Origin of the sequence: Halomonas tibetensis (assembly GCF_042643535.1) — a bacterium.
In the GTDB taxonomy this organism is placed as follows: domain Bacteria; phylum Pseudomonadota; class Gammaproteobacteria; order Pseudomonadales; family Halomonadaceae; genus Halomonas; species Halomonas tibetensis.
In genome coordinates, this window is record NZ_JBHRSQ010000006.1 from 1 (window position 1) to 227,903 (window position 227,903).

Below are 227,903 nucleotides of genomic sequence, written 5' to 3' on the forward strand. Positions count from 1 at the left end.
TCGGACCCACGGTGATCACCGAACGGCCCGAGTAGTCGACGCGCTTGCCCAGCAGGTTCTGGCGAAAACGACCCTGTTTGCCCTTGATCATATCGGCCAGGGACTTCAGCGGGCGCTTGTTGGAGCCGGTGATCGCGCGACCACGAAGACCGTTATCCAGCAAGGCGTCCACTGCCTCTTGCAGCATGCGTTTCTCATTGCGCACGGTTATATCCGGCGCATTTAGCTCAATCAATCTTTTAGTGCGAAGATTTCTATTTATAACTCTGCGATATAGATCATTGACATCAGAAGTCGCAAAGCGGCCGCCGTCAAGTGGTACCAGCGGGCGCAGGTCCGGCGGCAGCACCGGCAGCACCTCCATGACCATCCACGCGGGATCGTTGCCGGAGTTGTAGAAGGCCTCCAGCAGTTTGAGCCGCTTGGAGAGCTTCTTGATCTTGGTCTCGGAGTTGGTCTGGGGAATCTCCTCGCGCAGGCGATCGATCTCCTCGGCCAGGTCGATGTCCTTCAGCAGCGCCTGGACCCCTTCGGCACCCATGCGGGCATCAAAGTCGTCACCAAACTCCTCGAGGGCCTCGAAATACTGCTCGTCGTTGAGCAGCTGGCCGCGCTCGAGGGTCGTCATGCCCGGGTCGATCACCACGAAGCTCTCGAAATAGAGCACCCGCTCGATATCGCGCAGGGTCATGTCCAGAAACATACCCATACGTGAAGGAAACAACTTCAAAAACCAGATGTGGGAAACTGGCGCTGCCAGATCGATATGGCCCATGCGCTCGCGCCGCACGGCTGCCTTGGTAACCTCCACGCCGCATTTCTCGCAGATGATGCCGCGATGCTTCATCCGCTTGTACTTGCCGCACAGGCATTCGAAGTCCTTCACCGGGCCAAAGATCTTGGCGCAGAACAGGCCGTCGCGCTCCGGCTTGAAGGTCCGGTAGTTGATGGTCTCCGGCTTCTTCACTTCGCCGAAGGACCAAGAGCGCATCATATCTGGAGATACTAAGTGAATCCTCAGTGAGCCGAACTCTACCGGACATGAATTACCTAACAAAATACTTCGTAATTTCAAATCAGCCTCCCTGAGGACTTTCGACTCACATTGCAAACAATTATTGACATAAATTTTTACTTAAAAACACCTCTTCTTTTAAGCTCATGGTAGCATTTTTTACATGCATCAACATCAGCCATCGCATCATGCGCATTCATCATCGGAATTGAAAAAAGATGCATGTGCAGCTCTTCCAACTTTGGCCACTTATACCCTCTCCCTCTTCCTTTAAAAGGCAACTTGCAGTACGATGTAGATGAACGCATAGTGCAAAATGATTCTACACCTAACAAAGGATGCCCCTTACCTATCCTCTTAAACTCCTCTCTAACAAAATTATCATCAAAATCAAAATTATGAGCTACAGCAAGCTTTGATTTCTTAGTTGCCTCTTCAAACTTAGAAAGCACACGAACAATATCAACGCCCTTGCTCCGTGCTATTTCTGTAGTAATCCCATGAATCTTTGCCGCATGAATTGGTATTCTGAAGCCATCAGGATATATGATATGACTCTGACTTTCTAAAGGTTTACCATCAAAATCTGTAAGAGACCAAGCAATTTGAACTATCCGATCCGACTTCGCACTCAGCCCGGTTGTCTCAACATCAAAAAACAAAATTGAGCCAGCACTTAATTTTTCTTTTTGTTTTCCCGAAGATAAATTAAGTTTCGGAAATGCCGCAGAGACCGGAGCAGATTTAGGTGCCGAAGACGGCGCAGAAACCGGAGGAGCCTTTGCTGCGGGAGACGGCGCAGAGGCTGGAGCAGGCTTAACTGCCGGTGAAGGCGCAGAGGCCGGGGCAGACTTAGTTGCCGGAGACGACACAGAGGCCGGAGCCGGCTTAGCTGCCGGAGTAGGCGCAGAGGCCGGAGCAGGCTTAGTTGCTGGGGACGGCGTAGAGGCTGGAGCAGGTTTAGGTGCCGGTGCTTGCTTGGATGCTGACTTAGGCTTCCCCGAGTCCTGAGTTAACGAAGAATCAGAATCTTTCATATATTGCCTGACTTCAGACTTACCTCTTGAAGACTTCTTCGAACTAAAAACCTCTCCCCAATAAAAATAAAGAAGAATAAAAAATAATGACCACACACCAAATGCAAAAAAAGCTGAAGTATCCATTGATATGCTCCCCTATGGCATGGCACCGCCCGAAGGCGGTGCCGGCGCAAGATCAGATCTTGCCGAGGTACTGCATCTTGTCGAGCATGTGCGCGGGTACGTCCTCGACAAGTACCAATGTGATTTCGGAGTTACCATCATCTGCGGTAGCAACGCTCTCACCCAGAGATGCATTGATGGAATCCGGTGACAGGTTGTACATGGCGCCGGTCAGCGGGTCGACAATCAGCCAGCCAATGAGGCCGCCGAAGAGCAGGTTGCCGCCGATGTACCAGCCGTTGGGGCTGGAGCTGATCATCATGGTACGGCTTTCGTAACCATCCTTGGAAAGCTCGACGGTGTAGGTCTTTCCGCCGAAGTAGCTGCCGTCCGACTTGCGCAGTTGCACGGTGGTGGGTGTGGTGCTGGAGTGCACTTCCATGCTGCGCTCATCTGTGATCATCACATTCGCGTTGCTGGGGCTGCTGTTGATCGTCACCGTCTGCTCCTTGTCACCGACGATAGAAGCACAGCCTGTCATCAGTGATACTGTAGCGATAGCAGCGGTCAACTTGAGCATTTTCATTTTCATTTCCCTTCATTTCCTTGCGTTGATTGGCGACATCATGTCACCGTCCGTTTTGTGGCTCTTGCGGCCATGTATTTGGCTCCATGCCAAATTCTTTTTCACTTTCAAAAACTTTCGCGCCATCTGTCAGGCTGGCTAACCGCCTGGACGGGAGGCATATTCGTTGCTCGAGGCGAGTCATTTCTGACAACTGAACCGGTCACCCACCCTTTTACATGTAGCTCAGTAGTTGTATGAACACACCCATACTCGCCAATACACTAAGCCAACCGAGTACAGTAGCGATCTTGGCCAAGATCGCCCATACCTTCCAGCCTTGATACCTGCTCGCGGCTCGCCAGATCCCCAACAATACCACCATCTGGTACAGGGTGACCGCCACAATGGCAACCGCCAGAACACCCAGTGAGGTGACGACCTTCAAGGCCATATTGATGGCCAGACTGATCACTAGGCCATACAGCCAATAGGTCTTTGCCAGCCCAAAATCACCGCTGGCGAGCCTGGAGAAGAAACCTTTGTTGCCCGATTCCCCTGAACGAAATTCCGCATCACTATCGCTCATAGCTATGTTCCTTATGATCTAGACTCTTGGATCGTTTCTTCCCTGACGCTATCACTTTCACCGACGAACACCTCCCACGCCACCCGATAATCCTCCTCCCGATCCGGGCGGAAGAACGGGGCCTTGTACTCCACGGTGGTTTCCCAGGGGCCGTCGGGGAGGGTGTCGTCTTCGAAAGTCTTGCGCACGACGCCTTCCTGCATGTCCTTGATGTCTTCCCAGCCAAGGGCGATGCCGTAATTTCGTGAAGAGTCGGTGCGCTCTGGGGAATCGATGGAGTAGTGGGTACCTTCGTTAAGTTCGGCGGGCTTGGCCTTGCGGGGTAGGCCGACGCCGACAAGGCCCTTGCTGGGGGTGAAGACGATGCGGCCGTTCTGGTCGTACCAGGTGTCGGCTTCATACTGGCGCATCACCGGGAACTGCACGCGGTAGATGGTGAGCAGCTCTTCCAGGGTGAGGCCCAGGGCCTGGGCGACGAGGACGTCGATCTCCACCAGGGCCTGGCGGCGGGCGTAGTCGCTACGCAGGGCGTTGTGGCGCTGCCATTCGGGAGTGAGGTTGGTGAAGAAGTCCCGGGGCAAGGCGGTTTCGGGGACATGATCGGCAGCAGCCCATTGCTGCTGGCGGAAGGCCTCTTGCCAGTTGGATTGCCAGAGGTCGGTGTAGTGGTTTGTAAGGCAATAAAGGACCAGCCCTCTATAGCGAATTTTGTTATCAGAAACCAGGGGCATTAGCCGTAGAGCTGATTCATACAAATCCCCTTTACCTGTCGTTTTTATCCAAAAATCATACACAAGGGATGCACATGCTGAAGTAAAGTCCAGCATTAATTTCTGATCTTTGAAAGTGGTGGAGATCACGGGATGAATATGAGCCGCTCCTTTTGGGGCGACCATAGCCAACAGAGTGCGCTCTCCTGATTGACTTAGTTGCCTACGGCAAAACAGCCGGTAATACTCCGTCACCAACTTTTCCAGATGCTCACCCTCCTCCACCCAGGTCACACGCGGGGTGCGGGCGCGGTAGGTGGCGGGGTCGCAGGCGGGCACATAATTGGTGCGCGGCAAGTAGTCATCCGGCAGGGTCTGCAGGTCGAGGGTGTCGTAGTGGCCCTTCTCGGTGCAGATAGAACGGGGGGTCTTGTAAAGCGGGCTACCGACGTAAAAATGGGGGCCGGAGAGTATCCACTGCTCGGGGCCTTCAGGGAAGTGGGTTTCCCGCCTGATGGTGCCATCCTTCTGGGCGTTGGTTTCATGCCACATTTCCAGTGACAGGGACTGCCCTTTCAGGTCCCCCAACCGCCGGGGCTGGGCGGCAAGTTTTTCCAGCACCCCAATGAGCGGGCGAGCGTGCAATGCCGGGAGACGGGCTTCCAAGGCATCGGTGCCGGCTTCGTTGTAAAGCTGGGCGAATAGGGCCAGTTCATGCTGGCCGATTTCGATAATACGGTCACGGTGGCCGCGGGTATTCCACTCTGACTTTACGCTTCCTCTCTCATCGACATATTCATGCTTGATGCCCGGTACAGCACCTGTCCCATCATGATCGAAGCTGATATCGATCGTTTTGGGGTGAAAGACGTTTGAAAGGCTCAAGAAATATGGCTCGGAATTTTCCTTACCATAGACGTTGATGCCGTACCGGCGCGTCCCTCCAATGGGAAACAGTTGTATCTCGTTTTCAAACTGTGCGTGGAAACGAAGTCGTGGGTAAACCCCACGCCGAAAGACTCCACCCTTGGGATCGTCGTAAACCCCTTCCGGATGAAGGAAACCACTCACCCCCTGTCCGTTTATATTGGCCCAGGCCCGGGGCAGAAAGCACTTGTAGAGATTGGTCTGCACCCCCTTGAGCTGCGGGTAGTTCTGGGTGGCGTTGAGAAAGGCCTGCGAGCCTTCTGCTTCGGCCAATTCGCTAAACCATGCGTTTTCCAGCTCGGGGCTGCGTTCGAAGGCTTCCTCACGCTGATTGGTGAGCTGCTTGGCGCTGAGCTTGTGGAGCACAAAGCGGGGGTTGTGGTCACCCAGTACGCCGCCCTCCTGCCACTCCACCTTGCGCCAGGGCGGGTTGCCCAGGGTGATATCGAAGCCGCCGCGGTGGGCGAAGATATCGGCGAAGGCCAGCTCCCAGTGGAAGAAGCGGAACTCTTGGCCGAGCTGGTGGGCGATGGCCAGGGTGTTGAAGAACGGGTTCTTGAACAGCTTTTCCAGGTTGAGTTCGCCGCGCTGGTTGCTGACGTCCCGGGCGGCCTGGGTTTCAGCGCGCAAGGTTTGCTGAGGCTCATCGGCGGCGAAGAGGTCTTCCACGGGCTTGGCGAAGAGTTCCTCGCCAGCGCCGTCTTCCGCCGGGTCGCCACCGCCCAGCAGGCTCTCCTGCTCGGGGGCGAAATCGAAGGTGCCGGCGCTGTTGAGGATGGTGTTGAGGTCAAACAGCCACTTCTGACGGTCCGGCAGCTGGTCGACGTTATCCAGCGGCCAGAACCAGAGGGCGCACCAGTAGTCCATGGCCAGCTTCAGGCGGCGATAGGGTGAGGCGATGCGGGCGTTGGTGTTGAAGATGCCGCCGGTGCGTATGTCGTCCTTTTCGCGGGTGCTGGTGTGGTATTCGTCCCCGCCCTGCTGGCCCCAGAGTCCGTAGCTGTCGGTGGTGCGCTTGCGGTCCTGGGCGAGCATCTGGGTGTGTTCGCGCCACAGGCGGTCGACGGCGTCGCTGAGCAGCTGCAGGGTCTTGATTTCGCTGTCGTCCAGCGGGGCGCAGAAGGCTTTTTTCCAGTCCTTGATCTTCCTGAAGGCGTCTGGCCGCAGCTGCTTGGCGACCTTGTCGCTGTAGCCGACCATGCCGGGGTCGGGGAGCAGGAAGTGGTAGATCTCGTTGGGACGACGACCCGCGCTAGCGCCCTCCCCTCGCCCGGACTGGGCGCCTGCGGGGTGGCTCAGCAGTGTCTCCGCTGGCAAGCGGCGCGGGGCCTGGTTGAACCAGTAGCCCTCCTTGGCTTGTTTCTTGAGCGCCCGCACCGGATAGACCTCGCGGCGGGCGCCGATCAGGCTGTTGCCGGTGAACAGCTGGTAGCCGAACCAGGGCACGTTGTGGCCGCCGCTCAAGGCGTTGAGCCACAGCGAGACCTCGGCCAGCTCCACGGCGATGGGGTTGAGGTCGACGCCATAGACGTTGTGGTCGGCCATGTGCATCTTTACCCGCTGGAGTTCGCGTTGGTAATCCTCATGGGGGATGCGCTCGGCCTGCTCCTGCTGCTTGCGGGTCAGGTAGGCTTCGGCGAGCTGGTTGACGGCCTCGTTCAAGAACGCCGCGCTGCCCATGGCGGGCTCGCACACCGTCAGCGTCAGGATCTCATCTGCGCTGACCTCGTCGTTCAGGCGCTCCTTGAGGGTGTACTTCACCAGGCTCTTGGTGAGCACCTCCGGGGTGTAGTAGCTGGCGGATTTCTCCCGGTCACGCCCCGCCATGCGGTAGATGAACTTGCCTTTGGGGTGCAGGCGCAGGCTGAGCTTGCCGTCGATCTTGTCGTAGACGCGCTCTTTCTCGTCGAACTCGTCCAGCTGGCGTTGGGTAACAAAGTAGCCGGTATCGAGTTCGTCCGGGTTGATGTTCTGGCCCTTGGGGGCGACCTCATAGAGGTCTTCGGTGGCGAAGAAGCCGCGGTAGCTGAGCAGGGCTTCATACACGGCGCCGAGCTGGTTGATGCCGAGCTGGGTGTAGCTGACGCGACCCCGGCGCTTCTTTCCTCCGCGCCCAGAGGTGCTGGGGCGGGTGAGCGACATGCTCTGGATCACCTGCTGCAGGGTGTCATTGCTGAAGGTGACGCGGTTGAGCAGCGGGGTCTTGGCCGGGTCGAACAGGTGGCTGTCCAGACCCTGCAGGGTGAAGGCGTTGGCGGTGCTTGCGTGCAGCTGGTCGCCCTGGCGGCTGGCCTGGTTGCCGTGATAGATCAGGCCGAACATACGCTGCAGGCTGTGGTGAAAGTAGTGGCCGCGGCGGCTCTCTTCGGTGGTCAGGCGCACGCTTTCCAGATCGCGCAGGCTATCCAGGCTGTAGCCCTGGCGCCAGGTTTCGTCATTGCTGGGCAGGTAGCCGAGTTCCGGCCGGGCCTCGATGTAGAACAGGAACAGAATGCGGTACATGGTGCGCAGGCATTCCTTGGAGAGCTGGTCGGCATCCAGGGCGTTGTGGCCGCTGTAGATGCCTTCCTTGCGCTCGCGGGCCTGCTCGATGAGCTGTTCAGCGGCCTCGTTGCCCAGCAGCTCGATCGCCTGGCGCAGGGCGTATTTCAGGTCGTCGGAGACGGCGAAGGCATGCTTGTGGCTGTTTTCATCCAGGCTGTCCAGCCGACACTGCCCCTCGCTGGGGGCCAGGCTTTCCCGGTGCAGCAGCACGGCGGTGGCCTTGAGGGTCTTGTCGTCGCGGCGGCCGAGGATCTCTTCCCAGTCGAAGCGCAGCATGCGGTTCTGGGACCACTTGTAGCGGTCAATCAGGATGCCCTGGCGGTCGCTCAACAAGAGGACCCAGCGCGGCGGATTCTCGTTGCAAGGCGTCGACTGCCGGAACACGGCGTCGTTGAGGATGCTGTACCAGCTGGTGTTCTTCAGCTTGTCGTGGTGCGGGCCGGGGCCGAAGAACTGGTTGCTGTGCAGCTCCAGGGAGAGCGGATCTTCCCCTTCGTTGTTGGCATCCAGGGCGCCTAACACCCAGAGCTGGTCGCCCAGCGCGGTGAGCACGGGCAGCTCGGTGTTGGGGGCGACCTCGCGGTTTTCTGGCTGATAGGGGATGCCCAGCACCGCGGTGAGGTCCTTGAAGAACTCCCGCTGCAGGCGGATGCGCTCGGCGGCGCTGCGCTCGCTCTTGAGCCTGTGGCGCAGGGCGAAGTAGCTCTGGTTGAGGTTGCGCAGGGCGCGGTGGGGGGTGATGTAGTCACTCCCCTTTTCTTTTGCCTGTTCTGCTTTCGCCTGCTCCGCTTTCGTTTGCTCTTCAAGGGCATCCCATTCCTTGATGGTGTCGGCGAAATCGCCCTGGAAGACTTCCGCCAGGTAGTGGGCGCTGAAGAATTCGTTGTCGTTGGTTAGCCCGATGAAGGTGGCGGCGGTGTCCTGAACGGCCATCTGGTTCTGCTCCTTTGCCCTGACCGGGCCTGTCAGTCGTCTTCCCGGGTGAACACGGCGATGATCTGGATGAACGGGACCGGCTCGATGGTGAGGGTGTCCTGCACCCAGGCGCGGTAGTCATCGAAGACCTTTTCGATACGGACCAGCCGCTCTTCCCGGCGGCTGGCCTTGAAGTGTTCGGCCTGGGAGGAGCGATCGAGCTGCAGTTCCAGCTGGTTGACCTGCCGCTGCTGGAGGGCCTTGAGCTCGGCCAGCTGCCTGTCCAGCTCCGGCCGGGTGGCGGCGGTAAAGTCGGCCTGGTGCTGCGCCATCTGCCGCTGGGCTGAATCGATCACCGGTTGGCGCAGGGCTTCGAGGGCGCTGATCGCCAGCGGCTGGGCGCGGTTGGGCAGCTTGCTGCCCAGCTGCAGCTGCTTGAGCCAAGCCTCGGCGTTCTGAACGTCGGTCACCCGGTTGTCCTGGCAGCGGATGGCGAACCATTGCCAGACCACCGGGTGCGCCTTTCGGTTGGGGATCAGCCCACTGACCAGAAACACGGCTTCGCCCGGTTGCAGGGCGGCGTTGACCTGGGGCATGTCCGGCAGCGCCAGCACTGGGGCGCTGTGGCGAGCCACCTGGGCCAGCAGCTTGTCTTCCAGCCACTGGATGGCGGGGTGCTGGGGCCAGAGGTAGTGAAGCTTGGGCCAGGCGTTTTCGTCCTGGCGGCTGCGGCGGATTTCGTCTTCGAAGCGGGCCTTGTCGGCGGTGAGCACCAGGCTGCCGTTTTCCGGGCTGATTTCCGACGGCAGGAAGCGGAAGCGATACTCCAGATCATCCGGCGGCGTCAGGGTGAGGGTTTGCCGCTCGTTGTTGGCGGTAAAGCTCACCTGCTTGCGTTCGCGGTTGATGGCTTCCAGTGCCTGGCGGGCGAAGTCGTAGTCGCTCTCGAACAGGCTATAGCGCTCCACCGTGGGCGGCTCGCCCTCCTCTTCCTTGCTCAGCCCCTGGCTTGACGAGACGGCCGTCTCGGGGTTGAGGGCTGGCGGTTTCAAAAACAAGGCCAGCAGGTCGTCGCCCTCGTTGCTGTCGTCGGGCTGGTATTTCGCATCGAACGCTTCGGCGTTGGTGCCGGTGGCCATGGCGTCGGCGGTCAGGGCGGCCTCGGCTTCGGCATCGTGCACCTTCATGAAGGTGGCGGAGTCGCCGATGTTCTTGTAGGCCTGTTCGTCTTTCTCTTTCAGGATTTCCAGGATGCGCTGGTCGCCCTTCACCGTGGGATTGTCGCTGCGGTTGATCAGGTAGGTGATGATCGGCTCTTCGGTCTGGCCGTAACGGTCGACCCGGCCGTTGCGCTGCTGGAACACCATCAGCGACCAGGGAAGATCGAAGTGCACCAGCCGGTGCGACAGGTAATGCAGGTTGATGCCTTCGCTGGCCACATCGGAGCACAGCAGCACACGCAGCTTGCTTTCCGGTTTGCCGAAAGCTTCGACGATCTCCTGCTGCTCGATGTCGCTCATGCCGCCGTGCAGGATCTGTCCGGCGTCTTCCTTCAGCTTCAGGTCGCCCATCAGCTGGCCTTCTAGCCAGTTGAGGGTTTCGATGCGCTCACTGAAGATGACCAGGCGGTCTTCGGTATTGGTCTTCTTCCAGCCGAAGTCGCTGCTTTTCAGTAGCGTCAGCAGCTCCTGGTATTTACGGAAGTGGGCGGCATCTACATTGCGCAGGGCCAGCAGCAGGGAGTGCAGCGCCTGGATCTCATGGTGTTCGTCGTCGCTGGTCTCGGCCTTGTGGCTCAGCTTCTTGATGCGCTGCTCTACCGATACCCGGGCCGCCGCCGGGGAGCTGAAGAGAGACTTCTGCAGGCCGATGCGCACCAGCTGGCCGTTGCGCTCCGGCGAGTGCTCGCCGCGGTAGGTAAAGGGCACATCCAGCAGGGCCTGGTAGGCGGCCTCTTCTTCCAGCGAAGCGTTCAGGTAGAGGTCTTTCACCACCCGCTCCTTGAACTCCTGCTGTACCTGGTCGCGGATGTCCTTCTTGAAGCGGCGGATCACCAGGCCCTTGTCGCGGAAGTCTTCCCTGGCGTAATCCTCAGGGTCGGAGATCGCGGTGGGGTCGAGCATGTTCATCAGGCTGGCGAAGCTGCGGGCCTTGCCGTCATGGGGCGTGGCGGAGAGCATGATCAGCGTATCCGAGCGGCCCGCCAGCAGCTGTGCCAGCTTGGCCCGCTGGGAGCTTGAGCCCCGCTCGGCCACGTTGTGGGCTTCATCGATCACGATGATGTCCCAGTAGGCCTGCTCCAGGTGGCGGCGGTACTCGTTGTCCTGCTTGAGGGTGTCGATGGAGATGATCGACTTGTCGTAGTAGTAGAAGGGGTTGTGGTTGCCCGGGATGTTGTTGCGCACCCGCTGCAGGCCGGCGGAATCCAGCCGGGTGAGCGGGATGGTGAAGCGGTTCCACATCTCCTTCTGGAACTGGGTCATCATGCTCTTGAGGGTGAGCACCAGAATGCGCTTGCCCCTGCCCCGGCGCATCAGCTCGGTCATCAGGATGCCGGCTTCCAGGGTCTTGCCCAGGCCCACGGCATCGGCAATCAGGATGCGCTGACGGTTCTGCTTGAGCGCCTGCAGTGCCGGGTCCAGCTGGTAGAGCACCGGGTCCATGGCCGCCTTGTGGCCCAGGTGGATCTTTTCATCCGCCGGGGTGATCTGACGCAGCTGGGTCTCGATGAACAGGCGGCTCTTCTCGAAGCCGGGGGTCAGGTCCTGCTCGAAGCGGGTTTCGGCGGGGTCTAATACGCGAATGGCGTCGGCCTCTTCCTCAAGCCGAGTGAGGAAACGGGCGCTCTTGCCGCTTACCAGCTCCGAGAGGCCGTCCACGGTGAGGATGTAGCCGCCATCGTCACTCGGATCCGCCCGACGGACGATCCATTCGCAATCGCGCACCACCACACGTGCCCCGGGGGCGTAACGGGCTTGCGTTCCCTGCGCCTGCATACCAGCCTCCTGAACCGACTCAAAAACTAGGAAGCGAAAGAGGTTGTGCCGGAGACGTTGGCTGGCAGGTCCGACATCCTATGTCGCTAAGTCCATTTGTTGCCTTGTGGAGTCACTCTGTGGACTTAGGTTATCACCGACGCGAACAGGCTCACAGTGATAAGGTCCCTATCCATTAGACTACCCAACCAGCGCACCAGGGGTCCCCCACCACCTCGCCGCGCGTCGAGAGCTCGAGCTTCTGGTCCTCCGCGTAACGAAACAGGTAGCGCTGGACGCGTCCCCAGATCTTCAACTCGCCCCCGGTATCGGCCATGTGCTGATGCACCCGCTGTTGGGCACGCTGCAGTTGCTGCTCCCAGGGCAACCGAAAAGTATCCGGGGGCAGCCGGAGTCGGCGTTTCGATTCAATCATGGCCAAGATGAAGATCGCTGTTCCCGGGCGATCCGCACGTTTGAAGCCGGTGTCGACGAATAGCCAGGGCTTGTAGGCCTGCCGCTCTTCCTCCAGGTGCGCCCCGTTGGCATCCAGTGCCGGGAGATAGTCGTCTGGCTCCATTGCCAGAGCCTGACAGAGCGCCTCGCTGAAGGCCCGGCTGGCAAAATGGAAGTCGTATTCCGGTGTGGCCAGCCCCAGCTGCGGAACCGGAACCTGCCACTCCGGCGACGAGATTCGCGCTCGCATAAGGCTCGCCGCGGCGTCATCAATCTGATGGACCCACAGCTGACTACTGCCAAGGCTGCCGGCACCACGGCTACAGGCCGCGCCAAGCGCAAGCTGAAGATCTACAAGAACCCGAACACTGGCGAGGTCGTCGAGACCCGCGGCGGGAACCAGAAGACTCTGAAGGCGTGGAAGAATGAGTACGTTGCCGAGACCACGTTGATGGTTGGCTGGTGAGGACACAAGAATAATTATTGCTAGCCCTGCCTGCCAAGTACTTGGCAGACAGGGCTGGTTTCGGCCAGGAGCGGACGTACAGACGAACTTTACATAACGGCAGGCATGAGCGTCCGCAGTTACGTGGACAGCTCGATGGCAGGGTTAGGGCTTATTTTTCTTTATGAGCCCGTTTATTCGTCGCATACCGCTCAAACTCCACTCCAGGCAGCTTAAGTTTAGTAATGTCAGGTATTAGAATAAGAGCTGAGAATGCCCCTAATAGACCTATTTGCTGGGAGCTAAGGGAAAGCCAGTCCTTAACATCTGCTATGAAGAAGGCAAGCACGATGATAGCAAGTAACCAGCAAGCAACCCGAAATCGGTCTACTGTACGACGCCGACTTTCAGCAGCATCTTTTTTCTCCTTCTGTTGCGCAATCAGGTCGCTTGAGCGAGCTTGCAAGAGAAGCGAACTGAACGAAGGAAACTCTGAAAGCTCCGCATCCTCACCGTCAGCGCCCGAAGATACAGAAACTATTCGTCTCTCGGCCCCATTGCCGTATACGACGTAACCAGGCAAGCCAGGCTTGCCCATGGCATACCTCGCCTGACGAACCTGATCTTCAGGCGAAGAATGTCCGCCGAGAACAAAACGACCTTTCACCTCGACAATAGCAAGAGGATCTCCACGTTCAGGGTCGACTACCACTAGGTCGGGCTCATATCGCCGCCCGCGACCTGCAGGCACACTCAGGTTGCGAATAAGTGATTGCTCGGGATAGCCACGCTCTGCGGAAAGGTGCGCAAAGAGCTCGGCTTCTAACTTGCTGTCAAAATCTTGCATGTCGTTATGCCTTGAGGTGCTACAACTGGACTCATGTTTTACCATAGGCTGCCAACACGTGCAGCTTTGGAATAGAGGCGAAGCCGCAACGGGAAGCTGTAGCTATACTTGGCCTTGTTAGCCCATTCTCTCTCCAGGGGGATCTTCAGTTCTAACGAGAATAACGGCCCTTATGGGAGCCGGTTCTCCTTCATAAAGGGAGCCGGCATCCTCGTCAGCGGTCCGTTCCAGCTCAAGGCCCTGCAATAGCTCATCTGGGAGCTGAGAATCGAAATATTCGCGCCGGAGAGAAATGAGAACTCCCGCCAGCCATGTACGTAGCTCAGACGACCTAGTGGATTTTATTATGAGCTGGGCAATAGGCGTACCAACGTAACCTAACTGCAGTGCATCCTCAAACATCTGCAGACAGCAAGTTCCCGTTACCTCGGTATGACCAGCAACTTGGCGAAGCTGGTTCAACGGGCTCACCCACTGAAGCGTTCCCGCTCTCCCGGCGCTATTATTCAATGCACTGAGTCCGTCAGCAACAAAATACGCAAAATCGAAGCCGGGCCCAACCGGGTAGAAAACCCCAAATGTCCCAACTGAGGGAAGGATGGCGCTTGAAAGGAGGTCTGATGGTGGCTGGAAAGAACTCGTAGCTGGACTTATAAGCGGCCGATTACAGAGGAGATCCCATTGTTCTAGGTTGGCACGAAAGCTATACGGCTTTCCCGACTGAACGCTTTTATGACAGCATAACGGCTTTGAGGCAACCTTCACTTGGTTGAACGTCATACGCGCAGCACTCGGATTGCCTGCCGGGTAATGGATTATTAGGACATCGCATAGCTCACAGCGGGGGTTCGGGCGTCCAGCCCCGCGAGCCTGCTGAAAAGTCACCTGATAACGGTTTCCATGATATTCCTTTGCCAACGCCTCCGTTCCAAACACACTAAACGCGCGAATAAAGGCTCTGAAAAGCGCCACTTCCCCTCGAGCACCGAAGGACTGGTTGCTGAAGGCTTTCTGTAACTTTAATCCTGTGACCAAATTTCCTTCCTTCTGGCTAACGCCTTACTCACCGGTAAATTGCGAGCACAGCACGTTATTTTCTGCTTAAAGCAACTTTTTACACCTGCCTCACAGCTAGAACAAGGTCGAGCAACCTTTTGGGCAACTGCTCATCTTCTAGATATTCGGCAAGGGCATTACCCAACATGGGCTTACTCATTTTTTTTCCACCTTGATTGAGGCTTCTAATTTCCTTCGAAAATTTTCCACCATTTTCTTGGCAGTTGGCGCGGAGACTGGAAATCGCCTCGACATTCCAACCCGGTGGAACTTCCCTTCCTGTCCCCGCTAAGTATTGACTCCAACCCGAGTGAAGCGCATCATCGCTGAAGGCATCTTCAAATTCTTTTTCACCGACCACATACTTTCTCTGGTCAGGAACATCTAGCCGATCAATCAACTCTGAAAGCTCTGGAGATGCGTCATTGTCGTAAAGCAGATGAATATTATGTGGATTATGTAGTTCAAGAATTGCTCTAGCAAACCCCGGTATATTCGTAATACCCTTGCAATTCATTACTTTTACAAGAGAAGATGAAAGAGTAGCGTTGAACCTCTTGAGAAAATATGATGGTAAAAATCGTTCTTCTGTCTCTCCCTCTACAATAACTATATGTCGAGAAAAGAATAAATATGTATTCTCAACTCCTAGCGACCGAAGCACTCGATCAGAAACGTCAACTTCCTGTCGCAAATATCTAACTTTGCTTCGATTATCATTATTTTCTAATAACCTAAGCTGCTTTGGATTAACGGCATTTATTATGAAAGGAGAATGTGTCGTGAGTATTACTTGGCTTCCATTTTGGGAAAAACCTTTAACAGTATCTAAAAACTCAATTTGGGCTTTAACGTGAAGGTGGGTATCTGGCTCATCAAGCAAATATATCGTTGAGGTGTCATGCTCTAGAAGAGATTGCTCTTTTTTATATTCCAAGAGAGCCATCGTTATCCTTCTCTTTGTGCCATCGCCTTTCTTGTCTATAGAGACCTCCTTGCCGTTTTCCAAAAACTTTACTTTTGCATCAATATTTAGATCTCTTTTTTGATAAACTGGCTCAATCTTGACTTCAGTTAAATCCGTCAAAAACATCTGCATCCTTCCAAGAATACCAGTATCGGCAATGCTGCGCTCGATACTTTGAGAATAATTATTTATCGTTTCTTTGACAAATTCCTCGATTGTCTTATCTTCACTTATTTTTTCATCCCATATTTCAGTTTGCTTACCTTTGAGAAAAACCTCTTTGAAAAATCCCGACACATTCTCAAAATGCCTGCCGTCAAGTTGTATATTGTTAAACGAAGGGAAAGAAGCGCCCTCAATCTCTACATCTTCTCCGTTAAGCCTATCTAAAACAGACGCCTTTAAATTCTCAACATTCGAATTCGACCTAACTGCAATACCAAGAGTTCGCGATATGCTTTTAATAATATCTCGATTTTCTTCAAGAGAAGTATCTAGCTCTTCAGATTTAAGCCAACCTGTTACCCTTGAAACATAATCCGGCGTGGGTACGGCGACAAGGTTATTCTGCTCAATTAGATCGTCATTTCTCTGGTAATATTTTCTAAATGCAAAATCTTCTGTCTCAACGCATATTTCAATTGAATTAAGATCATGGTTGAAATCATCTAACTCGACCGACCTTCCTTGAGTTATTACTTTCAAGCATTCGATAAGTGAAGATTTTCCTGCATCATTCTCTCCTACTATGATGGTGAGATCATCTTCAAAATCGACATGGAAATCCAACAAGCATCTAAAACCATTGACCGACAACTTCCTTATTTTCACGATATATTTTCCTTATTTTCCTTTGGTATCGACAGGTTTCATATGGCCTTTTCGTTTGATTTCTTGAGCGACTACGCGCGTTAAAGATTACTATGCCGCGCGATTGCAGACCTCCTGAAATACTTAAATGTCGACACATTAGGCTAATGTATAGCTCAGCCAGATAAAACCAATCACCGCGCATTCTGCATAACACAGACCGACTTGCCAGCCGGATCTGCCCATATGTCAGCTTTGGGTCGACAGCAGTCTTTTAATATTTACTAATCCACATTAGTTCATGGATTAGCATGCTGTCCAGTCACGATGCAGCGCCGTCTTATCTACGGAGCTCTCTGAGTGCCTCATCAAGCGCCTCCATTGCTGGTCCATGTTTCATGGGTTCCATTCTCTTGATATTGGTAAGCTTCCACATCCCAGCCGGCATCTGGTCGATTCCCCCTATAGGGAAAAGCGACCAGTCGGGCGTGCCCTGCTTGAACGAAAGTAGAAAGCGAGCATCGTCATCGGTGAACAGCTGGGCCAGCCGTTCCAGCAGCCTGTAGCGCCTTCAGCGGCTTCATCCTCGGGTTGATGGCCTCGCTCATTGGCATTGGGTGGCTAAGCAGTTTGACCAGAAAGCCCTCTAAGACACTGCGTCCAGGCCGCTTTAATTCAGCAAGCGCAAAGCACAGCTCGTCGTTCAGAAAAGGCAGCAGAGCAACCAGCAGGCGCACCTGTTCGTGGTAACGGGCATCAATGCTTTGGGTATCGAGTCGATCGATCGAAAAAAAGCCGGGCCCCTGAACGGGGCCCGGCTTTTTTGCTGGTGGCAGCGGCCAATCTAAGTGAAGCCGTTATTCGGGGTTTAGCCGCAGGGCGACGAACATCGAGCGGCCGTCGCGGTAGAGGCGCACCGGCACGGCGCGGTCGACAGGCAGATCACCGACCATCTCGATCAGCTGGTCGGGATCGTTAACGGCCTGATGATCGATGCTGACCAGGATGTCGCCGGGGCGAATGCCGGCCGCGGCGGCGACGCCGTTCGGGTCGACCTCGCGCACCCGCACGCCGCCGTCGATGCCAAGCGATTCGCGTTCGGCGGGCTCCAGTTCACCCACCGAGATGCCAAGGCGTGCCTGACGGTTCTCCTGAGGGCGGCTGGCGGTGGCGGGCTCGACTTCAGGCCAGTCACCCAGGGTGATGCTGAGCTCGCGGCGCTCGCCATCACGCATCAGCTTGAGTTCTACCTCGCTGCCCGGGGCGATGCCGCCGATCAGGCGCGGCAAGGTACTGGAGTCGTGCACGCGGCTTCCATCCACTTCGAGGATGACATCGCCCGCCTGCAGCCCGTCGCGCGCCGCCGGCCCGCTGGGGTCGAGATCGGCGATCAGCGCACCGCTGGGACCGTCCATGCCGAAGGATTCGGCCAAATCCCGGGAGACTGGCTGGATCATCACGCCCAGCCAGCCGCGACGCACCTGGCCGTCGTCACGCAGCTGGTCGGCCACATCCATGGCCACATTGATGGGGATGGCAAACGAGAGGCCCATGAAGCCGCCGCTGCGAGTAAAGATCTGGGAGTTGATGCCGATTACGCGACCATCCAGGTTGAACAGCGGCCCGCCGGAATTGCCCGGATTGATGGCCACGTCGGTCTGGATGAAGGGCACGTAGGCGTCACGCGGCAGGGTGCGGTCGATGGCGCTGATGATGCCGGCCGTGACCGAGTGGTCGAAGCCGAAGGGCGAGCCGATGGCGGCCACCCACTCGCCCACCTTGAGGGAATCGGAATCCCCCAGCTTGAGCGGGGAAAGGTCCTCGGCATCGACCTTGAGCAGCGCCACGTCGGTACGCGCATCGCTGCCCACCAGTTCGGCCTGGAGCTCTCGGCGATCGCTGAGACGCACCAGAATCTCATCGGCACCATCGACCACGTGGGCGTTGGTCAGGAGATAGCCATCCTCACTGATGATAAACCCGGAGCCCAGCGATTGGCGCTCCCGAGGCCGTCCTGGCGCCTGCCCGCCGGGAGGTGCCGGGAAGCGGTCACCGAAGAAGTGACGAAAAATCTCGGGGAGCTCCTGGCCGCCAAAGTTTTGGACGGAGCTGTCGCGACTCATCGTTCGGGTGGTGGAGATATTGACAACGCCCGGGGCGGCTTCTTCCACCAGCACGGTGAAATCAGGCAGTTCCTGGGCCGTAACCGACTGCCAGGCCAGCAGGGTCACTGCCAGCAGCATCCACTGGGAGAGAGGACGGATCATGCGTTTCATGCAAGGCTCCTGCGATGGGTCGGAACAACGGATATCGAGTTAGGGATGGCGATGATTCTCGGTATAGCGGTAAAGGGGCAGATCAGGGCGATACATGACGGTTACAAGGCCGGCATCACGGCGTCTCCCAGAGCAGACTATCAGCGACCCGGAGCAACACCCGGGGCGGCAGTTCCCCCATCACGACCAACTGGCGCGGCTGACCGCCCAGATTGCGGTGGCGCACCGCGGCGTTGGAAACACCCAGACGATGAAGCCCCGGCGCCAGCAGCTCCACATCGTCGATGGGTGCCACGAACAGACTGAGGGTAGCGAGTCCGTCGCTGTAAAGGCGGTGACTCACCCCTTCACCATGGCGGGCACTGCGGGTATCCGCCGGCTGCGGGGTAAAGCCCTCAGGCAACCAACCAAGCTGCCAGCGATCCGTCGGCACTTCGCGCTGGCGGTCGAGGCGTATCTCTCCCTGATGCAGACGGGGCTGCTCCAGGGTGGTGAGCTGGAAGGTTTCCAGAGGCCGGCCTGTCTCGTCCAGCAGCGACTGTTTGAGCGTCAGGCCAGTGGTCCGATCCAGCCAAAGACGATGGCCGAAGCGAAAGCTGTCCAGAGGGACAATGTCCAGGCGCTGGGCGCGACGATTGGCGATGCGCTCCTCACCGCCGAGCTGCAGACGGTAGTGAGCGCCGGCACGTTCGGCAATGCCGGCAGGCGAAGGCGGAGCCTCTCCGCCTCCCCCTGCCACGCCCAGGCGGCCGATACGACCGCGACGTTCAAATACGATGGGGGGTCCGTCGAGATAGCTGGCAACGCCCCGCTCGATGCCGTCACGAATATCGTGAGTCAGCCTAAGGGTACGCACGCCGTCGTAGCTGATGCGTACGGCATGGGCGTTGTATTGATAACAGTGACCGGCCCACAGGCTGCGCTCGAACCACTGCTGGGCAGTGGTGGGCGCGGCATCCTGGGACAAGGTTTGGCAGTCAAAGCGTTCCTCACCTGGCTCGGTTGAGTCTGCCATGAGACCGCTGCTGATTAGCAGGCCACCCAGGCAGCTCGCGGCGAGAAGGCGCAGACGTGACGCCGTCATCATGACCTCTCTACGCTCAGCGCTGACCGAGATTGTCGGCGCCGGAGGCGCGCAGCAGCGGCAACCAGGTATCACCGCTGCGGAAGGCTGCGCCCTCGGCGTGGCGATCCAGATAGGATTGCAGCAGGCGTGCCTGCTCCTCGTCGGCAAGCAACGACTGACTCTGACCCGGGGCCATGAACATGGGGGCAGACTCGCCGCCGGCGCCCACGGTCATCAGACCCTGACCACCCTGGCGACTGCTCTGCGGGAGTTGGAACAGCGGCAGATCAACCAACGAAGGGCGGGAGAGAGTGTTATCACTAGCGGCCAGGCTGGCAGGAGCCGACTGGGGAGAATTGGCACCGGCGACTACGCCCGGCTCCGCACCGTTGGGGCTACCTCCCGGGGTGCCACCCGAGTAGAACTGCACCCCGGTAATCACCATCAGCGATACGGCAGCTGCAATGCCGGCGCTACGCGCGAAGGGCATAGAGCGACGTGCAGCCGGAGGCGCCGTCTCCATCTGCGGAAGCTCTTCATATTCCAGGCGGGCCATGATGCCGGCAGAAAGGTCGGTAGAGACATCGACGTCGGGTTCCCGGCGCATGAGGCTGCGCATGAGATGGTAGCGACGCCAAGCCTCTGCGGAGTCGGGAGAGGCGTCTAGCCTTTTGAGTAGCCGGCGAAGCTCGAGCTCGTCACCCTCGTTGTCCATCAGGGCAGAAAGCGATTCCCGTGCGTTCTGACTCATTCTCAACACCCCCTACTTTGGCAAGGCGCTCTGCCCTGCTCCCACATTTCAGCCTGGAATCGACATTCCCGGTTGTGCCCGGGAATGTCGACGCTATCTCCGCCACATGGCGGATCGAACACTGCTTATGACGTCAAAGGCTACGGACAGTTCAGCCAATCGACAAAAAGTGTGCAACCCGCCTCGCTGGGCGGCTACTCCTCTACCGTCTCGCGGTTGCGGGACGTGGTGACCAGCGGCTGGATGTGCTGGTCCACGGCCTCACGGGCGCGGAAGATCCGCGAGCGCACCGTGCCCACCGGGCAATGCATGATGTGGGCGATGTCCTCATAGGAGAGCCCTTCGAGCTCACGCAGGGTGATCGCCGTTCGCAGGTCGTCGGGCAAATTATCGATGGCCTCGAACACCGCGGCCTCGAGCTGGTCGCGGGCCATGGCGGACTCCGGCGTTTCGGAATCCGCCAGGCGTCCACTGTGGTCAACAATCTCGGCATCGGCGATATCCAGATCGCTGCCCGGGGGACGGCGCCCTCTCGAGACCAGATGATTCTTGGCCGTGTTGATGGCGATGCGGTACATCCAGGTATAGAACGCGCTTTCGGCGCGGAACTTGCCCAGCGCCCGATAGGCCTTGATGAACGCCTCCTGGGCCACGTCCTGAACCTCGGAGTGGTCGTGAACGTAGCGCCCGATAAGCCCGATGATCTTGTGCTGGTACTTCTTCACCAGCAGATCGAAGGCGCGGTTATCACCCTGTTGGGCGCGCTCGACGAGCTGCTGGTCTGTCTCCCTGGCACTCATTCACAGCCTCCCCGACGGAAGAGGACAGCGTGCCGAGTGCGATCGGGGAGCGGCGGTCATGTTGGAAATTGCGTACATGGCGTCAACCTGGAGCCCTTGAGGGCGGCGAAGTGTCCGGAGGCCGTAGCCAAAGTTGTACAAGTGTTCCCTTTTCCTGGCCATCGATCAACCCGACGTAGCGGATCGGAACATCGGTAAACAAGATAGCCTGAACAACCCGCGGTGAGACCACTCTGGCAAGCCGAGGTTCCGCGATTGATCTCATGTGGCCCCTCCGGTGTATAGTAGGAGGAAAATTATCACATGCCCTCTGGGCATCAGCGAAGACACGACATACAGGTACCCGCATGACAGATCAGCAGGTCAGCAACCTCAACGTTCTCTCCCAGGACGTTCTCATTACTCCCGAGGCCCTGAAGCAGGAGATCCCCCTCACCGAGGCCGCCGAGCGCACCGTCATCGAAGGGCGCGAGACCATTCAGCGCATTCTCGACGGTGACGATCCCCGCCTGCTGATGGTGGTGGGCCCTTGCTCCATCCACGACGTGGACGCCGCCCTCGACTATGCCCGCCGCCTGCGCCGCCTGGCCGATGAGGTGAAGGATAGTCTCTACATCGTGATGCGGGTCTACTTCGAGAAGCCGCGCACCACCGTGGGCTGGAAGGGCCTGATCAACGACCCGCACCTCAACGGCTCCTTCGAGATCGAAGAAGGCCTGCACATCGCTCGTCGCTTGCTGGTGGAGCTGGCCGAGATGGGCCTGCCGCTGGCCACCGAGGCCCTCGATCCGATCTCGCCCCAATACATGCAGGACTGCATCAGCTGGTCGGCCATTGGTGCCCGTACCACCGAGTCCCAGACGCACCGCGAGATGTCGTCTGGCCTCTCCTGCCCGGTCGGCTTCAAGAACGGCACCGACGGCAGTCTGGAAGTGGCGGTCAATGCGCTGCAGTCGGTAGCGCACCCCCACAATTTCCTGGGCATCGACTCTGCCGGCCGGGTAGCGATCATCCGCACCCGCGGCAACGCCTACGGCCATGTGGTGCTGCGCGGCGGCAACGGCAAGCCCAACTATGACAGCGTCAGCGTGGCCCTGGCCGAGCGGGAGCTGAAAAAGGCCGGGATCAAACCTAACATCATGATCGACTGTTCCCACGCCAACTCCAACAAGGACGCGGCCCTGCAGCCGCTGGTGTTGGAGAACGTCACCAACCAGATTCTCGAAGGCAACCGCTCAATCATCGGCCTCATGGTCGAGTCTCACATCGGGTGGGGCAGCCAAAAGGTGCCAGCGGATCTGAGCCAGCTGCAGTACGGCGTCTCCATCACCGACGCATGCATTGACTGGGATGCTACCGACCGCGCCTTCAAGTCGATGAACGAGAAGCTCGCCCCGGTGCTGGCCAAGCGCCTCGAGACGGCGTGACCTGACCCGGTAGCGTTTCCTGACGCAGCACAGTAAATGAAAGCTGGCCCGCCAATTGGCGGGCCAGCTTGATTGTGGAAAAGAGCCTGTTGTGGAAACGCACTTCTTGTGGGGGTGATCTTCAGATCGCGAATGGCGGCAGCTACCAGGGCCGGCGACCACGCCAAGGTCAGCGGCCTCCGCCTTCGCGCAGCAAGCTGCGCTCCCACAAGGACATTGCCAGCGCCGGTGGGGCCGCCCCCTGTGGGAGCGATCTTCAGATCGCGAATGGCGGCAGCTACCAGGGCTGGCGACCACAGCAAGACCAGCGGCCTCCGCCTTCGCGCAGCAAGCTGCGCTCCCACAAGGTTATTGCCAGCGCCGGTGGGGGCGCCCCTCCCTGTGGGAGCGATCTTCAGATCGCGAATGGCGGCAGCCACCAGGGCCGGCGGCCACACCAAGGTTAGTGCCCTCCGCTTTCGCGCAGCAAGCTGCGCTCCCACAAGGTTATTGCCAGCGCTGGTGGGGCCGCCCCTCCCTGTGGGAGCGATCTTCAGATCGCGAATGGCGGCAGCCACCAGGGCCGGCGGCCACACCAAGGTCAGCGGCCTCCGCTTTCGCGCAGCAAGCTGCGCTCCCACAAGGTTATTGCCAGCGCCAGTGGGGGGGCCGCCGCTCCCTGTGGGAGCGATCTTCAGATCGCGAATGGCGGCAGCTACCAGGGCCCGCGGCCACACCAAGGTAAGCGTCCTCCGCTTTCGCGCAGCAAGCTGCGCTCCCACAAGGATATTGCCAGCGCCGGTGGGGCCACCCCTCCCTGTGGGAGCGATCTTCAGATCGCGAATGGCGGCAGCTACCAGGGTGGGAGCAAACTTCAGGTCGCGGATGGCGGCAGCTACCAGGGTCAGCGGCCACAACAAGGTAAGCAGCTTCCGCTTTCGCGCAGCAAGCTGCGCTCCCACAAGGATATTGCCAGCGCCGGTGGGGCCACCCCTCCCTGTGGGAGCGATCTTCAGATCGCGAATGGCGGCAGCTACCGGGGCCGGTGGCCACACCAAGGTCAGCGCCCTCCGCTTTCGCGCAGCAAGCTGCGCTCCCACAGGGTTATTGCCAGCACCGGTGGGGGCGCCTGTGTGAGTGACTTCAGTTTTTGAATAGCGAGGTCATACCGAAACTCACAGCCATGCGGCATCCCAGTAAGGATACTGACCAATATCACTGACCAGACCTGCACGCAGGGGGTTTGCAACGATATAGCGAGCCGATCGTCTGAGATCCTCATCTCGCCGAAGGGCGTGGTCATGATAGCCCGGCTGCCAGATCCCTCTTCCCACCTCGAGTGAGACACGGGCCTTGTAGATTCTGACCAGCACACTCAGCCTGCCATGCAACTCGACCAGCCAGTGGACATGGTCAGGCATGACCACAAAGCTAAGGGTAGTGCCGTGCTCCAGCACCGCGGGAGAATAGAAGTTTCTACATGCCGAGGCAGCATACTCGTAGTTCAAAAAGATCGGGTGCCGATAATTGGTCACCAAGGTAATCAGATAGCTATGACCCGGGATCGATCTCCGGCCTGTTCTGAGGTCTCTGGAATGAGCGCTAGGCATGGCACTGAGTCTCGTTCAGCATATTGTCCCAGCTTAGTCACCCCCGCTTTCGCGCAGCAAGCTGCGCTCCCACAAGGTTATTGCCAGCGCGGGTGGGCCGCCCCTCCCTGTGGGAGCGATCTTCAGATCGCGAATGGTGGCAGCTACCAAGGTCAGCGGCCTCCGCCTTCGCGCAGCAAGCTGCGCTCCCACAAGGTTATTGCCAGTGCCGGTGGGGGCGCCCCTCCCTGTGGGAGCGATCTTCAGATCGCGAATGGCGGCAGCCGCCAGGGCCGGCGGCCACACCAAGGTCAACGGCCTCCGCTTTCGCGCAGCAAGCTGCGCTCCCACAGGGTTATTGCCAGCGGTGGTGGAGCCGCCTTCCCCCTTCGCGCAGCAAGCTGCGCTCCCACAAGGTTATTGCCAGCGCCGGTGGGGCCGCCTTCCCCCTTCGCGCAGCAAGCTGCGCTCCCACAGGGTTATTGCCAGCGCCGGTGGGGCCGCCCCTCCCCTGTGGGAGCGATCTTCAGATCGCGAATGGCGGCAGCTACCAAGGTCAGCGGCCTCCGCTTTCGCGCAGCAAGCTGCGCTCCCACAGGGTTATTACCAGCGCCGGTGGGCCGCCTTCCCCCGCTACTGGCGGACGCCGTCGATCTCTCGGACGAAGGGGGGGAGCGAATCGAGCAGTGCCCGGCCGTAGCGGCGGGTGAGCACTCGGCGATCGAGCAGGGTGATGCGGCCGCTGTCGGACTCCTTGCGGATCAATCGACCGCAGGCCTGCACCAGTTTGATGGAAGCGTCGGGGACGCTGATGCGCATGAAGGGATTGCCGCCGCGGCTCTCGATCCATTCGGCGAGCGTGGCGCCCACCGGGTCGTCGGGCACTGCGAAGGGCAGCCGGGTGATCACGACGTGGGTCAGGTAGTCGCCGGGCAGGTCGATCCCTTCGGCGAAGCTGGCCAGGCCGAAGATGATACTGCCCTCCCCCGCGTCGACCCGGGCCCGATGGCGGGTGATCAGCTCGCGCTTGGGCAGGCGATCCTGAGCCAACACTCGTTCGCCCAGTGCCTTGGGCAACGCCTTCTCCACGGCGCGCAGCTGCGCCCGCGACGAGAAGAGCATCAGCACCGCCTCCTGCTTGCCCAGCGCCTGGACGAACTCGACAATGGCACGCTCGTGACCTTCACGATCGGCCGGATCGACGGCTTCCCGGGGCACGCTGAGCACCGCCCGTGAGTAGTCAAAGGGACTGGGCAGGCGCTGGTAGCGATAGCGATTGGCCAGCCCGGCGCGCTCCTGCAGGCGTTCGAAGCGCCCGAGTGCGGTCAGCGTGGCCGAGGTGATGACGGCACCGAAGGTGGTTCCCCACAGGCTCTTCGCCAGGGTGTGGGCCGCCGAGACGGGGCTCGCCGAGAAGGTCAGCTCCGGGTCGGCCCCGAAGCGTTCCAGGGCCAGCCAGCGGGCGCGGGGCGGCTCGCCTTCGGGGTCTGTCTCGGCAAAGGCCTGCCACAGGGCGTGGGCCTCCAGCGCCCGGCCATGCAGCAGCGCCAGCAGCGGCAGCCAAGCCTCGGCCTGCTCGCGCGGAAGCCCGGTGTGCTTATCCGGGTCAAGGCTCTCGCGCAGGATATCGGCCATGCTCTCCAGGGTGCGCGAGAGCTCGGCAAAGATCACCAGCAGGGCCCCGGCCAGCTCCTTGAGCGCCTCGGGGGCACGCCCCATCTCGAAGCGGTGCTGACGGGCCTCCTCACCGCCGACGAGCCCTTCGGGACGCCCGGCCAGCTGGTGGCCCAGGGCGAAGGCCTCGCCGAGTTTCGGCTCCAGCGCCTCGATGGCCTGGGGCAGCGTGGCCAGCAGCCTTGCCAGGGTAGGCTGAACGGCCAGGGCCTGGTTGAGCTCGGTCAGCGACTTCTTCAGGGTCCGCAGCCAGCCCAGGGCGCCGCCCACGGCGAAGCGGTGGGTAAAGTGGTTGAGCGCCTTGTCGGGAAGGTGGTGGCCCTCGTCGAAGACGTGGATGCAGTCGCCCGGGTCGGGCAGCACCACGCCGCCGCCCAGGGAGAGGTCGGCCAGCACCAGGTCATGGTTGGCGACGATGATGTCGGCCTGCTCCAGGTCACGCCGGGCACGAAAGAACGCGCAGGCAGCGAAGTGACCGCAGCGGCGATTGGTGCACTGGCGATGATCGACGGTGAGCTTGCGCCAGTGGTCGTCTGGGATCGCCTCGGGCCAGCTGTCGCGATCGCCCTCCCAGCGGCCGTTGCCATAGGCCTCGCCGAGGGACTGGGCCAGGGCCTGGAAGTCGTCGCCGCCGCTGGCGAGCTCACGCTCGAAGAGCGAATAGGTGGGATTGTCCTCGGTGCCATCGAGGGTCTGGTCAAGGCGCGCCACACAGATATAGCGGCCGCGCCCCTTGGCCAGGGCGTAGCTGAAGTCGATACCGCTGTGGGCCTTCAGCGAGGGGAGATCCTGATGCAGCACCTGCTCCTGCAGGGCCACGGTGGCGGTGGCCACCACCAGCCGCTTGCCGCGGGCCTTGGCCACCGGCAGCGCGGCCAGCAGATAAGCCAGGGTCTTGCCGGTACCGGTGCCCGCCTCGAGCACGCAGACGTGCTCGTCGCTGACTCGCTTGCCGGCCTCATCGACCTCGATGCCCGCCAGGGTGCGGGCAATCTCGGCGATCATCAGACGCTGGCCATAGCGGGGCGTCAGATCGAGGCCTTCGAGCACACGGCGGTAAGCCGCCTGGATCTCGCCCTTCAGCGCCTCGTCAAGCATGGGCTCAGAGCAGGCCTTCGGGCGGATGTTCGCAGGGCAGCTTGTCGCCGATAAAGCGCTCGATCTCGGGCAGCGAGAAGGCGTCCTCCTCACCCACGAAGCTGATCGACACGCCCTTGGCGCCGGCGCGGCCGGTACGACCGATGCGGTGGACGTAGTCCTCCGGATCCTCCGGCAGGGTGTAGTTGATCACGTGGCTGACATCCTCGATGTGGATGCCGCGACCGGCCACGTCCGTGGCCACCATCACCTGGATCTCGCCCTCGCGGAACTGCTCGAGGGTTGTGATGCGCTGGTTCTGGGGCACATCGCCGGAGAGCATGGCGACGTTGATGCCGGCCTTCCTGAGCAGCTCGTCGAGCTTGCGCACCAGGTCACGGCGGTTGCCGAAGACCAGGACGCGATCGAAACTCTCCTGCTTGAGCAGGTTGATCAGAAGGCGCTGCTTATCCTCGTCGCCGACCAGATAGACACGCTGGTCGATATCGGCGGCGTTCTCCACCGTGACCGCGATATCGACGTGGGTCGGCTCAGAGGTCCACTGGCTGGCCAGGTTGAGGATGTCCTCGGTGAAGGTCGCCGAGAACAAAAAGGTCTGGCGCTCCTCCGGCTTCGGCGTATGGCGGATGATGCGTTTGACGTCGGGGATGAAGCCCATGGAAAGCATGCGGTCGGCTTCATCGAGCACCAGCACCTCGACCTGGGTGATGTCGACATCACGCTTCTGGTGGAAATCAAGCAGTCGGCCAGGGGTAGCCACGAGGATATCCACGCGATTGGCCAGGGCTTCACGCTGAGCCTGGTAGTCCATGCCGCCGACAACGCTGGCCACCTTGAGGTCGGTGAAGCGGGCCAGCGCCTTGGCGTCTTTCTCGATCTGCAGGGCCAACTCGCGGGTCGGGGCGACGATCAGGGCACGCGGAGCGCCGGGCTTCTGGCCGTTGGGGGCCTCCTCCTCGAGAAAGTAGGCGAGGATCGAGATCAGGAAGGCGGCCGTCTTGCCGGTGCCTGTCTGAGCCTTGCCGACAACGTCGCCGCCCAGCAGCGTGTGGGTCAGGGCCTCGGCCTGGATCGGGGTGCAGTACTCGAAACCCAGGGCGTGAATGGCGTGCATCAGCGGCAGCGGCAGGTCGAAATCATGGAAGCGCCACTTGCCCGCCACGGCAGGCACCTGAAACTGGCGCAGGTCCCAGCCGGAGGCGTTTCGGCGACGCGGTTTGCGACGACGACGCTTGGGCTTGCGATCCTGGGCCGGTGCGTTGATCTGATCCGACTCGCTCATAGGCTGATGTCTGTCCGTTTGGCTGGTTGAGTACATGACACAAATGCGCATTGTAACAGCCAATGCGACGAAGGGCGCGTCTCGTAAGCGCTTCGCCTGTGGCCGACGCGACGGGCCTGTTAGAATACGCGCCAGACCACAGGAGTTTTTCCATGACCCGTCGCAAGAAGACCCGCTCGCTGGCCGACAAGGTGCAGATTCGCACCGGCCGGCGCAAGGATTTCAAGAAGTGGCGCCACGAGAATCCCGACCAGGTGACCTCGTCCACGCGCTACACCCAGAAGAAACGCCAGCAGCGCAAGCTGCAGGCGGCACGCAGGATGGCTCGCCATGAGGCCGGCCAGGACATCGCCATCCATCCCAAGCAGGCGACTGAGAGCCCCGAGACTGAGAGCCCCGAGACTGAGAGCCCCGAGACCGAGAGCGCCGTGACTGAGCGCCCCGGTACGGAAGACCCCAATCAGGGGAGCTCGAAGCGCTGATGCGTCTGGTCTCGTTCAATATCAACGGTATCCGAGCCCGCCTCCACCAGCTCCAGGCGCTGGTGGATGACCAGCGCCCGGCGGTAATCGGCCTTCAGGAAACCAAGGTGCAGGACGCCGACTTCCCCCGCGAGGCGGTGGAGGCGCTGGGCTATCGGGTCTTCTACCACGGCCAGAAGGGCCACTACGGGGTGGCGCTGATGGTCGACGTCGCCCAGTGCGGCGAACCCGAGAGGGTCCACTACGGCTTTCCCGACGACAGCGAGGCCGCCCAGCGGCGCATCATCGGCGTGAGTCTTCGCCCTGCCAACGGCGAACCGCTGACGATATGGAACGGCTATTTCCCCCAGGGCGAGAATCTCGAGCATCCCGTTAAATTTCCCTACAAGCGCGAGTTCTACGCCCAGCTAGGGCGTCTGCTGGCGCGCCAGCATCGCCCCGACGAGCGCCTCGCGGTGATGGGCGACTTCAACATCTCCCCCGAGGACATCGATATCGGCATCGGTGAATCCAACCGCAGGCGATGGCTGCGCGAGGGCAAGACCAGCTTCCAGCCGGTGGAGCGGGAGTGGCTCGCGGGCATCAAGGCCTGGGGGCTGACCGACAGCTACCGGGTACGCTACCCGGAAACGGACGACCGCTTCAGCTGGTTCGATTACCGCTCGAAGGGCTTCGATCGGGAGCCGAAACGCGGCCTGCGCATCGACCATATCCTGGTCACCGCGCCCCTGGCCGAGAAGATCACGGACGCTGGGATTGATTACGTCTTGCGCGGTATGGAGAAGCCCTCCGACCACGCCCCGGTGTGGACCGACCTCGACCTCTGAGCCTGACCACGCCCCTGCAGTGAAAACCCTGCCCACCAGACCAGGAATCGTTATATGTCGGACATATCACGCCTCGAACGGATCGACGCCTTTCGCCTCTCGGCCCTTCCCGAGATCCACTTTGGCCGCCAGGTCATTGGCCAGCTGCCGGGGCTGATCGCTCGGCACGGCAGTCGCATTCTGCTGGTCACCGGCCGACGCTCCTTCGTCGACTCCCCCCGTTGGCCCCAGCTCCAGGCGGCGCTGGCCGACCATGGGGTGAGCTGGGAGCACGTCAGCGTCGCGGGGGAACCCTCTCCTCGTCAGGTGGATGAGATTGTGGCGGCGCATCGCGAGGCGGGAATCGAGGTCGTGGTGGCCATCGGCGGCGGCAGCGCCCTGGATGCCGGCAAAGCCGTGGCCGGCCTGCTGCACATCGGCACCTCGGTGATGGACTACCTGGAGGGAGTGGGCCGAGGCCTGCCCTACCCCGGGCCCGCCGTACCGCTGATCGCCGTGCCCACCACCGCGGGAACCGGCAGCGAGGCCACCCGTAATGCGGTCCTGAGCGAGCAGGGGCCGGATGGCTTCAAGAAGTCGTTCCGGGATGACCGGCTGATGGCCCGGGTCGCCCTGGTCGACCCGGACCTGCTGGCCGGCTGCCCTGGGGACCAGCTGGCCGCCAACGGCATGGATGCCTTTACCCAGCTGCTGGAATCCTATGTATCCGCCAACGCCAGTGCGCCCACCGATGCTCTGGCCTGGTCCGGCATGCAGGCGTTCTGCCAGGGCTTCTGGACCTCACTGGACAGTGACCCCGGGCTTGCCGAGGAGGGCTATCCCGGGCTCGCCTATGCCTCGCTGATGTCCGGCATCACCCTGGCGCAGGCGGGCCTGGGGTCCGTTCACGGCCTGGCGTCGCCACTGGGCGCCTTCTTTCCGATTCCCCACGGCGCGGTGTGTGGCACCCTGCTCGCCGAGGCTACCGCAGTGAACATTGCAGCCCTGCGCGAACGCGGGGAGGCCCCGGAAGCCCTGGCGAAGTATGCCCGCGTTGGCCGGCTGCTCGACGACTCCCCAAACCGGGATGACCAAGAGGCCTGCGACGCCCTGGTCGCGACCCTGCGCGATTGGACCCACCGCCTGGCCATGCCACGCCTGGGCGAGTTCGGCATGGTCACCGAGGACCTGCCACGGGTAGTGGCCGCGGCGCGAGGCGGCAGCATGAAGACCAACCCGCTGGTGCTCAGCGACAAGGAACTGACCGATCTGCTCATCCGCCGCCTCTGACAGCGGCGGAGGCTCATCGAAAAAGCACCGAAAGGGCGCTGGAAGAGCGCCTACTTAGCCCCACCGGGACAGCGCGCATCACACCGTTACCGCAGCCGGAACTCCAGGCGCTGCCTCGCACGACGCAGGCGCCCGTCGGCCTCGAAGCGCCATTCCCCCACCGCCTCCTCGGCGACCGTCTCGAAGACCCGGCGCGGCCGCGCGTCCAGCACCCGGATGCTGGTGCGATCGACGCTGCCGTCGGGTCGGATCAGAAACTCCAGCTCCACGTGACCCTCGAGCCCGCGCCGCTGGGCCCGTCGCGGATAGCGGGGCGGCACCCGGCTCAGCGGCACGGCCTCGCCCACCTCTACCGGCCCGTTGTCGGCGACATCTGGCCCCCCGTCGGCGTCACCATCGCCAGGCTTACCGGCGGGTTCGGCGCGAAACGTGTCGGCTGGATCAGCCGCGGGCTCAGGTCTTGGCGACTGACGGGGCTCGGGCTCGGGCTCGGGCTCGGGCTCGGGCTCGGGCTCGGGCTCGGGCTCGGGCTCGGGCTCGGGCTCGGGCAGGCTGTTGCCCTCGGGGCTTTCCGGCAAGGGGGCGGGGGCGCCTTCTGATGCCTCCGGCTCGGCGACTGATTCGGGCGCCGTCTCGGCCTCTTCGGCCCGCTGAACGACCTCCGCCACCGCCGCCAGTCGCAGCGGCAGGGCCATCTGCGGCGGCGTCACCTCCTCCTCGGGCGGCATGACGAGCAGCGCCAGCAGCCAGAACAGCGCAAGCGCCAGGGCCGAACCGCCCAGCGCGGAGAGCGCCAGCCGGATCAAGATCCGCTCCGGGTAGCGGCGACCGCCACGTCCTCGATCCCGGACTCGCGCAGCCGATCCATCACCTCCAACAGTCGCCCGGTGGTGGCCAGCCGATCGGCCTGAATCACCACGCTGCCCTCGCTGCCGAGCAGCTCGGCCACCTCGGCCCCAACGCGATGGAGATCCACCGGCCGGCCATCGACCCAGACCGCCCCCTCCGGGGTCAAAGCCACTATCACTTGAGCCTCCGGCCTGGGGCTGGCGGCGCTGGACTCGGGGCGCTCGATCTCCACCCCGCTCTCCTTGATGAAGCTGGTGGTGACGATAAAAAAGATCAGCATGATGAACACCACGTCGAGCATCGGCGTGAGGTTCACTTCGCTGGCCTCGTTCTCGACCTCCAGGCGGCGCCTACGCATCCCCCTCCTCCCCTTTCCCCTCGACGGCGCGGGCCAGGCGGTCCTGCAGCCGCTGACGCTCGCGACGAATGATCACTTCCAACCGCGTGGTGACCAGCAGGCCAGCCACCGCCACGGCCATCCCGGTCAGGGTAGGCAGGGTGGCCCGGGCCACGCCGTCGGCCATGGCACGGGCCTGATGGGTCTCGCTGAGCGCCAGGCCGTCGAACACCACGATCATGCCGGTCACGGTCCCCAGCAGCCCCAGCAGCGGACAGAGCGCTACCAGCAGCTTCATCCACGGCAGCGGGCGGCGCAGACGGGCAACCAGATCGCGGCTCCAGACATCACGCAGAGTGCGAGCACTCCAGCTCACGTGGTCTTCGCGCTGCGACCAGCGGCGAAGCAGCGCGCGCCGCTCCGCCCGCCAGGTGACCCGGAAGTACCACCAGCGCTCCAGGGTCAGGGCGAACAGCAGCGCGGCCACCAGCATGATGACGACGAGCACCGCCCCGCCCGCCTCCACCAGACGCTGTAGCGGCTCGGCCCAGGCCCACCCGGCATCACGTGGAAACGACATGAGGCTCACGCTGCGTCGGGCTTGGGGAGGCTGGGGTCATTTCCAGATGCTCGGCAAGTGCCGCGCTGGCATGCCCCTCCAGCAGGCCGACCAGACGCCGGCACCGGCTGACCAGGGCGGTATAGGCAAACAGCAGCGGCACCGCGGTGATCAACCCCAGCACCGTTGTCACCAGCGCCTGGCTGATACCCCCGGCCATCAGCTGCGGGTCGCCGGTGCCGTAGACGGTGATCGCCTGGAAGGTGACGATCATGCCGATGACGGTACCCAGCAGGCCCAGCAGCGGCGCCACCGCGGCCAGCAGCTTGACCAGTCCCTGGCCTCGCTCCAGGCGAGGCAGCTCCGCAAGCAGCGCTTCATCCAGGCGCGCCTCAAGGGCCTCGGGCGGCAGGCCATCGGACAGGGAGCGAAAGCGTCCCAGCACACGCCCGAGGGGATTGTTGTCGCGCAAGGATTCCCCCGCGCGCCGCTGACGCCGCAGTCGCAGGCTGACCACCAGCAGGTAAGCATACTGGAGCAGCGCGGCGAACAGGCCGAACCCGCCCAGGGCGACCACGACGTAGCCTACAGCGCCGCCCTGATGAAAGCGCTCCACCAGGGTGGGCTGGGCCGACAGGACCTCCAGTAACCGGCCTGCCGTGGGGTCCAGCAGCAGGGGACCCTGGCCGGTCCATGCCGACGCCAGGCGGGTGCGCTGCCAGGAGGAGAGTCCTTCGACCACCGCCAGGCGCTGGGTCTCGCCGTTCTCGAAGGCGCCGCGACGCAGCAGATCACCGCCGCCGAAGGCCAGCAGATCGCCCAGACGCGCCACCTCACGCGGCGCGATGTGGCCCCCGGCATCGGCCACCGGTGCCTCGAAGCGCCGCCAGCGCCCGCTCTCTTCGGTCCAGGCCTCGAGCTCGCGCAGCAGGGTCGCGCTCGCCTCGATACCGCTCACTGACGCATCGGGCCGCGAGGGCAGCGCGAGCCCGCTGCCCAGGCGAAGCCAGCTCTCGGCCAGTTCGTCGCGCAGTTCGCCCACCTGGCGACTCACCTGCTTGTGCAGCTCGGCGTCGACGTCATCTGCGAGACGAGCTTCGGCGCGATCCTCGTTCATTGCCTCGACGCCCATGGCCATGGACAGCGGCGCCCGCCGGGACCTGTCGGTCTCATCGTCATGGGGCGCCAGGGAAACGGGCAGAGCCAACAGCGCCGGGGCACGGCGCTCACGGACGATGGCCTGTCCCTTGCGTAGCTCGGCCAGCTCGGCCCCCTCCAAGACCCGCCAGCCTGCCTCGGCGAGGGACCAGACGCCTCCCTCACGGCCGTCAGGCGTGAGGAAGTAGAGCCCAACCCGGCCCAACCGCAAGTAGTCCACCTCCCTGGCGGGGTCGCCCACCAGCAGGCCCCGCCAGCCGTCGGTATCGCGGCCGTAGGCCAACTCCTGGCGCCAGGCGGCCACCAGTGACGCCCACTGCTCGTGGGCCAGCAGCGGGTCGGCGGCCAGCGCCTGACGCAGATTGATCACCCGCGCCTGGCGCTGCCGGACCAGAAACGGCAGGTCGCCGGCGATAACGCTCTCCAGAGCCGCCAGACTTCTCGCCATCTCGGCGGCCAGCGGTAGGGCCAAGCCCAGGGCACCAGGATTCAGCCCTTCCCCGGGGGGAATGACGCGCTCCTCTTCGCCCAGTGCCAGACCAGGCAGCAGCGCCAGACACAGGCAGGCGGCCCTGACGAGGCGCAGGGCCCACGAATTTCCTCTGCAGTTGATCACCCTTGTCTCCCGAGCCCTGTCTTTCAAGCCCTGTCTTTCGAGCCCTGTCTTCCGGCCCTGTATCCACAACTCTACAGGGCAGCCGTGATCTTCTCCCATGGGGAGCTCTTCCGCCATGAGCCTTGTCGATTGCGCGATGAGCCAGGCGGCGGCGAAAAAAAACCGGCCCCCTTCGGAGGCCGGCAACGGCAGATACGACTCTTGCCGTGGGATGCTTACAGCTTGCTCTCGAGCTCCGGCAGGACCTGGAAGAGATCGGCAACAAGACCGTAATCGGCGACCTGAAAGATCGGCGCTTCCTCATCCTTGTTGATGGCGACGATCACCTTGGAGTCCTTCATCCCGGCCAGGTGCTGGATGGCACCGCTGATGCCCACGGCGATGTAGAGCTCCGGGGCGACGATCTTGCCGGTCTGGCCCACCTGCATGTCGTTGGGCACGAAGCCGGCGTCCACGGCGGCACGCGAGGCGCCGATGGCCGCGCCCAGCTTGTCGGCGATGCCGTCGAGCAGCTTGAAGTTCTCGCCGTTACCCATGCCGCGGCCACCGGAGACGACCACCTTGGCGGCGGCCAGTTCGGGACGGTCAGACTTGGCCAGCTCCTCCTTGATGAAGGTGGACTGGGCGTTGTCGGCGACGAAGTCCACCGCCTCGATGGCAGCAGAACCCCCCTCGCCGACGGCATCGAAGCCGGTGGAGCGCACGGTGATCACCTTCAGTGCGTCCTCGCTCTGCACGGTGGCGATGGCGTTGCCGGCATAGATCGGACGCTTGAAGGTGTCCGGGGACTCAACGGCGATGATCTCGGAGATCTGCGCCACGTCCTTGAGGGCGGCCACACGGGGCAGCACGTTCTTGCCGTTGGTGGAAGCCGCAGCCAGCAGGTGGCCGTAATCGCCGGCAAGCTCCGCGATCAGCGCCGCAGTGGGCTCGGCCATCAGGTGGGCGTAGGCGGCGTTGTCGGCCACCAGGACCTTGGCAACGCCATCCAATTTCGCGGCGGCCTCGGCAATGGCGCCAACGTTTTCGCCGGCTACCAGCACATGGATGTCGCCACCGATGGCCTGTGCCGCAGCAACCACATGGGCGGTGGCAACGGCCAGGGCCCCGTCGTGATGTTCCGCGAGTACCAGGATGCTCATGAAATCCGCTCCTTTCAAAGCACTATGACAAAGCGCAATGTGTTAAAGAACTTTCGCTTCGTTCTTGAGTTTATCGATCAGCTCGTCCACGGAGCCCACCTTGACGCCGCCCTGGCGCTCGGCCGGCGGCTCGACCTTGAGCAGCTTGACCTTGGAAGCCACCTCGATGCCGAGATCTTCGGGGGTCTTGACGTCCAGCGGCTTCTTTTTCGCCTTCATGATGTCGGGCAGCTTGGCGTAGCGGGGCTCGTTCAAGCGCAGGTCGGCGGTCACGATGGCCGGCAGGCTGAGCTCAATGATTTGCATGCCGCCGTCGACCTCGCGGGTGACCTTGAGCTTGTCGTCCTCCACGACGATCTCGGAGGCGAAGGTGCCCTGGGGCAGGCCGCTGAGGGCGGCGAGCATCTGGCCGGTCTGATTGTTGTCGGTGTCGATGGCCTGCTTGCCGAGAATCACCAGGCCTGGCTGCTCCTCTTCCACCAGCTTGGCCAGCGCCTTGGCGGCACCCAGCGATTCAACGCGCTCGTCGGTCTGCAAGTGAATGGCGCGGTCGGCACCCAGCGCCAGGGCCGTACGCAGCTGCTCCTGGGCGGCTTTGGGGCCGATGGTGACGGCGACGATCTCGGTGGCCACTCCGCGCTCCTTCAAGCGCACCGCCTCTTCCACGGCGATCTCGCAGAAGGGATTCATGGCCATCTTGACGTTGGTAAGGTCAACGTCGGAGTTATCAGGCTTGACCCGGATCTTGACGTTGTAATCGGTGACGCGTTTGACCGCGACGAGTACTTTCATGGTGTCCTCGCTTGGTGTCTGGTGCGACATTGCCATTCGCACCGTCCTGAAACGGGCCGCATGGAACGGTGCGGCATGCCCTGTTAGATTTCATGCGAGCGTTTGATAGGCGCCGCATCGGAAAAACTGTATCAATGTGCCATAGCCGGCGGCCTGGCAACAATCCCACGTTCGGACGCCCTCCTCGTCGGCACTAACACATCGAGGGGGTGACCTGAGACCGCTATTATGCCTATCATGTAGACAGGCAAGAAGCAAACGACCGTTTTAATTGCTTACGACGTTGGTGGCAAGCCATCGGCGGCGCAGCAAGGGAGGATACCCAGGTGGAACAAGTAGAACGCGATTCAATGGATTTTGATGTGGTCATCGTTGGCGCTGGGCCCTCGGGTCTGGCCGCGGCGTGTCGGCTGATGCAGCAGGCGAGCGAAGCCGAGCAGGAGCTTACCGTCTGCGTGGTGGAGAAAGGATCAGAGGTGGGCGCCCATATCCTTTCCGGCGCCGTCTTCGAGCCTCGCGCCCTGGACGAACTCTTCCCCGACTGGGAGGAGCGCGGCGCTCCGTTGACGACCCCGGCGACCCGCGACGAGCTCTACCTCCTTAAAGATGCCGAAAAGGCCCAGAAGCTGCCCAACGCCCTGGTGCCCAAGTCCATGCACAACACCGGCGGTGGCCAGACCCGCTATGTGATCAGCGCCGCCAACCTGTCCCGCTGGCTGGCCGAGCAGGCAGAGGAGCTGGGCGTAGAGATCTTCCCCGGCTTCGCCGCCCAGGAAACCATCGTCGAGGATGGCGTGGTCAGGGGCATCCTGATCGGTGACATGGGCGTCAGTGCCGAGGGTCAGCCCAAGGACGGTTTCATGCCGGGCATGGAGCTGCGCGCCAAGTACACCCTCTTCGCCGAGGGTGCTCGCGGCCACCTGGGCAAGCGACTGATCGAACAGTTCACGCTCGACGAAGGCAAGGACCCGCAGCACTACGGCATTGGCCTCAAGGAGCTGTGGGACATCCCGGCCGAGCAGCATGAGCCCGGCCTGGTTCTCCATGGCTCCGGCTGGCCCCTGGACAAGCACACCCATGGCGGCTGGTTCCTCTATCATGCGGAAAATCAGCAGGTGGTCGTGGGTCTGATCATGGACCTGGCCTATCAGAACCCCTGGCTGTCGCCCTTCGATGAATTCCAGCGCATGAAGCACCATCCGGTGGTGTCCAAGCACCTCACGGGCGGCAAGCGCATCGCCTACGGCGCCCGCGCCATCACCAAGGGCGGCCTGAACTGCCTGCCGAAGATGACTTTTCCCGGCGGCCTGCTGATCGGCTGCGATGCCGGCACCCTGAACTTCTCCAAGATCAAGGGACTGCACACCGCCATGAAGTCGGGCCTGGTGGCCGCCGAGGCGGTGTTCGAGTCGATCGCCGGCGGTGATGAGGGGGGCCAGGAGCTCACTTCCTTTACCGAGAAGTGGGAAGCGAGCTGGGCCTTCGCCGAGCTCAAGGAGAGCGCCAGCTTCGGCCCGGCGATCCACAAGTACGGCACCGTCGGCGGTGGCGCCTACAACTTCCTCAACCAGCTGCTCGGCAGCAAGCTGCCCAACGTTCACGACACCACGCCGGACCACGCGACGCTCAAGCCCGCCAGCGAGTTCGAGAAGATCGACTACCCCAGGCCAGACGGCAAGCTCTCCTTCGACAAGCTTTCCTCGGTGTTTCTCTCGAACACCAACCACGAGGAGGATCAGCCCTGTCACCTGAAATTGGCCGACCCGGCACTGCCGATCCGCGACAACCTGCCGGAATATGCCGAGCCGGCGCAGCGCTACTGCCCGGCCGGGGTCTACGAAGTGATCGAAGGCGACGACGGCAAGCCACAGTTCCAGATCAACTTCCAGAACTGCGTGCACTGCAAGACCTGCGATATCAAGGATCCGGCCCAGAACATCACCTGGGTAGCGCCGGAAGGCGGCGGCGGGCCGAACTATCCCAACATGTAAGGCTCACTCCCCGGTGGCGATGGCCCTTGCGGGATCGCGGATCCACTCGCTCCAGGAACCGGGGTATAGCCGTGGCAGGGGATAGCCTGCCACGGCGTAGGCGAGGATGGTGTGGCAGGCGGTAACGCCGGAACCGCAGTAGGCGATCACCTCGTCGGCTTGGGGAAGCTCGGCGGCAAGTTGGGTCGCGGACTTGAAACGACCGTGCGGGGTCAGATTCTCCGCGCTGGGCCGAGACACCGCGCCGGGAATGTGCCCTGCCACCGCATCGATAGGTTCGGCCTCGCCTCGAAAGCGCTCGCGGCTACGCGCGTCCACAAGCAGTGCCTGGCTGGATGACAGCTGGGCAACCTCCACCCACTGATCGTCGCGAAACGCAGGCGCCCAACGGCTGAGAGTCGGCGGCGAGCGATCCCCTTCGGCGAGCTCTCCTCCGCTACCCAGCCAGGCCTTGATGCCCCCGTCGAGCACGCGCACGTCCGGGTGTCCGGCCCAGCAGGCCAGCATCCACCAGGCCCGTGCTGCCGCAAGCTGACCCCCCATGTCGTCGTAGAGCACCACCGGCACCTCGGGGGTGAGGCCTAACCGCTGCAGCGTGGCAGTGAAGGCCTCGCGCGTGGGCAGCGGATGACGACCGCCCTGCCCCGGCGGAGCCGCCAGATCACGATCCAGATCCAGATGGACGCTGCCGGGCAGATGGGCCTCCCACCACAGGGTGTGCCCGGCATTGGCATCACCCAGCCGGGCCCGACAGTCAAGCAGACGAGGTGGCAGGCGACTCTCGAGGGCCTCGGCCAGTTCGGATACGGTTGTCAGGGAGGCGCTCATGGGCGGTTTCCTTCAAGTAGTTCGATGGGGGCTCGGCGCGCGATCAGGCGCCGCCGACCGGCGTGGCGAAAGCGCACCTCGATCACCGGATTGTCCGGGTCACCCTCCACCAGATCGATCTCACCCTCACCAAAGACAGCATGGCGCAGCCGCTGCCCCACGTCGAAGATCCGATAGTCACTGGAAGACTCGGCCACGCAAGAGGCCGCTGCCGTTAGCGGTAGCGAGGTGCCAAGCCTTGCCAGGTAACGCTCCATCAGGGGTGGACGCGTCACCGGAAGGGGTGGACTCGCATCCGCGTCATGCTCTTCTGGGGGCTCGTCAAGACGCGCGTCCAGCCGCTCGGCCACCCGCTGGCACTCCTCCCAGGCGCTCTCGGCCAGAAAGCGACTCGGCCGGTGATCGCCGACATCGTGAAGCAGCAGCAGCCGTTCCCTGACTCGGGTGATGGCCACGTAGAAGAGCCGACGCTCCTCTTCGAGGCGCTGGGCCGTCAGCGGGTTATCGCGGCTGTAGTGGGGGAAATCCTGCTCGTTGACCCCGGCCAGGACCACCAGCGGCCACTCCAGGCCCTTGGCCCCGTGCACCGTGGTGATCAGCACGCCGTCCGCATCGCTCTGCACCGGCCGCTGCAGGAGTTCGATGAACGCCTCCGGATCGTTGCCCAACTCGGCGGCCTGCTCCAGCAGCACGTCGAGCAGCCTCACGTCTTCCTCGCCCTTGTCACGGCGTGCCGCGGCGCGCTTGAGCACCTTCTCGGCCTCCACCGCCTCCACCACGTGCGCGAGGAGCCGCGCCGGCGGCCAGGCCGCGCGCTTCGGCAGTTCGCACAGCAGCGCCCAGCGCTTCTTGAGGGTGCGCTGCTGGTGGGGCTTGAGGCCGGCGAGCAGTGGGTCGTGCCGCTCCGGCCAGCGCTGGGTCTCGGCCAGCACCGTGGCGAGGCGTACCAGCCGCTCCCGGGCCACAAACGGCGTCGGCTGGCTCAGCAGCAGCACCAGGTGTGCCGAGTCGGCCAGCAGGGTCGGTTCCCTGGCGAGGCGCAGATAGCCGGCCAGGGCCTGCACCAGCGGCAGACGAAACACGAAACGGTCCTCCCGAGAGAGCCGAAAGGGGATCCCCTCGCGCAGCAGGGCCAGCTGCAGCGGTACCGACAGCGACCAGCTTCGCACCAGCACGCAGGCCTCGTTCAGATTTCGCCCCCCCTCCTGCCAGGACGCCAGCGACTCGAGCAGGGCGCGACTGCCCTGGGCCTGGGCCAGGTGGGTCCGGGGATTGCCGGGGGCGGCCAGACAGAGCTGGTCCGGGCGGCGCCGGTTGGCCTCGATGGCATGGTTGGCGGCCAGCGCCAGGGCGTGGCCGTGGCGAAAGGTGGTAGAGAGCGGGTAGTCGATAGCGGCACCGAAGGTCGCGGTGAAACGCTCCAGCATGGTGTCCGGATGCGCGCCGCGCCACTCGTAGATGCACTGGTTGGCATCGCCCACCGCCATCACCTCGGCCCGGTCGCCGACCAGCACCGCCAACAGGCGCTGCTGGGCGACGTTGATGTCCTGGTACTCATCGATGATGACGTGATCGAGGAAGCCCTGTACCCGATCGCGCAGGGCGTCGTCGGCCTCCAGGGCCCGCAGCGGGCGATACAGCAGATCCGCATAGCCCATCAGGCCCTGGTCGGCGAGGAGCTCTTCGGCATGGTCGAAGGCCGACACAAAGTGCTCGGTGGCTTCGCCGAAATCGAGCCCGGCGTAGAGCTCCGCCGGTGGAACCATCTCGGCCTTCACCAGGGCGCAGAAGTGAGCCAGGGCCTCCAGGCGCTCGGCGTCCAGGGCCGCCTCGCCCGCCTCGGGGGCATCCCCCAGGGCACGCTGGGTGGCCTGGCGCAGCAGCCGCTCGGCCTGCCAGTCGGCGGTGAGCAGCTGTCGAGGGGCCAGAGCCCCCCAGCGGGTCAGGCTGGCGGTGAGGCGGTGTCCCAGGGAATGAAAGGTGCGCACGTCGGGCAGCCGCTGCCCGGCAGGGGCCATCTCAGCGAGTCGCGCCTGGAAGTCTTCCCGGGCCGAGCGGTTGAACATCAGCACCAGGATACGCGACGGGGAAACGCCCTTCGCCAGCAGATGCAGCACCCGGGCCACCATGGTGGTGGTCTTGCCGGAGCCTGCCACGGCGGCGACCCGAGCGTGGCCGGAGACGTGCTCGACGACGGCACGCTGTTCGGCGGTGAGCCTCACGCCGTCTCGCCGTGGTCCAGACGACCGAGGGGCTGCCAGACGCCATCGCTGACCAGGCCCAGCGCCTCGCCGCCGCCGGGCAGGGCACGGCGCTCGGCGGCCTCCACCAGCCGGTAGTAGACGTTGCGCCCCAGCCGCGCGGCCAGCCCGAAGCGCACCGGCACCTCGGGCACCGTCTCGCCCGCCGGTGTCTCGCTGAGCGAGAGGCGACACGCCTCGCCCAGGGCCAGGCGGTCGCCCACGTTGGTGGTCAGCCACCATGTGCCGGACGGATCCAGATCGGCATCTACCACCAGAAAAGGGTGATCCTCCACCCGAATGAACTGCTTCTCGACCGGAGAGACCAGAGCGTAACGCCCGTCCCCCTCGCGGCGAAGGATCGTCGAAAGCAGGCGCACCAGCCGAGGCCGTGCGATCGGGGTTCCCTCATGGATCCAGCGGCCGTCGGTGACGATCACCAGATCCATCTCGCCGACATGCTCCGGATGCCAGCGGTCCACGGGAGGAATCTCGCCCTCGGGATCGATATGGGCCAGCAGCGGATCGAGATTCATGTCGGGTCCCTTGTCATGGGATGGAGTCATGGGATGGAGTCATGCGATGGATCAGCCCAGCAGGCCTGCGCCCCGGAGGGTTTCGCGCAGTTCAGCGGGGGCATCCGGGGCAGCAGCAGAAAACAGGCGGTAGAAGTTGGCAGTGGTCTGCATCGCCACCTCTTCCACGCTGATGCCGCGCTCGGCGGCAATGCACTCGGCCACTTCCACCACCCAGGCCGGCTCATTGGGCTTGCCGCGGTGGGGAGCCGGAGCGAGATAAGGGCTGTCAGTCTCGATCAGCAGCCGGTCAAGGGGCACCTTGCGAGCCACCTCGCGCAGCGCCTCCGCATTGCGGAACGTCACGATGCCGGATAGCGATATGTAGAAACCGTGACGCACCGCCTCCCGCGCCATGTCGAGATCCTCGGTAAAGCAGTGCAGTACGCCGCCAATGGCCGGGTCGGTGTGCTGGCGGATCAGCTCGAGGGTCTCCTCGCGAGCCTCCCGGGTGTGGATGATCACCGGTAGCTCAAGCTCGGTGGCGGCGATCAGCTGGCGCCGGAATCGCTCGCGCTGCACGTCTCGGGAGGGCACCTTTTCCGGGGCCTTGTCGAGATAATGATAATCCAGGCCGCACTCGCCGATGGCCACGGCACCGAAACGCTCCGCGGCCTCCTTGATCGTCTCGATGCCGGGTTCCTCGGCAACAAGATGCAGCGGATGCACGCCGGCGGAGAGCACCACATCACGGTGCTCGCGAGCGATGGCGGCGATGCCGGGCAGCTCCTCCAGGGTCACACCGATGGCCAGGAACTGTTTGACTCCACGGCGGCGAGCGGCGTCAAGCGTGGCGGCCAGATCGCCGCCGTGGGTGGCAGAATCCAGGCGATCGAGATGGCAGTGAGAATCTACGAACATGGGGGTCCTTGGTTACAGCGTATAAGTCGGCGCACCCTTGTCCAGATGGCCGGCAAGCAGGTTTTCGATGCGGTCGCGCACTGCCTGGTCGCCGGCGCTGAAGTGGATGCCGACACCGGGCATACGCCTGCCGCTCACCCCTTCGGGAGAGACCCATACCACCTGGCCGGTGACCGGCGCTCGGTCGCTCTCGCCGGGCAGGGTCAGCAGCAGATAAATCTCCTGTCCCAACTCATAGCGCTCACGAGTGGGCACGAAGATGCCTCCCCTCTCGAGCATCGGCATGTAGGCCGAGAGCAGGGTCTGAACGTCCTGGATGTTAAGGGACAGTGCCTTCTGTGCAGCCATCAGCCTCTCCTCGTTCACGAACGCAGCAGCGCGGACCAGCGAACCAGCCAGGCTTCTAGCACCAGCTGGGGATTGGGGTTGCCGCCCGCAGCGAGCAGTCTTCGCTGCTCTCGGGCGTAGTCAAGCAGACGGAACCAGTCACGCACCCGAGCATTTTTCACCGCCTGGCGGTAAAGCGGCAGCAGATCAGGGTTGCGCAGCTCACTTTGCTCTCCCGAGAGACCCAGCCGGATCAGGTCTTCCAGCCAGGCAATACCGTACCACAGGATCGCCTCGACCGACTGTCGATCCAGGCGAGCGGCCTCGGCCACCGGCTCGGCGCCGCGCACCAGCGCATCGAAGGTCTCGAGCAGTTGCTGGCGCAATGCCCGGGACTCCGGCTCGGCCTGGGCCAGGGCAGCCAGCGGCAGGCCGCCGGCCAGACCTAGCCAGAATCTTGCTTCCTGCTCGTCACCCAGACGCTCGGTCAGCCAGGGCAGGCAGGCCGCCTCGCCAGGCACCGCCAGGCTCCAGTGCTGGCAGCGTGAGCGGATGGTGGGCAGCAGGCGCGAAGGAATGTCGGCGAGCAGCACGAACAGGGTGCGTTCACCCGGCTCCTCCAGGCTCTTTAGCAACGCGTTGGCAGCGGCCTGGTTCATGGCCTCCGCCGGCGCAATGAGGATCACACGGTAGCCACCCTGCTGAGGCGTCTGGGCCACGAAGGCGTTGACCTCGCGGATGACATCGATGCGGATCTGACGCTTGCCCTCCTCCGGTTCCACCCGCAACAGATCTGGATGGTAGCCCGATGCCAGCATGCTGCAGGCGTGACAGACACCGCAGGCGCTCTCCCCCGGGGCGGCGCAGAGGGTGCGGGCGACCAGGGCGTCGGCCAGGGAGCGCTTGCCCACCCCGCGCGGCCCCGAGATCAGCAGTGCGTGGGGCAACCGGCCGCTATCTGCCAGACGCGTCAGCTCGGCGAAGCGCGGCCGCAGCCAGGGCAGCGGCTGCAGCGTCGACGGCTCTGCCGCTACGCCCATGCGGACACCTGCTCGGCTAATATCGCTTCGATCTGCTCGCTCACCGCCGCCAGAGGCCGTGAGGCGTCCACCACGGTGATGCGGCCCGGGTCGGCGGCGGCGCGTGCCATATAGGCCTGGCGCACCGCCGTAAAGAAGCTGTCGCGTTCACGTTCGAAACGATCCTGCTCCCCGCCCCGCGCGGCCAGTCGACCCCGAGCGGCCTCGACGGGCATATCAAGCAGCAGGGTCAAGTCGGGGGCCAGGCCCCGCTGCACGAAGCGCTCCAGCTCGGCGATGCGCGCGGGGTCGATGCCGCGCCCCCCACCCTGGTAGGCGAAGGTGGCATCGGTGAAACGGTCGCACACCACCCAGGCGCCGCGAGCCAATGCCGGGCGGACCACCTGTGCCAGGTGCTGGGCGCGGGCGGCGAAGACCAGCAGCAGCTCGGCATCGGCATCCAGCGGCTCCTCGACGCCGGGATCAAGGAGCAGTTCGCGGATTGCCTCGGCCCGGGGCGTGCCACCGGGCTCACGGGTCTGCACCACCTCGAGCCTACGCGCCTCGAGCCAGGCGACGACCCGGGCCAGGTTGGTGGACTTGCCGACTCCCTCGCTCCCCTCCAGGGTGATAAAGCGTCCGCGCTCGGCCATGTGGTTCTCCTTACTGGCGATTGCGGATATACCGGTTTACCGCGTTGTTGTGCTCGCGCAGGGTGCGCGAGAAATGGTGGGTGCCGTCGCCGCGGGAGACGAAGTAGAGGGTCTCACCGGGCAGCGGATCCACCGCGGCCTCCAGCGACGCCCGTCCCGGCATGGCGATGGGGGTCGGCGGCATGCCGTCGATCACGTAAGTGTTGTAGGGCGTCGTCTCGCGCAGGTCGGCGCGGGTGATACGGCCGTCGTAGCGCTCGCCCATGCCGTAGATCACCGTGGGGTCGGTCTGCAGGCGCATGCCGGTCTCCATGCGCCGCTTGAAGACGCCGGCGATCTCGCGGCGCTCCTCGGGCGCCCCGGTCTCACGCTCGATCAGCGAGGCCATGATCAGCGCCTCGTAGGCCGACTCGATGGTGAGGTCGTCGGCCCGCCCCTCCCAGACCTCCTCGAGGATGCTCTCCATGCGGGTCAACGCCTGGCGCAAGATCTCCAGGTCGCTTACCCCCTTGTGATAGCGATAGGTATCGGGAAAAAACCAGCCCTCGGGGTAAACGCCCTCGCGATCCAGCAGCACCATGACCTCTTCGTCGCTGAGCCCCGCCGTGCGGCTCTCGAGCTTGGGAGCGTTGTCCAGCAGCTCGCGCATCTGGCGGAAGGTCCATCCCTCCGGCACGGTCAGCGGATAGGTGACCACGCGGTCGCTGCCCAGCAGGGCAACCAGGTCGCGCCCGCTCATGCCGGGCTCCAGCATGTACTCGCCAACGCGCAGGCGCGGCACGCTCTCGGGCTCCAGGCGGGTCAGCAGGCGAAAGGCCCAGTCGTCGGCGATCACCCCGCGCTGGGCCAGGTCGGCCACCACGCGGTTATAGCCGGCGCCTCGAGGCACCTCGTAGAGGGTCGGCTCACTCACCGCGATGGGCGCCTCGAGGCGGGACTCCCAGTAGCGGTAACCGCCGAACAGGGCCGCGCCGGCCAGAATGGCCAGCACCAGCAGGATCTTCAGCACACGCAGCATCGGCGTCCTCGTCGTGTCATCTTGGGTCAGATCGGCTCAGGGAGCGGGATAGTCCAGCAGGCGATGGGCTTCCGCCTGGAAGGTTCGATGCAGGGGAGAGAGCAACCAGCGCCGTCGCTCGATGCCGGCGCCGTCATCGAGACGCACCACCGGCCAGACACCCTGCACCGAGTTGCCGAGCCAAACCGCCTCGGCCGCTTCGAATTCGTCGGGATGAATATCAACCTCGTGGATCTCCATCCGTTCCATCAACGCCGCACGCAGGGCCCCCGCCACCCCGCAGCGGTCGAGCCGCGGCGTCTCGAGGCGGCCGGCACGCCGCCAGAAGAGGTTCATGGCGGTGGCCTCCACCAGCCTGCCATCGCTGTCGCAGAGCAACCCCTCGGCGATGTCCTCGTCATCCCACTCGGCCCGGGCCAGCACGTTCTCAAGGCGATTGAGGTGCTTCAGACCGGCCAATACAGGCTGCAGACCAAGTCTCAAGCGGCAGTGGCGCACACGAACGCCCTGCTGCCAGCGCGTTTCTGCCGGGACGAAGGCGGCGAGTTGCCAGCGCAGCCGCGGCGCGCAGGAGAACGGCGGCCGGTAGCCCCGTCCGCCACTGCCCCGGGTCAACGTCAGCTTGAGCACCTCGAGACCGTTGCCGGCCTCGGCCAGGGGAACGGCCAGATCGTGCTCTTCCGGCATAGGAATACCCAGCCTGTGACAGCCACGAGCCAAACGCGCCAGATGCTCGTCCCACAGCAGTGGACGGCCACCTCGCAGCAGTATCGTCTCGAACAGGCCGTCACCGTAGGCGACCCCACGGTCGTCCAGGGGCCAAGCAGCCTCCGTTCTCACACCCGGGAGAAGACCAGGGTGCCGTTCGTCCCGCCGAAGCCAAAGGAGTTCGACAGCGCCACATCGATCTTCATCTCGCGCGCAGTGTGCGGCACGTAGTCGAGGTGGCAGCCCTCCTGGGGGTTATCCAGGTTGATGGTGGGCGGTGCCACCTGATCGCGAATCGCCAGAATGGAGAATACCGCTTCCACGGCACCGGCGGCACCCAGCAGGTGGCCAATCATCGACTTGGTGGAGCTCACTGCCACGGACGTCGCCGCCGCCCCCATTACCTTCTCTACGGCACGGCTCTCGGCCAGGTCGCCGGCCGCGGTCGAGGTGCCGTGGGCATTGATGTAGTGAATAGCCGAAGGATCAAGACCGGCATCGCGAATGGCATTGCTCATGGAGAGCGCCGCCCCCCTGCCGTCCTCGGGAGGCGCCGTCATGTGGTAGGCGTCATCGCTCATGCCGAAGCCGGCCAGCTCGGCGTACATGGTCGCGCCGCGGGCCTTGGCGTGCTCATACTCCTCCAGTACCAGCACCCCGGCACCGTCGGAGAGCACGAAGCCGTCACGGTCGCGATCCCAGGGACGGCTGGCCGCCTCGGGATCATCATTGCGAGTAGAAAGCGCCCGAGCCGCAGAGAAACCGCCCAGCCCGAGGGGAGTGGTCGCCATTTCAGCGCCGCCGCAGATCATGACATCGGCATCGCCGTAGGCAATGGTACGGGCACTGTAGCCGATGTTGTGAGTACCGGTGGTGCAGGCGGTCGTGATGGCGATGTTGGGGCCGCGAAAGCCATGCAGGATGGCCAGATTGCCCGAGATCATGTTGATGATCGAGCCAGGTACGAAAAACGGCGAAATACGCCGCGGGCCACTCTTCAGCATCGCGCTATGATTTTGTTCAATCATGGGCAGCCCGCCGATTCCGGAGCCGATCGCTACGCCGATCCGCGCGGCATTCTCCTCGGTGCACTCGATGCCCGAATCCTGAATCGCCTGAGCCCCAGCGGCCACTCCATACTGGATGAAGTGATCCATCTTGCGGGCCTCCTTGGGATTCAGATAGGGACTGATATCGAAGTCCTTGATCGAGCCACTGAAGCGCGTGCTGCAACCGCTGGCATCGAAGTGCTCGATGGGGGCAATGCCGCTTTTGCCGGCCTTGATGTTGGCCCAGCTCTCCTCGACGCTATTCCCCACCGGCGTGACCAGTCCCAGACCGGTCACCACAACCCTTCTACGTGCCATCAGTGTTCCTCCCGACATCCAGTATGACAGGCCCCCACGAGGAGCCGTCCGCTTGCGCGCATTATAACGAGTCTCCCCGCCCTATGCCGCCTTGACAAGCCTCGCACCAACCTGCCACGAAAAAGCCGCCTCTGCGGGCGGCATTTTTCCGGGGAACGAATTCCCCGCGTCAGACATCATCGACCGCTACCAGGTTTACTGGTGAGTATTCACGTAATCGATGGCTTCCTGAACGGTAGTGATCTTCTCGGCTTCTTCGTCCGGGATTTCGGTGTCGAACTCTTCCTCGAGTGCCATGACAAGCTCGACGGTGTCCAGAGAGTCGGCGCCCAGGTCCTCGGTAAAGGAGGAACTGTTTTGAATATCCTCTTCCTTGACGTTTAGGCGCTCAGCCACAACCTTCTTAACGCGCTCTTCAATGGTGCTCATTATGACGTACTCCAGTCGTTCAAATTGGCCGTCCTGATGACCAGCCGTTGGGGTTCCAGATCCGCAAACCAAAGCTGCGAGGTAGTTTATAGACGCCCTGAGGCAGGCGCAACCGCCGTCCCCGCAGGGACTCAACGCATGTTCATACCGCCGTTGACATGCAGTGTTTCGCCGGTGATGTAGCTCGCCGTGTCACCGGTGAGAAAGCCCACCGCGGCGGCGATCTCCTCGGGCTGACCCAGCCGAGCCAGGGGAATCTGGCCCAGCAGCGCCTCCTGCTGTGCTTCTGGCAGCGCCTGAGTCATGTCAGTGGCAATAAAGCCCGGGGCCACCGTGTTGACGGTAATCGCACGTGAGGAAACCTCGCGCGCCAGGGCGCGGGAGAAGCCTTCCATGCCCGCCTTGGCGGCAGCATAGTTGGTCTGGCCCATATTGCCCATGGTGGCCACCACCGAGCTGATATTGACGATGCGTCCATAGCGGGCCTTGGTCATGCCACGCAGGCATGCCTTCGTCACGCGATAAACCGAGGTGAGGTTGGTGTCGACAACGTCGCTCCACTCCTCTTCCTTCATGCGCATCAGCAAGTTATCACGGGTGATGCCGGCACTGTTGACCAGGATGGTCGGCGCCCCGAATTCTTCGGTGACAGCCTTGACCAGGGCATCGACGCTGGCAGGGTCAGTGACATCGAGCTTACGACCGGCGCCCGGGATACCGTGGGCCTTGAGGTCGGCGTCGATCTTGTCGGCGCCGGCATCGCTGGTGGCAGTCCCGATCACGATGCGCCCCTGGCGGCCCAGCTCATGGGCGATGGCGTGGCCGATGCCACGGCTGGCGCCGGTGATTAGGGCGACTCTCGTTTCGGTTGTCATGGTGGTTTCGCCTTCGTCCTGAGGAATGGTCAGCCGTTCACGGAGGTGCCGTTGGGGCCGCTGCGTGCCAGTTCCAGAGCTGCCTCCAGGCTGTCCGGATCATTGACCGCCAGCCCCTTGCTGCCTCGGGCAATACGCTTGCCAAGACCAGTGAGCACATTGCCCGGACCGCACTCGATAAACACCTCGGCGCCGCCCTCGATCATGGCCTCGACGCAGGAGGTCCACCGCACCGGGCGATAGAGCTGCTCGATCAGCCGGGTTCGCAAGGTCTCGGGATCGGCATGGGCCTGGGCATCGACGTTTTGAAACACGGTGTAGCGCGGCGCGCGCAACTCAATGGCGTCCATGGCCTCGGCCAGGCGCTCGGCGGCAGGCTCCATCAGTGCACAGTGCGATGGTACCGAGACCGGCAGCGGCATGGCACGCCTGGCACCGGCCGCCTGGCAAGCGGCAATTCCACGCTCCACGGCGGCCTTGTCGCCGGCGATCACTACCTGACCAGGGGCATTGAAGTTGACCGCAGCAACGACCCCACCCTGAGCGGCATCGGCGCAGCATTGCTCTACTACGGCGTTGTCGAGGCCCAGGATCGCTGCCATGGCTCCTTCACCGGCAGGCACCGCGGCCTGCATGGCATCACCACGCAGGCGCACCAGTTTCACGCCCTCGGCAAAGGACATCACGCCGGCACATACCATGGCGCTGTACTCGCCGAGGCTATGCCCTGCCATGGCACCGGGGCGCGCGCCTTCCAGTTCCTGCCAGACCCGCCAGATGGCGACGCTGGCAGTCAGCAGGGCCGGCTGTGTGCATGCGGTAGAATTAAGGGCGTCTGCCGGGCCTTCCTGAACCACCTGCCAGAGGTCATAGCCCAGCGCGTCGGAGGCCTCTTCGAAGGAGGTGCGAACCACGCTGTAGCGTTCCGCCAGCTCCCGCAGCATGCCGATCTGCTGGGAACCCTGCCCGGGGAACACGAGGGCGAGGGATTGAGTCATTATGGTCACCTTTGCTCTTGTTGGCTGTCATCATCGCTGGGCATGCCCGGTGCGAAGATATCGGGATCGCTGGCGACTCGTCCGGCACTGCCGACCGACTCGCCAACGCCCCGCCGCGGTGCCAATCCTGCCGCCAGGCAGCTAGGCAGGTCGTGGCGCACCTCCTGTACCGCTCGCAACACCGCATAGTGAAAGCCGGCGGCGTCGGCGCCGCCATGACTCTTTACCACAATACCAGCCAGACCCAGCAGGCTGGCACCATTGTAGCGCACGGGATCCAGTTCGCTCTTGAGACGTCGGAGCGCAGGCCGCGCCAGCGCGCCCACAAAACGACTGCTCCAGTGGGCTTCGAACGTCGCCTGCACACGAGCCACCAACATCTTAGCCAGGCCCTCGCTGGCCTTGAGAACGGCGTTACCGACGAAGCCGTCGCACACCACTACGTCTACCTGGCCAGCAAAGATGCCGTCGCCCTCTATATAGCCTCGATAATCAAGGTGTTTGAAAGCTCGCAGACGCTGGTCTGCCTCGCGCACGCTGGCCGTGCCCTTGGTGCCCTCTACCCCGACGTTGAGCAGCGCCACGCGGGGGGCGTCAAGCCCATCCACGTGACGCGCCATCAGCTCACCCATCAGGGCAAAGTCCACCAGCCGCTCAGCAGAGGACTCGACGTTGGCGCCAAGATCCAGCAGGTAGCAGCGGCCCTGGCGGCGCGTCGGCATCGCTGTGCTTATCGCCGGGCGCGGAATCCCGGCGACAGTGCCCAACGTTTGACGGCCCAAAGCCACCAGTGCGCCGGTGTTTCCTGCGCTGACGCCGGCCGCTGCGCTACCCGACGCCACGGCGGTCAACATCCTGGCCATGCTGCTGGCCTGACCGCGACGCAACGCATCAGCGGGCCGCTGGCCCGGGGCAATCACCTCGGAGGCATCCACAACTTCCATACGCGAACCCGCCGCGACGAGACGCCGCGGCAGGCAGGAGATCTCTCCCTCAAGCTGACGCCGGGGGCCAAACAGGCAGATCTCGAGATGGGGGTCGTGCAGCACCGCACTGGCGGCCCCACGCACGGTAGCGCGGGGACCGAGGTCACCTCCCATCGCGTCGATGGCTATCTTCACGACAGAGTCAGCGGCCAGGCACTATTGAAGGATGCGTCGTCGCCTCAGGCGTCGACGATCTTGCGGCCACGATAGAAACCGTCCGGAGCGACGTGATGGCGCAGATGAGTGGTGCCGGTTTCCTTGTCCTGGGACAGGGCCGGGGCGCTCAAAGCGTCGTGGCTACGACGCATGCCGCGCTTGGAACGGGTCTTGCGGTTCTTTTGAACTGCCATGGGATGTCACTCTAGAATAAAACGATAGTATGTCAGGATTTGCCTTTGAGGTGCTTGAGCACGTCAAAGGGACTCGCTGCGGGCCCCCGGGATGCCGTGGCACCCTCCCCGCTGGTCAGCTGGTCGCGGGAGACCTCACAGTCGGCCTCCTCGTGGTAAACCACCTGCGGCAGACTAAGGATCAGTTCATCCTCGACCACCGTCAGCAGGTTCAGCTGTTCGTCTTCCACCAGGACCGGCTCATGGGTACTCGGCAGCTCGGCTGCCAAGTCATCGCTAGAGACCATGCCCAGCAGGAACTCGCTCTCCACATGCTGTGCCATTGGAGACAGACAGCGCCGACAAGGCAGCTGCAGATCCGCCGCCAGACGACCGTGAATCACGCGGCGGCCCTGGGCGTCGATAGCGAAGTCCAGGGTGACCCAAAGATCGCCGTTCTGCGGGCCAACCTCTTCGGTTAGACGTGCAAGATCGGCGAGAGGCACAAGGCCCTCGAGTCGCTCGGAACGGGCTGCAAGCTTGTAAGGCTCGACCCTGCTGGGAAGTCGTGTAGTAGACATAGGCGCGCAATGATAGGCACTCGCCCCGTCCCTGTCAAAGCCGCCGTTGACCAGCCGGGTCATGCTAACCTCGCTCCTGAATCTTCGACAGGGAAAGCCCTCATGCCACGACTTGTACTCGCCTCCGGTTCTCGCTGGCGCCGCCAGCTGCTCGACCGCCTGGAAATCCCCTACGCCTGGCAGAGTCCGGACATCGACGAGACCCCGCAACCGGATGAAGGGCCCATCGCCCTTGTACAGCGACTGGCGCTGGCCAAGGCCCAGCGGCTGGCAGAGGCCTGGCCGGACCACCTGATCATCGGTTCTGATCAGGTAGCACTGTTCGAGGGCGAGATCCTCGGCAAGCCCGGGGACACGGCCACCGCCCGTGCCAACCTGACGCGTTTCTCCGGCCACCGCGTTCGCTTTGTCACCGGTCTGGCGCTGCTGGATACCCGACACGGCCGCCAGCAGGTCTGCCACGACAGCTACGACGTGGTATTCCGACGCCTCAGCGAGGGCGAGATCGCCCGCTACGTGGAGAAAGAGAAGCCCCTGGACAGCGCCGGGAGCTTCCGCATGGAAGGACTCGGGATTGCGCTCTTCGAGCGACTCGAGGGCGACGATCCTAATACCCTGATCGGTCTGCCCCTGATTCGCCTCTGCGCCATGCTGCGCGAAGCGGGACTGGACCCGCTAGGGTAGCTGGTAGCGCAGCGGAGAATCGGCGCGGGGCACGCCCATCAACTCCATGGCGACGCGGCCGAACTGCCGTGAAAAGCGCTCGAAGGGATCGAGGCGCGGGGTGTAGTCGCGCACCTTCGGCTCGGGAAGTCGCTCTCGAGCCAGGCCGCCCAGGCTCCCAATGCCGTCTGCCAGGCCAAGCTCCACGGCCTGCTCGCCGCTCCACACCAGACCGCTGAAGAGCCGATCGTCGTCGCTCAAACGATCGCCTCGCCCTTCTTTCACCGCGTCGATGAACTGCCGATGAGTCGTCGCCAACACCGACTGCCAGAACTGACGCTGCTCGGGTGCCAACTCCGAAAATGGGTCGAGAAAGGCCTTGTTGTCGCCGGCAGCGAATACGCGGCGTTCAACGCCCAGGCGCTCCATCGCCTCCTCGAAGCCGAAGCTGGCCGAGATCACCCCGATGGAGCCCACCAGACTTGCCGGAGCAACAAGGATCTCGTCCGCCGCCGCGGCGATATAATAGGCGCCGCTGGCGCCAACATCCTCGATCACCGCAATGATCGGCTTGCCGCCTTCGGCGCGAAGCCGCATGATTTCGTCGAATATCCGCTGGGACTGCACAGGGCTGCCACCGGGGCTATCGATATGCAGCACGACGGCCTCGCTCTCTTCCGCTTCCCAGGCGCGCTTGAGCCCGGTCACGATGCGATCGGCGCTGGCCGGTGACTCCGAATCGATCACGCCACGCACCTTGACCACACCCAGGTGGGGGCCGGCAGCGGCGCCACTGCCGGGAGGACCGGAAAGCAGGCTGTAGAGAGTCGCCGACAGCGACGCCAGAATCAGCGCCGCAAACAGAAAGCGGAAGAACAGTTTCCAGCGCCGCGAACGGCGCTGCTCCGTCAACACACCGCCGATCCAGCGGTCCATCATTTCCATCTGCTGGAGACGCTGGCGCTCACGCAGGGTCTCGGCGCTTTCCGCCCTCTCTTCCACCCGGGGCGCCTTTCGTGTCTCGCGCTCCTCCCGGGCCTGCTCGGGGGTTCGCTCCGGCCCCTGGGTCCAGGGATCCTGGCTTTCGCTGCGTTTCTGGTCGTCGTCGCTCATCACTTATTTTCCTTGCAGCCAGTCGAATAGCTCGGGAACCGCCTCGGCGGTGAAGGTCGGCCGGCTGGCGGCGAGTCGCTCGGGCGCATGCACGCCCCAGGTCACTCCCACCCGATCCATGCCGATGGCGCGGGCCATCTCCAGGTCGTATTCGGTATCGCCTACCATTACCGCCTCCTCCAGCGGCACTTCCAACTCTCGCAGCAGCTCCTCGAGCATCAGCGGATGTGGCTTGGAGCGTGTCTCGTCGGCGGTACGGCTAGCTTGGAACCAGCGCCCGCTGTCGCTCTCTCGAAAGATCCGATCGAGACCCCGGCGGCTCTTGCCGGTGGCCACCGCCAAGCGCTGAACACCGCCGCCGTGAAGACCAACAAGCCCCTCCTCTACCCCGGAAAAGAAGCGCATCGGCGTGTCGCTGCCCTCGACAAAGTGCCAGGCATAGCGGCTGCGCAGCAGCTCGGCTCGGTCGGGATCGATGCCCGGGCACAGGCTGGCGATCGCCTCGGGAAGCCCCAGGCCGATGATATTGCGAACGCTCTCTGGCGTGAGCTCACCCCAGCCAGCTTCACGCGAAGCCGCCTGCATGCAGTCCACAATACGCGCCACCGAATCCATCAGGGTGCCGTCCCAGTCGAAGATCACCAGTCGATAGCGCATTGTCGTCTCCCTGTTGTCGATACGAGTGGTCGATACGAGTGGTCGATACGAGTGGTCGATGCAGGACTCAGGCGTCGCGGCGAGCACGAGCAAGCACCGCCTGCAGCTCCTCGGGGAGCGGCGCCTTGATCTGCACCGGGCGACCGCTGGTGGGCTCGGGGAAGGTCAGCGACTCGGCGTGCAGGAACAGCCGTGCAACCCCGAGCGATGCGCTGAGCCGCTGGCTGTCGCGGCTGGCGTACTTGTCATCGCCGAGCAGCGGTTGGCCGGTGTGTGCCGCGTGCACGCGGATCTGATGGGTGCGCCCGGTGACCGGCTCGGCCTCCACCAGCGTTGCCCTGGCGAAGGCTTCACGCACCGAAAAGCGCGTGCGCGATACCTTGCCGTTCGGGTCGACCCGCACCCGACGCTCGCCGTTGGGCAGAATGTAACGGTCCAGCCGTGCCGCCACATAGTCGCGCCGCGCCGGCCAGCGTCCGGCCACCAAAGCCAGGTAGCGCTTGTCCATCTTCTGCTCCTTCAGAGCCGTGTTCAGCGCCAAAAGTGCCGGACGAGACTTAGCCAGCAGCAGACAGCCGGAGGTGTCGCGATCCAGTCGGTGGACCAGTTCCAGAAAGTCGAGGTCCTCCCGCACCTGGCGCAGCGCCTCGATCAGACCGATCTTGACACCGCTACCGCCGTGAACCGCAAGTCCTGCAGGCTTGTTGATCACCAGCCAATCGCGTCCCTCCACCAGCACGCTGCCGGCCAGCAAGTTGCGCAAATTATCACTCACCTCCAGCACCGCTTCACGGGGGGAAAGCTTGAGCGGCGGGATGCGCACCAGATCCCCGATAGCCAAGCGAGTGTCCGGCTTGACGCGCTTCTTGTTGACTCTCACCTCGCCTTTGCGCACGAGGCGATAGATGAGCGACCGCGGCGCTCCCTTGATGCGGGTCAGCAGGAAGTTGTCGATCCGCTGGCCATCCTGTCCTTCCGTTACCTCGACCCACTGTACGTCGCGTCCTTCGGCCATGCCGAGACTCCACTGCTGGATACTGCTAAAAGGCGCATTCTATCGCAGTGGGCGCCCCGGCGCGCCAATTGCTGGCGCAGCCCTGTTGCTGTTATATTGCTGGTTCGCTTCAATGGGCTTAGCTAAGCCTGCCAAGCGCCTGCACGACAGACACGCAGGCCGAAGCGAAAAATCAAGGCCGCGAGGACGTCGATACGTCTCGCCGCCCGCAGCAACAGAAAGACAGCGATACAGCGCCACGCCCGGATCCCCCGATGTTTTTTCGTCATGAAGCGTCGGCAGGCCATGGGACACGTTCAACTGCGTGCCGGAGATCGGCGGCGGCGAATCGATGAATGCCAGGTGTTGGCGGTGACCGCAGGGCCGGATGGGTGACCCCCCTACCGAGACATGTCCTGCCTCCGCCCCGTACTCAACAACTCGTGTCGTGACGCGTCGATATAGAACCGTCACGGCCGCAGAAGCGTATCTTTCCGATACGCTGAGAACAGGCACGCAGCACACAGAGGTTCGCTACGTCGTACTCGCCGGTGCCCCATAGTGCGAGACAACATGAAACGGATGCTCATCAATGCGACCCAGCCCGAAGAGCTGCGCGTCGCCCTGGTCGATGGACAACGCCTCTTCGACCTGGATATCGAGTCCGGCGCCAGGGAACAGAAGAAAGCCAACATCTACCGAGGCAAGATCACTCGAATAGAGCCTTCCCTGGAAGCCGCCTTCGTTGACTTCGGTGCCGACCGACATGGTTTCCTGCCTCTCAAGGAAATTTCCCGAGAGTACTTCGTCAAAGAGCCCGCCTCGGGCCGTCCCAGCATCAAGGAGGTGCTGAAGGAGGGACAAGAAGTCATCGTCCAGGTCGACAAGGAGGAGCGCGGCAACAAGGGGGCGGCGCTGACTACCTTCATCAGCCTGGCCGGCCGCTTCCTGGTACTGATGCCCAACAACCCCAAGGCCGGCGGCATCTCCCGGCGAATCGAGGGCGAGGAGCGCAGCCAGCTCAAGGAGGTCATGGGGCAGCTCACCCTGCCCGACCGTATGGGTCTGATCGTACGCACCGCCGGCATCGGCCGCTCCCCCGAGGAACTGCAGTGGGATCTCGATTATCTCGTGCAGGTATGGGAGTCGATCACCACCGAAGCGGGTAAACGCTCTGCTCCCTTCCTGATCTACCGCGAATCCAACGTCATTATTCGCGCCATGCGCGACTACCTCCGCCAGGACATCGGCGAAGTGCTGATCGACAGCGACGCCGTCTACGAGGAGGCATTGGCTTTCATCCGCCAGGTCATGCCCTCCTACCAGCAGAAGATCAAGCTATACGTTGACGAGGTCCCGCTTTTCTCACGTTTTCAGATCGAGTCGCAGATCGAAACCGCCTACGAGCGAGAGGTGCAGCTTCCCTCCGGTGGATCCATCGTCATCGACCACACCGAGGCACTGGTCTCCATCGACATCAACTCGGCTCGCGCCACCCGGGGCAGCGATATCGAGGAGACGGCGCTGCAGACCAACCTGGAGGCCTCCGACGAGATTGCCCGCCAGCTGCGTCTGCGCGACATCGGTGGCCTGGTGGTCATTGATTTCATCGACATGAGCCCGGCCCGCAACCAGCGCGAGGTTGAGAATCGCGTGCGTGACGCGCTGAAGCTGGACCGCGCCCGGGTGCAGATCGGTCGCATCTCGCGCTTCGGCCTGATGGAGATGTCCCGCCAGCGCCTGCGCCCGTCACTTGGCGAGACCAGCGGTGTGGTCTGCCCACGCTGCAACGGCCAGGGCACCATCCGTGACGTTCGCTCCATTTCGCTCTCGATCATGCGCCTGATCGAGGAAGAGGCCATGAAAGAGCGCAGCGCCCAGATTCGCGCCATTCTCCCGGTGCCGGTTGCTACCTATCTGCTCAACGAGAAGCGCACCGTGCTGGCCGACATCGAACGCCGCCAGGGCGTAAGGGTCCTGCTGCTGCCCAGCATCGAGATGGATACGCCCCACTACGATGTCCAGCGCCTGCGCGATGACCACGTCGACGAAGATGGTACCGCCTCACTCTCCAGCTTCGAGCTCTCTACCGAGACCGAGGTCGGTCGTGAACCTGAATCCACCTTTACCAAGCCGGCGCAGCGCGCCGAGGCGGCGGTAAAGACGGTAATTCACCACGAGCCCGCGCCTGCCTCCCTGCAGCAGGAAGAGACTCCCGCTGTTCAGGAGACCGCTTCTGCGGCTCCCGCCCCGACCGCTCCCGCCCCGGCGACACCGCCACCCCCGTCGGCCAAGAGCCCCGCCAGGGCACCGGTGGTGCGACAGCCGGTTGCGGAGCCTCAGGCCGGCGTACTGGGCCGCCTGGTGAAGGGCCTTGCCAAGCTGCTGGGCGGCGACGAAACCCCCGCCGACAGTAGTCAGAAGACGCCCGCCCGCCCCGAGCCGACGCGCGGCAATACCGACGCTCGCAAATCCTCCCCGCGCGATGATGATCGCAGCGGTCGCAACACCAACCGACAGCGTCGTCCGCGCAACGACGAGCGCCGCAGTGCCCCACGCCAGGAGAATGAACGCGGCGACAGCGGGACCGATAACGCCGAAAACCGTGACAATCGCGGCAACGCCAGCCGCGGAGGCCGCGGTCGCGGACGCCAGGACGACCCTCGCCAGACGCGTCAGCAGGAGACGCCCAAAGCTCGGGATGAAAAGCCTCGGGATGAAAAGCCTCGCGATGAAAAGCCTCGCGACGAAAAGCCCAGAGACGAAAAGCCTAAAGAAGACAAGGCTCGCAACGACAAACCACGGGATGAGAAACCCCGCGCCGACACGCGGCGGTCACGCGGTGGCGACAAGCGCGACGATCGCCCTGCCGAAAAACCGGCCGAAGCGAAGAGCGAAGCACCCAGCACCGAGGTGCCGGTCGACGATGGCAAACCCAAGCGTACCCGCAATAATCCGCGCAATCGCAGCCGTCAGCATGCCATCAACCCCAAGGCCGAGGCCGAGCAGCAGCGGCTTCAGGCAGAAGCAGCTGAAGCCCAGCCTGAGGCGAAAGCCGACACCCCGCTGCCCGACCAGGTCGAAGCTGCCAAGCCCGAAGCGCCCAAGGCCGACGTGAAAGCCGACGCGCCCAAGCCCGACGTGAAAGCCGACGCGCCGAAGGCCGAGGCGAAAGCCGACGCGCCCAAGGCCGACGTGAAAGCCGACGCGCCGAAGGCCGAGGCGAAAGCCGACGCGCCCAAGCCCGAGGCGAAAGCCGACGCGCCCAAGCCCGAGGCGACAGCCGACGCGCCCAAGGCCGACGTGAAAGCCGACGCGCCCAAGCCGGAAGCGAAAGCCGAAGCGCCCAAGGCCGAGGCGAAAGCCGAAGCGCCCAAGGCCGACGTGAAAGCCGAAGCGCCCAAGGCCGAGGCGAAAGCCGACGCGCCCAAGTCCGACGTGAAAGCCGAAGCGCCCAAGCCCGAGGCGAAAGCCGACGCGCCGAAGCCGGAGGCGAAAGCCGACGCGCCCAAGCCCGAGGCGACAGCCGACGCGCCCAAGCCGGAGGCGAAAGCCGACGCGCCGAAGCCGGAGGCGAAAGCCGACGCGCCCAAGCCCGAGACGACAGCCGACGCGCCCAAGGCCGACGTGAAAGCCGACGCACCCAAGCCGGAGGCGAAAGCCGACGCGCCGAAGCCGGAGGCGAAAGCCGACGCGCCCAAGCCGGAAGCGAAAGCCGACGCGCCCAAGCCCGAAGCCCCCAAGGCCGAAGAAACGCCAGAAGAGCAACGCGCCAACCGTCGTCGTCGGCGTGCTCACAACGACCCGCGGGAGATCCGCCGTCGTGAGCTGGAAGCTAAGGCTCAGGAGGGCAAGCAGGGCTGAGGCCCCGCTTTTCTCCCCGAAAGTGACAGCGCCCGCAACCATGGCTGCGGGCGCTGTCGTTTCAGTTCAGGCCATCAGGCCCATCGCTACCCTGGAGGGATGCCGGCCAGGCGTGGCTCCCGCTCCAGCGACACGCCAAAGCGCTCGCGCACAGTGCCAGCCACTCGCTCGGCGAAGACGAGCAGTTCGCCAGCGCTGCCGCCACCGAAGTGCACCAGTACCAGTGCCTGGCGATCATGCAGTCCGAAGTGAGCCTCGCGAAAGCCCTTGAGACCACACTGGTCGATCAGCCACCCCGCGGCCAGCTTGACCCGACCATCGGGCTGGGGGAAATGCGGCATGCTCGGATACTCGGCGAGTAGACGTTCGGCCTGCGCGCCCGACACCAGAGGGTTCTTGAAGAAGCTGCCGGCGTTGGCGAGCCGCGCCGGGTCGGGCAGCTTGTCGCGACGAATGGCGCACACCGCCTCGGCCACCTCGAGCGGGCTGGGCGAGACGCCGACCCGAGCGGCCAAGTCCCCGTAGCCAAGGCGTGGGGCCGCCAAACGCGACAGCCTCAACACCAGACGAGTGACCACCACACGCCCCGCCAGCCGCCCCTTGAAGACACTGTCACGATAGCCGAAGGCGCACTCCTCGGGCGTCATCCATGCCGCCCGGCCATCGGTCAGGTCCACCACCTGAAGCGCCTCGAGCGCCTCGCAGAGTTCGACCCCGTAGGCGCCGATATTCTGGATCGGCGCCGCACCGCAGTGTCCCGGGATCAGCGCCAGGTTCTCGGTGCCCCAGAGGCCACGCTCGGCCAGCGCCATGACCAGCTCATGCCAGATCACCCCCGCTTCCGCGTGGACCCGAACCGCCTCGCTCTCGCCCTCCTCGATCCACCAGCGATCCATGGCCGGCCGAATGACCAGTCCTGTCAGGCGCTCCGGCAGGATCAGATTGCTGCCGCCGCCCAGCAGGGTCAGCGGCCAGCCGTGGGCACGGGCCGTGGCCAGCGCCTCCTGCAACGCGTCCAGGCTGGCGGGGGCAGCGAAATGCTCTGCCACGCAGGGCAGGCCCAGGGTATTGGCCGCCGTCAGGTCGTGCTCGGGGTAGTGCACCGAACTCAAGGACGCGCCTTCAGACGCGTCTCGATCTCGGCCAGCAGGCCAAGGGCCCCCTTCTCCACCAGGTCGAGCACCTCTTCGAAGCCCCGTTCGCCGCCGTAGTAGGGGTCAGGCACGGCACGGTCAGCCAGACCGGCAAAGTCCAGGAAAAGTCCCAGGTGAGGATCGAACCCGGCCGGTGCAAGGGCGCGCATCGCCGCCAGGTTGTCATGATCCATGGCCAGCAGATAGTCGAAACGGCCGAAGTCGTCGGCGACCAGTTGTCTGGCACGCAGGGTAGTGAGATCGATGCCGCGGCGAGCGGCAGCCTGGCTGGTGCGTGGGTCCGGCGCCTTGCCCACGTGCCAGTTACCAATCCCGCACGAGTCGACCTGGACCCGATGAGCCAGGCCGCGCTCGTCGAGCAGGCGTCGGAATATCACCTCGGCGGTGGGCGAGCGACAGATGTTGCCCAGGCAAACAAACAGAACGCGCATCAGGCATCTCCCCTGTCGTCAGCGGTTTCCAGCAGCGCACGCACCCGGGCCAGGTCCTCGACGGTATCGACGCCGGCGGGATGCGGCTCCCGGGCCAGCGCCACCTGAATAGAGTGACCGTGGTGCAAGGCCCGCAGTTGCTCAAGGTGCTCGAGCTGCTCCAGGGGCGAGGGGACCCAGTTACCGTACTCGGCCAAAAAACCCGCCCGATAGGCGTAAAGCCCGATATGGCGGAGCCAGGCGCCCGTCTCGAGGAGCTCCGGGCGGGTGGCGAAGACGTCTCTATCCCAAGCGTCTCTATCCCAGGCCTCTCTATCCCAGGGCAGGGGCGCCCGAGAAAAATAGAGGGCGCGTCCAGAGAGCGCGCGCACCACCTTCACCACATTGGGGTTGAACAGGGTCTCCACGTCGCTGATCGACTCGGCCAGGGTAGCGATGGAGGCCTCGGGGTCATCGAAAAGCCGGTCGGCCACCTGGTCGATCAGCGTCGCCGGAATCAGCGGTTCATCGCCCTGCACATTGACCAGCACGGCATCATCGGCCAGGCCCAGTCGGTCGGCCACCTCGGCCAGACGGTCGGTGCCGGTGGGATGATCGACGCGAGTCATGAGGACTTCGGCGCCGAGCTCCGCCAGGGCCGTCTCAATACGGGCGTCGTCGGTGGCGACCACCACGCGGGTGGCGCGGCTTTCACAGGCACGCCGCCAGACGTGGGCGACCATGGGCTGGCCGGCAATCTGCGCCAGGGGCTTGCCGGGCAGCCGCGAGGAAGCATAGCGCGCCGGAATGACGGCGATGAACTCGCGCTCGGCCATCACGCGTCCCCCATGCGTCCGGGCGAGTCGTGAAGCTTTTCGTCGACGCTGAGCTGACGCGCCTCCTCGGGCAGCATAACCGGAATACCGTCGCGCACCGGGTAGGCCAATCCATCGAACAGGCAGAGCAGCTCCTCGGCCTCGCGCTGATACTTGAGTTTGCCCTTGCACAGCGGGCAGACCAGCATGGCCAGCAGTTCCTTGTCCATCGTATTCACCTCACTCCTGATGATGAGTCGGCACTTTGCCGGCTCGCGAATTCGTTTCGGGGGCGGGCTCGACCAGCCGCGCCAGGCGTCCGTCGAGCCAGTCGGAAAAACCCGTTTCCGGGTTGGCCTCCACTTCCAGCACCCAGCTGGCTGCGGGGGCCAACCCCCGGCACTTCACGGCATCCTTGGCGGTCATTACCAGCGGCCGGTCGTCGTCGAAGGCGAGCTCCTCGCTGCGGTAGGCGTGATGATCGCTAAAGGGGTGGGGCAACGCCTCAACACCAAGGCCCTCCAGGGTTTCGAAGAAGCGCGCCGGCCGGCCGATGCCGGCCACGGCGTGCACAGGAGCAGAAAACGGAAGTGGCACCAACGGCAGGCGCTCGCCATCGCCAAGTCGCCGCCAGGCGATTGGCGCCAGGCGCATGGTAAAGGCGCCAGCCGGCGGTGCGAATCGCGGCTCGCCGTTGATCACCACGGCATCGACGCTCTCGAGACGAGAGAGCGGCTCGCGCAGGGGACCGGCAGGCAGGCAGCGGCCGTTGCCGAAGCCCCGCACGCCGTCAACCACCACCAGCTCGAGATCGCGGGCAAGGGCCAGGTGCTGGAGGCCGTCGTCGCTGACCAGAATGTCGCAGCCCACCTCCAGCAGGCAGCGCGCGCCGCGGGGACGGTCAGGGTCTACCACGACCGGCACACCCGTCTGGTCGGCCAGCATGCGCGGCTCGTCGCCGCACTGCTCCGCCGACGTTCGGTCGTCAACCAGCAGCGGATAGCTGCCGTTCTTGCCCCCATAGCCCCGGGAGAGGATGCCAGGGCACCAGCCCTCGGCAGACAGATGGCGCACCAGCCAGGCCACCAGCGGCGACTTGCCGGTGCCGCCCAACGTCAGATTACCCACCACGATCACCGGTACCGGCGCTCGCCATACCTCTCGGCGGCCTGCGGCATAGGCCACCCTGCGACGCGCCACGGTGGCGCGATAGAACCCCTCCAGGGGGCGCAAGAGGCGGAGCCAGGGCGACCCTGCATAGGCCGCCTCCAGCCAGCGCTCCCCCACCCCCTTCATGTCGGGTCCGCCTCCTGGAACTGCAGACGATGCAGCGCCGCGTAGGCGCCGCCTCGGGCCAGCAGTTCGGCGTGGCTGCCCTGCTCGATCACCTCGCCCTGCTCCATCACCAGGATGCGGTCGGCGCGCTCGATGGTAGAGAGGCGGTGGGCGATCACCAGGGTGGTGCGACCCTTGCATACCTCCTCCAGAGCCGCCTGGATATGGCGCTCGGATTCGGTGTCCAGCGCCGACGTCGCCTCGTCGAGGATCAAGAGTGGTGCGTCCTTGAAGATGGCCCGGGCAATGGCCAGGCGCTGGCGCTGGCCGCCCGAAAGCATCACCCCGTTGTCACCTACCACGGTGGCGTAGCCGCCGGGCAGACGCTCGATGAACTCGTGAGCGTGAGCGGCCCGAGCGGCGGCCTCGATGGCTGCCGGGTCAGCATCCGGCACTCCGTAGGCGATGTTGTCGGCGATGCTGGCGTTGAACAGGGTGACCTGCTGGGAGACCAGAGCGATCTGGCGGCGCAAGGGCGCCAGACGGTAGTCATCCAGGGGCACCCCGTCGATCAGCACACGTCCCTCGGTGGGCCGATAGAAGCGCGGAAGTAGCCCCACCAGGGTCGATTTGCCGCTGCCCGAACGGCCGACAATGGCGATCATCTCCCCTGCGGCTACCTCCAGATCAATCCCTTTTAGCACTTCGGGCTGGCCCTCGGCGTAGCGAAAGCGCACGCCCTCGAGATGCACCCGGCCCTCAAGACGCTCAGGCTCATATCGGCCCTCATCGCGCTCGGCGGGCACTTCCAGCAGGCCGAACAGTTCAGCAGCGGCGGCCAGGCCTTTCTGGATCTCGCTGTTGATCTCGGTGAGCTGGCGAACCGGCTTGGCCATCAGCGAAGCCGCCGTGATGAAGGCCACGAACTCACCGGCGGTCATGTTATCCATCAGCGCCGGCGACATGGCCAGCCACACCAGCACTGCCAGGGCCACGGCTACCAGTAACTGGATGATCGGCGTACTGACTGCCTTGGTCAGCGCCTCCTTCATGCTCTGCTGGCGGTTATACTCGCTGGCCGCCGCGAAGCGGGCCTTCTCGAAGGTCTCAGCGCCATGGGTTCGCACCACCCGATAGCCGGAGAGTGCCTCGGAGGCCACGTGGGTGACGTCTCCCATGGAGGCCTGGATTCTCGCCGAGATGCGCCGGAAGCGCTTGCTGGCGTAGCTGACCACACCGCCGATCAACGGGGTCACCGTCAGGAACAGCAGGGTCAGCATCCAATTGGTCCACAGCAGGTAGCTCACCAGGCCAATGACGAATAGTCCCTCGCGCAAGAGAATAGTCAACGCCTTGGTGGCCGCCCCCGTCACCTGCTCCACGTGATAGGTGACCCGTGAGATCAGGTGGCCGCTGGAATGGCTGTCGAAGAAACGCCCCGGCAGGTGCAGCATGTGGTTGAAGACGTTGCAGCGAAGGGAGTGGACCACGTTGCGCGCCACATTACTCATGAAATAGGTGCCAAGAAAGGTCCCCAGCCCGCGGGCGGCGAACATGCCCACCACGAACATCGGCAGGAAGAGCCGAAAGCTGGCGTCCGGATCCTGGATGCCATCGATCAACCGCTTCATCATCTCGGCCAGCGCGGTGCTGGAGGCGGCATAGATGACATAGCCGACGATCGCCAGGGCGAAGGAGCGCGAGTGGGGGCGCACATAGCTCAGCAGGCGCTTATAGAGCGTCCAGCCAGAGTGTTGAGGGGTCCCGTCCTGGTTCACGGCGTCTCCGCTTGTGGGGAAGTGGTCTCGCTCGAGCGACTCTCGGTGGTGGCAATACGCACCCGCTGGATGCCCTGCTGGCCTGCCTGGTCCAGCACGCGCACCACGCTGGCGTGGCTGGCGCGGCCGTCGGCCTCGACTACGAGACCGTGCTCGCGGGCCTGCTCGGCCTCGGCGGCCAGGGCCCCAGGCAGCTCGGCCGGCGACAGTTCACGCTCGCCGAGCCGGTAAAGGCCGGTGGCCGTGATCACTACCGTGACCGGCGAGACTTCAGCTGCCACTCCGCTGGTCGACTCAGGCAGTTCAAGCTCCAGCGCCTGACGGGTCTCGAAGGTGGTGGAGACCATGAAAAAGATCAGCAGCAGGAATACCACGTCGATGAGCGGCGTGAGGTTCACCTCTACCGGGTCACGCCGGGGGCGCGAAAACCTCACGGACGCTTCACCCGGGGGGCCAGACGGCCGTCGGCTTCGAGGCGTTCTTCCTCTCCGGCAGCCTCTCCGACGGGCTCGTGGCGCTCGGCCAGGGTCAGCTCACCGCCGTAGTGGGCGAGGAACTCCACTACCTGGCCCGACTGTTCCTCCATGCGCACGGTGATGTCCTCGATCCGACGCAGAAAGTAACGATGGAACATCAGGGCCGGGATCGCCACGGTCAGTCCTGCCGCGGTGGTCACCAGAGCTCTGGAGATGCCGCCGGCCAAGTCAGCGGTTCGGCTGGCCCCGTCGCCGGCGACGATCACCGAGAAGACCTCGATCATCCCCACCACCGTGCCCAGAAGGCCAATCAGCGGGGCAATGGCCGCAATAGTGCCCAGCGGACTGAGAAAGCGCTCCATGTCATGGATCACCGCCGTGCCCGCCTCCTGCAGCCGAGCCCTCACCTGCTCATGCCCAAGCTGGGCGTTGCGCATACCTGCGGCCAGCACCCCTCCCAGAGGCGAATGGCTCTCCAGCCAGAAGAGGTTGATCTGACCACGAGCGACCAGGGTGCAGACCTCCTGGCCCAGCCCCCGAGGCGCGATGCGCCCAGCGCGCAGTGTCCAGAGGCGTTCGATGATGATCACCGTGGCCAGCAACGAACAGCCAAGTAGCGGCAGCATCAGCCAGCCTCCGGCGATCAGAGCCTCCATCATGTCCATGCGCTTTACCTCGAAGATGCTTCATTATTCATGTCCGCGATCTTGAAACGATTCTAACGCAAGGCAGTCAGCTCCGACACCGCCCCACCGCCAGGGCTGACGTCGTAGGCTCTCAACGGGCTGCCCAGACCTTCGCCCGAGACGGAAGGTCAGGGCCCCATCCAACGCCGTGCTCCACTGGCAGCTCCCCGCCGCCCGGAAGCGTCTCACCACCTCGTCGTGGGGATGGCCAAAGGCGTTGCGCCGACCGGCACTGTAGACGACGTGCCGCGGGGTAAGCCACTGAACCAGCTGGGGTCCGGAACTGGTCTGACTGCCGTGGTGGCCGGCTACCAACAGCGTCAGAGGCGCCTCGGCGTCGAGCAATATGGCACGCTCTACCCGTCGTCCCACGTCGCCGGTGATCAGCAGACGATGCTCGCCTGCACTCACCTCCAGCACACAGGAACGGTCGTTGCTGGTGAACGCAGCAGTCTCTTTCGGCGGCCAAAGAAAGCGGAAGTGCACGCCATCTCGTTCCCAGCGCTCTCCCGCCAGACATGTCGTGAAAGGCACGCCGATGGCCTCGCCCGGCGGCGCCAGGAAGCCGCTGACCCGGTGGCGCTCATCCAGCATCGCTACGCCGCCGGCATGGTCGAGGTCGTCATGACTGACGATGACCTCGTCGAAGCGCTGGCCCGGGGGCCACAGCACACTGACCGGAGTAAAACCCGAGGCGAAACGTGGCCCCGTATCATAGAGCACTCGATAGCCTGCAGTACGCAGCACCACCAGTTGCCCCTGCCCCACGTCAAGCACCCGCACCTCCAGCTGGCCGTGGGGAATACCCGATGGCGCAAGCCCCATGGCTATGGCGGCCAGTGCCAGACTGCCCGCCGTGCGCAGCGGACCCGACAGCCCTGGCAGCCCCCAGAGCAGCGCCACCAGGCCCAGACAGAGCGCCAGAGGCGTCACCAGAGCAGGCTCGGGAAGCCACAGCGGGAGCCAGACCACCGCCGCCTCCAGGCACCAGGCCAGCGCCTCCGTGAGCTGGGCGAACAGCCACCAGCACAGCGCCGACAGTGGCGGCAATGGCGTGAGCAGCCAGCCCAGCAGCCCCAGCGGCACCAGCAAGCTGCTGACCAACGGCACGGCAACCAGATTGACCAGCGGCGCCGCCGGTGCCAGTCGAGCGAAGGCCAGCAGCACTGCCGCAGCCATCAGCGGCGCCAGCATCAGTTGGGTCCTGATCAGCGCCCATAGCCAGCCACGCCACCCGCGCGGACGCGGCCGTCCCTGCCAGGCCAGGATCAGCAGCGCCACCGCCAGAAAGGAGAGCCACAGCCCCGGACGCCAGGCGCTGAGCGGGTCGATCAACAGCACCACGGCTAGCGCCAGCCACCAGCCCTGCCAGGGGCCCGGGGCATGGCGTCCGCTGGCCACCCAGAGTCCCACCAGCGCCATCACCAGAGCGCGAAGCGCCGGCGGCTCCAATCCCGAGAGGGTCGCGTAGCCCGCCGCCGAGACGCCGGCCAGCCACCAGGGCCATACCGCCAGTCGCCAACGTCCCGGCGTCGCCAACCGGGCCGCCCCACGCCCCAGCAGCAGCGCGAAGCCTGCCACCAGCCCCACGTGGAGACCCGAGATCACCATCAGGTGGGTGGTGCCGCTAGCGTTGAGCAGCGCCCAGTCCTCGGCGGTCAGCCGCTCGCCGGCGCCCAGGGTCAGCGCCGCCAGCCAGCGCTCGGCGCGCGACGGTAGCGCACGTGACGCCAGATGGGCCAGGGCAAGTTCGCGCAGCCCGTCTCCGGACTCAGCCAGCCGCTGCGGCGGCGGCTCACGGCGAACATAGCCGGTAGCCTGGATGCCCTCTCGCCACAGCCAGGCCTCGTAGTCGAAGGTGTGGGGATTGGCGAAGCCTGCCGGCGGGCGCAGGCGGACGGTGAAGGCCCAGCGTTCGCCGGGCTGCATGGGCGGTGCCTCGAAGGCGCTCAACCGCACCCGCCTCAGGCGATCGCAGCCGGGACGCCCCTCGGCGAGGGGGTGACACGCCGTGACCTCCAGGGTCAGGCGGGTCAACCTTGGCTCCTGCGTGACGGCCACCAAACGCCCCTCCACGGCAAGATCCTCACGGACCAGCCCCTCGGGCAGACTGGCCCCGCGGGCCAGCAGCAGGCTTGAGGTGACGCCAACCACTACCATCATCAGCAGCCAAGCCGCGGGCCGTCGCATGGCCAGCACCAGAAGAGTGAAGATCCCAAGACCCTCTAGCAGCCCGGGGGGCGGACGGCTGGCAAGCCCAAGCCCGCAGAGCACGGCCAGGGCCAGAGGGATGGCCATTCCAGGTCGCATTCCCTTGCTCCAGGTGGGTGCATGTCTGCCCGTGCAAGGCGCTCTGGAGAGAAGCGCCGCCATGGCGGAGGCAGGCTCATGTATGGATAATAGCCTGCGTCACGATGCAGCGAGCCTGACAACATGCCGCGCCGCTTACTCCAGCGCTATATGCCGCATCCCGAGACGCTCAGGCGCCAGCGTTCGTTGCGTTTCATGGGGCACCTCATTGGCAATCCCACCCTGTGGGTGCTGAGCCGCCGCAGCGTGGCCAACGCCTTCTCGGTGGGTCTGTTCAGCGCCATGCTACCCATCCCCTTTCAGATGGCGATAGCGGCCCTGGGCGCCTGGCTGGCCCGTGCCAACCTGCCGCTCTCCGTGGGCCTGGTATGGATCACCAATCCGCTGACCATGCCGCTGATCTTTTATGGCAACTACCGGCTAGGTGCCTGGCTGATGAACACGCCGGCCCGTGAGGTGCCGAACCGACTCTCCACACGCTGGATCGCCGAGCAGATGGTCGACATCCTGCCCGCTCTGGCGGTGGGCTCAATGGTCACCGCCATCGCCCTGGCAGTGCTCGGCAATCTGGTGATCCGACTGATCTGGCGCTGGCAGGTCTCGCGCAGCTGGAAGGCACGACGGCGGCGGCGCAAGTCGTCCTGCGAGGAGGATGCACTGTAATTTCCCGCTTGCTCGCCAACGCAAACGGCCGACCCCCGAGGGGCCGGCCGTTTATTGTTGACAGATGATGACCGGCTGTCGGCAGCGGGCTCAGCCAGCCTTCGGGCTCCGCGGCTGCTCGGTCAGGCGTCCCTCGTCCAGTCGCATGACCCGATCCTGATGGGCCGCTAGTGCCAGGTCGTGGGTCACGATCACGAACGCACAGGCAGAGGAGCGCGCCAGCTCATCCATCAACGCCAGAATGCTGGCCGCGGTGTACTGGTCCAGATTGCCAGTGGGCTCGTCCATCAGTACCAGGCTCGGGTCGGTGACCAGAGCGCGGGCGATAGCCACCCGCTGTCGCTCTCCGCCAGAGAGTTCGCCGGGCTTGTGATCGGCGCGCTCGGCCATACCCACCCTATCCAGCAGTTTCCGGGCACGAGCCTCGGCATCCTTCTTGCGCTGCCCACGCACGATCAGCGGCAGCGCGGCATTCTCGAGGGCGGTGAACTCGGCCAACAAATGGTGGAACTGATAGACGAAGCCGATATGCCGGTTACGGAACCGGCCCAGAGCCGCGTTTCCCAGCGCCAACAGCGATTCACCGGCGATACGCACCTCACCACGCGTGGGCTGATCGAGGCCGCCCAGGAGATTGAGCAGTGTGGTCTTGCCGGAGCCGGAGCTACCGACGATGGCCACTCGCTCACCGGCGTAAACGGTCAACGCCAGGCCATCCAACACGGTGACATCCTGAGGGCCTTCACTGTAGACACGGGTCAGATCGAGGCACTCCAGCATGGTACTACCCTGCGCCGCGCGGGCGCCCTGCTCGGCTGTGGCTTGCATGGTCGTCTTACTCATAGCGCAACACCTCCGCCGGCTGGACCTTGGCCGCTCGCCAGGCCGGATAGAGGGTGGAAAGGAAGGTCAGGACCAGCGCCGACGCGACGATATCGCGCACGTCCGTCCAGTCTAGGCGCGAGGGAAGGTTACTGATGAAGTAGACCCCAGCGTCGAGGAACTGGATGCCGAACAGGCTCTCGACCCCATCGATGATATTAGAAATGGTCAACGCCAGCAGCACGCCGAGCACCACGCCAACCAGGATGCCGATTACCCCGATGGCCAGCCCCTGGACGATGAAGATCCCCATGATCGAGCGCGGTGTGGCGCCAATCGTCCGCAGGATGGCGATATCGGCATGCTTGTCGGTCACCACCATCACCAGGGTCGACACGATATTGAAGGCCGCCACGGCGATGATCACCGTGAGCAGTAACCCAATCATGCGCTTCTCCATCTGGATCGCCTGAAACAGGTTGCCGTGGGAGAAGGTCCAGTCGACGCCCTGGTAGCCCGGGCCCAGTTCGTTGACGATGCTGCGCGTTTCCGCACTGGCCTGGAAGAGGTCATCGAGTTCCAGACGCAAACCGCCCACCGCGTCGCCCAAGCGACCTAGCGTCTGCATGTCCTCGATGTTGGCGTAGGCCAGGGCCGCGTCCAGATCCGCGCCAACGCTGAATATCCCGCTCACCGTGAAACGCTTGAGCCGCGGGAAGACCCCGGCCGGTGTAATCGAGGCTTCTGGCACCAGCAGGGTCACGGGGTCACCGACCCCGACCCCCAGCTGTCGAGCCAGGATCGAGCCCAGCACGATGTTCCACTCCCCCGGCTGCAGGTCGTTGAGCTGCCCCTGTTGCATGTGGCTGCCGATGATCGAGACGCGGTCCTCCCACTCGGGGTGAATACCGTTGACCATGGCGCCCTCATTACGGCCGCCCACAGAAAACATCCCCTGCTGCTCCACGTAGGGAGCGGCGCCAATCACCCGCTCTCGCTCCATCAGCCGTGCGGCCAGGGACTCCCACTCCACCATGCCGGTGCGCGACTCGACCTTGGCGTGGGGCACCATGCCGAGAATGCGAGTGCGCAGCTCGTGGTCGAAGCCGTTCATCACCGAGAGCACCAGTATCAGTACGGCGACGCCCAGCATCAGGCCCAGCATGGAGGTCAGCGAGATGAAAGAGATGAAGTGGTTGCGGCGCTTGGCGCGCACATAGCGCAACCCGATCAGAAAAGGCAGGCGGTCGAGCATGGGGGCGTTCCTTGTCAGCGGGGGCCCATGGTAAGGCTTTTTATCTGACGCTGCACCGTGGCGCCCGCACCTTGCCGCAGATTTGCACCATGGCATGCGAGGACATCGCGGAGCGGCGTTTGGTGATAGCGCCGCCACTTGCATCGTTGCGCATTGATGCCTACATTCGCGACCTGACCTACCGATCTGACCCACCGATCCATCCAGCGGGGCTTTTTCTGACCATGGCCAAACGCCTGCTTCCCGAGTGGCATCCCCAGGATGCTGTCCAGCTTACCTGGCCCGGCCCAGATAGCGACTGGGCCCCGATGCTTGAACGCATCGAGGCCACCATGGAAGCCATGGCGGTCGCCATCGCACGCTACCAGAGCATCCTGGTCAGCGTCCCCGATACCGCCACCCAAACCCACCTGGCCGGCCGCTTCGCCGCGCTGGGCGTCCCGGCCAAGCGCCTTCACCTGGTGGTGGCGCCGGCCGACGACACCTGGGCCCGTGACCATGGCCCTCTGGCCGTGGAAGAAAACGGCACGCTTCGGCTGCACGACTACCTATTTACCGGCTGGGGCGGCAAGTTTCCCGCCGCCCGGGACAATACCCTGACCCGCCGCCTGGTCGATGCCGGCGTCTACGTCTGCCCGGTAAGCGAGCGTGGCCTGGTACTGGAGGGCGGCGCGCTGGAGAGCGATGGTGCCGGCACCCTGTTGACCACCGAGGCATGCCTGTTGAATCCCAACCGCAACCCGGGCCTGGATCGTCAGGCGGTAGAGGACTGGCTGCACGAGGACTTCGGCGTAACTCGAGTGCTGTGGCTAGCCCACGGCCACCTGGAGGGCGATGACACCGACAGCCATGTGGACACCCTGGCACGCTTCTGCGACCCGGCCACCATCGCCTACGTGCGCTGCGACGACCAGGCCGACCCCCACTATCCGGCGCTGGCCGCCATGGAGTCAGAGCTCAAGGCGCTACGGCGCCGTGACGGTGAGCCCTACCGTCTGGTGCCGCTGCCTTGGCCGAGCCCCTGCCTGGACCCGGTGGACGGCCATCGCCTGCCTGCCACCTACGCCAACTTCCTGATCATCAACGGTGCGGTGTTGGTGCCTGTCTACGGAGATGCCGCCGACACCCGGGCCCTCACCGCCCTGGCAGGCGCCTTCCCGGGGCGCGATATCATCCCCATCGACTGCCTGAGCGTGATCCGCCAGCACGGCAGCCTGCACTGCCTGACCATGCAGCTGCCCCAGGGCAGCCTGGCCAACCGGGCCTGAAAGAAATTGAAACCACGAGATTAGGGGCGCTGGGGACAAGCCGAAGAGGAGGTCCTACGCCAGGGATGGCGTCGGTAGCGTACAGGGAGGTATTCACAGCGCCTCCGGAAGGCCGGCCCCGCTCACAGGCTTGTCGCCAGACAAGCCCCGAGAAGCGAATAAAGAGGAGAGTTCATCATGTCCCGCCAACTGAAGGTCGGCCTGGTCCAGCAGCCCGCCTGGCCCGAGAAGGCCAGAAGCCTCGCCGAGAGCGAGGCCGGCATCCGAGAGCTGGCCGCCGCCGGCGCCGAGCTGGTCATGTTGCAGGAGCTGCATGCCACCCACTATTTTTGCCAATACGAGGACACCGAGCTGTTCGACCTGGCGGAACCTCTGGATGGCCCCACCGGCACGCGCCTGGCGGCGCTGGCCGCGGAGCTCGATATCGTACTGGTGGGCTCGCTGTTTGAGCGCCGCGCGCCGGGGCTCTACCACAACACCGCGGTGGTCTATGACCGCAAGCAAGGCGCCGTGGGCCACTACCGCAAGATGCATATCCCCGATGATCCGGGCTTCTATGAGAAGTTCTATTTCACCCCGGGCGACGCCGATGATTCACGCGGCCAGGGCTTTCAGCCCATCGACACCTCGCTGGGCCGACTCGGCGTACTGGTGTGCTGGGACCAGTGGTACCCGGAAGCGGCGCGGCTGATGGCGCTGGCCGGCGCCGAGATTCTGCTCTACCCCACTGCCATCGGCTGGGACCCGGCCGACGACGACGCCGAGAAGACCCGCCAGAAAGACGCCTGGACGCTGATCCAGCGCAGCCACGCGGTGGCCAACGGTGTCCCGGTAATCGTCGCCAACCGGGTCGACCACGAGCCGGACCACTCCGGCGTTGGCCGCGGCATCGACTTCTGGGGCGGCAGCTTCATCGCCGGCCCCCAGGGGGAGCTGCTGGCCCATGCGGGCGTCAACGCCGAGCGGCTGCTGGTGACCCTGGACATGGACCGGGGCGAGGACGTGCGGCGGATCTGGCCATACCTCAGGGACCGCCGGATCGATGCCTATCAGGATCTCGTGCGTCGCTACCGGGACTGATCCGGCCGCGGCGGATCTGACCACTCTCCAACTGCCGCGACCGCCGGATCGATGCGTATGGAGACTTCACCCGCCGCTACCGCGACTGAGCCCGTGCAACACCGCTATTCGCGCAGCGGAGCTGCGCTCCCACAGGGACAAGGTTCGGTAATACTGCCCTGTGGGAGCGAACTTCAGTTCGCGAATGTCGAAGCCTTCGCTTTCTTTACTCGTCTTCCTCGGCGCGCGGCAGCACCCAGTTCAGCACAATACCCACCAGGGCGGCCAGGCTGACCCCCTGAAGGGTGAACTGGCCGCCGCCCAGCTGCATGCCGCCAATGCCGAATACAAGGATCAGCGAGATCACCACCAGATTGCGCGGCGCGGTCAGGGAGTGGCCGGCGCGCACCAGGGTGTTCATGCCTACCACGGCGATGGAGCCGAACAGCAGGGTCATGATGCCACCCATCACCGGGCCGGGGATGGTCTGGAGCAGAGCCCCCAGCTTGGCGACGAAGGCCAGCGCGACGGCGATGCAGGCGGCTACCACCATGATCCTGGGATCAAAGGCGCGGGTCAGAGTCACCGCCCCGGTCACCTCGGAGTAGGTGGTGTTAGGCGGTCCGCCGAACAGCGCCGCGGTCGTGGTCGCCAGGCCGTCACCCAACAGAGTGCGATGCAGGCCGGGCGTCTCCAGGTAGTTCTTCCGCGTGACCGAGCCGATGGCCACCATATCGCCGATGTGTTCCACCGCGGGGGCAATGGCTACCGGGATCATGAACAGAATCGCTGCCCAGTGGAAACTCGGCGCAGTAAATGCCGGGATAGACAGCCAGGACGCCTCCTGCACCGGCGTAAAGTCTACCAGGCCCATCACCAGCGCCAGCACATAGCCGGTGACGATGCCGCCCATGATCGGGATCAGGCGCACGATACCTCGGCCAAACACCGCCAACACCAGGGTCACCAGCAGGCTGGTCATGGAGAGGAAGATCGCGGGGCCGTAGCCGATATTGTCGCTGGTCTCGCCGGTGGCCATGCTCACTGCCACCGGCGCCAGCGCCAGACCGATCACCATGATCACCGGCCCCACCACCACCGCTGGTAGCAGGCGATGCAGCCAGCCGGTGCCCTTGAGGCGCACAGCCTGGGAAATCACCACGTAAACCAGACCCGCCGCCATCAGTCCGCCCATGGTGGCCGGGATGCCGAAGTTCGCGACCGAGCCCTGGATCGGCGCGATGAAGGCGAACGATGACGCCAGGAAAACCGGCACCGTGACGCGCGTGATGCCGTGAAACAGCAGGGTCCCTATTCCGGCGGTAAACAGCGCAACGCTGGGGTCCAGCCCGGTGAGCAGCGGGACCAGCACCAAAGCCCCGAAGGCCACGAAGAGCATCTGGGCGCCGGTAAGCAGGGTCTTTAGCAGTGAATCGGTCGGCTTCGACGCCGCGGTATCGTTCATGGCAAGGCTCCGGAAACATCATCGAATGAAATCGCGCGGCATTCTAGCAGCCTCCGCTCGCCCGGACGATGGGTCCGCTAACCGCTCTCCTCCACCCTTGCCTCATGCTTCTCCGTCGACTCTTCCTGAAGGTACTCCTTCAACCGTTCCTGAGCCTGGTCGCCGAACAGGATGTCGCAGGCCTCACGCAGGCCGGGCGAGCGCCGAATGCTGGCCTCCGACACCACCAGCGAAACCTTCGAGCGCCGGCGCAGGAAATCCTCGAGGCGGGTGACCATCTCTCGGCGCCGGGCCTGCTCGAGTTCCACTCTCAAATACTCGGTGCCTTCGATGAGTACCTCGGCCTGGCGTTCGTCCTGGCGTATCGCCTCGAGCATCTCGAGCGCCTGGGACCCATAGCGCCGCCACAGCCGCTGGCTGAGGGGTTCGGAAGCGTGTTCGACGGTCATGGCGTCCAGGTCCATCAGCCGAGCCTGATGCATGAAGGCATCGCGAACCGAGGCATCCGGCTCGCCATACCAGCGCTGCTCCGGGTAGGGCAGTTCGATACCCAGGCCGCGCACTGCCTCGACCACCTCTTCACCCACATTCAGGCAGTCGGTGAGCTTGCCCCCGAAGATGCTGAGGTGGGCCTGCTGGCTGTCCAGGTCGATGGCATGCTTGCGCGACAGGTTGAGGAAGTCGCGTTCACCGCCACTGCTCGGCTTCACGGCCAACGGCCTGACGCCACAGCGCGTGGCGATGATGTCTGACTCTGCCAGCGGCTTGGAGAGTGCCAGGCGCTTGTTGATGTTATCCAGCACGAAGCGAATATCTTCTTCTGTCGCTCCCACCTCGGGGGTCTCGACCCGGGTATCGGTGGTACCGATACAGGTGCGTGGCCCCATGGGAATGACAAAAAAGAGTCGCCCGTCGTCGGCGAAGAAGGCCAGTACCCGACGGCTGTCAGTGAGCTGTGGGACGATAAGATGAATGCCCTTGGAGAAGACATGGTGGTGCTGGGTGCTCTGCCCGGCGAGCTGATTGAGCTGGTCAACCCAGGGGCCGGCGGCATTGATCAGAACCTTCGAGCGGATCTCGAAGGTATCGCCGGTCATCACGTCCCGGGCCCGAGTGATCCACACGCCCTGCTCGCGGCGCGACGCCAGATACTCGACATAGTTGGCCGCCACGGTGCCGAAATCCAACGCCGCGCGAACAAAATTGAAGACGAAGCGCGCGTCGTTATCATGCAGGTAGGCGTCCGAATATTCGAAGCCACCCACCGCCGAACCCACGTCGATGATCGGCTCCCGGTCGTGTAATGTAGAGGGCTTCAAATAGTGGGGTCGCTGGGTGAAGAAACTGCCCATCAACCAGTAAAGCCAAGTGCCCGCCCAAGGCACCAGAGGATGGTGGCGGAACCCCTTATTGATGGTGGTAAGGAAACGAATCTCCTGCACCGATGAGGGATAGCTTTTGATCAGGTGATTGCGGCTGCGGCAGAGTTTACGCACTAGGGCGAAGTCACCGCTCTCCATGTACTTGATGCCGCCCCACACCAGATTGGAGGAATGCATGCTGGTGCTGCCGGCGAAGTCACCCTTGTCGATCAGCGCCACCCGAGCCCCCTTGCCGCTCATGGCAGCCGCCGCGGAGGCTCCGTTGATACCACCGCCGACCACCAGGACGTCGAAACAACGCTGGGGCAGCTTGCGCAGATTATTCTGTCTGAGTTGCATCTTTTGCCCTTCCTGAAAGCCCTTCCTGAAAGCCCTTCCTGAAAAAACGGGGCCCCGCTCGGCATGACCGAGCGGGGCCTGGACCCGTTCGGGCAACCGGTCACACGTTACTGATTCCCGGTAGTGCCGGGATCATGGCGGGCGGCAGGCGCCCGCCAATCGACCGTTACCGTGTGCCAGCCGCCATCCACGCCTCCATCATCTCGTCATAGGGAACGGTAGTGCCCTGGGGCATCTCGTTGTCGAGTTTCGCCTTGGGCGAACCCGGCTGGGAGAGCCAGTACTCGGCGTCCCGTTCCTCGTTCAGCTGCGGCGCATAGACCTCGAACACTCCGGCACGTGCCAGACGCGCCATAACGCTATCCATGTCGCTGGCCAGGTTGTCGAGCCCATCCTGTGGGGAGATCTCGCCGCTGATGACCGGCGCGAGGTTCTGCCACCACAGCGGTGCCATGCGCGGATAATCGGGCACGTTGGTCCCGGTCGGCGTCCAGTTGGACTCGTTGGGGCTGCGGTAGAACTCCACCAGGCCGCCCAGCTTCGGCGCCATCTCGGTCATCTGCTCGGAGAAGATGTCCGACTCGCGAATCGGCGTCAGGCCGGCCATCAGCTTCTCCAGAGAGACGCTCTTGGCGGTGGTGAACTGCGCAAACAGCCAGGCGGCGGTGCGGCGGTCCTCGGGGGTCGAGTCGAAGAAGGTCCAGGAGCCCACGTCCTGGTAACCGACCTTCATGCCCTCCTCCCAGTAGGGTCCCGTCGGCGACGGCGCCATACGCCACAGCGGATTGCCTTCGTCGTCGGTCACCGGCAGGCCCGGATCGGTCATGTCGGCAGTGAAGGCGGTATACCAGAAGATCTGCTGGGCGATCTGCCCCTGGGCCGGCACCGGGCCGGCTTCACCGAAGGTCATCCCCTGGGCCTCTTCGGGGGCGAAGTCGCGAAGCCAGTCGACGGCTTTCTGCATGGCGAAGACCGAGGCCGGCGCGTTGGTGCCGCCACCGCGGGTCACGCTGGCACCCACCGGGCGGCTCTCCTCGTCGACACGAATGCCCCAGTCATCTACCGGGTTGCCGAAGGGGACGCCGACGCTGCCCATGCCGGCCATGGAGAGCCAGGAGTCGTGGAAGCGCCAGCCCAGGGATGGATCGCGACGACCATAGTCCATATGACCGTAGACCTGGGTGCCGTCGATCTCGCCAACGTGCTCGGTGAAGAACTCGGCGATCTCCTCGTAGGCTGTCCAGTTGGTGGGTACGCCCAGATCGTAGCCGTAGATATCGCGGAACTGTGCCTGGAGGTCCTCGCGCTGGAACCAGTCGTAGCGGAACCAGTAGAGGTTGGCAAACTGCTGGGTGGGCAGCTGATAGATGCTGCCGTCGGGACCGGTGGTGTACTGGATGCCGATGAAGTCGTCGAGGTCCAGGCTGGGCAGGGTGAAGTCAGCCCATTCGTTCTCCATCGCCTCGGAGAGATTGATGGTGGTGCCATAGCGGATATGGGTGCCGATGGCGTCGGAGTCGTTGACGTAGCCGTCGTAGATATTGCGACCCGACTGCATCTGGGTCTGCATGTTATTGACCACGTCCCCCTCACCGATGATGTTGTGGGTGACGTTGATGCCAGTAAGCTCAGTGAAGGCCGTTGCCAGCACGTCGCGCTCATAGATGTGCGTGGTCAGCCCTTCGGCGACGGTATTGATCTCCATGCCGCGCATGGGCGCGGCCGTCTCGGCAAACCAGAGTAGCTCCTCGATCTGCTCTTCACGGGTCAGCGTCGAGTTCTGGAAATGCTCATCGACCAGCCGCTCGGCAATGGCGCGAGCATCATGGTTGTCGGCGTGCAGTGCCCCGCTTGCCAGCATGACACCGGCAGCGAGTAGAGAGAGTCGCATTGTTGTCGCTTTCATATTGACCTCTTCGGTTGTGATAGCTCGTCCATGAACGTTATTGCATTCGGCTCCATGCATTCCTGTCAGCCCCAGCGCATCAGGATCAGTAGCCACAGGATCGAGATGCCCAGAGCCAGCCAGAGACTGAGTGAGGTAAAGCCCACCACCATCAGGTGGATATAGGCCGCGCAGAGCAGCCCGATAAAGAGCCGGTCACCGCGGGTCGTGGCGATAGGCAGAAAGCCCTTGCGCTCGATGGTCGGTGAGGCGAGCTCCCAGGCCGTCATTCCCACCAGAATGGCGGCAATGGCAGAGAAGAAGATCGCGGTGGGCGTGGTCCATACCATCCATTCCATGACGCATTCCTCCTCAGGTGCGGCCCAGGGCAAAGCCCTTGGCGATATGGTTGCGCACGAAGTAGACCACCACGATACCTGGCAGAATGGTCAGTACCCCGGCGGCAGAGAGCGCTCCCCAGTCGATCCCCGATGCCCCTTTGGTCTGAGTCATCACCGAGCCGATGGGCTGGGCGCCGGTGGAGGTCAGGGTGCTCGCCAACAGCAGCTCCACCCAGGAGAACATGAACAGGAAGAACAGGGTCACGCCGATGCCCGAACTGATCATGGGGATGAAGATCTTCACGAAGAAGCGCGGGAAACTGTAGCCATCGATAAACGCCGTCTCGTCGATCTCCTTGGGCACGCTGCTCATGAAGCCCTCCAGAATCCAGATCGCCAGCGGAATATTGAAGAGACAGTGCGCCAGGGCCACGGCCACGTGGGTATCAAACAGTCCGACGGTGTAATAGAGCTGAAAATAGGGCAGCAGGAACACCGCGGGCGGCGCCATCAGGTTGGTCAGCAGCCAGAAAAACAGGTGCTTATCGCCGATGAAACGATATCGGCTGAAGGCATAGGCCGCCGGTAAGGCCACGGCCAGACTGATCAGCATGTTCATCAGCACGTAAGCAATGGAGTTTACGTAGCCCATGTACCAGTTCGAGTCGGAGAAAATCTTGGCGTAGTGCTCCAGAGTAAAGTCCTGGGGCCACAGGGTCAGAGACCCCAGAATCTCGCTGTTCGACTGAAACGACATGTTGAGCAGCCAGTAAACCGGCAGCAACACGAAGATGATGTAGGCGGTCATCAGGCCTCGGCGGCGCCACTGGCGGGAGACCGAGCGGGCCTGACGGCGGCGACGATTATTGGTCGCCGCGGCCTGCTTGCGTACCGCTTCCGGCGTGGTAGGAATCGAATTGCTCATGTCACGCCCCCTTGTCCTGTTGCTTGTCTTTCTGGAGATTCATGATTGCGGTGTAGAAGACCCAGCAAACCAGCAGAATGATCAAGAAATAGATCAGCGAGAATGCCGCCGAGGGGCCCAGGTCCTGTTGCCCGATCGCCATGGTGGTCAGCGACTGACTCAGGAAAGTGGTGGAGTTGCCTGGCCCTCCCCCGGTCAGCACGAAGGGCTCGGCGTAGATCATGAAGGAGTGCATGAAGCGCAGCAGGATGCCGATGACCAACACGTTGGTCAGTTTGGGCATCTGAATGTAGCGAAACACCGCCCAGCGCGAGGCACGATCGATGCGTGCCGCCTGGTAGTAGGCATCCGGAATGGAACGCAGGCCGCTGTAGCAAAGCAGCGCGATCAGCGGCGTCCAATGCCAGACATCCATCAGGATGATGGTGCCCCAGGCATCGACGGCGCTGCGGGTGATGTTGTAGCCATATCCCAACTCGCGCAGACCCCAGCCCATCAGGCCGATATCGCCACGGGTAAATATCTGCCAGATGCTGCCCACCACGTTCCAGGGGATCAGCAGTGGCATGGTCACCAGGATCAGAATCGCCGAAGCTTGCCAGCCCTTCTTGGGCATAAGCAGGGCGATGCCGATCCCCAGCGGCACCTCGATGGCCAGCACCGTCAGTGAGAAGGCGAACTGGCGCACCAGCGCCGCCTGGAGCCCCGGGTCGTTGAGAGTGGCCTGGAACCATTCCGTGCCGGTGAAGAACCGGGTGTTGGCATCGAAGACGTCCTGGACGGAGTAGTTCACCACGGTCATCAGCGGGATGATCGCCGAGAAGGCCACCAGCAGCAGCATCGGCAGGATCAGCCACCAGGCCCGGTTATTGTAAATCTTGTTATTCATGAGGAATCTCCACGCGGAACTCGTCGACATAGAGGCCGAGGTGCTCGATCGGAAAACGCAGCCATGCCTTGTCTCGGGGCAGGGTGTCGTCCTCCTCGATGCGGGCCTTAAAGGGGATATCCCCCAGCCGCAGCGAAAGGATCGCGTAGGTACCGAGGTCCTGTACGTCCTCGACCAGAGCTTCCATGGCCTCGTCGACCCGATCGGCATGCACTTCGACGAACTCGGGTCGAATGCCCAGCTTGATGTTGGCCGAGCCTGCATGCGCCACGGCGTCATGGACGGCAGGGGATACGCTCAGCGGCAGCTCCCCTGACATCAAGTGGCCGTCGCGAAGTTCGACCTTGAGGAAGTTCATACCGGGGCTGCCGATAAAGTAGCCGACAAAGGTGTGGTTGGGCGTCTCAAAGAGCTCTCGAGGAGTGCCGAACTGCACTACCTGTCCCTCGTACATCACCGCAATCTTGTCGGCAAAGGTCGACGCTTCAAGCTGATCATGGGTGACATAAACCATGGTGATATTGAAACGCTGGTGGATCTCCTTGAGCTTTCGGCGCAGCTTCCATTTCAGCTGAGGGTCAATGACCGTCAACGGCTCGTCAAAGAGGATTGCCGAAACGTCGTCGCGCACCAGGCCACGCCCCATGGAGACCTTCTGCTTTTCATCTGCGGTGAGGTTCTTGGCTTTGCGTTTAAGTTGGGGGGTCAGCTCGAGAACGTCGGCCACTTCCATGACACGCTCACGCACTCTGTCAGCAGGGGTGCCGATGTTGCGCAGCGGAAAGGCCAGATTGTCGTAGACCGTCATGGTGTCGTAGACGACCGGGAACTGGAACACCTGTGCGATGTTGCGCGCCTCGGGAGGTAGCTCATTCACCTTTTCGCCGTCGAACAGCACATCGCCGCTGGAGGGTTCGAGCAACCCAGAAATGATGTTGAGCAGGGTCGACTTGCCGCAGCCGGAGGGGCCAAGCAGCGCATAGGCGCCGCCCTGGTGCCACACGTGGTTCATCTCGCGTATGGCGTAGTCCTCGGGGGAGGACGGCTCGGCCATGTAGGTGTGGGCAAGGTTTTTCAGAGTGATCTCTGCCATGTCATGCCCTCCCGGCGTGGGTCGGAATATGGACCACGGCACCCTGGCGGTCGAAGGCGTAGACCTTGCGGGTGGGAATGTAGAGCTTGACCGCCTTGCCTGGAGTGAACTCGTGGACGCCCTCCAGGTGCACGGTCAGGTGGAACATCGCATTGGACACGTGCAGGAAGGTCTCGGAACCACTGATCTCGGCCATCTCGACCTCCATCTCCACCTCGATGTCATCGTCGGAACGCGGCACAAGCGATATATGCGCGGGCCGAACCCCGAAGCGGTACTCGCCCGGCGCCAAGGTGCGCAGGTCGTCGGTGAGCGGGAAATGGACGCGCTTGTCGAAGGTCACTTCGGACCCCGAGATGATGCCGCGCATCACGTTGATGGGCGGCTCGGAAAACATCTCGGCAGTGAGGATATCCAGAGGACGATGGTAGACATCATCGGTGCGGCCGTACTGCAGCAGGCGCCCCTCGTGAAGCACAGCGGTGTAGCCGCCCAGGGCCAGGGCCTCTGCCGGCTCGGTGGTAGCATAAACGGCGATGCAGTGGCGCTCGCTGAACAGGGTGCGAAGCTCCTCGCGAAACTCCTCACGCAGCTTATAGTCGAGGTTGACCAGCGGCTCATCGAAAAGCACGACATCGGCATCCTTGACCAGCGCCCGCCCCATGGCGGTGCGCTGCTGCTGCCCGCCCGACAGCTCCAGGGGCAGGCGGTCGAGAAGGTGTTCGATATGCAACATCTCGGCGGTTTCGCGAACCCGCCTATCGATCTCGGCCTTGCTCACCTTGGCGAGTCTCAGCGGCGAGGCGATGTTGTCGTAAACGCTCAGCGAGGGATAGTTGATGAACTGCTGGTAGACCATAGAGACGTTGCGATGGCGGACAGACACCCTGGTGACGTCCTGGCCGTTCATCAGCACGCGGCCACGGCTAGGCGCATCGAGTCCGGCCATCAGCCGCATCAGGGTTGTCTTGCCGGCCAAGGTTCGTCCTAACAAGACGTTGAAGGATCCGGGCTCAAGTTCGAGGTTCACATCCGCAACGTGAGTGGCGCCACCTACCGTCAGATCAATATTTTCCAGGATCAATGACATGGTGAGTCTCGGTTGTTCGTTTTTGTATGACGTCGATCATGTCGACGTCTGAACACCATAGTGCAGTCGCAGTTTTATGACACCCATGTTGTTAAACGAAAACACAGGATCGGTAGCTGTTGACGCGCTATCAGTAGACAAGCTACTGATTTATAAGATATTTTACGAGGAATTATACTTTAGGCGAAACGGGGAGGGACTGGAAGGAAGATGAAAGACAAAGGCAGCCATGTTCGGGTATGAACACAGCTGCCTTTGGGAAGCGCACGGGACGGCGCCGGGGGCGGGGAAGGCTCAGCGGGTGCCGAAGATCTTGTCTCCGGCATCCCCCAGGCCAGGCACGATGTAGCCGTTCTCGTCCAGGTGATCGTCGATACCCGCCGTGTAGATCTCGATGTCAGGATAAGCATCCTGGACGCGCTTGATGCCCTCGGGCGCCGCCACCAGTACGATCACTTTCATGTGCTTGCAACCGCGCTCGCGCAGCATGTCCAGCGTTGCCACCATGGTACCGCCGGTGGCCAGCATAGGGTCGATAACGAGCGCCATGCGCTCGTCCAGATCGCCAGCAAACTTGGCGAAATAGGGCACTGGCTCGAGAGTTTCTTCATCGCGGTAGAGACCCACCACGCTGATCCGGGCGCTAGGTATCAGATCGGTGACACCGTCGAGCATGCCCAGTCCCGCGCGCAGGATCGGCACGATGGTGACCTTCTTGCCCTTGAGCAGCTGCACCGAAATCTTCTTGCCGCTCCAGCCGTCGATATCCTGGGACTGCAGCTCCAGGTCCTGGGTCGCCTCGTAGGTCAGCAGCTTGGCCAGCTCGCCAGCCAGCTCGCGAAAACTCTTGGTGCTGATGCCGGCTTCACGCATCAGGCCGAGCTTGTGCTGGACCAGAGGGTGCTGGATCGCATGGACGCTCATGGGCGGACCTCTTAACTATTGGAAACGGGGCGGCGGGAAACGATACCGACCTTGGTCTCATGGACCGTGTCGATAACTTGGGGACGATTCTACCCGCATGCTGCCTCGAGGTTAAGGCGTCTCTGGCAGCTGCCAATCGACGGGCGTGCGGCCATGCTCTACCAGGAAGGCGTTGGCCCGGGAGAAATGATGGTTGCCGAAGAAGCCACGATGGGCGGAAAGCGGCGAAGGATGCGGCGACTCCAGCACCAGGTGGCGAGACGAATCAATCAGTGCCTTCTTCTGGCGAGCATGACTCCCCCACAGCAGGAACACCGAGGGCTCGGCGTGTTCACTTACCGCGGCAATGGCGCGGTCGGTGAACGTCTCCCATCCCTTGCCACGATGCGAACCGGCATTGCCCTGCTCCACCGTTAGCGAGGCGTTGAGCAACAGCACGCCCTGATGGGCCCAGGACTCCAGGTTGCCGTGGGCCACCGGCTGGAAACCCACATCATCTGCAAGCTCCTTGTAGATGTTGGCAAGCGATGGCGGTACACGCACGCCGGCGCGAACCGAGAAGCAGAGCCCATGGGCCTGGTTCGGGCCGTGGTAGGGGTCTTGACCGAGGATTACCACCTTGACGGCGTTCAGCGGGGTGAGATCGAAGGCGCGAAACCACTCGGACGAATGCGGGTAGATCACTTTCCTGGCGGCCTTCTCGGCGGCCAGAAAATCCCGCAGCGCGTGCATGTAGGGCGCCTCGAACTCATCTCCCAGCCACTGCTGCCAGCTGTCGGTAAGTGGACAGGCCATGGGTCAGCGCTTTGCCTGGTCGACCAGAGGTTCAACGTAGGCCACGCCCATGTCCCAAGGAAACTGGATCCAGCAGTCCTGTGCCACTTCGGTGAGGTACTGGTCCACCAGCGGCTTGCCCTCGGGCTTGGCATAGACGGTGACGAAATGCGCATTGGGCAGCAGCTCGCGCACCTTGCGTGCGGTCTTGCCCGTGTCGACCAGGTCGTCCACCAGCAGCCAGCCTTCGCCGTCGTGTTCGACCCCCTTCAGCACGTCGAGCCCACCCTGATCCATATGATCATAGCTTTTGATGCAGACGGTATCGATCAGGCGCACGTTGAGTTCGCGAGCAATCAACGCCGCGGGTATCAGCCCGCCGCGGGTGATGGCAACGATACCCTTGAAATCACGTTCAACCAGCTGGTGAGAGAGCTCGCGCACATCTCGATGCAGCTGGTCCCAGGAGACCGTGAAGTGCTTGTGATAGCGATTATGGCTCATGGGGTCACTCGTCCTCGGTAAAAGAACAGACAGCGAAGACGTTGTAGCCCGCCTCATGGATGCGCCGGGAACCGCCAAGGTCTGGCAGATCAACGATGGTGGCAGTCTCCACCACCTGTCCGCCACTTCGGGTGATCAACTTGGCGGCAGCCAGCATGGTGCCCCCGGTGGCGATCAAGTCATCGACGATCAGGATACGATCACCCTGTTTGAAGGCATCGGAGTGCAGTTCGACTTCGGCCTCGCCGTACTCCAGGGTGTAGGTCTCGCTGATGGTGCGGAACGGCAACTTGCCCTTCTTGCGCACCGGCACGAAGCTGCAGCCCAGTTCGTAGGCCAACGGCGCGCCAACGATGAAGCCGCGGGCATCGATGGCAGCGATAGCGTCGAGATCCATCTCCTGATAGCGATGCACGAAGCTGTCGATAAGCTTGCGGAAGGCCGCGCTGTTTTGCAGCAGCGGCGTGATGTCACGGAAGTTGACCCCAGGCTGCGGCCAGTCGGGGACGGTGCGGATCACGGACTTGATGTAGTCGCCGTAAATGCTCATCGATTCGGGTCTCGGTGAGTGGGTGCAATCAGTGGATCAGTCGAGAAACAGGAACTTGACCGCGAACAGCAGCGCCAGCACGATCACCGCCGGGTTCAGGTCCTGGAAACGACCGGACAGCGTCTTGATGGCAGCGTAGCTGATGAAGCCCAGCGCAATGCCCTCGGCAATCGAGAAGGTCAGCGGCATGGCCAGTGCAGCGATCAACACCGGTGCGGCTTCGGTGGGATCGTCCCAATTGGCATGGGCCAGGCTGCCGGCCATCAATACCGCCACGTAGAGGAGCGCTCCAGCGGTGGCATAGGCGGGAATGGAGCCCGCCAACGGCGCGAAGAACAGGCTGATCAGGAACAGCGCAGCCACCACCACGGCGGTCAGGCCGGTGCGTCCGCCAGAAGCGATACCCGCGGTGGACTCGATATAGCTGGTGGTCGTCGAGGTGCCAAGCACCGCACCGGCCATGGAGGCGCTGCTATCGGCCATCATGGCGCGGCCGATGCGCGGCAGCTTGCCGTTCTCGTCGAGCAGCTTGCCGCGATGGGCCACGCCCACCAGGGTGCCGGAGGTGTCGAAAAGGTCGACGAACAGGAAGGCGAAGATAACGCTGAGCATGGCGACATCCAACGCCCCCCAAAGGTCCAATGCCATGAAGGTCGGCGCAATGGAAGGCGGCATGGACATCAATCCGCCGTACTCGTTGTGGCCCAGCAACATAGCGATCACGGTAATGCCTAGAATACCGATCATCACCGCGCCGGTGACCTTAAGGTAGGCCAGTGCGGTAATCACGAAGAAACCGAGCAGCGCGTAGATGGCGGCCGGCTCGGAGAGATCGCCCAAAGCGACATAGGTAGCCGGGTTGGAGACCACGATGCCGGCATTCTTCAAGGCAATCATCGCCAGGAAGAGCCCGATACCGGCGGCTATCCCCAGGCGCAGGGAAAGCGGGATCGAGTTGATGATCCACTCGCGCACCTTGAAGATGCTCAGCAGCAAGAAAATGAAGCCAGAGAAGAATACCGCGCCCAGCGCCGCCTCCCAGGTGTAGCCCATGCCCAGTACGACGCCGTAGGTAAAGAAGGCGTTGAGCCCCATACCCGGCGCCTGGGCGATGGGGTAGTTGGCCCAAAGCCCCATGATCAGACAGCCAATGGCTGCGGCCAGACAGGTGGCGACGAACACGGCACCGTAGTCCATGCCCGCCTCGGAGAGGATGCTGGGGTTGACGAAGATGATGTAAGCCATGGTCAGGAAGGTGGTAATCCCGGCGATGACCTCGGTCTTCACGTTGGTATTGTTTTCTACCAGCTTGAACTGCTTGTCGATCAGGCGTTTCAGCATGGGGCTCGTTCCTGGGCGAGTGGACGATGCGATGATCCTGGAGGGTGCGAGAAAAGTCGCGGGAAAGGCGGCCTATGGTACTCACATCTCATTCGGGATGCGATACGCCCTCAGGCAGCCAGTTAGACCTGCTTAAGCAACTAGCGGGCCAACCGCCAGTCGAGCTGCCAACGCCAACCCGACGAACCTTTCAACCGCGGACCCGACTCAAACTTCGCGGGACGCCAGAACCCGCTCAACAGTCTCGACAATGGCCTGGGTCTGAGGATCGATCTCTATGTTGACGCGATCGCCGAGCACTCGGTCTATCAGGGTGGTGCGCGCCAGAGTCTCGGGAATCAGGTTGACGCAGAAGCGCGGCCCGTGGGTGGCACCGGCCGGGCGAACCTCGCCGATGGTCAGGCTGATGCCGTCGACGCCTATATAGCCCTTGTCGAACAGGAAACGGCCCAGTTCATGGGGCAGCTCGAACCACAGCCGACGGTTGTTGGGCGCCTCGTCGAGCTCTACCAACTCAGCCATAGCGATCACGTGGCCAGACATCGAGTGACCACCGATCTCGTCACCGAAGCGCGCAGCACGCTCTATATTGACGCGGCTTCCCACCTCCACTGCACCAAGGTTGGTCACGCGCAGCGTCTCGCGCATCAGATCGAAGCTGACTCGTTTCCCTTCGATGCCCGTGACCGTCAGGCAGACCCCGTTGTGAGACACAGAGGCGCCGATCTCAAGGCCCTTGCGTAGCGACTTGGGCAGAGAGATGACATGGGTGCGGAACAGCTCCGCCTCCTCAATGGCGACCACCTTGGCGGTGCCCTGCACGATACCGGTGAACATTGCGTCTCCTCGACTGCGGGCCCCAAACGGACCGAAGGCTACGAGTTTAGAGAACTCGCCCCTGTCGCGTCCACGACAAAGCCACTCATCTCAGGGTTTTCACCTGCTGCATTCAAATATCCAGAAAATCGCCCTGCCAAGAAGCGAGGTTGACCACAACAACGCCCATGACAATTGACAGCCACGTCCTCCACGCCTAGGCTTGCCGCCTACTTTAACGGCGCTGATTTGACCCCCGACTCGCGGGCGCCTGCTCGGCGGCACGCTCATTAGAAGCGGCCAGGTCGAGAAGTGCAGCTAAGAAGTGCAGCTAAACAGGGTGTGTCCAGCGTCGATGGCCACTCGCGAGCACGGCCTTAGTTCGTATCCTGCCCTGCAACGCCCGCCTCGGCGCCCCGCTTGCGGTGCTTCCATGATCCGACTTCACAACGTATCCAAGGTCTACCCCCTCAAGGGCGGGCGCGACAACGGTCCGCAGACCGTCCAGGCGCTGAAGAACATCAACTTCCACGTGCCCGCCGGGCAGGTCCACGGTGTGATCGGCCTTTCCGGTGCCGGCAAGTCGACCCTGATTCGCTGCATCAATCTGCTGGAGCGCCCTACCACCGGCAGTGTCAGCGTGGACGGCCAAGAACTCACCGGGCTGTCACGCCAGGCGCTCAACCAGGCGCGCCATCGCATCGGCATGATCTTCCAGCACTTCAACCTGCTGACCAACCGCACGGTGTTCGCCAATGTGGCGCTGCCGCTGGAGCTGATGGGCATGAAACGCGCCGAGATCGGCGAACGGGTGACGCCGCTGCTGGAACTGGTCGGGCTTGCCGAAAAGGCCGCCGAGTACCCGGCCCAGCTTTCCGGTGGTCAGAAGCAACGCGTGGCTATCGCCCGAGCCCTGGCCAGCCGCCCCAAGGTACTGCTCTGCGACGAGGCCACCTCGGCGCTGGACCCGCAGACCACTAGCTCGATCCTGGCACTGCTGCGCGATATCAATCACACGCTTGGCCTGACTATCCTGCTGATTACCCATGAGATGGAGGTGGTCAAGTCGATCTGCCAAAGGGTCAGTCTGATCTCCGACGGAGAGCTGGTCGAAGAATCGGATGTCGGTGACTTCTTCACCGCCCCCCGGACACAGCTGGGACGAGAGTTTCTCAACGACTTCCTTCAGTTGGAACCGCCCCGGGCGCTGTTCGATCGACTGGAGACGGCGCCAGGGAAGCACACCCACCCGGTGGTTCGGCTGGCGTTCTCGGGAGACTCGGTCTCTACCCCGCTGATCTCGCGGCTGGCCAGGGAGTGCGGCGTCGACGTCAGCATCCTGCAGGCCAAGGTGGAATCAATCCAGGAGCGAACCCTGGGGCTGATGATCGCTGAACTGATGGGCCCCCCGGCGAAGACCCGCGAGGCCATCGACTATCTCGAATCCCATGATCTGCACGTGGAGGTGCTCGGCCATGTCCAGCGCAATGATTGACCTGATTCTGAGCGCCACTCTGGATACTCTCTATATGGTAGCCATTTCCGGGGTGATCGCGGCCCTGGTGGGTATCCCTCTGGGCGTGCTGCTCTACGTGACTCGCCCCGGCCAAGTGCTGGCCCAGCCTGCAGTGAACGGCGTACTCGGCATCGTCACCAATATCGGCCGCTCGATTCCCTTTATTATTTTGATGGTGGCGATCATCCCCTTTACCCGAATGCTCGTGGGAACGTCCATCGGCACCAGTGCCGCCGCGGTTCCACTGACCATTGCCGCCGTTCCCTTCATCGCCCGCCTGGTTGAAGGCGCGCTCAACGAGATCAACCCGGGCCTGGTGGAGGCAGCCCAATCCATGGGTGCCACCCCGTGGCAGATCATCACTCGCGTACTGCTGCCCGAGGCTCGCGGCGGCATTTTCACCGCCATGACCGTCACCGTGGTGACCCTGGTCAGCTACTCGGCCATGGCCGGGGCAGTGGGCGGCGGCGGCCTCGGCGACCTGGGTATCCGCTACGGCTACAACCGCTTCAATCCCACCATCATGCTGATCACAGTGGCGATACTGGTGATCATGGTGCAGGGCTTCCAGAGCCTGGGGGATTATCTGGTCCGCAAGAGCGATCATAAATAGCCAAAAGATATTTAAATTTTATTTTTTATTACCTATCATTATTTTTATCACTACCGGAGACCATCCCATGCGCAAGACACTGCTTTCTACCCTGCTCGCCTCAAGCCTGATCCTGGGCGCAGGCGCAGGCGCCGCCCTGGCCGATGAGCACCGCCTCAAGGTGGGCACCGTGGCCGGCCCCGAGACTGACGTGATGCAGGTGGCTGCCGAGATTGCCCTGCGCGAGTACGGCCTGACCGTGGAGATCATCGAGTTCACCGACTACGTGACCCCCAACGCCGCCCTGGCAGACGGCAGCCTGGATGCCAATGCCTACCAGCACGAACCCTACCTGCAGGCAATGGTCAACGACCGTGGCTACGATCTTGCCATTGCCGGGCTCACCTTCGTTTATCCCATCGGCGCCTACTCCGAGAAGTACTCGACCATCGACGAACTGCCCGAGCGCGCTCAGATCGCTCTGCCCAACGATCCGTCCAACGAGGGCCGCTCGCTGATCCTGATGCACAACGAAGGGTTGATTCAGCTCGACGACCCGAGCAACCTCGAGGCCACGCCGCTCAACGTGGTGGAGAACCCGCGCAACTTCCGCTTCCGTGAGATCGAGGCCGCCCAGCTGCCGCGCGTGCTGCCGGATGTGGACATGGCCTTCATCAACAATACCTTTGCCCAGCCCGCTGGTCTGAGCCTGGACGACGCCCTGATCAAGGAAGGGCCGGAATCCCCCTACGTCAACCTGATCGCCGTGCGTGGCGGCGACCAGCAGCGCGAGGCAATCCAGCAGCTGGTGCGCGCCTACCAGACCGAGGAAGTGAAGGCCAAGGCGGCCGAGCTGTTCGGTCCGGCGGCGGTACCCGGCTGGGAATAACACATTGACAGCCGACTATGCCCTGCTGGCCCGCCAGCTCGAAGCGCTGCTGGACAGCCGCGACTGGCTGACCAACAGCGCCCAGACCAGTGCCTTCCTGATGGAGGCGATTCCCGAGCTGAACTGGGCGGGCTTCTACCTGCACCGGAAGCCTGAGACGCTCTGGCTCGGTCCCTTCCAGGGCAAGCCGGCCTGCCACCCCATCCCCTTCGCCAAGGGGGTGTGCGGTGCGGCGGCACGCACCCGCCTAACCCAGCGCATCGACGACGTTCACGCCATTGCCGACCATATCGCCTGCGACGCTGCCTCACGCGCCGAGCTGGTCGTCCCCATTGTCGTGAATGACCAGTTGTGGGGCGTGCTCGACCTGGACAGCCCGATTAAGGGACGCTTCAGTGAGGCTGACCAGGCCGGCGTCGAGGCGCTGGTTGGCGTGTTGATGGACCGCACCGATCTTGTGGCGCTTTTCTAGCCAACGCACCCAAAACACGCCAGCCTATCCGAAAGGCGCCCACAGCAAGTCGCCCCCGCAGCAACGCTGCGGGGGCGACTTAGCAACTGGTAGGACCAGGCGGATTTGAACCGCCGACCTCCACGATGTCAACGTGGCGCTCTAACCAACTGAGCTATGGTCCTGCTGTCATGATAAGCGAAGCTGGTAGGACCAGGCGGATTTGAACCGCCGACCTCCACGATGTCAACGTGGCGCTCTAACCAACTGAGCTATGGTCCTGCTTTCTCCGATTCGAAGCATCATTCGCTTCGTCAACGGTTGCATATCCTACCGATTCCGCTGGATTTTGCAAGCCTTCAGCGATCACTTTTGACCCTCTCCATCGCTTCCTTTCAGCCATCGTAGAGCCGTTCGCGCTCTGTCGCCTCCATCTGCCGGCGTCAAGGGCCGCTTGGCTTTCTATACCGTCATCTTTTTTCTGCAGCGCCGCCAGCATCAGGATGTCGCCGTCTCGTTCGAGCGGCTCGTCGTGCCTCTAGCGACTGCCCCGTTAAGGATACGACGCTGGCGGCAGCCTTGCAGGCCTGCAATGTTCGTATCCGAACTATTTTAACCTGATATGTTGCATTCCGCACCATAATGACGCAATATTTGCCAGGAGATGTTCATAAATAATCATTCATGAGCATTCTCCCACAACGCGCCGTGACACTACCCGGGCAGACACGCCAAGGCCCGAGCCAATCGGCCGCAACCAGTTCCGGCGCAAGAAAGGGGCATCTCACCCCCACTACAATGACAATCAGGAGAAAACACCATGGCTGCAAAACGCATCCTGCTGCTAGTCGGCGATTTCGCCGAAGACTACGAAGTAATGGTTCCCTTTCAGGCTCTACAGATGGTGGGCCACCAGGTGGATGCCATCTGCCCGGGCAAGGAAAAGGGCGAGAAGGTGAAGACCGCCATCCACGATTTCCAGGGTGACCAGACATATACCGAGAAACCGGGCCACGAATTTGCCCTCAATGCCACCTTCAAGGACGTCAAGGCGGCCGACTACGATGCCCTGGTAATTGCAGGCGGGCGGGCCCCGGAGTATTTGCGCCTGGACCCCGAAGTGATCGCGATGGTTCGCCACTTCGCCGAGCATAACAAACCGTTGGCGGCTGTCTGCCACGGTGCCCAGGTGCTGGCCGCAGCGGAGGTCATCGAAGGTCGCCGGGTTTCTGCCTACCCGGCTTGTTCGCCAGAAGTGCGGCTGGCCGGCGGTACCTACGCCGACATCGCTATCGATGGCGCCGAAACTGATGGCAACCTGGTCACGGCACCGGCCTGGCCCGCACATCCGGCCTGGCTGGCAGCGTTTCTTAAAGTGTTGGGCACACGCATTACCCTTTGAACGCTTGGAGCGCCTTGGTCGGCGCTCCTTGTTTTCCGGCCTCTCCCCCCCTCCCCTGAGAAATCGAGGTGGCAATAGCTCCCTGCCCTCGGATTGTGGCGGTTACGAAGCCTCATGTCGGCAAACTGCCTTTGGTTGAGTTCGAAAACGAAAACGAATACACCTCACAACTACAATATAGAGGAAACACTTATGACACCTTTCCTGGGGGAGATCTTCGGCACGATGATCCTTATCATCTTCGGCGGCGGTGTGGTCGCCGGCGTCGTTCTCAAACATTCCAAGGCCGAGGCGAGCGGCTGGATCGTCATCACCTTCGGCTGGGCCATGGGCGTCACCATGGCGATCTATGCGGTTGGCCAGTTCAGCGGTGCCCACATCAATCCCGCGGTCACCATCGCGCTCGCGACTATTGGTGAATTCCCATGGTCAAGGGTGCCGGGGTACGTGCTGGCCCAACTACTCGGCGCCTTCATGGGTGCGGTGGTGGTCTGGCTGCACTACTACCCCCACTGGCAGAAAACCGAGAGTCAGGGCGCCAAGTTGGCCGTCTTTTGTACCGACCCCGCTATCCCCCACACGCCCTCCAACCTGATGAGCGAAATCATCGGTACCTTCATGCTGGTACTGGGTGTACTTGCCATCGGTGCTAACGAATTCACCGAGGGTCTCAATCCGTTGATCATCGGGCTGCTGGTCCTGGCCATCGGGCTGTCCCTTGGTGGCACCACCGGCTACGCCATCAACCCTGCCAGGGACCTGGGGCCGCGGCTGGCACATTTCATATTGCCTATTGCAGGCAAGGGAGAATCTAACTGGAAATATGCCTGGATCCCTGTGGTGGGCCCCCTGGTCGGCGGCGCTGCCGGCGGCCTTTTCTACCGCCACGTTTTTATCGACGGCAATTCGCTGGCCATGACGATCGCATTGGGAGTCATCGTGGTGTGCCTGGGCGTAGATTTCATCGTCGAGAAGCGATGGTCAAGCCGGAACACGGCATCTGACCAGGATTGATAAATGCAGTACCAATACAAAAAATCAGGAACTACTCGATAAAACGAGGGAGACATCTCATGAAAAAACAATACATCCTGTCGTTCGATCAAGGCACCACTAGCTGCCGCGCCATCCTCTTCGATCGAGACGCCCAGATTGTGGGCATTGCCCAGAAAGAGTTCCGTCAGCATTACCCTACCCCCGGCTGGGTCGAGCATGATGCCATGGAGATATGGGGCAGCCAGATGGGCGTGGCCCGTGAAGTCCTGGAAACGCAGGGCATCAAGCCTTCCGAAGTGGCGGCTATTGGCATCACCAATCAGCGCGAGACCACCGTGGTCTGGGACCGTCATACAGGAAAGCCTGTTTACAACGCTATCGTCTGGCAGGATCGCCGCACAGCGGCCCTGTGTGACGAGCTCAAAGCACGCGGATTGGAGGACTACATTCGCGAGACCACCGGCCTGGTGGCAGATGCCTATTTCTCAGGAACCAAGATTCGCTGGATTCTGGACAATGTCGAAGGGGCGCGCGAGAAGGCTGAGCGCGGCGATCTGCTGTTCGGGACCATGGATACCTGGCTGGTATGGAACCTGACCCGCGGCGAGCGCCATGTGACCGACTACAGCAATGCCTCGCGAACGCTGCTCTACAACATCCGCACCCTGGAGTGGGACCAGCGCATGTTGGAGGAGCTCGACATCCCGGCATCCATGCTTCCCGAGGTACGTCCTTCCAGCGAGGTCTATGGAAATACGGGGGCCGAGATGTTTGGTGGTGCCCGTGTACCTATCGCCGGTATCGCAGGGGACCAGCAGTCGGCCCTGTTTGGTCAAGCCTGCTTCGAGAAGGGAATGGTCAAGAACACCTACGGCACCGGCTGTTTCCTGCTGATGAACACCGGCGAGACCCCAGTTGCCTCTAAGTCCGGCCTGCTGACCACTATCGCGTGGGGGATAGACGGCAAGGTCAACTACGCCCTTGAAGGCTCCATCTTCATTGCCGGTGCGGCCGTGCAGTGGCTGCGTGACGAGTTCAGGCTCATCGATTCGGCCCAGGATTCGGAGTACTACGCCAGCAAAGTTGACGACTCCGGCGGTGTGTACGTGGTTCCTGCCTTTGTGGGGCTCGGAGCGCCCTACTGGGACATGTATGCACGCGGCGCGATCTTTGGGATCACCCGCGGCACCCGCAAAGAACACATCATACGGGCCACACTAGATTCTCTGGGCTACCAGACCAAGGACGTCATTGATGCCATGCAGACCGATTCGGGGATCACACTGAAGTCCCTGCGCGTTGACGGAGGTGCCGTGGCCAACAACGTCATGATGCAGTTCCAAGCCGACATGCTAGGGGTCAATGTGGATCGTCCCAAGATCACTGAAACCACCGCCCTGGGGGCCGCCTACCTGGCCGGTATTGCCGTGGGCCTTTGGACCCAGGAGGAGGTAGTGAGCAAGGGCATCCTGGAGCGTACCTTCGAGCCGCAGATGGATAGCAAAAGCCGCGAGCGCGCCTACAAGGGGTGGAAAAAGGCCGTCAGACGCAGCATGGACTGGGAGCGCGAAGAGGAAGAGTAACCCTTCTCGTCAGTCTGTGTTCCCCGGGGCGTCCCATCGAGCATGACGAGCGCCCTGGGGGGCTCAATGTTCAGCGTCCGCCAAACAGAACCTTAACTACCTCTGAAGGGGTCCCTTCATGCAATTGCGCGACAGCAATATGGAAAAACTTTCCAGCGAGACGTTCGATGTCCTGGTCATCGGCGGAGGCATCAACGGCGCTTCAGCCGCCGCCGCCCTATCCGGAAAAGGTGTCAAGGTGGGCCTGATCGACCGGGGTGACTTCGCCGGTGAGACCAGCATGCACTCCTCCAATCTCGTCTGGGGCGGCATCAAATATATGGAGAGCTATGATTTTGCCTTGGTACGCAAGCTCTGCAAGAGCCGCAATCATCTGATCAAGAGTTTTCCCTCAACGGTCCAGGAAATCCGTTTTTTGACCACCATTGCCAGCGGCTTTCGCTACCATCCGCGCTATCTATGGGCTGGTAGCTGGCTGTACTGGCTGATGGGTAACGGCTTCACACGGATTCCGCGTTTCCTGAGTCCTTCTGCCATCAAGAAGCAGGAGGCGATCGTCGATACCCAGGGTTCCATAGGCGGCTTCGAATATTCTGACGCCTATCTGCATGACAATGACGCCCGTTTCGTCTTCAATTTCGTACGCACCTCACTGAACTACGGCGCCATGGTGGCTAACTATGTCGAGTCGCAGGGAGCAAGGCGCGAAAATGGCGTCTGGATCACACGTGCCCGAAATGTCATGAACGGCGATACCTTCGAGATCCGTGCCAAGGTACTGATCAATGCGGCGGGCCCCTGGGCCGACCAGCACAATGCGTTGACCGGGCAGCAGACTCAGCACCAGCACGCCTATTCCAAGGGCATTCACCTGATCGTGCCGCGGCTTACCGACAGCAAGCGCGTGTTGGCGTTTTTCGCCGATGATGGCCGGCTGTTCTTCGTTATCCCGATGGGTCAGCGGACCTGCATTGGCACCACCGACACGCGCATGGAGAAACCCGAGGTACATGTGACCGACGAGGATACCCAGTTCGTGCTGGACAACATCAACAAGCGCCTGGAATTGGACAACCCACTGAGCAGAAACGATATCATCGCTACCCGCTGCGGTGTCAGACCCCTCGCTATAAAGACCAGCGCGGGTGGGGGTCGTGACTTCTTGCAACTCTCCCGCAAGCATGCCATCGATACCGATGACGCCGAAGCCCATATCAGCATCTTCGGCGGCAAGCTTACCGACTGTCTGAATGTCGGGGAAGAGATCGTCGATGAGGTGAAGCGACTCGGGGTTTCGGTGCCGTATCCAGGCTATCGCTGGTACGGCGAGCCCTCCGAATCGGTCAAGGAGGAGTTCCTCCATCAGGCTGAGCTCATGGAACTCGACGCCATGACGTCGCCGGAGGCCTCCGAGCCCCTGACGGCACGCCTGTGGCGGCGCTACGGCACTCACGCCCTCGACCTGCTCGAGGAGATCCGCGAGGACCCGCGTCAGGGCGAGCTGTTGATCGAGGGTACCGAGTACCTGCGCTGTGAACTCGGTCAGGCACAGCGCCGTGAGATGATCACCCGGCTAGAAGACTTTCTGCGTCGCCGGTCGAAAATCTCTCTGGTGGTCAGCAACGAGCGTATCAGGCGGTCTCCTGGCCTCATGGAGGCCTGCGAGATCCTCTTCGGCGACCAGGCCCGTGAACGCTTTGACGAGTACTTTGCTGAAACCCCGGAATGGACCCCCGAGAGGCTCAGCCCTGAGGCCGAGGCCGACAATCCTGCGCACTCCGAGTCACTGAACTGGTAGGAGCAGGCGCCTGTGCTGAGTCCATGCTGTCGAGAGTAGTTCGCAAACTGATAATCTACCAAGCAGGTTCCTGTCGTTTATCATTGTATGTTCGTTTGTTGTCACCAAGAGTGCTCCGGCATGTTCGGAATTCTCTGCTACCTTAGCCGGATAGAAACAGATCAGCGGCTGCCGAATGCGGCGATCATCGCCTACAATGGCGGGATTACAAGGAGTCAGCATGAACCAGCAACAGCGACAGGAAGCCATTGTCGACCTAGTACGCCGTCAGGGATATGCCAGCATCGAACAGCTGACCGAGCACTTCACGGTTACCCCTCAGACGATACGCCGCGACCTCAACGCCCTGGCCGAAGAAGGTCTGATCCGTCGCGTCCACGGCGGCGCCGGCCTGGAGTCGAGTACCGTCAACACTGCCTACAGCACCCGCAAGACCCTCAACCTCGACGCCAAGCAGCGCATTGCGGCATTGCTGGCCCGACATATTCCCGACGGCTCCTCGCTGTTCATCAATATCGGCACCAGCAACGAGGTGGTGGCCGAGGCGATGCTGGAGCACCGCGATCTCGAGGTGATCACCAACAACCTAAACGTCGCCGCCATCCTCCAGCACAAGGAGGACTTCAACGTGATCATCGCCGGCGGGCAGGTACGCTCCCGTGACGGCGGGATCATCGGCGAGGCCACCATCGACTTCATCAATCAGTTCAAGGTCGACTACGGCATCATCGGCATCAGCGGCATCGACGAAGATGGCTCCCTGCTGGAGTTCGACTACCAGGAAGTACGCGTCGCCCAAGCCATCATCCGCAACTCCCGCCAGGTCTACCTCGCCGCCGACCACTCCAAGTTCCACCGCAACCCCTCGGTGCGCCAGGGCAACGTTTCCCAGATTGGCGCTCTCTTCACCGACCGTCGCCCGCCGCAGGCAATTTGCCAGCTGATGGCCCATCACGACGTGACACTGCATATCGCCGACTGATGCTCCACCGGCCTCGTTAACGGATCCCAATACGGTTAAGCTCGCCATCACTTTTTGGTTCGCATTCAAATGCGCCGTGTTTGCATCCGAGCAATCTGCGCAGAGCGAACGACAATAGCGGGAAGACAGGACAGCAACGCGAGCCGCGGACCTGAGCGCTACTTCGGGATGCCCCCTCGGGTCAGAGCCGCCGGGTCCAGCAGGCGTTCCAACTCCCCGCGGGAAAGCTCAGTCTGCTCATCGGCCACGTCGAGGATTGGCCGCCCGGCCCGATAAGCCTCCTTAGCGATGGCCGCGGCAGCGTCATAGCCGACCACTCCGTTGAGTGCCGTTACCAGGATGGGGTTGCGAGACAGCGGCTCAGCCAGATTCTCCTCGCGCACCTTGAAGGTGGCGATGGCCCGATTGCCAAGCAGCCAAGCGGTATTGCTCATCAGGGTGATCGAGGTAAGCAGGTTGTGGGCCACCAGCGGCAGCATGACGTTGAGCTGGAAGTTGCCGCTCTGCCCCGCCACTGCCACCGCGGCGTCCAGGCCGATCACCTGGGCGGCGGCCTGGGCCGCTGATTCCGGAATCACGGGGTTGACCTTACCCGGCATGATGGAGCTCCCCGGCTGCAGCGCCTCCAACTCGATCTCACCGAGCCCGGCCAGCGGGCCAGAATTCATCCAGCGCAGATCGTTGGCGATCTTCATGATCACGCAGGCCAATCCGCGCAGCTGCCCTGAGAGTTCCAACGCGGCATCCTGAGAGGCCAGGCTGGCGAAGAAGCTGTCGTTGGGCGAGAAGGTGAGCCCCGTCTGCTGCGACAGCTCCACCGCCATGCGCTCGGCAAACGCCGGGTGGGCGTTGATGCCGGTGCCCACCGCGGTGCCGCCCTGGGCCAGTCGGCAGAGACGTACCAAAGCGCTATCGAGGCGCTCGATGGCCTGGCCCACCTGGCTCGCCCATCCCCCCAGCTCCTGACTCATGCGGAGCGGCATGGCGTCCATCAGGTGAGTGCGACCTGTCTTGACCACGTCATCTAGCTCCACCGCCCGGGCCTCGATGGTCTCGCGCAAATGCACCAGCGCCGGGCGCAGCCGCTCGGTGACCTGCAGCGCCGCCGAGACGTGGATCGCCGTGGGGATCACGTCGTTGCTCGACTGCCCCATGTTGACGTGGTCATTGGGCCTTACTTCAACACCCTCGCGGCTCGCCAGATTGGCCAGCACCTCGTTGGCGTTCATGTTGCTGGAGGTGCCAGAACCGGTCTGAAAGAGATCCACCGGAAACTGATTGTCATGCTCCCCGCGGATCACCGCCTCGGCGGCGGAGGCGATCGCCGCGGCACGGGGGGCATCAAGCAGGCCAAGCTCGGCATTGACCCGGGCCGCGGCAAGCTTGATGCGCGCGATGGCGTGAATAAAGGGGGGCGGCATCGACTGGCCGGATACCGGGAAGTTGTTGACAGCGCGCTGGGTCTGGGCGCCGTAGAGTGCGTCAATCGGCACTTCAAGCTCCCCCATGCTGTCGCGCTCGAGTCGCATCTCGGTCATGGTTGGCTCCTTGTAGACGGCGTTGGTGGCCTGTTCCAGGCTCGCGCCGACGCCTCCGGATCGCAAGTCTGAAGGTTCAACAAGGCATGAAAATTTTCGTTCCAACAGATGTTGCAGCGCACAAACCTCTTTGCTATTGTGCACTGCAACAGGGCAGGCTTCCTGCTCCTCAACACCAGATGAACCAGGAGGTTCTACCATGATGAACGCCTTCAACTTCGACGCCAAGCAGTTCGATACCCAGCAGTTCGACGCCCTCTTCTTCGGCCCGGCCCGCGCCTATGCTGCCATGAGCGTGGACTACGCCGAAAAGCTGGCTCACGCACAGCTGGAAGCCACCAAGGCCTACACCGATACCGGCCTGGCTCAGCTTCGCACCCTGATGACCGTCAAGGATGCCGAAGGCCTGAAGAGCTACATGGAAGGCCAGCAGAAAGTCGCCAAGGACCTCGCCGAGCGTATGAAGGGCGATGCCGAGAAAGTTGTCGCCCTGCAGCAGGACTTCGTTCAGCAGAGCCAGAAGATGACCGAAGAGAACGTCAAGCAGGCCCAGGCGACCGCCACCAAGGCCACTGCCCAGAAGTAAGCTTTCGCTGCCGGCCCAGGCCGGCAGACGCTACACTTCGAAAAGCCGCTGCCCTCCAGGGCAGCGGCTTTCGTGTGCTGGAGAACAGAAAGATTTCATAGGCACTGGCCTGCGCTATGCTGGCACTTGTACAGGGCGCCAATAATGCTTCTCAGGGAGTGACGACATGAAACGCTGGATAGCTATGCTACTGCCAGGACTGTTGCTGGCGGGCTGCGAGATCATGCCCCCCGGCCCGTCGACCACCGATCGCATTGAGGTGATCGACCGCGTGGCAGAAGAGCCCGCAGATGTTCCCTACCGCGTCGAGGAGCCTCGCGACGTCACGCCAGGCCGAATCCAACGCCAGGTAGCCTTCCCCGAGGCGCAATACGCCGCTCTTGAGAAGACGGGCAGTGCCGAGATAAGCGGGCGCCTGAGCCTGAACGGAATCCCGCTGGCGAACCGTCCGGTTTCGGTCGCACCCGTGACCACCTATTCCGCCGAGGCTGCCGAGCAGGCACTGGCAGGGAGGGCCGTAGCGCGCGCCGATCCGCGTGCTCAGGAATACACCCATACGAGCTATACCAACAGCAATGGCCATTTCCGTATCGGCGGCCTACCCTCGGGAGAATTTTATGTCTCGGGCAGTGGCCAGGACCCGATCACCGGAGAGACGCGGGTGATCATTCAGCAGGTGCGCCTGGGCAACGGGCAGCAACTCAGGGTCGACCTCAGCCGCTGAACAGCCTCAACCTCACTACCAGCCCAGCGCCTGCTTGACAAAGGGAATGGTCAGCCGGCGCTGGGCCGACAGCGAGGCGTTGTCCAGGGTGCCCAGCACCTCGAACAGTTCGCTCAGCCGCCGCGGACCACGATGCAATATAAAGCGGGCCACCTCGTCGGGGAGCGCCATGCCGCGCGCTCGTGCGCGCAATTGCAGCGCGGCCAGCCGGCCTCCATCGTCGAGACCCTGGACGTGAAAGGTGACCCCCCAGGTCAACCGCGAGGCAAGATCGGGCAGCTTGACGGGCAGCTGCCTCGGGGCGGCGTCGGCCGCCACCACCAGGCGCTTGCCCGCGTCTCGCAAGCGGTTGAATGCATGGAACAGTGCCTCCTCCCAGCGCTTTCTCCCCAGCACCCGTTCCAGGTCGTCGATGGCCACCAGGTCGAGGCGCTCGATCTCCTCTAGCATCAGCGGTGGAAAGTGGCCGAGTTCGGCCAGGGGCAGGTACAGGGCGCGTAGATCACGGTCCGAGGCGGCATGACAAGCGGCCTGCAGCAAGTGGCTACGACCAACGCCATCCCCTCCCCACAGAAAGAGGAAAGATTCACCACCCTCGTCAAGCTGCTGGGTCAAGCGAGCGACCAGATTAGCGTTCGACCCGGGATGGTAATTGGCGAAGGTGGCATCGTCACGCAAGCCAACACCCAGCGGCAGCTGCGCCGGGGCCCTGCTCATGGGGTCTCCTCATCGTCAGGTCGGGAAAGCTTGGCGTCATACAAGGGGCTGTTCTTGTAACGTTCGTTGAGTTCCCGCAAAAGCACCATGATCACCGCCGCTGCCGGCAGCGCCAGCAGCACTCCGGTGAAGCCGAAAAGATTGCCGCCGGCCAGTACCGCAAAGATCACTGCCACGGGATGCAGGCCGATCTTGTTGCCGAGCAGTTTTGGCTGCAACACCACGCTCTCCACTATCTGACCAAAGCCAAATACTGCCGCCACCCCCAGCAGCATCCACCACTCACCCACCTGAAAGAAGGCCACCACGCCGGCCACGCTGATGCCGACGATCACGCCCAGATAGGGCACGATGCTGGCCAGCCCCGATAGCAAGCCGATGAGCAAGCCAAAGCTGACTCCCAACAGCGTCAGGCCGATGGCATAGATCCCCCCCAGGCAAAGCATCACGATTAGTTGACCGCGCAAGAAAGCAGAGAGCACCTCGTCACATTCGCCAGCAAGACGGATAACGGAGGTCTCCCAGCGCCGCGGCAGCCAATTGCGCACCTTGGCAACGATGATGTCCCAGTCCAGCAGCAGGTAAAAGGTGACAACCGGAATCAGCGCCAGGTTGCCGATCCAGGCAACAAACGCCAGACCTGAGCGCGACACCTGGGAGAGCAGCGCTGCTGCGAAGGAGCCCGTCTCCTTCCAGTTGGCCATCACCGTCTTGCGAAGGGCGTCAATGTCCGTGGTCAAGTCCATACCGGTAAGCGACTGCACCCAGGGCAGCACCGTTTCCTCCACCCAGGTAAGCATTGCCGGCAGCGACTCCACCAGCTGGCCGAGCTGACGCCCCAGGACCGGCACCACCAGCAGCAGGGATATCACGATGATCAGCGTCAGCAGCAGGAACACCAGAGACACGGAGAGACGTCGCGACAAACCTTTCGCTTCCAGGCGGTCGGCCAACGGATCGCCAAGGTAGGCCAGCACCATGCTGACGAAGAACGGCATCAGCACCGGCTCGATGCTGATGAAGAACCACAGCGCCAGCGCCGCCACGCCTACCGCGACCCACCACTGTCTGAGCATGCCTACCTCCTTGTCCTACGACCGCCGACGGGCTGCCAGCTGTACGCCGTGATGCTACAATTCTGCCCCTGACTTGCCTACCGCGCCGTAGCCCCATGAGGGCACCGCCGCGCCGACCACCTCACAGGACTCCCGATGACCGACTCCTCTTCCCGCCCCTCGCTCAGCTACAAGGACGCCGGCGTCGATATCGACGCCGGCAATGCCCTGATCGACCGCATCAAGGGGGTCGCCAAGCGTACCACCCGCCCCGAGGTGATGGGCGGACTTGGCGGCTTCGGCGCCCTCTGTGAACTGCCCACTGGCTACCGCGAGCCCGTGCTGGTCTCCGGCACCGACGGCGTTGGCACCAAACTGCGCCTGGCCATGGAGCTGAGTCGACACGACACCATCGGCATCGATCTGGTGGCCATGTGCGTCAATGATCTGGTAGTGGCCGGCGCCGAGCCACTGTTTTTTCTCGACTACTATGCCACGGGCAGACTCGACCTGGACATCGCCGCCGACGTGGTGACGGGCATCGGCAAGGGCTGCGAGCAGGCCGGCTGCGCCCTGGTCGGTGGTGAGACCGCCGAGATGCCCGGTATGTACGAGGGCAGCGACTACGATCTAGCCGGCTTCTGCGTCGGCGTGGTCGAGAAGTCCGAGATTCTCGATGGCAAGCTCGTCGCCGAGGGCGATGTACTGCTGGGCATCGCCTCCTCGGGGCCCCACTCCAACGGCTACTCCCTGATCCGCAAGATCCTTGAGGTGTCCGGCGCCGACCTGGCTAGCGACATCGGAGGCGTGTCTCTGGGCGACGCCTTGATGGCGCCCACCCGCATCTACGTCAAGCCGCTGCTGTCGCTGATCAAGGAGAGCGGTGTGCCGGTCCATGCGCTCTCCCATATTACCGGCGGCGGCCTCACCGAGAACCTACCCCGGGTGCTGCCAGAGGGCCTCGCCGCCCGGGTCGACCTGGATAGCTGGACGCGGCCGGCGGTGTTCGACTGGCTTCAGCAGCAGGGCAACGTGGCCGAGGAGGAGATGTACCGGGTGCTCAACTGCGGTGTTGGCATGGTGGTCGTGGTGCCGGCCGAGAAGGCCGACCAGGCCTGCGCCCACCTGCAGGCCCAGGGCGAGACGGTGCACCACATCGGCGAGATCGTCGCCCGGCAAAACGACGCGCCCCAGGTGCGACTGGAGAATCTCAAGGCATGAGCGACACTGACCCTAGCAGCGACACCCTCAACGACTTCGCCTCGGAGCCAACAAGTGCCCGGCGAGTGGTGGTGCTGATCTCCGGCGGCGGCAGCAACCTGCAGGCGCTGATCGACGAGCAGACGCATGAACGCCTGGGCGGCGAAATTGTGGCGGTGATCTCCAACGAACCTGCCGCCTACGGCTTGATACGCGCCAAGGAAGCCGGCATCGATGCCGTGGTGCTGCCGCACCGCGAGTACGACAGCCGCGAGGCCTACGATGGCGCCCTGATCAAGGTGATCGAGCGCCACGAGCCGGACCTGATCGTGCTGGCCGGCTTCATGCGGATCCTCACCCCGCGCGTCGTGCAACGCTTTCTGGGTCGCATGCTCAACATCCATCCCTCGCTGCTACCCGCCTACCAGGGACTCAACACCCACGCCCGGGCGCTGGCCGACGGCGTGACCGAGCACGGCTGCAGCGTGCACTTCGTCACCGAGGAACTCGATGGCGGGCCGGTGGTGATTCAGGCGGTGGTCAACGTGGTCGATGGGGAGACCGAGTCAAGCCTCAAGGAGAAAGTGCACGCCCGCGAACATCTGATATACCCGATCGCCGTCAAGTGGTGCTTGGAGGGACGCCTGCAGTTCACGCCAGGCGGCGCCACCCTGGACGGCATGCCTCTCCCCCCCCAGGGCATTCGACTTTCCCACGCCGATGCTGCGGAAGAGCTGGACGAAGAGCTGGACGAAGAGCTAGACGAGGACTAGCAACGCACGCTGCCAGGTGGCCGGGTGCTCTCGTGTCCATGGCTCACGTGAACGAAGAACCCCCGCCGGATGACTCCGCCGGGGGTTCTTGTTTTCTGCCTTGACACCTGCCGAGCATTACTGGGCCATCGGGCACGGGGTGCTATCAGGTTCTGGGCAGCGTCACCCCACGCTGCCCCATGTACTTGCCGCCGCGGTCCTTGTAGGAGATGTCGCACACCTCATCGGACTCGAGGAACAGCATCTGGGCAACACCCTCATTGGCGTAAATTTTGGCCGGCAAGTTGGTGGTGTTGGAAAACTCCAGTGTCACGTGCCCTTCCCACTCGGGCTCCAGCGGCGTCACGTTAACGATGATGCCGCAGCGCGCATAGGTGGATTTGCCCAGACAGATGGTCAGCACGCTGCGCGGGATGCGGAAATATTCCACGGTGCGCGCCAGAGCAAAGGAATTGGGCGGAATGACGCAGACATCGCCTTTGATGTCGACAAAGCTCTTCTCGTCGAAGGCCTTGGGGTCCACGACCGCTGAGTGGATATTGGTGAACACCTTGAAATCGTCCGCGCAGCGCACGTCGTAGCCATAGCTCGAGGTGCCGTAGGAGATCACCCGACGGTCGTTCACATAGCGAACCTGATCGGCCTCGAAGGGCTCGATCATTCCCTCCTTGGCGGCCATGCGGCGAATCCACTTGTCGGACTTGATGCTCATCGGGACGTTTCCTGCTGAAGTTAAGTCTTGGGCCTGGCGCGAGGCGCGAGGCGCGAGGCGCGAGGCGGCCATGATAGCGGCCCCGCGCACGGGCGTCACCTCGCTCAGTCACCGAAGGAAATGCTTGGCCCCTCGGCCCCCTGACCCTGCACCTGCTCGGCCACCTGGCGCGCCATATCACGGAAGGTGGCGGTGACCTCGCCGTCTGGTTCAGCGACCACCGTGGGTCGCCCGCCGTCGACCTGCTCGCGAATGGAAAGCGCCAGTGGTAGCCGGCCTAGCAGACGGGTCTCGTACTCATTTGCGATGCGCTCGCCGCCGCCCTCGCCGAAGATCGGCTCGCCATGGCCACAATTTGAACAGACGTGGAGGCTCATATTCTCCACCACGCCGAATACCGGCACATTGACCTTGCGGAACATCTCGATGCCCTTGCGGGCATCCAGCAGGGCAATGTCCTGGGGCGTGGTGACGATCACCGCGCCGTCAACTGGGACCTTCTGAGCTAGAGTCAGCTGAATATCGCCGGTGCCCGGCGGCATGTCGATGAACAGGAAATCGAGATCGTCCCACTGGGTCTGGGACAGCAGCTGCTGGAAGGCCCCGGCCACCATGGGACCGCGCCATACCATAGGCTCACGAACATCAACCATGAAGGCCATGGACATGGCCTGGAGACCATGGGCCTTTAGCGGATACATGCGGTTTTCGCCGGCGGCCTGGGGGCGCACTCCTTCACCCACGCCAAGCATCTGGGCCTGGCTCGGGCCATAGATGTCGGCATCAAGAATGCCCACTCGGTAGCCTTCGGCGGCCATGGCCAATGCCAGGTTCACGGTCACGGTGGATTTCCCCACCCCGCCCTTGCCGGATGCCACGGCGACGATATGCTTGACCCCTTCGATCACGAACTGCTCCTCTCGCTTGTCTTCGGCCGACGCTGGACGATGTCGTCCCGCTCCGCCAGAAATCGACTACCGTTCCAGTATACGCATGAGGCCAGGCGCCGTCCCAGTTCCCCAACGGCAAACGGCGGGCCGAAGCCCGCCGTCACATTGGCGTTAACTCGAGATAAGATTAGTTCTCGTCGGCCTCGGTTTCCTCAGCGGTGACGCTATCCTCCTCGGCAGTGACGTTGGCCTCCTCGGCAGTGACGCTAGCCTCCAGGTCGGCGAGTTCACTGCGCCAGCTGGCCAACTGGGCCTCAAGGCGTTCCAGCTGTTCCTCGCGGCGCTCTGCTTCGGACGCGACGGTAGCGACCTCGTCGCGGCCGATACCGATGGCAATCTTCACGTCGTCGAGCTCGGCGCGCGCCTCTTGCACCTCAGTACGCGCGGCATCACGCTCCTCGCGAGCCACGGCGACCTCTCCTGCCACCTCGTCGCGCCAGATCTCCAGCGCCTCAACCTCTTCATCGAGGGCCTCGAGGTAAGCCTGGCGCTCTTCGAGCTCGGCTTCGACGCCAGCCAGCTCCGACTCGGCCTGGGCGGTCTGATCGCGAAGTGATACCAGCTCGGTCTCGGCCTCATTGCGGGCCGCATCGGCCTGCTCACGTGCTTCAACCGCCTGCTGGCGCTCCTCCTCGGCCTGCTGACGGGCAGCTTCGGTCTCCTGGCGAGCGGCCTCGGCGTCCTGGAGGGCAGCCTCGGCATCGTCGCGGGCCTGCTCGACTGACTCGACCTCTTCACCCAAGGCCTCGAGGGTCGCCTGCAGCTCGGCCTGCTGTGCTTCCAGCCCCTCGAGCTCTTCCTGAAGCCCATTGCGTTGCTCGGTAAGCGCCTCGATCTGCGCCTCGGCCTCGCTTATCGCCTCATTCAAGCGATCTAGCTCGGCACGGGCCTCGGCCTGGTCCTCGGCCATGGCAGCCTCGGCGGCATCGCGCTCATCCTGAAGCTCTGCCAGGCGCGCCTCCAGGGTCTCGATATCATCGCCGGTCTCATCGCGCTCATCGAGCTGACTGACCAGTGCCTGATTACGGGACTCCAGGGCGGCAAGTTCGGATTCCAGGGCCTCGCGGGCTTCGCGGTGGGAACCGGAGTTGGACTGGGCAACGATGGCCCAGATGACGGCGACGACGGCGACGCCTGCCAGTCCCCTGACACGGTTATCCTTGAATGGTGACGTCTGGGAGGTTTCCGACATGGATGCATCCTCTCTGATTCAACCTGGGGATCGGGACCGACCGGCATGGGGCCGAACGGCCAAGCTCTTCACACTCAAACTGCTTGATGTTCAACATGCTCGAAACTCAGCATACAGAGCAGGTCACTCGGGGGAAAGTAACGGCAACCTGTCCGACTCAACGCTCAGAAACGCTCCCTGGGTTTCAGGTAGCGCCATTCACCGACCGGCACTCGACCCAGCGATACTCCGCCGATGCGCAGCCGTCGAGTCGACACCACGGTCAACCCCACGGCCCGGCACATCAGTTCAAGCTGTCCAGGCACCATGCCCTTCAACGCGAAACGCAGACGTGTCTCGCTCTGCCAGCTGACTTTCCCCGGCGCTAGCCGCCGCCCGGGCACTGCCGAACCATCGCAAAGGGATGCTAGCTGGCGCTCTTCCAGACTGCCGATCACTTCCACCTGCCACTCTTCCTCCAGCCGCGCACGGCCCTCGTCGAGCCGACGCGCCACGCCGCGGTCCTGGGTGAATACCAGCAGGCCTTCCTCGCCGGGAGCCAGCGGCAGCAGCGTCACCAGGCCGCGGAAATGCGCCTTCAAGGGCACCTGACGGGCAGGATCTTCCGCCCAGTGCGTAGCCTTTCGGATAAACTGCCTGGCCAGGTCTTCGCCCTTGTCCACGCCGGCAACAAGGTTGGCGGGTGCGTTGAACAGCAAAGTAGCCGGTGGAATCTCTCGGGGCGTAGCGCCGGGGGCAAGTTCGAGGCGCTGTTCAAAAACCTTAAACTGGGGCTCTTCGACAATCTGACCATCAACCTTCACCCAGCCACCAGAGATGTACAGCTCAGCCTCCCGGCGCGAACAGGGCAGCTCTCTGGCAAGCCGCTTGGAGAGCCGCTCTCCGGCATCCATGTCACTCATGTTTCGCCCCTCTGCTAGAATCCTGCGATGGAAAAATAGTCGACGCATCCATCTCAGTAGGCCAACCAGATACAGTGCCTGGCGCCCTTGCCGGGACGATGGGCGCGCACCGTGACCGTTTCGACCAGCAAGCCGATGCGCCGCAGCCGCTCGGTGAAAGCTGGATCCTGGCCTGCCGACCACACCGCCAATACCCCTTCCGGCCGCAACGCTTCCTGAGCGGCGGCCAGCCCATCAGGCGAGTAGAGCCAGTCGTTTTCCCGCCGCGTCAGGCCCTCGGGGCCATTGTCCACGTCGAGCATGATGGCGTCGAAACCACCGGGCTCGCGGCGCAGCAGCTCACCCACATCGCCGACGCTGACTCGAGTGCGCGGGTCCTTCAGCGGATAGCCGGCGGCGGCGCCCAGCGGACCCTCGTTCCACTCCACGACGCCAGGCACCAGCTCGGCCACCACGACTTCAGCATCCTCGCCCAGGGCAGCCAGCGCCGCGGCCAGGGTGAAACCCATACCCAGGCCGCCTACCAGCACTCGGACACCGGGACGGTCGGCCACCCGCTGGCAGGCCAGCTCGGCCAGAGCATCCTCGGAACCGTGCAGACGCGTATTCATCAGCTCTCCAGCGGTCCCGGCAATGCGGATGGAAAACTCGTCATTGCGCTGAAGCAGCCGCAGCTCGCTACCCTTGCCGGGAATGCTTGCGGTGCCGATCAATTCAAACTTGGCCATGGTCTCTCGTTGGCAATAAATATGAGTAGTGGAACCCAGCGACCGCTGGCGCCTCGAATAACAGATCCGCGCCAGCCTGGACCATCGAGTAGATCAGGAGTCCCGATGCCAATCCTGCGCCACCTGAAGGCTTTTCTCCCCCTGCTGGGGGGGCTTATTATGCTGGCTGTCGACGTGGCATGCCATGCGCAGGCCGATCAAGCCTCGGGGCCGCCCCTCCTCAGCCAGGCTGACCTCGATCGTCTCGACACCCAGGCGTCGAGCCTCGGCCGCCTTCACGCCGTAGTAATAGCCGAGCGAGGCGAGATCCGCTTCGAGAGAGCCTATGGCGGCAAAGGGGTCGATCGACCCACCAACATAAAGTCGCTTTCCAAAACGGTGTTGGCGGCGCTGGTCGGCGCCGCTATCCAGGAGGGCGTGATCGCTTCTCCCGATCAGCCGATTGCCGAATTGCTCGGCGATCGGATACCCGCCGATGTCGACTCGCGTGTCCGAGAGATCACGGTCGGGCACCTGCTGTCGCTGCAGGCCGGGCTCGAGCGGACCTCAGGCAGCAACTACGGCGCCTGGGTCGCCAGCTCCGACTGGGTGCAAGATACATTGTCACGCCCCTTCGTCGATGAGCCGGGCGGCCGCATGCTTTACTCCACCGGCTCCAGCCACCTGCTCTCTGCGGCGATCACCCGGGCCAGCGGCGAGAGCACTCTGGCGCTGGCGAGGCGACTCCTGGGTGAGCCCCTGGGCATTGCCATCCCCGCCTGGCCCCGTGACCCGCAGGGGATCTACTTCGGGGGCAACGATATGAGGCTCTCGCCACGGGCGCTGATCCAGGTCGGTGAACTCTATCTTAACGACGGCATCGTCAACGGCCTGCGAGTACTGCCCAAGGGCTGGGTCGAGGCATCCTGGCAAGCCCGCGGCAGTTCACCCTGGACAGGTGACGGCTATGGATATGGCTGGTTTGTCACCGAACTCGCCAGCGAAACTATTTATTACGGCCGGGGCTTCGGCGGGCAGGCGCTCTACGTGATCCCCGCACGGAAACTTTCCGTCGCTATTACGGCAGATCCCCACCCACCTTCACCTGGCGGGGAGTTCCAACAAGAACTGCATGCCCTCATCGAAGGCATGCTGGGAGCAGAATGAATGCGTGACGTCGTGCTAGGCGAGAATCAGCGCAGACCAAGCGCAGACAGAATGAACAGCACCACGACGATCAGGCCAATGAGATAGATGATATTTCGTAACAACTTGCTCTCCTTGCCGGCGCAGCACATGAGCAGGCAAAGACGCCCGCCACTTTACCGCTGGCCGTCATTTACTATAGCACCGATGATCAGGCAGCCGCGCCATTCATGTCCTGTCACTGCCCCCACCGGCCTGAGTGTTTCAGCATGGAGTGGCAGGAGGCATGGAAAGCTGACCGTCAAGCCGCCCAAAAAGCACACACGGCCATCGGCTCACACAGAGGCCCTCCAATGCAAAAATCCAGATATGTCTTATTACAGACCCAGGCTCTGGTCCAGCGGTCTTCTCAGCGGGATTTCCCCTCGTACTAAGATTTCTTTCAACGTTTGACCAGCCAGCCCCCCTTCTGCCGCTTGGTCAGATACTGCAACTCATCGGCAGCCCGAGCCGTGCTGATGCGCTTCGTCACCATGTCGCGATAGATACAATCAGCCTTGCGTCGGCGACGCACGGCATCACCCACGTCGAGGAACTTCTCCACCCAGGACACAACGGCCAGCCATAAACCCTCAGACGGCTCGCTCGGCGATTGGCCTTCCTCTTCCGCGGGCTTGTTTCTGCTTTCGAGGTTGGCGGCAATCAGCCGCAACTCCGCCTGAAAGCTTTCGCTCTGGGCCACTGGCAGCTCACGCGCACGGCGCAGCAGATTCTGCATGTACTCGGACGAGAGCAGGCCATATTCCTGAAAGCTGGCCAGAAACTGAAGACCACGTGTGGCTTCCCCGCGGTTGCCATTCAACATCATCTCCCCCGCTGCGTGAATCTTGTCCCAGGCCTGCCAGCGGTAGACCCAGTCAAGCCCCGGGCCCTTGATGTTCTGCATGCCGAGTATGCGGTTGGTGTAGCCCGGCGGGGTCTGATCGCAGATCAGGTTGACCAGCTGCTCACCGGTCACGAAGGGCGAGCGCACGATCTCGATGCGGCGTCTGAACCACGTCCAGAGCAGGTCTCGAACCTGATTGTCGAGGGCCTCCGAAGGAGCAGGCTCCTGGGCGATGCGGAGCTCAAGTTCGCTGAACATCTGCCATTCCCGATAACAGGTCAGATGATGAGCAAGAATCGTCTCGAGATGGCGGGATAGCGAGCCTCCCCCCCGGCCGTGCGCATTTTCTAGCTCGGGCTCCTGCTTTGCGAGGCCTTTCAGGTAGTCACCGGGGTCAGCAAGGTGGTCTGCAAGCACCTGAGTGTCATGGGCCAGCCCCAGGCCTTCTAGCATGGCCGAAAGCCTACCCAACACCGCTTCTTCGGTGACGCAAACCCGTAGGTGCCTGGCAAGGCGATGCCATTCAACAGACGGATCGGGGGTGTCCTGGGAGCGCGGCCAAAGCGTCGTTTCTTCTCGGCGTTCCTGCCAGGACTCCTCGATGTAGCCCATCAGGCCCTCGAGATTGGTGCCGATGAGAAAGTGACGATCCGCGCTGATGTCATTGACCAGGATGTCGGCGAACACCCGCGAGCGAGCCACCCGATCGGCCCGGTTATTGATCACCGTCGAGACCCAGACACCCGGCTCGGCCTCCGGGTCCTGCTTGTCGAATCCCAGCCGGTTCCAGTTGCCCAGCGCCCCCAGGCGCTCATTGGCCGACATGCCATTGGTGAACTGCAACTTGCGCCCCCGAGCATGGGCCAGTGGATAGACCTTGAGCACACCGAGATCGAGAATCACGTGGTCGGCCATGGCCTTGAGCGCAAATAGATGGGGAATATCGAACTCGTCGGCCATTCGCAGCACCAGCGCGATATTGGTGGGATGCTCCTCGTAGGGAAAACGGGAAAGGGTGTCGCCGGGCAAGAGCTCGGATTCGATCCAGCCAATGTGGTAACACTTCGTGCCGAGTTTCCAAGCGGCCTGCTGCAGAATAGGCAGCATCTCCGCCTCGCTGGTGATCAGGGTGGAGTTTCGAGGGATGAACTCGGTCATGACAATCGGGATATCGATGCCCGCCGGGCCCTGGATATCCTCGTGGTCGGGGTAGGTATTGGTGATGGTGGATATATCGTCGCGCATCCACTGCTTCTGGAGGATGCGCACATAGGAGGGCGTCAGCCCCATGCACTCCCAGAGAAACACGTCAGCGTCGAGTTTTCTGGACAGCTTCACCAGGTCCGCCTGCTCCCAGATAGTCGCCTTGTCATAAGGCCGGAACAGGAACATCTCCTGAAGATCGCGGTGACTGTAGCCGTGCAAAAACATTGCCTCGCACCCCGTGGTCTTGGAGATCACATGAAAGCCGAGACCGTTAAACAGAGCGGCCTTGAGGCGTTCGGTGCCCGATTTTCCCCGGGTTCCCCAACCGCCGATCACCAATGGCAACTGATTGCGGGCACGACGCGTGGTCAGGTTGACATAGACATGCCGCCCGACGAACAAGGCCAGCATGCCGGCCAGAAAGACACTCAACTGACGAAGGGTATTCTGGTATACGGAAACGAAGTAGTCCGTGTACTCCTGCCACCAGCTGAGGAGCAGGGGCGGGAAGACAATAGCGGGAAAGAACCGCTGCACCGCCGGGTCGGCGGGCAATGGCCTGGCCTCAGGGTCGGTATGGGTGCGAAAACCAACCTGGAAACCCAGCGCCTGAAGCGCCGTCATGTAGCCATTCGGGGCCCCGCCGCTGTCGGCTTCCCAGTTGCGCAGCCGGGCGTACTGGGCAAACCGGAAGGTGAGCTTGAGTCGCGCGCGCAGGCGAGAGAAAAGCCCGCTTGGAGGCGTGATTTCGGTCACACCCTCGCTCGTGTAGAGCTTCATTGGCCGAGTCGGCCAGGACTGATCCAGGCTGGATATCACCTGGTCCACCAGGGGCAGGTAGGGGCGCCACCCGTCCTCGTCGCTCATGTGCAGGGGCTCCCCGGGCACTTTGGTGGGACTCAGCTCCGACATCCTCGCAGAGGGCACCTGCAAGAGGCCATAGTAGACTCGCCCGATGGTGTGATGGCCTGCCTGGCGCTTGTCTGGCGAGGAATGCATGAGCTCATACCAGGCCCGCCAGAGCCGAAAACGAAATCGCTCCCAGCGCTGAAACGAGAGCTTGCCAGAGCTACGACTGGCATCCAGGCCGAAATTGTCTTGCGTGAGCGCGCTCAATACGCGACCCAGGCGGTCATCGTCCACCTCATCAGACACTTCAAGACGTCGGCGCTTGCGCACCGGGGCCTTTTCAAGCCGGATACGCAGCGCCTGGTGAAGGCGTCGCGCCTCGGGGTCAGCCATGCACCAGAGGGTTTCGCGTGCCTGAGCTGCCCAGCGCCTCACGCGCAGGTCGTCAGCCTCGGTATGCAGCGCCGTGAGAACCGCAAAGCCGACCTTTGACCACTGCTCGAGTGCCGCCTCCTCGTTTTTCTCAAGCAGGATGGCCGCGATGGCCGGAATACTGTGGCAATACAGGCGCAGGGTAATGGGCTTGCTTTCATTGCGGGCGCCACGCTGGACAAGCTCCCGACTGAAACCAAGGTAGGCAACATCGCTCTCGACCAGCCGGATCAGCGCATGGACGCTATAACCGCGAACTTCCCTGGCAGTATCCTCCAGAGCAAGGGCCAGCAGATGACGCTCAAGCGAAACCGGGCGCAGCTTGACCAGCAGGTCAATCAGTGCCTGGCGCACCGTAGGGCTGGGGTCATGCAGAACCGACTCAAGCAGAGCCTCGAGTCGCGGATCATCAGGATGTTCGCCAAGCAACTGCACCGCATGCTGACGGACGAAGAAGTCATCACCCTCGGCCGCACGAGTCAGGCGACGCTGGATGATGTCCACAACCGCGGGGTACCCCAGTACGCTCAGCAGCGACAGTGCCTCGGTCTGGAGCCAGACCGGCTGGCGGTGATCCATCGCCAGCCGATAGCAGTAATTCAGGGTGCTGTCGCCCAGGTAGCGGCCTCGGCCTTCGGCAGGCAGCGCTCGGGCAACGCGGGACAGACCATGAAACGCAGCAAGGCGAACGCGAAGATCACCGTCGTAGGCAAGAAGGTCGCCGATGCCCGTCTCAAGATCGAGCTGGCGCCAGCGCTGGATGCCCTCCTCCGGTGCCACCGATTCAGCACCCATGTAGATCGACCCCAACACCCCCAGTCGCTCCAGGCTGAAGCTAAGGTGGCGTTCGCAATCGGCGAACTGTTTCTGGTAGCGCTCGCTGACAGCATCAGGGCCAAACCAGCGACCGAAGGCGCGACGATCCCCCAGCAGCTGGCGCCGTCCGGCTCCCAGGGTGCGGGCATAGTCGAGCACATGCCCGCGGATCTCGTCTTCCGAGCCGGCACTGGCGAGCCTGGCCGTGAACTCATGATGATTGGCATGCAGACGGACTATCTCCCGCCGCTGCGCCTCGATCCAGTCCAACAGGGTACCCAGAAGCGCGCGGCACAAGGCGTCAAGGTCATCCTTGGGCAGGCGACGATCGCTTTGGCGACAAAAGCTGAGGATGGCGGCGATCTGGCGTCGATTCACACGTTGCCAGGGAGCGGAGAGCCCCTCGGTCAAAAGGGCTTCAGGCTGGAGATTGGCATTAAACTTCATGGGTAGACCGGATCCAGACGGTTGGTTTCGACAAGCGCTCGCTGCTGGGCGCGTCGAAGGGGCAGAAAGTCGAGTTCATCCGGGCGTCTGGCCGGACTCAGGCGCCCCGCATTGGCCTCGTAACCCACTCTCAGTCGCCAGCCGACGTCACTGCGATCGATATCGTAGTTGGCCTCGGCGCGCAGGGTCAGGGCATTGGCGCCAGCATCAAAGCTCAGCAGGTTGCCGCCCAAGAAGATCCGTTTGCGATCAAGGCTCGAGATACGGTCATCGTCGTTGAAGTAACGGCGCCAGCGCATGCCCGCCTCCCCCACCACGGAACCGAACAGCTGCCTCGCGGCTGCAGTAACCTCCAGATGGTCAGGATCGAAGGGATTGAGCGACGCGTTGCTGACCAGGGCCCCCTCGAGATAGACGCGCTGATCCAGATGGGGTGTCCAGGTAAGGCGATCGGCAAGCACGAGACTTCGCTGATGATCGCGTTTGTAAGGGGAAAAGACATCCGGATCCAGCGCCGACAAGGCCGTCGCGGGTACCGAATCCAGACTCAGCCAGCGCTGATTCAGGGTAATGCCAGGTTCGTGTCTGAGCCGGGGCGAGAGTTGATAGGTCCGTTCGAGGCTTGTCTGGACCCGTGCCGACCAGTGATTCTCACCATCCAGGTCCTCGACATTCCCGGGCTGAAGATACGCCTCGCCGAAGAATCCGAGCTGCCAATCGCTTTCCGCAGGGTAGACATCCACCCACTGCCTTACGCCCAGAACGTCCTGACCCTCGAATCGGCGCAGGAGCACGTCGCTGCGACTGAAGAGCCGCCTGTGCTGCTGTCGGAATCGGTAGCTGACACCGACCTCCATCGCACTTGCTCCCTGGGCGGGCATCAGGTCCTCTTCGCTAGCACTGACGCGTTCGACAAGGTCCAGGTAGCCCCCCCAGCTGCTCAGGTCTGTACCGGCGGGGTAGCGATCTTCCGGCTTCCATGCCACGGGTTCGAGAGGTGCCGAGGGCGATGAAGGCCCCGTGGCAGGAGCGGCAAGGCTTGCCTTGGTCATTCCCGGCTCGAGTGGCCTGGCCTCCGGTATCTGACGCAAGACATGCAGGCGATAGTAGCGATCTTCGCTATCCCCTGCTTCAAAAGTCAGGGCCTGCCAGCCCGCGTTCACATATCGATACTGTGTCGAGCCAGTGTCCGAGCGATTGTCTGGCTGCCACTCATCCACCCTTACCCAGGCAGGCCCCTGGACATAAAAGCTCGCTGGTTGGTCCGGCGCGGCAATGTGGTAGGTACGCGTCTCGTCCTCGAGCAGCGGTGCCAAGCCCTCAGTCCGAGAAATTCGAGCGGTAACGAATTGCTGCTGTCGAGGCTCTCTGAGCCACAGCCGCAGGGCGTGCTCTCCTGCCTCAAGGCGAAGTCGTGTCACTGACTCTCTTTCCGACAGGCGGACCATTTGGGGCTGGCGGTCATCCACCTGAATCATCACCTCGGCCGGAATCCTCGCCTCGTGGGGCAACACGCGCTGCGCCAGGCGAATCTCGATAGCCAGTGGATCAGGGGTAAAGAGCTCCACCCCCTCGGTGCCTCTGCCGCTCAACAGCATGGCCGATGCCGGCAATTGGGGTAGCAGGGCCTGGCGCACGCGCCGGAAAGGGGAGTGCATCTCCTGCTGCAGGGGTAACTGACGCACCCCGGCACTCTCGAAACTGCTGCTGATGGGTTCCCAGCCGTAGCCTTGAAGCAGCCGATCGGCTAGCCGGCGGATAGCCGGCACTTCGCTATGCGCCCCGGCCAACTGAGCCAGACGTGCGGTAACCCGTTCGCTGAGATCAGGGTTCTGCTCAAGCTGCCAAAGCAGCGCCACGGCAATGGCATGTGCTGCAGCAGGTGATTCAGGCACGCCGGTATTGGTCGCGATACCTTCCACCTGCACGGCATGGCTTCCCTCGGGCCAACTTCCCGGGCCCACTGCCTGGTCAGGAAATTCAAGTGTTTCAAGAACAGCCTTGAAAGAAAAAGCGTTCAGGGGAACAAGATCAAGGGTATGCAGCCGCGCGAAAGGCAAGACAGCCAACGGCTGGAGTTTTTCGTCGCGCACCCGATGAAACGTCGGCACCGACGCAGATAGAAAGCCCGTCCTGTCATCAGGCTCCTGCAGCAGATCCTTCAAGGCCAGCGGCGTCAGCGGTGGAAGCACCGCCCAATGTTGGGTTGGCTGCCATTGCCACAGTTGAGTCAAATAGTCGTGGTCCTGGGGCCGTAGGCGAACATGGTGCAGGCCGGCGGGTATCTCGATCAGGATGTCATCGCCGGTGGCAGTGTTGATGCCTTGATTGATCAGCGTAAGGTAAGGATTTTCTGCACGGCTGAGAATCGGCGCCTTTAGCCTGGTCATCTGGCCCGAAGCGTTGACGAGTTCAGCGACAAGCCAATCCATCTCTCCCGCCTCCCGGGATACCCTTGCCACTTGACGAAGTTGGACACGCATTACCGTTGGCCCCACCACGTCGAGTTCCAGTGGTGCGTCAGCGTTGGCATGCGGTAAGGCGAGGGGCTTTCGCGTAATTTCACTGAACAACGTCGAGAAGCCTTGGCTACTCTCGAGACGGTTGCCGAGAGACACCCAGTCGAAGTCCTGCTGAGGCGACAGCGACCAGGCAATCCAGCGCTGGATTCCCGCCAGGCGACGCTTACTATCCGGGCTTTCGAGGTCGCGAGCGATATCCTCGGCCTCGCGTATACGGTTGATTCGTGAAAGGCCTGCTTCCCCGGCTCTCTGCCAGTGCTGCATGGCCTGGGCGGTATCTCCCTGGCGCGCCGCCAGATCGCCGTTGCGAAGCGCCTGGTCTGGCCCCCTCTGCGCCGTATCCAACCAGCCGGCTTCGTGTGCCGCCCCCTGCAGCCAGTCTGGCATCGGCGATTGGTGAGCGACCAGCAGGCCAAGCTGAGTTGCCCATAGGGAATCGCCGGCGCGATGCAGTGCCTTGCCGAGAGGATCGAGAAGCGCCCTGTCGCCTTCATGCAAAAAGCGTGCGGCCAGCAGACTAACCTGACTTCCCCAGCGCTGGGTCCTGGCGTAATCCGTCAAAAGGTCATCGCTTGCCAGGTTTCTAGTGCTTGCATCAGACGCAAAGACGGCCGTTGCTAGACGCTGGCGCTGCGCCAGGTAATGCTCACCCAGGTTTTCCAGGGCATTCTGTGACAGCCGATAGGCCTCTGGATCCTGACCGTAACCCGCCCTGCCGAGGGCCTCCAGCACGCCGATCCAGTCCGCGCGTTGCGCCTGTGCTCGAGCTCGCTTCAAGCGCTGGTCCAGATTGGCCACTGCCGGCTCAGGACGCTTCGGACTCAGGTCATCCAGATAGGCGGCCTGGGCGGCGTGAAGATAGCGCAGCATCGGATACCACTGATTCTCGAGAGCGTGCGCCGACGACAAGGCAAGGGAAAGCGGCGTCGTTCCGGGATTCGGGGCCACTTCAAGTGCCTGATGCAGGCGAGCGACAATGGAACGGGAAGGCGTCTCTTCCAGGAGAGTGCGATAGGCCCTCTCGTCGGCCTCATAGGGTTGGCTTGCCCGGTACTGAAGCGACACCGGAAGCGTAGCGTCGCTCCAGACACGCACCTCGTCGACATCAGCAGGCAGAGGCAACATCACGGTGGCCGTCGGCCAGTAATGGCCGGCCTCGCGTTGTGCCGTGAAATTACCCCCGAGGGTCGGATGCACCAACGACGTACCTTGCACGTGGCCTTGTGAATGAGCGTGTGCCCGAACCTGCGATAGCACAGCATCCTCGGGTGTAGGCAGATCACTCCGCAATGCAGAGTTTGTGAGTCTGAGCCGTTGCGGTATTGCATCGTCATATTGAACCCACAACTCCACAGCTTTCACGGGGCTAAGACGTGCGACGGAAAGGCGTAGGCGTGAAGGCCCGAAGCGAGCCGGCAGCGGGTAGCTCAGAGGTTCTTTCGCCAATTCGACGAAGAGGCCACGGCCCAGACGGTCGAGCACGTTTTCACCCAGGTAGTAGTCCTCATCGGCCTCGAGTTCCAGCGGGCTTGTCGTGGCGAACCAGGCGGTGTCTAACGCCAGAGGTTCAGTACCAGCGTCGGGGAATAGATTGCGAAAAAAGCGCTGGCTTCGCTCAATGTCATCAGCAAGAGCCTGCCTTGCCGGCTGCCGCCTGGCACCGGGCCAGGCCGGCGAGTCCTGCTCGAGATAGCCCTGTTCTAGAAAGCCCTGTTCTAGAAAGCCCAGGGCGATATCCGCGGCACCGTCGAGATGATTCGACTGACGCAGGGCGTCCACTTCCTCGAGGGTCTTGCCAGTTGCCCTGAGAGGTTCGTCGAGTAACGCCTGGGTAAGATCGGCAGTCGTCGGTTCGGGTTCGTTAAAAGTCAGAAAGTAGCCCCCTTCGGCCTGCTCGATTCTTGCCAGCAGCGCCAGGGATGCCTTGAGTCTGAGGCGGTGCTCACCCTCGGGAATTGTCAGATAGCGCCGGTCCATGCCGCCATGCAGCTCAGACGTACCTACTTCCTGATAGAGGGTGCTGACCTGCGTTCGCTCGATGCTGATCTGCTTCCAATGGGTCCCATCCAGGCTCCAGCTCAGAGAATACTGCTGCTGATGTTCCACACCTTCGGCCGGCCGACTGACAAGCGCGAGCACCACCGGGCCTTCGACGTCCAACTCGAGAACCTCGTCTCGCCCAAGGCGTTGAACAGCCAGCCGATCGCTACTCTCAGCGGTGAGCTCTAGCTGCTCGAGCCCTCGCTGGCTGCCGTCTTCCCGATAGGGATCTGGTGCATCCACAGGATCGAGCGCAGCGACAAGCAGCCGGCCGCTGAAGGCTGTCTCGGCCTCCAGGCGAGCAAGCAGCGGCGATGGCTTGTCCTTAACATGAAACCACTCATGGCGTTCGGTACCCGGGGTCCAGGATGCCTGCCACCAAAGCTCGCCATCACGGGACAGCCATAGCAAGGGTGGCGCCTGGTCATCATTCAGTTGCAGGCGGAGGTGGCTTTGTTCATCAAGTTCAAAGGTGGCTTCTTCACCGGCATCCAGCACCAGGCGCCTTTTCTCTCTTGAGACCCAGCTTGCAGAATCATCCAACCGCTGCGCCGCCTCCCAGAACAGCCGCGGCGACTGACGTTCGCGCTCGAGTTCAGTGAGCGGGTCTGCCAAGTAAGGATAGGAAGCGGAATCGGGCAGGTCGTCACCGACGGTGGTGAGGGGCAGCGCAGAAGCCAGAATCACGGCAAGCCATCTCATAGGCGAGTCTCCGTTACGCACTGGATGAGGGTATTTCTGGCATCAACGTCTCCGACCAGACGCTTGCGAAGGTCGCTGTCAAGTTCCAGATGCACGAAGCCATCGAAGCCCCGGTTGCGCAGATCGGCAGCCAGGGTGTTGGTGGTGGCGCCCAGTTCCCGGACGTCTCGGGGATAAAGCAGCGCCCGAATATCCAGGCGCTTGGACAGGCAATCCGCCAGCCGGGCCAAGGCCTTGGATGGCTTGCGGCTGCCGTTACTGAGAATGGCATCGGCTTCGCGTCCGGCCCGACTCTTGCGCTTGGCGCGGCTGAAACCGTGCAACTGGAGTATCCGCCCTTCGGTATGCACCTCGGCAAAGGCGCGACTCAGCGCATGAAGGTAGCTGTCGGGTATATGTACCAGGTCGCTGTCATCGCCGTGGTAGCGATGGGTGGTGTTCCATGCCGCCGCCATGGCATTGCTTTCCAGAAAGAGCTGGCGGGCGATGGTGCCGGTGCGCAGATCGTAATACTGGTGTGGCGCCTGAATCAGAACCGGCTCACCGCCCTGGATACGAGCGGCATAGAGGCCGCGGCCAAGGCGCTCGCCCTCTTTTTCGGTCAGCACGACGACATCAGGTTGAGACAAGGCAACCGGCTCGAAGCCAGGAACATTAAGGACAGTGGTCGCGAAACCACGTGCCGCCTCTAGGCGGTCATCCGCGGCTAGCCAGTATCCAAAACCCTTCTGAGCCTGAACGATAGTCTGCGTCTCCGGCACGGCGTAGTCCTCGCTTCGGGATTGCTCCAGCAATGTATCGAGAGTCGTAGCCGACGCGGAGCCCATTGTCATCACGCAGGAAATCAGCAACAACGCTGCCAGCATCGGCATTTTCTTACTCATCAAGACTCCTTCAATCACTCTTCCCCCTCGCGAAAGCTGCGTGTCCGCTCGTAGTCCCCAGGCAGGACTTCGTGGAAAACCAGGTAGCCCGGGACTCCGCTCTCAAGCGAAAACTCTACCGCCACAGGACCATCGGGCAGATCGGTGCCCAGATCGATCAGGATCGGCTGACCATGGGCAAGACGCTCGCGTTGTTGATCGAGCACATATCCGACTCCCGCCTCCTTGTCGGTGGGCGTTATCTGATAGAGACGCTCGAGATGCGTCCACTCCTTGGTGGGCCCTCCTTTTGGGGCAGCGGCAATGATACGCACGCGAACCGTGCTTGCGGCCCCTGATTCGCCGAGCGAATAGAAACGTGCCCCCACAAGCTGACCGTCTTGACGCTTGTCGACGGGATAACGCAGTGATTCCCCATCCAGGCGAAAGGCCATTCGTCGCAGATAGCCCGCTTCATCGGGATAGCGGTAGTTCATCAGCCAGGTTCCCGAGGTACTGGCATCAAGCACGACCTCATGCAGGCCCGGCGAGACCGGCGGCAGGTTGATATAACCGCGCCTGCCGATCAGCTCTTGTCGCACCGTTCTTCCGTCGATCGCAACGCGCAAGGTGAAGGGGGTTGAGTCGTCGCGTAAATAAATCAGCTGGGGCTCGAGCCGGCGAGAAACGCCGGGAGCGGCGATTTCCACCGTCTGGGTGCCTGGCTGTAGAGGCTGGAAGTAGGCGGGAAGCCCGCTGGGACGAAGCCGTTCCTCGCCGCGCAACGGAACCAGGAGACGGGCGCCGCGAGCAGCGAGCTGGGGCTCGAGAGCCTCCCACTGGTAGCGCCCGGCCAGAAGCTCGGGGTCGCGTTCGGGGGGACGTGACTGGATATGCAGCACCAGGCTGGTTTCTGGCGAAGTGTTCCCTGATGGCTCTTTTTTGTCTGAAGGCTCTTCTTGCGCTGAGCCCTCCAGTGGTGCCTCAGCCTCGAGCGGCTGCAGGATAAACCAGCTCGGCTGGCCCGAATCGCCACGCCAGGCGTAGTAGTCCACGGGCACCCTAGTGCGGTGAGGCAAGTTGTCGGGACGCGTATAGGCATTGGCAAGCAGGCGCTGCTGGCTGGTCAACTCGAGCCGTACTGCTTCGGGAGGCAGACGCAAAAAGAAGCTGGCCGGCTCGGAAAGATCCGCTATGGGCTGAGTATCGGCCACCCGATCAATCATCGATGGCAACACGTTGGCCTCGAGCGCTCCCTGATCCACTGTCCTGCCCTGGTCATCAAGTACCCGGTATTCGGCCTGAAGGGCCTTCTCCACCAGCAAAGGCTCACCGTCCCCGTAGGCGCGCAGGTCAAGACGCAGGGAAGTGCGAACTTCGTCCCCGGGCAGGATCTGGAAACGTACCGGAAAGTCAGAACCTATACGCCAAGTACGAAGATAGCGAATCTCGGGTAGTGAGCTTTGCTCTGGTTTTTCGACTGGCCGGATATCGAGCATGCCTGGCTGATTCGGGATGACAACCAGCAGCCCCGGAGAAAGGCTCAGTTCACTTGACGGTGGCTCTCCTGTGAGTACGGCATGTTCCTCTCGGGGTTCCTCCAACAGCTCGGTAACATGACGCAGGGCAAGTTCGGGCGTCAGGTCATCGTTTATTAAAAGCGGCGTGAACTGGATGCGGTAGCTGCCTGCCGCTTCGATGGGCAGAACACCCAGTCGCTGCGGCCCTGCATAGAGCCCGGGGGCGCGGGGCATCCGCTCAGGGTCCATAAGGGCCTCGGCCCCCTGGATGCTGAACAGGCTGCCCTGGGCCGGATTGGTGCCCAGCGGCCCTACTGGCTGCCACTGGCGCTCCAAGAGGTTCAGCTGCTCCTGGCGGGTCAAGAGTTCAGGTGGGTAAATAGCGCCCTGCGCCAAGCGCAGCTTTTGAGTCTGGCTCAGCCGCTCCCAGGCAACGTTCGCTCGCCTCTCGCTCATGCGCTCCTCGTAGTAGACGCGCACGGCGACATTCCCGAGCGGTGGCCTGAGCGGTTTGAGGCGCAGACGGATATAGGCCGTTCCTGGCAACGCATCCAGCTGCAAGTTAAAGGATTGACCAGTCGCCACGGCAAGGTCCCGGTCAGTATAGAGGTTGGGTGATACCGCCACCCCATCCTTGATAAGTGGCTGGGGCAGATGTGATTCCTGGGTATAGACTCCCACATGCAGAGGGTTTCTGTTGCCGTCCAGAAGCTCATATTCCAGCGCATAGCGCAGGGGGACTTCCCGCTCGGTATCGGGGTCGGCACCGGCATGGGTTAGAATCCGCAAACGCTCGGCCTGGCCGATGATGGGGAAGGTCAGCCACTCGTTCTCTGGAAGGAAGTAGACCGTCGAAGAGCGAGCGGTCAAGTCGAGCTGCTCCACAATGGCAGGTGCCGGAGGCGGCACTTGAAACAGCGAGCGTAAAGGCTGGTAGAGAAAGGAGGCCGCGACGGCGAACAACAGCAAAAACAGTAGACGACCTAGAATTCTCATTCCCCGCCTCCCGGACGTATAAGAAAGGCTCGGCGGGCGATGAAGTCTTCGAGCTCATCGCCCAAGCGTCCTGGGGCCAACTCGATAATGTCGCGACTCAGCGGATTCAGGTTGGCAATGGCCAGAATGGATCGGGCATCGTCCGCTTCCGTTACCAGCAGAAAAGCCTGGCGGGAGTCGGGATCCAGCACGCGATAGAGGCGGTACCCCTTATGTTGCAGAGATCGCAGGGCAACGATATCGCTGGTCTCCACATGATGCTCAAGCAGAGACTGAATGCCTTCGGGAAGCGGCATCTGTGCCAGACCATGCCGCTCGACCTGCTTGGCCAGTGGTTCGCTCAGGGTATCTATTTCAAGAGCCTGAAACTTTAGCTGCTGCTGGCGATCGTCGGATGGCAACTCGAACGCACGCCGGGCGGAAGGCGCGATCCAGGCGGTGGCGAAATCCGTGTTGCGGGTGGCCGCAAGGTAGCGGGTCTGGGCGCTGGTCCCCACCTCGTAGCCGGCTGTCTCCTCCTCGCCGAGCACTTCCTCGGGGGCTAGCCCCATGGTCTCTAAAGAATCGCGCAGACGTTCACGCAATGGCAGTGGCGCGGCGTCGGGACGCAGGCCATCCTCGAAGGCCAGAAGGCTCGGCGCCCGAGTGCTGGCCTGCTCGCCCATGCCACGTACCTGAGTGATCAGTAGAGGCGCTCCCTCTGCTTCACGCACAAAGACCTGATGAAAGAGATTGAACAGGCTGCGCGGGTTGCGGGGATTCAGCACATCGGAGCCTACTGCGGCATCAAGGAAAGGGTGACTGCCGGCGATAAGAAGCGCGCCAGCGTCGAGTGTCTGGAACAGCAAAGTACCCGCCTCCAGAGTATTTTTCTCGTAACGTGGCCGAGGTATCTGGACAAGATGGGACGACGTCAAGCCGGGGCCTATCACGAACGTGCCCCAGGGCTGGGAAGGGGTCGCGTCCTGGGTATTTTCCAAAATCAGGTAGTCCTGATCCCGTGACCTGTCATGAAAGCGGGAAACACGATAGCCAAGGCCACGAGCAAGATCATTGAGATAGCGCAGCTCATTCAGCGCATCCTCGGACCAGGCTAGCTGGGGTCCGCTCACAGCAAGCTCGAGCAGCGGGCTAAGCACCTCGAGATCGAGAAACAGCAATTCGTTGAGATTGGGCTGGCGAAAGCCAAGGCCTGCGGTTTCGCGGGTCACAGCAGTTCGTTCAAGCAGGTAGTCGCTCAGGGCACCTTCCTGAGACACCAGGGGGCTCGGGGTCGCCCCTTGGCTGTGGCTGCGGGCCAGTAAGGGGCGCAGTGAGTCCGGATTCAGATAGAGCTCGGCAAAGCCACTGCGTGTTCGCTCGCGCTGTACATTAGGAATGGCGGGCGAATCCCAGCGCAGGACCACATCCCCAAGAAGCCTTTCTAGGGACTGCAGCTTAAGGTCTGCCGGTAACTGATGCTTTACCAGCAGTTGGCTTTGCATGGCGAGAAGATTCGAGGTCTCGGGTACGCGACCACCGAGAAGCTCGCGTGCTGCCAGCCGGGTGATTAACCGCACCTGGAGCGCATTGCGCGAGCCGAATGTCTGGTGGAACTGGTGAAAGAAGGTCCCGGGGTTGCGCGTGACGTCAATGCTGCCGGCGGTGCTTTCGCGCAGGCGCACGCTGCTAACGGCGAGGGCTGCAGCCTGCTGATCACGAAATAACGCCAGCCCCGCCTCGGTAATGCCTCGCTCGCCGATGGCCGCGGGTATCTCGACCACCAGACGACTTTCGGGCCGGGTGTCGATGACGAAGGTGCCCCAACCCCGGGGTTCTCCCCTCTCACTAAGGACGAGGTAGCGATCCTCGGCGCGAGAAATAACATAGTTGAGAAGACTGAGCCCGCGCTGGGCCTGCTCGAGCTGCTCTGGCTCTCCTTCGTCTCGGTAATGCTCGAGGGCCGCAAGAGCTTCCTGAAAGCGGGCAAGTTGTGAGCCGCTAGGTTGCGGCAGGTTTTCCCGACCGACCACACCGTAGTCGATCACACGCTGACGCAACAGCACATCATCGAGCGTCGCCTGAGTCTGTGGCGGGGGCACCCGACGCTCGGTCTCGGTGGCATCATCGATCAGCTGTGCCGGTATGAAACTCAACGCAAAGCCCACCACGCTTGCCACCACCACGGCAGTCAGAGAGGTCTGCAGGGTAGCGCGGGTGACGCGGATACCGATGTCCTTGTCGTGAATCTTGAGCGCGAGAAGCGTCGAGATAAGATAGCCGAAGGCAAAGAAGTCGGTGACCTTTATCCAAGGCGCGAAAAACTCGAAGCCGTAGCCTAGCAGCAGCTTGTAAACAAAGCCGACGCTAAAGAAAAAGAACAGCTTTCGGGCTCCGGAAAGGTTGATATTGCCAAAGAAAGGCAGCTTGAGCAGCAGGTGTACCGCTAGCAAGATCACACCCACTTCAGCAAAGGTCAGAAGTAGCTTGCTCGGCTGATACCACTGCAAAGCCAGCAGCGAGGGAATCAATATGCCATTGAACTCCCAGGCATAGTGCAGGTTCATCCGAGAGGCGATGAAGGCCGTGGTCAACAGGATGATGTAGGCTTTAGGGCTTGCGAGGATAGAGCTCGCTATATCCTCGTAGAGGTAGTTCAGGTTGCTGACCGAAAAGTTGGTCAATTCCATCAAGCCAAAACGCACCAGCACGAACGTAGCCCCAAGGGTCACCAGCAACCAGAAGGTGCCGCGCACTAGACCTGGCTTCCAGAAGTTGTTGGCGATCAGCGCCACGATGATGAGGCCGAAGCTGTGAAGGTTATTGGCGTAGTCGAAATCCAGGCCGAAGTTCGCATCGACCCAGGCGCCAAGGCCAGGCAGCCAATAGGCATCGAACACGACCCGCACGATGATGCTTGTCAGCACCAGGGCGAAGAAGCGGTCACGGCCGAAGAAATCGGCAAGGCCCAGATAGCGTCCGCCGAGGGTCGAGACGGCTTGCACCACCAGATAGGTAACCATTCCCTCGCCGATGATCACCGCCACACTCCATGGCTTGATCAGGAGTAATGGCACCAGATAACCGGGGACGACAAGCCCGGCCAGACTCCAGCCGAAACGCAGATTGAAGAAGGCGACTACCGCCACCCCCACCCACACCGTGGTGATGACGGAACTGGCAAGACTGCCCTCAGGAAAGAGGTGAAAAGGCAGTAGATCCCAATTCATTACGCCAGAAGCCCCCTGACCCGGGAGTCGAGAGCCTGGATATCGAGTGGCTTGTGCGCCACGTCATTGGCGCCTGCAGCCTTCAGTTCATCATCGAGCCCCGGGCGCACGGTACCGGTAAGCATCAGGATAGGCTGCTCGAGTTTCTGCTCTTTCCTGAGCCAACGCAGCAAGTATTCACCGTCGAGCTCCGGCATCCACAGATCCAAAATAAACAGGTCCGGCACATTTCCATTGGTCACTTCTTCCATGGCCAGTTTAGCACTGGGCGCATGTGTCACCTGGAAGCCCGCTCGGCGCAACACGACACCAAGAAGCTGCGCCACGTCAGCATCATCGTCAACGAGAAGGATGCGCTTAGGGGGCGTTTGCGAGTTCGTCATCTAATGAAAATCCCGGTAGTTGTATTTCGAAACGTATGCCCTGGCCGATGGCAGTTGTCGCGGTCATCTTGCCGCCCCACAAAGCCACCTGGTTCACGACCTGCCGCAGACGGTGCATGGCTGGAGTAGTGACACGGGCCGTGCCCTGCATGGCAGCCTGTAAACGCTCTTCAGGCATGCCGTAACCAGAATTCTCGAAGATGAAGGTGGTCCAGAAGATATCACCCGCCTGTCTTTCTTCTAGGCTCAGGCGTATCACACCCCCTGGACTTGCATCATCGGCAAGCACCACCACGACGGCATCCAGAGAATTCTCGATCTGTGTCACGTCCACTCGCACAAAAGCATTGAAGGGCGGCCTTTCAAGCTCGAAGGCAAGCTCCCGGGAAGCAAGTCTCGGCGCCCAACGCCTCGCCATATCCTCTGCTAGTACAGTGACGTTGACCGGAAAGTCAGACAACCGGCTGATGTCCTGGACGGAATTAATAATATTTTGAGAGCGAGTCAGGGTCCGCGACATCTGCTGCAGCTTGCGCTCGACCAGCTCACCGAATGCCGCCTTGTCCACTGCTGCCACATCCTCCATGCGACCAAGCTCAGCGGCCAGCAGGGCCGCCTCAAGCTGATTGCGAAGCTCTGCATTGACCTTGTTGCCAAGTTCATCCTTTAGTCTCTCGAGACGGACAAGGTGAGTGACGTCCACCAGCTCAAGCAGAAAGCCGTGTATTCGAAAGGGGATCGCGAACTGGCCCGCGGACTGAACTTCGGGGCTCTTCAAGGGACGAACATTGAGCGAGAAAGCACCCTCCACGCCAGGCAGATTCGCGGCAAAGGTCAGGCTCTCGTCGGTCAGGATCATATGCTGAAGATGTTCTCGAGCCACCGAAAGGGGCATTCCGCCGAGTGTCGATATGGCATCGGCGGCCGTCATGGTAAATACGGAAAGTCCTGAACGCCTGATCAACTCTTCCATCTTGCGATTGACCTGCATCACCTGGCCAAAAAGATCGTAGAGGATAGTGCTGGTGTGCAGGGAGTTGAAAACGTTTTCGAGAAGCGAGAGGCGGCGCTCGAACAACTGTGACACCTCACTCAGAGAATCGTATTCTGACTCAACCGAATCGAGCCGCATCAACCGTCTCCATTGGCTGGCATCGCTGCGCTGGCGGGCTTGCAAAAGTCGACGATGGTAGAGAAGTTCCCCGATCTGATTACTGAAATCCCGCAACAAAGGGAGATACATCGGATTATTCTCGAGAATTTCTTCTGCCACCTCTCCGCATAAAAAGCCCAGCAATTGGCCATTGAATGCTAGCGGAACAATGAACTGGCGACTGCCCGTTAAGGGATCCTTCAAGAACGTCTTGGAAAGCACAATGGGGCCACCCTCTTCCACGGCGGTGGAATACGGTGAGCGCTCCAGATCACGGCGGCGCTCATCGATGTCTTCGATCGAGCAGCGATATGCCTTCACCTCACGCAGATATTTGGCAGAGCCCTGACGCTCGAGCAGGATGGCCCGGTCGAGATTCAGAATCTGGGTGGTCAGCAGAATGATCTGCCCCCAGGGATCCTGGCTTGCATTGAAGTCTGAAGGCAGCAAGCGATCATGCATGCGGCTGCTGCTGGCACGCAGCAACTTTCGAACGGTCGCCGACTCGAGCCGCTGCTCGCGCCGGGAGAGCAGATACCAGAGCAGCAGGTGGAAAGCGATCAGCTCCGCTACCGGCAACACAATGCCAAGTAGATGCAGGCACAACCATCCGGCCACAAGCAAAGTCGTTACGCTACCAATGGCAATACCGAGTGAGCGGCGCACCCCCAGGCGGAAGTACAATATTGCCGCCACCCCCACCACAGCAAATGACAGCAACAGATTCTGCCACCAGTTCGTATGGCGCAGCGGCAATTCCCGCAGCAGGGTATCCACCGTATAGCCTGCATACGCAAGCCGGGAGATATTGGCCTCCTCCGGCAGGGGGGTGAGAAGCGGCGGGTTGGTCGGGTCGAGGCTTCGCCCCACCAGCACCACGCGACCACTGATCAGATCCCGAGTAAGATCACCGCGCAGCACGCGCTCAGCCTGGATCACCGGAAGATAATTCATGCCCGGGCGAAAATCGATCATGAAGGTGTTTTCCGCCACCGCTGCGCCCTGGGCACGGCTGGCGACGGCCGCCTCGGTAGAGAGATAGCGCTCACCCTCATCGATGGCCTGAGGTCTGTGCATGCCCAGGCGATCCAAGGTCTGGGAAGGCGGCAGCGTAAGGACCGAGTTCCCCCCGGATGCCTGCGCGGATGTCTGGCCGATCACCACGCCGGCCTCGAGCAACTTTTCGAGGTTCGTATCGGAAATCTCGGCGGGCTGGTGGAGAAAGCCAATACTGGCGGGTTCGAACTGCTCCAGCCGCTCAACAAGCTCAAACCATTCCGCTTGCTGGCGCTGCTCGAAATCAGCTTCCACCAAGAGCACCTGGGGTGTGGGCCTGTCCACCGGATTGAGGCGGTGGAACTGCCAGTATGCCCAGGCATCGGCGAGCTGGAAGGCGCCCAAGGCACTTGCCAGCCAGATGGCAGCAAGGCTGATCAGGACAATCCAGGGGCCAGCAAGACGCCAGCGATTCAAGGGAGCCAAAAGCATATGCATCAAACCGAAATAAGAGGGTACTGACTCTACTCCGCCAGCAAACGAAATCGTAGGGCGTAAACTCACCAAAAAATGTCATAACTCAAACAATGACTTATTTGACGTTGTTCAAACAGCTCAATTTCAACCCCCGATTGGGGAAATGCCTTCTCCTGCGATACAGTTGCGAACATGCCGCCGGCCCCGATGCAGGGTCAGTTCGATGAGCAGCCAATGGAATACTGTGATGCAGAAGCCCAGCCTGCCCGCCAATGAAGCCGCGCGACTTTCCAGTCTTGCCGATCATTACATCCTCGATACGCCAAGCGAGCCGGTGTTCGACAACATCACGACGCTGGCGGCGAAGATCTGCGACACGCCCTACGCTTTCATTGCACTGCTCGATTCCCGCCGTCAATGGTTCAAGTCTACCTTCGGAATGAACTTACAAGAGTCTGACCGTGAGGAGAGCTTCTGCGGCCACGCCATTCTCGGCGAGGACCTCATGGAAGTTCCCGACGCAAGCCAGGACCCGCGCTTTCACGACAATCCCTTTGTCGTCGGCGACTTCCATGGCCGTTTCTATGCCGGCAAGCCCATTCACAGCAAAGAAGGCCAAGCTCTTGGCACCCTCTGCGTGATGGATCGCAAACCGCGTCAGCTCGAACCGGAGCAGAAGGCAGCCATCGATGCCCTGGCTCAACTGGTTGAGACGCTGCTCAGTACGCGCCGCCAGCAGGCCAAGTTGGCCTGGTTAGGCTCAATACTCGACGCGATATCAGAAGAAGTGGCACTTTTGGACATGACCAGCCTGCGCTACGTCTATGCCAACGCCAGTGCCCTCGAGGAGCTTGATCTCGATATCGATACCTTGATGGAGTTGACGCCCGTCGATCTGATGCCCGAACTCGATCGAGAAGCCTTTGAGGCACTCCTCGACCCCCTTCGCCGGGGGGAAAAGGAGGTGATCATCAGCGAGCAGATGCGCCAGCGCAAGGGAGGCGGGTTGTACCCGGTGGAAATCCGGATCCAAATCATACAAACCGCCGTGCCGGTGTTCGCAAGCGTGGTGCGCGACATCAGCGAGCGCAAGGCTATCGAGCGTGCCCAGCGTGAGCTTATCTCCACGGTAAGTCATGAGCTGCGAACCCCCCTCGGCTCCATCGACGGCGCCCTTTCGGTGATCACCTCTGGCATGGCGGGGCCGGTTCCAGAGCCGGTGGCCGAGATGGCCAACCTGGCCCAGCGCAACAGCCAACGACTGGTGAGATTGGTGACGGAGTTTCTTGATCTCGAGAAGGCGGAACTGGGGAAGGTCGACTTCAGAATAAAGCCGCTTGATCTTGCCAGCGTTGTGAACGATGCCGTGTCTACTAACCAGGGCTTCGCCCACAAGCACGGAGTCGAGCTGCAGGCGGCTGAAATACCCCGGGCGACGATACTTGCCGACCCCGACCGCCTCCAACAGGTTCTGACCAATCTGCTGTCCAACGCGATCACGTTCTCACCCGCCGACGAAATTGTGACCCTCGAGGCCTGTCGACTCGAGGATAGCGATGACGGTGTAAAACGAGTAAGAATCAGCGTCATCGACCGAGGCCCCGGCATTCCCGAGGAGTTCAAGCCCTACCTCTTCGAGAAATTCAGTCAGGCGCAGAACAGCGACAAAAATAGGCCAGGAACCGGGCTCGGGCTCGCCTTGGTGAAAGCCTATATCGAGGGGATGCAAGGCCGAATCGACTTCGACTCTCAAGCGCAGAAGGGGACAACGTTTCATATCGACCTGCCAATACCGGGCGCAGAATAAGTTAGCCCCTCCTAAGTTAGCCCCTGCTAAGTTAGCCCCTGCGAGGCGACGAGCCTCGACGGTAACCCACGACGCGTTGACGCAACTCGACGCGTCGGGCGTATGATGCAAGGACGCCCATGGACGGCCAGGCCGATGACCTCTTCCACTCCACCGCGCTCCTCGCGTCACCTCGCCGTCACCCTGCTACCGCTGGTGTGCCGCTTCCTGTGGCGGGTCATTACCGCCTTCCTGCGTAACCGGGGCATCCTGCTAGCAGGCGGGGTGGGCTATAACATCCTGCTTTCCATTGTGCCGCTGTTTGCGCTTCTGGTGGTGCTGCTGGCCCGGGTGGTGGACGAGACGCACCTGCTGGGGGTGCTGAGCATCCAGGCCCAGCACCTGGCCCCGGCCCACGCCGAGGTGCTGCTGGAGGCGGTGCGCGCCCTGCTCGACACCCGCGAGGTCATCGGCATCCTCGGCTTTCCGGTGCTGCTGCTGTTCAGCTCCTTCGCCTTCCGCATGCTGGAAGACGCCCTGGCGCTGATCTTCCACGCCCCGGACATACACCAGGCGGGGCGCAGCGCCTGGGTCTCGGTGCTGTTGCCCTATGCCTTCATGGTGGTGCTGGGAGCGGGGCTGATGGCACTGACCCTGCTGGTGACCCTGGCCAGCTCCCTCAACGACCTTTGGCTGGCGCTGTTCGACCGGGAACTGCCGATGGCCGGGCTTTCCGAGCCGGTACTCAACCTGGCCAGCTTCCTCGGCGTCTTCCTGCTGTTCAGCGCCATCTACAAGGTGCTGCCGGTGGTGCGAGTCGCGCTGCGCCGGGCGGTCATCGGCGGCCTGGTCGCCGCGCTGCTGTGGGAGGGAGTGCGACTGATACTGGTTTACTACTTTGCCAACATCTCCTTCGTCAATGCCGTCTATGGGTCGCTGGCCACCTTGATCGTAATGCTGCTGAGCCTGGAGGTGGGCGCCATCATCCTGCTGCTCGGTGCCCAGGTGATCGCCGAGCTGGAGCACAATGCTCGCCAGGGGCTACCGTGGTACATCGACCCCCGCCGTCAGGCGATAACTCGCTTGAAGTGATGACGTTGAAACGCTCAGCGCCTGGTGGTTCTGGCGTCGTCTCGGCCCAGCCTGCGAATCAGACCCATCAGCCCCTTGCCGCTGACCATCCCCAGCAGGTAGATCACTATCAGCAGCAGCGCCAGGGGCAACGAAAGACTCCAGGTCAGAAAGCGGACCTCCACCATAGCGATGTTCTGCACGATAAGAATCAGCACCAGCGCCGTGATGATCAGCTTCACGGCCAGTAGCAGCTTGTCCATGCCCAGTCTCCCCCTCGAATTTGCCCTTCCAAGCTGGCCGGCCACCCGGCGACTGTCAAGCAGTAAGCGACTGGAAGATTGAGTGCCAGCACTCGTCAGAAAGTAGAGAGCCCGCTGGCCTCCATGATCCTATATCGCAGCCGCTGCCAGGTCGTTGTGTCGTCATAGGCCTCGAAAGGCATGCTGGTGATGCGTTCTGGTGAGCTGTGCCAGCGCCGCTCGAAAAAGGCCCCGGCCTGGCCCAGGGCCGACGAATCAGCCCTGCCCAACAGCCGGATACTGGTCTCCAGGTTGAGGTTGTCGAGGTTGCGCCGGGTGAAGTTGGCCGAGCCGAGAATCATCTCCGCGTCACCCCCGTCCACGGGCCGACGCAGCAGCAGCTTGGTGTGGCACTGCTCGCCTCGAGTGGCACACCAGCGCACCGCGATACCGGACTCGACAAGTTCGCGTCCCACCGGCCGATTGGGAATGCCCCCCTTCTCAAGGCCAAAGGCATCGCGATTGAGATCCAGCAGCGCGCGCACTTCAACGCCACGGGCGCTGGCCGCCTTGAGCGCCTCGATGACACCGCGGTGAGAGAGGTAGAAGACCGCCAGGTCGAGGCGGTCGCCCTCCCCGCTGGCCTTGATGGCCGCCAGCAGGGCGTCGCGGATCGCCCCCTCGGTCAGCAGCTGCAGCCGCGCGCCATCGTCGTTCGACAAAGCCGGCAATGGCCCTGGGCTCGGCAGGCCGACGCCTGACCAGGCCGCTATCGTGCGCTCGGAGGCCAGCAGGTCCAGGGCCGCGGCACCCTCGAAGCGCAGGGCGACGTTGCCGTGGAGGCTACTGGCATCATGGGGATTGGCCGAGGTGACAAGCCCCGCCCAGCCCTCCCCCCGATCTACCACCAGGGTCTTGCGATGGTTGGCATTGAAATTGAGCAGCGCCAGGTAGCTGCGCAGGGTAACCCGCCCGGGGCCCAGGGCATTGGGCAGCCACCCGGCCTGAGCGCTGTTGCCAAGCCAGCGCGGCCCCAGGTGCCATAGCCCCGACCATAGGGGGTTGGACGCGCGCAACCGATTAAGATCTGTCAGCACCACGATAATGCCGGCGCGGCGCAGGGCCTCTAGGTGGTCGAGCTCGAGCCCGCCATAGAAGGTATTGAGCGGATCGCTGATCACCACCGCCTCAAGCCCGGGATGGCGTCGTTTCTGCTCGATCAGGGCGTCGGTGAGTTCCGCCGTGAGGGGCCGAAACTCACCCGCCTCGCTGCCGCCGGCAAAATCGTTGAACAGGAACATGTCCAGCACCACCAGGCGGCGGGCATCGCCGATCAGCGCCAGCATCTCGTCGAAGATGGCCTGGTCGAGATGCCGCCCTCCCTGCGCATCGAACCAGGATTCATCCGCCAGGAACCCGACCTCCTCGACCGGGCGCTCCGGCCAGGCCTGTCCAAGATCCTCCGGGAGCGGCTTGTTGCGCTGCCAGACGCCCATGGCGATCCACGCCACCAGCACCGCCGTCACGATCCATGGCCACATGCGTCGCCTCCTCGTTTTCTCCACGATCTACCCCTTGTCCTGTCACGGCGCCTCGGCCCATTGGACCAAAGTTTACGTTTACGTAAGGTGGCGATAAAACACATGTCATGTCGACAACGATATCGACATATGACGGTTTTTTAGCGTCAATAGCCCGTCTTTTCGTGATTTTTCGGCATGCTCGCTCCGCAATTGTCGACACTCGGTGCAGCCCCGAGATGGAGCACCTCGTTACAAGGTCGAATGTTCCCTTGGGGTCGCCCCAAGTACAAACCTCACAGCCAAGAACAACAACAGCCAACGAGGAATGCCCATGAACAACCAGAACCGCTGAGGTTAACGACGTGCTACTCAAACGTAAGTATGGTGAGGAACAACCCTACTGGCCGGTGGGGCCCTTCAAGGTCCGCCTTCCCTTCATCCACTTCCCCTGGGCCATCCCGGAGACCATCCAGGCCCTGGTGATGTTCGTCATCTCCCTGGGCATGATTCCGCTCCTGGAGCAGTATCTCGGCATTCCCTACGAAGTGGCGCTGGCCTTCGTGGTGGTTTGCGGCATCGGCTTTATTCTGCCGCCGCTACTGGGAATTCCCTTTATCGCCGGTTGGATCACCCCGGCTATCCCCGTGGTGCTGCTGTTCATTGGCCAGTATGAACCCGGCCCTGATGCCCTCAAGGCGATGATCGCCCTGCAGCTGATGGTCTCCGCCATCTTTCTTTTCATGGCCGTCACGCGCCTGGGTACCAAGCTGGTCGACAACGTCCCCGACTCCATCAAGGCAGGGATTCTGTTGGGCGCCGGCATCGCCGCCATCAGCGGCGAAATCAGCGTGGGTGGCCGACTCTACAATACCCCGATTTCTCTGGGCATCGGCGGCCTGATCACTCTCTATGTGTTGTTCTCGCTCTCCTTCCGCGATCTGGCCGAGAAATACCGCTGGGCGCGCAATATCGTGGCCTATGGCATGGTGCCAGGTATGCTGATCACCATGGCCATCGGCTGGGGCGTGGGCGAGTACCCGCTACCAACGGTGGAGTGGGGCATCGCCATTCCGGACTTCGGCGGTCTCTGGGCCTATTTGCCCTTCTCGATCGGCGCGCCCGGCCCCGAACTGATGATCGCCGCGATTCCCACCGCCATCATCGCCTATATCATTGCCTTCGGTGACATCATCGTCGGCCAGACCCTGATCAAGCGCGTCGACCACCTGCGACCCGACGAGAAGATCGAGGTCGACGTCGACCGCGTGCACCTGATCACCGGGCTGCGCAACCTGATGCACTCTCTGCTGGCCCCCTACCCCGGCCTTGCCGGCCCGCTGTTTACCGGCGCCATGGCCACCGTCACCGAGCGCTACCGCTATGGCCGTAAGGCCATGGAAAGCATCTACTCCGGCACCGCTGTGTTCTGGATCGTCGGCTTCTTCGCGCTGTTTATGCTGCCGCTGGTCACCGCCTTCCGTCCGGTGCTACCCATCGCCCTCTCCATCACTTTGCTGATCACCGGCTATCTGTGTATCGCCGTGGCCGTGGAACAGATCAAGAACGCCACCGCCATGGGCGTAGCAGGCATCATGGGTGTCGTCCTGGCGACCCACGGGGCTGCCTGGGGCCTGGGCATCGGCCTTATTCTCTACTTCCTGATCGAGCACCGCGCGCGCAGCGCACGCGAAGCCGAGGACGAGGAGCCCATCCACGTCGAGGACGACATGGTGGTTGAACAAGATGACGGCCGCGACGAGGTCACCCAGGCCACTCGCTGAGACAGCGCCTGATCTCAGGCGACATGCCAGCAGCCAGCAAACGGGCCGCCCCTTGGGGCGGCCCGACTGCATTGACGCGCGTCGAGGACTCAGCCGTCGTGGGGAAGATGGCCCTCAAAGCAGGAGGGGTCGTCGCTGATCACGCTGGACACGCCCCAGTCCCACTGGTGGGCGAAGGCTGCCGGATCGTTGGCGGTGTAGCAAAGCAGCGGATAGCCCGCCTCACTGACCGCCAAGGCACCGCGACGACTAAGGCGCTTCCAGTCGGCGTGTACGCTATAGATCTCCAGCGCCTCGCAGCGCTGCCGCCAGTCGTCGGGAATCCCCTCGAACAGCGCGCCCAGGGCCAGCCGCGCGGCGGGGGCCAGGTCCCGGGCACAGGACAGCGCCTCGGCGTTGAAGGAGGAGACAATCAGTCGCTCGGAGGACAGCCTATCCAGCGCCGCGGGTATCGCTTCTTCCACCAGAGCCGCGGCACTGCGACCGCGGTTCACCTTGAGCTCCAGGTTCAGTCCGAGCCCCAGGGCATCGATCAGTCCGAGCATTTCAGAAAGCGTGGCGATGCGCTCGCCGCGAAACTCATCGCCGAACCAGCCGCCCACGTCCAACCGGCGGGCACGGGGCAGATCCAGATCCTTGAGCCTTGCGCGACCATCCGAGCAGCGCTTGACGGTGGCGTCATGCCAGATCACCGGCGTACCGTCGCCGAGCAGCTGTACGTCCAGCTCGACCCAGTGGCAGTCGGCCGCATGGGCGGCGCGTACCGCAGAGAGGGTATTTTCGGGGGCTCTGGCCGACAGTCCCCGATGGGCGATCAGGCGTGGCAGGGTAATGGCGGGATGGGACATGCAGTGGACTCGGCTCCGTTAAGATGAAGAATGACAGCGTCGGCGCCCTTCATGACAGCGAATGGTCGATAGCATAGCGGCCGCGTGGCGCCACGCCCAGCGTCTTGCCCGCAGCCGGAGTGTGCTAGGCTTCGCGCGATCACGTCATGCGAACGGGGAGAAGCAATGAAGGTGGTGAGTTTCGAGGCCGGTGCCAGGCGCGATGCCTGTCTGGCAAGACTGTGCGCGGCGGTTCATGGCACCCAGGCGGGGCTCGCTCCGCTGGTCGACTTCAGCGGCACCCGTCACCTGCTGTTTCCCGCCGAGGCCGCTCGCCTCTGGGCCCTGCTTGATGACAGGGGCCACCCCCTGGCGCTGGCACTGCTGGTCATGGATGAAAGCGGCGAAGGGATGGCCCTCAGGCTCGCCGCCTCCCTCGAGGAGAGCCGAGAGCCCCTGCGGCGGCTGATCCGCGACCTGGCCCTCAACGCGCCCCTCTGCGCAACGCCGACCGAGACCCTCGACGAGGCGTTCCTGCATGAGTGTGGGCTCACCCGCTGGATCGAGGACGGCCAGGGACAGCGGGTCGGTCTTGCCTTCCAGCACCCGGCCGCGCTGGCGACACCGCTGACCTTCGACGATCAGGCCGTGCTGCGCCGTTTCAAGCACGAACGCACCTTCTTCGAGGCGGAGAAGCGCGCCTTCGTCGAGGGGCTCGACACAGTCTGAGCCCGCCGCCGGCGATACCGGCTTGACCGGACGGGCAATCGGCGTTTGGATGTTTCCCGTATGCCGACTGTCACTCATCCCGTACAGCTTTCATTAAAACAAGGACTTATCGACATGGCCAAGCGTATCCAGTTTGCCCACACCGGCGGCTCCGAGGTGCTCGAACTCGTCGAGGCCTCCCCCGGCGAGCCGGGCCCGGGCGACGTGCGGGTCGCCAACCGCGCCATCGGCCTCAACTTCATCGACATCTATTTTCGCACCGGACTCTATCCGGCGCCGTCTCTGCCCTCCGGCCTCGGCACCGAAGGCGCGGGCGTCGTCGACGCCGTGGGCGAAGGGGTCACCCACCTCTCGCCTGGCGACCGCGTGGCCTATGCCCAGGGCCCCCTGGGCGCCTACGCCGAGCTTCACACCCTGCCCGCCGAAAAGCTGGTGGCGCTGCCCGAGTCCATCGACTTCGAGACCGCCGCGGCCAGCATGCTCAAGGGCCTGACCGTGCAGTATCTGATGCGCCAGACCTTCGCGCTCAAGGGGGGCGAGACGATCCTCTGGCACGCCGCCGCCGGCGGCGTGGGCTCCATCGCCTGCCAGTGGGCCAGGGCCCTGGGCGTGAAGCTGATCGGCACCGTGAGTTCCCCCGAAAAGGCGGCGCTGGCCGAGAAGAACGGTGCCTGGGCCACCATCGACTATACGAAGGAGGACGTGGTGGCCCGGGTGCGCGAGCTGACCGATGGCGCCATGTGTGACGTGGTCTATGACTCGGTGGGCAAGGACACCTGGGAGACCTCGCTGGACTGCCTCAAGCCGCGTTCGCTGATGGTCAGCTTCGGCAACGCCTCCGGGGCCGTGGAGGGCGTCAATATCGGCATCCTCAACCAGAAGGGCTCGTTGTTCGTCACCCGTCCCAGCCTCAACGGCTATGCCGATACCCCCGAGCGGCTGCAGGGCATGGCCGACGAGCTCTTCGCCATGCTGGAGAGCGGCAAGCTCAAGGTCGAAGTCTCGCACCGCTATCCCCTCAGCGAGGCCGGCAAGGCCCAGGACGCCCTGCAGGGTCGCCAGACTACCGGCTCCACCATCCTGCTGCCCTGAGACAGCGACCGACTCGATAGACGCAGATCGCCCGGCCACTGGCCGGGCGATCTGCGTTGGGGCCAGGCCCTGGACCAGCCGACGCTCAGTGCTGCCGCTGCAGCCGGCGTTGTCGAAGCGCCCGCCGAGCCAGCGGCACCAGCGCCGCCAGGCCAAGCACCGAGATGGCAAGCACCACCAGCAGCAGCGGATTGCCGGTGTAGGCATGCACCGTGGGAGCGTCATGGCCGGGATGGGCGTGGGCCACTCCGGCCAGCAGCAAGGTTGCGGTGGTCAGAGCGATACGCGCCGTGAGAGTAGAGGGGTGCATCATGGTAGCGTCCTCCTAACGGACAGGGTCAATGATCAAGGGCATCAGGCGGTGACGGCAGCGGTGAGGCGCTCAGGCGGCCGGCGCTCCGGGAGCATGCCGCGGTCGAGAATGAACTGGATGATCGTCTCGAGCCCCACGCCGTCGTAGAGGTTGGTGAAGACGAATGGGCGCTCCCCGCGCATCATCTTCGAGTCGCGCTCCATCACCGCAAGCGAGGCGTGCACCTGCTCGGCGATATCGATCTTGTTGATGATCAGCAGGTCCGATTTAGTGATCCCCGGCCCGCCCTTGCGCGGAATCTTGTCGCCGGCGGAGACGTCGATCACGTAGAGGGTCAGGTCCGAGAGTTCGGGGCTGAAGGTGGCCGAGAGGTTGTCGCCGCCGGACTCGACCAGAACCAGTTCCAGTCCCGGGTGGCGTTCCTGAAGCTCATCGATGGCCGCCAGGTTCATGGAGGCGTCCTCCCGGATGGCGGTGTGGGGGCAACCGCCGGTCTCCACGCCGAGGATGCGATCCGCGGCCAGCGCCTCGTGTTTGAGCAGGAAGTCGGCATCCTCGCGGGTGTAGATGTCATTGGTGACCACGGCGATATCGTAGTGGTCACGCAGGGCCAGGCAGAGCTGCTTGAGCAGGGCCGTCTTGCCGGAGCCCACCGGGCCACCGACGCCTATCCGCAGGCAATGGGTCATGGTCTTTCCTCCTGGTTTTACGCACTAACTTCGAAATAGCCGCGAATACTGTGTCTCATGCAGGGCGCTCCCCAACGCCAGACCGGGCAGCACCGGGCCGAGGTCGTCGTCATGCATCCCAAGCGCCTCGTCCACCGCAGAGACCAGCGCCGGACGCAGCCGCTCCACCAGCCGCTGGGCGGCGGTATGCCCCAGCGGCAGGGCCTTGCAGGCGACGGCCAGCTGGTTCTCCAGCCAGGCCCAGGCGAAGCCGAGCAGCGCCTGGCGCACCGGCACCCCGCGGACATGGGCCGTCCAGGCGAAAACCGTGACGTAGCCGGCTCCCGTCGGCAGAGCCGACGCCCCACGCGCCGTGCTGGCAGGCAGCAGCTCAAGGCTGCCCAGCAGGCGAGTGAGCGACGCCCCGAGACGGGCGTCCTCGGCGGCGAGCTCGGCGGTCTCGCGGTTGGCGGCAAGCCACTGGTCCCACTCGGCCACCGCCTCGACGTCGCCCGCCGCCCAGGCCGACTGAAGGCGCGCAAGCGCCGGCAGCTCGCAGCGCATCAGGCCATCGTCGAGCACCCCTTCGAGCCAGTCGCCGAGGCTCGCCTCGTCCGCGACCCAGCCAAGCTCGAAGGCACTCTCCAGCCCCTGGGAGAAGGCGAAGGCGCCGATGGGAAGCGCGGGGCTGACCAACTGCAGCAGCCCCAGCAGCGCCAGGTCGTCGCCCTGCCCCGCCGCCGTCGTCATGGCGGCCTCAGTGGGCATGGGGGTGGCCTGGGTCATGATCGTGATGGTGAGCCTCGTGGCCGTGGTCACGGGGGTGCGAATGGCCGCCCGCCTGCTGGTAGGCACCGGGCTCGGGGTCGAAGGTGGCCTCATGGTGCTCAAGCACCGCCCCGAGCCGTTCGGCAAGCGCTTCCAGTACATGGTCGGGCGGAAAGCGCACGAAACCGCCCCGCGCATCTTCCCCCAGCGCCAGCTGCACATGGCGGTTGCCCAGATGGTAGGCGAGCCGCGCCAGGGGCAAACCGGACGCAACGCGTGCGGTGACCACCGGCTCGACCGCGGCACGAATGTGCACTACCTCACCCCCCTCGGCGCGCAGCCCCTCGCCGTCACGCAGCACGGGGCCGCGATCCAGGAACAGGCCCAGCTCACGCCCGCTGTCGCTCACCGCCTTGAGGCGTCCCAGCACGCGCCGCTCATAGGGTAGTGTCAGGCTATCGCTGGCCCGTTCCGCGGCGATGACTCCCAGACGTTCTGTCAGTGTCAGCATATCGGCTCCTAGAAGAGGTGGTAGCGCTGAGCCAGAGGCAGCTCGGTGGCGGGCTCGCAGGTCAACAGCTCGCCGTCGCAGTGCACCTCGTAGGTCTGCGGGTCCACGGTGAGTTCGGGGCAGGCGTCGTTGAGCTTCATATCGCCCTTGCGCACGCCGCGCACATCGCGGCACGCGGAGAGCTCGCTATTGAGCCCCAGCCGCTCTTTGATGCCGGCGTCCAGCGCCGCCTGGCAGACGAAGGTCAGGCGCGTCTGGCTAGCGGCGCGCCCCAGGGCACCGAACATGGTGCGGTAGTGCACCGGCTGGGGCGTAGGGATCGAGGCGTTGGGGTCGCCCATGGGGGCGGCAGCGATCATTCCACCCTTGATGATCATGGCGGGCTTGGTGCCGAAGAAGGCCGGCTTCCAGAGCACCAGATCGGCCAGTTTGCCCACCTCCACGGAGCCCACCTCGTGGCTGATCCCGTGGGTGATCGCCTGGTTGATGGTGTACTTGGCGATGTAGCGCTTGGCCCGAAAGTTGTCGGCGCCAAGCGCCTCGTCTTCGGGCAGCAGGCCGCGCTGGACCTTCATCTTATGGGCGGTCTGCCAGGTCCGGCAGATCGACTCGCCGACCCGGCCCATGGCCTGGGAGTCGGACGCGATCATCGAGATCACCCCCAGGTCGTGGAGGATATCCTCGGCGGCGATGGTCTCGCGCCGGATGCGAGAATCGGCGAAGGCCACGTCCTCAGGAATGTTCGGGTCGAGGTGGTGACACACCATCAGCATGTCCAGGTGCTCATCGATGGTGTTGACCGTGTAGGGCCGCGTCGGATTGGTGGAGGACGGCAGCACATAGGGCTTCGAGCAGGCGGTGATAATGTCCGGTGCGTGGCCGCCCCCGGCCCCTTCGGTGTGGTAGGTGTGAATCCCGCGCTCCTTGAAGGCCGCCAGGGTGTCTTCCACAAAGCCCGACTCGTTCAGGGTGTCGGTGTGAATGGCAATCTGGACGTCATAACGCTCGGCGACGGCGAGGCAGTTGTCGATGGCCGCCGGCGTGGTGCCCCAGTCCTCGTGGAGCTTGAGGCCCATGGCGCCGGCCTCGAGCTGGGCCTCGAGTGCCTCGGGCAGGCTGGCATTGCCCTTGCCCAGAAAGCCAATGTTCATCGGCAGATCGTCCACCGCCTGGAGCATCTTGCCAAGGTGCCACTCCCCCGGGGTGCAGGTGGTGGCATTGGTGCCGGTCGCCGGTCCGGTGCCGCCGCCCAGCATGGTGGTGATGCCGCTCATCAGCGCCTCTTCCACCAGCTGGGGGCAGACGAAGTGGATGTGGGCGTCCAGGCCGCCGGCGGTCAGGATCTTGCCCTCGCCGGCGATGATCTCGGTGCCGGGGCCGATGACGATCGTCACGTCGGGCTGGGTGTCGGGATTGCCCGCCTTGCCGATAGCAGCGATGCGACCCTGCTGGAGACCCACGTCGGCCTTGACGATGCCCCACCAGTCGAGGATCAGGGCGTTGGTGATCACCGTGTCCATCACCGTGGCATCGTGGCGCTGGCTCTGGCCCATGCCGTCGCGGATCACCTTGCCGCCGCCGAACTTCACCTCCTCGCCATAGTGGGTGGCATCGCGCTCCACCTCGATCCACAGATCGGTGTCGCCGAGGCGAACCCGATCGCCCACCGTGGGGCCGTACATGTCGGCATAGGCCTGGCGGCTGATGGTATTGGGAGAGCTCATGACTGTCCTCCTTCAAGCTGCCCCATGACCTCACCGCGAAAGCCGTAGACATGGCGCCGACCGGCGTAGGGGATCAGCGTCACCTCGCGGGTCTGGCCCGGCTCGAAGCGGATCGCCGTGCCGGCGGCCACATCGAGACGATGGCCACGGGCCTTGACGCGATCGAAGGTGAGCGCCGGGTTGGCCTCGGCGAAGTGGTAGTGGGAGCCAATCTGGATCGGACGGTCGCCGGTGTTGGCAACCTCGACGGTGATCCGCTCACGCCCTTCGCAGAGCGCGATCTCGCCGTCCATCAACTGGTACTCACCTGGAATCATCGGACCGGACATCATCGCGGGCTCCTTAGACAATGGGGGTGTGGACGGTGACCAGCTTGGTGCCGTCAGGGAAGGTGGCCTCGACCTGCACCTCGTCGACCATCTCTGCCACCCCCTCCATGACGTCGTCGCGGGAGAGGATCTCGCGGCCGGCGCTCATCAGATCGGCCACCGTGCGTCCATCGCGAGCGCCCTCCAGGATCTCGAAGCTGATCAGCGCCACGGCCTCGGGGTAGTTGAGCTTCAACCCTCGGGCGCGGCGACGTTCGGCCAGTTGGGCCGCCATGAAGAGCAGCAGCTTGTCCTTGTCGCGGGGGGTCAGTTCCATGTCGGGTCTCCGTGGAAGATGGGTATCAGGTTCGCCAGATGCGCGGCGCGTGGGCCTCGAGGTCCAGCAGCCTGGGACGCAGGACCCGCCAGGCGTCCTCGCACAGCCCCCAGGCCTCGCGACACTCCTGGCCCAGGTAACGCACCAGCAGCACACCGTGACGCACGGTGACCGCCCAGCGGGTCGAGGCGCCTAGCGCCACGCGCAGTGCCTCGACGGCCTCAGGTTCATCGGGCAGGCCCACCGCCCAGAGCGTGGCCTGAACGGTGGCGCCGCCCTGCCCCCAGCGCCCAAGGAAGCGGGGATGAGATGGATCCAGGGGCTGACGCTCGATCCATAGCGGTTTGCCGTCGCGAGTGAGCCGGAAGCGCTGGTCGATGCGACCCGACACATAGGGCAGCTCGCTGGCGGGACGACCCAATGCCAACACCTCCCAGCCCAGGCATCGGGCACTGCCGGCAAGCGCCAGGGTGGTGGCCTGCTCGCCCCGGGCCCCGTTGAAGGCGATGGTCTCCTGGGGGAGCCACTCGAGACTGGCGCCCTCCTCCACGCGCAGGCGAACCTGCTGATGCGCGGCGACGCCTTGGCTGTCGGCCCGATAGAGCTTGCTGGCGGCCGGCGTGGTCAAGAGGGCATGAGCCCCGGCTTCCACTCCGACATCGATACTCAGGGCGTCGCCGCTGACCAGCCCACCCGGGGGGTGCAGGAGATAGACATGACAGGCGCCCATGGCCCCTTCCGGATAGAAGGGACGCTGCACCCGCAGCGGCCCGCGATGTCGCGCGCGAACCAGGCGGGTCACGTTCTGGCGGGAGGCGAAGCCCAGATTCAGGGAAGCCTCCCAGCGGCGTGCGGCATCGAAGCGATGGCCGGAGTCCGTCGGCGGTGTGGCATCCCGGCATGTCTCGAAAGCGGTCATGGGCGGCTCGTGATCCAGCGTATCTGCACAGTTATGAGCAAGCGGCGTACCAGAAGAGGGAAAAGGATATTTTCTTAATGTTATTCAGAAGCTTGTACTTTCTCTCGAGCACAGTTCGCATTCCCAGTGCCTTATTGAGGTGCGCCAATGCGAGGGGTAAATGCACCCCTTGGGGGCGTAGAGACGGGCAGGCTAGCTATAAAGGTGCAAGGTGCGTCGGCTCGCCGATCAAGACGCCTGGCAACCTGCTGCCCGGCGCTGGGTGTTCCGGGCTCCAGGGCCTATACCGTCAGATGCGCCTTGATCAGCGCATCGGTCAGCTCGCCGATCGGCCCCAGGGCCACCGGCCGCCCGCGATCCATGATCACGAAGCGGTCGGCGAACTTGCGGGCAAAGGGGAGCTTCTGCTCCACCAGCAGAACGGTCAGGCCGTCCTCCTTGATCAGCCGGCGGATCACCTCGCCGATCAGGGTGACGATATTGGGCTGGATGCCCTCCCCCGGCTCGTCCAGGATCAGCAGACGCGGCTCGATCACCAGCGCCCGGCCGATGGCCAGCTGCTGCTGCTGGCCGCCGGAGAGGTCACCGCCACGGCGGTGCTTCATCTCCTCGAGCACTGGGAAGAGCTCGAAGATGCGGGAGGGAATGGTGCGGCGGCCGTCGCTGCGTGCGGCGAGGCCGGTGCGCAGGTTCTCCTCCACGGTGAGCAGCGGAAAGATCTGCCGACCCTGGGGCACATAGCCGATGCCCAAACGCGAGCGCTCCTCCACGCGCTTGCGGGTCAGCTCCACGTCATCGGCGTAGCGAATGCTGCCGTCGGAGACAGCCACCTCGCCCATGATTGCCTTCATCAAGGTGGTCTTGCCCACCCCATTGCGCCCCATCACGCAGGTGCACTCGCCCCGTGGTACCCCGAGGTCGAGATCCCACAGGGTGTGGCTCTCGCCGTAGTACTGGTTGAGCTTGTCGATGGTCAGCATTACGCCTCCTCGCCAGGACCTTCCGAACCCAAGTAGACTTCGATCACCTTCGGGTCATTGGACACCTGGTCCATACTCCCCTCGGCCAGCACGCTGCCCTGGTGCAGCACCGTCACCTGGCGTGCAATGGAGCGAACGAAGCCCATGTCATGCTCGACGACGACAACGGACTGTTTCCCCGCCAGCCCCGTCAGGAGCTCTGCGGTACGCTCCATCTCCTGCTCGGTCATGCCGGCCACCGGCTCGTCCACCAGCAGCAGCCGGGGCCGCTGCATCAGCAGCATGCCGATCTCCAGCCACTGCTTCTGGCCGTGTGAGAGTATCCCGGCCGGACGGCCATGCAGCTCAACCAGGCCAATGGTGCCGAGCACCTCCTCGATGCGATCGCGGATCTCGCCGCTCATGCGCGCTGTCAACGTGGGCAGGATGCGCTTGTCGGCGGCCATGGCCAGTTCCAGGTTCTCGAACACCGAGAGTGCTTCGAACACCGTGGGCTTCTGGAACTTGCGGCCGATGCCCAGGCTGGCGATCTCAGGCTCGTTCATGGCCAGCAGGTCGTGGCGGCTGCCGAACCACACCGAGCCGCAGTCGGGGCGGGTCTTGCCGGTGATGATATCCATCATGGTGGTCTTGCCGGCGCCGTTGGGACCGATGATGCAGCGCAACTCGCCGTCGTCGACGGTCAGGTTCAAATTGTTGATGGCCTTGAAGCCATCGAAGCTCACCGTGACGTCCTCCAGATAGAGGATGGGGCCGTGGCGCACGTCCACCGGCGAGATGGCGGGCACCAGGAAGTCGAAGACGCGATCGCGGTCGGCGAAGGATCTCAGCAGGCTCATGGAGTTACCTCCCTGCCCGTCGCGCCATCGTCATCCGGCCGTCGGCGACGCTTCAGACGATAGGCGAGCAGGCCGGCGACGCCCCTGGGCAAAAATACCGTGACCAGCACGAAGAGCCCGCCAAGGGCGAACAGCCAGGCGTCGGGCATCACTCCGGTGAACACCGTCTTAGCGTAGTTGACGAGTATCGCCCCGATCACGGCGCCGTAGAGGGTCGCACGCCCCCCCAGCGCGACCCACAGCACGATCTCGATGGAGAACAGCGGCGAGAACTCGCTGGGGTTGATGATCCCGACCTGGGGCACGTAGAGGGCGCCGGCCAGGCCCGCCAGCATGGCCGAGACCACGAAGACGAACAGTTGGAACCGCTCGACTCGGTAACCGAGAAAGCGGGTGCGGGCTTCGGCATCGCGGGTGGCGATGCAGACCCGGCCGAGCTTGCTGCCGACGATCGCCCGGCACAGCAGGTAGCCCAGGGCCAGCGCCACGCCGGTGGCCAGGAAGAGCCCGAGGCGGGTCTCGTTGCTGCGCAAATTGAAGCCGAGGATGTCGCGGAAGTCGGTCAGCCCGTTGTTGCCGCCGAAGCCCATCTCGTTGCGGAAGAAGGCCAGCATCAACGCAAACGTCAGCGCCTGGGTGATGATCGACAGGTAGACCCCGGTGACCCGGGAGCGGAAGGCCAGGAAGCCGAATACCAGCGCCAGAGCCCCCGGCGCCAGCAGCACCATCAGGAAGGCGAACCAGGCCATGTCGAAGCCGGCCCAGTACCAGGGCAGGCTATCCCAGCTGAGGAACACCATGAAGTCCGGCAGCTCCGGGTGGCCATAGACCCCGCGGTCGCCGATCCGGCGCATCAGGTACATGCCCATGGCGTAGCCGCCCAGGGCGAAGAAGGCACCGTGGCCCAGGCTCAGGATGCCCAGGTAGCCCCACACCAGGTCCACCGCCACGGCGAGCAGCGCATAGCTCAGGTACTTGCCGAACAGGTTGACGGTATAGGCGTTGACGTGCAGCGCATGGCCCTGGGGCACTACCACGTGAAGCAGGGTCACCAGGGTCATGGCGGCCAGCAGCACGGCCAGGAACAGCTGTGTCGAGCGCTCCGCGAAGGGGCGCGTCAGCCAGAATCTCGAAGCCAGCATGGATCAGCCCTCCGCCGCACGGCCCTTCTGCGGAAAGAGTCCGCGGGGGCGCTTCTGGATGAACAGGATGATGAAGACGAGCACGATGATCTTGGCCAGCACGGCCCCGGCCCAGGGCTCCAGCACCTGGTTGATCACGCCCAGCGAGAGGCCCGCCACCAGGGTGCCCCAGAGATTCCCCACGCCGCCGAACACCACCACCATGAAGGAGTCGATGATGTAGTTCTGGCCCAGGTTGGGCCCGACGTTGGTGAGCTGGGAGAGCGCCACCCCGGCCAGGCCCGCGACCCCGGAGCCCAGGGCGAAGGTCAGAATATCGACCCGGGTCGCGCGGATGCCCATGGAGCGTGCCATGGCCCGGTTCTGGGTCACCGCCCGCACCTCGAGCCCCAGCCGGGTGCGGCGCATGATCAGCATCAGGCCGGCGAATACCAGCAGGGCAAAGCCGATCACCACCAGCCGATTGAGCGTCAGCGACAGGGCGTCGTTGATGGCGATGGAACCGCTCATCCACTCCGGCGAGATCACGGTGCGGTTCTGCGGTGAGATCACCGTTCGCACCAGCTGCTGGAGGATCAGGCTGATGCCGAAGGTGGCCAGCAGGGTCTCGAGCGGCCTGCCCTTGAGAAACTGGATCACGCCGCGTTCGATGGCGATGCCGGCCAGGGCCGCCACCAGGAAGCCGGCGGGGACCGACAGGACCAGCGCCAGGCCAGGCTGGCCCGGCAACAGCTGCTGCACGGCCCAGGTGGTATAGGCGCCGAGCATGATCAGCTCGCCGTGGGCCATGTTGATGACCCCCATCACACCGAAGGTGATGGCCAGGCCGATGGCCGCCAGCACCAGCACCGAGCCCAGCGAGAGGCCGAAGTAGAGGGTCTCCACGGCCCGATTGACCTTGAGCAGCTGCTCGATGTCGTTCAGCGCGCTGCGTGCCGCATCGGCCAGCACCGCGTCGTCACCATTGGCAGCGCTGCCCTCTATCGCGCCCGACGCCGCGCGGTTGAGCGCCACGCGGACCCGCGGATGCAGGCTGCCCTGAAGATCGCCGACGGCGGCCACCTCGCCCTGCTCCAGGCGATGAATGGCCAGCGCTTGAACCAGACGGCTGCGCACCTGCGCATCCTGCTCGCCCTCGATCACCTTGGCCAGGGGGCTGGCCAGGTCGGCGTCCACCTCGCCCAGCAGCCGCTCGGCGGAGGCACGCCGCAGGTCGAGATTCGGAGAATAGAGATCCACCACGGCAATGGCGCTTCGCAACTGGTTGCGCAGTGCATTGTTGATGCCGATGCGGTCGAGGTCTCGGCGTGACATCTCCCCCAGCGGCTCGCCCGTCAGGGCGTCCTCTACCGGCCAGTCGCGGCCGCGGTTCTCGAGCACCACCACGAAGCGGCCGTCATCGCTGCGCTGCAGGCGCCCGTCAAGCAGCGACTGCAGCCAATAACGGGCGCGAGGGTCGTCGCTCTGGACAATGACGTCGATGGCGCGAGCCTTTTCGTCGAAGGAGCGTACGTCGAGGGACTCGAGCAGTGCCCGGGCGTTGGCTTCCTCAGGCTGGGCTTGGGCGACCGAGGGCATCAGCATCAGCAGCAGAAGCAGAAGCAGAAGCAGGAGTGTCAGCAGCCAGGCCAGCGGGGCACGACCGGTTCGTGTCCTGGCCAAACCGGGCCATGACGGCGGGAAGTTCCTCATCGGGAGTTCCTCTGGAATCGGGAGCGGTAAGGCGTCGAGAAGGCGTGCTCCCCCGCCGGGCGGCGGGGGATGGGTCAGGCTTACTCGGCCAAAGCTGCCTCGGCCTCCTCGGCCGCGGTGCTGCCGCCACAGGAGCCAGTGGCGACATTGAAGTTGCCGCAGCGCATCGGGGCACGCCAATCTGCGATCAGGTCGCGGGAGCCCGGCAGGAAATCGGACCAGGCATCGCCAACCACGGTGGACGGGGTCTGCCAGACGATATCGAACTGGCCGTTGTCCTGGATCTCACCGATCAGCACCGGCTTGGTGATGTGGTGATTGGGCATCATGGCCGCATAGCCGCCGGTAAGGTTGGGGACGGCTACGCCGATGATGGCGTCTTTGACGGCATCCACGTCGGTGGTGCCAGCCTTGCGAACCGCCTCGGCCCACATGTTGAAACCGATGTAGTGGGCCTCCATCGGGTCGTTGGTCACCGCCCCCTCGTCGCCGGTCCAGTCAATCCAGGCGTCGATGAAGTCATAGTTCGCATCGGTATCAACGCTCATGAAGTAGTTCCAGGCGGCCAGGTGGCCGACCAGCGGACCGGTATCAATACCGGTGAGTTCTTGCTCGCCCACCGAGAAGGCCACTACCGGGATGTCCGCAGCGTCGATGCCCTGGTTGGCCAGTTCACGATAGAAAGGCACATTGGCATCGCCGTTGATGGTCGAGACCACCGCGGTCTTCTTGCCCTCTGAGCCGAACCGACGGATCTCGGCGACGATGTTCTGCCAGTCCGAGTGGCCGAAGGGGGTGTAGTTCACCAGGATATCTGCCTCGGCCACTCCAAACTCCTCCTGGAGATACGCCTCGAGGATGCGGTTGGTGGTGCGCGGATAGACATAGTCGGTGCCCGCCAGCACCCAGCGCTCCACCCCGACCTGATCATGCAGGTAGTTCACCGCCGGGATGGCCTGCTGATTGGGCGCCGCCCCGGTATAGAAGACGTTTTCGGAGGACTCCTCTCCCTCGTACTGCACCGGGTAGAAGAGCAGGCCGTTGAGCTCCTCGAACACCGGCAGCACCGCCTTGCGCGACACTGAGGTCCAGTTGCCGAAGACCACGTCTACCTCGTGCTGGGCCAGCAACTCGCGAGCGCGCTCTGCGAACAACGGCCAGTTGGAGGCCGGGTCCACTACCACCGCCTCGAGCTGACGGCCCAGCAGACCGCCCTCCTGATTCTGCTTTTCGACGAGCATCTCCACGGTGTCCTTGAGCACCGTCTCGCTGATCGCCATGGTGCCCGAGAGCGAGTGCAGGATGCCGATCTTGATGGGGTCTTCCTGGGCCAGGGCCTGGGCGCCGGGCCCCAGCAGGGAGGCGGCCAGCAGCGCAGCGGTCAGAGGACGCAGCGGCAGCGTCTTGCGATGGGATAGGGTCATGAGAATCTCCATGCTCACAAGGGTTGTTGTTGTGTAGCAAGAAGACGTTGCAAGGGATGCGCCAGCAGGCGACATTCCCAGAAAAGATAAACCATTACAATTAATTGCCGGATCAACATCACATGCCCAAAGGGCCCGATTGCACTCTGTAGGTGCATTGTTCAGCTCATAGGACGTCTGCACGGCATCCTCCCATGCTTGCCGCCGGTGTCTCCGCACCCAAACGGTGCGGGTGCCTGCACGAGACCATCTACGTCGTGATCGTCCAGCCCGGTACAACATGAAACATGGACCATCAAAGGCGCGTACCGGTATCCCAGCCCTTGGCGTCGGCACGGGCGGCATCGAACCAGGCGAGACGGTCGTGGAGCGATACAACGCCACCGATGATGATCAGGGTGGGCGGCTGAAGGCGTTTGCCTCGCAACACCGCCGGCATATCGGTCAGGGTGCCGCAGTGCACGCGCTGCCGAGCCGTGCTGCCCTGCTCGATCAGGGCCACCGGCGTATCGGCAGCCAGGCCGCTGGCCACCAGCTGCCGGCAGATCTCGGGCAGACCGTGAAGCCCCATGTAGAAGACCAGAGTCTGACCAGGGCTGGCCAGGGCCGGCCAGTCGAGGTCGGCGCTGCCGTTCTTGAGATGGCCGGTGATGAAGCGCACCGACTGTGCGTGATCGCGGTGAGTCAGAGGGATGCCGGCATAGGCCGCACAGCCCGAAGCCGCGGTGATGCCGGGAATCACCTCGAAGTCGATGCCCGCCTCCGCCAGGGTCTCGAGCTCTTCTCCACCGCGCCCGAAAATGAAAGGATCCCCGCCCTTCAGGCGAACCACCCGCTTGCCTGCCCTGGCCCAGTCGACCAGAGCCCGGTTGATATCCTGCTGGGGCAGGCTGTGATCGGAGCGCGCCTTGCCGACATAGAGCCGCCAGGCGTCGGGGTTGGCCAGGGCGAGTACCTCCTGGCTGACCAGGCGGTCATGCAGTATCACCTCGGCCGCCTGCAAACGACGCAGCGCCTTGAGGGTCAACAGTTCCGGATCACCGGGTCCGGCACCTACCAGGCTGACCCGGCCGGAGGGCATGGCCGACTCGGGTGGCAGGTCGCCGGGCATATCATCCTCTGAAGGGTATCGCTGCGAATCGCGCCGCATATTCCAAAAACCTCAAAAATTACCTATTCGTTATTCGCCAAGGTAATTTAAGCGAGGCGTATTTTCCACCCGCCTCTGGTCACAAGGATATAACGCTCGCCCCTGCGACAGGGGGCAGAAAAGCTTCAATGGAATCGACTAGCGCATGAGGGTCTCTACGCTGGCCACCTTATCGTCCATGTGCTGCTCCCGATCGGTGCGGGTACCCAGCTTGAGCGTGGAAGTGATGCGCGGTGCGCCCATCTCGTGCACCACCTCGTGGCAACGCTTGACCACGGCCATCACCTCGTCCCAGGGCCCCTCGATGTTGGTTCCGTAGGCATGCATGCGATGTTCGAGACCGGAGGCCCGGATCACCCTCTGGCAGGCGGCGATCTGCGGCGACACCGAGACCCCCACTCCCAGGGGGACGACACAGAGATCGATGATGACGTGCATGGCATTGACTCCTCGTTATAAAGCCTCGGGTTTCCGATGAGGGGGCGATCCCCACCGGCTTTTCCTGCTGGTCTATGCTCAAGGCTACCGGACAGGAAAATGAGCGTAACCTCCGGCGCCGCCGCCAGCGACAAGTATTACGTCACACCTGCTGGACTAGGAGGACTCCATGACCAGCGACACCAGCATCGGACCCATCGTTCTTCCCGACACCCGTGCCCGCCACATAGTCGAACAGTTGCTCAAGAATTCTGGCGTTGCGCTCAACGGTAATGCCCCCCAGGACCTGCGGGTCTATCACCCGGATTTTTTCTCGCGGTTGCTGCATCAGGGCACCCTGGGGCTGGGCGAGGCCTACATGGACGGATGGTGGAAGTGCGATCGGATCGACGAGATGGCCTACCGGCTGCTGCAGCACGGCCTGGGCGAACGCGCCCACACCCCCTCCGAACGCCTGATGTACCGGCTCCAGGCCGGTTTCTTCAACCTGCAGAGCAGGGCCCGCGCCTACATCGTCGGCGAGGCTCACTACGACCTCGGCAACGACCTGTTCGAACGGATGCTCGACCCCACGATGTGCTACTCCTGCGGTTACTGGAAAGAAGCCAGCACCCTTCACGAGGCTCAGCAGGCCAAGCTGGAGCTCGCCTGCCGCAAGCTCCAGCTCGAACCGGGCATGCGCGTGCTGGACATCGGCTGCGGCTGGGGGAGCTTCGCCGAGCACGCTGCGCGCCATCACGGTGTCGAGGTCACCGGCATTACCATCTCGCGAGAGCAGGCTGAGCTCGCCCGGCAGCGCTGCCAGGATCTTCCTGTGACCATAGAGCTCAAGGATTATCGCGACCTCGAGGGACGCTACGACCGCATCGTCTCCATCGGCATGTTCGAGCACGTGGGCCACCGCAACTACCCGACCTACTTCGAGACCGTGGCACAGCAGCTGGTTCCCGAGGGGCTCTTCCTGCTCCACACCATCGGCTCCAACAATTCTGAGATCAGCGCCGACCCCTGGATCAACAAGTACATCTTCCCTAACGGCGTGCTGCCCTCGGCCATGCATATCGCTCGGACCAGCGAGGATCATCTGCTGCTGGAGGACTGGCAGAACTTCGGCCCCGACTACGATCCGACCCTGATGGCCTGGCTCGAGAACTTCGACACCCACTGGAATGAGGTAGCGGCGAACTACAACGAGCGCACCAGGCGGATGTTCCGCTATTACCTTGCCGTCTGCGCCGGCGCCTTCCGGGCACGCCACCTGCAGCTGTGGCAGGTCGTGTTCTCCCGCTATCGCCCAAGGCGCTACGACGCTCCGAGGTAGTCACCGGCCCCTGAGCGCCACGAATCGTCTATACTGTACACCCATACATAAACAGGGTGACCAGGGAATGGCGGCATGATCGAGCAGACACTTCGGCAGGTTTTCGGCTACAGCGACTTTCGCCCCGGCCAGCGGCCGGTGATCGAAGCCGTGGTGGCCGGCCGTTCGGCGGCCGCCATCTTTCCCACCGGCTCCGGCAAGTCACTCTGCTACCAGTTGCCCGCCCTGCATCTGCCCCACCTCACGCTGGTGATCTCGCCGCTGCTGGCGCTGATGCAGGATCAGCTTGCCTTCCTCAAGCGTCACGGGATAGCCGCCGCCAGCATCGACTCCAGCCAGAGCCGCGAAGAGGCCGCCGCGGTCATGAACGGGGTCGAACGCGGCGAGATCCGCATCCTGATGGTGTCCGTGGAACGCCTGAAGAACGAGCGTTTCCGCGCCTTCATTGGTCGGATACCGATCTCGCTGATGGTGGTGGATGAAGCCCACTGCATCTCCGAGTGGGGCCACAATTTCCGCCCCGACTACCTGAAACTTCCCGACTACCAGCGCGAGTTCGGCATTTCCCAGGCGCTGCTGCTCACCGCCACGGCCACGCCACGAGTCATCGAGGACATGCGCCAGCGCTTTGCCATCGAGGATTCCGACGTCACCGCCACCGGCTTCTACCGCTCCAACCTGGACCTGACGGTTTCGCCGGTGGCCGCCGAGTCACGACCCCGAGCCTTGACGACCTGGCTGCAAGCCCGTCAGGGCGGTGAGTCCGCCTTCCCCACCATCGTCTATGTCACCCTGCAGCAGACCGCCGAGCGGCTGGCCGCCTATCTGAGCAAGGCCGGCATTGCTGCCACGGCCTACCACGCCGGGCTCGAGGGCGAGCGCCGCGAGGCGATCCAGCGCGACTTCATGGCCGGCGATATCTCCTGCATCGTCGCCACCATCGCCTTCGGCATGGGCATCGACAAGGCCGACATTCGCGCCGTTGTGCACTTTGATCTGCCCAAGTCGATCGAGAACTACAGCCAGGAGATCGGCCGCGCGGGTCGTGACGGCCAGCCGTCGGAGTGCCTGATGCTGGCGGGCCGGGACACTCTCGGCGTGCTTGAGACCTTCGTCTATGGCGATACCCCGGAGCGTCACGGCATCGGCCAGGTGATCGATGCACTGGTCGACGCCGCCGAACGCCACGGCGGTGACTGGGAGCTCACCCTGGCTTCACTCTCACGGGAGAGCGATATCCGCCCGCTCCCCCTAAAGACACTGCTGGTGCAGTTGGAGCTGCGCGGCATCATCGCTCCGCGCCATAGCTATTTCGCCGACTACCGTTTTCGTCTCCATGGAGAGGCCGGCGCCCTGATCGACCGCTTTCAGGACGAGCGGCGCGACTTCGTGCAGGCCCTCCTCGATGCCGCCCCCAGGGCGCGCACCTGGCACGCCCTGGACTTCGCGACCCTGGAACGGCTGGGCACCGAGCGCGGGCTGAACGTCCAGCGTGGCCGGGTGCTCACCGCCCTGGAGTACTTCGTCGAGAAGGGGTGGATGATCCTCGAGAGCAAGCAGCTCACCGAGGTCTACCGGGTGCTCGACGCGCCCCGCGACCCCGGCGCCCTCGGCGACGAGCTCCACGCCTACTTTCGCGACAAGGAGCAGGCTGAGGTGGACCGCCTGCACGCCATGCTGGCGCTGTTCGAGTCAGACGACTGCCTTACCCAACGCCTGGCCGACTGGTTCGGTGACGCCGAGGCCCCGACCCACTGCGGCCACTGCTCCGCCTGCCGTGGCGAGCCCGCCCGACTGCCGGCGCCGCCGCCACTCGCTCCACTGGAGACCCGTGAGATCGCAGCGCACCTCGAGGCCCTGCGCCCTCGGCTGGCCGAGGATGCCGATGGTGGCCCCGCCACGGCGGACTTGCTGACGCGCTTCCTGTGCGGCATCGCCACGCCTCGCCTCACCCGGCTCAAGGCACGCGGCCTGCCCGGCTTCGGCGCGCTGGCGGCCTATCCCTACGCCGAGGTGCGCGCGAAGGCTGCGGCGCTGAAAGGGGCCTGAGCGGCGCCGGCTCAGGACAGGCCCGACAGCCGGCCGCGTCGCTGCTGCCAGCGGGTCAGCAGGTGCACCGGCAGGTAGATCAAAAGCGGCCAGATCACCATTAGCGCCCCCAGGTAGACGAGCGGCGGGAGCCACTCCTGATGCTGACCGAAGGGGCCATGGACCCAGTTGATATTGCGCTCTGGCTCGGTCAACAGATAGGTCAGCGGCACCACCACCAACGTCAGTAGGCTCTGCCACACCAAGGCGTCGCGAGCATAGCCCAGTTTGGCGACGCCGAGACCCGCCACCAGCGGCAGAATCACATGGTAAAGCGACATGGCGCGGGCCATGGGCGGATGTTCGGCGTCGAACATGTATTCGGTGCCGCCGATGGGGTGCATGCCGGTCAGCGCCGCCACGGCGACATCGAGACTCCATAGCCCCCCGACCAGTGCCACCGCCAGCCACTGCATCGACATCAGAGTGCGTCGTTCGCTCCACAGCGCGACCAACAGCAGAAAGCTAGCCAGATTACACAGCCAGAAGAAATTCTGGGCGCCGAGAAGCACCACGTAACTCGGCGCCCAGACGATAATCCAAACGGTGAAGGCACACTTGAGCCAGAGGGGAATTGCCGCGTAGGGTGTCTGCACCGAAGAGAATGCTGGCATTTTCTCCTCCAGGACAAGCCCTCGGGTTCGAGGGCAGAATTCCAATTGGCATCGGCTTGACGTCCCGGCCGAGCTGCACGACCTTTCGTGATGAACTCACCATCCCAGGAGGATGTACCATGAGCAAGCTTTCCCAACAGACATGTGAAGCCTGCAGTATCGACGCCCCGCGAGTCACCGACGCCGAGATGACCGAGTACCGTCAGGAGGTGCCCGAGTGGCAGATTGTCGAGCGCGATGGCATCATGCAACTTGAACGAACCTTCACGTTCAAGGATTTCGTGCAGGCCCTCGACTTTACCCAGCGAGTCGGCGACATCGCCGAACAGGCCGACCACCATCCCGCGATCCTCACCGAATATGGCAAGGTGACCGTGACCTGGTGGTCTCACAAGATCAAGGGCCTGCACAGGAACGACTTCATTCTTGCCGCCAGAACCGACGAGGTAGCGAAATAAATGTTCGAACACATTGAGCGGGTTCCCGGGGATGCCATCCTCGGTCTGATCGAGGCCTTCAAGAAGGACACCAACCCCCAGAAGGTCGATCTCGGCGTCGGCGTCTACAAGGACGACCAGGGCAACACTCCGGTGATGCGCGCCGTCAAGGAAGCCGAGGCCCTGCTGCTCAAGAACGAGACCACCAAGACCTACATCGGCTCACACGGCGCGCCCGAGTACGCAGCGGTGATTCTGCCCATGGTGCTGGGCGAAGGCTCGCCGGTGCTGGAAGCGGGCCGCGCCAGCGCCACCCAGTCACCGGGGGGCACCGGCGCCCTGCGCCTGGCGGCAGACTTCATCGCCAAGCATCTGCCCGGCAAGGGCATCTGGGTTTCGGATCCGACCTGGCCCAATCATCTTGGCATCTTCACTGCCGCCGACATCGAGCTGCACAAGTATCCCTACGTGGACGCCGAGAACCGCCTCGACTTCGACGGCATGCTCGCCGCCCTGAAGCAGATTCCGGAGGGCGACGTGGTAGTGCTGCACGCCTGCTGCCACAACCCCACCGGCTTCGACCTGTCCCGCGAGCAGTGGCAGACCGTGCTCGAGGTAGTGCGTGAGCGCCGGCTTCTGCCGCTGGTCGACTTCGCCTATCAGGGCTTCGGCGAGGGCCTCGACGAGGACGCCTACGGCGTTCGCCTGCTGGCCGAAAGCCTCGACGAAGTCATCATCACCAGTTCCTGCTCCAAGAACTTCGGCATCTATTGCGAGCGTACCGGCTGCCTGATCATGGTGGCGAAAAACGCCGAGCAGATGGAAAACGTCCGCTCGCAGATTGCCATCGTGGCCCGGGAGAACTACTCCAACCCGCCGGCCCACGGCGGCTCCATCGTCAGCGAGATCCTGCACTCCGCCGAGCTCGCCGCCCTCTGGCGCGAGGAGCTCACCGAGATGCGCGACCGGATCAACACCCTGCGCAGCGACTTCGTCGAGTCACTCAAGCCCTACGACCTGGACCAGAAGTACGCCTGTGTCGCCGAGCAACGCGGTATGTTCTCCTACACCGGCCTAACACCGGAGCAGGTCGACCGCCTGCGCGACGAGTTTGGCATCTACATGGTGCGATCCGGCCGCGCCAATGTGGCCGGTTTCTCCCACGAGAACCTGCCCTACCTGGCCAAGGCCATCGCCGCGGTCAACTGATCGCCGCCATCACACCGGCTGCGCCCAGGCCCTGCCCGGGCGTCGTCGTTCAACGCAGTGCGCCCCGCCAATGGCGGGGCGCACTGCGTTGAGGGCAGCGATAAAGCTACTTCCAGAAATCACGAATCGAAGCAATTCCCTGGGCACCTACCGCGCGGGCGTGGTTGGCGTCAAAGCGAGTCATGCCGCCCAGGGCGAATACCGGCATAGCAGCACGCTCCACCATCTGTTGAAAGTCGTGCCAGCCCATAGGCGGAACTTCCGGGTGGGAAGGCGTGGTGCGCAGCGGTGAGAGCGTCACGAAGTCGCAGCCCAGCTTGCCGGCCCGCAAAAGCTGCTGGCGGTCATGGGTAGAGGCAGCGAGCCACTTGCCCTCGGTGATGGGGCGCCGTTCCAGCCGCATCAGTCGTTCGCTGGTGAGGTGGATGCCGTCAGCATCGACCCGCTCGAGCAGGGAAGGCTCGGCGTTGAGCAGCAGACGTGCGCCATGCTTTCGGCACAGCGCCAGGGCAGCCTCGGCGCGAGCCAGGTAGTCCGCGTCGTCGAGTTGCTTAGCGCGTAGTTGCACCAGACGGGCGCGATCCTCGACCAGCGCGCGCTCCAGCCGCTGCAGGAAAAGGCTCTCCTCTTCCTCCTCTGCTGTAATCAGGTACTCGGTGGGTAGCGCAACCGCCCTCAGAATCGGCAGATTGGCGGCAGGGAAAGGGTATTTGACCAAGTCTTTCATGGGCACCCAGCGCACTGCCTGTCCTTCGCGGCCAAAGGGTTCCCCCGAGAAACCGTGCACCTGCCAGACGTCGAGCAAGATATGCTTGTCGGGGTATTCATGATGAATGCGGATCAGCGGCTGTGCCCGCTGGATCTCTACCCCCAGCTCTTCATGGAGTTCGCGCTTGAGCCCACCCAAGCCGGTCTCATAAGGCGCTAGCTTGCCACCAGGAAACTCCCACAGCCCGCCATGATCGACGTTGCTAGGCCGGCGAGCAATCAGCACTTGATCACCGTCGGCGCTGATGATGGCGGCAGCCGCCACATGCACCCTTCTCTTCACCATTGCGTTCATTCACCTTTCCAACTGGCCCGCCCCCGAGGGCGCGGGTTTCTTTGTACGGCGGTTGACCGATCGCTCAGCTGCGATAGTCGGCGTTGATGGTTATGTAGTCGTGGGAGAGGTCGGTAGTCCATACCGTGGCACTCTGCTCCCCTCGTCCGAGATCGATACGAATGGGGATTTCCTCTCTAGCCATCACCGTGCTGCCGGCCTCTTCGGTGTAGCAGGGGGCACGGCCACCTTTCTCTACCAGGCGTATCTCACCGAGGTCGATGGTCACCTTGGTAACGTCGAAGTCCGTTACCGGAGCCCGTCCCACCGCAGCAAGTATCCGCCCCCAGTTGGCATCGGAGGCGTACAACGCGGTCTTGACCAGTGGCGAGTGAGCCACGGTGAAGGCCACGTCCAGAGCCTCCTGGCGGGTGGTGGCACCGTTCACCTGCAGGGTGACGAACTTGGTCGCGCCTTCACCGTCTCGGATGATGGCCTGGGCAAGATCGGTCATGACCCGCTGCAGACCGTTACGGAAGATAGCGATGGCCTCATCACCGACCACCGCGGGACCGCGCTGGGTGCTGATCAGCACGCAGGCGTCGTTGGTGGACGTGTCCCCGTCCACGGTGATGCAATTGAAAGATCGATCCGCCGTTTCGCGCAGCAACTCCTCAAGCAGCGCTTGGTCGAGGGTTGCATCGGTGGCCACGAAGCCCAGCATGGTCGCCATGTTGGGCTGGATCATGCCCGACCCCTTCGCGATGCCGTTGATGGTTACCGTGGCATCCCCCAACTCCAGAGTCACGCTCGCGCCCTTGGGTCGCGTATCGGTAGTCAGGATCCCCTCTCCGGCCTGATGCCAGGAATCGCTGCCTTCGCCCAGAGTCTCCAGCGCCGCGGGCAGGCCCGCCAGCAGGCGCTCCATGGGCAGCGGCTCGCCGATCACCCCGGTGGAAAACGGCATCACCGCTTCGGCGGCAACCCCGGTGAGCCGTGCCAGCTCGGCGCAGGTGGCGTGCGCATCGCGCAGCCCTTCATCGCCAGTACCAGCATTAGCGTTACCGGTGTTGATCACCAGATAGCGGGCCTCCTGCTCGGTCGCTAGATGCTCGCGGGCCACCGTCACTGGCGCCGCACAGAAGGCGTTACGGGTAAAGACCCCTGCGATCCGGGCGCCTGCAGGCGCCTGGATAACTACCAGATCGCGGCGGTTTGCCTTCTTGATACCTGCCATGGCAGTTCCCAGGCGCACACCGGGTATCGCCGGCATCTGAGGAAAGCTTGCGTCACCCACTGCCATTGTTTCGTCTCCTGTCTGGTTGGCCCAAGGCCCGATTCAGCTAAGCTTGCCACAGCACTGCTTATACTTCTTACCGGAACCGCAGGGACAGGCGTCGTTTCGCCCCACCTTGGGCCCCTCGCGGCGCACCGGGCGTCCGTCGGCACCCGGCAGGGATGCCGGCAGCGGTGCCGCCTGGGCCTCGGCCGGATCAGGATCCTCGTGGCGACTGGCCGCCGTCGACGTTTCACGCTCGAGCGCCTCACGACGCTGGCGCTCCAGTTCGTCAACCTCCTCGGGCCGGCGCACCTGTACATGGCTGAGAATCCGGGTCACGTCGGCCTTGATATTGGCCAGCAGGCTCTGGAACAGCTCGAATGACTCTCGCTTGTACTCCTGCTTGGGATTCTTCTGGGCGTAGCCGCGCAGGTGGATACCCCGGCGCAGGTGGTCCATGGACTGCAGGTGTTCCTTCCAGCGGGTATCGAGCACCTGCAGCATCACCTGCTTTTCGAACCGGCGCATCAAGGCCTCACCAGCCTCGGCCACCTTGGCCTGATACGTCTCGAGATGCAGGGCCTGAAGGCGCTCACGAAGCTGCTCCTCGTGAAACCGCTCATCTTCTTCGGCCCACCTCACCACCGGCGCCTCGAGGTTGAACTCTACCTTGAGGTGGTCCTGAAGACCGGGAAGATCCCACTGCTCAGGGAGGCTTTGGGGCGGCACAAAATCACTGATGGCCTCATCCAGCACCTCCTGGCGGATGCCCGCGACGGCCTCGGCGACCTCCTCGGCGGCCAGAATCTCGTTGCGTTGCTCGTAGATCACACGACGCTGGTCGTTGGCCACGTCATCGTATTCGAGCAGTTGCTTGCGCATATCGAAGTTGCGACTTTCGACCTTCTTCTGGGCGCGTTCCACCGCGTTGGAGACCATCTTGTGCTCGATCGCCTCGCCCCGCTCAAGGCCCAGCGCCTTCATCATCCGCTGCACCCGGTCGGAGCCGAACAGGCGCATCAGGCTGTCCTCCAGAGACAGGAAGAAACGGGTTGAGCCCGGATCGCCCTGGCGGCCGGCGCGACCGCGCAGCTGGTTATCGATGCGCCGCGATTCGTGGCGCTCGGAGCCGACAACGTGCAGGCCCCCGGCGGCGAGCACGGCATCATGACGCGCCTGCCACTCGGCCTTGAGGCGCTCAAGCTGCTCGGAACTCGGGTTATCGAGCTTGGCTGCCTCGGCCTCCCAGTTGCCGCCCAGCACGATATCGGTGCCGCGACCGGCCATGTTGGTAGCGATAGTGATCGCCCCGGCCCGACCCGCCTGGGCGATGATCTCCGCTTCGCTCTGGTGCTGTTTAGCATTGAGCACGCTGAACGCCATCCCGGCCTGTTTCATCAGTCCGGCCAGATACTCGGAGGTCTCGATGGAGGCGGTACCCACCAGCACCGGGCGACCGGCCTCGGTCTCGGTCTGGACGTCCTTGATAATCGCCTCGAACTTCTCTTCAGCGGTAAGGTAGACCAGGTCGTTCAGGTCGAGCCGAATCAGCGGCTTGTTGGTGGGAATCACCACCACGTCGAGCCCGTAGATCTGGCGGAACTCGAAGGCCTCGGTATCGGCGGTGCCGGTCATGCCGGACAGCTTGTCGTAGAGTCGGAAGTAATTCTGGAAGGTGGTCGAGGCCAGCGTCTGGCTCTCACGCTGCACCTCCACTCCTTCCTTGGCTTCTACCGCCTGATGCAGTCCCTCAGACCAGCGGCGGCCAGGCATGGTGCGACCGGTGTGCTCGTCGACGATCACCACTTGGCCCTCAGCGACGATATAGTCCACGTCGCGGAGGTAGAGATGGCGGGCCCGCAGTGCCGAGTGCATATGGTGAAGCAGGTTGAGGTTCTGGGCGGCGTAGAGCGAGTCCTCTTCGCCCAGCAGGCCCTCTGCCCGCATCAGTTCCTCGACCTTGGTGTGGCCGGTCTCGGTGATTTCCACCTGCTTGTGCTTTTCGTCCAGCAAGAAGTCTCCGCTGGCCGGCTCCTCGGGATCCTCGCAGGCCGTCAGATGGGTCGCCAGGCGGTCGACGATCTTGTAGAGCTCGGTATTCTCGTCCACGGCACCGGAGATAATCAGCGGCGTTCTCGCCTCGTCGATCAAGATGGAATCGACTTCATCTACGATGGCGAAATTGAGCCCACGCTGCACCTTGTCCTCGAGGGAGAAGGCCATGTTGTCGCGCAGGTAGTCGAAGCCAAATTCGTTGTTGGTGCCGTAGGTGATATCGCAGGCATAGGCGGCACGTTTTTCCTCGCCAGTCTGACCCGCGTGGATGGTGCCGACGGCGAGACCCAGGTATTCGTAGAGCGGGCGCATCCATTCGGCATCGCGCCTCGCCAGGTATTCGTTCACCGTGACCACGTGCACGCCCTTGCCCGACAGGGCGTTGAGGTAGACGGCAAGTGTTGCCACCAGGGTCTTGCCCTCACCGGTCTTCATCTCGGCGATGCGGCCGTTGTGCAGGGTCACGCCGCCGACCATCTGGACGTCGAAATGGCGCATGCCCATCACGCGCTTGCTTGCCTCTCGCACGGTGGCAAAAGCCTCGGGGAGCAGGTCATCGAGAGTTTCGCCGGCGTCGAGACGACTCCGGAACGTCTCGGTGCGCGCCTTGAGAGCGCTATCGTCCAGAGCCTCCAGTTCCGACTCGAGGACGGTGACACGCTCGGCCTGACGGCCCATGCGCTTGACTTCACGGTCGTTCTTGGAGCCGACGACCTTGCGTAACAGAGAATTGATCATGAGGGGGTCCAATCTTTGCGTGTGGCATCTTGCCGGCCGCCAGAGGGCAGCCGACCAGGATCAGAGTGCTAGCGTGCCCACGCAGCGGGCGGCCCCCGGCGGGTCAGAACATCATGGGCGGCGGTGGTGCGACACGGACATGGCAACGGCCAGCGTGAGCACTGCGGAAACAGGGTGCGCAAGGACCTGGCCACCGGCCAGGCGCGATATGCACGCCTTCTGGCTCGCAGGCGTGAGCTGGCCCGGATCAGCGCTGGCGCAAGAATGCACACCTGCACCAGGCGCTCGGCCTGACGTAGCGGCACGCCTTGGACAAGCCCAGCCGGCAACAGGCAACCCACCAGCAAACCGGCCAGCCACCAACGCGCCGGGCGCCGCCGCGTCATGGCGTCGCGCCTCTCTGCATCATGGGGCTGGGTGCGGGGTGGCATGCTGACGATGAACTCCCGAGCGTGCTAGGGTGTTGGGCCATACGGCCCACCGATGAACGAGACCTTCTGACCGGTCGAGCCGGCAGAAAGCACCGAGAAACAAGCCCATGAGTATAAAGGCTAAGCGCTTCCGCGCCCAGCCCATGACCCGCCTGCTCGAAGGTCACGGCGAACTTGGCTCGCTGATGCGCATGGCGAGATTGATCGACCGAGCTCAGCAGCACCTTCGCGACAACCTGCCCGCCGAGGTGGCCGCCCACTTGCACGTAGGCGGCTTTCGTGACGGGCGCCTTACGCTGATCACCGATCGCGCGGCCTGGCTTACCCGGCTGCGCTATGAGCAGTCCCGTCTGCTGGAGCTGGTCCATGAGCTCCCTGGCTTTGAGGCAGTCAGCGGTTTCACCTTCAAGGTGCGCCCTGTGCGTCCGGTCAAAGTTCCCCTTCGCCAGGTCCGCCACCTGACGGCCGGAGCGGCCGACGAACTCTCCAGCTGCGCCGAGGACGTCAGCGACCCGCGCCTCAAGGCGGCGCTCCAGCGCCTCGCCGCCCATGCCGAGCGCGAGACATAAGCGGGAAACTGGCGAATCGCATCGGCGTGTCGCCACGACACCAAACAGCCCCGGCAGCAAGGCTGCAGGGGCTGTTGTTACTGATGTTACTGATGTTACTTAACGCTAAAGAGTCATCGCTCAAGCCGTCTGGAGACTCGCTCAGGCCATGGCAGGCGCAGCATAGGAGATGGGTGCCGCAGCCGCCTCCCCCTCGAAGGTAACGACCTCAAACGCCTCGGGCTGGGCGAGCAGAGCACGACACAGTTGGTTGTTGAGCGCGTGGCCCGATTTCACCCCGCGGAACTCGCCAATCAGGCTGTGACCAAGCTGGTAGAGATCGCCGATGGCGTCAAGCACCTTGTGTTTGACGAACTCGTCGTCGTAGCGCAAGCCACCTTCATTCACGATGCGATAATCATCAACCACAATGGCGTTGTCGAGGCTACCACCCAGCGCCAGGTTGTTTGAGCGCAGGTATTCGAGATCGCGCATAAAACCGAAGGTGCGAGCCCGAGATACCTCCTTAACAAAAGACGTCGTGGAAAAATTCACCATGGCAGTCTGGGACTGCTCGTCGAAAGCCGGATGGTCGAAGTCAATGGAGAAGGTGACCTTGAAGCCCTGATGGGGACGGAAGGTGGCTTCCTTGTCGCCGTCGCGCACCGTGATTTCACGTTTGACCCGGATAAATTTCTTGGGCGCATTCTGCTCGCTGATACCTGCAGACTGAATCAGGAACACGAAGGGACCGGCACTACCATCCATGATAGGCACTTCGGGAGCGCTGAGATCGACATAGGCGTTGTCGATGCCCAGCCCTGCCAGTGCCGACATCAGATGCTCAACGGTGGCCACTTTTGCACCACCGGTGGAGAGCGCCGTGCACAGGGTGGTATCGGTGACATTGTCGGCCTGAGCCCGGATCTGAACCTCAGGTTCCAGATCAGTGCGCACAAAGATGATGCCGGTATCCACTGGCGCCGGTCGCAAGGTCATATAAACCTTTTTGCCGGAATGCAGGCCCACACCGGTGGCGCGGATGACGTTCTTCAAGGTGCGTTGTCTGATCATGAGCGAAAGCCAGGCTGTTGTCGGGTTATCAAACACTGTTCACTATAACACCGAACGGGCGTTTCAACCAAGAAACCTCGACTCACACGCCCAGCGGTGACCACAGTGCGACTCAATCGGCCTGGCGGCGCAGGAAGGCCGGGATATCGAGATAGTCGTCGAGTTCCTGAGAGCGACGCTTCTCAGTACGCGGCTTGGCCGTCTCCTCAGGCTCGGCACTGCGCGCGGCGGCAGGCTGACGCATCGCTGCGGCCGGTGACGCCTGGCGCTTGCGATACTCAGAGCCGACCTCGCTTCGCTTGACAGACTCGCGACTCGCCGACTTCTGCTGCTGACCGCCGTCAAGACCGGCAGCCACCACTGTGACGCGCAGCTCGTCGGTCATTTCCATGTCGATGGAAGTGCCCACTACGATGGTGGCATCCTGAGAGGCGAACTCCTGGACCGTAGCGCCCACATCGTTGAACTCGCCGATCGAGAGATCCGGGCCAGCGGTGATGTTGACCAGAATGCCGCGCGCACCGTGAAGATCGATGTCCTCGAGCAGCGGGCTTCTGATCGCCTTCTCGGCAGCCTCGCGAGCGCGGTTTTCTCCCGTGGCGCCGCCTGTACCCATCATCGCCATCCCCATCTCGGACATCACGGTGCGCACGTCGGCGAAGTCGACGTTGATAATACCGGGGCTGGTGATCAGCTCAGCGATGCCTTGAACGGCGCCGAGCAGCACATCATTGGCGGCGCTAAAGGCGGTCAACAGGCTGGCGCTCTTGCCCAGCACCGAGAGCAGTTTCTCATTAGGGATGGTGATCAGCGAATCGACATGCTCGGAGAGCTCCCTCATACCCTCCTCGGCGGCGCGCATGCGCTTGGGACCTTCGAAGGGGAAGGGGCGCGTGACCACCGCTACGGTGAGAATGCCCAGCTCTTTGGCGACCTGGGCGACCACCGGGGCGCCGCCGGTGCCGGTACCGCCGCCCATGCCCGCGGTAATGAACACCATATCGGCGCCTTGAAGAAGCTCGGCGATACGCTCGCGGTCTTCCATGGCCGCCTGGCGTCCCACCTCGGGATTGGCGCCAGCGCCAAGTCCCTTGGTGATCTCGCTGCCGAGCTGAAGCACAGTCTTGGCGGACACTCGCTTAAGTGCCTGGGCATCGGTGTTAAGGCAGATGAACTCCACGCCTTCGATGTTGCTCTCGACCATGTGATTGACGGCGTTTCCGCCGCCTCCACCGACACCAACCACCTTGATGACCGCGCTGCTTGAGGGTGCGCTATCTACCAGTTCAAACATTTGCCCCGTCTCCTGGATCGCTACCGCGACCCTGTCAGAAATTTCCTTTCAACCAGCCCTTGAGCCTTGCCAGCGCTGGCATGTCTTCCTTATCGCCGCGCCGGCCGGCGTCCTCACGCCGCGCCTGGGTCGGTATCACCCTGCCCTGTGCCTGTCGACCATGTCCCTGACGGTTTTCTTGTAGAGCGTAATGTAGCAAACCGACTCCGGTCGAATAAATCGGGTTGCGCACCACATCGGCCAGCCCGCGAACATTCTGTGGACAGGCGATGCGTACCGGCATATGGAAGATTTCCTCAGCCAGTTCGACCACCCCCTCCATGCGCGAGGTGCCACCGGTCAATACCACTCCGGCGGCAACCATATCCTCGTAGCCGCTGCGACGAAGTTCATCGCGAACCAGAGTGAAAAGTTCCTCGTAACGCGGCTCTACCACTTCGGCCAGAGCCTGGCGCGAGAGATCCCTGGCCGGACGATCACCGACGCTGGGTACCTTGATCAGTTCGTCACTGGAAGCAAGCTGTGTCAGCGCACAGGCATATTTGACCTTGATTTCCTCGGCATGCTGAGTCGGGGTTCGCAGCGCCATGGCGATATCGTTGGTGACCTGATCACCGGCGATGGGAATGACGGAAGTATGACGAATGGCCCCTTCGGTAAACACGGCAATATCGGTGGTACCGCCACCAATATCTACCATGCAGACCCCCAGTTCGCGCTCATCTTCCGTGAGCACTGCCATGCTCGAGGCGAGCTGTTCAAGGATGATCGCGTCGACTTCAAGGCCACAGCGACGCACACACTTTTCGATGTTCTGCACGGCGTTCATGGCGGCTGTCACCAGGTGGACTCTAGCCTCCAGTCGAACCCCCGACATTCCCAGCGGCTCGCGTATGCCGCCCTGTGTATCGATGGAGAATTCCTGGGGAAGGACGTGAAGTACCCGCTGCCCCTCGGAGATAGCGCGAGCTCGAGCGGAATCGATGACACGATCGATATCGGAGGGCGTGACCTCGCGCTCCTTGATCGCCACCACACCGTCGGAATTCATCGAACTGATATGACTGCCGGCGACACCGACATAGACCGAATGAATATCGCACCCGGCCATCAGCTCGGCTTCTTCCACGGCGCGCTGGATGGACAGCACCGTGGATTCGATGTTGATGACGACCCCTTTCTTCATGCCGCGAGAAGGGTGCGAGCCGATACCGGCGATCTCGATGCCGCCATCATCGGTGGGCTGCCCCACGATCGCCACGACCTTGGACGTTCCGATATCCAGCCCGACTACCATATTGGACGCGTTGGAAGGACCTGCCATGAGTCGTGAACTCTCCTCGAACCTGGCCCGCATTGCGGGGCCTGCATCATATAAAATTAGCCTGAGTCCAATTATAGGAACAACTGGAGGTTATCCTCCACCCCGGCAAGCAAATCACCTTTCACGATACGGCGATTTTGAAGGAAAAGAAACAAGCGGATACCTTTGGGCATGCGCCTTTCACCAGAAAAAGGGGTCAGCCCTCCTCTGTTCCTTCACCCTGTGCCGGGTCGGTTTCTCCATGCCAGGCAACCGCGACACCATTGGGGTATCGCAAGTCGATGTAGCGGATATGCGACGATTGAGAACCCAGCTGACGCTGCCAGGCCGCGGACAACCTTCCCAGCCGCGCCTCGCGATCATTTCGCCCGAGCATGACCCAGACGCCATCATCGAGCTGAAAGCGCCAGGCGCCGCGGGGTTCAAGGCGTAGCTGAGAGAGCTCGAGGCCCATGGCGCCGAAGCGCACGGCAAGACGCTCATGATAGGCCAGCACTTCAGCGCCGCTGCCAGCAGGGCCGGCGAGGTCCGGTAAGTCGCCGGGCGGCGACACCGAGCCGAAGGCGAAGGGCTCGCCAGCGGGATTGAGAAGATAGTCATCGTGCCAGCGCGCCACCGGTATCTGTTCCACCAGTTCGAAGGTCAACGCATTGGGCCATTCCCGCGTGACACGCACCTCGTGGATCCAGTCGATGCTCAGCGCATCCTTTCTGAGTTCGGCCACGCTCACCGACAGCCAGGTACGGCCGCGAATCAGTGGCGCCAGCTGATCGCGCAGGTAGTCGGCGTTGACGTGGGTGAATTCACCCGCAATGGAGACCCTTTCGATGGGCCGGTCAAGCCAGAGCCACAGGGCACGTCCGCCGGCGCCGAACAGCACCAGCAACAACACCACCCCGAGCAGCCCTCCGCGCCGCGTCATACCCTGTGCACCTCCAGGGTGGCGGCGAGGATGCGCAGCACCAGGGCCTCGAAGTCGATGCCAGCGTAGGCTGCCGACTGAGGCACAAGGCTATGATCAGTCATACCTGGCGAGGTGTTGACCTCGATCAACCAGAAACCACCCGCGGCGTCACGCATCACATCGACCCGACCCCACCCCTCGGCGCCGACCGCATCGAAGGCCCGGCGGCAGAGCTCGCCAAGCTCGGCCTCCTCCACGTCGCTGAGCCCGCAGGGAAGGTGATAGCGCGTCTCATCGGAGAGGTACTTGGCCTCGTAGTCGTAGAATCCACCGGGCACCTCGACGCGAATCGCCGGCAACACCATGTCACCGAGAAGCGACACTGTGAATTCGTCTCCCTTGATGAAGCGCTCGGCCATCACCCGGGCATCGAAGCGAGCCGCCTCTCGATAGGCCTCCGCCAGGGCCTCGGCACTTTCGACGATGCTGATACCCAGGGTCGAGCCCTCATGAACAGGTTTGACGATCAGCGGCAGGCCCAGACGTGCCACCACCGCTGCCCAGTCGGCATTCGCCTCGAGCATGACCGATTCAGGCGTAGGTAGGCACAAGGCCTGCCACACCAGCTTGGTGCGCTGCTTGTCCATACCCAATGCCGAAGCCAACACGCCGCTGCCGGTGTAAGGGATGCCGAGGAGTTCCAGCGCCCCCTGCAGGGTACCGTCCTCGCCGCCGCGGCCGTGCAGGGCGATAAAGACCCGATCGGGGTTCAGGGCTTCGAGCCCCACCAGACCACCCTCGGCGGGATCATAGCCAATAGCGTCCACACCGGCGCGCTGCAGAGCCACCAGCACCGCCGCGCCGCTCTTCAGGGAAACTTCCCGCTCGGCGGAGCTGCCGCCATAGATCACGGCCACGCGTCCCAGGTCGTTCACCAGGCTCATAGGGTCACCTCGTCGAGGGCCAGGGCGGCCTCGGCAAAAGCCTGGGAGATCCCGCCCACGTCACCGGCGCCCTGGGTAATCAGGATGTCACCGGGGCGCAGTACCCTGGCAAGCAGGCCGGGCAACTCCCCCTTCTCCTGGACAAAGAGGGGATCCACCTCGCCACGCTGGCGGATGGAGCCGGCGAGGGTGCGACCCTCGGCGCCGGGGATCATCGCCTCGCCGGCGCTGTAGACATCCAGCAGCAGGAGGGTATCGACACCGGAGAGCACCCGCACGAAATCCTCGTAGAGGTCCCGGGTGCGAGAGTACCGATGGGGCTGGTAGAGCATCACCAGCCGCCGTTCGGGCCAGCCGGCACGCACCGCCCGGATCACCATCTCCACCTCCCGGGGGTGGTGGCCATAATCATCCACCAGCATCACCTCACCCTTCCCCCCCGGTGCCGGGAAGTCTCCCAGCATCTGGAAGCGGCGTCCCACTCCCTGGAAGCCTGCCAAACCGCGCAAGATAGCCTCGTCGGCGACCCCCGCATCGCTGGCCACGGCGATGGCCGCCAGGGCGTTCAAGGCGTTGTGGCGCCCGGGCATGGCCAGTCGGATCTCAAGCGGCGAAAGCCCGCCGGGGCGATGGGCGGTGAAGTGGATCTCGCCGGCCTGCTGGATAAAATCGGCGATACGGTAGTCGGCATCGTCGCTAAAACCATAGGTAATGAACTGGCGATGCACCCGATCCAACAGGCCACGCATGTTGTCGTCGTCGATGCACAGGATCGCCAGACCGTAGAACGGCAGGTTGTGTAAAAACTCCAGGAAGGTGGCTTTTAGCTTCTCGAAATCGCCGCCATAGGTGGCCATATGGTCAGCATCGATGTTGGTGACGATGGAGACCATGGGCTGCAGGTGGAGGAAAGAGGCATCGGACTCGTCCGCCTCAGCCACCAGGTAGTCACCCTCCCCCAGCCGCGCGTTGGTCCCTGCGCTGGTCAGCCGGCCGCCGATCACGAAGGTGGGATCAAGCCCACCCTCGCCGAGCAGCGTGGCGGTCAGACTGGTAGTGGTGGTCTTGCCATGGGTGCCCGCCACGGCAATGCCGTGGCGGAAGCGCATCAGCTCGGCAAGCATCTCGGCCCGCCGTACCACCGGCACCCGATGGTCGTGGGCCCAGCGAATCTCGGGATTGCTTTCATCCACCGCGGTGGAGACAACCAGCACATCGGCGCCTGCCACGTTGTCCTCGGCGTGCCCGATGGCCACCTCGATGCCGCACTGGCGGAGTCTGGTTACTACTGCGGATTCCCGCAGGTCGCTGCCGCTGACGGTATAGCCCTGATTGGCCAGAACCTCGGCGATGCCACACATGCCGGCACCGCCGATGCCCACGAAATGGATATGCCGGATGCGACGCATGCCCAGGCCGCGGCCATTGCGCATTGGCAGGGATTGGCCGGGTACCGGCCGTGTTGTGCTATCGCTCAAAACCTGTCTCCATGCAGCCGTCCACCAGGCGCTCGACGGCGTCGAGATGCGCGCAGGCTCGCGCTCGCGCGGCCATGGTGGCGAGAGTGTCGGGGTCGAGCAGCGCCGCCAGCCGATTGGCCAGCGTCGCCGCGCTGAGTTCTGGCTGGGGCAGCAGTTCGGCGGCCTCCTGTTCCACCAGTGCCCTGGCATTGGCCGTTTGGTGGTCATCTACCGCAAAGGGGAATGGCACGAACAGCGCCGGCTTGGCCGCGGCAGCGAGTTCCGCCACGGTCAGCGCACCGGCCCGGCATACCACCAGGTCGGCCCAGCCATAGGCCTCGGCCATGTCATCGATGAAGGGGGTCACCTCAGCGTTCACAGCCTGCTCGGCGTAGGCCTGACGGGTAGTGGCCTCCTTGTCGCGCCCCGCCTGATGGCGCACCTCGGGGCGCGCGACCTCGGGTAGTCGCGCCAACGCCTCGGGAAGACGCTCGTTGAGCACCTGGGCTCCCAGCGAGCCTCCCACCACCAGCAGACGCAGGCGCCTGCCGCGCATGGCCTCGGCCGTACGCGGCGTCTCACCCAGGGCGGCGATCTCCTCGCGCACCGGATTGCCGATCACCTCGCCGCGCTCACCAAAGGCCTGGGGGAATGCCGCATAGACGCGCCGCGCCAGCCGCGAGAGCGCCCTATTGGTCAGCCCGGCCACGGCATTCTGCTCGTGAATCACCAGCGGGCGGCGTGACAGCCAGGCGGCCAGCCCCCCGGGGCCACTGGCGAAACCACCGAGCCCCACCACCAGTTGGGGATCGAAGCGGCGAATCACCCGCCACGCCTGCCACACGGCCCGGGTCAGGTTGAACGGTGCCAGCAGCCAGCCGGCCGCGCCATTGCCCCGCAGCCCGGCCACCGCAATACGATGCAGGGGAAACTTCGCCTCCGGCACCAGACGATTCTCGATGCCGCGGGGACTACCCAGCCAGGCCACTTCCACCCCCTCGGCGGCTAGCCCCCGAGCCAGGGAGAGGGCTGGAATAACGTGACCCCCGGTGCCCCCGGCCATGATCAGGGCGCGACGTCCAGGTCGCTTACTCACTTGGTGGCTCCTTGTCGTTTAGCTTCTCGTTGAGAGAGTGGCTGAAAAGGTGGACCTGAGGTAGGGCCCGAGGCGTCACGGCGTTCGTCGGCACGCGGCGCCGCGGGGCTCGCCCGTCGCCGAGCCTGGCGGGTCTCGATATCGGCGCGCAACAGCAGCGCCATCATCACCGCGCTGACCAGCAGGCTTGAACCGCCATAGCTGAGCAGCGGCAAGGTCAGGCCCTTGGTGGGCAGCATGCCGCTGCTCACCGCAATGTTGATAAAAGCCTGGGCGCCGATCACCAGGGCAATGCCATAGCTGAGGTAGGCGGCGAAGGGCTGGCGGGCCAGTTCGGCGCGCCGTCCCACCGCCATGGCCCGCCAGATCAGGAGGGCGAAAAGACCCACCACTCCCACGGCACCAAACAGACCGAGCTCCTCGGCCAGCACAGCGAAGACGAAGTCGGTGTGGGCCTCGGGCAGATAGAAGAGTTTCTGCACGCTGTTGCCAAGCCCCATGCCAAGCCAGCTACCCCGACCAAAGGCGATCAGCGCCTGGGTCAGCTGGTAGCCGCTGGCGAACTGGTCGGCCCAGGGATCGGCGAAGCTGGTCAAGCGCGCCAGACGGTAGGGCTCGGCCACGGCCAGGAACGCACCACCCGCCACCACCACCAGCGCAAGCAGCAGGAAACGCCCCCAGGGGGCCCCGGCCATCAGCAGCATGCCCATCACACAGGCAGTCATGACGACCACAGCGCCGTAGTCGGGCTCCAGGATCAGCAGCACCCCGATAACGGCGAGCACCAGTAGCGGCCGCAGGAAGGCACCCCACTGCCGACGGACCTGGGGCAGGAAACGCTCCAGATAGCCGGCCATGTAGGCGATCAGGCACAGCTTGGCGACCTCCGAGGCCTGCAGGTTGAAGGGCACCCCGGGGATCGAGAGCCAACGCTTGCTGCCGTTGATCTCTCGCCCCACCATCAGCACCAGCACCAGCAGTGCGATGCCCACCAGCAGCAGCAACGGGCCGTTGACCTTCCACCAGGCCAGAGGCATGCGCAGCACGAAGGCCGCCACGATCAACGCCACAACCAGGAAGAAGCCGTGGCGGATGCTGAAATACCAGGGGTTGCCGGTGAGGCTCGCCGCCACTTCAGACGACGCCGAGGTCACCATCACCCAGCCGATCAGCATCAGCGACAGCGTCGCAATCACCAACCATCCGTCGAAGGGCTGATCCCGGGTGGAGAGCCGCTCGCGGAGCCTGGTCAGTCGGAACGGTGGCTTCATGACCTCCCCTCCGTCAGCTGACGATGCACCCAGCGCCGGAATACCTCGCCGCGCTCCTGATAGTTAGCAAACTGATCGAGACTGGCACAGGCCGGTGAGAGCAGCACGCAGTCGCCGGGCTCGGCGATCTGGGCGGCGCGCCCCATCGCCGCCTGCAGGTCCTCCACCACGGTGACGGGCAGCCGACCGCGAATGGCGCGCTCCAGGCGCTCGGCGTCCAGGCCGAAGAGGATCGCCTCGCGGCCGAAACGCCCCAGGGGGTCTGCCAGAGGGGTGAAGTCCGCCCCCTTGCCGACCCCGCCCGCCAGTAGGATCAGCTTGCCCTCGAGGGTCGGGCCGAGCCCAGCGATGGCGGCCAGGGTGGCGCCCACGTTGGTGCCCTTGGAGTCGTTGATCCAGCGCACGCCGCCTGCCTCGGCCACCAGCTCACCGCGGTGGGGCAGGCCCGGAAAGCGGCGCAGCACGCGGCACATCGCCTCCAACGGCAAACCCAGCCGATGTCCCATGGCCAGCGCTGCCAGGGCGTTAGCCTGGTTGTGGCGCCCAGCCAGGCGAACCTGGGCGGCGGGCATCAGGAGGCTCTCCCCATGCATCAGCCAGTCACTGCCGTGGTGACGGCCGATGCCCCACTCGCCGGCCTGGGGCGGGCGCGTGGTAAAGCGGTCCTGAGCCGGAAGCCGTGCCTCGGGCCATGTGTTCGCATCATCGGCGTTGACCACGCCGTGGCGGGCACCGCGAAAGATGCCGAGCTTGGCAGCACGGTAGCCGGCCATGTTGCCGTGGCGGTCAAGGTGGTCCTCGGAGAGATTGAGGAAAGCCACGGTCTCCGCCCCCAGCCGAGGCGTGGTCTCGAGCTGAAAGCTGGAAAGCTCCAGCACATAGAAGTCGGCATCGGGCTCATCGGCCAGCAGGTCCAGGGCCGGGGTGCCCAGGTTGCCCCCCACCGCCACCCGGCGACCGGCCTCGATGGCCATCTCACCGACCAGGGTGGTCACGGTGGACTTGGCGTTGGAGCCGGTGATGGCAACGATGGGGGCCCTGGCCGAACGTACGAACAGCGCGATCTCGCCCACCACCATCGGTTCACCGGTGGCCTCGCGTACCCGGCCGGAGAGCTCGGCCAGTCCCGGGGTCTGGGGATCGACGCCCGGGCTCACCACCACCTCCTCCACCCCGGCGAGATCGAGTTCGGTGAGCTGACCGCAGTGGATCACGACGCTGGGGTGGGCGGCATGGAAATCGTCCATGCCCGGTGGCGCTGCACGGGTGTCGGCCACCATGTAGGGAACCCGCTGGCGCTCAAGATGACGGCAGATGGCGCGGCCGGAGATTCCGAGCCCGACCACCAGAGTGACACCTGTCGGCACCTTGAACATATCCTGCTCCTTGACCGCGTGAAAGCCTTCGCTCAGCGCACCTTGAGGGTGGCCAACCCGATCAGCACCAGCACCACGGTGATGATCCAGAAGCGAACGATGACTCGAGGCTCGGGCCAGCCCTTCAACTCATAGTGGTGGTGCAGAGGAGCCATGCGGAAGATGCGCCGTCCGGTAAGCTTGTAGGAGCCCACCTGCAGGATCACCGATACGGTCTCCATGACGAAGATGCCGCCCATGATGAACAGCACGATCTCCTGGCGCACGATCACCGCCACCACGCCCAGCGCAGCCCCCAGCGCCAGCGCCCCCACGTCGCCCATGAACACCTGGGCAGGATAGGTGTTGAACCACAGGAAACCCAACCCCGCGCCGGCGATAGTGGCGCAGAATACCGCCAGCTCGCCAGCCCCGGGAATGAAGGGAATCTGCAGGTAGTTGGCGAACACCGTGTTGCCGCTGGCGTAGGCAAACACCGCCAGGCCCATGGCCACCAGCACGGTGGGCATGATGGCCAGGCCATCCAGGCCGTCGGTGAGGTTCACCGCGTTGGAGCTGCCGACGATCACGAAGTAGGTCAGCACGATGAAGAACCACCCCATCGGCAGCACCACGTCCTTGAACAGCGGCACGATCAGGCTGGTCTCCACCGGCGAGGCCGCGGTCACGTAGAGGAGCACCGCGGCGACCAGGCCGACCACCGACTGCCACAGGTACTTCCAGCGCGCCGGCAGGCCGCGGGGATTTTTTTCCACCACTTTGCGGTAGTCGTCCACCCAGCCGATGGCGCCGAAGCCGAGGGTCACGCCCAGCACGATCCACACGTAGTGGTTGGCGAGATCGCCCCACAGCAGGGTGCTGACGGCGATGGCCATCAGGATCATGGCACCGCCCATGGTGGGCGTGCCAGCCTTGGAGAGATGGGATTGGGGGCCATCATCGCGCACCGCTTGGCCAATCTGACGTTCGACCAGCCGGCGGATCATCACCGGGCCCAGCCACAGGCAGAGCACTAGGGCCGTGATGGTACCCAGAATCATGCGCAGGGTCAGATAGATGAAGACATTGAAGGCGCTGAAGTATGGCGCCAGAAACTCAGCCAGATAGAGCAGCATGTATCGCGTTCACCTTGATCGATCCTGGCGCAATGCCGTCACCACCTGCTCCATGGCGGCACTGCGCGATCCCTTTACCAGCACGCTGGCGCCGGGAGGAAGATGGTCGAGGGCGTGACGCACCAGCGCCTCGCGCTCTTGGAAGTGGCACCCGCCTGCGCCAAAGGCGCGGGAGGCAGCTCTAGCCGCCTCGCCACAGGTACCGAGGAAATCAATTTCCAGTTTCCGTGCGTGATCTCCGATCTCGGCATGCAGCCGTTCGGAGGCCTCCCCCAGCTCCCCCATGGCGCCCAGCAGGCACCAGTGTGGGCCCGGCAGCGTGACCAGCAGGTCGAGCGCCGCCTTTACGGCGCCGGGATTGGCGTTATAGGTATCATCCAGCAGTCGCGAGCCGTTGACGCCAACAGTGACCGATAGCCGCCCGGCCATGGGCATGACGTCGCCCAGGCCGGTCACCACATCATCAGCTGCCAGGCCCAGAGCCAGGGCAGCAGCGGCGGCGGCCAACGCGTTGGCCACGTTGTGGCGCCCGAGCAGGCCTAACTGAACTCGTCCCAGTTCGGCACCGTCCGCGACAAGCGTGAAAGCATAGCGCCCCAGGGCATCGCAGGCCAGCGCGGTGGCAGTGACCCGCGCCTGAGGGTCGAGGCCGAAGTCGCGCACCTCGCGGGGGGCGGCGAGGCGCTCCCAGATGGCGAAGTAGGCGTCGTCGCGGTTGAGAACCGCCACGCCGTCGAGCGGCAAGCCGGCGAGGATCTCCGCCTTGGCCTGGGCAATGCGCCCCATGCCGCCGAACTCGCCGACATGGGCACCGGTGACATTCGTAATTACCGCCACCGTAGGCTCAGCCAGCACGCTGGTCCAGGCGATCTCCCCCAGGTGGTTGGCACCGAGCTCCACGACCGCCTGGCGGTGCACATCGTTGAGTTCGAGCAGGGTCAGCGGTGCGCCGAAGTCGTTGTTGAGGTTGCCGCGGGTGGCCAGCGTCGCCCCGCGCCGCGACAGCAAACAGGCCAGCAGCTCCTTGACGGTGGTCTTGCCGCTGTTGCCGGTCACTGCCACCAGAGGGCCGCCCCAGGCCCGGCGACGGGCGCGACCCAACAGCCCCAGGGCCAGGCGGGTATCGGCTACCTCGAGTGGGGCCAGGCCGTCGGGCACGGCGCTTCTGTCTGCCATGGCGCCGGCCTCGACCACGGCCGCGACGGCACCGGCCGCCTGCGCCTGGTCGAGGAAGTCATGGGCATCGAAACGCTCGCCCCTGAGTGCCACGAACAGGCTGCCCGGGGTCAACCGACGTGTATCGGTCGCGATATCGCCGATGGGCAGGTCTCCGGCCGGAGCAGGAAGCCCCAGCGCCTCAGCCACCTCGGCCAGAGTGGTCAACCCGCAGCGGCTCATGACAAGCCCTCACCCGCGTCCCCGTTACCGCTCCCCCCGCGGCGGGCGGCCAGCGCACGCTCGGCCTCCGCCAGATCGGAGAAGGGGTAACGCACGCCGGCGATCTCCTGATAGGCCTCGTGCCCCTTGCCGGCGATCAGCACGACATCCGCGGCGTCGGCCTCGGCCAGTACCCGGGCGATGGCCTCGCTGCGACCGTCGATCTCCAGTGCCTTCGCCCGCGCCGCCAGACCGGCAAGCACCTGGGCGCGAATCGCTGCCGGCTCCTCGCCACGTGGGTTGTCATCGGTGATCACCAGGCGGTCAGCGTGGCGGTCGGCGGCGGCGGCCATCAGCGGGCGCTTGCCGGAATCCCGATCGCCGCCGCAGCCGAACAGACACCACAGCTGCCCATCCACCGGCAGGTGGTCACGCAGGGCGGCCAGGGCGTTGTCCAGGGCATCCGGGGTGTGGGCGTAGTCGATGACCACGCTGGGCGCGCCGGGGCGCACCAGGGCCTCCATGCGCCCCGGCACCGGGGCGAGCCTCGCGGCGGCATCGAACAGCTCGCCGATGTCATGCCCCAGCCCGTAGAGGGTAGCCATGGCCAGCAGCACGTTATCGAGGTTGAAACGGCCGAGCAGCGACGTCTCCAACACTCGTTCCCCCTCGGGGGTAGCCACCAGCGCCCGCTGCCCCTCGGCATGGGGGTGCCAATCGACCACCCGGAAGGTCACCGCCTCATCCTGCCCGATGGCCAACACCCGCGCGCCCTTGCGCAGGCCGGCCAGCATCAATCTCGCCAGGGGATCGTCGGCATTGACCACGGCGAGTGTGAGCTCTTCACGACGAAACAGCTTCGCCTTGGCAGCGGCGTAGGCGGCCATGCTGCCATGGTAGTCCAGGTGGTCTCGGGTCAGGTTGGTGAACACCGCAGCGCTCAGCCGGCAGCCATCGAGACGACCCTGCTCCAAAGCATGAGAGGAGACCTCCATGGCCACTCTGCGCACGCCGGCGCCTGCCAACTCGGCGAGAGCCGCCTGCAGCGCCAGGGGCCCGGGCGTGGTCAGTCCGCCATCGTGCAGCGCCCCCGGCCGCCCATGGCCCAGGGTACCCACCAGGCCGGCCTCGGTGCCGAGGGCCTGGCTCAGCTCGGCAATGTAGTGGGTCACCGAGCTCTTGCCATTGGTGCCGGTCACGCCGATTAGCTCCAGGCTACCAGGCACAGAAAAGAGCTCGCGCCCCAGCTCGCCCAGGCGCTCGCGAAGGGCGGGCAGCGCCACTACCCGGGGATCGCCGGGACAGGAACGCTCATCGTCGACGTGGCAGAGCACCGCATCGGCCCCGGCGGCCAAGGCCGATGCGATGAAATCGCGACCGTCGGCGGCCACGCCGGGCACTGCCACAAACACTCCCCCCGGGGCGGCCTGGCGACTGTCAGTACACAGCCGGATCGACTCGCCGGCCAGGGTCGTCAGGGGGGCGGCGTCGGGCCAGAGGCGCCCTAGTGTCTCCACCAGACGTGATGACGTCACCTGCATGCGGGGCCTCGCGAGTCTCGAGAAACGGGGGGGATCGTCGACATGATGGGCCTCAGCGACTACGCAGATCGGGGGGCACGTCGAGGAGGCGCAGAGCGCTGCCAACAACGCGGGAGAAAACCGGTGCGGCCACGGCGCCGCCATAATAGCTGTCACCTCGGGGGTGATCGATCATCACCACGGTGACGATGCGCGGGTCCGACACCGGCGCAATGCCGGCGAACAGGCTGCGATAGGCATCCTGCACATAGCCACCGGCACCCGTCTTGCGAACCGTGCCGGACTTTCCGGCCACTCGATAGCCCGCCACCATGGCGCGCCTCGCCCCGGTGTTGGGCTGAACGGACTCCTCCATGACTCGCAGCAAATCGTGGGCCACGGCGCGGTCGATGGCCTGCTCACCCGACGGCGGCGCCGGCAGCCTGAGCAGCGAAGGCGGCAGGCGCATGCCGCCATTGGCCAGGGAAGTGTAGGCGCTGGCCAGCTGCAGCGCTGAGATCGACAGGCCATAGCCGTAGGAGAGAGCCGCCCACTGGCTGCTCGACCAGCGCACGGGTGCCGGCAGGGTGCCGGTGGACTCACCGGGGAAGCCGGTCTCGGGGCTCTGGCCAAAGCCGACCCGACGGTAGAGATCCGGCACCAGGGGATCATCGAGCGCCAGCACCAGCTTCGACATGCCGATGTTGGAGGACTTCTCGAGGATGCCAGCCAGGCTCAGCTCGCCGTAGTTGCGGATGTCGCGGATGGTAAATCGGTCGATGCGCATCCAGCCCGGCGAGGTGTCCACCACCACGTCGCGAGGAAACTGACCGCTCTCCATGACCGCCGCCATGGCCAGCGGCTTTACCACCGAACCGGGCTCGAAGACGTCGACGATGGCCTGGTTGCGAAGGCCGCGGGGGTCGAGACCCGCGCGATTGTTGGGGTTATAGGAGGGCTGATTGGCCATGGCCAGCACCTCGCCAGTACGGGCATCCATCATCACCACCACGCCGCCGTCGGCGTCGTGCTCGGCCACTGCCGTCTTCAGCTCACGGTAAGCCATATACTGCAGGCGCTGGTCGATGGACAGCGTCAACTCGCCACCGGGGCGCGCCTCGCGCAGCACTTCGAGGTCACGCACCAGGCGACCACGGCGGTCTTTTAGTACACGCCGCTGCCCCGGCTCTCCGGCCAGGTAGGGCTGATAGGCAAGCTCGAGGCCCTCCTGGCCCACGTCGTCGACGTTGGTGACACCGAGCAGCTGGGCGGCCACCTCGCCCGCCGGGTAGTAGCGCTTGTATTCATCCTGGCGGTAGACCCCGGGGATTCGCAGGTCCAGCACACGCTGGGCCGCCTCAGGCGTTAGCTGACGGCGCAGGTACATAAACTCCCGAGAGGCGAAGCGATCCAGACGTGCATCGAGATCATCAAGCGTCATACCCAGTGAACGGGCCAGCTGCAAGCGCTGGATGGGATCCTCGGGCACGTCCTGGGGGTTGGCCCACAGGGTCACCACCGGCGTGGAGATGGCCAGGGGCTCTCCGTTACGGTCGCTGATCATGCCGCGGTGGGCGGGAAGCGGGTCGGTGCGCAGGGTGCGAGCATCGCCCTGCCCCTGCAGGAAGGGGCGGTCGACCACGTGGAGGATAACGATACGCCCCACCAGCAGGCCCAGCCCCAGCAGCACGATGGAGAGCATGATGACGTAGCGCACCCCTCCCATGGGGGCCATGGGAGGTGGACGGCGGGGTGAAACGCCGCTGCGAACCTCGGTGCTCATGGCTGGATCACCTCGACCTCATCGACGTCAGGCAGGCGCATCTCCAGACGCTGCATGGCCAGGCGCTCGATGCGCGCCGGCGACGACCAGGCGCTCTCCTCGAGCAGTAGCTGACCCCACTCGGTCTGCAACTGGTTCTGCTCGCGCTCGAGCTGCTGCATGCGACCATACTGTTCACGAGTCAGATGGCTGGCAGTGATCACCGCCAGGGCACTGGCCAGACAGGCTATCAGCAGTGCCACTACCACCATCAGCGACAGACTGGGCCGCAGGTCCAGCGGCCAGCCAAAACCCGATGTCGAGGTTCGTCCCTGTGTCATGTCGCCTACCTCAATAACGCTTGCGAGCCGCTCGCATCACAGCGCTGCGCGCCCGGGGGTTCTCGTCCACCTCCTGGGGTCCCGCACGCTGGGCCTTGCCCAGCGCCTCCAGACGCCGCTCGAGCTGGTCGTCGGTAATCGGGATGCCCCGCGGCAGGTGGGTATCGCCACGCACATGATGCCGGATGAAACGCTTGACGCGGCGATCCTCAAGGGAGTGAAAGCTGATCACCACCAGGTGGCCACCGGGGGCAAGCGCCTCCAGAGCAGCCTCCAGAGCGGCATCAAGCTGTTCCAACTCGGCGTTGACGTGGATGCGCAGGGCCTGGAAGACCCGGGTGGCAGGGTGCTTGTGCTTCTCCCAGGCGGGGTGGGCAATCTTGACCACCTCGGCCAGATCCGCAGTGCGCTCGAAGGGCTGGTCGGCGCGTCGGGCGACAATGGCCCTGGCGAGCCGCCGAGCGTAGCGCTCCTCGCCATACTCCTTGAACACCCGGGTCAGCTCTGCCTCCCTTGCCTTGGCAATGAAGGCCGCGGCGCTTTCCCCCTGAGAGGGGTCCATGCGCATGTCCAGGGGGCCGTCGCGCATGAAGCTGAAGCCACGCTCGGGGTCGTCGAGCTGCGGTGAGGAGACGCCCACATCGAGCAGAATGCCGGCCAGGCGACCATGCACGCCATTCTTCTGGGCGATCTCGCCCAGGCGGGCGAACTCGGCACGTTCGATGGTGAAGCGGGAGTCATCGATGGAGGCCGCGTCGACGATGGCCTCGGGGTCGCGATCAATGGCGAGAAGCCGTCCGGCCGGCGACAGACGGGCGAGGATGGCCCTTGAGTGGCCACCACGGCCGAAGGTGCCGTCCAGATAGACCCCGTCGGCGTCATGCACCAGGGCCTCCACGGCGCCGTCGAGCAGCACGCTGGCATGGCGGAAGCTCCGCGGAGCTATATCAGGTGCGGATGACGACATGCGTTTCTCGATCATGGGCTGACGTGTCGGCAACAAGCCGCACGCTCAGGGATGGTAATCAGGAGGGAGTCAGCCGATAAGCCGGGTTCTGTCGTAGACAGTCATTCCTCTAGGGGGCGCGTCACCACGACCCTCAAGCAACCTACCCGAACCCGACGCGGGCCACGTCATGGGGTTCCTATTTGGTCTTGCTCCGAGTGGGGTTTACCTTGCCACGCACTGTTGCCAGGCGCGCGGTGCGCTCTTACCGCACCCTTTCACCCTTACCGGCCTCCCGGAGGAGACGTAGGCGGTCTACTCTCTGCTGCACTTTCCGTCGGCTCACGCCGCCCAGGCGTTACCTGGCACTCTGCCCTGTGGAGCCCGGACTTTCCTCCCCCGAATTGCTTCGGCGGCGACTGTCTGGCCGACTCCCGGCGCAAGGATACCAGTGCCCCGACACCCCCTCAACAACCGACTTCATCCGGGCAAGATTTGACAACGCTGGTTGGCTCGCCTCCGACGCGTCGGCGAGCCTCGCCTGGCGTTGCTATACGCTCATATCCTTCAGTGCCTGGGCGCGGGCATACCAGACCTTCTTGGCCCCGCCCAGCACTCGCGACGCCACCGCCGCGACCTGCTTGACGCCGACACCCTCGGCCAGCAACGCCGCCATCAGCGCTTCTCCCTCGACCACCGCGGCCTCATCTTCTTCCCGCGGCGGGGCGCCGGCCACCATCACCACGAATTCGCCCCGGACCTGGTCGGGATCGACTTCCATGCGGATAAGAAGCTCAGCGGCAGAGCCGTCCAGAAAGGTCTCAAAGGTCTTGGTCAGTTCCCGGGCGAGCACCAGCCGTCGCTCGCCCAGCACCGTCGCCAGGTCGGTCAGAGTGTCGCGGATGCGGTGGGGCGACTCGTAGAAGACCAGCGTCTCCTCACGGGCGGCCAGCAATTCCAGTCGACCGCGGCGCCCCGCTCCCTTGGCCGGCAAAAATCCCTGGAAGGTGAAGCGATCAGTGGGTAAACCCGCCGCGGATAGGGCCGCCACCAGAGCGCAGGCACCCGGCACCGGCACGATACGCCGCCCCCGGGCACGCAGCTCGCGAACCAGCACAAAGCCAGGGTCGCTGATCAGCGGTGTGCCCGCATCGCTGACGAGAGCAACGGACTCCCCGGCAACCAGCCTGGCGTCCAGCTGTTCAACCCGAGCCGCCTCGTTGTGTTCGTGCAGCGAGAGCATCGGCACCGACAGCCCCAGGTGGCGCAACAGTCGACCGGTATGACGGGTATCCTCGGCGGCTATCACCGCCACTTCACCCAGCAGCCGCGCCGCCCGCGAGCTAAGGTCCTCCAAATTCCCAATCGGAGTGGCGACCACGTACAATGAGGCTACGTTACCATTTGACACCTGCGGCTCCTCGGCAAAGTGGCCGACACAACGGACTTGAGGATGAATTCATGCGGATACCCACTCGCGGCCTGCTGGCCACCGCGCTCTGTGCGATGCTGCTGGCGAGCTGTGCCGTGCCGCCCGCCATCGTTGATCGCGTGACGGAAGATGACCCGGCACGCCTGCTCGAACAGGCTGGCCAGCAGCAGCCAGCCCAGGCGGCCAGGACACGCCTGGAAGCGGCAGACATCCTAGCACGACAGGGGGAGCGCACCCAGGCGCTGGAGATTGCAGCGGACATCGAGGATGGTCTGCTCGAGGGGTCCCAGCGCGCACGCTGGGCCGTGCTGCTAGCCGATCTCGGCGAAGCACTCGGTAATACTCAAGCGGTCATCCAGGCCACCCGCAACCTGAACGATCTGCCCTTGGACCCTGGCCAAGCCATGTCACTGCTTGAGCGAAGGGGGCTAGCGCTGCTGGCCGAGGATGAGCCGGCCGCTGCCGGCCGAGCGCTACTGCGCGTCCAGGCCGCAAGCAACGACGTCGCACTCAATGATTCAATCTGGGAGGCCCTTACCCGCATGAACCGCCAGGCGCTGGGCGACCTGGCACAGCAGACAGACCCCCTGACCCAGGGCTGGGTCGCGCTCGCCGATCTGTATCGCTCCAGCGGCGGCAATATCGATCGCTTCTTTGACCGCCTTGAGGAGTGGCGCGGACGCAACGGTCGCCATCCCGCCGCCCGCCATTTGCCCGCTTCCCTGATCACGCTGAATGAGCTGCGCGGCTTCGAAGTCCGTCATATTGCGGTATTCCTGCCGGAGTCCGGCCCCCTGGCACAGCCTGCCTCGGCCATCGCCGAGGGCATGCGCACGCAGCAGCGCAGCGCGGGCGACAGCATCCAGCTGAGCTTTTTCGACGCCGCTCGAGGCGACCTGGAAGCCCTCTACCGGGAGGCCGAAAACCGCGGCGCCCAGGTAGTGGTCGGTCCTCTGGACAAGGACCAGGTAGGCCAGTTGGAGTCCCTCGACCGAGTGGCACTACCCACTCTGGCGCTAAATTATGGAAACGCCGACCGCAACACCGCCGCCGGACTTTTCCAGTACGGGCTCTCCGCCGAAGATGAGGCCATACAGGCTGCCGCACGTGCCTGGCGCGACGGACACCGCAGGGTCGCCCTGCTGGTACCCGACAACGACTGGGGCCGCCGAGTGGGCGAGGCTTTCTGGAATGAGTGGCAGGCTCGCGGCGGCGAAGTCACCAACGCCGTGCGCTACAACCCCGGCGCCCCGGCCACCGACAGTACACGGCGCGCCATCAGCAACCCCCGCCCGGAAGCGCTGTTCCTGCTCGCTCTGCCCGACTATGCTCGCCAAGTGCCACCAACCCTGGATTATTACGGCGCCAGCCAGCTGCCGATCTACGCTACCTCGCAGCTCTTCGAGGGACGCCTTAACCCTCGTCTCGACCACGACCTGAACGACGTTCAGTTCCTGGATATCCCGTGGCAGATTCCCGAGGCCGCGGTGGGGGGCATCGAGGCGCTCCCCTTCCTGGAAAGTTATCAAGCATTGAGAGAGGGGGCGGACCCGCGGCTGTTCCGCCTGAATGCCATGGGGGTCGATGCCTTTGAGCTGGCCCGTCGCCTGCCCCAGCTGCAGGCCATTTCCGGTAGCGAACTGCAGGGCGCTACCGGCACGCTTCGCCCGGGCAGTGACGGACGCATCGAGCGCCAGCTGCCCTGGGCGAAGTTCGTTAACGGCGTTCCCCAACCGATCCTGATCCCCGGGGTATTCGGTGACGAACGGACCCCGTGACGCACGAGCTCGCGGCGAGGCCATCGAGCGCCTCGCCGCGACATGGCTCGCCGAACAAGGCTTGGTGCTGGTGGCAGCCAACCAGCATGCCAAGGGCGGCGAGCTGGACCTGGTGATGCGAGACGGCGATATGCTGGTATTCGTTGAAGTTCGCCATCGGGCCAATACCCGCCATGGCCATCCGTTAGAAACCGTCACCTTCACCAAGCAGCGTCGGCTGATCCGGGCTGCGCGTTTTTATCTCCAGCGCAACCGGCTATCATGTCCTTGCCGCTTCGATGTGCTGGCCGTTACCGGCCTGCCGCCCCACCTCGAGTATAATTGGGTCGCCAACGCCTTCGATGCGTACTGACCGGTCACGCCAAACTGCCAAAGGACCCGGACACCACATGGATTTCCAGCAGCGTATTCTCGGCCACTTTAACGCCAGCATCGACACCAAGACCTATGCCAGCGAAGTCCTGCCTCCATTTATCGAGGTGGCAAGCCAAATGATGGTCCAGTGCCTCGTCAATGAGGGCAAAATCCTGGCATGCGGCAACGGCGGCAGCGCCGGAGACAGCCAGCACTTCTCGTCGGAGCTGCTTAACCGATTCGAACGCGAGCGGCCCAGCCTACCGGCCCTGGCGCTCACTACCGACACCTCGACGCTAACGTCCATTGCCAACGACTACAGCTATAACGAAGTGTTCTCCAAGCAGATTCGCGCGCTCGGACAACCCGGCGATATTCTCTTGGCCATCTCTACCAGCGGCAACTCGGGCAACGTTATCCAGGCCATCCAGGCCGCCCACGATCGTGACATGAGCGTGGTGGCAATGACCGGTCGTGACGGCGGCAACATGGCCTCCCTGCTCGGCCAGGACGACTGCGAGATCCGCGTCCCGGCCACCTCAACGGCCCGCATTCAAGAGGTACACCTGCTGGTGATCCACTGCCTCTGTGACCTTATTGACGAACAACTCTTCGGTACAAGCGAGTGACCATGATAATCCGCAAACCCCTGCTCAGTTCTCTCCTGCTGGCCGCCGTCCTGGGCCTGACCGGCTGCACCACCGTCACCAGCGTCACTCACCAGGGCACCATCGACGAGAATTACGGCAAACGCACCGCCGGTGCCCAGGTCGAGGACCAGAGCATCGAGACCAAGGTCAGCCACAACATGCCTCGCATCGATGCCCGCCTGGGTGATGCTCGCATCAACGTGGACAGTTACAACGGCGTGGTACTGCTTACCGGCCAGGTGCCCAGCCAGGAGCTCAAGGATAAGGCCAGCGAAGTTGCTCATGAGGTTCGCAATGTGCGCGAAGTGCACAATGAGCTCTCGGTGGCCGCCAACCTGCCGGCCAGCCAGCGACTTTCAGACACCTGGCTCAACACACGCATCCGAACCAACCTGGCCGCCAACGACCGCATCGACTCGGGACGCATCCGCGTGATCACCGAAAACGCCAGCGTCTACCTGATGGGCATTGTCAGCCGAACCGAGGCCGACCGCATTGTTCAAGCTGTTTCAAACGTCGGTGGCATGCAGCGCATCGTCAAGGTGTTCGACTATATGGATTGAGCCACCCTTTCAGCAGCAGAATGCAAAACGGCAGGCCATAGGCCTGCCGTTTTGCATGTCGTGCATGACGCATTGACCTGGAGCGTCCAGGTGCTCGGCGACTTACTTGATCACCCTCAGAGAAGGCTTGCCTTTGCGTGGCGATGGCTCGTTTTTTCGTGGCGATGATTCGCCTTTGGGAGAGCCGTCGTCATCGGACGCGCTATCATCATCAGGCGCACCGTGTGACTCTCCATCGGCATCCACGCTGGCTAGACCCGGCCCTGGCTCCTTCCCTGCCTCCTCGCTGGCGAGTACCGGCTCATGGCCGAACACCATGCCGACGCCATTCTCGCGGGCGTAAATGGCCACCAGCGCCGAATTGGGAACCATCACCCGCATCGGCTGGCCGCCAAAGCGGGCGGAAAAACCCAGCGCCTCGTTCTCCATGAACAGGTCTCGTACCGCGCCGGGCGAGAGATTGAGCACGATCTGACCGTTCTGCACGAACTGTCGCGGCACTTCCACACCGGGCTGTTCGGCGTCGACCACGATATAGGGTGTCAGATCATTGTCCACAAGCCACTGATACAGAGCCCTGGCCAGGTAGGGACGGCTTGAGTAGGGGCGACTAGATGACATCGTCAGGCCCTCCGGATTGCGGCCCCCGATCAGGCCGGGGGCGGTGGTTTCAGCTGCGAATTTCGCGCTCGACTTCGCTCAGCGAGGCCTTGAACCCCTCGCGGTCGAAGACCCTCTCCATATAGGCCAGCAAGGGCTTGACCTGCTTCTCGGGCAGGTCGATACCCAATGCCGGTAGCCGCCAGAGAACCGGCGCGAGACAGCAGTCCACCAAGGTGAACTCCTCACTCATGAAGTAGGGCATATCCTCGAATATCGGCGAGATACCCACCAGACTCTCGCGCAGTTCCTTGCGCGCCTTGTCGGCTTCCTTCTTGGGTCCCTTCTCGATCTGCTCGACCAGCGGGCACCACTCACGCTCAATGCGGTGCATCCACAGTCGGCTCTGGGCACGCGCCACCGGGTAGACCGGCAGGAGGGGCGGATGAGGAAATCGCTCGTCCAGATACTCCATCATCACCTTGGACTCATACAGCACCAGCTCACGGTCCAGCAGAGTGGGCACGCTGTTGTAGGGGTTGAGGTCGGCAAGCTCCTCGGGGCGCTGCTCGTCGGTGACCTCGACGATGTCCACTGCCACGCCCTTCTCGGCGAGCACGATCCGCACGCGATGGCTAAAGTGATCTGCACCGCCCGAGTAGAAGGTCATCGACGACCGCTTGGCCACTACACCCATGTAAGATTCCTCGCATCAATTCGAATGGCAATCATACCACGACAGTCAACCCCGGGTGACTGAGCCACGCGACGTCCTGCCAACAGCATAGGGGGCGCATGGCCCACGGCCATGCGCCCCCATTCATCTACACCACAGTGGATCAGTGAACGTCGCGCCAGTACTCACGCTTCAGGAAATAGGCAATGACGCCAAAGATAAAGATAAAGATCAATACTTTAGGGGCCATTGCCTGGGCCTGCAACTTGGAGGGCTCACCCACATAGACCAGGAAGTTCGTCAAATCGTACACGGCCTCCTCGAACTCGTCCGGCTCCATGCTGCCGGGACGCGTCACCTGCAGCACATCACAGGACTGGTACTTGCCGGTCAGCGGGTCCAGCTCGGCACCCTCGATGGGACGATCACTTTGGCTGCACACACGCTCCTGCACGCCCTGCAGGGGCTCGAGCACGTTGGGCATTGCCACCAGCTCGAACACGGCGTTGTTGACCCCGGTAGGACGGCTCGGATCCTTGTAGAAAGTGAGCAGATAGGAGTAGATCCAGTCTTCGCCACGCACACGGGCACGAAGGCTAAGATCAGGAGCAGGAGCGCCAAACCAGTTAGCGCCATCCTCCGAGGTCATAGCATTGTGCATCTGGTCGTTGTATGCCTGCTGGCTGGAAAAGATCAGGTTCTGCTCCACCAGGTCCTGGGGGATACCAAAGTCCTCTGCGACCCGGGCAAAACGCTGGTGCTCCAGTGAGTGGCAACCCATGCAGTAATTGGTGTAAAGCTGCATGCCCCGCTGCACGGACGCCTCGTCGTTGAGATCCGGCGTCATCGAGAAGGGAACATCTGCCGCCGGCGCTGCCATCGCCGTGAAAGGCACCAGCGCGAAGAGCATTGCGAACAGTTGCTTTTTCATTAGCCAGTCACCCTTTCCGGAACGGGTTTGGTCTTCTCCAACCGAGTGTATATCGGCATCAAAAAGAAGAAGGCGAAGTAGATCACGGTGCACAGCTGGGATACCAGCGTGCGCAGCGGAGTCGTTGGCAGCGCACCAAGAATACCCAGGATCACGAAGCTGATAGCAAACAGCACCAGCATCGTCTTGGACATCCAACCCTTGTAGCGCATGGAGCGTACCGGACTACGATCTAGCCAGGGCAGCACAAAGAGCACCGCGATAGCCCCACCCATGCAGATTACGCCCAGTAACTTGGCATCAAGACCGAACAGGCTGAAGGTGATGGCACGCAGGATCGCGTAGAAGGGCGTGAAGTACCATACCGGCGCGATATGGTCCGGGGTCACCATGGGGTTCGCCGGCTCGAAATTGGGCTTCTCGAGGAAGTAACCGCCGCCCTCCGGGAAGTAGAAGATCACCACCGCGAACACGAACAGGAAGATCGAAATACCGACCAGATCCTTCACCGTGTAGTAAGGATGGAAGGGGATACCGTCCAGAGGTTTGCCAGCCTCGTCCTTCTTGGCCTTGATATCGATGCCGTCAGGATTGTTGGAACCAACTTCGTGCAGAGCGATGATGTGCAGAACCACCAACGCCAGAATCACGATGGGCAGCGCCACGACATGCAGGGCAAAGAAGCGATTGAGAGTAATCCCGGAAATAAGGAAGTCGCCGCGAATCCACTGGGTCAGGTCAGGCCCGATAACAGGGATCGCCGAGAACAGCGAGATGATGACCTGGGCCCCCCAGTAGGACATCTGGCCCCAGGGAAGCAGATAGCCCATGAACGCCTCGGCCATGAGCAGCAGATAGATGGTCATGCCGAAGATCCACACCAACTCACGAGGCGCCTTGTAGGACCCGTAGAGCAGGGCACGGAACATGTGCATGTAGATCACCACGAAGAAGGCTGTGGCGCCGGTAGAATGCATATAGCGTATCAGCCAGCCGTACTCCACATCCCGCATGATGTACTCGACCGACGCAAAGGCTCCTTCAGCGGAGGGGTTATAGCTCATGGTCAGCCAGACACCGGTAAGAATCTGGTTGACCAGTACCAGCAATGCCAATACGCCGAACAGGTAGAAAAAATTGAAGTTCTTTGGCGCGTAGTACTTGGTCAGGTGATCCTGAGCCATCTGAGTGGCGGGAAAACGGTCGTCGATCCAGCGCATGAGACCTTTTTCGGCCTTCGCCTTGTTCGGGTTAGCCATCAAGCAGTCTCCTCGTCTTCACCAACGATGATGATGTCGTCAGTCTCGAAGCGATACGGCGGCACCTCCAGATTGGTCGGTGCCGGCACGTTGCGGAATACTCGACCCGCCAGATCGAAATAGGAACCGTGACAGGGGCAGAAGAAGCCGCCCGGCCAATTGTCCATGTCCACCGCATCGGGCTCAGGTCTGAACAGGGGCGAACAACCCAAATGCGTGCAGATACCGATCAGAACGCCGATCTCGGGGCGGATGGAACGCAGTGGACCAGACACATAGCCGGGCTGCTGCGGCACCTCGGAATCAGGATCGGAAAGTCGCGAACCGTCGAAGCCCTCGGTGCGTTCGATCATCTCCGCGGTGCGATTGATGATCCATATCGGCCGACCGCGCCACTCAACGGTCATGCGCTGGCCAAGCTCGAGCTTGGACACATCCGCTCGAACCGGCGCACCCGCCGCTCTCGCCCTGGCACTGGGCTGCCAGGAAGCCACAAAGGGGACCGCTACCCCGACAGCACCCACCGCACCCACGACGGTGGTGGCACCTACGAGGAAACGGCGCCGACCCTTGTTTACGCCGTTGTCTGCCATTTCAAGATTTCTCCCATCAGCTTACCCGTTAATCCATCACGGGCGGAATCAGCATCCCGTGACTACGGATACCAAATGCGCTCTATAGTAAGAAAATGCGCCTCACCATACAAGGACAACGACCCTTGACGAAGGTGTAACACGCCTAACAACTCGTTGACCGAGAAACAAAAACGCCCGAGTCTTGGACCCGGGCGTGAGCGTTTGCAGCGCGATATTCGGCGCTTAACGCTTGGAGAACTGCGGACGACGACGCGCCTTGCGCAGACCGACCTTCTTACGCTCGACCTGGCGAGCATCGCGGGTCACGTAGCCGGCTTCACGCAGCTGACCGCGGAAATCCTCGTTGTACACCATAAGCGCACGGGTAATCCCGTGGCGAATAGCGCCGGCCTGGGACGAACCACCGCCACCCTTGACGGTGACGAAGACGTCAAACTGGCCCAGGGTGTCCGTCAGCTCGAGGGGCTGGCGAACCACCATGCGACCAGTGACTCGGCCGAAGTAATGATCCAGATCAAGGCTGTTGACGGTGATCTTGCCGGAGCCCGGCTTCATAAAAACGCGCGCGGTAGAGGTCTTGCGGCGCCCGGTACCGTAATACTGCTGTGTCATGGCGAAGGACTCCCTCAGATGTTCAGTTCTTGCGGCTGCTGGGCGGCGTGCGGATGCTCGGCACCGGCATAGACCTTGAGCTTGGTGTACATGGCGCGGCCCAGCGGACCCTTGGGCAACATGCCCTTGACGGCACCTTCGATAATGCGCTCAGGCGCATGCTCGATCAGCTTGTCGAAGGTCATTGAGCGCAGGCCACCGGGATAGCCGGTGTGACGGTAGTAGGTCTTGTCCTTGGCCTTGTTGCCGGTGACCTTCACCTTTTCAGCATTGATCACGACGATGTAGTCGCCGGTATCGACATGCGGGGTAAATTCCGGCTTGTGCTTGCCACGCAAGCGACGAGCAATTTCGGTGGCCAGGCGGCCGAGCGTCTTGTCCGTGGCGTCGACGACATACCAGTCGCGCTGGACGGACTGCGGCTTCGCAGTGAACGTCTTCATGGAGCTATCACCAGTTCAAGTGTATTGGGTTCCGTTGCCGTTGCTCAGGCATTGAACCATCCCTATTCTTTTTAGGTTGCCAACCGCCGACTGACGGCGACAACAAGTCAAAGCGCGCGAATTCTACCTGATATCTCGCCATGAACGCAATGCCGCTCATGGCTTGTGAGGAAGCGCCAGGTATTCGTGGGACTGCATCTCCTGCAGACGCGAGAGCGTGCGTTGGAACTCGAACTCGAGCCGACCATCCGCGTAGAGCCGCTCGGCGGGCTCTTCTGCGGACATCAACAGCTTGACGCCGCGATCGTAGAACTCATCGACCATGTTGATGAAACGTCGCGCCTGATCGTCCGTCGCCCCGCTCATTCGAGTGACATTTGAGACCAGCACGGTATGAAATTCCCTGGCCAGTTCAATGTAGTCGTTCTGGCTGCGCGGGCCGTCGCAAAGTTCACGGAAATCGAACCATACCACATCGTCGTGCAGCCGCCGGGCATGCAGCACGCGGTGGTTGATCTCGATGGCAGTCGCTGCCTCACCCTCGTGACCGGCGATCTCGCGGAAGCTGCGAGCGAGCTCGATCTCGGCGGCATCATCCAGCGGTGCATGGAAGATCTCGGCGCGCTCGAGGGCACGAAGCCGATAGTCGATGCCCGAATCCACATTGACCACCTCACAGTGACGCTTGAGCAGCTCGATAGCCGGCAAGAAGCGGGCCCGCTGAAGGCCATTCTGGTAGAGCTCGTCTGGCACGATATTGGAGGTGGCTACCAGCACCACGCCCTGCTCGAAGAGGGCTTCGAGCAGGTTAGCCAGAATCATCGCATCGGTGATGTCCTTGACGAAGAACTCATCGAAGCAGATCACCCGCGCCTCGCCGGCGAATTTGGCGGCAATAAGCGTCAAGGGGTTCTTCTCGCCCTTGTAATGGGTCAGTTCGTTGTGCACTCGCTGCATGAAACGGTGGAAATGGGTACGCATCTTGTCGGAGAAGGGCAGAGACTCATAGAAGGCATCCATCAGATAGGTCTTGCCGCGGCCGACGCCGCCCCAGAAGTAGACTCCCATGACCTCGGGAAGCACCGGTTCTGGAACAGATGTCTCTCGGCTGCGCTTGCCAAACAGGCCGGCCACCCGCGAGGCAACGCCCCCCTTGGGTGGCACAGCCCGTGGACGGGTGCGAGCTGTCACCACAAGCTCATCGTGGAGGCGCTGCAGGTGAGCAACCGCCTGCTCCTGAGCGGCATCGTACTGGAAGTCGTCCCGCTTCAGATCGGCGCGGTAGCGCTCAGTGGGCGAAAGGCGAGCATCTCGGGACTCGTCTGGGGTCGGCGTGGGACTCATGCGGATAACGGACCGTCTCGGTTTAGAAAGGTTGAATACTATACGCCTAGCACGAACGGCGTGCATCGGAATGACCGCGAGGGAGCAGGCGCGTTGACCCGCCGCCGCCGGTCGGTTCTATAATAGTTCCACTGGACGGGGCCGCACCGATGCGGACCTTCACGTCTACATGATCCACCGCCCCAGGGAGACAGACGTGGACCTAAGCAAGATCAGCTGGATTCTCGCCATCGCCTGCCTGCTCGCCGGCATCGGACTGGGTGCACTGGGCTACCACCTGCTCAACACCAGTGCCGCCAGCCTGCAGAAGCTGCGTCAGCGCCTGGCCGAGAGCGACCGTGAACTGACGGCCCTGCGAAACGGCATGGACGACCACCTTGACGAAGTCTCCCGCCTGGTGGCTGCACTACAGCGGAACGGCGAAGCCCTGGCCAGCCGTGTGGCGCAAGACGCCCGCAGTCTGGGCGGCAAGGGGGAGCCAACCTCCCGCCTGGGGGTCTCCGCCAGCGGGACACCGTCGGAGAGAGACGGGGAGGCGCCAGCAATGCCACGCGACTATGCCAACGACTCCGGAGGCACGCTCTCCGAGGAATTCGGGCTCAAGGACGACGACGACGCCAAGGCACCTCAACCGCCCCGCTACTGACGACACCGCTTCCCTCTCTGCCTTTCTACAGTTCCCTGCTCTCTCGACAGTCTATTGTCGCTTTCCCGGCAGCTTTTGCCCTCAAGCGGGGTTGTCGATATCCACAAACCGATGTGCAAGGCCGAATTCGCCAGCCAGCCATTCACCCAGCATCTGGACACCATAGCGCTCGGTGGCATGGTGACCCGCTGCCAGGTAGTGAATGCCCAGCTCACGCGCCAGATGGGTCGTGCGCTCGGAGATCTCCCCGGAGATGAAGGCGTCGGCGCCGGCCTCCCAAGCCGCGGTAATCATGTCCTGTGCCCCACCGGTACACCAGGCCACGCGGCGGACTTCTCCCTTGCCCGGCGCTTCCACCAGCAGCGGTTCTCGCCCCAGCCGATCACCGACGTGAGCGGCCAGCCCCCGGGCATCCAGAGTAGCGTGCGTCGCCCCCAACCATAGCAACCCCTCCCCTGGCTCCCCATCGGCGCACCCCTGAAACTTGAAACCCAGCAGGCGGCCGAGCTCCGCGTTGTTGCCCAGTGTCGCGTGGGCGTCCAGTGGAAGATGGTAGGCCAGCAGGCTGATATCGTGGGCCAACAGCGTTCGGATGCGACGACGCTTCATGCCGGTAATGGCCACCGGCTCGTTCTTCCAGAAAAAGCCGTGATGGACCAGCACCAGGTCCGCCTGCCAGTCGACCGCCTCATCGAGCAGCGCCTGGCAGGCGGTAACGCCGCTCAGCACTCGATGCACGCTTTCACGCCCCTCGACCTGCAGGCCGTTAACGGTGTAGTCCTTGAAGCGCTCCGGCGACAGCTCTCGATTACAGGCGGCTACCAGGTCATCGCGATTCGGCATGGGGCCCTCCCTCGTGAATGGGGTGACAATGTTACAATCGCCATTGTACCGACGGGACCTGCCCTCTGCACCGCCCTGCTCCCGTGACCGCCCGCCACAAGGACCCCGACCCGCATGCTACGCTTTCTGCGCACGCTAACGCCCTACCTGCTGCCGACCACCATCGGCGTGCTGCTGGCCGTGGTGCTGCTCAACGCCTTTCCCCAACTAACGGGCCGACAGGCAGCCCCCACGCCGCCCCAGCCCTCATGGGAGGGGCCTGGCGCCCAGGCGCCGCTGAGCGTCTTGCCAGACGTCGAGACGCCTCAGGAAACCGAACCCCGCCCCGCCCCGGAACTGCGCCAGGCCGCCCCGCTTTCACGCGAACAGGGCCAGGTGAGCTACGCGGATGCGGTGGAGCGCGCGGCTCCTGCGGTGGTCAACATCTATTCCTCCCGGGTCGTGGAACGTGAACAGCATCCGCTGATGTCGGACCCCTTCTTCCGACAGTTTTTCGGTGATGACGTACCGGCCAGGCAGCGTATGCTCTCCAGCCTGGGCTCCGGTGTCATTGTTAGCGGGGACGGCTATGTGCTTACCAACCACCACGTCATCGGCGGTGCCGACAAGATTCAGGTAGCCCTGCGCGACGGCCGCGAGACCCTTGCTGAGGTGGTCGGCACCGACCCGGAGAGTGACCTGGCCGTGCTGCGCATCGACCTCGGGTCGCTACCGGTAATCGAACTGGCAGATTCCACCCAAGTTGCCATCGGCGATGTATCGCTGGCCATCGGCAATCCCTTCGGTGTGGGCCAGACCGTCACCATGGGCATCATTAGCGCCACCGGGCGAAGCCATCTGGGGCTCAATGCCTACGAAGACTTTATACAGACCGATGCCGCTATCAACCCGGGCAACTCCGGTGGTGCCCTGGTCAACGCCGAAGGGGCGCTGGTGGGCATCAACACCGCCATTTTCTCGCGCTCAGGCGGCTCCCAGGGCATCGGATTCGCCATTCCCGCCAATCTGGCCGCCAACATCCTCGAGGAGCTGGTCACCCAGGGCCGGGTGATCCGCGGCTGGCTAGGGGTCGAGGCCCAGGAGATGAACCAAGAGCTTGCCGCCTCTTTCGGCCTGCAGGCTCCTCGCGGCGTGGTGATTGCCGGGGTGGTCAACGGCGGGCCCGCCGACCGTGCAGGCCTGCAACCCGGCGACGTGCTGCTGGCCATCGACAGCCGGCCAATTCTCGACGCACGGGTCACCATGGCTGATATCGCCGCCGTGGCACCCGGCGAGTCGCTGCCGCTCACCATTGTGCGCGGTGGCGAGACGCTGCAGGTTACCCTGGAGGTGGGCGAGCGACCAACGCCAGAGCTGCGCCGCACCGAATAGCCAAACCGGTCATCGGTGTCACGGCGCGCTGTCGTTCAGGGCCGAGACACAAAGAGCCCGCCGAATGGCGGGCTCTTTGAATTATTGCGGATATTTTCCCTCGGCGCGGGTTCACTTCTTGATGCGGTACTCGGCGCTGCGCGCATGGGCGGTTAGCGACTCGCCGCGGGCAAGCACCGACGCCACCTTACCAAGCGTCGAGGCCCCCTCGGGGGTGCAGTGGATGATCGAAGAGCGCTTCTGGAAGTCATAGACGCCCAGCGGCGAGGAGAAGCGCGCCGTGCCCGAGGTGGGCAGCACATGATTGGGGCCGGCACAGTAATCACCCAGCGCCTCGGCGGTGTAGCGGCCCATGAAGATGGCACCGGCGTGGCGGATCTCCGGCAGCCACCCTTCGGGGTTGGCCACCGAAAGCTCCAGGTGCTCGGGAGCAATGCGGTTGATCAGCATCATCGCCTCGTCGCGGTCGCGACAGTGAACCAGCGCGCCGCGGCGCGCCAGCGACTCTCGGGCGATCTCCTCGCGGGAAAGCGTCGGCAGCAGACGATCGATGGCGGCCTCGACGGCCGCCAGATGCTCGGCGTCCCAACTCACCAAGATGGCCTGGGCGTCCTCATCATGCTCGGCCTGGGAGAAAAGGTCCATCGCCAGCCAGTCGGGGTCGGTGCCACCGTCCGAGACCACCAGGATCTCAGAAGGACCCGCAATCATGTCGATACCCACCTGGCCGAAAACCGCGCGCTTGGCGGTAGCCACGTAGATGTTGCCGGGCCCGACGACCTTGTCCACGCGAGGCACCGTCTCGGTGCCGTAAGCCAGCGCCGCTACCGCTTGGGCGCCACCCAGCGTAAACACACGATCGACGCCAGCCAGGTGAGCCGCGGCAAGCACCAGTTCGTTGAGCAAGCCATCCGGCGTCGGCACCACCATGATGATCTCGCGCACTCCGGCCACGTGCGCGGGGATGGCGTTCATCAACACCGAGGATGGATAGGCGGCCTTGCCACCGGGCACGTAAATGCCGGCGCGGTCCAACGGCATCACCTGCTGACCCAGCACGGTGCCGTCCGCCTCGGTATACTGCCAGGACTCGGGCTTTTGGCGCTCATGATAGAGGCGAATGCGTTCTGCCGCCTGAGCCAAGGCCTCGCGCTGCTCTGCGGGAAGACCATCGTGGGCCTGGCGCAGGCGTTCAGGGGAGAGAGTCAGCTCGGCCATGCTGGTGACCGAAAGCCGGTCCAGGCGGTTGCTGATCTCCACCAGGGCGTCATCGCCGCGGCTCTTCACCGCCGCAATAATTTCCTCCACGCGGTGCAGCACCGCTGCGTCGGAGACCCCCTCCCAGGCCAGCAGGGTCGACAGGCGGTCTTCGAAGTCCGCATCGGCGGTGGAGAGCCGGGCGATGGCGGAGGAGGCAATTGTCTCGGTCATATCAGCTTCCGTCACGAATCAGATTAATTTTTCATTGCTCGACGTCGGACCTCATCGGACCCGGGCGGTGCAACAATGGCGTCGTGATGCCCGGGCTACAAGGCGCACTGGCAAACCTCAGGCGGTGACTTTCTCAAACGACAACTTGTCGGCGGGCCGCCACGGCCTGGCCGAGGCGCTCGATCAGGGGCTTGATACGTGAATGCTTCATGGTCATCGAAGCCTTGTTGACCACCAGGCGAGTGGAGATCGGCGCAATCAACTCGCGGGGCTCCATGCCGTTGGCACGCAGGGTGTTGCCGGTATCAACGATATCGACGATCTCGTCGGCCAGGTTCATCAGCGGCGCAAGCTCCATGGCCCCATAGAGCTTGATCATCTCGGCCTGAATGCCCTGCTCGGCATACCAGCGCCTCGCCACGTTGACGAACTTGGTGGCCACCCGTCGACGTGCCCGGGCAGGCTCGGCGCCGGTGATCCCGGCGGTCATCAACTTGCAGCGGGCGATTTCCAAATCCAGCGGTTCATAGAGCCCCTCGGCCCCATGTTCGAGCAACACGTCCTTGCCGGCCACGCCGAGATCGGCGGCGCCTAGCTGCACGTAGGTGGGCACGTCGGTGGCGCGTATCACCACCAGCTTGACGTCGGACAGATTGGTATCGAACAGCAGCTTGCGGCTCCTGCCCAAGTCCTCCAGTGGCTCGATACCGGCGTCGGCCAGCAGCGGCAGGGTCTCTTCCAGAATACGGCCCTTGGAGAGGGCCAGGATCAGTTGTTTGCTCATGCTCTCGCCTTGGTCATCTCGCATTGGTCAAGATAGGGACTAACCCGGCACGCGACGGATCTGAGCGCCGAGAAGCTGAAGCTTCTCCTCGATGCACTCGTAGCCACGGTCAATATGGTAGATGCGGTCCACCAGGGTCTCGCCATCAGCCATCATCGCCGCGATCACCAGCGACGCCGAGGCGCGCAGGTCGGTGGCCATTACCGGGGCCCCGGAGAGACGCTCGACACCCTCGATCACTGCGGTGTTGCCTTCCAGGGCAATCTTTGCCCCCATGCGGTTGAGTTCCTGAACGTGCATGAAGCGGTTCTCGAAGATGGTCTCCACCACCCGCGAGGTACCCTCGGCCACTGCATTCATGGCCACGAACTGAGCCTGCATATCGGTGGGAAAAGCCGGATAGGGAGCCGTCCGGATATTGACCGGCCTGGGGCGCTTGCCATGCATGTCCAACGCGATCCAGTCGTCACCGCTGGTAATCTCGGCGCCGGCCTCCTCCAGCTTGGCGAGCACCGCTTCGAGGATATCGGCGCGGGTGCGACGAACCTTGACGCGACCTCGGGAGAGCGCGGCGGCCACCAGAAAGGTGCCGGTTTCGATGCGATCCGGCATCACGTCATGGTAGGCGCCGTGCAGTCGCTCAACGCCCTCGATGACGATGGTATCGCTGCCGTGACCGCGGATGTTCGCCCCCATCTTGATCAGACACTCGGCCAGATCGATCACCTCGGGCTCCCTGGCGGCGTTCTCGAGCACCGTGGTGCCGTCGGCCAGGGTCGCTGCCATCAGCAGGTTCTCGGTGCCGGTCACTGTCACGGTATCGAAGAAGATGGTGGCGCCCTTGAGACGGCCGTCGACCCGGGCGCGAATATAGCCGCCTTCAACGCGGATCTCAGCGCCCATGGCCTCCAGCCCGCGCAGGTGCAGGTCGACCGGCCGCGAGCCGATGGCGCAGCCTCCCGGTAGCGAGACGTCAGCGTGGCCGAAGTGGGCGATCAGCGGTCCCAGCACCAGAATGGAGGCACGCATTTTCTTGACCAGCTCGTAGGGAGCGTCGCAGTGCTTCACCTGGGCACCGTCAAGCTGGATGGTCATCTTCTCACCCATCACCGGCTCGAGGCCCAGATGGCCGAGCAGCTCAAGGGTTGTGGTGATGTCCTGCAGGTGTGGCAGGTTACCGATGGTCACCGGCTCCTCGGAGAGCAGGGTGGCACAGAGGATCGGGAGAGCAGCGTTCTTGGCGCCGCTGACCCATACCTCACCGTCCACTGGCCCATTGCCAATGATGATCAACTTGTCCATGGGAGCTCGGTCTCAGGCGTCGACGTTTTCCGGCGCACTGTTCCACTGCGCCGGTGTATAGGTCTTGATGCTTACCGCATGCAGGGCGCCGGAGGCGATCTCCTCGGCAAGCGCGCCGTAGATAAGCTGCTGGCGCTTAACCGGCGAGAGGCCCGAGAAGACCTCGCCCACGGCCACCACCTGAAAGTTGCAGCCCTCGCCCTGGATATGGAACTCGCAACCGTCGATACGCGCATCGAGCAGTGCCTTGACTTCGCTGGGGTGCATGGTGCGGCACTCCTGTGTCTGAAACGGAAAGACCACCGGGCGCGACGCGGCCGATGGCACGAAACGGGGATGTCCCATGGTAATGAAAAGCACGCCGCTTGGCGATCTCGCCGCAGCGGCGGTTGGCTGCTGATCAGGCGAGTGCGTTCTCCACGGGGAGCAGACGCTCCAAGCCGGCGAGATCGGCAAGCCTGCGCAGGGCCGGGGAGAGACGCACCACCTGCAGTTCCAGGCCGGCGGCGCGAGCGGCGCGGGCCCACTCCAGCATCACGCTGAGCGCCGCGCTACTGACGTCGGCCACGCCGGACAGATCAAAGGTCACCGAAGTACCGGCGGGCTGGTCGACAAGCCAGTCGTGACCCGCCTCAGCCAGCGCCGAGGCCTCCTCGAAGCCCACCTGACCCTCGACCTTCAGCGTGCTGTCATCGGCCTCCAGGCACACGCCGCCGTTTTCCAGCAGCCGGGTCATGCGCTGCCGCCCCCCTCCAGCTCTTCGACGGCCAGTTCCGGCGCCCAGCCGTCGATCACCGCGTCATAATCGCGACCCTGCTCGCGCATCGCCTGATCAAACTGGTTGCGGAAGGTCAGGCCCAGATTGATACCGTTGACGATCACATTGACCACCCGCCATTCGCCGCTGGAAAGGCGCAGCGAATAGCTGACCGGATAGACCTGACCGTCAGCGGCGACCACCTCCATGTCGACGTTGGCCTGATCCTCATGACGCTGGGGCTGCTGGTTGTCCAGCACGCGCAATTCACGGTAATCGAAGGTGACCAGGCCCTTGCTGTAGGTGTCGATCAGTGTCTTGCGGAAAGTATCGGCGAAGCGCGAGCGCTGCTGGGGCGTGGCGTTCTGGAAGTAGCGACCCATCACACTGGCACCGATATAGCGAAAGTCGGCAATGTCATCGAGGCTATCGTCGACCAGCCCCTTGAGCTCGTCCATGTTGTCGGCGAAGTAGTCGCGACGCCCCTCGATCTCGGCGGTCAGTGTCTCGACGCTAAGACGAATCACCTGCTCGGGGGTGCGATCGGACGTCGCCGCGGCCGGCAGCGCAAACAGGACCAGGACGAGACCGGCCAGCAGCGAACGGAAGGTAAAGGAAACGCGTTTCATGCAGTCACTCTCCTAGAAGCAAACCAGACTGATGCCTGGAGCATCAATCACTGACAATGTTGGACACGAACTGCTGAATGAGTTCTTCCAGCACGATGGCTGACTGAGTGTCACGCAAGGTGTCACCGTTGGCCAACGTCTCCGGATCTCCACCCACCGAGAGCCCGATATACTGTTCGCCGAGCAGGCCAGCGGTGAGAATCGCCGCAGTGGTGTCCTTCGAGAGTCTCCCCTCCAGGTCACTCTGTAGCTCCATGATCACTCGGGCGTCGTACCACTCGGCATCCAGCTCTATGGATGACACCCGCCCCACGGTGACACCAGCCATGGTGACTCTCGCCCGCGGCTTCAGGCCGCCGATGTTGGCGAAATTCGCCTCCAGCCGAAAGGTATCGCCCGGTGGCTGGAGGGTCATTCCGCTGACCCGAAGGCCCAGGAATACCAGACCGAGAATGCCGGCGAGCATAAACAGCCCTACTCCCAGCTCCGTCATCTTGCTGCGCTTCATCATCTCTCTCCGAACATCAAGGCTTGCCGCCACCTTTCTCCCAAGATCAGGAGAGGCCGCCGAACATCACTGCGGTCAGCACGAAATCAAGGCCGAGCACGGCCAGCGAGGAATATACCACCGTGCGAGTGGTGGCCCGGGAGATCCCCTCCGAGGTGGGTATCAGATCATAGCCCTGGAACACCGCAATCCAGGTCACTACTACCGCGAAAACCAGGCTCTTGATCATGCCGTTACCGATATCACCGACGAACTCGACGCTGGATTGCATATTGCCCCAGTAGGAGCCCTCGAAGACACCGAGCCACTCCACCCCCACCAGGTAGCCACCGTAGATACCCACTACGCTGAAGCCGATGGTCAACAGCGGCAGTGAAACGAACCCCGCCCACAGCCGCGGCGCCACCACCCGACGCAGCGGATCGACGCCAATCATCTCCATGCTGGAGAGCTGTTCGGTGGCCTTCATCAGGCCGATCTCGGCGGTCAGCGCCGAGCCAGCACGACCGGCGAACAAAAGCGCTGCTACCACCGGTGCCAGCTCGCGAAGCAACGACAGCGCCACCATCTGCCCCAACGCCTGCTCGGCGCCGAAGTCGACCAGAAGGGTATAGCCCTGCAACGCCAACACCATGCCGATAAACAGCCCTGAGACCAACACGATAGCAAGCGACAACACGCCTACGAAGTGCATCTGGCGCACCCACAGAAGCAGTCCTTCTCGGGATGGCATTCCCACCGCCGACTGGGCCACGAAAATGCCAGCTCTGCCCAGCGCCTCGAGCAGGTCGCAGCCACGACGCCCCAGGCTCATGATGCGTGTGATCATCGCCGCCCCCCTGCATCAAGGACATCGGTAAAGAAATCCGCCGCCGGATAGTGGAAAGGCACTGGGCCGTCAGGCTCGCCATGGACGAACTGGCTGACTCGTGGATCCTGGTCTACATCGAGACCCTTGGGGGTGCCGTGAGCCATCACTTTTCCGTCGGCGATCACATAGACGTAGTCGGCAATGGTCAGGGTCTCCTTGATATCGTGGGAGACCACGATCGAGGTGAGACCCAGCGCCTCGTTGAGCCGCTTGATGAGCTGCACCAGTACGCCCATGGAAATCGGGTCCTGGCCGACAAAGGGCTCGTCGTAAAGGATCAGTTCAGGATCCAGCGCCATCGCCCGGGCCAATGCCACACGACGCGCCATGCCGCCAGAGAGCTCCGCAGGCATCAGCTCGCGGGCGCCGCGAAGTCCCACCGCCTCAAGCTTCATCAGCACCAAATCTCGGATCATTGCCTCGGGCAGGTCGGTGTGTACCCGCAAGGGGAAGGCCACATTCTCAAACACGCTGAGATCCGAAAACAGCGCGCCACTTTGAAACAGCATGCCCATGCGCCGGCGCATGGCGAATAGCGCCCGACGCGGCTGGCGATGTACATCTTCGCCGTCGATCAACGTGCGACCCGAATCGGGGGTTAGCTGTCCACCGATCAACTTCAGCAGCGTGGTCTTGCCACTGCCGCTGGGGCCCATGATGGCGGTGATCTTCCCACGCTGGATAGAGAGATCGACGCCGCGGAAGATCTCCGTGTCACCTCGCGAAAAATACAGATCCTCCACCACCACGAAGGGAGTGTCACTCATCGGCTCTTCGGCTCCGGGGATAATTATCGAACATTGTATCCTAACTACCCCGCACCGCGCCAGCAGCACACCTGCCCTCCTTGCACTCACCAAGGCCAGAGCGTCTAATGCGGCCTTTGCGATTCAATGCCAAGGACACCTCATGCTGGTACCGCTGATCGTCTTGACGCTGGGCCTGGCGGTTCTGGTCTGGAGCGCAGATCGCTTTGTGGGCGCGGCGGCGGCCACGGCAAGCCAGGCCGGCATGAGCCGCCTTCTGGTTGGCATGACGGTGGTGGCACTAGGCACGTCGGCCCCGGAGATGGTGGTCTCGACGATGGCATCCCTGGACGGCATCCCCGACCTCGCCACCGGCAATGCCCTCGGCTCCAACATCGCCAATATCGGCCTGGTGCTGGGTATAACCGCCCTGATCGTGCCAATCCCGGTGCGTTTCTCCATCGTGCGCCGCGAATTACCATTGCTGCTGGGCGCCACGGGCCTGGCCGGCTATGCCCTGGCCAATGGCAACCTCGGACGCTTCGACGCCCTTTTCCTGGTCCTGCTGCTGATCTTCAGTCTCTGGTGGCTGTTCCGAGCCGACGCGCCAGACGCCCCCGACGCCCGGGATACCGATGCCGGTGAGATTCCCGACATGCCTTTGCCCCGGGCGCTCGCGTGGCTGGCGGGGACGCTGGTGTTACTTGCCGTCGGTTCCCGGGCCGTGGTGTGGGGCGCCGGCGAAATAGCCCGCGGCTTGGGCGTCAGCGAACTGGTCATCGGCCTGACCGTGGTCGCCATCGGAACCAGCCTGCCGGAGCTGGCCGCCTGCGTGGCTAGCGCGCTCAAGCGCCACCACGACATCGCCATCGGCAACGTGATCGGCTCCAACCTCTTCAACCTTCTCGTCGTGCTACCCATTCCCGGCCTGCTGGCTCCCGGGCCCAGCGATCCCGCGGCTGCGGGACGCGACTATCCAGTGATGCTGGCGCTGACCCTGGCTCTCGGCATGCTGCTGCTGTGGCAGCGCCGTGGGCGAATCGGAAGACTCCCCGGCGCCCTGCTGGCAACCAGCTATCTGGGGTATCTGAGCTGGATCGGCCTGGCCAGCCTCGGCGCCGCCACTTGAGTGAACCCGCGCAACAGGCAACAATCATTGTCATGACCCAACAGACTCCCAAGCACATAGACCCTTCCTCGCTGCGCGACAGCGCCAGACGCACCCTGCGGCTCGAGCAGCAGGCCATCGGTGCATTGATAGAGCGCCTCGACGCCGACTTCGATCGCGCCTGCGAGTTGATACTTGCCTGCCACGGCCGCGTGATCGTCACCGGCATGGGCAAGTCTGGCCACATCGCCGGCAAGATCGCCGCCACACTGGCCAGCACCGGCACACCGTCTTTCTTTGTGCACCCTGGTGAGGCCAGCCATGGCGACCTGGGGATGATCACCCCCGGCGACGTGGTGCTGGCTCTCTCCAACTCCGGTGAGACCGGCGAAGTGACCGCCCTGCTGCCGCTGCTCAAGCGCATGGGCGTGCCGCTGATCAGCATGACCGGGCGCCCCGCCTCCACGCTCGGGCGCCATGCCGAGGCTCACCTCGACGCCAGAGTGGAACGCGAAGCGTGCCCGCTCGACCTGGCACCCACCGCCTCTACCACCGCCGCCCTGGCGCTGGGAGATGCCCTGGCGGTGGCGCTGCTGGAGTCCCGCGGCTTTACCGCCGAGGAGTTCGCCCTCTCCCATCCTGGTGGCAGCCTCGGCAAACGGCTGCTGCTGCGGGTGGGCGACCTGATGCACGAGGGGGCACGGCTGCCAACCGTACCGCTGGGCAGCCCGCTGCGCGACGCCCTGCTAGAGATCACTCGCCAGGGGCTCGGCTTCACCTGCGTGGTGGACGAACAGGGCCTGCTGGCCGGGGTCTACACGGACGGTGACCTTCGCCGCACCCTGGACCAGCACAATGATCTGTCTGGCCTGACCGTCGATGAGGTGATGACCCGCCCCGGCAAACGGGTGGCATCGGGAATGCTGGCCGCCGAGGCCGTCAAGCTGATGGAAGACCACCGCATTTCTGCCCTGGCAGTCGTCGACGAGACGGGCCACCCGGTGGGCGCCCTGCATATGCACGACCTGCTCGCCAGCGGTGTCATCTGATTCCCATTCACCGACCCGGAGCTTTTATGCCCCACAACCTCCCGCTGCAAGACCCCCGCCTGGTGGACCGCCTGCGCCGCATCCGTCTGCTGGCACTGGACGTCGACGGCGTGCTCACCGACGGCCAGCTTTACTTCCAGGCCGACGGCACCGAGATCAAGGCGTTCAACGTCCAGGACGGCCATGGCCTCAAGCTGCTCAAGCGCGCCGGCATCGTGGTGGCCCTGATCACCGGCCGCGACTCGCCCATGGTGAGTCACCGCGCCGCGGCGCTGGGGATCCAGCACGTTTTCCAGGGGGTGGAAAAGAAGCTGCCTGTGCTGCGCGACCTCTGCACGCGACTCGATCTGGAGTTTGATCAGGTGGCCTTTTGCGGCGACGACATGCCAGACGTGGGCGCCATCCGCCGCGCCGGCGTGGGCATCAGCGTTCCCAATGCCCCCGAATACATCCGCAAGCACGCCGACTGGGTGACCGTAAAGGGTGGCGGCCAGGGAGCGGCCCGCGAGATCTGCGACACCCTTCTCAAGGCCCAGGGCCACTGGGACGCGGTACTCGACACCTACCTGCACGGGGCCGGTTGAGCACATGGCCCTGCCTCAGCCGTCGTTTCGGGTCTGGCTTTTCCTGGTGCTGCTGGCGCTGGGCGGCGTGATGGCACTCCTCGACACGAGCAGCGTCCGTGAGCCCGGGGCGGTGCCTCGTGACGCGGCCGGCGAACCCGACTTCTACCTGGAGGGTGCGCGACTGACACGCTTCGACGACGAAGGAAGCGCTCATCAGCGGGTCGAGACTCCACGACTGGTGCACACGCCCCATGATGACGTCACTCGCCTCGAGACCCCTGACGCCCGACTCGTCGACAACGCAGGCAGGGTGTGGCTCGCCGAGGCCGACCGCGGTGTGCTGGGCCCGGGCGGCAATCCGCTGACGCTCTCAGGCAGCGCTCGGCTTCACGCCCCCGAGGATCGCTGGCAACTCGACACCGAGGTGCTTCACTATGATGCCAACAGCGGCCACGCCTGGAGTGACACGCCTGCCCTGCTGCGCCAGCCCCCCCAGCGCATGAGTGGGGAGCGCTTCGACGCCTGGCTCCATGACAATCGCGCCCGGCTAACCGACAATGTCCGCGGTCACCATCCGCCCGAGACACGAGAGGACCCCCAGCCATGATGCAAATCTCCGCCCTGCTGCTCTGCCTGCTGCTGTCGCTGACTGCCGGACCGGCTCTCGGCCAGGGTAGCGACGCCGAGGCCCCCATCGAGGTAGAGGCCAATCAGCTAAACCTGGACGACCGCGCCGGTACCGCCGTCTACATCGGCGCCGTGGACATCCGCCAGGGCAGCATGCGCCTGACCGGTGATCGGGTGGAGATCGAGCGAAACGCCCAGGGTCAGCTCTCCCGGGCCATCGCCACCGGCGAACGCGCCTATCTGGAGCAGCAGCCCGACCCAAGCGAACCCCTGGTCCGTGGGTGGGGACGCACCATCATCTACCACGTGGCTGAACGACGCATGGAACTGATCGACCGCGCCGAGCTGCATCAAGGCGGCGACACCTTCGACGGCGGCTACCTCGAGTACTTCCTCGATCGACGGGTGGTGCATGCGCGCAGCGAGGGCGAAGGCGTCGAGGGACGCCAGCGCATTCGCATGACCCTCCAGCCCGAGCAGTAAGGCGGCCCATGAAAACCCTCTATGCCCGCCATCTTGCCAAGAGCTACAAGCGCCGCCGCGTGGTCAAGGACATCAATCTGGCCATCCGCCAAGGCAGCATCGTCGGCTTGCTCGGCCCCAACGGCGCCGGCAAGACCACTTCCTTCTACATGATCGTAGGGCTGGTGCGCGCTGACGCCGGTGAAGTCGCCATCGACGACCTGGATCTGACGCGGGCGGCCATGCACGAACGCGCCCGAGCCGGCATCGGCTATCTGCCCCAGGAAGCGTCGATCTTTCGCAAACTCTCCGTGGCCGACAACATCATGGCGATCCTCGAGACCCGCAAGGACCTCGATCGCGAGGGGCGCCGGGCACGCCTCGAGCAGCTGCTTGAAGAGTTCCATGTGACCCATATTCGCGGCAATCTCGGAATGAGCCTATCCGGCGGAGAGAGACGGCGGGTCGAAATTGCCAGAGCCCTGGCGACGGAACCAGCGTTTATCCTGCTCGACGAGCCCTTCGCCGGCGTCGACCCCATCTCGGTGGGCGAGATCAAGGGGGTCATCCGACAGCTCAAGGCCCGCGGCATCGGCGTGCTGATCACGGACCACAACGTGCGCGAGACCCTCGACATCTGCGATACCGCCTATATCGTCGGCGATGGCCAGATCATCGCCGAAGGCAACGCCGAGGAGATTCTCGCCAATCAGCGTGTCCGCGAGGTTTACCTGGGCCAGGACTTCCGTCTCTGACCATGCCTTCACCTGGCCATAATCCTTTATCGACACCACTCTCACGACACAATCCCATGATAAGCCAGTCGTTATCCCATGACGGCATGCTGCTTGCGGCTGGCACAGTAGTTGCAAAGCCAACGCTTGCAAGCCCACAGCACCCGGGCTAGGGTGATGCTTTCCGGCCACTTCCCGGCATACGAGGGCAGACCGTCACGATGGCCATGAAAGCCTCCCTGCAGCTACGCGTCGGCACTCAGCTGACCATGACGCCCCAACTCCAGCAGGCCATCGCCCTGCTGCAGCTCTCTACCCTCGATCTTCGCCAGGAGATTCAGCAGGCCCTGGAATCCAACCCTCTGCTCGAATTAGAGGAGGATTTTGGCGAGCAGGCGGTGACCGAGACGCCAGAGGATGACTGGGCCAGCGAGATCCCGGATGAACTCGTCACCGACAGCGAGTGGTCGGACACCTATCAAGATCTGGGCGTTCCCGCCGGCAGCGGCGAGGGCCCAGACTTCGAGCGCGAAGCAGCGGGCCAGAGTCTCCAGGGGCACCTGACCTGGCAGTTGGCGATGACCGACCTGGATCCGAGGGAGCGCCAGGTCGCCGAGAGCCTGATCGATGCCGTAGACGCCGCCGGCTATCTTGCTCAACCCCTGGATGAGATCCGCGACGGCCTCAGAGCCCAGGGGCTAGGGGGCCTGCGCAGCGCAGAGGTCGAGCAGGTGCTGCTGCGATTGCAGCAGTTCGAGCCCACCGGCGTTTTCGCCAGGGACCTGCGCGAGTGCCTGATGCTGCAGCTCGCCGCCCTGCCCGACGACACTCCCCTGCTGCCCCAGTCGCGTCGCCTGGTCCGCCAGTTCCTCGAGGCCCTGGCCGGGGACGATCGTCGTCTGCTCAAGCGACGCCTGGGCCTGGACGACGACGCTCTCGACACGGCCATCGCCGTGGTGCGCTCCCTGGACCCCCGGCCCGGAAGCGCCTATTCCGACGTCGAGAACGACTACGTGATCCCCGATCTGGTGGCGCGCCACGATAACCGCGGCTGGCACGTGGAGCTCAATCCCGAGGCGCTGCCGAAGCTGCGCATCCAGCCCGACTATGCCGCGCTGATCCGCCGTGCGGACAAGAGCCAGGATAACCAGTTTCTCAAGGACCACCTCCAAGAAGCGCGCTGGCTGATGAAGAGTCTCTCAAGCCGCAACGACACTTTGCTGCGGGTGGGACGAGAGATCATGGTCCGCCAGCTCGGTTTTCTCGAGCGCGGCGAGGAGTCGATGAAACCCTTGATTCTCGCCGACATTGCCCAGGTCGTGGAGATGCATGAATCGACCATCTCCCGGGTCACCACCCAGAAATATATCCACACCCCGCGGGGCGTGTTCGAGCTGAAGTACTTCTTTTCCAGCCACGTCGGCGGCAACGGCGAGGGTGATGCCCACTCCAGCACCGCCATCCGCGCCAGGATCCGCAAGCTGATCCTGGAAGAGCCGCCCCGCAAGCCGCTGTCCGACAGCAAACTGGTGACCCTGCTCGACGAGGCCGGCATCCAGGTGGCGAGGAGGACGGTGGCGAAGTACCGGGAGGCCATGGGCATCCCCTCCTCCAGCGATCGCAAACGACTTCGATGACCGACATCAGGCCTGTTAAGACGGCGGCGGCACGAGGGGTATGCAAGGCAGGAAAAAGGGTTACAATCGATTCATAACCAACGACCAAGGAGCGTCTCATGCAAGTCAATATCACCGGCCATCATGTGGAACTGACCGATGCCCTGCGTGGCTATGTGGACGAGAAACTGGCTCGCGTGGAGCGCCACTACGACAACATCACCAACGTGCATGTAACCCTGTCCGTAGAAAAGGAGCGTCAGCACGCCGCCTGCACCCTGCATGCTGCCGGTGCCGACCTGCATGCCGAAGCCCAGGATATTGATATGTATGCTGCCATCGATGCCCTGGCCGACAAGCTTGACCGCCAGCTGGTCAAGCACAAGGAAAAGACTCAGGCCCGCGCTCAAGGCGCCGGCGCTCGCTGAGTCTGCCATGTCACTTGAAACCATCCTGCCCCCGGAGCGCATCCTGTTCAGTGTCCCCGGGGGCAGCAAGAAGCGAGTGCTGGAATTCTTCAGCACCTTTATCGCCCAGAATACGCCCAGCCTCGACAGCCAGGAGGTGTTCAGCCGTCTAATTGGCCGTGAGCGCCTGGGCAGCACCGGCATCGGCAACGGTGTGGCTATTCCCCACGCTCGCAACCCGCACTGCAAGTCTCCCATTGCCGGGTTCCTGAAACTCGCCGAGCCGGTGGATTTCGACGCCATCGACGGTGAGCCGGTCGACCTGGTCTTCGTGCTGCTGGTACCCGAGGAGGCCGAAGATGCTCATCTGGCCCTGCTTGCCCAGGTAGCGGGCGTCATGAACGACGCCGAGACACGTAGCGGGCTGCGCAAGAGTGAAAGCCAGCGCGAGCTACACGAACGGCTTATCGAGGCGATCCGACGACAGGGGTAAATGCCCCGCGGGCCACCCGGCCAGATTGACGACCAGGAGACCCCCATGCAGCTCGTGATCATCAGCGGTCGTTCCGGCTCAGGCAAGTCGATCGCGCTGCAGGCCCTTGAAGACCTGGGCTACTATGCCATTGACAACCTGCCGGCCGTATTGCTCGGCTCCCTGGTCGACGAGCTCAAGGGACCGGAATCGCCACGCTCTTCCATCGCCGTCAGCATCGATGCGCGCAATCTTCCCCAGGCACTTCAGCGCTTCCCCAGCCTGCTTGAGGAAGTGCGTGCCCGAGGTATTGACTGCCAGGTGATCTATCTGACCACCGATGCCCGTATCCTGCTGGAGCGCTACTCGGAAACGCGCCGCCGCCATCCGCTGACTCGAGACAGCGAAATGACACTGGCCGAAGCCATCGACTCGGAAGAGCTGGCACTCTCCGGAATCCGCGACCTGGCAGACCTTGTCATCGATACGTCTCGACTCTCGGTCCATGAGTTGCGTGGTCGTATCGCCGACCAGGTGGCCAGCCATCAGCCCGACCAGCTCACTCTGACCATCGAGTCTTTCGGCTTCAAACGCGGCGTACCACCGGATGCCGACCTGGTGTTCGACGCCCGCTGTTTACCCAATCCCTACTGGGATCCGCAGCTGCGTGCCAGCACCGGTCGTGACCCGGAAGTCGTCGCCTTTCTGGAGAGCTATGCGCTGGTCGATGAGATGCGCCACGATATTCAAGCCTGGGTAGAGCGATGGCTGCCCGCCTATCTGGCCAGCCACCGCAGCTACCTGACGGTGGCCATCGGCTGTACGGGGGGGCAGCATCGCTCGGTCTACCTGGCGGAGCGCCTGGCCGCCAGCCTGGCCATCTCTCACCCCTTGGTCCGGCTGCGCCACCGCGAACTGGGTATCAACCACTCTTTACCCGTGTCCTCGCCGCCGGAACGGACGGCAATCGTCACACCTCATCAAGGACGTTGAGCGTGCCGCAACGCAAGCTGACCCTGACCAACCGGCGTGGCCTGCACGCCCGCGCCGCCACCAAACTGGTGCAGTGCTGCCAGCCCTTCGATGCTTGCATCAGCGTGGAGAACGGCTCCCTTCAGGGCGACGCTGCCAACATCATGTCGCTGCTGATGCTGGCCGCTCCCTGCGGCACCGAACTCACCGTCAGTGCCGAGGGCGAGGATGCTGACGCGGCGCTTGATGCCGTTCAGGCGCTCTTCGAGGCTCGCTTCCACGAGGATGAGTGAGGTCGAGCGTCAGCTTCCGGCGACGGTCATCTCATCGATCAGCCAGCTGCCGGTATGAATGCTGCCGCGGGTATCAATATCGCTGCCCACGCCGACTAAGCCCTTGAACATCGCCTCCATGTTCCCGGCAATGGTGAACTCCTCCACCGGATGCTGGATCTTGCCGTCCTCCACCCAGAAGCCCGCCGCTCCGCGAGAATAGTCTCCGGTCACGGCATTGACCCCCTGCCCCATCAGTTCGGTGACCATCACCCCTCGCCCCATGCGGGCAAGCAGCTCGTCGCGGGATTCCAACGGGGCAGTGAGACGCAGATTGCGCGCACCACCCGCGTTGGCGGTCGTCTTCATGCCCAGTCGCCGGGCACTGTAGGCTGAGAGCATATAGCTGGCCAGGCGGCCGTTTTCGATGAAGACGTTGTCGCGGGTCTGAACACCGTCACCGTCGAAGGGCGAACTGGCCATGGCCCCGATCTCCATGGGTCGCTCCTGGAGACTGAACCACTCTGGAAAAAGCCCATCGCCAAGCCGATCGCAGAGGAAAGAGGCCTCGCGATAAAGGGCACTGCCGGCGATGGCGCCCATCAGCGAGCCAATCAGCCCCCCCGCCAGGGCCGGATCGAACAGCACCGGCAATCGCCCCGTGGCTGGACGACTCGCGCCCAGACGCCGCAGGGTGCGTTCGGCGGCGCTCTCGCCCACCCATTCCGGCGCCAGCAGATCACGAGGGTGGCGCGCACTGGTGTAGTCGTAGTCGCGCTGCATGCCATTTTCGTCTTCGGCGATCAGCATGCAGGAGAGCGAATGGCGGCTGCCACGCTGGCTGCCCAGGAAATCATGGCTGTTGGCGTAGACACGCACGCCCTCACCGCTGGATAGCGAGGCGCCGTCGGAACTCATGATGCCCGGGCGGCGACGACCGGCAGCTTCGCAGGCCAGCGCCATCTCGATGGCCTGCTCGGTGGTCAGAGCCCAGGGGTGGTGGACGTCGAGGTCCGGCAGCTCACGGGCCATCAGCTCGGCGTCGGCCAGGCCTGATGCGGGGTCCTCACCGGTGTGGCGAGCGATCGCGATGGCTTTTTCTACCACCGCGCGGATCGACGCTTCACCGGCGTCGGTGGAGGAAGCGCTGCCCTTGCGCTTGCCCACATAGACCGTCACGGCGATACCCTGGTCCCGAGAGAGCTCCACCGTCTCCACTTCGCCCTCCCTCACGCTCACGCCGGTGCCCTGGTCCACGCTGGCGCCTACCTCGCAAGCGTCGGCGCCGAGCCGACGGGCCAGTTCCAAGGCCATCTGGGCGCGGGACTCCAGCTGGGTCTGCTGGGCGACGGCATCGAATGCCTGTGTCATGGATCTCTCCTCGTGATGTTGCGCTCAAGCCCGACGCCGCGGGCTGGTATACTGTAGAAAATTCTCTAGCCTCAACCATGGATGCGGCATGCCCCAGGATTCCCCCCGCGAGTTACTCGCCCAGATTACGCTCTCGGACGATGAGCCCGTCAGCAAGTCCCAGCTCAAGCGTGAAATGCACGCCCTGCAGGCGCTCGGCGAGGCGATCATCGCCATGACACCAGGCGAGCGCGCCCGCTTCCCCCTTTCCGACGACATGCTGGCCGCCGTGGAGGAAACCTCGAGGATCCGCTCCCACGAGGGGCGCCGACGCCACATGCAGTACGTGGGAAAGGTCATGCGTCGCGAGGATCTTGAAGCGATCAAGGCCGTCTATGACGAGCTCGAAAAGGAGACGCTGCGCCGAGACCACGCCTTCCATCGACTGGAGTCGTGGCGGGATCGCCTCCTCGACGAGGGCGATGAGGCCCTGGAGGCCTTCATCGACGACTACCCCGACGTCGATCGCCAGACGCTGCGCCAGCTGATTCGTAATGCCCAGCGCGAACGCGAGAGAGACAAGCCCCCGGCCAGCGCCCGCAAGCTGTTCAAGCTGATCCGCGATACCGCGGGGATGTAAATCAGGACTGGGTGCCGCCAACGGTCAGCTCGTCCAGCTTGAGGGTGGGCTGGCCCACCCCCACCGGCACGCCCTGGCCTTCCTTGCCGCAGACGCCGATGCCGGTATCCAGTTCCATGTCGTGGCCGATCATCGACACCCGACCCATCGCCTCGGGGCCGTTACCGATCAGGGTCGCGCCCTTCACCGGAGCGGTAATCCTGCCATCCTCCACCAGATAGGCTTCGCTGGCCGAGAAGACGAACTTGCCCGAGGTGATATCGACCTGGCCGCCGCCGAAGCTCACCGCATACAGACCGCGCTTGACGCTCTTGAGGATGTCCGCGGGGTCGTCCTGCCCGGCCAGCATGACGGTGTTGGTCATGCGCGGCATGGGCAGGTGGGCGAAAGACTCGCGACGGGCGTTGCCGGTGGGCGCCATTCCCATCAGCCGGGCGTTAAGCTTGTCCTGCATATAGCCGGTGAGGATGCCGTCCTCGATCAGGGGGGTGTACTGCCCCGGAGTGCCCTCGTCGTCGATGGTCATGGAACCACGCCGGTCGACCAGAGTGGCATCGTCCACCACGGTGACACCCTTCGCCGCGACCCGCTGGCCCATGCGACCGGCAAAGGCAGAACTCCCTTTGCGGTTGAAATCACCTTCCAGGCCGTGGCCCACCGCCTCGTGGAGCAGGATGCCGGGCCAGCCCGGCGCCAGCACAACCGGCAACTGGCCGGCCGGGGCGTCGATCGCCTCCAGGTTCACCAGCGCCTGACGCACCGCCTCCTTCGCGAAGCGCTCGGCCACGCCCTCGTCGCGCAGCCGCGACATGGGGTAGCGACCCCCGCCGCCGGCGCTGCCCCGCTCGCGGCGGCCGTTTCGCACCACGATCACGCTGACGTTGAAGCGCACCAGAGGCCGGATATCCGCCGCCAGGGTGCCGTCGCTGGCGCGTACCAGCACCACCTCATGCACGCCGGATAGGGAGGCACTGACCTGGCTCACCGACGGGTCGGCGGCCCGAGCCACCCGGTCGGCCTCCTTGAGCAGGGCGATCTTCTCCTCGGCACTCAGCCCGGTGAGTGGATCGACGCCGCCATAGCGGGACTCTCCCTGCACCACCACCCGCGGCGCCACCGCCAGGCTCGTCCCGCTGCGCACGATGCTGGAGGCGGTGCGTCCGGTCTCGGCCAGCGCATCGGCGGTAATCTGGTTGGAGTAGGCGAAACCGGTCTTCTCGCCGGCCAGCGAGCGCACGCCCACCCCGCCGTCGATGTTGTAGCTCGCCTCTTTGACCTCGCCGTCTTCCAACACCCAGCCCTCATGCCAACTACGCTGGAAATAGAGATCGGCGTAGTCGATGCCGGGACCCAGGGCATGGCCGAGGCCAAGATCCAGGTCGTCGAGGGTCAGCCCCCCGGGAGTGAGCAGGAAGCTGGCGGCTTCGTTGAGCAGGCTAGGTCGAGATGCAGTCATTCGGCACTTTCCACTGAGATCTGCGGCGCGGTCCAGGGACCTCGCACGCGATAATGAATTCGGGTCACACGGTCAATGGCGTCGCCAAACAGGCGGTCGGCGATAAACAAAGCCCCGCCCACTATGGGCGCGCCGGCGATCACCGCCGCCAAGGGCAAATTGCGACTGATGGGTACCGTGACCTCCAGCCGCTGGTCCAGTTCCCGCCGCGCCAGGTCAACGCGGCCATCCAAAGTGAAGCGGGTCGCCGGACCCTCGACCACCAGGGGCCCTTGAGTTTCCAGTATCCCACCATACAGGGTCGCCGCACCGCTGACACGATCGAAGGCGGTGCCCTGCCCGGTCACGTCGGAGAAATCCAGACGCAGACGACGCACCAGGTTATCGACGTTGAGCAGCCCCACCAGACGGGCGGGGGTCGAAGCAAGGTTTACAAAGCGTCCATCACGCAGCTCCGCTTCCACGCTACCCCGGGAGCGCTCGAGAGCAAACTGCCAGGGCGCGCCCGGCCAGGCCAGCTGACTGGTCACCCGCGTTTCGGCGCTGTGGATCACCGCCGCCTGGCCAAGCCGCTCAAGGGCGGTACCTAAATCGCGACCGTCAAGTTCAAGTCTCGCCCGGGAGAGGGTATCAGCCGCCCCGGCAGCCTCCCAGACCAGCTCGCCCCGGGCGCTGATCTGGCCAATCGTCAGGCCCAGCGGAGACACGGTAAGGCTGTCGGGCGTGGCCTGCCAGCGAGCGGTAAAGGGCCCGAGGCGCTGGCCACCGCGCTCGATGTCGGCAATGCGCAGGCGGCCATCTGGCAACCCCCCCACCCAGCCGGGCAGCGGCGCCGGCTCGGGCGGGGTGGCGATTTCGTCAAGCAGCGACTCCACGGCCCCTGGCTGAGGCATCAGGCCGTCCAGGGAGAGGCGCATCAGGCTGATGTCCAAAGGCTCGACGAGGTTGGGCCGATAGTCGAGCTGCCCGGCTAGCAGGCTGCCGTCCAGCGCCAAGCGCCAGCCCCCTCCTATCTGGGGCCTGCCTTCGGCGGCGAGCGACCCGATGCAGTGGCCATCGCTGACCAGGCAGTCGGTGGCCAGACGCAGTTCACGCAGGACAACGGAACCATCGCCGGCGGCAAGACCGTCGAGTCCCCCCAGCGCCTCGGCCCAGGCCACCGGATCGAGTCGCGGCTGATAGGCATCGACCCACCACCCCTCCCCCTGGGGCCAGCCAGTGGTGGGCGGGCGCCCAAGCCACAACTGGCCCTGGCCCGGCCCATCGCCTGGCAGTGCCCGCCAGCGCAGCGACAGCAGGTCCCCCAACTTCCCCTCGAAGCGCCCCCCGGCGAGGTCCATGTCGAGCCGCAGCGGCAAGCGCTCACCTCCGGCCTTGCCCAGCAGTGACGGCAGGTCGATGGCCAGTCCCTCCAGGGTGCTGTCGAGCCGCAGATGCGTAGACGCTTCACCGATGGCCAACCTGCCCTGCCAGGGGAAGCGGCCGACGAGCGGCGCGCCGAGGGCCGGTAGCTCCGCCCAACGCGCCAGGGCGGATGCCTCGGCACTGCCGGAGAGGTCCAGCCCACCGCCTAGGGTATCGATCTGGGCACGCAGCGGACCGCCCAGCAGCAGTCCATCGATGCGTCCCTCAAGACCGCCTTGCTCGCCGCGCTGGCGCCAGGCCAGCGGTCCCGAAAGATCACGAAACACCAGGCCGAGCGGAAGGAACTCGAGTCGCGAAAAGGCAGTCTCGGTATCGATATCCAGGTCCAGCCCCCCTGGCTCGCCCAGCAGCAACGCCAGAGCGATCCGGCCCTCGACGCTACCCTCGACCTGCCAGTCGGCGATGGTCTCGATGCCCGCAACCGGCATGGCCTGCAGGTAGCGACGCAGCGCCTCGGCGGAAGCGACAAGCTCGCCTTCCACCTCGAGACGCTTATCAACCAGGCGCACCTGGCCGTTGCGGGCCACCACCCCCAGGCTCTCTGCCTGATCAAGGTTTGCCTCCAGGGTTGAGTCCTGCAGAGAGAGCCGTCCCTCGATATTCGTCAGGGCCGGCCAGGCGGGATCGAAGCCGAGCCGCCCCTGTTCAATCACCATCTCCAGTCCGAAGCTCGGGTCGATGCGTTCAGCGCCGCCCGCAAGAGGCACGTGCAGTCGCAGCGACCCCTGGGGTATCCGGCCAGCCACACCCTCGAGCCACTCGCGCAGTCCGTCGCCGAGAATCCCTACCGGCAGCCAGGTCGACAGCGGCGACTCGACAGCGTCAACGTCGGTGAACCCCAGCGAGAGACCAAAACCGCCGCGCTGCCCGCCCCCCAAGGCGAGGCCGAAACCGCCCTTCACCTCGGCCCCCCTCCACCCCACCTTCAGCTCTCTGCCGCTGACCAGGGTGCGCGGGCCGTCGTAGACCCAGGTCACCTCCCCGGCGGCTTGATCCAGCGCCATGGGATCGACAAACAGTTTGGGGAAATCAAGCTGGGTCCCCTGATCCCCGGCGAAGCGCACCCTACCGGTCAGGTCGCGGGCTTCAACCCACATATCCAGAGGGCCAACGCCGGGCGCCTGCCCCCAGGGGGAGACCTCCACTTCGCTCAGCGACGCTTGCGCCAGCCACTGGCCATCGCGGTGGCCCAGGCGAAAGCCGTTGACCAATCCGCGGGGGTCCAGGGTATCCACTACCCGAGCCAAGGCCTCCGGCAATGGCACCCGATGGCGCCAAGCCGCCAGAGATCCCAGATCGAAACCGCTGGTGTCCAGTTGCCAGCCATCGGCAGCGCCGACAAGCTGCCAGCGGTGCGGCAGCGCAGGCCCCCAGCGGGCCTCCAGAGCATCGGGTTCAGCCGAATCCGGACTTACCGCGTCGCCCTCGAACCAGGCCTCCCAGCTATCCTCGCCGCGCAGCCACTGGCCGCGCCCCTCGACCTCGGTAAGCTCGATGAGATGGCGATCGCCGCTGTCGTCGGCATGGCTCACCGTCAGTCGCTCGATAGCCAGCTCCAGGCGCGCATCGGCCAGCTCGCCCCGATGCCAGCGGCCCCAAAGCCGCGCTCGGCCGCTTGATTCGTCCAGACGCAAGGGCTCATTACGCCCAAGCACCTCCACCAGGCTGATCAGGCTATCAAGCCTCATATCAGCCTGCAGGGCGGCGCTGAAATCGCGGAATCCCATGGGGCCTGGCAGCACTTCCAAAGCGGCCTGCATGGCGGCTTCCGGATCTCCCTCGAGACGGATCTCGCCTTCGAGGTGGGCACGCCGATCGTCGCCAGTCATCAGCAGCCGCGGCGCCTCGAGCACCACGCGCCGGTCCCGACCATGCAATACCAGGCGCAGGTCCTCGACCCACGCACGCTGGCGCAGCAGCACCCCGACCCAGAAATCAAGACGATCCAGGTCGACGTCACCGCTGGGCTGGAGTTCAGGCGGCAGTTGGGCAGGGTCGGGCCAATGCCAGATGCCCTCGGGCGTCTGGTAGAGGTGCAACGTTACCCCGCTCAGCCGGGCATCTTCCACTACCGGCACACCGGCGCGCAGGCTGGCCAAGGTGTCCAGACGCAGGTACCCGCCGTCCACCTCCAGCAGCGACACCCCCTGCTCATGAGTGCGAATATTCAGGGCGTCGAGGGAGAGCATTGGGTCCAGGCCGGCCAGACGAGTATCCAACTCGGCGATACGGACTTCAGCCCCGAAACGCGCCGAGAGCAGCGACTCGAGTTTCGGCGTAAAGCCATCGGCCAGCGCCAACGCAAGCCGCAACGCCAGCAGCAGCAGCGCCAGAGACGCCAGCAGCAGCGCCACCAGCGTCAGGCTCCAGCGCGTCACCACACGAATCGGAGACATGAGTTCACATCAGCACGATATCGTACTGCTCCTGGGAGTAATGAGTCTCCACCTGGAAGCGGATTGGTTTGCCGATGAACTCCTCCAGATCGGCCACCGCAGCGGACTCCTCGTCGAGCAGGCGGTCGACCACCGCCTGGCCCGCGAGCACCATGTAGGTTTCAGCGCTATAGGCGCGCTCTTCGCGCAGGATCTCACGGAAGATTTCGTAGCAGATCGTTTCCGGGGTCTTCAGGGTGCTACGCCCCCCACAGGTGGGGCAGGCCTCGCAGAGGGTCTGCTCCAGACTCTCCCGAGTGCGCTTACGGGTCAGCTGGACCAGCCCGAGCTCGGTGACACCGGTGCACTTGGTCTTGGCGTGGTCACGTTCCAGCGACTTCTCGAGCACCCGCAGCACCTGACGCTGATGCTCGGTATCCTCCATGTCGATGAAATCGATGATGATAATGCCCCCCAGATTGCGCAGCCTGAGCTGGCGAGCGATGGCGGTCGCGGCCTCGAGGTTGGTCTTGAAGATGGTCTCCTCGAGGTTGCGGTGCCCTACGTAGCCGCCGGTGTTGACGTCGATGGTGGTCATCGCCTCGGTGGGATCGATCACTAGATAGCCGCCGGACTTGAGCTGGACCTTGCGCCCCAGGGCCTTCTGGATCTCATCCTCGACGCTGAACATATCGAAGATCGGTCGCTCGCCGGCATAGTGTTCGATGCGATTCACCGCGTCAGGCATGAACTCCTCGGCGAACTCGATCAGCTTGACGTGATTCTCACGGGAGTCGATACGCACCTTTTCGATGTCGTCGCGCATCACGTCGCGCAGGATTCGCATGAACAACGGCAGATCGTCATAGATGACGCTGGGGGCCCCGGCGGTCACCTTGCGTTCGCTGACCTTGCGCCATAGGCGCAACAGGAAGTGCATGTCAGCGGAGAGTTCCTCAAGCCCCACGCCTTCGGCGGCGGTGCGGACGATGAAACCACCACTCGCCTCCAGACTCTGCTCCACCAGGGCTACCTCGATCAGCCCACGCAGCCGCTCACGCTCGCGGTCCTCTTCGATGCGTTGGGAGACCCCGTGATGAGGCGCATCGGGCATGTAGACCAGGTAGCGAGACGGCACCGAGAGATGGGTGGTGAGCCGGGCTCCCTTGGAGCCGATAGGGTCCTTGGTGACCTGCACCACCAGCGCCTGCCCCTCGTGGAGCAGGTGGCCAATGGAGAGCTGCTCCTCGGCCGGCGTGCCCGGAGGCATCACCTCGTGAGCGTGGATGAAGGCGGCGCGATCCAACCCGATATCGACGAACGCTGCCTGCATGCCAGGCAACACCCGCACCACCTTGCCCTTGTAGATATTGCCGGCGATGCCGCGTCGCCGCGATCGCTCTATGAAGGCCTCCTGGAGCACGCCATTCTCCACCACAGCGACACGGGTCTCCATGGGGGTCAGATTGATCAATACTTCGCCGCTCATGCGGAAGTCCTTGTCCAGAATGCTTTGGGTCCATTATGCCATAGTGTTATCAGCCCAAGGCATTGGTGACAGGCATGGGCTCACCTGAGCGCATCGCCCCAGACCGCCACTCCCTGGCGGCGCAGCAGCGCGGCGGTCTCGAACAGCGGAAGCCCCACCACTGCCGAGTGGCTGCCCTCGAGTCGCTCGACGAACACCGCCGCAAGCCCCTGTATGGCGTAGCCCCCCGCCTTGTCGGCGGGCTCACCGCTGGCCCAGTAGGCAGCGATTTCGTCCTCGGCGATCTCGCGCATCGTCACCCGGGTGGTGACACAGGCCGTCAGCACACCGGCAGGGCCGCTCACCGTCACGGCAGTGAGCACCTGGTGAGCGCGTCCAGAGAGCCGACGAAGCATGCTCGCCGCGTGCTCGCTCCCCTCCGGTTTGCCGAGGATTTCGTCATCGCAGACAACGGCCGTATCCGAACCCAGGGTGGGCAGCGTCGAGAGGCCCGAACCGAGCCGAGCCTTATCGCATGCCAAACGGCTCACGTAAGACGCCGCGCTCTCTCCGGGCAGCGGAGTTTCGTCGACATCCACCGGACGGACCTCGACATGAACCCCGATGGAGGCAAGTAGATCGCGGCGGCGCGGCGAGGCGCTGGCCAGGCATAGCACGGGATGTGCGGCGTCGAACATGGCAGCGTCGGGCCTAGTGGTGTTGGACATGGTGTCGGCTCCGGATCAATCGCGGGGCAGGCGCCGTCCCAGGGCCTCGAACAGGGTGGCAAGCCAAGGCCAGAGCACGGCACCGATCAACGATGGCAGCAGGAAAGAGAGATGGATGGAAAAGGGGCCGAGCAAAGTGCGCAGCCACTGTTCGGCCAGCTGGACGGTGCCCAGCAGCACCAGGATCAGTACCGCCTGCTGGACCAGTGAGTAGGAGCGGAAGCGCGGGTAGACCAAAGCGCAGAGGAACGCCAGCAGTGAGAGGATCAGGGCATTCTGGCCCAGGGTCGCGCCCTCGATCAGATCGAGCAGGATACCCAGTGCAAAGCCGTGGAAGACACCCACCCGGTGCGGCGCCTTCATGCACCAGTAAATCAGCATCAGGCCAAGCCAGTCGGGGCGCCAGATCTGCCAACCGTCGGCCAGCGGCATCACCTGCAGGCACAGCGCCAGCAGAAGCGACAGCCAGATCCACGGCAGGGCCAGGTTAGCGGAAGAGGGCAAGGCCATCAGGGCGTCTCCTCCTCAGCGGGCAGTCCGATCAGGGCCCGCGCCGCCTCCACGGCCTCGGGGGTAAGATCGAGGTCCCAGGCCTCCGTTTCTGGTGCCGGCGGCGGAAAGAGCAGCAGAAAGTGGCGCGAGCGCTGCAGCTGGGCCACCGGCGTCGCGGTGACTCTGGCGAAGGGTTGGCCAGGATCATGCACCACCTCGGCGACCCGGGCCACCGGATAGCCGGGCGGGAAGCGGCCGGCCAGGCCTGAGGTGATCAGCAGGTCGCCCTTGCGGATATCGGCGGTATCGGGCACGTGCAGCACCGTGAGTGCATCGTAGCGGCCGCTACCCTGGGCGATGAAGCGCAGGCCGTTACGGTTGACCTGAACCGGCAATCCATGGCTGGCATCGGCCACCATCAGCACTCGGCTGGAGTAGGCCGATACCGCCGTGACCTGCCCCACCAGCCCCGAGGCATCCATTACCGGCTGGCCCACATAAACGCCGTTACGTCGACCGCGATCGATCACCATCTGGTGGGCGAAGGGATCCGGATCCAAGGAGAGCAGTTCGGCGGTGATGAAGGGGACCTCGTTCTGGTCCGACGCTGATAGCAGTTCGCGCAGGCGCACGTTTTCGGCGGTAAGGCTGGCCATGTGCTGCACCCGATGGGAAAGGGTCAGGATCTGCTCGCGCAGCCGGCTATTTTCCTCCAGCAGGGCGCGCTGATCGGAAAGCGCCAGGGACCCCCAGGTCAGGACATTGCTGGGCAGGCTGACCACCCACTGAACAGGGGCGACAAGGGTAGAGAGCTGGGCACGCACCGCTTCCATGCGCGTGAAGCGCGTATCGACAAACATCAGCGCCGACGCAACCACCACGCACAGGAAGAAGCGATAGCCGGGCAGCGTTCCATGGGAGAACAGCGGCTTGATAGGCGTTTTCCCCTAAAGTCAGCCCCGGGTCAGTCGCTGGAGAGCAGTTCGAAGGTATGCTGGTCGATCATCTCCAGTGCCTTGCCACCGCCACGGGCCACGCAGGTCAGCGGATCCTCGGCGACGATCACCGGCAGGCCCGTCTCCTCGGCGATCAGCTTGTCCAGGTCGCGCAGCAGGGCTCCACCACCGGTCAGCACCAGGCCTCGCTCGGCGATATCCGAAGCGAGCTCCGGCGGCGACTGCTCCAGGGCATTCTTCACCGCGGTGACGATGGAAGCCAGGGTCTCCTGCAGGGCATCGAGGATTTCGTGGGAGTTGAGCGTAAAGCTCCGCGGAATGCCCTCGGCCAGGTTGCGGCCGCGCACATCGATCTCGCGCAGCTCGCCGCCCGGGTAGGCACAGCCGATCTCTTCCTTGATGCGCTCCGCAGTGGCCTCGCCGATCAGGCTGCCGTAATGGCGGCGCACATAAGCGATGATCGCCTCGTCGAAGCGGTCACCGCCGACACGAATCGATTCGGAATAGACAATGCCGTTGAGGGAGATGATGGCGATCTCGCTGGTACCGCCGCCAATATCCACCACCATGGAGCCCTGGGCCTCATCAACCGGCAGCCCGGCGCCGATGGCGGCCGCCATTGGCTCCTCGATCAGAAACACTTCGCGGGCGCCGGCACCCTCGGCGGACTCCTTGATGGCGCGACGCTCCACCTGGGTCGACATGCAGGGCACGCACACCAGCACCCGCGGACTCGGGGTGAGGAAGGTGCTCTGGTGAACCTTGCGGATGAAGTGCTGGAGCATCTGCTCGGTGACGGTGAAATCGGCAATAACGCCGTCCTTCATCGGGCGAATGGCGGTAATGTTACCCGGGGTGCGGCCCAGCATGCGCTTGGCATCGGCACCTACCGCGGCAACACTGCGCATGTTGCCCGACTGGCGGATTGCAACGACCGACGGCTCGTCGAGTACGATGCCACGACCGCGCACATATATCAGCGTATTGGCGGTTCCCAGATCGATCGAAAGATCGCTGGAGAACAGCCCCCTCAAGCGTTTAAACATGGAAGTCGTTACCTAGTGCAGTCCGGGAACCCTGTGCGGAGGCAAACGGTATCACCGCGGCCCCCCAGCAGCAAGCAGAGCCCGCGAGACCTGCTCCTCACGGGCCTGCCCGCAGGTCGCGGTATGTGGTACCTTTTGCGACCTGTTTTCCCTTCGAGGACATCCCGACCATGGCGCTTGAACACGCTGACGTGCTCAGGGCCGCGCACCTCGCCCGGCTTGGCCTGAGCGACGAGGACGCCGCCCATTACCTGGACGACCTTGGCCGTATCCTGGAGATGGTCGACCAGCTCCAGGCACTCGATACTCAGGGCGTGGCCCCCCTGGCCCATCCTCTCGACGCTACCCAACGACTGCGTGCCGACGAGGTGACCGAGACCGATCAGCGCGACCGCTTCCAGCGCTGCGCCCCGGCGGTGGAACAGGGCCTCTACCTGGTCCCCCGCGTGGTCGAATAAGCCTTCCCGACGGAGCCCCCGGCCCATGCATGACAAGACACTGAGCGAACTGGCTGCTGCCCTTTCGGCCGGCGAGTTCACCAGCCGCGAACTGACCGAGCACCAGCTCGCGCGCATTGAGCGCCTCGACGGCGAGATCAACAGCTTTATCACCGTAACCCCGGAGCAGGCCCTCACCGCCGCCGATGCCGCCGATGATGCCCGGACGAAGGGCCAGGCCGGCCCGCTGACCGGCCTGCCCCTGGCCATCAAGGATCTGTTCTGTACCGAGGGAGTGCTGACCACCGCCGGTTCGAAAATGCTAGGCAACTTCGTTTCCCCCTACGATGCCACCGTGGTGGAGAAGCTCAAGGCCGCCGGCATGGTGAGCCTTGGCAAGACCAACATGGACGAATTCGCCATGGGCTCCTCCAACGAGAACAGCGCCTTCGGCCCGGTGAAAAACCCCTGGGAAGTCGGCGCGGTGCCCGGCGGCTCCTCCGGCGGCAGCGCCGCGGCGGTGGCCGCGGGCCTCGCCCCCGCCGCACTCGGCACCGACACCGGCGGCTCGATCCGCCAGCCGGCCGCCTTCTGCGGCATCACCGGCCTCAAGCCCACCTACGGCCGGGTGTCGCGCTACGGCATCATTGCCTATGCCTCCAGCCTCGACCAGGCCGGCCCCATGGCGCGCACTGCCAGGGACTGCGCCCTGCTGCTCAACGCCATCGCCGGCCCCGACTCTCACGACTCCACCAGCGTGGCCCGAGGGGTGCCGGACTACACCGAAGAGCTCGACGCCCCGCTCGCCGGCCTCAAGATCGGCCTGCCCCGGGAGTACTTCGGCGACGGCCTGGACCCCCAGGTGGACGCCGCGGTTCGCGAAGCGGTCAAGGTCTATGAGTCGCTAGGCGCCTCGGTGCGAGAGGTGAGTCTGCCCCACACCCACTACGCCATCCCCGCCTACTACGTCATCGCCCCGGCGGAGGCCTCCTCGAACCTGTCGCGCTACGATGGCGTGCGCTTCGGCCATCGCTGCCAGGCACCCGCCGATCTGATGGACCTCTACAAGCGCTCCCGCGCCGAGGGCTTCGGCGAGGAGGTCCAGCGGCGCATCCTGATCGGGACTCACACCCTCTCCGAGGGCTTCTTCGACGCCTACTACACAAAAGCACAGCAGGTGCGCCGGCTGATTCGCCAGGACTTCCTCGACGCCTTCGAGGAGGTGGACGTACTGATGGGCCCGGCTTCCCCCACTCCGGCCTTCGACCTGGGCGCCAACAAGGATCCGGTCTCCATGTACCTGCAGGACATCTACACCATCGCCGTTAACCTGGCCGGCATCCCCGGCATCAGCGTGCCGGCAGGCTTCGTGGGCAAGCGCCCGGTGGGCCTGCAGATACTGGGCACCCACTTCGCCGAGACGCGGCTGCTCAACGTCGCCCACCAGTTCCAGCAGGCCACCGACTGGCACCTGCGTCGTCCCGCGCTTGCCGAGGAGACCACCTGATGCAATGGGAAACCGTGATCGGGCTGGAGGTGCACGTCCAGCTTGCCACCCAGTCCAAGATCTTTTCCGGGGCCTCCACCGCCTTCGGTGCCGCGCCCAACACCCAAGCCTGTGCCGTGGACCTGGGCATGCCCGGTGTGCTGCCGGTCCTCAATGAGCAGGCGGTGGCCATGGCCGTGCAGTTCGGCCTGGCGATCCACGCCGAGATCCCCGAGGTCTCGGTGTTCGACCGCAAGAACTACTTTTATCCGGACCTCCCCAAGGGCTACCAGACCAGCCAGATGTATCATCCTATCGTCGGCGCCGGCGAAGTGGAGATCAGCCTGGATGATGGCGTTACCCGGCGGGTTCGGGTGCACCACGCGCACCTGGAAGAGGACGCCGGCAAGTCGCTGCATGAGGATTTCCACGGCATGACCGGCATCGACCTCAATCGAGCCGGCACGCCGCTGCTGGAGATTGTCTCCGAACCGGACATGCGTTCGGCAAAGGAGGCCGCCGCCTACCTCAAGGCCATTCATTCGATCGTGACGTACCTCGGCATCAGTGACGGCAACATGGCCGAAGGCTCGATGCGCTGCGACGTCAACGTTTCGGTGCGCCCGGTGGGCCAGGCCGAATACGGCACCCGCGCGGAGGTCAAGAACGTCAACTCCTTCCGCTTCGTGGAGCGCGCCATCGAGTTCGAGGTGGAGCGCCAGGTCGAGCTGCTTGAGGACGGCGGCAAGGTGGTCCAGGAGACCCGCCTCTTCGATCCCGAGCGCGACGAGACCCGCAGTATGCGCACCAAGGAGGAGGCCAACGATTACCGCTACTTCCCCTGCCCGGACCTGCTGCCGGTGGTGCTCGACCGTGCCTATGTCGACCACCTGCGCGGGGCCCTGCCGGAACTCCCCGACGAAAAACGCGCCCGCTTCCAGACGGCGCTGGGGCTCTCCGCCTATGACGCCGGCGTGCTCTCCGCGACCCGCGAGATGGCCGAGTTCTTCGAGGTGGTCAAGGATACCTGCAGCGACCCCAAGCTCGCCGCCAACTGGGTGATGGGCGAGCTCGCCGGAGCGCTTAACCGCGAGGGGTTACCAATCTCCGACAGCCCGGTCACGGCCCGCCAGCTCGGCGAGCTGGTCGCCCGGGTGATGGATGACACCGTCAGTGGCAAGGCCGCCAAGCAGGTCTTTCAGGCGCTGTGGAATGGCCAGGGGCAGAGCGCCGACGAGGTGATCGAGGCCAAGGGGCTCAAGCAGGTCACCGACAGCGGCGCCATCGAGGCGATGATTGACCAGGTGATCGCGGACAGTCCCGCTCAGGTGGCCCAATATCGTGGTGCCGAGCCCGACAAGCGCGGCAAGATGATCGGCTATTTCGTGGGCCAGGTCATGAAGGCTTCACGCGGCACCGCCAATCCTCAGCAGGTTAATCAGCTGCTCAAGGAGAAGCTGGACGCCCTGTGCTGAGACGCCCTTGATCGGCGACCGAAGACCAAGGAGGTACCATGGCCGATGACGTGGGCGTGCGGTTGCGCGCCCTACGCACCCTGCGAGGCATCTCCCAGCGGGAGCTGGCCAAGTGCTGCGGCGTCACTCACTCCAGCCTGTCGCTCATCGAGCAGGGCAAAGTAAGCCCCTCGGTCAGCTCGCTGAAAAAGATCCTCGACGCCATCCCCATGAGCGTCGGGGATTTCTTCACCATGGACCTGGAGAACGGTCGCCGGGTGTTTTATTCGACCGACGACCTGGCCGACGTGGGCTCGGGCGACGTCATCTACAAGCTGGTGGGCGCCGATCGCCGAGATCGTGCCCTCTCCTTCATGGTCGAGACCTATCCTCCCGGTGCCGATACCGGCCGCGAGATGATCGCCCATCAGGGCGAGGAAGCTGGCGTAGTGCTGGAGGGCGAGATCGAGATCACCATCGGCGCAGACTCACGCTTGCTGGGACCCGGCGAGGCCTACTATTTCGAGACCAACGTGCCTCACCGCTTTCGCAACCTTGGTGAAGCCCCCTGCCGCCTGGTGAGCTGCGCCACCCCCGCCCGGGCCTTCTGAGGCCAAAGGGCGTCAGCCCTTCTTGTGCTTTTCGATCTCGGCGCGCAGCGCCTCCGCTTCCTCGGTGAGCGAGGCGTTGGCGCGCATGTCGCCGTTGCGGGCGGCATGCATCGCCTGCTCCAGCTTGCGCTCGTATTCCTTCTGCAGCTTCTTGGTCGGGTCGCTATTGAACAGTCCGAACATGGCCATGGCTCCTGTCGTGTAGATGTCAGGATAGGCTACTCTCCACGACGGCAAAAAGCTATGCAATAGCTGTACAATTAATTTTTATCGTACACTAATACAACGAGGCCGGCGCCCAGGCGCCGGCCTCGTTGTTTAGCCCGAAACTGCTGGGTCAGGTGGCCAGAGACATCCAAACCGCCTTGAGCTCGGAGTACTCTTCCAGGGAGTGGTGGGACTTGTCGCGCCCGTTGCCGGACTGCTTGACCCCGCCGAAAGGCATGGTCTGGTCGCCGCCGGCCCAGTTGTTGACGAACACCTGGCCAGAGTGCAGCCGCCGGGTCACCCGCATGATGCGATCGATGTCCTGGCTCCACAGGCCCGCGGCCAGGCCGTAGACGCTGTCGTTGGCCATGGCCACGGCCTCTTCCTCGCTGTCGAAGCCGAACACCGAGAGCACCGGGCCGAAGATCTCCTCACGGCCGATGGCCATCTCCGGCGTCACCCCGTCGAACACCGTGGGCGGAATGAACAGGCCCGGTCCCGGCAGCGCCTCGCCGCCGACGCGCAGCCGGGCGCCCTCCTCGCGACCCATCTGGATATAGCCGAGGATGCGCCGATACTGCGCCTCATCGACGATGGCCCCCATGAAGCTGCCCGGGTCCAGCGGGTCGCCGGGCTGCATGCGCTCAGCCGCCGCCACCACCTTGTCGATGAAGGCCTCGCGGACCGGGTTCTCCACCAGCAGTCGAGAACCCGCGATACACACCTCGCCCTGGTTATGGAAGATCGCCGCGGCGGCGTGCTTGGCCACTTTGTCCAGGTTCTTGCAGTCGGCGAAGACGATATTGGGCGACTTTCCCCCGCACTCCAGATAGAGGCGCTTGAGGTTGGACTGACCGGCGTACTGCATCAGTTGCTTGCCCACTCCGGTGGAACCGGTAAAGGCCAGGCAGTCCACTCCCATGGAGAGCGCCAGGGCCTGGCCCACGGTGTGGCCGAAGCCCGGCAGCACCTGGAAGACGCCGCGAGGAAGGCCCGCCTCCCTGGCCAGCTGAGCCAGGCGCAGCGCGGAGAGCGGTGACTTCTCCGAAGGTTTGAGAATCACGCTGTTGCCCGCGGCCAGCGCCGGAGCGACCTTCCAGGCGGTCATCATCAGCGGGAAGTTCCAGGGCACGATGGAGGCCACCACGCCCATGGGCTCGCGCAGCACCAGGGCCAGGGCCTCCTCGCCGGTGGGAGCGACCTCACCATAGAGCTTGTCGATACACTCCGCCTGATAGCGGAAGCAGGCGATGGCCCCTGCCATGTCGCCCAGCGAGCTCGACACCGTCTTGCCCATGTCCAGGGTGTCGAGCAGCGCCAAT

The 227,903-nt window shown here is 63.5% G+C and carries 203 protein-coding genes, 2 tRNA genes, 1 other RNA gene and 3 pseudogenes (1 of these 209 running past the window's edge); 58 read left to right on the forward strand and 151 right to left on the reverse strand.

Features of this window, described 5'->3' with window-relative positions; translation table 11 throughout:
• The 7 genes and pseudogenes from ACFODV_RS01065 to ACFODV_RS01095 form a co-directional block, all read right to left on the reverse strand.
• Positions 1-1,075: pseudogene (locus ACFODV_RS01065) on the reverse strand (DNA-directed RNA polymerase subunit beta'); the annotation flags it as partial.
• Between the two features lie 56 nt (positions 1,076-1,131).
• On the reverse strand, positions 1,132-2,178 hold the full coding sequence (locus tag ACFODV_RS01070; protein ID WP_379753328.1) for a 3'-5' exonuclease: 1,047 nt from the start codon (positions 2,176-2,178) through the stop codon (positions 1,132-1,134).
• A 52-nt stretch (positions 2,179-2,230) separates the two neighbouring features.
• Positions 2,231-2,743 carry a hypothetical protein gene (locus tag ACFODV_RS01075; RefSeq protein WP_379753330.1) on the reverse strand — a complete coding sequence of 171 codons (513 nt, stop codon included), beginning with the start codon at positions 2,741-2,743 and terminating at the stop codon, positions 2,231-2,233.
• A 214-nt stretch (positions 2,744-2,957) separates the two neighbouring features.
• A complete protein-coding gene (locus ACFODV_RS01080; protein WP_379753333.1) occupies positions 2,958-3,311 on the reverse strand; it encodes a hypothetical protein in 354 nt (117 codons plus the stop codon).
• A gap of 11 nt (positions 3,312-3,322) precedes the next feature.
• On the reverse strand, positions 3,323-8,425 hold the full coding sequence (locus ACFODV_RS01085; RefSeq protein ID WP_379753336.1) for an Eco57I restriction-modification methylase domain-containing protein: 5,103 nt from the start codon (positions 8,423-8,425) through the stop codon (positions 3,323-3,325).
• 32 nt (positions 8,426-8,457) lie between these two features.
• A complete protein-coding gene (locus tag ACFODV_RS01090; protein WP_379753339.1) occupies positions 8,458-11,403 on the reverse strand; it encodes a DEAD/DEAH box helicase in 2,946 nt (981 codons plus the stop codon).
• Between the two features lie 175 nt (positions 11,404-11,578).
• Positions 11,579-12,088 carry a hypothetical protein gene (locus ACFODV_RS01095; protein ID WP_379753342.1) on the reverse strand — a complete coding sequence of 170 codons (510 nt, stop codon included), beginning with the start codon at positions 12,086-12,088 and terminating at the stop codon, positions 11,579-11,581.
• A 27-nt stretch (positions 12,089-12,115) separates the two neighbouring features.
• Between ACFODV_RS01095 and ACFODV_RS01100 the strand changes: the two genes are divergently transcribed.
• Positions 12,116-12,304: a hypothetical protein gene (locus ACFODV_RS01100; RefSeq protein WP_379753345.1), complete on the forward strand. Its 189-nt coding sequence runs from the start codon at positions 12,116-12,118 to the stop codon at positions 12,302-12,304.
• Positions 12,305-12,455: 151 nt separating this feature from the next.
• Here ACFODV_RS01100 and ACFODV_RS01105 read toward each other — a convergent pair whose 3' ends face one another.
• From ACFODV_RS01105 to rpoE, 6 genes are all read right to left on the reverse strand, one after another.
• The gene (locus tag ACFODV_RS01105; protein WP_379753348.1) at positions 12,456-13,130 is read right to left on the reverse strand and encodes a hypothetical protein; all 675 of its coding nucleotides are present in this window, start codon (positions 13,128-13,130) and stop codon (positions 12,456-12,458) included.
• Between the two features lie 1,114 nt (positions 13,131-14,244).
• Entirely contained in the window at positions 14,245-15,984 is a 1,740-nt protein-coding gene (locus tag ACFODV_RS01110; RefSeq protein ID WP_379753351.1) for an ATP-dependent nuclease, read from the reverse strand.
• 836 nt (positions 15,985-16,820) lie between these two features.
• A complete protein-coding gene (locus ACFODV_RS01115) occupies positions 16,821-18,239 on the reverse strand; it encodes a DegQ family serine endoprotease (RefSeq protein ID WP_379753354.1) in 1,419 nt (472 codons plus the stop codon).
• A gap of 115 nt (positions 18,240-18,354) precedes the next feature.
• On the reverse strand, positions 18,355-19,254 hold the full coding sequence (locus ACFODV_RS01120; RefSeq protein WP_379753357.1) for a MucB/RseB C-terminal domain-containing protein: 900 nt from the start codon (positions 19,252-19,254) through the stop codon (positions 18,355-18,357).
• Positions 19,255-19,339: 85 nt separating this feature from the next.
• Entirely contained in the window at positions 19,340-20,056 is a 717-nt protein-coding gene (locus ACFODV_RS01125; protein WP_379753360.1) for a sigma-E factor negative regulatory protein, read from the reverse strand.
• Between the two features lie 194 nt (positions 20,057-20,250).
• Positions 20,251-20,856 carry an RNA polymerase sigma factor RpoE gene (gene rpoE, locus ACFODV_RS01130; protein ID WP_379753363.1) on the reverse strand — a complete coding sequence of 202 codons (606 nt, stop codon included), beginning with the start codon at positions 20,854-20,856 and terminating at the stop codon, positions 20,251-20,253.
• A 347-nt stretch (positions 20,857-21,203) separates the two neighbouring features.
• On the opposite strand from rpoE, the gene ACFODV_RS01135 reads away from it, so the two are divergent.
• Complete coding sequence (locus ACFODV_RS01135) at positions 21,204-22,283, forward strand: 3-deoxy-7-phosphoheptulonate synthase (RefSeq protein ID WP_379753366.1); 1,080 nt, start codon at positions 21,204-21,206, stop codon at positions 22,281-22,283.
• Between the two features lie 1,154 nt (positions 22,284-23,437).
• On the opposite strand, the gene ACFODV_RS01140 is transcribed toward ACFODV_RS01135, so the two are convergent.
• The 3 genes from ACFODV_RS01140 to rhlB form a co-directional block, all read right to left on the reverse strand.
• Entirely contained in the window at positions 23,438-23,872 is a 435-nt protein-coding gene (locus ACFODV_RS01140) for an REP-associated tyrosine transposase (RefSeq protein ID WP_379753369.1), read from the reverse strand.
• Positions 23,873-24,484: 612 nt separating this feature from the next.
• Positions 24,485-26,623: an ATP-dependent DNA helicase DinG gene (dinG, locus tag ACFODV_RS01145; protein WP_379753371.1), complete on the reverse strand. Its 2,139-nt coding sequence runs from the start codon at positions 26,621-26,623 to the stop codon at positions 24,485-24,487.
• Positions 26,624-26,627: 4 nt separating this feature from the next.
• The gene (gene rhlB, locus ACFODV_RS01150; protein ID WP_379753374.1) at positions 26,628-27,905 is read right to left on the reverse strand and encodes an ATP-dependent RNA helicase RhlB; all 1,278 of its coding nucleotides are present in this window, start codon (positions 27,903-27,905) and stop codon (positions 26,628-26,630) included.
• A 152-nt stretch (positions 27,906-28,057) separates the two neighbouring features.
• Here rhlB and ACFODV_RS01155 point away from each other — a divergent pair.
• The 3 genes and pseudogenes from ACFODV_RS01155 to ACFODV_RS01165 form a co-directional block, all read left to right on the forward strand.
• Positions 28,058-28,291: pseudogene (locus tag ACFODV_RS01155) on the forward strand (hypothetical protein); the annotation flags it as partial.
• Between the two features lie 95 nt (positions 28,292-28,386).
• Positions 28,387-29,214, forward strand: a complete 828-nt coding sequence (gene xthA, locus ACFODV_RS01160) for an exodeoxyribonuclease III (protein WP_379753377.1) — start codon at positions 28,387-28,389, stop codon at positions 29,212-29,214.
• Positions 29,215-29,268: 54 nt separating this feature from the next.
• Positions 29,269-30,483 (forward strand): iron-containing alcohol dehydrogenase, encoded by a 1,215-nt coding sequence (locus tag ACFODV_RS01165; protein ID WP_379753380.1) that lies wholly within the window; start codon positions 29,269-29,271, stop codon positions 30,481-30,483.
• Between the two features lie 86 nt (positions 30,484-30,569).
• On the opposite strand, the gene ACFODV_RS01170 is transcribed toward ACFODV_RS01165, so the two are convergent.
• The 6 genes from ACFODV_RS01170 to ACFODV_RS01195 all read right to left on the reverse strand — a co-directional run bounded on the left by ACFODV_RS01170 (position 30,570) and on the right by ACFODV_RS01195 (position 35,936).
• Positions 30,570-31,289: an energy transducer TonB gene (locus ACFODV_RS01170; RefSeq protein WP_379753383.1), complete on the reverse strand. Its 720-nt coding sequence runs from the start codon at positions 31,287-31,289 to the stop codon at positions 30,570-30,572.
• A complete protein-coding gene (locus tag ACFODV_RS01175) occupies positions 31,286-31,690 on the reverse strand; it encodes an ExbD/TolR family protein (protein WP_379753386.1) in 405 nt (134 codons plus the stop codon). Before ACFODV_RS01175 ends, ACFODV_RS01170 begins: the two co-directional genes overlap by 4 nt.
• A complete protein-coding gene (locus ACFODV_RS01180) occupies positions 31,683-32,249 on the reverse strand; it encodes a MotA/TolQ/ExbB proton channel family protein (protein ID WP_379753389.1) in 567 nt (188 codons plus the stop codon). Before ACFODV_RS01180 ends, ACFODV_RS01175 begins: the two co-directional genes overlap by 8 nt.
• A complete protein-coding gene (locus tag ACFODV_RS01185) occupies positions 32,233-34,002 on the reverse strand; it encodes a DUF3450 family protein (protein ID WP_379753393.1) in 1,770 nt (589 codons plus the stop codon). Before ACFODV_RS01185 ends, ACFODV_RS01180 begins: the two co-directional genes overlap by 17 nt.
• Positions 34,003-34,217: 215 nt before the next feature.
• Positions 34,218-35,144 carry an electron transfer flavoprotein subunit alpha/FixB family protein gene (locus ACFODV_RS01190; protein ID WP_379753396.1) on the reverse strand — a complete coding sequence of 309 codons (927 nt, stop codon included), beginning with the start codon at positions 35,142-35,144 and terminating at the stop codon, positions 34,218-34,220.
• A 42-nt stretch (positions 35,145-35,186) separates the two neighbouring features.
• Complete coding sequence (locus ACFODV_RS01195; protein ID WP_379753399.1) at positions 35,187-35,936, reverse strand: electron transfer flavoprotein subunit beta/FixA family protein; 750 nt, start codon at positions 35,934-35,936, stop codon at positions 35,187-35,189.
• A 326-nt stretch (positions 35,937-36,262) separates the two neighbouring features.
• Between ACFODV_RS01195 and ACFODV_RS01200 the strand changes: the two genes are divergently transcribed.
• Positions 36,263-37,927 (forward strand): electron transfer flavoprotein-ubiquinone oxidoreductase, encoded by a 1,665-nt coding sequence (locus ACFODV_RS01200; RefSeq protein WP_379753401.1) that lies wholly within the window; start codon positions 36,263-36,265, stop codon positions 37,925-37,927.
• A 3-nt stretch (positions 37,928-37,930) separates the two neighbouring features.
• On the opposite strand, the gene ACFODV_RS01205 is transcribed toward ACFODV_RS01200, so the two are convergent.
• The 16 genes from ACFODV_RS01205 to ACFODV_RS01280 all read right to left on the reverse strand — a co-directional run bounded on the left by ACFODV_RS01205 (position 37,931) and on the right by ACFODV_RS01280 (position 51,721).
• Positions 37,931-38,755 (reverse strand): sulfurtransferase, encoded by an 825-nt coding sequence (locus tag ACFODV_RS01205; RefSeq protein WP_379753404.1) that lies wholly within the window; start codon positions 38,753-38,755, stop codon positions 37,931-37,933.
• The gene (locus tag ACFODV_RS01210; RefSeq protein WP_379753407.1) at positions 38,752-40,977 is read right to left on the reverse strand and encodes an ATP-dependent helicase; all 2,226 of its coding nucleotides are present in this window, start codon (positions 40,975-40,977) and stop codon (positions 38,752-38,754) included. Before ACFODV_RS01210 ends, ACFODV_RS01205 begins: the two co-directional genes overlap by 4 nt.
• The gene (locus tag ACFODV_RS01215) at positions 40,974-41,561 is read right to left on the reverse strand and encodes a DUF1285 domain-containing protein (protein ID WP_379753410.1); all 588 of its coding nucleotides are present in this window, start codon (positions 41,559-41,561) and stop codon (positions 40,974-40,976) included. Before ACFODV_RS01215 ends, ACFODV_RS01210 begins: the two co-directional genes overlap by 4 nt.
• A 21-nt stretch (positions 41,562-41,582) precedes the next feature.
• Positions 41,583-42,431 carry a TatD family hydrolase gene (locus tag ACFODV_RS01220; protein ID WP_379753413.1) on the reverse strand — a complete coding sequence of 283 codons (849 nt, stop codon included), beginning with the start codon at positions 42,429-42,431 and terminating at the stop codon, positions 41,583-41,585.
• 12 nt (positions 42,432-42,443) lie between these two features.
• The gene (locus ACFODV_RS01225) at positions 42,444-42,779 is read right to left on the reverse strand and encodes a PilZ domain-containing protein (RefSeq protein WP_379753416.1); all 336 of its coding nucleotides are present in this window, start codon (positions 42,777-42,779) and stop codon (positions 42,444-42,446) included.
• 14 nt (positions 42,780-42,793) lie between these two features.
• Positions 42,794-43,798: a DNA polymerase III subunit delta' gene (locus ACFODV_RS01230; RefSeq protein WP_379753419.1), complete on the reverse strand. Its 1,005-nt coding sequence runs from the start codon at positions 43,796-43,798 to the stop codon at positions 42,794-42,796.
• Positions 43,789-44,430 (reverse strand): dTMP kinase, encoded by a 642-nt coding sequence (gene tmk / locus ACFODV_RS01235; protein ID WP_379753422.1) that lies wholly within the window; start codon positions 44,428-44,430, stop codon positions 43,789-43,791. The genes ACFODV_RS01230 and tmk overlap by 10 nt, the downstream gene beginning before the upstream one ends.
• 10 nt (positions 44,431-44,440) lie before the next feature.
• Positions 44,441-45,448 (reverse strand): endolytic transglycosylase MltG, encoded by a 1,008-nt coding sequence (gene mltG, locus ACFODV_RS01240; RefSeq protein ID WP_379753425.1) that lies wholly within the window; start codon positions 45,446-45,448, stop codon positions 44,441-44,443.
• A gap of 36 nt (positions 45,449-45,484) precedes the next feature.
• The gene (gene pabC, locus ACFODV_RS01245; protein WP_379753428.1) at positions 45,485-46,288 is read right to left on the reverse strand and encodes an aminodeoxychorismate lyase; all 804 of its coding nucleotides are present in this window, start codon (positions 46,286-46,288) and stop codon (positions 45,485-45,487) included.
• Entirely contained in the window at positions 46,285-47,523 is a 1,239-nt protein-coding gene (gene fabF, locus ACFODV_RS01250) for a beta-ketoacyl-ACP synthase II (protein ID WP_379753431.1), read from the reverse strand. The genes pabC and fabF overlap by 4 nt, the downstream gene beginning before the upstream one ends.
• Positions 47,524-47,718: 195 nt before the next feature.
• Positions 47,719-47,952 carry an acyl carrier protein gene (gene acpP / locus ACFODV_RS01255; RefSeq protein WP_083005609.1) on the reverse strand — a complete coding sequence of 78 codons (234 nt, stop codon included), beginning with the start codon at positions 47,950-47,952 and terminating at the stop codon, positions 47,719-47,721.
• Between the two features lie 131 nt (positions 47,953-48,083).
• Positions 48,084-48,827 (reverse strand): 3-oxoacyl-ACP reductase FabG, encoded by a 744-nt coding sequence (gene fabG / locus ACFODV_RS01260; RefSeq protein WP_379753434.1) that lies wholly within the window; start codon positions 48,825-48,827, stop codon positions 48,084-48,086.
• Positions 48,828-48,856: 29 nt separating this feature from the next.
• Positions 48,857-49,825, reverse strand: a complete 969-nt coding sequence (gene fabD, locus ACFODV_RS01265; RefSeq protein ID WP_379753437.1) for an ACP S-malonyltransferase — start codon at positions 49,823-49,825, stop codon at positions 48,857-48,859.
• A 5-nt stretch (positions 49,826-49,830) separates the two neighbouring features.
• Complete coding sequence (gene plsX, locus ACFODV_RS01270) at positions 49,831-50,946, reverse strand: phosphate acyltransferase PlsX (RefSeq protein ID WP_379753440.1); 1,116 nt, start codon at positions 50,944-50,946, stop codon at positions 49,831-49,833.
• Positions 50,947-50,990: 44 nt separating this feature from the next.
• On the reverse strand, positions 50,991-51,161 hold the full coding sequence (gene rpmF / locus ACFODV_RS01275; RefSeq protein WP_379753443.1) for a 50S ribosomal protein L32: 171 nt from the start codon (positions 51,159-51,161) through the stop codon (positions 50,991-50,993).
• Between the two features lie 32 nt (positions 51,162-51,193).
• Positions 51,194-51,721 carry a YceD family protein gene (locus tag ACFODV_RS01280; protein WP_379754274.1) on the reverse strand — a complete coding sequence of 176 codons (528 nt, stop codon included), beginning with the start codon at positions 51,719-51,721 and terminating at the stop codon, positions 51,194-51,196.
• 102 nt (positions 51,722-51,823) lie between these two features.
• Between ACFODV_RS01280 and ACFODV_RS01285 the strand changes: the two genes are divergently transcribed.
• Positions 51,824-52,405, forward strand: a complete 582-nt coding sequence (locus tag ACFODV_RS01285; protein WP_379753446.1) for a Maf family protein — start codon at positions 51,824-51,826, stop codon at positions 52,403-52,405.
• Here ACFODV_RS01285 and sppA read toward each other — a convergent pair.
• From sppA to ACFODV_RS01300, 3 genes are all read right to left on the reverse strand, one after another.
• Positions 52,397-53,497: a signal peptide peptidase SppA gene (gene sppA, locus ACFODV_RS01290; RefSeq protein WP_379753449.1), complete on the reverse strand. Its 1,101-nt coding sequence runs from the start codon at positions 53,495-53,497 to the stop codon at positions 52,397-52,399. The genes ACFODV_RS01285 and sppA overlap by 9 nt on opposite strands.
• 3 nt (positions 53,498-53,500) lie before the next feature.
• The gene (locus ACFODV_RS01295) at positions 53,501-54,154 is read right to left on the reverse strand and encodes an HAD-IA family hydrolase (RefSeq protein WP_379753452.1); all 654 of its coding nucleotides are present in this window, start codon (positions 54,152-54,154) and stop codon (positions 53,501-53,503) included.
• 67 nt (positions 54,155-54,221) lie between these two features.
• Positions 54,222-55,169, reverse strand: a complete 948-nt coding sequence (locus ACFODV_RS01300; protein ID WP_379753455.1) for an RluA family pseudouridine synthase — start codon at positions 55,167-55,169, stop codon at positions 54,222-54,224.
• Positions 55,170-55,721: 552 nt separating this feature from the next.
• Here ACFODV_RS01300 and ACFODV_RS01305 point away from each other — a divergent pair.
• Positions 55,722-59,012, forward strand: a complete 3,291-nt coding sequence (locus ACFODV_RS01305) for an Rne/Rng family ribonuclease (protein ID WP_379753458.1) — start codon at positions 55,722-55,724, stop codon at positions 59,010-59,012.
• Between the two features lie 86 nt (positions 59,013-59,098).
• Here the strand turns inward: ACFODV_RS01305 and murB are convergent, their stop codons facing one another.
• The 9 genes from murB to ACFODV_RS01350 are packed head-to-tail and all read right to left on the reverse strand — an operon-like array spanning position 59,099 to position 67,904.
• Positions 59,099-60,124: a UDP-N-acetylmuramate dehydrogenase gene (gene murB, locus ACFODV_RS01310; RefSeq protein WP_379753461.1), complete on the reverse strand. Its 1,026-nt coding sequence runs from the start codon at positions 60,122-60,124 to the stop codon at positions 59,099-59,101.
• On the reverse strand, positions 60,121-60,597 hold the full coding sequence (locus ACFODV_RS01315) for a low molecular weight protein-tyrosine-phosphatase (protein ID WP_379753464.1): 477 nt from the start codon (positions 60,595-60,597) through the stop codon (positions 60,121-60,123). The genes murB and ACFODV_RS01315 overlap by 4 nt, the downstream gene beginning before the upstream one ends.
• The gene (gene kdsB, locus ACFODV_RS01320; RefSeq protein ID WP_379753467.1) at positions 60,597-61,412 is read right to left on the reverse strand and encodes a 3-deoxy-manno-octulosonate cytidylyltransferase; all 816 of its coding nucleotides are present in this window, start codon (positions 61,410-61,412) and stop codon (positions 60,597-60,599) included. The genes ACFODV_RS01315 and kdsB overlap by 1 nt, the downstream gene beginning before the upstream one ends.
• Positions 61,412-61,621: a Trm112 family protein gene (locus tag ACFODV_RS01325; protein ID WP_379753470.1), complete on the reverse strand. Its 210-nt coding sequence runs from the start codon at positions 61,619-61,621 to the stop codon at positions 61,412-61,414. Before ACFODV_RS01325 ends, kdsB begins: the two co-directional genes overlap by 1 nt.
• 10 nt (positions 61,622-61,631) lie before the next feature.
• Complete coding sequence (gene lpxK, locus ACFODV_RS01330; RefSeq protein WP_379753473.1) at positions 61,632-62,687, reverse strand: tetraacyldisaccharide 4'-kinase; 1,056 nt, start codon at positions 62,685-62,687, stop codon at positions 61,632-61,634.
• Positions 62,684-64,444 carry a lipid A export permease/ATP-binding protein MsbA gene (gene msbA / locus ACFODV_RS01335; RefSeq protein WP_379753476.1) on the reverse strand — a complete coding sequence of 587 codons (1,761 nt, stop codon included), beginning with the start codon at positions 64,442-64,444 and terminating at the stop codon, positions 62,684-62,686. Before msbA ends, lpxK begins: the two co-directional genes overlap by 4 nt.
• On the reverse strand, positions 64,441-64,878 hold the full coding sequence (locus ACFODV_RS01340; protein ID WP_379753479.1) for an ExbD/TolR family protein: 438 nt from the start codon (positions 64,876-64,878) through the stop codon (positions 64,441-64,443). Before ACFODV_RS01340 ends, msbA begins: the two co-directional genes overlap by 4 nt.
• Positions 64,875-65,585, reverse strand: coding sequence for a MotA/TolQ/ExbB proton channel family protein (locus ACFODV_RS01345; RefSeq protein WP_379753482.1), 711 nt, complete (start codon positions 65,583-65,585; stop codon positions 64,875-64,877). Before ACFODV_RS01345 ends, ACFODV_RS01340 begins: the two co-directional genes overlap by 4 nt.
• 24 nt (positions 65,586-65,609) lie before the next feature.
• Positions 65,610-67,904, reverse strand: coding sequence for a DNA internalization-related competence protein ComEC/Rec2 (locus ACFODV_RS01350; RefSeq protein WP_379753485.1), 2,295 nt, complete (start codon positions 67,902-67,904; stop codon positions 65,610-65,612).
• Between the two features lie 135 nt (positions 67,905-68,039).
• Here ACFODV_RS01350 and ACFODV_RS01355 point away from each other — a divergent pair, with 135 nt between their 5' ends.
• On the forward strand, positions 68,040-68,579 hold the full coding sequence (locus tag ACFODV_RS01355) for a DUF2062 domain-containing protein (protein ID WP_379753488.1): 540 nt from the start codon (positions 68,040-68,042) through the stop codon (positions 68,577-68,579).
• 90 nt (positions 68,580-68,669) lie between these two features.
• On the opposite strand, the gene ACFODV_RS01360 is transcribed toward ACFODV_RS01355, so the two are convergent.
• Positions 68,670-69,407, reverse strand: coding sequence for an ABC transporter ATP-binding protein (locus ACFODV_RS01360; protein ID WP_379754277.1), 738 nt, complete (start codon positions 69,405-69,407; stop codon positions 68,670-68,672).
• 7 nt (positions 69,408-69,414) lie between these two features.
• Complete coding sequence (locus tag ACFODV_RS01365; protein WP_379753492.1) at positions 69,415-70,656, reverse strand: lipoprotein-releasing ABC transporter permease subunit; 1,242 nt, start codon at positions 70,654-70,656, stop codon at positions 69,415-69,417.
• A gap of 224 nt (positions 70,657-70,880) precedes the next feature.
• Between ACFODV_RS01365 and ACFODV_RS01370 the strand changes: the two genes are divergently transcribed.
• Positions 70,881-71,924 (forward strand): agmatine deiminase family protein, encoded by a 1,044-nt coding sequence (locus ACFODV_RS01370; RefSeq protein ID WP_379754280.1) that lies wholly within the window; start codon positions 70,881-70,883, stop codon positions 71,922-71,924.
• 177 nt (positions 71,925-72,101) lie between these two features.
• A complete protein-coding gene (locus ACFODV_RS01375; RefSeq protein ID WP_379753495.1) occupies positions 72,102-73,004 on the forward strand; it encodes a carbon-nitrogen hydrolase in 903 nt (300 codons plus the stop codon).
• Positions 73,005-73,209: 205 nt separating this feature from the next.
• Here the strand turns inward: ACFODV_RS01375 and ACFODV_RS01380 are convergent, their stop codons facing one another.
• From ACFODV_RS01380 to ACFODV_RS01445, 14 genes are all read right to left on the reverse strand, one after another.
• On the reverse strand, positions 73,210-74,448 hold the full coding sequence (locus tag ACFODV_RS01380; RefSeq protein WP_379753498.1) for a uracil-xanthine permease family protein: 1,239 nt from the start codon (positions 74,446-74,448) through the stop codon (positions 73,210-73,212).
• 77 nt (positions 74,449-74,525) lie between these two features.
• Positions 74,526-76,169, reverse strand: coding sequence for a glycerol-3-phosphate dehydrogenase/oxidase (locus ACFODV_RS01385; RefSeq protein WP_379753501.1), 1,644 nt, complete (start codon positions 76,167-76,169; stop codon positions 74,526-74,528).
• A gap of 166 nt (positions 76,170-76,335) precedes the next feature.
• Positions 76,336-78,075 (reverse strand): ABC transporter substrate-binding protein, encoded by a 1,740-nt coding sequence (locus ACFODV_RS01390; protein WP_379753504.1) that lies wholly within the window; start codon positions 78,073-78,075, stop codon positions 76,336-76,338.
• Between the two features lie 65 nt (positions 78,076-78,140).
• A complete protein-coding gene (locus tag ACFODV_RS01395; RefSeq protein WP_290785661.1) occupies positions 78,141-78,413 on the reverse strand; it encodes a DUF2160 domain-containing protein in 273 nt (90 codons plus the stop codon).
• Between the two features lie 13 nt (positions 78,414-78,426).
• Positions 78,427-79,320 carry a carbohydrate ABC transporter permease gene (locus ACFODV_RS01400; RefSeq protein ID WP_379753507.1) on the reverse strand — a complete coding sequence of 298 codons (894 nt, stop codon included), beginning with the start codon at positions 79,318-79,320 and terminating at the stop codon, positions 78,427-78,429.
• Between the two features lies 1 nt (position 79,321).
• A complete protein-coding gene (locus tag ACFODV_RS01405; protein WP_379753510.1) occupies positions 79,322-80,209 on the reverse strand; it encodes a carbohydrate ABC transporter permease in 888 nt (295 codons plus the stop codon).
• Positions 80,202-81,302 (reverse strand): ABC transporter ATP-binding protein, encoded by a 1,101-nt coding sequence (locus ACFODV_RS01410; protein ID WP_379753513.1) that lies wholly within the window; start codon positions 81,300-81,302, stop codon positions 80,202-80,204. Before ACFODV_RS01410 ends, ACFODV_RS01405 begins: the two co-directional genes overlap by 8 nt.
• Before the next feature lies 1 nt (position 81,303).
• Entirely contained in the window at positions 81,304-82,392 is a 1,089-nt protein-coding gene (locus ACFODV_RS01415) for an ABC transporter ATP-binding protein (RefSeq protein ID WP_379753516.1), read from the reverse strand.
• 294 nt (positions 82,393-82,686) lie between these two features.
• Positions 82,687-83,316, reverse strand: coding sequence for a uracil phosphoribosyltransferase (gene upp, locus ACFODV_RS01420; RefSeq protein ID WP_379753519.1), 630 nt, complete (start codon positions 83,314-83,316; stop codon positions 82,687-82,689).
• A gap of 111 nt (positions 83,317-83,427) precedes the next feature.
• On the reverse strand, positions 83,428-84,111 hold the full coding sequence (ung, locus tag ACFODV_RS01425; protein ID WP_379753522.1) for a uracil-DNA glycosylase: 684 nt from the start codon (positions 84,109-84,111) through the stop codon (positions 83,428-83,430).
• A 3-nt stretch (positions 84,112-84,114) separates the two neighbouring features.
• Entirely contained in the window at positions 84,115-84,594 is a 480-nt protein-coding gene (gene gpt / locus ACFODV_RS01430; RefSeq protein WP_379753525.1) for a xanthine phosphoribosyltransferase, read from the reverse strand.
• Positions 84,595-84,598: 4 nt separating this feature from the next.
• Positions 84,599-85,144, reverse strand: a complete 546-nt coding sequence (locus ACFODV_RS01435) for an adenine phosphoribosyltransferase (protein WP_379753528.1) — start codon at positions 85,142-85,144, stop codon at positions 84,599-84,601.
• A gap of 36 nt (positions 85,145-85,180) precedes the next feature.
• Positions 85,181-86,485 (reverse strand): NCS2 family permease, encoded by a 1,305-nt coding sequence (locus ACFODV_RS01440; RefSeq protein ID WP_379753531.1) that lies wholly within the window; start codon positions 86,483-86,485, stop codon positions 85,181-85,183.
• 207 nt (positions 86,486-86,692) lie between these two features.
• Positions 86,693-87,322, reverse strand: coding sequence for a riboflavin synthase subunit alpha (locus ACFODV_RS01445; protein WP_379753534.1), 630 nt, complete (start codon positions 87,320-87,322; stop codon positions 86,693-86,695).
• Between the two features lie 412 nt (positions 87,323-87,734).
• Between ACFODV_RS01445 and ACFODV_RS01450 the strand changes: the two genes are divergently transcribed.
• From ACFODV_RS01450 to ACFODV_RS01465, 4 genes are all read left to right on the forward strand, one after another.
• Positions 87,735-88,796 (forward strand): methionine ABC transporter ATP-binding protein, encoded by a 1,062-nt coding sequence (locus tag ACFODV_RS01450; RefSeq protein WP_379753537.1) that lies wholly within the window; start codon positions 87,735-87,737, stop codon positions 88,794-88,796.
• Entirely contained in the window at positions 88,777-89,430 is a 654-nt protein-coding gene (locus ACFODV_RS01455) for a methionine ABC transporter permease (RefSeq protein ID WP_379753540.1), read from the forward strand. Before ACFODV_RS01450 ends, ACFODV_RS01455 begins: the two co-directional genes overlap by 20 nt.
• Before the next feature lie 67 nt (positions 89,431-89,497).
• Entirely contained in the window at positions 89,498-90,298 is an 801-nt protein-coding gene (locus tag ACFODV_RS01460) for a MetQ/NlpA family ABC transporter substrate-binding protein (protein ID WP_379753543.1), read from the forward strand.
• A gap of 4 nt (positions 90,299-90,302) precedes the next feature.
• The gene (locus ACFODV_RS01465) at positions 90,303-90,770 is read left to right on the forward strand and encodes a GAF domain-containing protein (RefSeq protein ID WP_379753546.1); all 468 of its coding nucleotides are present in this window, start codon (positions 90,303-90,305) and stop codon (positions 90,768-90,770) included.
• Between the two features lie 87 nt (positions 90,771-90,857).
• Here ACFODV_RS01465 and ACFODV_RS01470 read toward each other — a convergent pair.
• Positions 90,858-90,934 (reverse strand) — tRNA-Val (locus ACFODV_RS01470).
• A gap of 20 nt (positions 90,935-90,954) precedes the next feature.
• Positions 90,955-91,031: transfer RNA gene (locus tag ACFODV_RS01475), tRNA-Val, on the reverse strand.
• 538 nt (positions 91,032-91,569) lie between these two features.
• Here ACFODV_RS01475 and ACFODV_RS01480 point away from each other — a divergent pair.
• The 5 genes from ACFODV_RS01480 (at position 91,570) to ACFODV_RS01500 (ending at position 97,510) form a co-directional block, all read left to right on the forward strand.
• Complete coding sequence (locus ACFODV_RS01480; protein WP_379753549.1) at positions 91,570-92,151, forward strand: DJ-1/PfpI family protein; 582 nt, start codon at positions 91,570-91,572, stop codon at positions 92,149-92,151.
• A 192-nt stretch (positions 92,152-92,343) separates the two neighbouring features.
• Entirely contained in the window at positions 92,344-93,165 is an 822-nt protein-coding gene (locus tag ACFODV_RS01485) for an MIP/aquaporin family protein (protein ID WP_379753552.1), read from the forward strand.
• Positions 93,166-93,224: 59 nt separating this feature from the next.
• Positions 93,225-94,730: a glycerol kinase GlpK gene (glpK, locus tag ACFODV_RS01490; protein WP_379753555.1), complete on the forward strand. Its 1,506-nt coding sequence runs from the start codon at positions 93,225-93,227 to the stop codon at positions 94,728-94,730.
• A gap of 118 nt (positions 94,731-94,848) precedes the next feature.
• A complete protein-coding gene (locus ACFODV_RS01495) occupies positions 94,849-96,528 on the forward strand; it encodes a glycerol-3-phosphate dehydrogenase/oxidase (RefSeq protein WP_379753558.1) in 1,680 nt (559 codons plus the stop codon).
• A 220-nt stretch (positions 96,529-96,748) separates the two neighbouring features.
• Entirely contained in the window at positions 96,749-97,510 is a 762-nt protein-coding gene (locus tag ACFODV_RS01500) for a DeoR/GlpR family transcriptional regulator (RefSeq protein WP_379753561.1), read from the forward strand.
• Positions 97,511-97,668: 158 nt separating this feature from the next.
• On the opposite strand, the gene ACFODV_RS01505 is transcribed toward ACFODV_RS01500, so the two are convergent.
• Positions 97,669-99,048, reverse strand: coding sequence for a class II fumarate hydratase (locus ACFODV_RS01505; RefSeq protein ID WP_379753564.1), 1,380 nt, complete (start codon positions 99,046-99,048; stop codon positions 97,669-97,671).
• A gap of 202 nt (positions 99,049-99,250) precedes the next feature.
• On the opposite strand from ACFODV_RS01505, the gene ACFODV_RS01510 reads away from it, so the two are divergent.
• Both ACFODV_RS01510 and ACFODV_RS01515 read left to right on the forward strand, forming a co-directional pair.
• The gene (locus ACFODV_RS01510; RefSeq protein ID WP_379754283.1) at positions 99,251-99,634 is read left to right on the forward strand and encodes a phasin family protein; all 384 of its coding nucleotides are present in this window, start codon (positions 99,251-99,253) and stop codon (positions 99,632-99,634) included.
• A gap of 166 nt (positions 99,635-99,800) precedes the next feature.
• Entirely contained in the window at positions 99,801-100,358 is a 558-nt protein-coding gene (locus ACFODV_RS01515; protein WP_379753567.1) for a carboxypeptidase-like regulatory domain-containing protein, read from the forward strand.
• A gap of 15 nt (positions 100,359-100,373) precedes the next feature.
• Here ACFODV_RS01515 and hda read toward each other — a convergent pair whose 3' ends face one another.
• Both hda and ACFODV_RS01525 read right to left on the reverse strand, forming a co-directional pair.
• Positions 100,374-101,075, reverse strand: coding sequence for a DnaA regulatory inactivator Hda (gene hda / locus ACFODV_RS01520; RefSeq protein ID WP_379753570.1), 702 nt, complete (start codon positions 101,073-101,075; stop codon positions 100,374-100,376).
• Positions 101,072-102,151, reverse strand: a complete 1,080-nt coding sequence (locus ACFODV_RS01525; protein WP_379753573.1) for an AI-2E family transporter — start codon at positions 102,149-102,151, stop codon at positions 101,072-101,074. Before ACFODV_RS01525 ends, hda begins: the two co-directional genes overlap by 4 nt.
• A 135-nt stretch (positions 102,152-102,286) precedes the next feature.
• On the opposite strand from ACFODV_RS01525, the gene purM reads away from it, so the two are divergent.
• A complete protein-coding gene (purM, locus tag ACFODV_RS01530; protein WP_379753576.1) occupies positions 102,287-103,351 on the forward strand; it encodes a phosphoribosylformylglycinamidine cyclo-ligase in 1,065 nt (354 codons plus the stop codon).
• Complete coding sequence (gene purN, locus ACFODV_RS01535; protein ID WP_379753579.1) at positions 103,348-104,103, forward strand: phosphoribosylglycinamide formyltransferase; 756 nt, start codon at positions 103,348-103,350, stop codon at positions 104,101-104,103. The genes purM and purN overlap by 4 nt, the downstream gene beginning before the upstream one ends.
• A gap of 145 nt (positions 104,104-104,248) precedes the next feature.
• Here the strand turns inward: purN and dcd are convergent, their stop codons facing one another.
• From dcd to ACFODV_RS01560, 5 genes are all read right to left on the reverse strand, one after another.
• Positions 104,249-104,815 (reverse strand): dCTP deaminase, encoded by a 567-nt coding sequence (dcd, locus tag ACFODV_RS01540; protein WP_379753582.1) that lies wholly within the window; start codon positions 104,813-104,815, stop codon positions 104,249-104,251.
• 104 nt (positions 104,816-104,919) lie between these two features.
• Complete coding sequence (gene apbC / locus ACFODV_RS01545; RefSeq protein ID WP_379754285.1) at positions 104,920-105,720, reverse strand: iron-sulfur cluster carrier protein ApbC; 801 nt, start codon at positions 105,718-105,720, stop codon at positions 104,920-104,922.
• 172 nt (positions 105,721-105,892) lie between these two features.
• On the reverse strand, positions 105,893-106,957 hold the full coding sequence (locus ACFODV_RS01550) for a hypothetical protein (protein WP_379753585.1): 1,065 nt from the start codon (positions 106,955-106,957) through the stop codon (positions 105,893-105,895).
• 164 nt (positions 106,958-107,121) lie between these two features.
• Positions 107,122-107,859: an RNA pseudouridine synthase gene (locus ACFODV_RS01555; RefSeq protein WP_379753588.1), complete on the reverse strand. Its 738-nt coding sequence runs from the start codon at positions 107,857-107,859 to the stop codon at positions 107,122-107,124.
• Positions 107,860-107,912: 53 nt separating this feature from the next.
• Positions 107,913-108,587, reverse strand: a complete 675-nt coding sequence (locus tag ACFODV_RS01560; protein WP_379753591.1) for a hypothetical protein — start codon at positions 108,585-108,587, stop codon at positions 107,913-107,915.
• 105 nt (positions 108,588-108,692) lie between these two features.
• Here ACFODV_RS01560 and ACFODV_RS01565 point away from each other — a divergent pair, with 105 nt between their 5' ends.
• Positions 108,693-109,733 (forward strand): serine hydrolase domain-containing protein, encoded by a 1,041-nt coding sequence (locus ACFODV_RS01565; protein ID WP_379753594.1) that lies wholly within the window; start codon positions 108,693-108,695, stop codon positions 109,731-109,733.
• A 421-nt stretch (positions 109,734-110,154) separates the two neighbouring features.
• Here ACFODV_RS01565 and ACFODV_RS01570 read toward each other — a convergent pair whose 3' ends face one another.
• The 7 genes from ACFODV_RS01570 to ACFODV_RS01600 are packed head-to-tail and all read right to left on the reverse strand — an operon-like array spanning position 110,155 to position 129,296.
• Positions 110,155-114,348, reverse strand: a complete 4,194-nt coding sequence (locus ACFODV_RS01570) for a HEAT repeat domain-containing protein (RefSeq protein WP_379753596.1) — start codon at positions 114,346-114,348, stop codon at positions 110,155-110,157.
• Positions 114,345-119,612 carry a hypothetical protein gene (locus tag ACFODV_RS01575; RefSeq protein ID WP_379753599.1) on the reverse strand — a complete coding sequence of 1,756 codons (5,268 nt, stop codon included), beginning with the start codon at positions 119,610-119,612 and terminating at the stop codon, positions 114,345-114,347. Before ACFODV_RS01575 ends, ACFODV_RS01570 begins: the two co-directional genes overlap by 4 nt.
• Positions 119,609-120,496 carry a hypothetical protein gene (locus tag ACFODV_RS01580; protein ID WP_379753602.1) on the reverse strand — a complete coding sequence of 296 codons (888 nt, stop codon included), beginning with the start codon at positions 120,494-120,496 and terminating at the stop codon, positions 119,609-119,611. Before ACFODV_RS01580 ends, ACFODV_RS01575 begins: the two co-directional genes overlap by 4 nt.
• A gap of 14 nt (positions 120,497-120,510) precedes the next feature.
• Positions 120,511-122,991: a hypothetical protein gene (locus tag ACFODV_RS01585; protein ID WP_379753604.1), complete on the reverse strand. Its 2,481-nt coding sequence runs from the start codon at positions 122,989-122,991 to the stop codon at positions 120,511-120,513.
• The gene (locus ACFODV_RS01590) at positions 122,988-126,200 is read right to left on the reverse strand and encodes a poly-gamma-glutamate biosynthesis protein PgsC/CapC (RefSeq protein ID WP_379753607.1); all 3,213 of its coding nucleotides are present in this window, start codon (positions 126,198-126,200) and stop codon (positions 122,988-122,990) included. The genes ACFODV_RS01585 and ACFODV_RS01590 overlap by 4 nt, the downstream gene beginning before the upstream one ends.
• The gene (locus ACFODV_RS01595) at positions 126,200-126,583 is read right to left on the reverse strand and encodes a response regulator (RefSeq protein WP_379753610.1); all 384 of its coding nucleotides are present in this window, start codon (positions 126,581-126,583) and stop codon (positions 126,200-126,202) included. The genes ACFODV_RS01590 and ACFODV_RS01595 overlap by 1 nt, the downstream gene beginning before the upstream one ends.
• Positions 126,558-129,296 (reverse strand): CHASE2 domain-containing protein, encoded by a 2,739-nt coding sequence (locus ACFODV_RS01600; RefSeq protein WP_379753613.1) that lies wholly within the window; start codon positions 129,294-129,296, stop codon positions 126,558-126,560. Before ACFODV_RS01600 ends, ACFODV_RS01595 begins: the two co-directional genes overlap by 26 nt.
• Before the next feature lie 76 nt (positions 129,297-129,372).
• On the opposite strand from ACFODV_RS01600, the gene ACFODV_RS01605 reads away from it, so the two are divergent.
• The gene (locus ACFODV_RS01605; RefSeq protein ID WP_379753616.1) at positions 129,373-131,016 is read left to right on the forward strand and encodes a GAF domain-containing sensor histidine kinase; all 1,644 of its coding nucleotides are present in this window, start codon (positions 129,373-129,375) and stop codon (positions 131,014-131,016) included.
• A 135-nt stretch (positions 131,017-131,151) separates the two neighbouring features.
• A complete protein-coding gene (locus ACFODV_RS01610; RefSeq protein WP_379753619.1) occupies positions 131,152-132,087 on the forward strand; it encodes a YihY/virulence factor BrkB family protein in 936 nt (311 codons plus the stop codon).
• A gap of 14 nt (positions 132,088-132,101) precedes the next feature.
• Here ACFODV_RS01610 and ACFODV_RS01615 read toward each other — a convergent pair whose 3' ends face one another.
• Together ACFODV_RS01615 and ACFODV_RS01620 are read right to left on the reverse strand one after the other, a co-directional pair.
• Positions 132,102-132,329 (reverse strand): lipopolysaccharide assembly protein LapA domain-containing protein, encoded by a 228-nt coding sequence (locus ACFODV_RS01615; protein WP_379753622.1) that lies wholly within the window; start codon positions 132,327-132,329, stop codon positions 132,102-132,104.
• A gap of 95 nt (positions 132,330-132,424) precedes the next feature.
• Positions 132,425-133,849, reverse strand: coding sequence for a phospholipase D-like domain-containing protein (locus tag ACFODV_RS01620; RefSeq protein ID WP_379753625.1), 1,425 nt, complete (start codon positions 133,847-133,849; stop codon positions 132,425-132,427).
• 344 nt (positions 133,850-134,193) lie between these two features.
• Here ACFODV_RS01620 and ACFODV_RS01625 point away from each other — a divergent pair, with 344 nt between their 5' ends.
• On the forward strand, positions 134,194-135,612 hold the full coding sequence (locus ACFODV_RS01625; RefSeq protein ID WP_379753628.1) for a xanthine/uracil/vitamin C permease: 1,419 nt from the start codon (positions 134,194-134,196) through the stop codon (positions 135,610-135,612).
• A gap of 89 nt (positions 135,613-135,701) precedes the next feature.
• On the opposite strand, the gene ACFODV_RS01630 is transcribed toward ACFODV_RS01625, so the two are convergent.
• Positions 135,702-136,460: a glycerophosphodiester phosphodiesterase family protein gene (locus ACFODV_RS01630; RefSeq protein ID WP_379753631.1), complete on the reverse strand. Its 759-nt coding sequence runs from the start codon at positions 136,458-136,460 to the stop codon at positions 135,702-135,704.
• 165 nt (positions 136,461-136,625) lie between these two features.
• Between ACFODV_RS01630 and ACFODV_RS01635 the strand changes: the two genes are divergently transcribed.
• Together ACFODV_RS01635 and ACFODV_RS01640 are read left to right on the forward strand one after the other, a co-directional pair.
• Positions 136,626-137,168 carry a hypothetical protein gene (locus ACFODV_RS01635; protein ID WP_379753634.1) on the forward strand — a complete coding sequence of 181 codons (543 nt, stop codon included), beginning with the start codon at positions 136,626-136,628 and terminating at the stop codon, positions 137,166-137,168.
• Between the two features lie 114 nt (positions 137,169-137,282).
• The gene (locus ACFODV_RS01640; RefSeq protein ID WP_379753637.1) at positions 137,283-138,260 is read left to right on the forward strand and encodes an NADPH:quinone reductase; all 978 of its coding nucleotides are present in this window, start codon (positions 137,283-137,285) and stop codon (positions 138,258-138,260) included.
• Between the two features lie 85 nt (positions 138,261-138,345).
• Here the strand turns inward: ACFODV_RS01640 and ACFODV_RS01645 are convergent, their stop codons facing one another.
• From ACFODV_RS01645 to ACFODV_RS01715, 15 genes are all read right to left on the reverse strand, one after another.
• The gene (locus ACFODV_RS01645) at positions 138,346-138,573 is read right to left on the reverse strand and encodes a hypothetical protein (RefSeq protein ID WP_379753640.1); all 228 of its coding nucleotides are present in this window, start codon (positions 138,571-138,573) and stop codon (positions 138,346-138,348) included.
• Positions 138,574-138,614: 41 nt separating this feature from the next.
• The gene (gene ureG / locus ACFODV_RS01650; RefSeq protein ID WP_379753643.1) at positions 138,615-139,262 is read right to left on the reverse strand and encodes an urease accessory protein UreG; all 648 of its coding nucleotides are present in this window, start codon (positions 139,260-139,262) and stop codon (positions 138,615-138,617) included.
• 24 nt (positions 139,263-139,286) lie between these two features.
• Positions 139,287-140,009 (reverse strand): urease accessory protein UreF, encoded by a 723-nt coding sequence (locus tag ACFODV_RS01655; protein ID WP_379753646.1) that lies wholly within the window; start codon positions 140,007-140,009, stop codon positions 139,287-139,289.
• Entirely contained in the window at positions 139,999-140,520 is a 522-nt protein-coding gene (gene ureE, locus ACFODV_RS01660) for an urease accessory protein UreE (RefSeq protein ID WP_379753650.1), read from the reverse strand. Before ureE ends, ACFODV_RS01655 begins: the two co-directional genes overlap by 11 nt.
• A gap of 8 nt (positions 140,521-140,528) precedes the next feature.
• Positions 140,529-142,244 (reverse strand): urease subunit alpha, encoded by a 1,716-nt coding sequence (gene ureC / locus ACFODV_RS01665; RefSeq protein WP_379753653.1) that lies wholly within the window; start codon positions 142,242-142,244, stop codon positions 140,529-140,531.
• Complete coding sequence (locus tag ACFODV_RS01670; protein WP_379754288.1) at positions 142,241-142,561, reverse strand: urease subunit beta; 321 nt, start codon at positions 142,559-142,561, stop codon at positions 142,241-142,243. Before ACFODV_RS01670 ends, ureC begins: the two co-directional genes overlap by 4 nt.
• A gap of 25 nt (positions 142,562-142,586) precedes the next feature.
• Positions 142,587-142,889 (reverse strand): urease subunit gamma, encoded by a 303-nt coding sequence (locus ACFODV_RS01675; RefSeq protein ID WP_290788392.1) that lies wholly within the window; start codon positions 142,887-142,889, stop codon positions 142,587-142,589.
• A 25-nt stretch (positions 142,890-142,914) separates the two neighbouring features.
• Positions 142,915-143,808, reverse strand: coding sequence for an urease accessory protein UreD (locus ACFODV_RS01680; RefSeq protein WP_379753656.1), 894 nt, complete (start codon positions 143,806-143,808; stop codon positions 142,915-142,917).
• Positions 143,809-144,089: 281 nt separating this feature from the next.
• Complete coding sequence (gene urtE, locus ACFODV_RS01685; protein WP_379753659.1) at positions 144,090-144,788, reverse strand: urea ABC transporter ATP-binding subunit UrtE; 699 nt, start codon at positions 144,786-144,788, stop codon at positions 144,090-144,092.
• Complete coding sequence (urtD, locus tag ACFODV_RS01690; protein ID WP_379753662.1) at positions 144,788-145,627, reverse strand: urea ABC transporter ATP-binding protein UrtD; 840 nt, start codon at positions 145,625-145,627, stop codon at positions 144,788-144,790. The genes urtE and urtD overlap by 1 nt, the downstream gene beginning before the upstream one ends.
• Complete coding sequence (gene urtC, locus ACFODV_RS01695; RefSeq protein ID WP_379753665.1) at positions 145,624-146,769, reverse strand: urea ABC transporter permease subunit UrtC; 1,146 nt, start codon at positions 146,767-146,769, stop codon at positions 145,624-145,626. Before urtC ends, urtD begins: the two co-directional genes overlap by 4 nt.
• Positions 146,770-146,772: 3 nt before the next feature.
• A complete protein-coding gene (gene urtB / locus ACFODV_RS01700; protein WP_379754291.1) occupies positions 146,773-148,353 on the reverse strand; it encodes an urea ABC transporter permease subunit UrtB in 1,581 nt (526 codons plus the stop codon).
• Between the two features lie 188 nt (positions 148,354-148,541).
• Complete coding sequence (gene urtA / locus ACFODV_RS01705) at positions 148,542-149,885, reverse strand: urea ABC transporter substrate-binding protein (protein WP_379753668.1); 1,344 nt, start codon at positions 149,883-149,885, stop codon at positions 148,542-148,544.
• Positions 149,886-150,180: 295 nt separating this feature from the next.
• A complete protein-coding gene (gene cobA / locus ACFODV_RS01710) occupies positions 150,181-150,996 on the reverse strand; it encodes a uroporphyrinogen-III C-methyltransferase (protein ID WP_379753671.1) in 816 nt (271 codons plus the stop codon).
• A 177-nt stretch (positions 150,997-151,173) separates the two neighbouring features.
• A complete protein-coding gene (locus ACFODV_RS01715) occupies positions 151,174-151,473 on the reverse strand; it encodes an MTH1187 family thiamine-binding protein (RefSeq protein WP_379753674.1) in 300 nt (99 codons plus the stop codon).
• Between the two features lie 169 nt (positions 151,474-151,642).
• On the opposite strand from ACFODV_RS01715, the gene cfa reads away from it, so the two are divergent.
• Entirely contained in the window at positions 151,643-152,794 is a 1,152-nt protein-coding gene (cfa, locus tag ACFODV_RS01720; protein WP_379753677.1) for a cyclopropane fatty acyl phospholipid synthase, read from the forward strand.
• Between the two features lie 75 nt (positions 152,795-152,869).
• Positions 152,870-154,843 carry a RecQ family ATP-dependent DNA helicase gene (locus tag ACFODV_RS01725; protein WP_379753680.1) on the forward strand — a complete coding sequence of 658 codons (1,974 nt, stop codon included), beginning with the start codon at positions 152,870-152,872 and terminating at the stop codon, positions 154,841-154,843.
• Positions 154,844-154,854: 11 nt separating this feature from the next.
• Here the strand turns inward: ACFODV_RS01725 and ACFODV_RS01730 are convergent, their stop codons facing one another.
• Positions 154,855-155,496 carry a hypothetical protein gene (locus tag ACFODV_RS01730; RefSeq protein ID WP_379753683.1) on the reverse strand — a complete coding sequence of 214 codons (642 nt, stop codon included), beginning with the start codon at positions 155,494-155,496 and terminating at the stop codon, positions 154,855-154,857.
• 119 nt (positions 155,497-155,615) lie between these two features.
• Here ACFODV_RS01730 and ACFODV_RS01735 point away from each other — a divergent pair, with 119 nt between their 5' ends.
• Positions 155,616-155,954 carry a 4a-hydroxytetrahydrobiopterin dehydratase gene (locus ACFODV_RS01735; RefSeq protein WP_379753686.1) on the forward strand — a complete coding sequence of 113 codons (339 nt, stop codon included), beginning with the start codon at positions 155,616-155,618 and terminating at the stop codon, positions 155,952-155,954.
• Positions 155,955-157,142, forward strand: coding sequence for an amino acid aminotransferase (locus ACFODV_RS01740; RefSeq protein WP_379753689.1), 1,188 nt, complete (start codon positions 155,955-155,957; stop codon positions 157,140-157,142).
• A gap of 106 nt (positions 157,143-157,248) precedes the next feature.
• On the opposite strand, the gene ACFODV_RS01745 is transcribed toward ACFODV_RS01740, so the two are convergent.
• From ACFODV_RS01745 to ACFODV_RS01760, 4 genes are all read right to left on the reverse strand, one after another.
• The gene (locus ACFODV_RS01745; RefSeq protein WP_379753691.1) at positions 157,249-158,205 is read right to left on the reverse strand and encodes a Nudix family hydrolase; all 957 of its coding nucleotides are present in this window, start codon (positions 158,203-158,205) and stop codon (positions 157,249-157,251) included.
• Between the two features lie 64 nt (positions 158,206-158,269).
• Positions 158,270-159,487: a bifunctional glutamate N-acetyltransferase/amino-acid acetyltransferase ArgJ gene (gene argJ, locus ACFODV_RS01750; RefSeq protein ID WP_379753694.1), complete on the reverse strand. Its 1,218-nt coding sequence runs from the start codon at positions 159,485-159,487 to the stop codon at positions 158,270-158,272.
• Positions 159,488-159,523: 36 nt separating this feature from the next.
• Positions 159,524-162,256, reverse strand: a complete 2,733-nt coding sequence (gene secA, locus ACFODV_RS01755) for a preprotein translocase subunit SecA (RefSeq protein ID WP_379753697.1) — start codon at positions 162,254-162,256, stop codon at positions 159,524-159,526.
• A gap of 68 nt (positions 162,257-162,324) precedes the next feature.
• The gene (locus ACFODV_RS01760) at positions 162,325-162,687 is read right to left on the reverse strand and encodes a hypothetical protein (protein ID WP_379753700.1); all 363 of its coding nucleotides are present in this window, start codon (positions 162,685-162,687) and stop codon (positions 162,325-162,327) included.
• 107 nt (positions 162,688-162,794) lie between these two features.
• Here ACFODV_RS01760 and ACFODV_RS01765 point away from each other — a divergent pair, with 107 nt between their 5' ends.
• Positions 162,795-163,256 carry a DUF721 domain-containing protein gene (locus ACFODV_RS01765; protein ID WP_379753702.1) on the forward strand — a complete coding sequence of 154 codons (462 nt, stop codon included), beginning with the start codon at positions 162,795-162,797 and terminating at the stop codon, positions 163,254-163,256.
• 141 nt (positions 163,257-163,397) lie between these two features.
• Here ACFODV_RS01765 and lpxC read toward each other — a convergent pair whose 3' ends face one another.
• Together lpxC and ftsZ are read right to left on the reverse strand one after the other, a co-directional pair.
• Complete coding sequence (gene lpxC / locus ACFODV_RS01770) at positions 163,398-164,309, reverse strand: UDP-3-O-acyl-N-acetylglucosamine deacetylase (RefSeq protein WP_379753705.1); 912 nt, start codon at positions 164,307-164,309, stop codon at positions 163,398-163,400.
• 112 nt (positions 164,310-164,421) lie between these two features.
• Positions 164,422-165,603 (reverse strand): cell division protein FtsZ, encoded by a 1,182-nt coding sequence (gene ftsZ, locus ACFODV_RS01775; protein ID WP_379753708.1) that lies wholly within the window; start codon positions 165,601-165,603, stop codon positions 164,422-164,424.
• A gap of 80 nt (positions 165,604-165,683) precedes the next feature.
• Here ftsZ and ACFODV_RS01780 point away from each other — a divergent pair, with 80 nt between their 5' ends.
• Entirely contained in the window at positions 165,684-165,773 is a 90-nt protein-coding gene (locus ACFODV_RS01780; protein ID WP_379753711.1) for a DUF3649 domain-containing protein, read from the forward strand.
• Between the two features lie 56 nt (positions 165,774-165,829).
• Here the strand turns inward: ACFODV_RS01780 and ftsA are convergent.
• The 15 genes and pseudogenes from ftsA to rsmI all read right to left on the reverse strand — a co-directional run.
• Positions 165,830-166,960 (reverse strand): annotated as a pseudogene (gene ftsA / locus ACFODV_RS01785) (cell division protein FtsA); the annotation flags it as partial.
• Between the two features lie 163 nt (positions 166,961-167,123).
• On the reverse strand, positions 167,124-167,849 hold the full coding sequence (locus ACFODV_RS01790; RefSeq protein WP_379753714.1) for a cell division protein FtsQ/DivIB: 726 nt from the start codon (positions 167,847-167,849) through the stop codon (positions 167,124-167,126).
• Complete coding sequence (locus ACFODV_RS01795) at positions 167,846-168,775, reverse strand: D-alanine--D-alanine ligase (RefSeq protein ID WP_379753717.1); 930 nt, start codon at positions 168,773-168,775, stop codon at positions 167,846-167,848. Before ACFODV_RS01795 ends, ACFODV_RS01790 begins: the two co-directional genes overlap by 4 nt.
• Positions 168,772-170,208: a UDP-N-acetylmuramate--L-alanine ligase gene (gene murC, locus ACFODV_RS01800; RefSeq protein WP_379754293.1), complete on the reverse strand. Its 1,437-nt coding sequence runs from the start codon at positions 170,206-170,208 to the stop codon at positions 168,772-168,774. The genes ACFODV_RS01795 and murC overlap by 4 nt, the downstream gene beginning before the upstream one ends.
• 34 nt (positions 170,209-170,242) lie before the next feature.
• A complete protein-coding gene (murG, locus tag ACFODV_RS01805; protein WP_379754297.1) occupies positions 170,243-171,298 on the reverse strand; it encodes an undecaprenyldiphospho-muramoylpentapeptide beta-N-acetylglucosaminyltransferase in 1,056 nt (351 codons plus the stop codon).
• A 29-nt stretch (positions 171,299-171,327) separates the two neighbouring features.
• Positions 171,328-172,602 (reverse strand): putative lipid II flippase FtsW, encoded by a 1,275-nt coding sequence (gene ftsW, locus ACFODV_RS01810; protein ID WP_379753720.1) that lies wholly within the window; start codon positions 172,600-172,602, stop codon positions 171,328-171,330.
• Positions 172,599-173,978 carry a UDP-N-acetylmuramoyl-L-alanine--D-glutamate ligase gene (murD, locus tag ACFODV_RS01815; protein ID WP_379753723.1) on the reverse strand — a complete coding sequence of 460 codons (1,380 nt, stop codon included), beginning with the start codon at positions 173,976-173,978 and terminating at the stop codon, positions 172,599-172,601. Before murD ends, ftsW begins: the two co-directional genes overlap by 4 nt.
• A 32-nt stretch (positions 173,979-174,010) precedes the next feature.
• A complete protein-coding gene (gene mraY / locus ACFODV_RS01820; protein ID WP_379753726.1) occupies positions 174,011-175,093 on the reverse strand; it encodes a phospho-N-acetylmuramoyl-pentapeptide-transferase in 1,083 nt (360 codons plus the stop codon).
• Between the two features lie 9 nt (positions 175,094-175,102).
• The gene (locus tag ACFODV_RS01825) at positions 175,103-176,491 is read right to left on the reverse strand and encodes a UDP-N-acetylmuramoyl-tripeptide--D-alanyl-D-alanine ligase (RefSeq protein ID WP_379753729.1); all 1,389 of its coding nucleotides are present in this window, start codon (positions 176,489-176,491) and stop codon (positions 175,103-175,105) included.
• The gene (locus tag ACFODV_RS01830) at positions 176,488-178,011 is read right to left on the reverse strand and encodes a UDP-N-acetylmuramoyl-L-alanyl-D-glutamate--2,6-diaminopimelate ligase (RefSeq protein ID WP_379753731.1); all 1,524 of its coding nucleotides are present in this window, start codon (positions 178,009-178,011) and stop codon (positions 176,488-176,490) included. Before ACFODV_RS01830 ends, ACFODV_RS01825 begins: the two co-directional genes overlap by 4 nt.
• A 52-nt stretch (positions 178,012-178,063) precedes the next feature.
• Positions 178,064-179,773 (reverse strand): peptidoglycan D,D-transpeptidase FtsI family protein, encoded by a 1,710-nt coding sequence (locus ACFODV_RS01835; RefSeq protein WP_379753734.1) that lies wholly within the window; start codon positions 179,771-179,773, stop codon positions 178,064-178,066.
• Positions 179,770-180,093 carry a cell division protein FtsL gene (gene ftsL / locus ACFODV_RS01840; RefSeq protein ID WP_379753737.1) on the reverse strand — a complete coding sequence of 108 codons (324 nt, stop codon included), beginning with the start codon at positions 180,091-180,093 and terminating at the stop codon, positions 179,770-179,772. Before ftsL ends, ACFODV_RS01835 begins: the two co-directional genes overlap by 4 nt.
• Positions 180,094-180,103: 10 nt before the next feature.
• Positions 180,104-181,060, reverse strand: a complete 957-nt coding sequence (rsmH, locus tag ACFODV_RS01845; protein WP_379753740.1) for a 16S rRNA (cytosine(1402)-N(4))-methyltransferase RsmH — start codon at positions 181,058-181,060, stop codon at positions 180,104-180,106.
• Positions 181,061-181,121: 61 nt separating this feature from the next.
• Positions 181,122-181,474, reverse strand: an RNA gene (gene rnpB, locus ACFODV_RS01850) — RNase P RNA component class A.
• A gap of 115 nt (positions 181,475-181,589) precedes the next feature.
• Positions 181,590-182,450, reverse strand: a complete 861-nt coding sequence (gene rsmI / locus ACFODV_RS01855; protein WP_379753743.1) for a 16S rRNA (cytidine(1402)-2'-O)-methyltransferase — start codon at positions 182,448-182,450, stop codon at positions 181,590-181,592.
• 50 nt (positions 182,451-182,500) lie between these two features.
• On the opposite strand from rsmI, the gene ACFODV_RS01860 reads away from it, so the two are divergent.
• The 4 genes from ACFODV_RS01860 to ACFODV_RS01875 are packed head-to-tail and all read left to right on the forward strand — an operon-like array spanning position 182,501 to position 185,816.
• The gene (locus ACFODV_RS01860) at positions 182,501-184,249 is read left to right on the forward strand and encodes a penicillin-binding protein activator (RefSeq protein ID WP_379753746.1); all 1,749 of its coding nucleotides are present in this window, start codon (positions 182,501-182,503) and stop codon (positions 184,247-184,249) included.
• Positions 184,230-184,601: a YraN family protein gene (locus ACFODV_RS01865; protein WP_379753749.1), complete on the forward strand. Its 372-nt coding sequence runs from the start codon at positions 184,230-184,232 to the stop codon at positions 184,599-184,601. The genes ACFODV_RS01860 and ACFODV_RS01865 overlap by 20 nt, the downstream gene beginning before the upstream one ends.
• Before the next feature lie 37 nt (positions 184,602-184,638).
• The gene (locus tag ACFODV_RS01870; RefSeq protein ID WP_379753752.1) at positions 184,639-185,232 is read left to right on the forward strand and encodes a phosphoheptose isomerase; all 594 of its coding nucleotides are present in this window, start codon (positions 184,639-184,641) and stop codon (positions 185,230-185,232) included.
• Between the two features lie 2 nt (positions 185,233-185,234).
• Positions 185,235-185,816, forward strand: a complete 582-nt coding sequence (locus tag ACFODV_RS01875; protein WP_379753755.1) for a BON domain-containing protein — start codon at positions 185,235-185,237, stop codon at positions 185,814-185,816.
• 102 nt (positions 185,817-185,918) lie between these two features.
• On the opposite strand, the gene ACFODV_RS01880 is transcribed toward ACFODV_RS01875, so the two are convergent.
• The 8 genes from ACFODV_RS01880 to zapE all read right to left on the reverse strand — a co-directional run bounded on the left by ACFODV_RS01880 (position 185,919) and on the right by zapE (position 192,277).
• A complete protein-coding gene (locus ACFODV_RS01880; RefSeq protein WP_379753757.1) occupies positions 185,919-186,437 on the reverse strand; it encodes a ClpXP protease specificity-enhancing factor in 519 nt (172 codons plus the stop codon).
• Positions 186,438-186,486: 49 nt separating this feature from the next.
• On the reverse strand, positions 186,487-187,113 hold the full coding sequence (gene sspA / locus ACFODV_RS01885; protein ID WP_379753760.1) for a stringent starvation protein SspA: 627 nt from the start codon (positions 187,111-187,113) through the stop codon (positions 186,487-186,489).
• 142 nt (positions 187,114-187,255) lie between these two features.
• Positions 187,256-188,023, reverse strand: coding sequence for a cytochrome c1 (locus tag ACFODV_RS01890; protein ID WP_379753763.1), 768 nt, complete (start codon positions 188,021-188,023; stop codon positions 187,256-187,258).
• A complete protein-coding gene (locus ACFODV_RS01895) occupies positions 188,023-189,282 on the reverse strand; it encodes a cytochrome b (RefSeq protein WP_379753767.1) in 1,260 nt (419 codons plus the stop codon). Before ACFODV_RS01895 ends, ACFODV_RS01890 begins: the two co-directional genes overlap by 1 nt.
• The gene (petA, locus tag ACFODV_RS01900; RefSeq protein WP_379753771.1) at positions 189,282-189,875 is read right to left on the reverse strand and encodes a ubiquinol-cytochrome c reductase iron-sulfur subunit; all 594 of its coding nucleotides are present in this window, start codon (positions 189,873-189,875) and stop codon (positions 189,282-189,284) included. Before petA ends, ACFODV_RS01895 begins: the two co-directional genes overlap by 1 nt.
• Positions 189,876-190,100: 225 nt before the next feature.
• Positions 190,101-190,490 carry a 30S ribosomal protein S9 gene (gene rpsI / locus ACFODV_RS01905; RefSeq protein ID WP_379753774.1) on the reverse strand — a complete coding sequence of 130 codons (390 nt, stop codon included), beginning with the start codon at positions 190,488-190,490 and terminating at the stop codon, positions 190,101-190,103.
• A 14-nt stretch (positions 190,491-190,504) separates the two neighbouring features.
• Complete coding sequence (gene rplM, locus ACFODV_RS01910; protein ID WP_379753777.1) at positions 190,505-190,933, reverse strand: 50S ribosomal protein L13; 429 nt, start codon at positions 190,931-190,933, stop codon at positions 190,505-190,507.
• A 156-nt stretch (positions 190,934-191,089) separates the two neighbouring features.
• The gene (zapE, locus tag ACFODV_RS01915) at positions 191,090-192,277 is read right to left on the reverse strand and encodes a cell division protein ZapE (RefSeq protein ID WP_379753784.1); all 1,188 of its coding nucleotides are present in this window, start codon (positions 192,275-192,277) and stop codon (positions 191,090-191,092) included.
• 196 nt (positions 192,278-192,473) lie between these two features.
• On the opposite strand from zapE, the gene ACFODV_RS01920 reads away from it, so the two are divergent.
• Entirely contained in the window at positions 192,474-192,923 is a 450-nt protein-coding gene (locus ACFODV_RS01920; protein WP_379753787.1) for a YhcB family protein, read from the forward strand.
• An 81-nt stretch (positions 192,924-193,004) separates the two neighbouring features.
• Here the strand turns inward: ACFODV_RS01920 and ACFODV_RS01925 are convergent, their stop codons facing one another.
• Positions 193,005-193,766, reverse strand: coding sequence for a Nif3-like dinuclear metal center hexameric protein (locus ACFODV_RS01925; protein WP_379753790.1), 762 nt, complete (start codon positions 193,764-193,766; stop codon positions 193,005-193,007).
• Between the two features lie 114 nt (positions 193,767-193,880).
• Between ACFODV_RS01925 and ACFODV_RS01930 the strand changes: the two genes are divergently transcribed.
• On the forward strand, positions 193,881-195,137 hold the full coding sequence (locus ACFODV_RS01930) for a Do family serine endopeptidase (protein WP_379753793.1): 1,257 nt from the start codon (positions 193,881-193,883) through the stop codon (positions 195,135-195,137).
• 111 nt (positions 195,138-195,248) lie between these two features.
• Here ACFODV_RS01930 and hisD read toward each other — a convergent pair whose 3' ends face one another.
• The 9 genes from hisD to ACFODV_RS01975 form a co-directional block, all read right to left on the reverse strand.
• Entirely contained in the window at positions 195,249-196,568 is a 1,320-nt protein-coding gene (gene hisD, locus ACFODV_RS01935) for a histidinol dehydrogenase (protein ID WP_379753796.1), read from the reverse strand.
• A gap of 133 nt (positions 196,569-196,701) precedes the next feature.
• Positions 196,702-197,352: an ATP phosphoribosyltransferase gene (gene hisG, locus ACFODV_RS01940; RefSeq protein ID WP_379753799.1), complete on the reverse strand. Its 651-nt coding sequence runs from the start codon at positions 197,350-197,352 to the stop codon at positions 196,702-196,704.
• Between the two features lie 39 nt (positions 197,353-197,391).
• The gene (gene murA / locus ACFODV_RS01945; RefSeq protein WP_379753803.1) at positions 197,392-198,654 is read right to left on the reverse strand and encodes a UDP-N-acetylglucosamine 1-carboxyvinyltransferase; all 1,263 of its coding nucleotides are present in this window, start codon (positions 198,652-198,654) and stop codon (positions 197,392-197,394) included.
• A gap of 12 nt (positions 198,655-198,666) precedes the next feature.
• Entirely contained in the window at positions 198,667-198,921 is a 255-nt protein-coding gene (locus tag ACFODV_RS01950) for a BolA family protein (protein WP_379753806.1), read from the reverse strand.
• A 133-nt stretch (positions 198,922-199,054) separates the two neighbouring features.
• Positions 199,055-199,390: an STAS domain-containing protein gene (locus ACFODV_RS01955; protein WP_379753808.1), complete on the reverse strand. Its 336-nt coding sequence runs from the start codon at positions 199,388-199,390 to the stop codon at positions 199,055-199,057.
• Positions 199,387-200,040, reverse strand: a complete 654-nt coding sequence (locus ACFODV_RS01960; protein WP_379753810.1) for an MlaC/ttg2D family ABC transporter substrate-binding protein — start codon at positions 200,038-200,040, stop codon at positions 199,387-199,389. Before ACFODV_RS01960 ends, ACFODV_RS01955 begins: the two co-directional genes overlap by 4 nt.
• A gap of 43 nt (positions 200,041-200,083) precedes the next feature.
• Positions 200,084-200,548 (reverse strand): outer membrane lipid asymmetry maintenance protein MlaD, encoded by a 465-nt coding sequence (mlaD, locus tag ACFODV_RS01965; protein WP_379753813.1) that lies wholly within the window; start codon positions 200,546-200,548, stop codon positions 200,084-200,086.
• Positions 200,549-200,594: 46 nt separating this feature from the next.
• Positions 200,595-201,377: a lipid asymmetry maintenance ABC transporter permease subunit MlaE gene (mlaE, locus tag ACFODV_RS01970; RefSeq protein WP_379753816.1), complete on the reverse strand. Its 783-nt coding sequence runs from the start codon at positions 201,375-201,377 to the stop codon at positions 200,595-200,597.
• On the reverse strand, positions 201,374-202,186 hold the full coding sequence (locus ACFODV_RS01975) for an ABC transporter ATP-binding protein (RefSeq protein ID WP_379753819.1): 813 nt from the start codon (positions 202,184-202,186) through the stop codon (positions 201,374-201,376). Before ACFODV_RS01975 ends, mlaE begins: the two co-directional genes overlap by 4 nt.
• Positions 202,187-202,328: 142 nt before the next feature.
• On the opposite strand from ACFODV_RS01975, the gene ACFODV_RS01980 reads away from it, so the two are divergent.
• From ACFODV_RS01980 to ACFODV_RS02030, 11 genes are all read left to right on the forward strand, one after another.
• Positions 202,329-203,294, forward strand: a complete 966-nt coding sequence (locus ACFODV_RS01980; RefSeq protein WP_379753822.1) for a calcium/sodium antiporter — start codon at positions 202,329-202,331, stop codon at positions 203,292-203,294.
• Between the two features lie 32 nt (positions 203,295-203,326).
• A complete protein-coding gene (locus ACFODV_RS01985) occupies positions 203,327-204,322 on the forward strand; it encodes a KpsF/GutQ family sugar-phosphate isomerase (protein ID WP_379753825.1) in 996 nt (331 codons plus the stop codon).
• 26 nt (positions 204,323-204,348) lie between these two features.
• Positions 204,349-204,906, forward strand: coding sequence for a KdsC family phosphatase (locus ACFODV_RS01990; protein ID WP_379753828.1), 558 nt, complete (start codon positions 204,349-204,351; stop codon positions 204,904-204,906).
• A gap of 4 nt (positions 204,907-204,910) precedes the next feature.
• Positions 204,911-205,495, forward strand: coding sequence for an LPS export ABC transporter periplasmic protein LptC (gene lptC / locus ACFODV_RS01995; RefSeq protein WP_379753831.1), 585 nt, complete (start codon positions 204,911-204,913; stop codon positions 205,493-205,495).
• The gene (gene lptA, locus ACFODV_RS02000; RefSeq protein ID WP_379753834.1) at positions 205,492-205,998 is read left to right on the forward strand and encodes a lipopolysaccharide transport periplasmic protein LptA; all 507 of its coding nucleotides are present in this window, start codon (positions 205,492-205,494) and stop codon (positions 205,996-205,998) included. Before lptC ends, lptA begins: the two co-directional genes overlap by 4 nt.
• A gap of 8 nt (positions 205,999-206,006) precedes the next feature.
• Positions 206,007-206,732 carry an LPS export ABC transporter ATP-binding protein gene (gene lptB / locus ACFODV_RS02005; RefSeq protein ID WP_379753837.1) on the forward strand — a complete coding sequence of 242 codons (726 nt, stop codon included), beginning with the start codon at positions 206,007-206,009 and terminating at the stop codon, positions 206,730-206,732.
• Positions 206,733-206,932: 200 nt separating this feature from the next.
• The gene (locus ACFODV_RS02010) at positions 206,933-208,348 is read left to right on the forward strand and encodes an RNA polymerase factor sigma-54 (protein WP_379753840.1); all 1,416 of its coding nucleotides are present in this window, start codon (positions 206,933-206,935) and stop codon (positions 208,346-208,348) included.
• Between the two features lie 98 nt (positions 208,349-208,446).
• Positions 208,447-208,755, forward strand: a complete 309-nt coding sequence (hpf, locus tag ACFODV_RS02015; protein ID WP_379753843.1) for a ribosome hibernation-promoting factor, HPF/YfiA family — start codon at positions 208,447-208,449, stop codon at positions 208,753-208,755.
• Between the two features lie 7 nt (positions 208,756-208,762).
• On the forward strand, positions 208,763-209,227 hold the full coding sequence (gene ptsN / locus ACFODV_RS02020) for a PTS IIA-like nitrogen regulatory protein PtsN (protein ID WP_379753846.1): 465 nt from the start codon (positions 208,763-208,765) through the stop codon (positions 209,225-209,227).
• Between the two features lie 45 nt (positions 209,228-209,272).
• On the forward strand, positions 209,273-210,199 hold the full coding sequence (gene rapZ, locus ACFODV_RS02025) for an RNase adapter RapZ (protein ID WP_379753849.1): 927 nt from the start codon (positions 209,273-209,275) through the stop codon (positions 210,197-210,199).
• 2 nt (positions 210,200-210,201) lie between these two features.
• Positions 210,202-210,471, forward strand: a complete 270-nt coding sequence (locus ACFODV_RS02030; RefSeq protein WP_379753852.1) for an HPr family phosphocarrier protein — start codon at positions 210,202-210,204, stop codon at positions 210,469-210,471.
• 9 nt (positions 210,472-210,480) lie between these two features.
• Here the strand turns inward: ACFODV_RS02030 and pmbA are convergent, their stop codons facing one another.
• The gene (pmbA, locus tag ACFODV_RS02035) at positions 210,481-211,821 is read right to left on the reverse strand and encodes a metalloprotease PmbA (protein WP_379753855.1); all 1,341 of its coding nucleotides are present in this window, start codon (positions 211,819-211,821) and stop codon (positions 210,481-210,483) included.
• Positions 211,822-211,909: 88 nt separating this feature from the next.
• On the opposite strand from pmbA, the gene yjgA reads away from it, so the two are divergent.
• Positions 211,910-212,440, forward strand: coding sequence for a ribosome biogenesis factor YjgA (gene yjgA / locus ACFODV_RS02040; protein WP_379753858.1), 531 nt, complete (start codon positions 211,910-211,912; stop codon positions 212,438-212,440).
• Between the two features lies 1 nt (position 212,441).
• On the opposite strand, the gene tldD is transcribed toward yjgA, so the two are convergent.
• The 7 genes from tldD to ACFODV_RS02075 all read right to left on the reverse strand — a co-directional run bounded on the left by tldD (position 212,442) and on the right by ACFODV_RS02075 (position 222,386).
• Positions 212,442-213,896 (reverse strand): metalloprotease TldD, encoded by a 1,455-nt coding sequence (gene tldD, locus ACFODV_RS02045; RefSeq protein ID WP_379753861.1) that lies wholly within the window; start codon positions 213,894-213,896, stop codon positions 212,442-212,444.
• The gene (locus ACFODV_RS02050; protein WP_379753864.1) at positions 213,893-217,717 is read right to left on the reverse strand and encodes a YhdP family phospholipid transporter; all 3,825 of its coding nucleotides are present in this window, start codon (positions 217,715-217,717) and stop codon (positions 213,893-213,895) included. The genes tldD and ACFODV_RS02050 overlap by 4 nt, the downstream gene beginning before the upstream one ends.
• A gap of 4 nt (positions 217,718-217,721) precedes the next feature.
• Positions 217,722-219,185 (reverse strand): ribonuclease G, encoded by a 1,464-nt coding sequence (gene rng / locus ACFODV_RS02055; protein ID WP_379753867.1) that lies wholly within the window; start codon positions 219,183-219,185, stop codon positions 217,722-217,724.
• A gap of 80 nt (positions 219,186-219,265) precedes the next feature.
• Entirely contained in the window at positions 219,266-219,892 is a 627-nt protein-coding gene (locus ACFODV_RS02060) for a Maf family protein (RefSeq protein ID WP_379753870.1), read from the reverse strand.
• 15 nt (positions 219,893-219,907) lie between these two features.
• On the reverse strand, positions 219,908-220,402 hold the full coding sequence (gene mreD, locus ACFODV_RS02065) for a rod shape-determining protein MreD (protein ID WP_379753873.1): 495 nt from the start codon (positions 220,400-220,402) through the stop codon (positions 219,908-219,910).
• Positions 220,402-221,244 carry a rod shape-determining protein MreC gene (gene mreC, locus ACFODV_RS02070; RefSeq protein ID WP_379753876.1) on the reverse strand — a complete coding sequence of 281 codons (843 nt, stop codon included), beginning with the start codon at positions 221,242-221,244 and terminating at the stop codon, positions 220,402-220,404. Before mreC ends, mreD begins: the two co-directional genes overlap by 1 nt.
• Positions 221,245-221,348: 104 nt before the next feature.
• Positions 221,349-222,386 (reverse strand): rod shape-determining protein, encoded by a 1,038-nt coding sequence (locus ACFODV_RS02075; protein ID WP_290789778.1) that lies wholly within the window; start codon positions 222,384-222,386, stop codon positions 221,349-221,351.
• Between the two features lie 170 nt (positions 222,387-222,556).
• Here ACFODV_RS02075 and gatC point away from each other — a divergent pair, with 170 nt between their 5' ends.
• From gatC to ACFODV_RS02095, 4 genes are read left to right on the forward strand one after another with little or no spacing between them, the layout of a single operon-like run.
• Positions 222,557-222,844 carry an Asp-tRNA(Asn)/Glu-tRNA(Gln) amidotransferase subunit GatC gene (gene gatC / locus ACFODV_RS02080; protein WP_379753880.1) on the forward strand — a complete coding sequence of 96 codons (288 nt, stop codon included), beginning with the start codon at positions 222,557-222,559 and terminating at the stop codon, positions 222,842-222,844.
• A 25-nt stretch (positions 222,845-222,869) separates the two neighbouring features.
• The gene (gatA, locus tag ACFODV_RS02085; protein WP_379753883.1) at positions 222,870-224,330 is read left to right on the forward strand and encodes an Asp-tRNA(Asn)/Glu-tRNA(Gln) amidotransferase subunit GatA; all 1,461 of its coding nucleotides are present in this window, start codon (positions 222,870-222,872) and stop codon (positions 224,328-224,330) included.
• A complete protein-coding gene (gene gatB / locus ACFODV_RS02090; RefSeq protein WP_379753886.1) occupies positions 224,330-225,784 on the forward strand; it encodes an Asp-tRNA(Asn)/Glu-tRNA(Gln) amidotransferase subunit GatB in 1,455 nt (484 codons plus the stop codon). Before gatA ends, gatB begins: the two co-directional genes overlap by 1 nt.
• A gap of 38 nt (positions 225,785-225,822) precedes the next feature.
• The gene (locus ACFODV_RS02095; RefSeq protein WP_379753889.1) at positions 225,823-226,374 is read left to right on the forward strand and encodes a cupin domain-containing protein; all 552 of its coding nucleotides are present in this window, start codon (positions 225,823-225,825) and stop codon (positions 226,372-226,374) included.
• 12 nt (positions 226,375-226,386) lie between these two features.
• Here ACFODV_RS02095 and ACFODV_RS02100 read toward each other — a convergent pair whose 3' ends face one another.
• Both ACFODV_RS02100 and ACFODV_RS02105 read right to left on the reverse strand, forming a co-directional pair.
• Positions 226,387-226,557, reverse strand: coding sequence for a DUF6435 family protein (locus ACFODV_RS02100; RefSeq protein WP_379753892.1), 171 nt, complete (start codon positions 226,555-226,557; stop codon positions 226,387-226,389).
• Between the two features lie 154 nt (positions 226,558-226,711).
• Positions 226,712-227,903: the 3' portion of an aldehyde dehydrogenase gene (locus ACFODV_RS02105; protein ID WP_379753895.1), read on the reverse strand. The gene runs 311 nt beyond the window's last position; only the last 1,192 of its 1,503 coding nucleotides appear in the window; its start codon lies beyond the right edge, outside the window — the gene reads right to left on this strand; the stop codon is at positions 226,712-226,714.

Excerpts from the sequence above, each read along its gene's own strand:
- ACFODV_RS01070 (WP_379753328.1), bottom strand. The coding sequence starts at position 2,178 with ATGGATACTTCAGCTTTTTTTGCATTTGGTGTGTGGTCATTATTTTTT.
- ACFODV_RS01075 (WP_379753330.1), bottom strand. The coding sequence starts at position 2,743 with ATGAAAATGCTCAAGTTGACCGCTGCTATCGCTACAGTATCACTGATG.
- ACFODV_RS01080 (WP_379753333.1), bottom strand. The coding sequence starts at position 3,311 with ATGAGCGATAGTGATGCGGAATTTCGTTCAGGGGAATCGGGCAACAAA.
- ACFODV_RS01085 (WP_379753336.1), bottom strand. The coding sequence starts at position 8,425 with ATGGCCGTTCAGGACACCGCCGCCACCTTCATCGGGCTAACCAACGAC.
- ACFODV_RS01090 (WP_379753339.1), bottom strand. The coding sequence starts at position 11,403 with ATGCAGGCGCAGGGAACGCAAGCCCGTTACGCCCCCGGGGCACGTGTG.
- ACFODV_RS01095 (WP_379753342.1), bottom strand. The coding sequence starts at position 12,088 with ATGCGAGCGCGAATCTCGTCGCCGGAGTGGCAGGTTCCGGTTCCGCAG.
- ACFODV_RS01100 (WP_379753345.1), top strand. The coding sequence starts at position 12,116 with ATGGACCCACAGCTGACTACTGCCAAGGCTGCCGGCACCACGGCTACA.
- ACFODV_RS01105 (WP_379753348.1), bottom strand. The coding sequence starts at position 13,130 with ATGCAAGATTTTGACAGCAAGTTAGAAGCCGAGCTCTTTGCGCACCTT.
- ACFODV_RS01115 (WP_379753354.1), bottom strand. The coding sequence starts at position 18,239 with ATGAAACGCATGATCCGTCCTCTCTCCCAGTGGATGCTGCTGGCAGTG.
- ACFODV_RS01120 (WP_379753357.1), bottom strand. The coding sequence starts at position 19,254 with ATGGCAGACTCAACCGAGCCAGGTGAGGAACGCTTTGACTGCCAAACC.
- ACFODV_RS01125 (WP_379753360.1), bottom strand. The coding sequence starts at position 20,056 with ATGAGTCAGAACGCACGGGAATCGCTTTCTGCCCTGATGGACAACGAG.
- rpoE (WP_379753363.1), bottom strand. The coding sequence starts at position 20,856 with ATGAGTGCCAGGGAGACAGACCAGCAGCTCGTCGAGCGCGCCCAACAG.
- ACFODV_RS01135 (WP_379753366.1), top strand. The coding sequence starts at position 21,204 with ATGACAGATCAGCAGGTCAGCAACCTCAACGTTCTCTCCCAGGACGTT.
- ACFODV_RS01140 (WP_379753369.1), bottom strand. The coding sequence starts at position 23,872 with ATGCCTAGCGCTCATTCCAGAGACCTCAGAACAGGCCGGAGATCGATC.
- dinG (WP_379753371.1), bottom strand. The coding sequence starts at position 26,623 with ATGCTTGACGAGGCGCTGAAGGGCGAGATCCAGGCGGCTTACCGCCGT.
- rhlB (WP_379753374.1), bottom strand. The coding sequence starts at position 27,905 with ATGAGCGAGTCGGATCAGATCAACGCACCGGCCCAGGATCGCAAGCCC.
- xthA (WP_379753377.1), top strand. The coding sequence starts at position 28,387 with ATGCGTCTGGTCTCGTTCAATATCAACGGTATCCGAGCCCGCCTCCAC.
- ACFODV_RS01165 (WP_379753380.1), top strand. The coding sequence starts at position 29,269 with ATGTCGGACATATCACGCCTCGAACGGATCGACGCCTTTCGCCTCTCG.
- ACFODV_RS01175 (WP_379753386.1), bottom strand. The coding sequence starts at position 31,690 with ATGCGTAGGCGCCGCCTGGAGGTCGAGAACGAGGCCAGCGAAGTGAAC.
- ACFODV_RS01180 (WP_379753389.1), bottom strand. The coding sequence starts at position 32,249 with ATGTCGTTTCCACGTGATGCCGGGTGGGCCTGGGCCGAGCCGCTACAG.
- ACFODV_RS01190 (WP_379753396.1), bottom strand. The coding sequence starts at position 35,144 with ATGAGCATCCTGGTACTCGCGGAACATCACGACGGGGCCCTGGCCGTT.
- ACFODV_RS01195 (WP_379753399.1), bottom strand. The coding sequence starts at position 35,936 with ATGAAAGTACTCGTCGCGGTCAAACGCGTCACCGATTACAACGTCAAG.
- ACFODV_RS01205 (WP_379753404.1), bottom strand. The coding sequence starts at position 38,755 with ATGAGCGCCTCCCTGACAACCGTATCCGAACTGGCCGAGGCCCTCGAG.
- ACFODV_RS01215 (WP_379753410.1), bottom strand. The coding sequence starts at position 41,561 with ATGACTCCATCCCATGACAAGGGACCCGACATGAATCTCGATCCGCTG.
- ACFODV_RS01220 (WP_379753413.1), bottom strand. The coding sequence starts at position 42,431 with ATGTTCGTAGATTCTCACTGCCATCTCGATCGCCTGGATTCTGCCACC.
- ACFODV_RS01225 (WP_379753416.1), bottom strand. The coding sequence starts at position 42,779 with ATGGCTGCACAGAAGGCACTGTCCCTTAACATCCAGGACGTTCAGACC.
- ACFODV_RS01230 (WP_379753419.1), bottom strand. The coding sequence starts at position 43,798 with ATGGGCGTAGCGGCAGAGCCGTCGACGCTGCAGCCGCTGCCCTGGCTG.
- tmk (WP_379753422.1), bottom strand. The coding sequence starts at position 44,430 with ATGGCCGAGCGCGGACGCTTTATCACCCTGGAGGGGAGCGAGGGAGTC.
- mltG (WP_379753425.1), bottom strand. The coding sequence starts at position 45,448 with ATGCTGCGTGTGCTGAAGATCCTGCTGGTGCTGGCCATTCTGGCCGGC.
- fabF (WP_379753431.1), bottom strand. The coding sequence starts at position 47,523 with ATGGCACGTAGAAGGGTTGTGGTGACCGGTCTGGGACTGGTCACGCCG.
- acpP (WP_083005609.1), bottom strand. The coding sequence starts at position 47,952 with ATGAGCACCATTGAAGAGCGCGTTAAGAAGGTTGTGGCTGAGCGCCTA.
- fabG (WP_379753434.1), bottom strand. The coding sequence starts at position 48,827 with ATGACAACCGAAACGAGAGTCGCCCTAATCACCGGCGCCAGCCGTGGC.
- fabD (WP_379753437.1), bottom strand. The coding sequence starts at position 49,825 with ATGACTCAATCCCTCGCCCTCGTGTTCCCCGGGCAGGGTTCCCAGCAG.
- rpmF (WP_379753443.1), bottom strand. The coding sequence starts at position 51,161 with ATGGCAGTTCAAAAGAACCGCAAGACCCGTTCCAAGCGCGGCATGCGT.
- ACFODV_RS01280 (WP_379754274.1), bottom strand. The coding sequence starts at position 51,721 with ATGTCTACTACACGACTTCCCAGCAGGGTCGAGCCTTACAAGCTTGCA.
- ACFODV_RS01285 (WP_379753446.1), top strand. The coding sequence starts at position 51,824 with ATGCCACGACTTGTACTCGCCTCCGGTTCTCGCTGGCGCCGCCAGCTG.
- sppA (WP_379753449.1), bottom strand. The coding sequence starts at position 53,497 with ATGAGCGACGACGACCAGAAACGCAGCGAAAGCCAGGATCCCTGGACC.
- ACFODV_RS01295 (WP_379753452.1), bottom strand. The coding sequence starts at position 54,154 with ATGCGCTATCGACTGGTGATCTTCGACTGGGACGGCACCCTGATGGAT.
- ACFODV_RS01300 (WP_379753455.1), bottom strand. The coding sequence starts at position 55,169 with ATGGCCGAAGGACGCGACGTACAGTGGGTCGAGGTAACGGAAGGACAG.
- ACFODV_RS01305 (WP_379753458.1), top strand. The coding sequence starts at position 55,722 with ATGAAACGGATGCTCATCAATGCGACCCAGCCCGAAGAGCTGCGCGTC.
- ACFODV_RS01315 (WP_379753464.1), bottom strand. The coding sequence starts at position 60,597 with ATGCGCGTTCTGTTTGTTTGCCTGGGCAACATCTGTCGCTCGCCCACC.
- kdsB (WP_379753467.1), bottom strand. The coding sequence starts at position 61,412 with ATGGCCGAGCGCGAGTTCATCGCCGTCATTCCGGCGCGCTATGCTTCC.
- ACFODV_RS01325 (WP_379753470.1), bottom strand. The coding sequence starts at position 61,621 with ATGGACAAGGAACTGCTGGCCATGCTGGTCTGCCCGCTGTGCAAGGGC.
- lpxK (WP_379753473.1), bottom strand. The coding sequence starts at position 62,687 with ATGAAGGGGGTGGGGGAGCGCTGGCTGGAGGCGGCCTATGCAGGGTCG.
- ACFODV_RS01345 (WP_379753482.1), bottom strand. The coding sequence starts at position 65,585 with ATGGACATGATGGAGGCTCTGATCGCCGGAGGCTGGCTGATGCTGCCG.
- ACFODV_RS01350 (WP_379753485.1), bottom strand. The coding sequence starts at position 67,904 with ATGGCCATCCCTCTGGCCCTGGCCGTGCTCTGCGGGCTTGGGCTTGCC.
- ACFODV_RS01355 (WP_379753488.1), top strand. The coding sequence starts at position 68,040 with ATGCCGCGCCGCTTACTCCAGCGCTATATGCCGCATCCCGAGACGCTC.
- ACFODV_RS01360 (WP_379754277.1), bottom strand. The coding sequence starts at position 69,407 with ATGCAAGCCACAGCCGAGCAGGGCGCCCGCGCGGCGCAGGGTAGTACC.
- ACFODV_RS01365 (WP_379753492.1), bottom strand. The coding sequence starts at position 70,656 with ATGCTCGACCGCCTGCCTTTTCTGATCGGGTTGCGCTATGTGCGCGCC.
- ACFODV_RS01370 (WP_379754280.1), top strand. The coding sequence starts at position 70,881 with ATGGCCAAACGCCTGCTTCCCGAGTGGCATCCCCAGGATGCTGTCCAG.
- ACFODV_RS01375 (WP_379753495.1), top strand. The coding sequence starts at position 72,102 with ATGTCCCGCCAACTGAAGGTCGGCCTGGTCCAGCAGCCCGCCTGGCCC.
- ACFODV_RS01380 (WP_379753498.1), bottom strand. The coding sequence starts at position 74,448 with ATGAACGATACCGCGGCGTCGAAGCCGACCGATTCACTGCTAAAGACC.
- ACFODV_RS01385 (WP_379753501.1), bottom strand. The coding sequence starts at position 76,169 with ATGCAACTCAGACAGAATAATCTGCGCAAGCTGCCCCAGCGTTGTTTC.
- ACFODV_RS01390 (WP_379753504.1), bottom strand. The coding sequence starts at position 78,075 with ATGAAAGCGACAACAATGCGACTCTCTCTACTCGCTGCCGGTGTCATG.
- ACFODV_RS01395 (WP_290785661.1), bottom strand. The coding sequence starts at position 78,413 with ATGGAATGGATGGTATGGACCACGCCCACCGCGATCTTCTTCTCTGCC.
- ACFODV_RS01400 (WP_379753507.1), bottom strand. The coding sequence starts at position 79,320 with ATGAGCAATTCGATTCCTACCACGCCGGAAGCGGTACGCAAGCAGGCC.
- ACFODV_RS01405 (WP_379753510.1), bottom strand. The coding sequence starts at position 80,209 with ATGAATAACAAGATTTACAATAACCGGGCCTGGTGGCTGATCCTGCCG.
- ACFODV_RS01410 (WP_379753513.1), bottom strand. The coding sequence starts at position 81,302 with ATGGCAGAGATCACTCTGAAAAACCTTGCCCACACCTACATGGCCGAG.
- ACFODV_RS01415 (WP_379753516.1), bottom strand. The coding sequence starts at position 82,392 with ATGTCATTGATCCTGGAAAATATTGATCTGACGGTAGGTGGCGCCACT.
- upp (WP_379753519.1), bottom strand. The coding sequence starts at position 83,316 with ATGAGCGTCCATGCGATCCAGCACCCTCTGGTCCAGCACAAGCTCGGC.
- ung (WP_379753522.1), bottom strand. The coding sequence starts at position 84,111 with ATGGCCTGTCCACTTACCGACAGCTGGCAGCAGTGGCTGGGAGATGAG.
- gpt (WP_379753525.1), bottom strand. The coding sequence starts at position 84,594 with ATGAGCCATAATCGCTATCACAAGCACTTCACGGTCTCCTGGGACCAG.
- ACFODV_RS01435 (WP_379753528.1), bottom strand. The coding sequence starts at position 85,144 with ATGAGCATTTACGGCGACTACATCAAGTCCGTGATCCGCACCGTCCCC.
- ACFODV_RS01440 (WP_379753531.1), bottom strand. The coding sequence starts at position 86,485 with ATGCTGAAACGCCTGATCGACAAGCAGTTCAAGCTGGTAGAAAACAAT.
- ACFODV_RS01445 (WP_379753534.1), bottom strand. The coding sequence starts at position 87,322 with ATGTTCACCGGTATCGTGCAGGGCACCGCCAAGGTGGTCGCCATTGAG.
- ACFODV_RS01450 (WP_379753537.1), top strand. The coding sequence starts at position 87,735 with ATGATCCGACTTCACAACGTATCCAAGGTCTACCCCCTCAAGGGCGGG.
- ACFODV_RS01455 (WP_379753540.1), top strand. The coding sequence starts at position 88,777 with ATGTCCAGCGCAATGATTGACCTGATTCTGAGCGCCACTCTGGATACT.
- ACFODV_RS01460 (WP_379753543.1), top strand. The coding sequence starts at position 89,498 with ATGCGCAAGACACTGCTTTCTACCCTGCTCGCCTCAAGCCTGATCCTG.
- ACFODV_RS01480 (WP_379753549.1), top strand. The coding sequence starts at position 91,570 with ATGGCTGCAAAACGCATCCTGCTGCTAGTCGGCGATTTCGCCGAAGAC.
- ACFODV_RS01485 (WP_379753552.1), top strand. The coding sequence starts at position 92,344 with ATGACACCTTTCCTGGGGGAGATCTTCGGCACGATGATCCTTATCATC.
- glpK (WP_379753555.1), top strand. The coding sequence starts at position 93,225 with ATGAAAAAACAATACATCCTGTCGTTCGATCAAGGCACCACTAGCTGC.
- ACFODV_RS01495 (WP_379753558.1), top strand. The coding sequence starts at position 94,849 with ATGCAATTGCGCGACAGCAATATGGAAAAACTTTCCAGCGAGACGTTC.
- ACFODV_RS01500 (WP_379753561.1), top strand. The coding sequence starts at position 96,749 with ATGAACCAGCAACAGCGACAGGAAGCCATTGTCGACCTAGTACGCCGT.
- ACFODV_RS01505 (WP_379753564.1), bottom strand. The coding sequence starts at position 99,048 with ATGACCGAGATGCGACTCGAGCGCGACAGCATGGGGGAGCTTGAAGTG.
- ACFODV_RS01510 (WP_379754283.1), top strand. The coding sequence starts at position 99,251 with ATGAACGCCTTCAACTTCGACGCCAAGCAGTTCGATACCCAGCAGTTC.
- ACFODV_RS01515 (WP_379753567.1), top strand. The coding sequence starts at position 99,801 with ATGAAACGCTGGATAGCTATGCTACTGCCAGGACTGTTGCTGGCGGGC.
- hda (WP_379753570.1), bottom strand. The coding sequence starts at position 101,075 with ATGAGCAGGGCCCCGGCGCAGCTGCCGCTGGGTGTTGGCTTGCGTGAC.
- ACFODV_RS01525 (WP_379753573.1), bottom strand. The coding sequence starts at position 102,151 with ATGCTCAGACAGTGGTGGGTCGCGGTAGGCGTGGCGGCGCTGGCGCTG.
- purM (WP_379753576.1), top strand. The coding sequence starts at position 102,287 with ATGACCGACTCCTCTTCCCGCCCCTCGCTCAGCTACAAGGACGCCGGC.
- purN (WP_379753579.1), top strand. The coding sequence starts at position 103,348 with ATGAGCGACACTGACCCTAGCAGCGACACCCTCAACGACTTCGCCTCG.
- dcd (WP_379753582.1), bottom strand. The coding sequence starts at position 104,815 with ATGAGCATCAAGTCCGACAAGTGGATTCGCCGCATGGCCGCCAAGGAG.
- ACFODV_RS01550 (WP_379753585.1), bottom strand. The coding sequence starts at position 106,957 with ATGTCGGAAACCTCCCAGACGTCACCATTCAAGGATAACCGTGTCAGG.
- ACFODV_RS01555 (WP_379753588.1), bottom strand. The coding sequence starts at position 107,859 with ATGAGTGACATGGATGCCGGAGAGCGGCTCTCCAAGCGGCTTGCCAGA.
- ACFODV_RS01560 (WP_379753591.1), bottom strand. The coding sequence starts at position 108,587 with ATGGCCAAGTTTGAATTGATCGGCACCGCAAGCATTCCCGGCAAGGGT.
- ACFODV_RS01565 (WP_379753594.1), top strand. The coding sequence starts at position 108,693 with ATGCCAATCCTGCGCCACCTGAAGGCTTTTCTCCCCCTGCTGGGGGGG.
- ACFODV_RS01570 (WP_379753596.1), bottom strand. The coding sequence starts at position 114,348 with ATGAAGTTTAATGCCAATCTCCAGCCTGAAGCCCTTTTGACCGAGGGG.
- ACFODV_RS01575 (WP_379753599.1), bottom strand. The coding sequence starts at position 119,612 with ATGAGATGGCTTGCCGTGATTCTGGCTTCTGCGCTGCCCCTCACCACC.
- ACFODV_RS01580 (WP_379753602.1), bottom strand. The coding sequence starts at position 120,496 with ATGAGTAAGAAAATGCCGATGCTGGCAGCGTTGTTGCTGATTTCCTGC.
- ACFODV_RS01585 (WP_379753604.1), bottom strand. The coding sequence starts at position 122,991 with ATGAGAATTCTAGGTCGTCTACTGTTTTTGCTGTTGTTCGCCGTCGCG.
- ACFODV_RS01590 (WP_379753607.1), bottom strand. The coding sequence starts at position 126,200 with ATGAATTGGGATCTACTGCCTTTTCACCTCTTTCCTGAGGGCAGTCTT.
- ACFODV_RS01595 (WP_379753610.1), bottom strand. The coding sequence starts at position 126,583 with ATGACGAACTCGCAAACGCCCCCTAAGCGCATCCTTCTCGTTGACGAT.
- ACFODV_RS01605 (WP_379753616.1), top strand. The coding sequence starts at position 129,373 with ATGCCTTCTCCTGCGATACAGTTGCGAACATGCCGCCGGCCCCGATGC.
- ACFODV_RS01610 (WP_379753619.1), top strand. The coding sequence starts at position 131,152 with ATGACCTCTTCCACTCCACCGCGCTCCTCGCGTCACCTCGCCGTCACC.
- ACFODV_RS01615 (WP_379753622.1), bottom strand. The coding sequence starts at position 132,329 with ATGGACAAGCTGCTACTGGCCGTGAAGCTGATCATCACGGCGCTGGTG.
- ACFODV_RS01620 (WP_379753625.1), bottom strand. The coding sequence starts at position 133,849 with ATGTGGCCATGGATCGTGACGGCGGTGCTGGTGGCGTGGATCGCCATG.
- ACFODV_RS01630 (WP_379753631.1), bottom strand. The coding sequence starts at position 136,460 with ATGTCCCATCCCGCCATTACCCTGCCACGCCTGATCGCCCATCGGGGA.
- ACFODV_RS01635 (WP_379753634.1), top strand. The coding sequence starts at position 136,626 with ATGAAGGTGGTGAGTTTCGAGGCCGGTGCCAGGCGCGATGCCTGTCTG.
- ACFODV_RS01640 (WP_379753637.1), top strand. The coding sequence starts at position 137,283 with ATGGCCAAGCGTATCCAGTTTGCCCACACCGGCGGCTCCGAGGTGCTC.
- ACFODV_RS01645 (WP_379753640.1), bottom strand. The coding sequence starts at position 138,573 with ATGATGCACCCCTCTACTCTCACGGCGCGTATCGCTCTGACCACCGCA.
- ureG (WP_379753643.1), bottom strand. The coding sequence starts at position 139,262 with ATGACCCATTGCCTGCGGATAGGCGTCGGTGGCCCGGTGGGCTCCGGC.
- ACFODV_RS01655 (WP_379753646.1), bottom strand. The coding sequence starts at position 140,009 with ATGCCCACTGAGGCCGCCATGACGACGGCGGCGGGGCAGGGCGACGAC.
- ureE (WP_379753650.1), bottom strand. The coding sequence starts at position 140,520 with ATGCTGACACTGACAGAACGTCTGGGAGTCATCGCCGCGGAACGGGCC.
- ureC (WP_379753653.1), bottom strand. The coding sequence starts at position 142,244 with ATGAGCTCTCCCAATACCATCAGCCGCCAGGCCTATGCCGACATGTAC.
- ACFODV_RS01670 (WP_379754288.1), bottom strand. The coding sequence starts at position 142,561 with ATGATTCCAGGTGAGTACCAGTTGATGGACGGCGAGATCGCGCTCTGC.
- ACFODV_RS01675 (WP_290788392.1), bottom strand. The coding sequence starts at position 142,889 with ATGGAACTGACCCCCCGCGACAAGGACAAGCTGCTGCTCTTCATGGCG.
- ACFODV_RS01680 (WP_379753656.1), bottom strand. The coding sequence starts at position 143,808 with ATGACCGCTTTCGAGACATGCCGGGATGCCACACCGCCGACGGACTCC.
- urtE (WP_379753659.1), bottom strand. The coding sequence starts at position 144,788 with ATGCTGACCATCGACAAGCTCAACCAGTACTACGGCGAGAGCCACACC.
- urtD (WP_379753662.1), bottom strand. The coding sequence starts at position 145,627 with ATGAGCCTGCTGAGATCCTTCGCCGACCGCGATCGCGTCTTCGACTTC.
- urtC (WP_379753665.1), bottom strand. The coding sequence starts at position 146,769 with ATGCTGGCTTCGAGATTCTGGCTGACGCGCCCCTTCGCGGAGCGCTCG.
- urtB (WP_379754291.1), bottom strand. The coding sequence starts at position 148,353 with ATGCTGATGCCCTCGGTCGCCCAAGCCCAGCCTGAGGAAGCCAACGCC.
- urtA (WP_379753668.1), bottom strand. The coding sequence starts at position 149,885 with ATGACCCTATCCCATCGCAAGACGCTGCCGCTGCGTCCTCTGACCGCT.
- cobA (WP_379753671.1), bottom strand. The coding sequence starts at position 150,996 with ATGCCCGGCGACCTGCCACCCGAGTCGGCCATGCCCTCCGGCCGGGTC.
- ACFODV_RS01715 (WP_379753674.1), bottom strand. The coding sequence starts at position 151,473 with ATGCACGTCATCATCGATCTCTGTGTCGTCCCCCTGGGAGTGGGGGTC.
- cfa (WP_379753677.1), top strand. The coding sequence starts at position 151,643 with ATGACCAGCGACACCAGCATCGGACCCATCGTTCTTCCCGACACCCGT.
- ACFODV_RS01725 (WP_379753680.1), top strand. The coding sequence starts at position 152,870 with ATGATCGAGCAGACACTTCGGCAGGTTTTCGGCTACAGCGACTTTCGC.
- ACFODV_RS01730 (WP_379753683.1), bottom strand. The coding sequence starts at position 155,496 with ATGCCAGCATTCTCTTCGGTGCAGACACCCTACGCGGCAATTCCCCTC.
- ACFODV_RS01735 (WP_379753686.1), top strand. The coding sequence starts at position 155,616 with ATGAGCAAGCTTTCCCAACAGACATGTGAAGCCTGCAGTATCGACGCC.
- ACFODV_RS01740 (WP_379753689.1), top strand. The coding sequence starts at position 155,955 with ATGTTCGAACACATTGAGCGGGTTCCCGGGGATGCCATCCTCGGTCTG.
- ACFODV_RS01745 (WP_379753691.1), bottom strand. The coding sequence starts at position 158,205 with ATGAACGCAATGGTGAAGAGAAGGGTGCATGTGGCGGCTGCCGCCATC.
- argJ (WP_379753694.1), bottom strand. The coding sequence starts at position 159,487 with ATGGCAGTGGGTGACGCAAGCTTTCCTCAGATGCCGGCGATACCCGGT.
- secA (WP_379753697.1), bottom strand. The coding sequence starts at position 162,256 with ATGATCAATTCTCTGTTACGCAAGGTCGTCGGCTCCAAGAACGACCGT.
- ACFODV_RS01760 (WP_379753700.1), bottom strand. The coding sequence starts at position 162,687 with ATGCCACCCCGCACCCAGCCCCATGATGCAGAGAGGCGCGACGCCATG.
- ACFODV_RS01765 (WP_379753702.1), top strand. The coding sequence starts at position 162,795 with ATGAGTATAAAGGCTAAGCGCTTCCGCGCCCAGCCCATGACCCGCCTG.
- lpxC (WP_379753705.1), bottom strand. The coding sequence starts at position 164,309 with ATGATCAGACAACGCACCTTGAAGAACGTCATCCGCGCCACCGGTGTG.
- ftsZ (WP_379753708.1), bottom strand. The coding sequence starts at position 165,603 with ATGTTTGAACTGGTAGATAGCGCACCCTCAAGCAGCGCGGTCATCAAG.
- ACFODV_RS01780 (WP_379753711.1), top strand. The coding sequence starts at position 165,684 with ATGTCTTCCTTATCGCCGCGCCGGCCGGCGTCCTCACGCCGCGCCTGG.
- ACFODV_RS01790 (WP_379753714.1), bottom strand. The coding sequence starts at position 167,849 with ATGACGCGGCGCGGAGGGCTGCTCGGGGTGGTGTTGTTGCTGGTGCTG.
- ACFODV_RS01795 (WP_379753717.1), bottom strand. The coding sequence starts at position 168,775 with ATGAGCCTGGTGAACGACCTGGGACGCGTGGCCGTGATCTATGGCGGC.
- murC (WP_379754293.1), bottom strand. The coding sequence starts at position 170,208 with ATGCGCAATGGCCGCGGCCTGGGCATGCGTCGCATCCGGCATATCCAT.
- murG (WP_379754297.1), bottom strand. The coding sequence starts at position 171,298 with ATGGCCGGGGGCACCGGGGGTCACGTTATTCCAGCCCTCTCCCTGGCT.
- ftsW (WP_379753720.1), bottom strand. The coding sequence starts at position 172,602 with ATGAAGCCACCGTTCCGACTGACCAGGCTCCGCGAGCGGCTCTCCACC.
- murD (WP_379753723.1), bottom strand. The coding sequence starts at position 173,978 with ATGTTCAAGGTGCCGACAGGTGTCACTCTGGTGGTCGGGCTCGGAATC.
- mraY (WP_379753726.1), bottom strand. The coding sequence starts at position 175,093 with ATGCTGCTCTATCTGGCTGAGTTTCTGGCGCCATACTTCAGCGCCTTC.
- ACFODV_RS01825 (WP_379753729.1), bottom strand. The coding sequence starts at position 176,491 with ATGAGCCGCTGCGGGTTGACCACTCTGGCCGAGGTGGCTGAGGCGCTG.
- ACFODV_RS01830 (WP_379753731.1), bottom strand. The coding sequence starts at position 178,011 with ATGCAGGTGACGTCATCACGTCTGGTGGAGACACTAGGGCGCCTCTGG.
- ACFODV_RS01835 (WP_379753734.1), bottom strand. The coding sequence starts at position 179,773 with ATGAGCACCGAGGTTCGCAGCGGCGTTTCACCCCGCCGTCCACCTCCC.
- ftsL (WP_379753737.1), bottom strand. The coding sequence starts at position 180,093 with ATGACACAGGGACGAACCTCGACATCGGGTTTTGGCTGGCCGCTGGAC.
- rsmH (WP_379753740.1), bottom strand. The coding sequence starts at position 181,060 with ATGTCGTCATCCGCACCTGATATAGCTCCGCGGAGCTTCCGCCATGCC.
- ACFODV_RS01860 (WP_379753746.1), top strand. The coding sequence starts at position 182,501 with ATGCGGATACCCACTCGCGGCCTGCTGGCCACCGCGCTCTGTGCGATG.
- ACFODV_RS01870 (WP_379753752.1), top strand. The coding sequence starts at position 184,639 with ATGGATTTCCAGCAGCGTATTCTCGGCCACTTTAACGCCAGCATCGAC.
- ACFODV_RS01875 (WP_379753755.1), top strand. The coding sequence starts at position 185,235 with ATGATAATCCGCAAACCCCTGCTCAGTTCTCTCCTGCTGGCCGCCGTC.
- ACFODV_RS01880 (WP_379753757.1), bottom strand. The coding sequence starts at position 186,437 with ATGTCATCTAGTCGCCCCTACTCAAGCCGTCCCTACCTGGCCAGGGCT.
- sspA (WP_379753760.1), bottom strand. The coding sequence starts at position 187,113 with ATGGGTGTAGTGGCCAAGCGGTCGTCGATGACCTTCTACTCGGGCGGT.
- ACFODV_RS01890 (WP_379753763.1), bottom strand. The coding sequence starts at position 188,023 with ATGAAAAAGCAACTGTTCGCAATGCTCTTCGCGCTGGTGCCTTTCACG.
- ACFODV_RS01895 (WP_379753767.1), bottom strand. The coding sequence starts at position 189,282 with ATGGCTAACCCGAACAAGGCGAAGGCCGAAAAAGGTCTCATGCGCTGG.
- petA (WP_379753771.1), bottom strand. The coding sequence starts at position 189,875 with ATGGCAGACAACGGCGTAAACAAGGGTCGGCGCCGTTTCCTCGTAGGT.
- rpsI (WP_379753774.1), bottom strand. The coding sequence starts at position 190,490 with ATGACACAGCAGTATTACGGTACCGGGCGCCGCAAGACCTCTACCGCG.
- rplM (WP_379753777.1), bottom strand. The coding sequence starts at position 190,933 with ATGAAGACGTTCACTGCGAAGCCGCAGTCCGTCCAGCGCGACTGGTAT.
- zapE (WP_379753784.1), bottom strand. The coding sequence starts at position 192,277 with ATGAGTCCCACGCCGACCCCAGACGAGTCCCGAGATGCTCGCCTTTCG.
- ACFODV_RS01925 (WP_379753790.1), bottom strand. The coding sequence starts at position 193,766 with ATGCCGAATCGCGATGACCTGGTAGCCGCCTGTAATCGAGAGCTGTCG.
- ACFODV_RS01930 (WP_379753793.1), top strand. The coding sequence starts at position 193,881 with ATGCTACGCTTTCTGCGCACGCTAACGCCCTACCTGCTGCCGACCACC.
- hisD (WP_379753796.1), bottom strand. The coding sequence starts at position 196,568 with ATGACCGAGACAATTGCCTCCTCCGCCATCGCCCGGCTCTCCACCGCC.
- hisG (WP_379753799.1), bottom strand. The coding sequence starts at position 197,352 with ATGAGCAAACAACTGATCCTGGCCCTCTCCAAGGGCCGTATTCTGGAA.
- murA (WP_379753803.1), bottom strand. The coding sequence starts at position 198,654 with ATGGACAAGTTGATCATCATTGGCAATGGGCCAGTGGACGGTGAGGTA.
- ACFODV_RS01950 (WP_379753806.1), bottom strand. The coding sequence starts at position 198,921 with ATGCACCCCAGCGAAGTCAAGGCACTGCTCGATGCGCGTATCGACGGT.
- ACFODV_RS01955 (WP_379753808.1), bottom strand. The coding sequence starts at position 199,390 with ATGACCCGGCTGCTGGAAAACGGCGGCGTGTGCCTGGAGGCCGATGAC.
- ACFODV_RS01960 (WP_379753810.1), bottom strand. The coding sequence starts at position 200,040 with ATGAAACGCGTTTCCTTTACCTTCCGTTCGCTGCTGGCCGGTCTCGTC.
- mlaD (WP_379753813.1), bottom strand. The coding sequence starts at position 200,548 with ATGAAGCGCAGCAAGATGACGGAGCTGGGAGTAGGGCTGTTTATGCTC.
- mlaE (WP_379753816.1), bottom strand. The coding sequence starts at position 201,377 with ATGATCACACGCATCATGAGCCTGGGGCGTCGTGGCTGCGACCTGCTC.
- ACFODV_RS01975 (WP_379753819.1), bottom strand. The coding sequence starts at position 202,186 with ATGAGTGACACTCCCTTCGTGGTGGTGGAGGATCTGTATTTTTCGCGA.
- ACFODV_RS01980 (WP_379753822.1), top strand. The coding sequence starts at position 202,329 with ATGCTGGTACCGCTGATCGTCTTGACGCTGGGCCTGGCGGTTCTGGTC.
- ACFODV_RS01985 (WP_379753825.1), top strand. The coding sequence starts at position 203,327 with ATGACCCAACAGACTCCCAAGCACATAGACCCTTCCTCGCTGCGCGAC.
- ACFODV_RS01990 (WP_379753828.1), top strand. The coding sequence starts at position 204,349 with ATGCCCCACAACCTCCCGCTGCAAGACCCCCGCCTGGTGGACCGCCTG.
- lptC (WP_379753831.1), top strand. The coding sequence starts at position 204,911 with ATGGCCCTGCCTCAGCCGTCGTTTCGGGTCTGGCTTTTCCTGGTGCTG.
- lptA (WP_379753834.1), top strand. The coding sequence starts at position 205,492 with ATGATGCAAATCTCCGCCCTGCTGCTCTGCCTGCTGCTGTCGCTGACT.
- lptB (WP_379753837.1), top strand. The coding sequence starts at position 206,007 with ATGAAAACCCTCTATGCCCGCCATCTTGCCAAGAGCTACAAGCGCCGC.
- ACFODV_RS02010 (WP_379753840.1), top strand. The coding sequence starts at position 206,933 with ATGGCCATGAAAGCCTCCCTGCAGCTACGCGTCGGCACTCAGCTGACC.
- hpf (WP_379753843.1), top strand. The coding sequence starts at position 208,447 with ATGCAAGTCAATATCACCGGCCATCATGTGGAACTGACCGATGCCCTG.
- ptsN (WP_379753846.1), top strand. The coding sequence starts at position 208,763 with ATGTCACTTGAAACCATCCTGCCCCCGGAGCGCATCCTGTTCAGTGTC.
- rapZ (WP_379753849.1), top strand. The coding sequence starts at position 209,273 with ATGCAGCTCGTGATCATCAGCGGTCGTTCCGGCTCAGGCAAGTCGATC.
- pmbA (WP_379753855.1), bottom strand. The coding sequence starts at position 211,821 with ATGACACAGGCATTCGATGCCGTCGCCCAGCAGACCCAGCTGGAGTCC.
- yjgA (WP_379753858.1), top strand. The coding sequence starts at position 211,910 with ATGCCCCAGGATTCCCCCCGCGAGTTACTCGCCCAGATTACGCTCTCG.
- tldD (WP_379753861.1), bottom strand. The coding sequence starts at position 213,896 with ATGACTGCATCTCGACCTAGCCTGCTCAACGAAGCCGCCAGCTTCCTG.
- ACFODV_RS02050 (WP_379753864.1), bottom strand. The coding sequence starts at position 217,717 with ATGTCTCCGATTCGTGTGGTGACGCGCTGGAGCCTGACGCTGGTGGCG.
- rng (WP_379753867.1), bottom strand. The coding sequence starts at position 219,185 with ATGAGCGGCGAAGTATTGATCAATCTGACCCCCATGGAGACCCGTGTC.
- ACFODV_RS02060 (WP_379753870.1), bottom strand. The coding sequence starts at position 219,892 with ATGTCCAACACCACTAGGCCCGACGCTGCCATGTTCGACGCCGCACAT.
- mreD (WP_379753873.1), bottom strand. The coding sequence starts at position 220,402 with ATGGCCTTGCCCTCTTCCGCTAACCTGGCCCTGCCGTGGATCTGGCTG.
- mreC (WP_379753876.1), bottom strand. The coding sequence starts at position 221,244 with ATGTTTGTCGATACGCGCTTCACGCGCATGGAAGCGGTGCGTGCCCAG.
- ACFODV_RS02075 (WP_290789778.1), bottom strand. The coding sequence starts at position 222,386 with ATGTTTAAACGCTTGAGGGGGCTGTTCTCCAGCGATCTTTCGATCGAT.
- gatC (WP_379753880.1), top strand. The coding sequence starts at position 222,557 with ATGGCGCTTGAACACGCTGACGTGCTCAGGGCCGCGCACCTCGCCCGG.
- gatA (WP_379753883.1), top strand. The coding sequence starts at position 222,870 with ATGCATGACAAGACACTGAGCGAACTGGCTGCTGCCCTTTCGGCCGGC.
- gatB (WP_379753886.1), top strand. The coding sequence starts at position 224,330 with ATGCAATGGGAAACCGTGATCGGGCTGGAGGTGCACGTCCAGCTTGCC.
- ACFODV_RS02095 (WP_379753889.1), top strand. The coding sequence starts at position 225,823 with ATGGCCGATGACGTGGGCGTGCGGTTGCGCGCCCTACGCACCCTGCGA.
- ACFODV_RS02100 (WP_379753892.1), bottom strand. The coding sequence starts at position 226,557 with ATGTTCGGACTGTTCAATAGCGACCCGACCAAGAAGCTGCAGAAGGAA.